General features: G+C 57.7%; 202 protein-coding genes, 2 tRNA genes, 3 rRNA genes and 12 pseudogenes (1 of these 219 cut by a window edge). 112 read left to right on the plus strand and 107 right to left on the minus strand.

What is annotated here, in order from left to right; translation table 11 throughout:
- From B8P98_RS24125 to B8P98_RS24140, 4 genes are all read right to left on the minus strand, one after another.
- Positions 1 to 31: the 5' portion of a 2-dehydro-3-deoxygalactonokinase gene (locus B8P98_RS24125; protein ID WP_095033487.1), read on the minus strand. Its footprint begins 842 nt before the window's first position; only the first 31 of its 873 coding nucleotides appear in the window; the start codon lies at positions 29 to 31; the stop codon falls past the left edge of the window.
- Between the two features lie 9 nt (positions 32 to 40).
- Entirely contained in the window at positions 41 to 1528 is a 1488-nt protein-coding gene (locus tag B8P98_RS24130) for a sodium:solute symporter family protein (protein WP_020079685.1), read from the minus strand.
- Positions 1529 to 1715: 187 nt separating this feature from the next.
- On the minus strand, positions 1716 to 2108 hold the full coding sequence (locus B8P98_RS24135) for a RidA family protein (protein WP_025714509.1): 393 nt from the start codon (positions 2106 to 2108) through the stop codon (positions 1716 to 1718).
- 10 nt (positions 2109 to 2118) lie between these two features.
- A complete protein-coding gene (locus tag B8P98_RS24140) occupies positions 2119 to 3558 on the minus strand; it encodes an N-acyl-D-amino-acid deacylase family protein (protein WP_032715954.1) in 1440 nt (479 codons plus the stop codon).
- Here B8P98_RS24140 and B8P98_RS31245 point away from each other — a divergent pair.
- Together B8P98_RS31245 and B8P98_RS24150 are read left to right on the plus strand one after the other, a co-directional pair.
- Positions 3536 to 3715, plus strand: coding sequence for a hypothetical protein (locus B8P98_RS31245; RefSeq protein WP_042929906.1), 180 nt, complete (start codon positions 3536 to 3538; stop codon positions 3713 to 3715). The two genes, B8P98_RS24140 and B8P98_RS31245, sit on opposite strands and share 23 nt — an antisense overlap.
- 43 nt (positions 3716 to 3758) lie before the next feature.
- Positions 3759 to 4979, plus strand: coding sequence for an amino acid deaminase (locus B8P98_RS24150; protein WP_025714511.1), 1221 nt, complete (start codon positions 3759 to 3761; stop codon positions 4977 to 4979).
- 385 nt (positions 4980 to 5364) lie between these two features.
- Here the strand turns inward: B8P98_RS24150 and B8P98_RS24155 are convergent, their stop codons facing one another.
- From B8P98_RS24155 to B8P98_RS24175, 5 genes are all read right to left on the minus strand, one after another.
- The gene (locus tag B8P98_RS24155) at positions 5365 to 6381 is read right to left on the minus strand and encodes an Ldh family oxidoreductase (RefSeq protein WP_025713106.1); all 1017 of its coding nucleotides are present in this window, start codon (positions 6379 to 6381) and stop codon (positions 5365 to 5367) included.
- Between the two features lie 11 nt (positions 6382 to 6392).
- The gene (locus B8P98_RS24160; RefSeq protein ID WP_025713107.1) at positions 6393 to 7994 is read right to left on the minus strand and encodes an APC family permease; all 1602 of its coding nucleotides are present in this window, start codon (positions 7992 to 7994) and stop codon (positions 6393 to 6395) included.
- Between the two features lie 15 nt (positions 7995 to 8009).
- Entirely contained in the window at positions 8010 to 9614 is a 1605-nt protein-coding gene (locus B8P98_RS24165) for an aldehyde dehydrogenase (NADP(+)) (protein WP_080898018.1), read from the minus strand.
- Positions 9615 to 9628: 14 nt separating this feature from the next.
- On the minus strand, positions 9629 to 10549 hold the full coding sequence (locus B8P98_RS24170; RefSeq protein WP_008807565.1) for a dihydrodipicolinate synthase family protein: 921 nt from the start codon (positions 10547 to 10549) through the stop codon (positions 9629 to 9631).
- A gap of 151 nt (positions 10550 to 10700) precedes the next feature.
- Positions 10701 to 11525, minus strand: a complete 825-nt coding sequence (locus B8P98_RS24175) for an AraC family transcriptional regulator (protein ID WP_023288209.1) — start codon at positions 11523 to 11525, stop codon at positions 10701 to 10703.
- 310 nt (positions 11526 to 11835) lie between these two features.
- On the opposite strand from B8P98_RS24175, the gene B8P98_RS24180 reads away from it, so the two are divergent.
- Genes B8P98_RS24180 through B8P98_RS24195 form a run of 4 tightly spaced genes read left to right on the plus strand, consistent with a single transcriptional unit; the run spans position 11836 to position 15392 of the window.
- A complete protein-coding gene (locus B8P98_RS24180) occupies positions 11836 to 12783 on the plus strand; it encodes a 4-hydroxyproline epimerase (protein ID WP_087805821.1) in 948 nt (315 codons plus the stop codon).
- A complete protein-coding gene (locus B8P98_RS24185; RefSeq protein ID WP_080898020.1) occupies positions 12780 to 13889 on the plus strand; it encodes an NAD(P)/FAD-dependent oxidoreductase in 1110 nt (369 codons plus the stop codon). The genes B8P98_RS24180 and B8P98_RS24185 overlap by 4 nt, the downstream gene beginning before the upstream one ends.
- Complete coding sequence (locus B8P98_RS24190; protein WP_045395487.1) at positions 13886 to 14149, plus strand: (2Fe-2S)-binding protein; 264 nt, start codon at positions 13886 to 13888, stop codon at positions 14147 to 14149. The genes B8P98_RS24185 and B8P98_RS24190 overlap by 4 nt, the downstream gene beginning before the upstream one ends.
- A complete protein-coding gene (locus tag B8P98_RS24195; RefSeq protein ID WP_087805819.1) occupies positions 14130 to 15392 on the plus strand; it encodes an NAD(P)/FAD-dependent oxidoreductase in 1263 nt (420 codons plus the stop codon). Before B8P98_RS24190 ends, B8P98_RS24195 begins: the two co-directional genes overlap by 20 nt.
- 3 nt (positions 15393 to 15395) lie before the next feature.
- On the opposite strand, the gene hpaR is transcribed toward B8P98_RS24195, so the two are convergent.
- Entirely contained in the window at positions 15396 to 15836 is a 441-nt protein-coding gene (gene hpaR / locus B8P98_RS24200) for a homoprotocatechuate degradation operon regulator HpaR (RefSeq protein ID WP_080898022.1), read from the minus strand.
- Positions 15837 to 15900: 64 nt separating this feature from the next.
- Here hpaR and B8P98_RS31250 point away from each other — a divergent pair.
- From B8P98_RS31250 to B8P98_RS24275, 16 genes and pseudogenes are all read left to right on the plus strand, one after another.
- Positions 15901 to 16065: pseudogene (locus B8P98_RS31250) on the plus strand (hypothetical protein).
- Between the two features lie 58 nt (positions 16066 to 16123).
- Positions 16124 to 16756: a fumarylacetoacetate hydrolase family protein gene (locus B8P98_RS24205; RefSeq protein WP_025713114.1), complete on the plus strand. Its 633-nt coding sequence runs from the start codon at positions 16124 to 16126 to the stop codon at positions 16754 to 16756.
- The gene (locus B8P98_RS24210; protein WP_080898023.1) at positions 16753 to 17517 is read left to right on the plus strand and encodes a fumarylacetoacetate hydrolase family protein; all 765 of its coding nucleotides are present in this window, start codon (positions 16753 to 16755) and stop codon (positions 17515 to 17517) included. Before B8P98_RS24205 ends, B8P98_RS24210 begins: the two co-directional genes overlap by 4 nt.
- On the plus strand, positions 17514 to 18980 hold the full coding sequence (hpaE, locus tag B8P98_RS24215; protein WP_008807572.1) for a 5-carboxymethyl-2-hydroxymuconate semialdehyde dehydrogenase: 1467 nt from the start codon (positions 17514 to 17516) through the stop codon (positions 18978 to 18980). The genes B8P98_RS24210 and hpaE overlap by 4 nt, the downstream gene beginning before the upstream one ends.
- A 1-nt stretch (position 18981) precedes the next feature.
- Positions 18982 to 19839: a 3,4-dihydroxyphenylacetate 2,3-dioxygenase gene (hpaD, locus tag B8P98_RS24220; RefSeq protein WP_025713116.1), complete on the plus strand. Its 858-nt coding sequence runs from the start codon at positions 18982 to 18984 to the stop codon at positions 19837 to 19839.
- Positions 19840 to 19848: 9 nt separating this feature from the next.
- A complete protein-coding gene (locus B8P98_RS24225) occupies positions 19849 to 20229 on the plus strand; it encodes a 5-carboxymethyl-2-hydroxymuconate Delta-isomerase (protein ID WP_008807573.1) in 381 nt (126 codons plus the stop codon).
- Between the two features lie 108 nt (positions 20230 to 20337).
- Positions 20338 to 21141 (plus strand): 2-oxo-hept-4-ene-1,7-dioate hydratase, encoded by an 804-nt coding sequence (gene hpaH, locus B8P98_RS24230; protein WP_002887487.1) that lies wholly within the window; start codon positions 20338 to 20340, stop codon positions 21139 to 21141.
- Between the two features lie 10 nt (positions 21142 to 21151).
- Positions 21152 to 21943, plus strand: a complete 792-nt coding sequence (gene hpaI / locus B8P98_RS24235; protein WP_095033488.1) for a 4-hydroxy-2-oxoheptanedioate aldolase — start codon at positions 21152 to 21154, stop codon at positions 21941 to 21943.
- Positions 21944 to 22061: 118 nt separating this feature from the next.
- On the plus strand, positions 22062 to 23438 hold the full coding sequence (gene hpaX, locus B8P98_RS24240) for a 4-hydroxyphenylacetate permease (protein WP_025713118.1): 1377 nt from the start codon (positions 22062 to 22064) through the stop codon (positions 23436 to 23438).
- Between the two features lie 9 nt (positions 23439 to 23447).
- Complete coding sequence (gene hpaA, locus B8P98_RS24245) at positions 23448 to 24338, plus strand: 4-hydroxyphenylacetate catabolism regulatory protein HpaA (RefSeq protein WP_025713119.1); 891 nt, start codon at positions 23448 to 23450, stop codon at positions 24336 to 24338.
- A 224-nt stretch (positions 24339 to 24562) separates the two neighbouring features.
- Positions 24563 to 26125 carry a 4-hydroxyphenylacetate 3-monooxygenase, oxygenase component gene (gene hpaB / locus B8P98_RS24250; RefSeq protein WP_095033489.1) on the plus strand — a complete coding sequence of 521 codons (1563 nt, stop codon included), beginning with the start codon at positions 24563 to 24565 and terminating at the stop codon, positions 26123 to 26125.
- 19 nt (positions 26126 to 26144) lie between these two features.
- The gene (locus B8P98_RS24255; protein ID WP_002887467.1) at positions 26145 to 26657 is read left to right on the plus strand and encodes a 4-hydroxyphenylacetate 3-monooxygenase reductase subunit; all 513 of its coding nucleotides are present in this window, start codon (positions 26145 to 26147) and stop codon (positions 26655 to 26657) included.
- Positions 26658 to 26957: 300 nt separating this feature from the next.
- Positions 26958 to 29108, plus strand: coding sequence for a carbon starvation CstA family protein (locus tag B8P98_RS24260; protein WP_025713120.1), 2151 nt, complete (start codon positions 26958 to 26960; stop codon positions 29106 to 29108).
- Between the two features lie 109 nt (positions 29109 to 29217).
- Positions 29218 to 29421, plus strand: coding sequence for a YbdD/YjiX family protein (locus B8P98_RS24265; RefSeq protein WP_002887451.1), 204 nt, complete (start codon positions 29218 to 29220; stop codon positions 29419 to 29421).
- Positions 29422 to 29432: 11 nt separating this feature from the next.
- Positions 29433 to 30389, plus strand: coding sequence for a GTPase (gene yjiA / locus B8P98_RS24270; RefSeq protein WP_025713121.1), 957 nt, complete (start codon positions 29433 to 29435; stop codon positions 30387 to 30389).
- Between the two features lie 402 nt (positions 30390 to 30791).
- Positions 30792 to 31337, plus strand: coding sequence for a YfaZ family outer membrane protein (locus B8P98_RS24275; RefSeq protein WP_025713122.1), 546 nt, complete (start codon positions 30792 to 30794; stop codon positions 31335 to 31337).
- A 98-nt stretch (positions 31338 to 31435) separates the two neighbouring features.
- Here B8P98_RS24275 and B8P98_RS24280 read toward each other — a convergent pair whose 3' ends face one another.
- Positions 31436 to 32806: an NAD-dependent succinate-semialdehyde dehydrogenase gene (locus B8P98_RS24280; protein ID WP_025713123.1), complete on the minus strand. Its 1371-nt coding sequence runs from the start codon at positions 32804 to 32806 to the stop codon at positions 31436 to 31438.
- A 158-nt stretch (positions 32807 to 32964) separates the two neighbouring features.
- On the minus strand, positions 32965 to 33879 hold the full coding sequence (locus tag B8P98_RS24285) for an Rpn family recombination-promoting nuclease/putative transposase (RefSeq protein WP_080898024.1): 915 nt from the start codon (positions 33877 to 33879) through the stop codon (positions 32965 to 32967).
- Between the two features lie 215 nt (positions 33880 to 34094).
- Between B8P98_RS24285 and B8P98_RS24290 the strand changes: the two genes are divergently transcribed.
- From B8P98_RS24290 to B8P98_RS24325, 8 genes are all read left to right on the plus strand, one after another.
- A complete protein-coding gene (locus B8P98_RS24290) occupies positions 34095 to 34910 on the plus strand; it encodes a helix-turn-helix domain-containing protein (RefSeq protein WP_080898025.1) in 816 nt (271 codons plus the stop codon).
- Between the two features lie 47 nt (positions 34911 to 34957).
- The gene (locus B8P98_RS24295; RefSeq protein ID WP_080898026.1) at positions 34958 to 35620 is read left to right on the plus strand and encodes a LysE family translocator; all 663 of its coding nucleotides are present in this window, start codon (positions 34958 to 34960) and stop codon (positions 35618 to 35620) included.
- On the plus strand, positions 35613 to 36905 hold the full coding sequence (locus B8P98_RS24300) for a DUF445 domain-containing protein (RefSeq protein ID WP_080898027.1): 1293 nt from the start codon (positions 35613 to 35615) through the stop codon (positions 36903 to 36905). Before B8P98_RS24295 ends, B8P98_RS24300 begins: the two co-directional genes overlap by 8 nt.
- A 53-nt stretch (positions 36906 to 36958) precedes the next feature.
- Complete coding sequence (gene mdtM / locus B8P98_RS24305) at positions 36959 to 38206, plus strand: multidrug efflux MFS transporter MdtM (protein WP_080898028.1); 1248 nt, start codon at positions 36959 to 36961, stop codon at positions 38204 to 38206.
- Between the two features lie 25 nt (positions 38207 to 38231).
- Positions 38232 to 38471 carry a DUF2164 domain-containing protein gene (locus B8P98_RS24310; RefSeq protein WP_008807589.1) on the plus strand — a complete coding sequence of 80 codons (240 nt, stop codon included), beginning with the start codon at positions 38232 to 38234 and terminating at the stop codon, positions 38469 to 38471.
- 97 nt (positions 38472 to 38568) lie between these two features.
- Positions 38569 to 39720, plus strand: a complete 1152-nt coding sequence (locus B8P98_RS24315) for a double-cubane-cluster-containing anaerobic reductase (RefSeq protein WP_080898029.1) — start codon at positions 38569 to 38571, stop codon at positions 39718 to 39720.
- Positions 39721 to 39729: 9 nt separating this feature from the next.
- Positions 39730 to 40497, plus strand: a complete 768-nt coding sequence (gene yjiL / locus B8P98_RS24320) for a putative 2-hydroxyacyl-CoA dehydratase activator YjiL (protein ID WP_080898030.1) — start codon at positions 39730 to 39732, stop codon at positions 40495 to 40497.
- A complete protein-coding gene (locus B8P98_RS24325) occupies positions 40494 to 40748 on the plus strand; it encodes a DUF3343 domain-containing protein (protein WP_080898031.1) in 255 nt (84 codons plus the stop codon). The genes yjiL and B8P98_RS24325 overlap by 4 nt, the downstream gene beginning before the upstream one ends.
- Here the strand turns inward: B8P98_RS24325 and B8P98_RS24330 are convergent.
- The 4 genes from B8P98_RS24330 to B8P98_RS24345 form a co-directional block, all read right to left on the minus strand.
- Positions 40745 to 41809 (minus strand): DUF2955 domain-containing protein, encoded by a 1065-nt coding sequence (locus B8P98_RS24330; RefSeq protein WP_080898032.1) that lies wholly within the window; start codon positions 41807 to 41809, stop codon positions 40745 to 40747. The two genes, B8P98_RS24325 and B8P98_RS24330, sit on opposite strands and share 4 nt — an antisense overlap.
- Positions 41799 to 42866 (minus strand): HlyD family secretion protein, encoded by a 1068-nt coding sequence (locus B8P98_RS24335; RefSeq protein WP_025713134.1) that lies wholly within the window; start codon positions 42864 to 42866, stop codon positions 41799 to 41801. Before B8P98_RS24335 ends, B8P98_RS24330 begins: the two co-directional genes overlap by 11 nt.
- A gap of 6 nt (positions 42867 to 42872) precedes the next feature.
- Positions 42873 to 43337 carry a MarR family winged helix-turn-helix transcriptional regulator gene (locus B8P98_RS24340; RefSeq protein WP_025713135.1) on the minus strand — a complete coding sequence of 155 codons (465 nt, stop codon included), beginning with the start codon at positions 43335 to 43337 and terminating at the stop codon, positions 42873 to 42875.
- Between the two features lie 162 nt (positions 43338 to 43499).
- Positions 43500 to 43664 (minus strand): DUF1127 domain-containing protein, encoded by a 165-nt coding sequence (locus B8P98_RS24345; protein WP_042929491.1) that lies wholly within the window; start codon positions 43662 to 43664, stop codon positions 43500 to 43502.
- Positions 43665 to 43841: 177 nt separating this feature from the next.
- On the opposite strand from B8P98_RS24345, the gene B8P98_RS24350 reads away from it, so the two are divergent.
- Positions 43842 to 45254 (plus strand): aminotransferase-like domain-containing protein, encoded by a 1413-nt coding sequence (locus tag B8P98_RS24350; RefSeq protein WP_025713136.1) that lies wholly within the window; start codon positions 43842 to 43844, stop codon positions 45252 to 45254.
- Positions 45255 to 45560: 306 nt separating this feature from the next.
- Positions 45561 to 47411: a 3'-5' exonuclease gene (locus tag B8P98_RS24355; RefSeq protein ID WP_095033490.1), complete on the plus strand. Its 1851-nt coding sequence runs from the start codon at positions 45561 to 45563 to the stop codon at positions 47409 to 47411.
- 10 nt (positions 47412 to 47421) lie between these two features.
- On the opposite strand, the gene fosA is transcribed toward B8P98_RS24355, so the two are convergent.
- Both fosA and B8P98_RS24365 read right to left on the minus strand, forming a co-directional pair.
- Entirely contained in the window at positions 47422 to 47841 is a 420-nt protein-coding gene (fosA, locus tag B8P98_RS24360; RefSeq protein WP_095033491.1) for a FosA5 family fosfomycin resistance glutathione transferase, read from the minus strand.
- Positions 47835 to 48743, minus strand: a complete 909-nt coding sequence (locus B8P98_RS24365) for a LysR family transcriptional regulator (RefSeq protein ID WP_095033492.1) — start codon at positions 48741 to 48743, stop codon at positions 47835 to 47837. Before B8P98_RS24365 ends, fosA begins: the two co-directional genes overlap by 7 nt.
- An 86-nt stretch (positions 48744 to 48829) precedes the next feature.
- On the opposite strand from B8P98_RS24365, the gene B8P98_RS24370 reads away from it, so the two are divergent.
- Positions 48830 to 49612 carry an NAD(P)H-dependent oxidoreductase gene (locus B8P98_RS24370; protein WP_095033493.1) on the plus strand — a complete coding sequence of 261 codons (783 nt, stop codon included), beginning with the start codon at positions 48830 to 48832 and terminating at the stop codon, positions 49610 to 49612.
- A 36-nt stretch (positions 49613 to 49648) separates the two neighbouring features.
- On the opposite strand, the gene B8P98_RS24375 is transcribed toward B8P98_RS24370, so the two are convergent.
- From B8P98_RS24375 to B8P98_RS24390, 4 genes are read right to left on the minus strand one after another with little or no spacing between them, the layout of a single operon-like run.
- Positions 49649 to 50605 carry an ABC transporter permease gene (locus tag B8P98_RS24375; RefSeq protein ID WP_095033494.1) on the minus strand — a complete coding sequence of 319 codons (957 nt, stop codon included), beginning with the start codon at positions 50603 to 50605 and terminating at the stop codon, positions 49649 to 49651.
- Positions 50602 to 51573: an ABC transporter permease gene (locus B8P98_RS24380; RefSeq protein WP_095033495.1), complete on the minus strand. Its 972-nt coding sequence runs from the start codon at positions 51571 to 51573 to the stop codon at positions 50602 to 50604. Before B8P98_RS24380 ends, B8P98_RS24375 begins: the two co-directional genes overlap by 4 nt.
- Positions 51566 to 53050 carry a sugar ABC transporter ATP-binding protein gene (locus B8P98_RS24385; RefSeq protein WP_142762403.1) on the minus strand — a complete coding sequence of 495 codons (1485 nt, stop codon included), beginning with the start codon at positions 53048 to 53050 and terminating at the stop codon, positions 51566 to 51568. Before B8P98_RS24385 ends, B8P98_RS24380 begins: the two co-directional genes overlap by 8 nt.
- Positions 53051 to 53100: 50 nt before the next feature.
- A complete protein-coding gene (locus B8P98_RS24390) occupies positions 53101 to 54084 on the minus strand; it encodes an autoinducer 2 ABC transporter substrate-binding protein (RefSeq protein WP_002887349.1) in 984 nt (327 codons plus the stop codon).
- A 503-nt stretch (positions 54085 to 54587) separates the two neighbouring features.
- Between B8P98_RS24390 and trpS the strand changes: the two genes are divergently transcribed.
- The 4 genes from trpS to B8P98_RS24410 all read left to right on the plus strand — a co-directional run bounded on the left by trpS (position 54588) and on the right by B8P98_RS24410 (position 60834).
- Positions 54588 to 55595: a tryptophan--tRNA ligase gene (gene trpS, locus B8P98_RS24395; protein WP_095033497.1), complete on the plus strand. Its 1008-nt coding sequence runs from the start codon at positions 54588 to 54590 to the stop codon at positions 55593 to 55595.
- A 306-nt stretch (positions 55596 to 55901) separates the two neighbouring features.
- Entirely contained in the window at positions 55902 to 56969 is a 1068-nt protein-coding gene (locus B8P98_RS24400; RefSeq protein WP_095033498.1) for an HlyD family secretion protein, read from the plus strand.
- On the plus strand, positions 56966 to 59710 hold the full coding sequence (gene rbbA, locus B8P98_RS24405; RefSeq protein WP_095033499.1) for a ribosome-associated ATPase/putative transporter RbbA: 2745 nt from the start codon (positions 56966 to 56968) through the stop codon (positions 59708 to 59710). Before B8P98_RS24400 ends, rbbA begins: the two co-directional genes overlap by 4 nt.
- Positions 59710 to 60834: an ABC transporter permease gene (locus B8P98_RS24410; protein WP_025713148.1), complete on the plus strand. Its 1125-nt coding sequence runs from the start codon at positions 59710 to 59712 to the stop codon at positions 60832 to 60834. The genes rbbA and B8P98_RS24410 overlap by 1 nt, the downstream gene beginning before the upstream one ends.
- A 42-nt stretch (positions 60835 to 60876) precedes the next feature.
- Here the strand turns inward: B8P98_RS24410 and B8P98_RS24415 are convergent, their stop codons facing one another.
- The 5 genes from B8P98_RS24415 to B8P98_RS24435 all read right to left on the minus strand — a co-directional run bounded on the left by B8P98_RS24415 (position 60877) and on the right by B8P98_RS24435 (position 67148).
- Complete coding sequence (locus B8P98_RS24415) at positions 60877 to 61194, minus strand: hypothetical protein (protein ID WP_095033500.1); 318 nt, start codon at positions 61192 to 61194, stop codon at positions 60877 to 60879.
- 858 nt (positions 61195 to 62052) lie between these two features.
- Positions 62053 to 62168, minus strand: a 5S ribosomal RNA gene (gene rrf / locus B8P98_RS24420).
- 195 nt (positions 62169 to 62363) lie between these two features.
- Positions 62364 to 65265: ribosomal RNA gene (locus B8P98_RS24425) — 23S ribosomal RNA — on the minus strand.
- 182 nt (positions 65266 to 65447) lie between these two features.
- Positions 65448 to 65523: transfer RNA gene (locus tag B8P98_RS24430), tRNA-Glu, on the minus strand.
- An 85-nt stretch (positions 65524 to 65608) separates the two neighbouring features.
- Positions 65609 to 67148 (minus strand): 16S ribosomal RNA (locus B8P98_RS24435).
- The 16S, 23S and 5S rRNA genes sit together here with 1 tRNA gene alongside, the layout of an rRNA operon.
- A gap of 592 nt (positions 67149 to 67740) precedes the next feature.
- Between B8P98_RS24435 and B8P98_RS24440 the strand changes: the two genes are divergently transcribed.
- On the plus strand, positions 67741 to 68862 hold the full coding sequence (locus B8P98_RS24440; RefSeq protein WP_025714128.1) for a ribosomal protein uL16 3-hydroxylase: 1122 nt from the start codon (positions 67741 to 67743) through the stop codon (positions 68860 to 68862).
- Positions 68863 to 68954: 92 nt separating this feature from the next.
- Here the strand turns inward: B8P98_RS24440 and B8P98_RS24445 are convergent, their stop codons facing one another.
- From B8P98_RS24445 to cusR, 3 genes are all read right to left on the minus strand, one after another.
- Complete coding sequence (locus tag B8P98_RS24445; RefSeq protein ID WP_095033501.1) at positions 68955 to 69275, minus strand: copper-binding protein; 321 nt, start codon at positions 69273 to 69275, stop codon at positions 68955 to 68957.
- 117 nt (positions 69276 to 69392) lie between these two features.
- Entirely contained in the window at positions 69393 to 70826 is a 1434-nt protein-coding gene (locus B8P98_RS24450; protein WP_025714126.1) for a Cu(+)/Ag(+) sensor histidine kinase, read from the minus strand.
- A complete protein-coding gene (cusR, locus tag B8P98_RS24455) occupies positions 70816 to 71499 on the minus strand; it encodes a copper response regulator transcription factor CusR (protein WP_025714125.1) in 684 nt (227 codons plus the stop codon). Before cusR ends, B8P98_RS24450 begins: the two co-directional genes overlap by 11 nt.
- A gap of 171 nt (positions 71500 to 71670) precedes the next feature.
- On the opposite strand from cusR, the gene B8P98_RS24465 reads away from it, so the two are divergent.
- The 5 genes from B8P98_RS24465 to B8P98_RS24485 all read left to right on the plus strand — a co-directional run bounded on the left by B8P98_RS24465 (position 71671) and on the right by B8P98_RS24485 (position 78307).
- Positions 71671 to 73056 (plus strand): efflux transporter outer membrane subunit, encoded by a 1386-nt coding sequence (locus B8P98_RS24465; protein WP_087806244.1) that lies wholly within the window; start codon positions 71671 to 71673, stop codon positions 73054 to 73056.
- Between the two features lie 17 nt (positions 73057 to 73073).
- Positions 73074 to 73418, plus strand: a complete 345-nt coding sequence (gene cusF / locus B8P98_RS24470) for a cation efflux system protein CusF (protein WP_080925015.1) — start codon at positions 73074 to 73076, stop codon at positions 73416 to 73418.
- A 45-nt stretch (positions 73419 to 73463) separates the two neighbouring features.
- Entirely contained in the window at positions 73464 to 74726 is a 1263-nt protein-coding gene (locus B8P98_RS24475) for an efflux RND transporter periplasmic adaptor subunit (protein WP_080925016.1), read from the plus strand.
- A gap of 11 nt (positions 74727 to 74737) precedes the next feature.
- Positions 74738 to 77887, plus strand: a complete 3150-nt coding sequence (locus B8P98_RS24480; protein ID WP_080925017.1) for a CusA/CzcA family heavy metal efflux RND transporter — start codon at positions 74738 to 74740, stop codon at positions 77885 to 77887.
- A gap of 72 nt (positions 77888 to 77959) precedes the next feature.
- A complete protein-coding gene (locus tag B8P98_RS24485) occupies positions 77960 to 78307 on the plus strand; it encodes a DUF1294 domain-containing protein (RefSeq protein ID WP_008807073.1) in 348 nt (115 codons plus the stop codon).
- Positions 78308 to 78316: 9 nt separating this feature from the next.
- Here B8P98_RS24485 and B8P98_RS24490 read toward each other — a convergent pair whose 3' ends face one another.
- On the minus strand, positions 78317 to 78850 hold the full coding sequence (locus B8P98_RS24490; RefSeq protein WP_009309842.1) for a lipocalin family protein: 534 nt from the start codon (positions 78848 to 78850) through the stop codon (positions 78317 to 78319).
- 116 nt (positions 78851 to 78966) lie between these two features.
- Here B8P98_RS24490 and B8P98_RS24495 point away from each other — a divergent pair, with 116 nt between their 5' ends.
- The 10 genes from B8P98_RS24495 (at position 78967) to B8P98_RS24540 (ending at position 86781) form a co-directional block, all read left to right on the plus strand.
- Positions 78967 to 79695 carry a MerR family transcriptional regulator gene (locus B8P98_RS24495; RefSeq protein WP_002887258.1) on the plus strand — a complete coding sequence of 243 codons (729 nt, stop codon included), beginning with the start codon at positions 78967 to 78969 and terminating at the stop codon, positions 79693 to 79695.
- A gap of 231 nt (positions 79696 to 79926) precedes the next feature.
- Positions 79927 to 80361 (plus strand): nuclear transport factor 2 family protein, encoded by a 435-nt coding sequence (locus B8P98_RS24500; protein ID WP_004178448.1) that lies wholly within the window; start codon positions 79927 to 79929, stop codon positions 80359 to 80361.
- The gene (locus B8P98_RS24505) at positions 80358 to 81077 is read left to right on the plus strand and encodes an SDR family NAD(P)-dependent oxidoreductase (RefSeq protein ID WP_095033502.1); all 720 of its coding nucleotides are present in this window, start codon (positions 80358 to 80360) and stop codon (positions 81075 to 81077) included. Before B8P98_RS24500 ends, B8P98_RS24505 begins: the two co-directional genes overlap by 4 nt.
- A complete protein-coding gene (locus B8P98_RS24510; RefSeq protein ID WP_095033503.1) occupies positions 81074 to 82333 on the plus strand; it encodes an NAD(P)/FAD-dependent oxidoreductase in 1260 nt (419 codons plus the stop codon). Before B8P98_RS24505 ends, B8P98_RS24510 begins: the two co-directional genes overlap by 4 nt.
- A gap of 1 nt (position 82334) precedes the next feature.
- A complete protein-coding gene (locus B8P98_RS24515) occupies positions 82335 to 83057 on the plus strand; it encodes a DUF1365 domain-containing protein (protein ID WP_080925019.1) in 723 nt (240 codons plus the stop codon).
- Positions 83054 to 84274: an SAM-dependent methyltransferase gene (locus B8P98_RS24520; protein WP_021462630.1), complete on the plus strand. Its 1221-nt coding sequence runs from the start codon at positions 83054 to 83056 to the stop codon at positions 84272 to 84274. The genes B8P98_RS24515 and B8P98_RS24520 overlap by 4 nt, the downstream gene beginning before the upstream one ends.
- Positions 84271 to 84756 carry a DUF2878 domain-containing protein gene (locus tag B8P98_RS24525; RefSeq protein ID WP_080925020.1) on the plus strand — a complete coding sequence of 162 codons (486 nt, stop codon included), beginning with the start codon at positions 84271 to 84273 and terminating at the stop codon, positions 84754 to 84756. The genes B8P98_RS24520 and B8P98_RS24525 overlap by 4 nt, the downstream gene beginning before the upstream one ends.
- A complete protein-coding gene (locus tag B8P98_RS24530; protein ID WP_095033504.1) occupies positions 84753 to 85277 on the plus strand; it encodes a hypothetical protein in 525 nt (174 codons plus the stop codon). The genes B8P98_RS24525 and B8P98_RS24530 overlap by 4 nt, the downstream gene beginning before the upstream one ends.
- Entirely contained in the window at positions 85274 to 85825 is a 552-nt protein-coding gene (locus B8P98_RS24535; RefSeq protein ID WP_080925022.1) for a DUF3833 domain-containing protein, read from the plus strand. The genes B8P98_RS24530 and B8P98_RS24535 overlap by 4 nt, the downstream gene beginning before the upstream one ends.
- Positions 85822 to 86781 (plus strand): YbgA family protein, encoded by a 960-nt coding sequence (locus B8P98_RS24540; protein WP_023342505.1) that lies wholly within the window; start codon positions 85822 to 85824, stop codon positions 86779 to 86781. The genes B8P98_RS24535 and B8P98_RS24540 overlap by 4 nt, the downstream gene beginning before the upstream one ends.
- 297 nt (positions 86782 to 87078) lie before the next feature.
- Here B8P98_RS24540 and B8P98_RS24545 read toward each other — a convergent pair whose 3' ends face one another.
- Together B8P98_RS24545 and xylA are read right to left on the minus strand one after the other, a co-directional pair.
- A complete protein-coding gene (locus B8P98_RS24545) occupies positions 87079 to 88461 on the minus strand; it encodes a carbohydrate porin (protein ID WP_095033505.1) in 1383 nt (460 codons plus the stop codon).
- Between the two features lie 269 nt (positions 88462 to 88730).
- Positions 88731 to 90050 carry a xylose isomerase gene (xylA, locus tag B8P98_RS24550; protein WP_095033506.1) on the minus strand — a complete coding sequence of 440 codons (1320 nt, stop codon included), beginning with the start codon at positions 90048 to 90050 and terminating at the stop codon, positions 88731 to 88733.
- Between the two features lie 426 nt (positions 90051 to 90476).
- Here xylA and B8P98_RS24555 point away from each other — a divergent pair, with 426 nt between their 5' ends.
- From B8P98_RS24555 to B8P98_RS31465, 5 genes and pseudogenes are all read left to right on the plus strand, one after another.
- Positions 90477 to 91916 carry an MFS transporter gene (locus B8P98_RS24555; protein ID WP_167382705.1) on the plus strand — a complete coding sequence of 480 codons (1440 nt, stop codon included), beginning with the start codon at positions 90477 to 90479 and terminating at the stop codon, positions 91914 to 91916.
- Between the two features lie 58 nt (positions 91917 to 91974).
- Positions 91975 to 93654 (plus strand): glycoside hydrolase family 43 protein, encoded by a 1680-nt coding sequence (locus B8P98_RS24560; protein WP_095033508.1) that lies wholly within the window; start codon positions 91975 to 91977, stop codon positions 93652 to 93654.
- 243 nt (positions 93655 to 93897) lie between these two features.
- A pseudogene (locus B8P98_RS24565) lies at positions 93898 to 94539 on the plus strand (phosphorothioated DNA-binding restriction endonuclease); the annotation flags it as partial.
- Between the two features lie 70 nt (positions 94540 to 94609).
- The gene (locus tag B8P98_RS24570; RefSeq protein WP_020806188.1) at positions 94610 to 95590 is read left to right on the plus strand and encodes an IS5-like element ISKpn26 family transposase; all 981 of its coding nucleotides are present in this window, start codon (positions 94610 to 94612) and stop codon (positions 95588 to 95590) included.
- 146 nt (positions 95591 to 95736) lie between these two features.
- Positions 95737 to 95967 (plus strand): annotated as a pseudogene (locus tag B8P98_RS31465) (HNH endonuclease); the annotation flags it as partial.
- Positions 95968 to 96099: 132 nt separating this feature from the next.
- Here B8P98_RS31465 and B8P98_RS24580 read toward each other — a convergent pair.
- The 4 genes and pseudogenes from B8P98_RS24580 to B8P98_RS24595 all read right to left on the minus strand — a co-directional run.
- Positions 96100 to 96591 carry an Hcp family type VI secretion system effector gene (locus B8P98_RS24580; protein ID WP_080924958.1) on the minus strand — a complete coding sequence of 164 codons (492 nt, stop codon included), beginning with the start codon at positions 96589 to 96591 and terminating at the stop codon, positions 96100 to 96102.
- Between the two features lies 1 nt (position 96592).
- On the minus strand, positions 96593 to 96859 hold the full coding sequence (locus tag B8P98_RS31740) for a hypothetical protein (protein ID WP_080924959.1): 267 nt from the start codon (positions 96857 to 96859) through the stop codon (positions 96593 to 96595).
- The gene (locus B8P98_RS24590; protein ID WP_080924960.1) at positions 96834 to 97355 is read right to left on the minus strand and encodes a DUF2778 domain-containing protein; all 522 of its coding nucleotides are present in this window, start codon (positions 97353 to 97355) and stop codon (positions 96834 to 96836) included. Before B8P98_RS24590 ends, B8P98_RS31740 begins: the two co-directional genes overlap by 26 nt.
- Positions 97356 to 97604: 249 nt before the next feature.
- A pseudogene (locus B8P98_RS24595) lies at positions 97605 to 98018 on the minus strand (phosphorothioated DNA-binding restriction endonuclease); the annotation flags it as partial.
- A gap of 248 nt (positions 98019 to 98266) precedes the next feature.
- On the opposite strand from B8P98_RS24595, the gene B8P98_RS24600 reads away from it, so the two are divergent.
- A complete protein-coding gene (locus tag B8P98_RS24600) occupies positions 98267 to 99187 on the plus strand; it encodes a COG2958 family protein (protein WP_080924961.1) in 921 nt (306 codons plus the stop codon).
- Positions 99188 to 99298: 111 nt separating this feature from the next.
- On the opposite strand, the gene B8P98_RS24605 is transcribed toward B8P98_RS24600, so the two are convergent.
- From B8P98_RS24605 to B8P98_RS24630, 7 genes and pseudogenes are all read right to left on the minus strand, one after another.
- Complete coding sequence (locus tag B8P98_RS24605; protein ID WP_087806324.1) at positions 99299 to 102397, minus strand: HsdR family type I site-specific deoxyribonuclease; 3099 nt, start codon at positions 102395 to 102397, stop codon at positions 99299 to 99301.
- Positions 102398 to 102420: 23 nt separating this feature from the next.
- Entirely contained in the window at positions 102421 to 103623 is a 1203-nt protein-coding gene (locus tag B8P98_RS24610) for an AAA family ATPase (RefSeq protein ID WP_080924963.1), read from the minus strand.
- A gap of 1 nt (position 103624) precedes the next feature.
- Positions 103625 to 104392: pseudogene (locus B8P98_RS32060) on the minus strand (restriction endonuclease subunit S); the annotation flags it as partial.
- Positions 104378 to 104884, minus strand: a pseudogene (locus B8P98_RS32065) (restriction endonuclease subunit S); the annotation flags it as partial. The pseudogenes B8P98_RS32060 and B8P98_RS32065, both read right to left, overlap by 15 nt.
- Positions 104881 to 106437, minus strand: a complete 1557-nt coding sequence (locus tag B8P98_RS24620) for a type I restriction-modification system subunit M (RefSeq protein WP_080924965.1) — start codon at positions 106435 to 106437, stop codon at positions 104881 to 104883. The pseudogene B8P98_RS32065 and the gene B8P98_RS24620, both read right to left, overlap by 4 nt.
- 245 nt (positions 106438 to 106682) lie before the next feature.
- Positions 106683 to 107198, minus strand: a pseudogene (locus tag B8P98_RS24625) (tyrosine-type recombinase/integrase); the annotation flags it as partial.
- Positions 107199 to 107396: 198 nt separating this feature from the next.
- Positions 107397 to 107481, minus strand: a tRNA-Leu gene (locus tag B8P98_RS24630).
- Positions 107482 to 108171: 690 nt separating this feature from the next.
- Between B8P98_RS24630 and B8P98_RS24640 the strand changes: the two are divergent.
- The 8 genes and pseudogenes from B8P98_RS24640 to B8P98_RS24675 all read left to right on the plus strand — a co-directional run.
- Positions 108172 to 108267, plus strand: a pseudogene (locus B8P98_RS24640) (carbonic anhydrase); the annotation flags it as partial.
- A complete protein-coding gene (locus B8P98_RS24645) occupies positions 108264 to 109733 on the plus strand; it encodes a SulP family inorganic anion transporter (protein WP_095033511.1) in 1470 nt (489 codons plus the stop codon). The pseudogene B8P98_RS24640 and the gene B8P98_RS24645, both read left to right, overlap by 4 nt.
- A 111-nt stretch (positions 109734 to 109844) precedes the next feature.
- Positions 109845 to 110864, plus strand: a complete 1020-nt coding sequence (ahr, locus tag B8P98_RS24650; protein ID WP_004178400.1) for an NADPH-dependent aldehyde reductase Ahr — start codon at positions 109845 to 109847, stop codon at positions 110862 to 110864.
- A gap of 130 nt (positions 110865 to 110994) precedes the next feature.
- The gene (locus B8P98_RS24655) at positions 110995 to 111879 is read left to right on the plus strand and encodes a carbohydrate ABC transporter permease (protein WP_167382682.1); all 885 of its coding nucleotides are present in this window, start codon (positions 110995 to 110997) and stop codon (positions 111877 to 111879) included.
- Positions 111869 to 112756: a carbohydrate ABC transporter permease gene (locus tag B8P98_RS24660; protein ID WP_095033512.1), complete on the plus strand. Its 888-nt coding sequence runs from the start codon at positions 111869 to 111871 to the stop codon at positions 112754 to 112756. Before B8P98_RS24655 ends, B8P98_RS24660 begins: the two co-directional genes overlap by 11 nt.
- 10 nt (positions 112757 to 112766) lie before the next feature.
- Positions 112767 to 113591 carry a phosphodiesterase gene (locus tag B8P98_RS24665; RefSeq protein ID WP_095033513.1) on the plus strand — a complete coding sequence of 275 codons (825 nt, stop codon included), beginning with the start codon at positions 112767 to 112769 and terminating at the stop codon, positions 113589 to 113591.
- 5 nt (positions 113592 to 113596) lie between these two features.
- Positions 113597 to 114670, plus strand: a complete 1074-nt coding sequence (locus tag B8P98_RS24670) for an ABC transporter ATP-binding protein (RefSeq protein WP_095033514.1) — start codon at positions 113597 to 113599, stop codon at positions 114668 to 114670.
- On the plus strand, positions 114663 to 115973 hold the full coding sequence (locus B8P98_RS24675; protein WP_025714245.1) for an ABC transporter substrate-binding protein: 1311 nt from the start codon (positions 114663 to 114665) through the stop codon (positions 115971 to 115973). The genes B8P98_RS24670 and B8P98_RS24675 overlap by 8 nt, the downstream gene beginning before the upstream one ends.
- A gap of 186 nt (positions 115974 to 116159) precedes the next feature.
- Here the strand turns inward: B8P98_RS24675 and iolE are convergent, their stop codons facing one another.
- From iolE to iolD, 4 genes are read right to left on the minus strand one after another with little or no spacing between them, the layout of a single operon-like run.
- Positions 116160 to 117059, minus strand: coding sequence for a myo-inosose-2 dehydratase (iolE, locus tag B8P98_RS24680; protein WP_080897673.1), 900 nt, complete (start codon positions 117057 to 117059; stop codon positions 116160 to 116162).
- Positions 117060 to 117082: 23 nt separating this feature from the next.
- Entirely contained in the window at positions 117083 to 117967 is an 885-nt protein-coding gene (locus B8P98_RS24685; RefSeq protein WP_064143061.1) for a sugar phosphate isomerase/epimerase family protein, read from the minus strand.
- 41 nt (positions 117968 to 118008) lie between these two features.
- Entirely contained in the window at positions 118009 to 119022 is a 1014-nt protein-coding gene (locus B8P98_RS24690) for a Gfo/Idh/MocA family protein (RefSeq protein WP_040169159.1), read from the minus strand.
- A 46-nt stretch (positions 119023 to 119068) separates the two neighbouring features.
- Positions 119069 to 121009, minus strand: coding sequence for a 3D-(3,5/4)-trihydroxycyclohexane-1,2-dione acylhydrolase (decyclizing) (iolD, locus tag B8P98_RS24695; RefSeq protein WP_080924704.1), 1941 nt, complete (start codon positions 121007 to 121009; stop codon positions 119069 to 119071).
- Between the two features lie 505 nt (positions 121010 to 121514).
- On the opposite strand from iolD, the gene B8P98_RS24700 reads away from it, so the two are divergent.
- Both B8P98_RS24700 and B8P98_RS24705 read left to right on the plus strand, forming a co-directional pair.
- A complete protein-coding gene (locus B8P98_RS24700) occupies positions 121515 to 123428 on the plus strand; it encodes a bifunctional 5-dehydro-2-deoxygluconokinase/5-dehydro-2-deoxyphosphogluconate aldolase (protein WP_012969075.1) in 1914 nt (637 codons plus the stop codon).
- A gap of 151 nt (positions 123429 to 123579) precedes the next feature.
- Positions 123580 to 124437, plus strand: a complete 858-nt coding sequence (locus B8P98_RS24705; protein ID WP_004206536.1) for a MurR/RpiR family transcriptional regulator — start codon at positions 123580 to 123582, stop codon at positions 124435 to 124437.
- 1133 nt (positions 124438 to 125570) lie between these two features.
- Here the strand turns inward: B8P98_RS24705 and iolB are convergent.
- Positions 125571 to 126380 (minus strand): 5-deoxy-glucuronate isomerase, encoded by an 810-nt coding sequence (gene iolB / locus B8P98_RS24720; RefSeq protein WP_080924703.1) that lies wholly within the window; start codon positions 126378 to 126380, stop codon positions 125571 to 125573.
- 18 nt (positions 126381 to 126398) lie between these two features.
- Complete coding sequence (locus B8P98_RS24725; protein ID WP_025714857.1) at positions 126399 to 127904, minus strand: CoA-acylating methylmalonate-semialdehyde dehydrogenase; 1506 nt, start codon at positions 127902 to 127904, stop codon at positions 126399 to 126401.
- Positions 127905 to 128256: 352 nt separating this feature from the next.
- Here B8P98_RS24725 and B8P98_RS24730 point away from each other — a divergent pair, with 352 nt between their 5' ends.
- Both B8P98_RS24730 and B8P98_RS24735 read left to right on the plus strand, forming a co-directional pair.
- Positions 128257 to 129078: a TIM barrel protein gene (locus B8P98_RS24730; RefSeq protein WP_095033515.1), complete on the plus strand. Its 822-nt coding sequence runs from the start codon at positions 128257 to 128259 to the stop codon at positions 129076 to 129078.
- 98 nt (positions 129079 to 129176) lie between these two features.
- Entirely contained in the window at positions 129177 to 130679 is a 1503-nt protein-coding gene (locus B8P98_RS24735) for a helicase HerA-like C-terminal domain-containing protein (protein ID WP_095033516.1), read from the plus strand.
- A 48-nt stretch (positions 130680 to 130727) separates the two neighbouring features.
- Here the strand turns inward: B8P98_RS24735 and lptG are convergent, their stop codons facing one another.
- Entirely contained in the window at positions 130728 to 131810 is a 1083-nt protein-coding gene (gene lptG, locus B8P98_RS24740; protein WP_025714860.1) for an LPS export ABC transporter permease LptG, read from the minus strand.
- Positions 131810 to 132907 carry an LPS export ABC transporter permease LptF gene (gene lptF / locus B8P98_RS24745; protein ID WP_025714861.1) on the minus strand — a complete coding sequence of 366 codons (1098 nt, stop codon included), beginning with the start codon at positions 132905 to 132907 and terminating at the stop codon, positions 131810 to 131812. Before lptF ends, lptG begins: the two co-directional genes overlap by 1 nt.
- Before the next feature lie 389 nt (positions 132908 to 133296).
- Here lptF and pepA point away from each other — a divergent pair, with 389 nt between their 5' ends.
- From pepA to B8P98_RS24765, 3 genes are all read left to right on the plus strand, one after another.
- The gene (pepA, locus tag B8P98_RS24755; protein ID WP_002886954.1) at positions 133297 to 134808 is read left to right on the plus strand and encodes a leucyl aminopeptidase; all 1512 of its coding nucleotides are present in this window, start codon (positions 133297 to 133299) and stop codon (positions 134806 to 134808) included.
- A 121-nt stretch (positions 134809 to 134929) separates the two neighbouring features.
- On the plus strand, positions 134930 to 135373 hold the full coding sequence (gene holC, locus B8P98_RS24760) for a DNA polymerase III subunit chi (protein WP_025714862.1): 444 nt from the start codon (positions 134930 to 134932) through the stop codon (positions 135371 to 135373).
- Positions 135373 to 138228 carry a valine--tRNA ligase gene (locus B8P98_RS24765; protein ID WP_080897675.1) on the plus strand — a complete coding sequence of 952 codons (2856 nt, stop codon included), beginning with the start codon at positions 135373 to 135375 and terminating at the stop codon, positions 138226 to 138228. The genes holC and B8P98_RS24765 overlap by 1 nt, the downstream gene beginning before the upstream one ends.
- A 47-nt stretch (positions 138229 to 138275) precedes the next feature.
- Here the strand turns inward: B8P98_RS24765 and B8P98_RS24770 are convergent, their stop codons facing one another.
- Complete coding sequence (locus tag B8P98_RS24770; RefSeq protein WP_025714864.1) at positions 138276 to 139472, minus strand: YjgN family protein; 1197 nt, start codon at positions 139470 to 139472, stop codon at positions 138276 to 138278.
- A gap of 184 nt (positions 139473 to 139656) precedes the next feature.
- On the opposite strand from B8P98_RS24770, the gene B8P98_RS24775 reads away from it, so the two are divergent.
- Together B8P98_RS24775 and B8P98_RS24785 are read left to right on the plus strand one after the other, a co-directional pair.
- The gene (locus B8P98_RS24775) at positions 139657 to 140160 is read left to right on the plus strand and encodes a GNAT family N-acetyltransferase (protein ID WP_025714865.1); all 504 of its coding nucleotides are present in this window, start codon (positions 139657 to 139659) and stop codon (positions 140158 to 140160) included.
- A 346-nt stretch (positions 140161 to 140506) separates the two neighbouring features.
- Positions 140507 to 141493, plus strand: coding sequence for an IS110 family RNA-guided transposase (locus B8P98_RS24785; RefSeq protein ID WP_095033517.1), 987 nt, complete (start codon positions 140507 to 140509; stop codon positions 141491 to 141493).
- 100 nt (positions 141494 to 141593) lie between these two features.
- On the opposite strand, the gene miaE is transcribed toward B8P98_RS24785, so the two are convergent.
- Together miaE and rraB are read right to left on the minus strand one after the other, a co-directional pair.
- The gene (gene miaE / locus B8P98_RS24790) at positions 141594 to 142358 is read right to left on the minus strand and encodes a tRNA isopentenyl-2-thiomethyl-A-37 hydroxylase MiaE (protein ID WP_025712287.1); all 765 of its coding nucleotides are present in this window, start codon (positions 142356 to 142358) and stop codon (positions 141594 to 141596) included.
- 58 nt (positions 142359 to 142416) lie between these two features.
- Complete coding sequence (rraB, locus tag B8P98_RS24795; RefSeq protein ID WP_002886947.1) at positions 142417 to 142839, minus strand: ribonuclease E inhibitor RraB; 423 nt, start codon at positions 142837 to 142839, stop codon at positions 142417 to 142419.
- A gap of 98 nt (positions 142840 to 142937) precedes the next feature.
- On the opposite strand from rraB, the gene argL reads away from it, so the two are divergent.
- The gene (gene argL, locus B8P98_RS32070) at positions 142938 to 143033 is read left to right on the plus strand and encodes a putative translational regulatory protein ArgL (protein ID WP_370736902.1); all 96 of its coding nucleotides are present in this window, start codon (positions 142938 to 142940) and stop codon (positions 143031 to 143033) included.
- Positions 143003 to 144007, plus strand: coding sequence for an ornithine carbamoyltransferase (gene argF, locus B8P98_RS24800; protein ID WP_004178387.1), 1005 nt, complete (start codon positions 143003 to 143005; stop codon positions 144005 to 144007). Before argL ends, argF begins: the two co-directional genes overlap by 31 nt.
- A gap of 61 nt (positions 144008 to 144068) precedes the next feature.
- Here argF and B8P98_RS24805 read toward each other — a convergent pair whose 3' ends face one another.
- Positions 144069 to 144521 carry a YhcH/YjgK/YiaL family protein gene (locus B8P98_RS24805; RefSeq protein ID WP_025712288.1) on the minus strand — a complete coding sequence of 151 codons (453 nt, stop codon included), beginning with the start codon at positions 144519 to 144521 and terminating at the stop codon, positions 144069 to 144071.
- A 194-nt stretch (positions 144522 to 144715) separates the two neighbouring features.
- Between B8P98_RS24805 and B8P98_RS24810 the strand changes: the two genes are divergently transcribed.
- The 5 genes from B8P98_RS24810 (at position 144716) to ridA (ending at position 146728) form a co-directional block, all read left to right on the plus strand.
- Positions 144716 to 144820, plus strand: a complete 105-nt coding sequence (locus B8P98_RS24810) for a pyrBI operon leader peptide (protein ID WP_012969080.1) — start codon at positions 144716 to 144718, stop codon at positions 144818 to 144820.
- The gene (locus tag B8P98_RS31835) at positions 144795 to 144854 is read left to right on the plus strand and encodes a pyrBI operon leader peptide (RefSeq protein WP_227650304.1); all 60 of its coding nucleotides are present in this window, start codon (positions 144795 to 144797) and stop codon (positions 144852 to 144854) included. The genes B8P98_RS24810 and B8P98_RS31835 overlap by 26 nt, the downstream gene beginning before the upstream one ends.
- 2 nt (positions 144855 to 144856) lie before the next feature.
- The gene (gene pyrB / locus B8P98_RS24815; RefSeq protein WP_002886928.1) at positions 144857 to 145792 is read left to right on the plus strand and encodes an aspartate carbamoyltransferase; all 936 of its coding nucleotides are present in this window, start codon (positions 144857 to 144859) and stop codon (positions 145790 to 145792) included.
- Between the two features lie 14 nt (positions 145793 to 145806).
- Positions 145807 to 146268, plus strand: coding sequence for an aspartate carbamoyltransferase regulatory subunit (gene pyrI / locus B8P98_RS24820; protein WP_025712290.1), 462 nt, complete (start codon positions 145807 to 145809; stop codon positions 146266 to 146268).
- Between the two features lie 73 nt (positions 146269 to 146341).
- On the plus strand, positions 146342 to 146728 hold the full coding sequence (ridA, locus tag B8P98_RS24825; RefSeq protein WP_025712291.1) for a 2-iminobutanoate/2-iminopropanoate deaminase: 387 nt from the start codon (positions 146342 to 146344) through the stop codon (positions 146726 to 146728).
- Between the two features lie 57 nt (positions 146729 to 146785).
- Here ridA and B8P98_RS24830 read toward each other — a convergent pair whose 3' ends face one another.
- The 3 genes from B8P98_RS24830 to mgtL form a co-directional block, all read right to left on the minus strand.
- Entirely contained in the window at positions 146786 to 149176 is a 2391-nt protein-coding gene (locus B8P98_RS24830; RefSeq protein WP_095033518.1) for a beta-N-acetylhexosaminidase, read from the minus strand.
- A gap of 159 nt (positions 149177 to 149335) precedes the next feature.
- Complete coding sequence (mgtA, locus tag B8P98_RS24835) at positions 149336 to 152044, minus strand: magnesium-translocating P-type ATPase (protein WP_095033519.1); 2709 nt, start codon at positions 152042 to 152044, stop codon at positions 149336 to 149338.
- 145 nt (positions 152045 to 152189) lie between these two features.
- Positions 152190 to 152387, minus strand: a complete 198-nt coding sequence (mgtL, locus tag B8P98_RS32075; protein ID WP_071993259.1) for a mgtA regulatory leader peptide MgtL — start codon at positions 152385 to 152387, stop codon at positions 152190 to 152192.
- A 36-nt stretch (positions 152388 to 152423) separates the two neighbouring features.
- Between mgtL and treR the strand changes: the two genes are divergently transcribed.
- From treR to treC, 3 genes are all read left to right on the plus strand, one after another.
- Complete coding sequence (gene treR, locus B8P98_RS24845; RefSeq protein ID WP_080897680.1) at positions 152424 to 153371, plus strand: trehalose operon repressor TreR; 948 nt, start codon at positions 152424 to 152426, stop codon at positions 153369 to 153371.
- Positions 153372 to 153501: 130 nt separating this feature from the next.
- Positions 153502 to 154920: a PTS trehalose transporter subunit IIBC gene (gene treB, locus B8P98_RS24850; protein WP_025712295.1), complete on the plus strand. Its 1419-nt coding sequence runs from the start codon at positions 153502 to 153504 to the stop codon at positions 154918 to 154920.
- A 51-nt stretch (positions 154921 to 154971) separates the two neighbouring features.
- A complete protein-coding gene (treC, locus tag B8P98_RS24855) occupies positions 154972 to 156627 on the plus strand; it encodes an alpha,alpha-phosphotrehalase (RefSeq protein WP_095033520.1) in 1656 nt (551 codons plus the stop codon).
- Positions 156628 to 156683: 56 nt separating this feature from the next.
- Here treC and celB read toward each other — a convergent pair whose 3' ends face one another.
- The 3 genes from celB to B8P98_RS24870 form a co-directional block, all read right to left on the minus strand.
- Entirely contained in the window at positions 156684 to 158036 is a 1353-nt protein-coding gene (celB, locus tag B8P98_RS24860) for a PTS cellobiose transporter subunit IIC (RefSeq protein WP_095033521.1), read from the minus strand.
- Between the two features lie 26 nt (positions 158037 to 158062).
- Positions 158063 to 159370, minus strand: coding sequence for a 6-phospho-beta-glucosidase (locus B8P98_RS24865; protein WP_095033522.1), 1308 nt, complete (start codon positions 159368 to 159370; stop codon positions 158063 to 158065).
- A gap of 91 nt (positions 159371 to 159461) precedes the next feature.
- Positions 159462 to 159725 (minus strand): PTS sugar transporter subunit IIB, encoded by a 264-nt coding sequence (locus tag B8P98_RS24870; protein ID WP_015368564.1) that lies wholly within the window; start codon positions 159723 to 159725, stop codon positions 159462 to 159464.
- Positions 159726 to 159854: 129 nt separating this feature from the next.
- Between B8P98_RS24870 and B8P98_RS31265 the strand changes: the two are divergent.
- From B8P98_RS31265 to nrdG, 4 genes and pseudogenes are all read left to right on the plus strand, one after another.
- Positions 159855 to 159974, plus strand: a pseudogene (locus B8P98_RS31265) (hypothetical protein); the annotation flags it as partial.
- Positions 159975 to 160030: 56 nt separating this feature from the next.
- Complete coding sequence (locus B8P98_RS24875; RefSeq protein ID WP_095033523.1) at positions 160031 to 160774, plus strand: MurR/RpiR family transcriptional regulator; 744 nt, start codon at positions 160031 to 160033, stop codon at positions 160772 to 160774.
- Between the two features lie 357 nt (positions 160775 to 161131).
- Positions 161132 to 163270 carry an anaerobic ribonucleoside-triphosphate reductase gene (gene nrdD / locus B8P98_RS24880; protein WP_095033524.1) on the plus strand — a complete coding sequence of 713 codons (2139 nt, stop codon included), beginning with the start codon at positions 161132 to 161134 and terminating at the stop codon, positions 163268 to 163270.
- 249 nt (positions 163271 to 163519) lie between these two features.
- Positions 163520 to 163984, plus strand: coding sequence for an anaerobic ribonucleoside-triphosphate reductase-activating protein (nrdG, locus tag B8P98_RS24885; RefSeq protein ID WP_095033525.1), 465 nt, complete (start codon positions 163520 to 163522; stop codon positions 163982 to 163984).
- A 3-nt stretch (positions 163985 to 163987) separates the two neighbouring features.
- Here the strand turns inward: nrdG and B8P98_RS24890 are convergent, their stop codons facing one another.
- The 14 genes from B8P98_RS24890 to pmbA form a co-directional block, all read right to left on the minus strand.
- Complete coding sequence (locus B8P98_RS24890) at positions 163988 to 164272, minus strand: type II toxin-antitoxin system RelE family toxin (RefSeq protein WP_047464552.1); 285 nt, start codon at positions 164270 to 164272, stop codon at positions 163988 to 163990.
- The gene (locus B8P98_RS24895; RefSeq protein ID WP_002886901.1) at positions 164262 to 164504 is read right to left on the minus strand and encodes a type II toxin-antitoxin system RelB/DinJ family antitoxin; all 243 of its coding nucleotides are present in this window, start codon (positions 164502 to 164504) and stop codon (positions 164262 to 164264) included. Before B8P98_RS24895 ends, B8P98_RS24890 begins: the two co-directional genes overlap by 11 nt.
- A 77-nt stretch (positions 164505 to 164581) precedes the next feature.
- Positions 164582 to 166492 (minus strand): BglG family transcription antiterminator, encoded by a 1911-nt coding sequence (locus tag B8P98_RS24900; RefSeq protein ID WP_023342478.1) that lies wholly within the window; start codon positions 166490 to 166492, stop codon positions 164582 to 164584.
- Positions 166493 to 166514: 22 nt separating this feature from the next.
- Complete coding sequence (locus B8P98_RS24905) at positions 166515 to 167669, minus strand: lactonase family protein (RefSeq protein WP_095033526.1); 1155 nt, start codon at positions 167667 to 167669, stop codon at positions 166515 to 166517.
- Positions 167670 to 167825: 156 nt separating this feature from the next.
- Entirely contained in the window at positions 167826 to 168566 is a 741-nt protein-coding gene (gene dagF, locus B8P98_RS24910) for a 2-dehydro-3-deoxy-phosphogluconate aldolase (RefSeq protein WP_025712303.1), read from the minus strand.
- A complete protein-coding gene (locus B8P98_RS24915) occupies positions 168563 to 169681 on the minus strand; it encodes a DgaE family pyridoxal phosphate-dependent ammonia lyase (RefSeq protein ID WP_095033527.1) in 1119 nt (372 codons plus the stop codon). The genes dagF and B8P98_RS24915 overlap by 4 nt, the downstream gene beginning before the upstream one ends.
- Positions 169665 to 170798, minus strand: coding sequence for an amidohydrolase/deacetylase family metallohydrolase (locus tag B8P98_RS24920; protein WP_095033528.1), 1134 nt, complete (start codon positions 170796 to 170798; stop codon positions 169665 to 169667). Before B8P98_RS24920 ends, B8P98_RS24915 begins: the two co-directional genes overlap by 17 nt.
- Positions 170799 to 170911: 113 nt before the next feature.
- Positions 170912 to 171556, minus strand: a complete 645-nt coding sequence (locus B8P98_RS24925; protein ID WP_004152267.1) for a DUF4310 family protein — start codon at positions 171554 to 171556, stop codon at positions 170912 to 170914.
- 13 nt (positions 171557 to 171569) lie between these two features.
- Positions 171570 to 172346 carry a DUF4311 domain-containing protein gene (locus B8P98_RS24930; RefSeq protein WP_002886897.1) on the minus strand — a complete coding sequence of 259 codons (777 nt, stop codon included), beginning with the start codon at positions 172344 to 172346 and terminating at the stop codon, positions 171570 to 171572.
- A 21-nt stretch (positions 172347 to 172367) separates the two neighbouring features.
- Entirely contained in the window at positions 172368 to 172667 is a 300-nt protein-coding gene (locus tag B8P98_RS24935; RefSeq protein WP_004206503.1) for a DUF4312 family protein, read from the minus strand.
- Positions 172668 to 172669: 2 nt separating this feature from the next.
- On the minus strand, positions 172670 to 173032 hold the full coding sequence (locus tag B8P98_RS24940) for an SFCGS family glycine-rich protein (RefSeq protein WP_004206501.1): 363 nt from the start codon (positions 173030 to 173032) through the stop codon (positions 172670 to 172672).
- 10 nt (positions 173033 to 173042) lie between these two features.
- A complete protein-coding gene (locus B8P98_RS24945) occupies positions 173043 to 173381 on the minus strand; it encodes a glycine dehydrogenase (protein WP_025712310.1) in 339 nt (112 codons plus the stop codon).
- A 289-nt stretch (positions 173382 to 173670) separates the two neighbouring features.
- Positions 173671 to 174057 (minus strand): cytochrome b562, encoded by a 387-nt coding sequence (gene cybC, locus B8P98_RS24950; protein ID WP_095033529.1) that lies wholly within the window; start codon positions 174055 to 174057, stop codon positions 173671 to 173673.
- A gap of 37 nt (positions 174058 to 174094) precedes the next feature.
- Positions 174095 to 175447, minus strand: coding sequence for a metalloprotease PmbA (pmbA, locus tag B8P98_RS24955; protein WP_042929315.1), 1353 nt, complete (start codon positions 175445 to 175447; stop codon positions 174095 to 174097).
- Between the two features lie 95 nt (positions 175448 to 175542).
- Between pmbA and yjgA the strand changes: the two genes are divergently transcribed.
- A complete protein-coding gene (yjgA, locus tag B8P98_RS24960; RefSeq protein WP_004206498.1) occupies positions 175543 to 176094 on the plus strand; it encodes a ribosome biogenesis factor YjgA in 552 nt (183 codons plus the stop codon).
- A gap of 205 nt (positions 176095 to 176299) precedes the next feature.
- Here the strand turns inward: yjgA and B8P98_RS32080 are convergent.
- Positions 176300 to 176413, minus strand: a pseudogene (locus B8P98_RS32080) (hypothetical protein).
- Positions 176414 to 176597: 184 nt separating this feature from the next.
- On the opposite strand from B8P98_RS32080, the gene B8P98_RS24965 reads away from it, so the two are divergent.
- Positions 176598 to 177806: an aldose 1-epimerase family protein gene (locus tag B8P98_RS24965; RefSeq protein WP_080897683.1), complete on the plus strand. Its 1209-nt coding sequence runs from the start codon at positions 176598 to 176600 to the stop codon at positions 177804 to 177806.
- A gap of 47 nt (positions 177807 to 177853) precedes the next feature.
- Here the strand turns inward: B8P98_RS24965 and B8P98_RS24970 are convergent, their stop codons facing one another.
- Both B8P98_RS24970 and mpl read right to left on the minus strand, forming a co-directional pair.
- Entirely contained in the window at positions 177854 to 178381 is a 528-nt protein-coding gene (locus tag B8P98_RS24970; RefSeq protein WP_095033530.1) for a GNAT family N-acetyltransferase, read from the minus strand.
- A gap of 68 nt (positions 178382 to 178449) precedes the next feature.
- Positions 178450 to 179823 (minus strand): UDP-N-acetylmuramate:L-alanyl-gamma-D-glutamyl-meso-diaminopimelate ligase, encoded by a 1374-nt coding sequence (gene mpl / locus B8P98_RS24975; RefSeq protein WP_080897685.1) that lies wholly within the window; start codon positions 179821 to 179823, stop codon positions 178450 to 178452.
- A 175-nt stretch (positions 179824 to 179998) separates the two neighbouring features.
- Between mpl and fbp the strand changes: the two genes are divergently transcribed.
- Positions 179999 to 180997, plus strand: a complete 999-nt coding sequence (gene fbp / locus B8P98_RS24980; RefSeq protein ID WP_025712316.1) for a class 1 fructose-bisphosphatase — start codon at positions 179999 to 180001, stop codon at positions 180995 to 180997.
- Positions 180998 to 181039: 42 nt separating this feature from the next.
- On the opposite strand, the gene yjfF is transcribed toward fbp, so the two are convergent.
- The 4 genes from yjfF to ytfQ all read right to left on the minus strand — a co-directional run bounded on the left by yjfF (position 181040) and on the right by ytfQ (position 185643).
- Positions 181040 to 182038, minus strand: a complete 999-nt coding sequence (yjfF, locus tag B8P98_RS24985) for a galactofuranose ABC transporter, permease protein YjfF (protein ID WP_025712317.1) — start codon at positions 182036 to 182038, stop codon at positions 181040 to 181042.
- The gene (ytfT, locus tag B8P98_RS24990) at positions 182025 to 183050 is read right to left on the minus strand and encodes a galactofuranose ABC transporter, ATP-binding protein YtfT (RefSeq protein ID WP_095033531.1); all 1026 of its coding nucleotides are present in this window, start codon (positions 183048 to 183050) and stop codon (positions 182025 to 182027) included. The genes yjfF and ytfT overlap by 14 nt, the downstream gene beginning before the upstream one ends.
- Positions 183051 to 183060: 10 nt before the next feature.
- Positions 183061 to 184563 (minus strand): galactofuranose ABC transporter, ATP-binding protein YtfR, encoded by a 1503-nt coding sequence (gene ytfR / locus B8P98_RS24995; RefSeq protein WP_095033532.1) that lies wholly within the window; start codon positions 184561 to 184563, stop codon positions 183061 to 183063.
- 123 nt (positions 184564 to 184686) lie between these two features.
- Complete coding sequence (ytfQ, locus tag B8P98_RS25000) at positions 184687 to 185643, minus strand: galactofuranose ABC transporter, galactofuranose-binding protein YtfQ (protein WP_008807147.1); 957 nt, start codon at positions 185641 to 185643, stop codon at positions 184687 to 184689.
- Between the two features lie 403 nt (positions 185644 to 186046).
- Between ytfQ and ppa the strand changes: the two genes are divergently transcribed.
- Together ppa and B8P98_RS25010 are read left to right on the plus strand one after the other, a co-directional pair.
- Positions 186047 to 186577 (plus strand): inorganic diphosphatase, encoded by a 531-nt coding sequence (gene ppa, locus B8P98_RS25005; protein ID WP_002886766.1) that lies wholly within the window; start codon positions 186047 to 186049, stop codon positions 186575 to 186577.
- A 74-nt stretch (positions 186578 to 186651) separates the two neighbouring features.
- Positions 186652 to 187839 carry a hypothetical protein gene (locus B8P98_RS25010; protein ID WP_095033533.1) on the plus strand — a complete coding sequence of 396 codons (1188 nt, stop codon included), beginning with the start codon at positions 186652 to 186654 and terminating at the stop codon, positions 187837 to 187839.
- A 143-nt stretch (positions 187840 to 187982) separates the two neighbouring features.
- On the opposite strand, the gene B8P98_RS25015 is transcribed toward B8P98_RS25010, so the two are convergent.
- Genes B8P98_RS25015 through tamA form a run of 3 tightly spaced genes read right to left on the minus strand, consistent with a single transcriptional unit; the run spans position 187983 to position 193836 of the window.
- Entirely contained in the window at positions 187983 to 188327 is a 345-nt protein-coding gene (locus B8P98_RS25015; protein WP_008807149.1) for a gamma-glutamylcyclotransferase family protein, read from the minus strand.
- A 2-nt stretch (positions 188328 to 188329) separates the two neighbouring features.
- Positions 188330 to 192106, minus strand: coding sequence for an autotransporter assembly complex protein TamB (gene tamB, locus B8P98_RS25020; RefSeq protein ID WP_095033534.1), 3777 nt, complete (start codon positions 192104 to 192106; stop codon positions 188330 to 188332).
- Complete coding sequence (gene tamA, locus B8P98_RS25025) at positions 192103 to 193836, minus strand: autotransporter assembly complex protein TamA (protein WP_025712325.1); 1734 nt, start codon at positions 193834 to 193836, stop codon at positions 192103 to 192105. Before tamA ends, tamB begins: the two co-directional genes overlap by 4 nt.
- A gap of 209 nt (positions 193837 to 194045) precedes the next feature.
- On the opposite strand from tamA, the gene msrA reads away from it, so the two are divergent.
- On the plus strand, positions 194046 to 194681 hold the full coding sequence (gene msrA / locus B8P98_RS25030) for a peptide-methionine (S)-S-oxide reductase MsrA (RefSeq protein WP_025712326.1): 636 nt from the start codon (positions 194046 to 194048) through the stop codon (positions 194679 to 194681).
- A 28-nt stretch (positions 194682 to 194709) separates the two neighbouring features.
- On the opposite strand, the gene B8P98_RS25035 is transcribed toward msrA, so the two are convergent.
- The 6 genes from B8P98_RS25035 to B8P98_RS25060 all read right to left on the minus strand — a co-directional run bounded on the left by B8P98_RS25035 (position 194710) and on the right by B8P98_RS25060 (position 201104).
- Positions 194710 to 195381 carry a hypothetical protein gene (locus B8P98_RS25035; protein WP_025712327.1) on the minus strand — a complete coding sequence of 224 codons (672 nt, stop codon included), beginning with the start codon at positions 195379 to 195381 and terminating at the stop codon, positions 194710 to 194712.
- Positions 195382 to 195396: 15 nt separating this feature from the next.
- A complete protein-coding gene (locus B8P98_RS25040; RefSeq protein WP_095033535.1) occupies positions 195397 to 196698 on the minus strand; it encodes an oxaloacetate decarboxylase subunit beta in 1302 nt (433 codons plus the stop codon).
- Between the two features lie 15 nt (positions 196699 to 196713).
- Positions 196714 to 198480 (minus strand): sodium-extruding oxaloacetate decarboxylase subunit alpha, encoded by a 1767-nt coding sequence (gene oadA, locus B8P98_RS25045; protein WP_095033536.1) that lies wholly within the window; start codon positions 198478 to 198480, stop codon positions 196714 to 196716.
- A gap of 15 nt (positions 198481 to 198495) precedes the next feature.
- The gene (locus B8P98_RS25050; RefSeq protein WP_095033537.1) at positions 198496 to 198744 is read right to left on the minus strand and encodes an oxaloacetate decarboxylase subunit gamma; all 249 of its coding nucleotides are present in this window, start codon (positions 198742 to 198744) and stop codon (positions 198496 to 198498) included.
- 8 nt (positions 198745 to 198752) lie between these two features.
- Positions 198753 to 200042 carry an Nramp family divalent metal transporter gene (locus B8P98_RS25055; RefSeq protein ID WP_080898082.1) on the minus strand — a complete coding sequence of 430 codons (1290 nt, stop codon included), beginning with the start codon at positions 200040 to 200042 and terminating at the stop codon, positions 198753 to 198755.
- 129 nt (positions 200043 to 200171) lie between these two features.
- Entirely contained in the window at positions 200172 to 201104 is a 933-nt protein-coding gene (locus tag B8P98_RS25060) for a dihydrodipicolinate synthase family protein (protein ID WP_025714397.1), read from the minus strand.
- A 292-nt stretch (positions 201105 to 201396) separates the two neighbouring features.
- Between B8P98_RS25060 and B8P98_RS25065 the strand changes: the two genes are divergently transcribed.
- Positions 201397 to 202419 carry a LacI family DNA-binding transcriptional regulator gene (locus B8P98_RS25065; RefSeq protein WP_025714396.1) on the plus strand — a complete coding sequence of 341 codons (1023 nt, stop codon included), beginning with the start codon at positions 201397 to 201399 and terminating at the stop codon, positions 202417 to 202419.
- A gap of 105 nt (positions 202420 to 202524) precedes the next feature.
- On the opposite strand, the gene B8P98_RS25070 is transcribed toward B8P98_RS25065, so the two are convergent.
- Complete coding sequence (locus B8P98_RS25070; protein WP_025714395.1) at positions 202525 to 203277, minus strand: oligogalacturonate-specific porin KdgM family protein; 753 nt, start codon at positions 203275 to 203277, stop codon at positions 202525 to 202527.
- A 517-nt stretch (positions 203278 to 203794) separates the two neighbouring features.
- Here B8P98_RS25070 and paeA point away from each other — a divergent pair.
- The 4 genes from paeA to araC all read left to right on the plus strand — a co-directional run bounded on the left by paeA (position 203795) and on the right by araC (position 209496).
- Complete coding sequence (gene paeA, locus B8P98_RS25075) at positions 203795 to 205132, plus strand: polyamine export protein PaeA (RefSeq protein ID WP_025714394.1); 1338 nt, start codon at positions 203795 to 203797, stop codon at positions 205130 to 205132.
- A gap of 200 nt (positions 205133 to 205332) precedes the next feature.
- Complete coding sequence (locus tag B8P98_RS25080; protein WP_025714393.1) at positions 205333 to 206565, plus strand: oligosaccharide MFS transporter; 1233 nt, start codon at positions 205333 to 205335, stop codon at positions 206563 to 206565.
- 18 nt (positions 206566 to 206583) lie between these two features.
- Positions 206584 to 208593 (plus strand): beta-galactosidase, encoded by a 2010-nt coding sequence (locus tag B8P98_RS25085; protein WP_080898075.1) that lies wholly within the window; start codon positions 206584 to 206586, stop codon positions 208591 to 208593.
- Between the two features lie 30 nt (positions 208594 to 208623).
- Positions 208624 to 209496 (plus strand): arabinose operon transcriptional regulator AraC, encoded by an 873-nt coding sequence (araC, locus tag B8P98_RS25090; protein WP_064317695.1) that lies wholly within the window; start codon positions 208624 to 208626, stop codon positions 209494 to 209496.
- A 61-nt stretch (positions 209497 to 209557) separates the two neighbouring features.
- On the opposite strand, the gene B8P98_RS25095 is transcribed toward araC, so the two are convergent.
- On the minus strand, positions 209558 to 209764 hold the full coding sequence (locus B8P98_RS25095; protein ID WP_002886707.1) for a DUF1107 domain-containing protein: 207 nt from the start codon (positions 209762 to 209764) through the stop codon (positions 209558 to 209560).
- 323 nt (positions 209765 to 210087) lie between these two features.
- On the opposite strand from B8P98_RS25095, the gene B8P98_RS25100 reads away from it, so the two are divergent.
- Positions 210088 to 210645 (plus strand): YtfJ family protein, encoded by a 558-nt coding sequence (locus B8P98_RS25100; RefSeq protein ID WP_025714390.1) that lies wholly within the window; start codon positions 210088 to 210090, stop codon positions 210643 to 210645.
- On the opposite strand, the gene cysQ is transcribed toward B8P98_RS25100, so the two are convergent.
- A complete protein-coding gene (gene cysQ, locus B8P98_RS25105) occupies positions 210635 to 211378 on the minus strand; it encodes a 3'(2'),5'-bisphosphate nucleotidase CysQ (RefSeq protein ID WP_012543098.1) in 744 nt (247 codons plus the stop codon). The genes B8P98_RS25100 and cysQ overlap by 11 nt on opposite strands.
- A 192-nt stretch (positions 211379 to 211570) precedes the next feature.
- Here cysQ and cpdB point away from each other — a divergent pair, with 192 nt between their 5' ends.
- Both cpdB and B8P98_RS25115 read left to right on the plus strand, forming a co-directional pair.
- Positions 211571 to 213514: a 2',3'-cyclic-nucleotide 2'-phosphodiesterase gene (gene cpdB, locus B8P98_RS25110; RefSeq protein ID WP_025714389.1), complete on the plus strand. Its 1944-nt coding sequence runs from the start codon at positions 211571 to 211573 to the stop codon at positions 213512 to 213514.
- A 230-nt stretch (positions 213515 to 213744) separates the two neighbouring features.
- Entirely contained in the window at positions 213745 to 214767 is a 1023-nt protein-coding gene (locus tag B8P98_RS25115; protein ID WP_095032646.1) for an IS110 family RNA-guided transposase, read from the plus strand.
- A 517-nt stretch (positions 214768 to 215284) separates the two neighbouring features.
- Here B8P98_RS25115 and B8P98_RS25120 read toward each other — a convergent pair.
- Complete coding sequence (locus B8P98_RS25120; protein WP_025712645.1) at positions 215285 to 215656, minus strand: winged helix-turn-helix transcriptional regulator; 372 nt, start codon at positions 215654 to 215656, stop codon at positions 215285 to 215287.
- A gap of 89 nt (positions 215657 to 215745) precedes the next feature.
- Between B8P98_RS25120 and B8P98_RS25125 the strand changes: the two genes are divergently transcribed.
- The 4 genes from B8P98_RS25125 (at position 215746) to ytfE (ending at position 219288) form a co-directional block, all read left to right on the plus strand.
- Positions 215746 to 216594, plus strand: a complete 849-nt coding sequence (locus B8P98_RS25125) for an SDR family oxidoreductase (RefSeq protein ID WP_025712644.1) — start codon at positions 215746 to 215748, stop codon at positions 216592 to 216594.
- A 77-nt stretch (positions 216595 to 216671) separates the two neighbouring features.
- Complete coding sequence (locus B8P98_RS25130; protein ID WP_025712643.1) at positions 216672 to 217496, plus strand: AraC family transcriptional regulator; 825 nt, start codon at positions 216672 to 216674, stop codon at positions 217494 to 217496.
- Between the two features lie 75 nt (positions 217497 to 217571).
- Complete coding sequence (locus B8P98_RS25135) at positions 217572 to 218543, plus strand: DMT family transporter (RefSeq protein WP_025712642.1); 972 nt, start codon at positions 217572 to 217574, stop codon at positions 218541 to 218543.
- An 82-nt stretch (positions 218544 to 218625) separates the two neighbouring features.
- Positions 218626 to 219288 carry an iron-sulfur cluster repair protein YtfE gene (gene ytfE / locus B8P98_RS25140; RefSeq protein ID WP_025712641.1) on the plus strand — a complete coding sequence of 221 codons (663 nt, stop codon included), beginning with the start codon at positions 218626 to 218628 and terminating at the stop codon, positions 219286 to 219288.
- A gap of 65 nt (positions 219289 to 219353) precedes the next feature.
- Here ytfE and cycA read toward each other — a convergent pair whose 3' ends face one another.
- Positions 219354 to 220757 (minus strand): D-serine/D-alanine/glycine transporter, encoded by a 1404-nt coding sequence (cycA, locus tag B8P98_RS25145; RefSeq protein WP_002886688.1) that lies wholly within the window; start codon positions 220755 to 220757, stop codon positions 219354 to 219356.
- Positions 220758 to 221062: 305 nt separating this feature from the next.
- The gene (gene fklB, locus B8P98_RS25150) at positions 221063 to 221683 is read right to left on the minus strand and encodes an FKBP-type peptidyl-prolyl cis-trans isomerase (protein ID WP_002886687.1); all 621 of its coding nucleotides are present in this window, start codon (positions 221681 to 221683) and stop codon (positions 221063 to 221065) included.
- 218 nt (positions 221684 to 221901) lie between these two features.
- On the opposite strand from fklB, the gene B8P98_RS25155 reads away from it, so the two are divergent.
- A complete protein-coding gene (locus B8P98_RS25155) occupies positions 221902 to 222573 on the plus strand; it encodes a LysM-like peptidoglycan-binding domain-containing protein (RefSeq protein WP_012543105.1) in 672 nt (223 codons plus the stop codon).
- A gap of 108 nt (positions 222574 to 222681) precedes the next feature.
- Here the strand turns inward: B8P98_RS25155 and rplI are convergent, their stop codons facing one another.
- The 4 genes from rplI to rpsF are packed head-to-tail and all read right to left on the minus strand — an operon-like array spanning position 222682 to position 224120.
- A complete protein-coding gene (rplI, locus tag B8P98_RS25160; RefSeq protein WP_008807173.1) occupies positions 222682 to 223131 on the minus strand; it encodes a 50S ribosomal protein L9 in 450 nt (149 codons plus the stop codon).
- Positions 223132 to 223172: 41 nt separating this feature from the next.
- The gene (rpsR, locus tag B8P98_RS25165; RefSeq protein WP_000135199.1) at positions 223173 to 223400 is read right to left on the minus strand and encodes a 30S ribosomal protein S18; all 228 of its coding nucleotides are present in this window, start codon (positions 223398 to 223400) and stop codon (positions 223173 to 223175) included.
- A 4-nt stretch (positions 223401 to 223404) separates the two neighbouring features.
- Entirely contained in the window at positions 223405 to 223719 is a 315-nt protein-coding gene (priB, locus tag B8P98_RS25170; protein ID WP_002885722.1) for a primosomal replication protein N, read from the minus strand.
- A 5-nt stretch (positions 223720 to 223724) separates the two neighbouring features.
- On the minus strand, positions 223725 to 224120 hold the full coding sequence (rpsF, locus tag B8P98_RS25175; protein ID WP_008807174.1) for a 30S ribosomal protein S6: 396 nt from the start codon (positions 224118 to 224120) through the stop codon (positions 223725 to 223727).
- Between the two features lie 340 nt (positions 224121 to 224460).
- On the opposite strand from rpsF, the gene B8P98_RS25180 reads away from it, so the two are divergent.
- Entirely contained in the window at positions 224461 to 224736 is a 276-nt protein-coding gene (locus B8P98_RS25180; protein WP_002885689.1) for a YdgH/BhsA/McbA family protein, read from the plus strand.
- Positions 224737 to 224885: 149 nt separating this feature from the next.
- A pseudogene (locus B8P98_RS31745) lies at positions 224886 to 224963 on the plus strand (hypothetical protein); the annotation flags it as partial.
- A gap of 109 nt (positions 224964 to 225072) precedes the next feature.
- Here B8P98_RS31745 and B8P98_RS25185 read toward each other — a convergent pair.
- Positions 225073 to 227199 carry a hypothetical protein gene (locus tag B8P98_RS25185; RefSeq protein WP_095033539.1) on the minus strand — a complete coding sequence of 709 codons (2127 nt, stop codon included), beginning with the start codon at positions 227197 to 227199 and terminating at the stop codon, positions 225073 to 225075.
- 96 nt (positions 227200 to 227295) lie between these two features.
- On the opposite strand from B8P98_RS25185, the pseudogene B8P98_RS31750 reads away from it, so the two are divergent.
- Positions 227296 to 227379, plus strand: a pseudogene (locus B8P98_RS31750) (hypothetical protein); the annotation flags it as partial.
- Between the two features lie 61 nt (positions 227380 to 227440).
- Here the strand turns inward: B8P98_RS31750 and B8P98_RS25195 are convergent.
- Genes B8P98_RS25195 through ulaC form a run of 4 tightly spaced genes read right to left on the minus strand, consistent with a single transcriptional unit; the run spans position 227441 to position 230122 of the window.
- A complete protein-coding gene (locus B8P98_RS25195; protein ID WP_025712639.1) occupies positions 227441 to 228127 on the minus strand; it encodes an L-ribulose-5-phosphate 4-epimerase in 687 nt (228 codons plus the stop codon).
- Positions 228127 to 228981, minus strand: coding sequence for an L-ribulose-5-phosphate 3-epimerase (locus B8P98_RS25200; protein WP_025712638.1), 855 nt, complete (start codon positions 228979 to 228981; stop codon positions 228127 to 228129). The genes B8P98_RS25195 and B8P98_RS25200 overlap by 1 nt, the downstream gene beginning before the upstream one ends.
- A gap of 9 nt (positions 228982 to 228990) precedes the next feature.
- Positions 228991 to 229641, minus strand: coding sequence for a 3-keto-L-gulonate-6-phosphate decarboxylase UlaD (gene ulaD / locus B8P98_RS25205; RefSeq protein ID WP_008807179.1), 651 nt, complete (start codon positions 229639 to 229641; stop codon positions 228991 to 228993).
- A 13-nt stretch (positions 229642 to 229654) separates the two neighbouring features.
- Positions 229655 to 230122, minus strand: a complete 468-nt coding sequence (ulaC, locus tag B8P98_RS25210) for a PTS ascorbate transporter subunit IIA (protein WP_008807180.1) — start codon at positions 230120 to 230122, stop codon at positions 229655 to 229657.
- Between the last annotated feature and the right edge of the window lie 9 nt (positions 230123 to 230131).

Genomic DNA, 230131 nt, shown 5'->3' on the forward strand with positions numbered 1-230131 from the left:
AGCCCCAATCGACGGCAATATACTCGTTCATGATGGCCCCTTACCCGCGTGAGGTATGACGTTTGCCAATCGGCAGCGGCGGCGGCGTTGGGCGGCTTTCACGCTCGCGGGTAATCATCTCCAGCGCCTGCTCGCGGCTCATGCTGCTGGCCGGGGTCAGTAACGTCACCACCACCGAAGCCACCAGGCTCGTCAGTACCGCCGGAATACACGGGTTGCCCCAGAACGCCAGCCAGTCGCTATCCACCAGCACCGCAACCGATGCCCCGGCGCCGCCGGCCAGCGCGGCGACCGCGCCCTGCCAGTTAAAGCGTGTCCAGAAGCGGCCAAGCATGGTGCAGATAAACATGCCGGACATAATCATCGAGATCATTTTGGTGATGTAGCTGATGATGTCGTTGGAGGTCAGGGCGAACAGCAGCGCCAGCGCAATCACCAGAACCAGGAAGATCCGCGACAGGCGAATGGCTTTCTCCGGCGCGGGCATATGGCCGGTCACCAGGGTGTAGAGGTCGCGCAGCATAATGGATACCGCGGCGATGGCATCAGAGCTGCCGGAAGACATATTGGCCGACATCCCGGCAATCAGGATCGCCATCGCCAGCACCGGCGGCAGCACCTGGGTGGCAAACAAGAAGGCGAAGCCGCTGTTCTCCAACTGCGGGTTCATGGTCCATACCGCCATACCGATGATCGCCGGCAGGAAGGAGAAGCCCAGATACAGCAGGCCGGTAATCGTGAAGGACTGACGTACCGAGGAGACGGTCTTCGCCGAGTAAATACGCTGGCGATAAGAAGGCGTCGCCAGCACGCCGACGCCGATCACCATCGCCAATGATAGCGCCGGCAACACGCCTAATTTATCGACCGCGAACAGGCTTTGCGCCGCCGGATCGACGGCCTGCTGAATATGGCTCCAGCCGCCAACGTGATGAACCGCCAGCACCGCCATTAAAATAAAGCCGACGAACAGCACGATCGATTGAATGGTATCGATCCACACTACCGCGGAATAGCCGCCGATACCGACATAAACCACAAACGCCAGCGCGATAATAATTTTCGCGACATTAATATCAATGCCGCTGGCCCACGCCAGATATAATCCGCCACCTAATATATGCGCCCCCAGCCAGCCGATAGAGGCAATAAAAATAAGTATCGCAACGAGGTTTTTAATAATTTTACTGCCGCCGGTGTAATACGACATTTCTTCACTCATGGTCATGAAGCGAAGTTTACGTACCGGTGCGAATAACCATGCCACCAGCAGGATCCCCACCGCGCCGCCGAGGCCGTAAAGCATCCCGGCCCAGCCGTTGCTGTAGCCAAAGCCGACGGCGCCGACGCTGGAGCCGGTCCCCACCATGGTGCCGACCGTCGAACCGAGAGTGAGGATCATCGGCAGCGAACGGCCGCCAAGTAAAAAGTCTTCGCCGGTTTTCTGTTTGCGCGAAACATACCAGCCTAAGGTAATCATCGCGCAGGCATAAACGGAAAACCAAATCATAAATGACATATTATTCATGGCTCACATCCAGACGTAATAAATAATATTCGTGCCGCTGAATATTATGAGTTAACAGGAACCATGCCTGAAAAAAGGCATAGCGAACCCAGTGGCACCGATTTATTTATTCACTCTGGTGCCGATATCACACTTTTTTGATGATCCCTCCCGGAAAGGGAGGGAATTATTTTTTTGCCGTCAGGCGTTACAGACGCGCAGCGTTAAAACAGGTCACATCCACTTCAACTTTGCAATCCACCACCAGGTCAGCCACGCAGCAAATGCGCGCTGGCGGATTATCGCCAAAGAACTCGCGAAATACCTTATTGAACGACTGGAAATAGCGCGCGTCGGTGAGGATCACTTTCACGTGTACCACGTCCGCCAGGCCGTAACCGGCTTCGCTCATGATGTCGACGCAGTTCTGGATCGCCAGCCGCGATTGTTCGACGATGCCGCCTTCTACGACTTCGCCATTTTTCATCGGCGTCTGCCCGGAGACATATAGCCAGCCGCCGGCTTCCACCGCGCGGGCAAACGGCAGATGCTGACCGCCGGTGCCGGTACCGCCTTCTACGCCATAACGTTTGATACTCATACTCAACTCCTTAGTCCATCCGACGGCGCAGGAAACGCCCTGCCCGCCCGGTAATTTTCTTATCACTGCCGTAGCTCATCACGCCGTTGACCATCACCGCCTCAATGCCGTCCGCCGGTCGTTTCGGATCGGAGAAACTGGCGACATCGCGCACCGTCTGCGGGTCAAACAGCACCAGGTCAGCGAAGTAGCCAATTTTCACCAGCCCGCGATCCGCCAACTGGAAGCGCGCCGCCGACAGCCCGGTCATCTTGTGTACCGCGGTAGTCAGCGGGAATAGCTGCTCGTCGCGGCTATAGTGGCCGAGTACCCGCGGGAAGGCGCCCCACAGGCGCGGATGCGGCATCGGATCGTTCGGCAGCCCGTCAGAGCCAATCATGGTGACCGGATAGCGCATCACCCGCCGTACGTCCTGTTCATCCATGTTGTAGTAGATAGCGCCCGCCGGCATCAGCCGCGCCGCGGCGTCGTGCAGGCTCACCTGCCACTCATCGGCGATCTGCTGCAGCGTTTTCCCCGCCTGCTCCGGCTGCGCTTCGGACCAGGTGATCACGATATCAAACTCATCGGTCACCTGTTTCATATCCAGCGTCGACGAGCTGGCGGAGTAGGGATAACAGTCGCAGGCGATATCCTGCTGCTGGCGCATCTCATCGAAAAACGCCAGCGTCTCTTTGGTACGCCCCCAGTTTTTCGCCCCGGCGCACTTGTGGTGCGAAACCACCACCGGCACGTTGCCGTGACGGCCGATACGGAAGGCTTCGTCCAGCGCCTCGAGAATCGGCTCAAACTCCGAGCGTAAATGGGTGGTATAGACCCCCTTCCCGGCGGCTAGCTCTTCCGCCAGCGCCATCACCTCTTCGGTGGTCGACTGGAAAGCGCTGGCATAGGCCAGCCCGGTACTGAGCCCTAATGCCCCCTGGCGCAGCGCATCGCGTAGCTGTACGCGCATGCCGGCGATTTCCGTCTCGTTCGCCGGCCGAAACAGATCGTCCATATGGTTATTACGCAGCGCGGTGTGGCCGATTAACGTGCCGACGTTCAGCGACGGCCGCGCCGCTTCCACCGCATGGGCATAAGCCTCCACGGTGGGATAGATAAAGTGCTGCTGCTCGCCGAGGAGATTCATCGGGTCCGGCACTTCGCCGCGCATAGTGGCGGTCGCCGCGCTAATCCCGCAGTTGCCGACGATCACCGTCGTCACCCCCTGGCTGAGTTTCGGCAAGTACTCAGGCATACGGATAACGTTGATATCATCATGGGTATGCACATCAATAAAGCCCGGCGCCAGTACCCGCCCCTGGCCATCAATCACCTGCTCCGCCGCGACATCCAGCGCCGGGGCGATAGCCATTATTCGGTCGCCCTTCACCGCCACATCAGCACGGTATTGCGGCCCGCCGCTCCCGTCGATCACCGTGACGTTTTTGAAAAGCCAGTCAACTTTCATAGCAATTACTCCCTTTCGACATGCCGATAAGTTAACCATTTACAAGCGCAAAAAACAGTGGAAAACTACGCAAAACCCAGATCATTTTGTGATACTTTTATTCAAAACGAATAACATTTTTATATTAAAAATATATTTATCAAATAGTTATAAATGATACCAAGAGACTAACCGATTATGACCCCTGAAAGGATGGTGTTATGAAATACCATTCAGCACCGCTCATCCCGCACAAATCCGCCCTCATGTCCGCGCCGGCTAATCTGCTGGCGGAAGAGGTCTGTCTGCCCGCCGCGCTGTTAAAAAAGTCGGCACTGGAAAACAATATTTCATGGATGCAGCGCTATGCCGACGCCCGCGGCGTGTCGCTGGCGCCGCATGGTAAAACGACAATGACGCCATGGATATTTCAGGCGCAGCAGCGAGCGGGAGCGTGGGGGATCGGCGTGGGTAGCGCCTGGCAGGCCAGCGCGGCGATGGCCAGCGGCATTCAACGCGTCCTGATGGTCAATCAGCTGGTCGGCAAGGCCAATATGCAGGTGGTCGCGCAGCTAAAAGCCCACTATCGGGCGGTGGATTTTATCTGCTGCGTCGATAGCGAGGCCAATGTGCGCGCCCTCTCCGCGTTCTTTGCCGCCCAGGGGCAAACGCTGGATGTGCTGATTGAACTTGGCGTGCCGGGCGGGCGATGCGGCTGTCGTAGCGTCGATGACGCGCTGGCGCTGGCGCAGCGGGTAAGCGACCTGCCGGGGTTACGGCTACGCGGACTGGAATTGTATGAAGGGGTGCTGCACGGCGACGATCCGCAACCGCAGGTGGAAGCGTTATTACAACAGGCCGCGGCGCTTGCCTGCCGCATGGAGCCGCTGGTTGACGGCGAATTTATTCTCACCGGCGCGGGCACCGTCTGGTATGACGTGGTGTGCAACATCTGGCTGGCGGCGGCAAAACCGCGCCGCTGCCGTATCGTTATTCGCCCTGGCTGTTATATCACCCACGATCGCGGGATCTACGATCTCGCACAACAAGCGCTGATCGCCCGCGATCCGATTGCCTGCGATCTCGCCGGCGATCTCACTTCAGCGCTGGAGCTGATGGCGATGGTGCAATCGGTGCCGGAGGCGGATCGCGCGGTGGTGAATTTCGGCAAGCGCGACTGTGCGTTCGACGCTGGGCTGCCGCAGCCGATCGCCCATTATCGTAACGGCCAGCAGTTAGCGCTGCGCGCGGAGTCGATCGTCAGTATCGGCATCATGGATCAGCACTGTATGCTGCGCCTGGCGCCGGGCAGCGATGTGCAGGTCGGCGATATTCTGCTGTTCGGCACCTCGCACCCGTGTCTGACCTTTGATAAGTGGAAGACGTTGCTGCTGGTCGATGACGACTACAACGTGCTGGACGAGCTCGACACGCTGTTTTGACAGATATCCCGGGTGGCGGCGCTTCGCGCCTTACCCGGGCTACATAACCTGCAACGTTCGGTAGCCCGGCTAAGCGTAGCTAAATCCGGGGAATGTCCCGGGTGGCGGCGCTCCGCGCCTTACCCGGGCTACACAACCCGCGACGTTCGGTAGCCCGGCTAAGCGTAGCGCAAGCCGGGTATGTCCTGGATGGCGGCGCTTCGCACCTTGCCCGGGCTACACAACCCGCGACGTTCGGTAGCCCAGTTAAGCGTAGCGCAAGCCGGGGTATGTCCCGGGTAGCGGCGCTTCGCGCCTTACCCCGGCTACACAACCCGCGACGTTCGGTAGCCCGGCTAAGCGTAGCGCAAGCCGGGGGATGTCCCGGGTAGCGGCGCTTCGCGCCTTACTCGCCCTGGCGCAAGGCGCAAATCTCATCATGCAATGAACGGCTGATGGTGACCCCCTGCCGCTCACTCTGCTGACGGCAGGCGAAACGCCGCTCGCCCGGCAGCCGCGCCCCTTGTTCCTGCATACCCATGAACAGCGTTTCGGCGCGCGCCAGCTGCTCTGGTGCCTGCGCGCCGAGAAAGCGTTGCGGATCCAGCGCCAGGATCAGCTCCCCGCCGTAGGGAAGACCGCCCGCGCCGTTATCCCACGCCAGCGATTCGGCGCTGGTCATATCGCCGATAAGCGGCCCGGCCAGCAGCTCAACCATAGCCGCCAGCGCCGAGCCCTTATGGCCGCCAAAGGTTAACATTGCGCCATTTAGCACCTCCGCGGCATCGGTCGTCGGCTGTCCCTGACTGTCGATTCCCCATCCTTGCGGTAGCGCTTTGCCGGCACGCTGATGCAGCTGGATCTCGCCGCGCGCCGCGGCGCTGGTCGCCATATCAACAATAAACGGCGGTTTGTCCCGTCGCGGCCAGCCAAAAGCGATAGGGTTGGTGCCGAACAGCGGACGCGTGCCGCCCGCTGGGGCGACCCAGGCGTGGCTTGGCGTACAGGCCAGCCCCACCAGCCCTGCCTCGGTCAACGGCTCAATATCGGCAAACAGTGCGGAAAAATGGACGCAGCGGTTAATCGCCAACGCCGCAATGCCGCTGTGCCGCGCCTTCTCCAGCAACAGCGGCAGCGCGCGCTCGTAGGCCAGCAGCGAAAAAGCGCCGCCGGCGTCCGCCCGCGCAATCGCCGGCGCCTGGTCGTGGATTTGCGGCTCGGCATCAGGCGATACCTTGCCTTTACGCAAGGTATCGACAATGCCCAACAGCCGCCACAGGCCGTGGGAAGCGCAGCCGTCGCGCTCCCCGGCGGCCACATTACGTGCAATGGCCGCCGCGTGGTCGGCGCTAAATCCATTGGCGCTGAGTACCTCTAACGCCAGGTCATAAGCTTCAGGTAACGATAGAGTTACCGACTCCATACTGTTCTCCTTTACTCTTCTTCGTCTCCGCTAAAGTTAGCCTGCGGCAGGCAGCTGCGCGCGCCCCAGTAGTAAATCCCCAACGACATCGCCGCCACCAGCACCGTATCCCAGGGGTGACCTATGACATTAAGCCCGCCGAAGCTGCCCAGCCAGGAAAAGAGGATAATCAACGCATAAAAAACGATCAGCCACAGCGACGATTTCACCTGCTGCGCCAGGCTCACGGTATGTTCCGGCACCTTACCTTTGCACATCACATAGACGACAAACATCACGATTTGCAGCCCCAACAGCCACGAGAGCGTATTCCAGCCGGACCAGTAGACAATCAGCGCCGAGATCATAAACGATACCGGGCCGATGATGCCGAAGGCGCGCACGCGGAACGGCCGCGGCAGATCCGGCGCGTTGCGGCGCAGCCCGGCGGCGGTTACCGGGGCGATGGCGTAGCTCAGCACCAGGGCAGCCGACACCACGCTAATCAGCTGTTCCCAGGAGGGGAACGGCAGCGTCCAGAAAATCGACAGTCCAAAAGTCAGCCATAGCGCCGGGCGCGGAATACCGGACGTTTTATCAATATGGGTAAAGGCTTTAAAGAAGGTACCCGCCTTCGCCCAGCCGTAGATCACCCGCGGCGTCGCGTTCATATAGATATTGCCGGTGCCGCTCGGGGAGATGATCGCATCGCTTATCACCATAAAGGCCAGCCAGCCCATGCCGAGGGTAATAGCGATATCGCGATACGGCAGCGAGAACTGTTTGCTCACCTCGGCCCAACCGCCGCTCAGCATCTCGGTAGGGATACTGCCAAGGAACGCCAGCTGCAGCAGCACGTAGATAATCGTCGACAGCACCACTGATAAAATCAACGCAATAGGGATAGTCCGCTGCGGCTTTTGCACTTCGCTGGCTACCGAGATAATCGGCGTCAATCCCAGATAAGCGAAGATAATTCCCCCCGCGCTGATGGCCGCTTCCACCCCGGACATGCCGAATGGCGCAATACCCTGAGCGTGCAGGTTCTCCGGTTTAAAGAAGGCGAATAGCGTCACCACCACCAGCAGCGGCACCAGAAACTTGAGCACGCTGATGAAGTTGTTCGACCGGGCGAAGGTCTTGACGCTGTAGTAGTTCAGCGCAAAGAAGAAACAGAGCAGCAGGAACTGCACCACCCACCCCAGCAGCGTCGGTGAACTGGAACCCGGCTGGGTCAACGCCGGAAACCAGGCCGCGGCATATTGCCGGGCGGCGACGATTTCAATCGAGATCAGGCTGGAGAACGCGATCAGGGTGATGAACCCCAGCAGATAGCCCATCAGCTCGCCGTGGGAAAAGACCGGGTAGCGAATAATGCCGCCGGCGCGCGGCAGCGCCGCCCCCAGCTCGCAGTAGACAATCCCCAGTAGCAATACCGCAAAGCCGCCGATCACCCACGACGCGATCCCGGCCGGACCGGCGATAGAGGCCACGTGGCTGGCGGCGAATAACCATCCGGAGCCGAAAATCGCGCCCAGGCCGATAAACGTGAGATCGGTCAGGGTCAGCTGTTTTTTAAACTTACCCGACTCAACAACGCGGGTTTGACTGTTATGCGTAGTGTGAATGGTCATGGTGATGCCCTTGCGTCAATGAGAGGAAGAAATCGCTTCCCGGGTCCACTGGCCGTTGACCAGGCGCAGCAGGTTCAAAGGGTTCGCATCCTGCAGCGCCGGCGGTAACAGGGCGGCGGGCGCATTCTGCAGACAGACCGGGCGCAGAAAGCGTTCAATCGCCCGGCTGCCAACCGAGGTCCCGCGCGCGTCGGTGGTCGCCGGCCACGGGCCGCCGTGGACCATCGCATCGCACACTTCCACGCCGGTGGGATAACCGTTAAACAGTACCCGTCCGGCTTTTTCGCAAAGCAGCGGTAGCAGGCTCGCCGCCAGCGGGCCATCATCCGCCTCGGCATGCAGCGTCGCGGTGAGCTGCCCCTGCAGCGCTTTCACCACCGCCTGCAGCTGGGCCATGTCGTCCACTTCCACCAGTAGCGATAACGGGCCGAAAACCTCAGTCTGCAGCAGCGTATCCTGCGCCAGTAGATCCTCGGCCTGAGCCTGCCACAGCAGGGTCTGCGCCTGCCCGGCGCCGGCAGCGATGCCGCTCGCCAGCTTCTCGATACGCGGGTGCACCGCCAGCGCCGCCACGCCCTGGCGGTAGTGCTGAAGGGTCGGCGCATTGAGCAACACCTGCGGCGAAGAGCCCGCTACCGTCGCGCACAGCGCCGACTTAAAGCGTTCCAGCCCGGCGCCGCGCAGCGCCAGAATCAACCCCGGACGGGTACAGAACTGGCCGCCGCCGAGGGTGAATGACGCCACCAGCTCGTTCGCCAGCGCCTCGGCCCGCGTCTGCAGCGCCTGCGGCAGAATAATCAATGGGTTAATCGCCGACATTTCAGCAAACAGCGGGATTGGCTGCGGGCGCTGCTGCGCCAGCTGATACAGCGCCTTACCACCGGCCAGCGAACCGGTAAAGCCAACGGCCTGAATCGCCGGATGGCGGACCAATTCGGCGCCAATATCGGTCCCGAAAATCATATTGAATACGCCGCCGGGTAAACCGCACCGCACTACCGCCCGGACGATCGCTTCAGCGGTCAGCTCGGCAGTGGCCATATGGCCCGGATGGGCCTTCACCACTACCGGGCAGCCAGCCGCCAGCGCCGAGGCGGTATCGCCGCCGGCGGTGGAAAAGGCCAACGGAAAGTTGCTGGCGCCAAACACCGCCACCGGCCCTAACGCCTGCTGATACTGGCGCAGGTCCGGGCGCGGCAGCGGCTGACGGTCGGCTAAGGCGGTATCAATACGGGCGGCGAAGGTATCGCCGCGCTGAATCACGCCAGCAAACATTCTCAGCTGGCCGCTGGTGCGCGCCCGTTCACCCTGCAGCCGCGCCAGCGGCAGCGCGGTCTCCTGTCCGGCGAGTGCAAAAAACGCCTCGCCCAGCGTATCCAGTTCATCTGCAATGGCGTTGAGAAAGCGCGCCCGCTGCTGCGGCGTGGTTTGTGAATAGACGGCAAAGGCCTGCTGCGCGGCTTCTGCGGCCTGAGCGGCTTCCTCGCGTGAAGCCGGATAAAAGCGGTGGCCGGTGGCTTCGCCGTCCACCGCCCGTAGGCTCAATAGCGTCGCCTCACCGCTGGCAATGCGGCGTCCGGCAATAAACTGCCGTCCCGCCGTGGTCTGAGATGCATTCATATTGACTCCTGTGCTCAGAGGCCGACATCCGGCAGCGTCGGACGCGTCGCCAGCGCCTGTTCAACGATCGCCACCACCTGCTGGCGCGTTTCGCCTTCCAGCGCCAGACGCGGCGGACGGGTAATGGCGCTACCGCGGCCCAGCAACTCTTCACACAGCTTGATGCACTGCACCAGATCCGGACGCGCATCGAGATGCAGCAGCGGCATGAACCAGCGGTACAGCGCCATCGCCTCTTCGTAACGCTGCTGACGGGCGAGACGGAATAACGTTTCCCCTTCGCGCGGGAAGGCGTTGGACATCCCGGAGATCCAGCCTTCCGCGCCGACGGCGATGCTTTCCACCACCACGTCATCCAGCCCGGCAAACAGCACGAAGCGGTCGCCAACGGTGTTACGCAGGTCGATAAAGCGGCGGGTATCGCCGGAGGAGTCTTTAAAGCAGACGATGTTGTCGCAGTCGGTCAGGGTGGCGAGAATGTCCGGCGTCACGTCGTTTTTGTAAATCGGCGGGTTGTTGTAGACCATAATCGGCAGGTCGGTAGCGCTCGCCACGCTGCGGAAGTGGGCCGCGGTTTCATGCGGTTTTGAGGAGTAGACCAGCGCCGGCATCACCATGATCCCGTCGACGCCGACGCGCTCCGCCTCTTTCGCCATTTTCTGGGCAAAGGCGGTGGTGAACTCGGCCACCCCGGCGATAACCGGAATTTTGCCGCCGGCGGCATCCTTCGCCACCTCGATAATCTGCAGTTTTTCATCGGTGCTCAGCGAGGTGTTTTCACCGACGCTGCCGCACACCACCAGCCCGGAAACGCCATCTTTCACCAGGTTTTTCATCACCGCGTGAGTGGCGTCTAAATCGAGGGAGTAATCGCTACGAAACTGCGTGCTGACCGCCGGGAATACGCCGCTCCAGTGAATCGCTTTTTTGCTCATGCTCGGTTCCTTGTCGTCATTTTGTTAAGTCGAAGTGAATGAATGGTGAATATTCACTGACAGATTGACGTGTCGCGGAACCGGCGGCTTGTCGGTTTTCCCTCAATACGATGACGAAATTAGCACAGTCGGCAAAAGTGTGAGCCAGCGTTTATCCGAGCAGCGTGAGGCGAAAATCGCGCGGCGTCGAGCCGGTCATCGCCTTGAACTGGCGGCTAAAAGCGCTGTGATCGGTATAGCCGCACTGCAGGGCGATATCGGTAATCGGCGTATCGCCGGCCAGCAGTTCGGTGGCTTTTTCCAGCCGCACTTTGTGGATCATCTGCCGCGGGGTGAGATGAAAGATCCGCTTGCAGTAGCGTTCGATCTGCGCAATCGACATCCCGCTTAAGGCGGTTAACTCTTCCATGGCGATCGGCCGGTGATAGTGGCGGCGGATATGATCGTCGACGATCGCCAGCCGCTGCCATGCCGGATGGCGGGCGTGGGCCTCCTGCAGATCGTGCGAGATCCCGGCCATGCCGATCACCTGGCCGCTGATATCGCGTAGCGCCAGTTTCTGCGTCAGGCACCAGCCGCGCTCGCGGCCGTTGTAGAGATGCATTTCCAGCTGATCGCGCAGGGTCACGCCTTCCCGTAGTACCCGAAGATCCTGCTCGGTGTAACCCTGGCCCAGCGCGGAAGGAAAGACATCGGCGGAGGTTTTGCCCAGCAGCGAGGAGACGCTTTTAAAACCACAGCGGCGGGCCAGCGTCAGGTTCGCCAACAAATAACGCGCCTGGCGATCTTTGATAAAAAAGACCACATTAGGAATGGCATTGAGCAGGGGCGCAATCAGCGCCAGCGCATTCAGCAGCGCCGGCATATTTTCCGGCCGCTGGCGCGCCAGCCCTTCGCAGATCTGGCTCAGCTCATCGACGGCCAGCTCAGGTTGGTTAACCGCGCGCGGCGGCGCCGCATCAGAAACACCGATCATAAGGCCTCCTCATGGTAAGTGACCGAAGGATATTTATTCACTTTCCGTTAACACCACAAGCAGCAAGCGCTGGATTTGCGATCCTGGATCCGCTTTACGCCTTCCCCTAATTTAGCCACTGGCGCAATGGTCACTTTCGGTTTACCACAGCATTAAGCAAATGATTAATAAGAAATAACTATGTGAAATAGAAATATACTGCGCTCAGTACTATGCAGATTTCGTCATTTTCTCTGACGAAAGCGCTCAAGCAGGCCGGGAAAGGTTGCGCCAGCATGATGAAACATGTTGTTAACTTCCGGAGAGTCTGATGACCGCGCCACGCCCCCCTGTTACGCTGAGAGCTATCGATTCACATACCGGCGGCGAACCGACCCGCCTGATCGTTGACGGCTTCCCTGACCTCGGCGACGGCAGCATGGCGGAGCGCCGCGACCGCTTCGCCCGCGACTTCGACCATTGGCGTCAGGCGGCCATTCTTGAACCGCGCGGCAATGACGTACTGGTCGGCGCGCTGCTGTGCAAACCGGTCTCGGCGGCGGCTACCGCTGGGGTGATTTTCTTCAACAACGCCGGTTTTCTGAATATGTGCGGCCACGGCACCATCGGGCTTATCGCCTCGCTGGCCTGGCTTGGGCGTATCAAGCCTGGCGTACATCTGATTGAAACGCCGGTCGGCGACGTAAGCGCCACGTTGCACGACGATGGCAGCGTATCGGTGCAAAACGTCCCGGCCCGTCGCTGGAAAAAACAGATCCGCGTTGAAACCGCGCTGGGTCCCGTCATCGGCGATATTGCCTGGGGCGGTAACTGGTTTTTCCTGATTAACGACCACCCGTTCGCCATTACCCCCGAACAAATTCCACAGCTCACCGACTACGCCTGGGCAGTGCGCGAGGGGCTGGAAGCCGCGGGGATCTGCGGCGACGACGGCGGCGTTATCGACCATATCGAACTCTTCGCCGATGACGATACCGCCGACAGCCGCAGCTTCGTACTCTGCCCGGGAAAGGCCTGGGATCGCTCGCCGTGCGGTACCGGCACCAGCGCCAAGCTGGCCTGTCTGGCGCAGGATGGCAAGCTGCAGCCGGGGGAAATATGGCGTCAGGCCAGCATCATCGGCAGCCAGTTTACCGCCAGCTACCAGCGCACCGCGGAAGGCATCATCCCCACGATCCGCGGCGAAGCCTGGATCTGCGGCGATAACCAATTGATCCTCAACCCTGACGATCCCTTCTGCTGGGGGATCGCGCCGTGAAGCAGTGCGACGTCATCGTGATCGGCGCCGGGATCATCGGCGCCGCCTGCGCGTGGCAGCTGGCGAAGCGGGGGCAAAGCGTGACGCTTATCGATAACGGTCAGCCCGGCGCCACGGCGGCCGGTATGGGTCATCTGGTGTGCATGGATGATGACCCCGCCGAGCTTGCCTTGTCGGCGTGGTCGCTGGAACGCTGGCGCGCTATCACGCCGCGGATGCCCGACAATTGCGCCTGGCGCGGCTGCGGCACGCTGTGGCTGGCGGAAAGCGAAGAAGAGATGACCGTCGCCGACGACAAACAGCGGCGGATGGCCGGCCATCAGGTGCACAGCGAACTCCAGACTCCGCAGCAGATCGCCGGGCGCGAGCCGCTGCTGCGCGGCGGGCTGGCCGGCGGGCTGTGGGTGCCGGGCGATGGCATCGTCTACGCGCCGAACGTCGCCCGCTGGTTGATTACCGATGCCGGAGACCATCTTACCTGCCTGCGCGATAGCGTACAGACGATTGACGAGCCGCAGGTGCTGCTCGCCAGCGGCCAACGGCTACAGGCGCGAGCGATCGTGGTGGCCTGCGGCCTTGAAGCCAATGTGCTGTTAGCGGAAAACTGGCTGCGACCGAAAAAAGGCCAACTGGCGATTACCGATCGCTATCGGCCGCTAGTGCAGCACCAGCTGGTTGAACTGGGCTACGGCGCCAGCGCCCACGGCGGCGGCACCTCAGTGGCGTTTAACCTTCAGCCGCGGCCCACCGGCCAGCTGCTGATTGGCTCTTCGCGTCAGTTTGATAACCGCGAGCGCGAGTTGGATCTGCCCCTGCTGGCGCAGATGCTCGATCGCGCCCGCCATTTCGTGCCGGCGCTGGCGACGTTGAATATCATCCGCTGCTGGAGCGGCCTGCGCGCCGCCTCGCAGGATGGCAACCCGCTGATCGGCCCGCACCCCGCTCGCCGTGGCGTATGGTTAGCGCTGGGCCATGAAGGGCTGGGCGTCACCACCGCGCCGGCCACGGCCGAACTGCTGGCGGCGCAGATCCTCGATGAACGCAGCTCACTGGCGCCCGACGCCTGGCTCCCGGTACGTTTGTGTCAACAGGAGGCGATTGCATGAAGGCCACTCTCAACATCACCGTCGATGGCCAGCCTCTGACGGTGCCGGAAGGGATCAGCGTGGCGGCGGCGCTGGCGTTGACCGGCGACCCCACCACCCGCCAGGCGGTTAACGGCGAGCTCCGCGCGCCGTTTTGCGGCATGGGCGTCTGCCAGGAGTGCCGGATCGCCGTCGATGGCCTACGGGTGCTGGCCTGCCAGACCCTGTGCCGGGCCGGTATGCAAATAGAAAGGAGCCGCGATGAACACGCTGCGCTGTGACATTTTAATCCTCGGCGCCGGCCCCGCCGGCATGGCGGCCGCACTCTCCGCCGCCGCCTGCGATAAACAGGTCATCATCCTCGACGATAACCCCGCCCCTGGCGGACAAATCTGGCGCGCGGGTCCGCAGGCGACGCTGCCCGCCCTGGCCCGGCGCTATCGCGACGCCGTCGCCGCGTCTGCCGCCATCCGGGTAGTGAACGGCGCGCGGCTGATTGCCCGCCCTTCCGCGCACAGCGTGCTGTTTGAAACCGCCGACGGCGGCGGCGTGGTTTACTGGCAGAAACTGATCCTCTGCTGCGGCGCGCGCGAGCTGTCGCTGCCCTTTCCCGGCTGGACCTTACCCGGCGTGACCGGCGCGGGCGGCCTGCAGGCGCAAATCAAACAGGGCCTGACGCTGAAAGGTGAAAAGGTGGTGATTGCCGGCAGCGGTCCGCTACTGCTGGCGGTGGCGGAGACGGTGAACAAGGCCGGAGGCGACGTGACGAATATCATTGAGCAAGCGCCGCTCCCGGCGCTGCTGCGCTTCGCCAGCGGTCTGTGGCGCTGGCCGCAGAAGCTGCGCCAGTTAGCGACGCTGGCCCCGAAAGGCTATCTGAGCGGCGCGCAGGCGATCCGCGCTCACGGTACAACGCGGCTGGAAGCCGTTACGCTTCGCCAGCGCGGCGTCGAGCGGACTATCGCCTGCGATCGGCTGGCTATCGGCTACGGGCTGATACCCAATATCGAGACGGCGCTGCTGTTCGGCTGCGCCACGGCGCAGGAGGCGATACAGGTTAACCGCTGGCAGCAGACCAGCATCGCGGATATCTACGCCGCCGGCGAGTGCACCGGTTTCGGCGGTAGCGAACTGGCGTTGGCGGAGGGCGAAATCGCCGGTTTTGCCGCCGCCGGGGCCAGCCATCAAGCGCAGGCGTTATTTGCCCGTCGCGCCCGCTGGCAGCGTTTCGCCGCAGCAATCAACCGTACCTTCCGGCTGAGGGAGTCCTTGAAAAACGCCGCAACGCCGGAGAGCCTGCTGTGCCGCTGCGAAGATGTGCGCTGCGGCGACGTTGACGCCGCCGGGGGCTGGCCGCAGGCCAAACTCACCCAGCGCTGCGGAATGGGCGCCTGTCAGGGGCGCACCTGCGCCGCCAGCGCCCGCTGGTTGTACGGCTGGCCGCTGCCGCAGCCGAGAGAACCGCTGGCCCCCGCCCGCGCGGAAACGCTTATTGCCCTCGCCCCGCCGAGCGCCGAGCCGTAACCGCTACTCTTCTTCATCACCGCGCGCGGCAGGGACGCCAAGCGCAATAAACTCCTCCAGCAGCGTGGTCAGCTGGCGCATCTTTTCCGTGGTGAACTGGGCCTCCAGCAGGCGATAGGTTTCTTCCACCTCCGCCTGAGCGCTTTCGTACAGCGCGGTACCGGCAGGCGTCAGCGAAACGTACAGTTTGCGCTGATCGTTAACCGGCTTTAAGCGCAGCACCAGCCCATCCCGCTCCATGCGGGTCAAAATCCCGGTCAGGCTGGGGCGCAGGATACAGGCGCGAAAGGCCAGATCGTGAAAATCCATCGACGGGTGTTCGGCAAGAATACGTACGATCCGCCACTGCTGCTCGGTGAGATTGTGCCGTTTGACGATCGGCCGAAAGTAGGCCATCGCTGCCTCACGCGCCTGCAACAAGGCAATGGTTAATGAATCATGCATAGTATCCCCTCAACGGCCTCATCAAAAACTTATTAACAACTTAATAATTAGCGTTAATCCTGCCATGTACAACCGGTTTCTGCACCTGAAAAGTACCAGCCCTCTAATGAAAATTTCTTAATCCATTGATTAACAACCAATAAGTTATTGATGTGTAAATATTGTGTTAATCCGATCACAAAACATTCACTTCCAGTTGCTAAACCTCTACGCAAAGCATAAAAGATGATCATTAACATATTAATGAAATCCCTTCGAATCCGAAATCAGTACCAGAGGAGTGGTGAATGAAAGGTACCATCTTCGCCGTTGCGCTCAATCATCGCAGCCAGCTCGACGCCTGGCGCGAAGCGTTTCAACAGGCCCCCTACAAGACGCCGCCGAAAACCGCGGTCTGGTTCATCAAACCCCGTAATACCGTGATTGGCGACGGCGAAGCCATTCCCCATCCGCAGGGCGAGACCGTACAAAGCGGCGCGACGGTGGCGCTGATTGTCGGCAAAACCGCGCGTAAAGTGGCGGCAGAAGAGGCGGCGAACTATATCGCCGGCTACGCGCTGGCTAACGACGTTAGCCTGCCGGAAGAGAGTTTTTATCGCCCGGCGATCAAGGCCAAATGCCGCGATGGCTTCTGCCCCATCGGCGCGCTGTCGGCGGTGCGCAACGTCGATAACCTGACCATCATCACCGAAATCAACGGCCGCGAGGCGGATAGCTGGCATACCGGCGATCTGCAGCGTAACGCCGCGCAGCTGCTTAGCGCCTTAAGCGAGTTCGCTACCCTCAATCCCGGCGACGCGATCCTTATCGGCACGCCCCACTCCCGCGTCACGCTGCGCCCCGGCGACCGCGTACGTATTCTCGCCGACGGTTTCCCGGCGCTCGAAAACCCGGTTGTCGCAGAAGGAGAGCTGGCATGAAACAGGCACGCATTGAATGGCAAGGACAGGTACGCGACGTGCTGGTCGATGAACGCGACCAGGTGCGCCTGCCCGATGGCACGGTATTGAAAGAAGGTGAATTCCGCTGGCTGCCGCCCGCCGACGGCACGCTGTTCGCGCTGGGGCTCAACTACGCCGACCACGCCAGCGAGCTGGAGTTTAAACCGCCAACCGAGCCATTGGTGTTCATCAAAGCGCCGAACACCTTTATTGGCCACCAGCAGCAGTCGGTACGCCCGGATAACGTCGAATACATGCACTACGAAGCCGAACTGGTGGTGGTGATCGGGAAAACCGCGCGCCGCGTCAGCGAAGCCGAGGCCATGTACTATGTCGCTGGCTATACCCTGTGCAACGACTACGCGATCCGCGACTATCTGGAAAACTACTACCGCCCGAACCTGCGGGTAAAAAGCCGCGACACCCTGACGCCGATCGGCCCGTGGATCGTCGCCAAAGAGGCGATCCCGGATCCGCATAATCTGGCCCTGCGTACCTGGGTCAACGGCGAACTGCGCCAGCAGGGCACCACCGCCGATCTGATCTTCAGCATCCCGTTCCTCATCGCTTATTTAAGCGAATTTATGACCCTGCAACCGGGCGACATGATCGCCACCGGCACGCCGAAAGGGCTATCCGATGTGGTGCCGGGCGATGAGGTGATCGTTGAAGTCGAGGGCGTGGGCCGCCTGGTCAACCATATCATCAGCCAGCAAGCGTATGAGGAGACACTGTCATGAAAAAGATTAACCATTGGATCAACGGTAAAAACGTTGCCGGCGCAGACTATTTTCATACCACCAACCCGGCCACCGGCGAGGTACTGGCTGAAGTCGCCTCCGGCGGCGAAGCCGAAATCAACCAGGCGGTAGCGGCGGCGAAAGAGGCCTTCCCGAAGTGGGCTAACCTGCCGATGAAAGAGCGCGCGCGCCTGATGCGCCGCCTGGGCGATCTGATCGATCAGAACGTCCCGGAGATCGCGGCGATGGAAACTGCCGATACCGGCCTGCCTATCCACCAGACCAAAAACGTGCTGATCCCGCGCGCCTCACACAATTTCGAATTTTTCGCCGAAGTATGCCAGCAGATGAACGGCAAGACCTATCCGGTCGACGACAAGATGCTCAACTACACCCTCGTGCAGCCGGTTGGCGTCTGCGCGCTGGTGTCGCCGTGGAACGTGCCGTTTATGACCGCCACCTGGAAGGTGGCGCCGTGCCTGGCGCTGGGCAATACCGCGGTGCTGAAAATGTCCGAGCTGTCGCCGCTGACCGCCGATCGTCTGGGCGAACTGGCGCTGGAAGCCGGGATCCCGGCTGGCGTGCTCAACGTGGTGCAGGGCTATGGCGCCACCGCTGGCGACGCGCTGGTACGCCATCATGATGTGCGCGCCGTCTCCTTCACCGGCGGCACCGCCACCGGCCGCAACATTATGAAAAACGCCGGCCTGAAAAAGTACTCCATGGAGCTGGGCGGAAAATCGCCGGTGCTGATTTTTGAAGACGCCGATATTGAGCGGGCGCTCGACGCCGCGCTGTTCACCATTTTCTCGATCAACGGCGAACGCTGCACCGCCGGTTCACGCATTTTCATTCAGCAGAGTATTTATCCGGAGTTCGTCAAGCGCTTCGCCGAGCGCGCCAACCGCCTGCGCGTAGGCGATCCGACCGATCCGAATACCCAGGTCGGCGCGCTGATTAGCAAGCAGCACTGGGAGAAAGTGTCCGGCTACATTCGCCTCGGTATCGAAGAGGGCGCCACCCTGCTGGCCGGCGGCGCGGATAAACCGTCCGACCTGCCGGCGCATCTGAAAGCCGGCAACTTCCTGCGCCCGACGGTACTGGCAGATGTCGACAACCGCATGCGCGTCGCCCAGGAAGAGATTTTTGGCCCGGTTGCCTGCCTGCTGCCGTTCAAAGACGAAGCGGAAGGGCTGCGCCTGGCTAACGATGTGGAGTACGGCCTGGCGTCGTACATCTGGACCCAGGACGTCAGCAAAGTGCTGCGTCTGGCGCGCGGTATTGAAGCCGGGATGGTGTTCGTCAACACCCAGAACGTGCGCGACCTGCGTCAGCCGTTCGGCGGCGTGAAGGCCTCCGGCACCGGCCGCGAAGGCGGCGAGTACAGCTTTGAAGTGTTCGCCGAAATGAAAAACGTCTGCATCTCGATGGGCGACCATCCGATCCCGAAATGGGGAGTCTGATATGGGTAAGTTAGCGTTAGCAGCAAAAATCACTCACGTGCCGTCGATGTATCTGTCTGAGCTGCCGGGGAAAAACCACGGCTGCCGTCAGGGCGCGATCGACGGGCATAAAGAAATTGGCAAGCGCTGCCGTGAAATGGGCGTCGATACCATTATCGTGTTCGACACCCACTGGCTGGTCAACAGCGCCTACCACATCAACTGTGCCGACCATTTCCAGGGCGTCTACACCAGTAACGAACTGCCGCATTTTATTCGCGACATGACCTACGACTACGACGGCAACCCGGAGCTGGGCCAGCTTATCGCCGACGAGGCGGTGAAGCTTGGCGTACGCGCCAAAGCGCACAATATCCCCAGCCTGAAGCTGGAGTACGGCACCCTGGTGCCGATGCGCTACATGAATAGCGATAAGCATTTCAAAGTGGTGTCCATTTCGGCCTTCTGTACCGTTCACGATTTTGCCGACAGCCGCAAGCTGGGCGAAGCCATCCTCAAAGCCATTGAGAAATACGACGGCACCGTGGCAGTGCTGGCCAGCGGTTCGCTGTCGCACCGCTTTATCGACGACCAGCGCGCCGAAGAGGGGATGAACAGCTATACCCGCGAGTTTGACCATCAGATGGATGAGCGGGTGGTGAAGCTGTGGCGCGAGGGCAAATTCAAAGAGTTCTGCACCATGCTGCCGGAGTATGCCGACTACTGCTACGGCGAAGGCAACATGCACGACACGGTGATGCTGCTCGGTCTGCTGGGTTGGGATAAATACGACGGCAAGGTGGAGTTTATCACCGAGCTGTTCGCCAGCTCCGGTACCGGCCAGGTTAACGCCGTGTTCCCGCTGCCGGCGCAGGCGTAAGGAGGCTGTATGCCGCATTTTATCGCCGAATGTACCGACAACATCCGCGAACAGGCCGATCTGCCAGGGCTGTTCGCCAAAGTCAACGAGGCGCTGGCCGCCACCGGCATCTTCCCGATCGGTGGGATCCGCAGCCGCGCCCACTGGCTGGATACCTGGCAGATGGCCGACGGCAAGCAGGATTACGCCTTCGTGCATATGACCCTGAAGATCGGCGCCGGCCGTAGCCTGGAGAGCCGTCAGGACGTGGGCGATATGTTGTTCGCGCTGATCAAAGCCCACTTTGCCGCTCTGATGGAGAGCCGCTATCTGGCGCTGTCGTTCGCCATGGAAGAGCTCGACCCGACGCTGAACTACAAACAGAACAACGTGCACGCGTTATTTAAATAATGTGCAAATTGCCCGGTGGCGCTGCGCTTACCGGGCCTACAACGGCCATGAATTTGTAGGCCGGATAAGCGAAGCGCCATCCGGCAATACAATGCCACAGGAATCACTATGCTCGATAAACAGACCCGCACCCTGATTGCCCAGCGGCTGAACCAGGCCGAAAAACAGCGTGAACAGATCCGCGCGATCTCGCTGGATTATCCGTCGATCACCATTGAGGACGCCTACGCCGTCCAGCGCGAATGGGTCGAAATGAAGATCGCCGAAGGCCGCGTGCTCAAAGGTCATAAGATTGGCCTGACCTCTAAAGCGATGCAGGCCAGTTCGCAGATCAGCGAGCCGGACTACGGCGCGCTGCTCGACGATATGTTCTTCCACGACGGCAGCGATATTCCCACCGACCGCTTTATCGTGCCGCGGATCGAAGTCGAGCTGGCCTTCGTGCTGGCCAAACCGCTGCGCGGCCCGAACTGCACGCTGTTTGATGTCTATAACGCCACCGACTACGTTATCCCGGCGCTGGAGCTTATCGACGCGCGCTGCCACAACATCGACCCGGAAACCCAGCGTCCGCGCAAAGTGTTCGACACCATCTCCGATAACGCCGCCAACGCCGGGGTGATCCTCGGCGGCCGGCCGATTAAACCGGATGAGCTCGACCTGCGCTGGATCTCCGCCCTGCTGTATCGCAACGGCGTGATTGAAGAGACCGGCGTCGCCGCGGGCGTGCTGAACCACCCGGCCAACGGCGTGGCCTGGCTGGCCAACAAACTGGCGCCGTACGATGTCCAGCTCGAAGCCGGGCAGATTATCCTCGGCGGCTCGTTCACCCGCCCGGTCCCGGCGCGCAAGGGCGATACCTTCCACGTCGACTACGGCAACATGGGCGCCATCAGCTGCCGCTTTGTTTGAGGAGAGCAAGATGAACAACGCATTTAAAGAGGCGCTCAAGGCCGGGCGTCCGCAAATCGGCCTGTGGCTTGGGCTGTGCAGCAGCTACAGCGCCGAACTGCTGGCCGGCGCGGGCTTCGACTGGCTGCTGATCGACGGCGAACACGCGCCCAATAATGTACAAACGGTGCTGACCCAGCTTCAGGCCATTGCGCCCTACCCCAGCCAGCCGGTGGTGCGTCCGTCGTGGAACGATCCGGTACAGATCAAACAGCTGCTGGACGTCGGCGCACAGACCCTGCTGGTGCCGATGGTGCAGAACGCCGAAGAAGCGCGGCTGGCGGTCAGATCCACTCGCTACCCGCCTGCCGGCATCCGCGGCGTCGGCAGCGCGCTGGCCCGCGCCTCGCGCTGGAATCGCGTCCCGGATTATATCCACCGGGCCAACGACGCTATGTGCGTCCTGGTGCAGATTGAGACCCGCGAAGCGCTGAAAAATCTGCCGCAGATCCTCGATGTCGACGGGGTGGACGGCGTGTTTATCGGTCCGGCGGATCTCAGCGCCGATATGGGCCATGGCGGCAATCCACAGCACCCGGAAGTGCAGGCCGCTATCGAAGATGCCATCCAGCAAATCCGTCAGGCCGGCAAGGCGCCGGGGATCCTGATGGCCAATGAACAGCTGGCGAAACGCTATCTCGAACTGGGCGCGCTGTTCGTCGCCGTCGGCGTCGATACCACTCTGCTGGCCCGCGGCGCAGAAGCGCTGGCGGCGCGGTTTGGCGCGGAAAAAACTGCCCTGGGTTCGTCAGGCGTCTACTAACGCCGGGTGATGCTACGCTCACCCGGCCTGGAGCAGCAACGAATCGCAAACCCGGTAAACGCAGCGCCACCGGGCAACCCGCAGTACCCGACAAAATTCCCATTAGAGGAAAATAATAATGAGCGATACATCACCTGCCATCCCGGAAAAGTTCGATCCGGCGAACCAGCACAAACAGCTGACGGCACAGCAGCAGTCGGTTATCAACAAGCTCTTCCGCCGTCTGATCGTATTTTTATTCGTCCTGTTTATCTTTTCGTTTTTAGACCGGATCAATATCGGCTTTGCCGGATTAACCATGGGGCAGGATCTGGGCCTCAACGCCACCATGTTTGGCCTGGCCACCACCCTGTTTTACGCCACCTACGTCATTTTTGGCATTCCCAGCAACGTAATGCTCAGCATCGTCGGCGCACGACGCTGGATCGCCACCATCATGGTGCTGTGGGGCATCGCCTCTACCGCCACCATGTTCGCCACCGGGCCGAAAAGTCTCTATGTCCTGCGCATGCTGGTGGGGATCACCGAGGCCGGTTTCCTGCCGGGTATCCTGCTGTACCTGACCTACTGGTTCCCGGCCTTTTTCCGCGCCCGCGCTAACGCGTTGTTTATGATTGCGATGCCGGTAACCACCGCGCTGGGATCGATCGTCTCCGGCTATATCTTGTCCCTCGATGGTCTGCTGAACCTGCACGGCTGGCAGTGGCTGTTCCTGCTGGAAGGCTTCCCGTCGGTGCTGCTCGGCATTATGGTCTGGTTCTGGCTGGATGATTCGCCGTCGAAGGCCAGGTGGCTGACGGCGGAGGACAAAAAATGTCTGCAGGAGATGATGGATAACGATCGCCTGACCCTGGTGCAGCCGGAAGGGGCGATCAGCCATCACGCCATGCAGCAGCGCAGCCTGTGGCGCGAAGTCTTTACTCCGATCGTGCTGATGTACACCCTCGCCTACTTCTGCCTGACCAATACGCTCAGCGCGATCAGCATCTGGACGCCGCAGATCCTCAAAAGCTTTAACGAAAGCAGCAGCAATATCACCATCGGCCTGCTGGCGGCGATCCCGCAGATTTGTACCATTCTCGGGATGATCTACTGGAGCCGCCACTCCGATAAGCACCAGGAGCGGAAGCATCATACCGCCCTGCCGTTCCTGTTCGCCGCCGCGGGCTGGCTGCTGGCATCAGCTACCGATCATAACCTGATCCAGTTGCTCGGGATCGTAATGGCCTCCACCGGATCGTTTAGCGCTATGGCTATTTTCTGGACCACGCCGGATCAGTCCATCAGCCTGCGTGCCCGGGCGATCGGTATCGCGGTGATCAACGCCACCGGCAATATCGGATCGGCGCTCAGTCCCTTTATGATCGGCTGGCTGAAGGATATTACCGGCAGCTTCAGCAGCGGGCTGTGGTTCGTCGCCGCACTGCTGGTGATTGGCGCGGTGATCATCTGGGCGATTCCGATGAAGGGCTCGCGCCCTCGCGCGACACCGTAAGGAGCCGCTATGTGCCAAAGCCCAATCGCCAATATCGATATCAATAAAGAGTACGACGAGAGTCTGGGCACCGAAGAGGTGCACTATCAGTCGTTCTCCCGTATGGCGGCCTTTTTTGGCCGCGACATGCAGGCGCATCGCCACGACCGCTATTTCCAGATGCACTACCTTGATACCGGGCAGATTGAGCTGCAGCTCGATGATCATCGCTATTCGGTGCAGGCGCCGCTGTTTGTGATAACGCCGCCCTCGGTGCCGCATGCCTTTATTACAGAGTCCGATAGCGATGGTCACGTGTTGACGGTGCACGAAGAACTTATCTGGCCGCTGCTGGAGGTGCTTTATCCCGGCACGCGGGAGACCTTCGGCCTGCCGGGGATCTGCCTGTCGCTGGCGGATAAACCCGACGAGCTGGCGGCGCTGGCGCACTACTGGCAGCTGATTCGTCGGGAGTCCACCGCCCAGCTGCCGGGGCGGGAGCATACCCTGGCGCTGCTGGCGCAGGCGGTCTTTACCCTGCTGCTGCGTAATGCCAGGCTCGACGATCACGCCGCCAGCGGGATGCGCGGCGAGCTGAAATTATTCCAGCGCTTTAACCAGATGATCGATAGCCACTTTCATCAACACTGGACGGTACCGGATTACGCCAGGGAGCTGCATCTGACCGAATCGCGGTTGACCGATATCTGTCGCCGCTTCGCTAACCGTTCGCCGAAGCGGCTGATATTCGACCGCCAGCTGCGCGAGGCAAAGCGGCTGCTGCTGTTCTCCGATAGCGCGGTCAATGAGATAGCCTGGCAACTGGGGTTTAAAGATCCCGCCTATTTCGCGCGCTTTTTTAGCCGCCAGGTCGGCTGCTCGCCCAGCAGCTACCGGGCGCAAAAAGTACCGGTGTCGTAATCCCCCGGCGGCGCGGCGCTTACGGGGCTGCGGTCCACAGGGCGGCTCAGCGCCGCGTTGCCCGCCAAACGCTGCCGAGATCACAAAATTCACGCCCGCCTGAAAAGTACCCGTCGTTGTCGCAAACGTCCCTTCACGGCAAGCGCAATAACCGCTTCAATTGAACAACAAAAACAAAACATAAATTTAACATAGCATTCCGATTAATACTGAAGAGGTCACCTATGAAACCTGAAGATTTCCGCGCCGACGCGAAACGCCCGTTAACCGGTGAAGAGTATTTAAAAAGCCTGCAGGATGGCCGCGAAATTTATATTTACGGCGAGCGCGTGAAGGATGTCACCACCCACCCGGCTTTCCGTAATGCCGCGGCTTCTGTCGCTCAGCTGTACGATGCGCTGCACAAACCGGAAATGCAGGATTCCCTGTGCTGGGGCACCGATACCGGCAGCGGCGGCTACACCCATAAATTCTTCCGCGTGGCGAAAAGCGCCGACGATCTGCGCCAGCAGCGCGACGCCATCGCCGAGTGGTCACGCTTAAGCTACGGCTGGATGGGCCGCACCCCGGACTACAAAGCCGCCTTCGGCTGCGCGCTGGGCGCCAACCCGGCGTTTTACGGCCAGTTTGAGCAGAACGCCCGCAACTGGTACACCCGCATTCAGGAAACCGGCCTGTACTTTAACCACGCGATCGTCAACCCGCCGATCGACCGCCACAAGCCGGCCGATGAAGTGAAGGACGTCTACATCAAGCTGGAAAAAGAGACCGATGCCGGGATCATCGTTAGCGGCGCGAAAGTGGTCGCCACCAACTCGGCGCTGACCCACTACAACATGATCGGCTTCGGCTCCGCGCAGGTGATGGGCGAGAACCCGGACTTCGCGCTGATGTTCGTCGCACCGATGGATGCCGAAGGCGTCAAGCTTATCTCCCGCGCCTCCTATGAGATGGTCGCCGGCGCAACCGGATCGCCGTACGACTATCCGCTTTCCAGCCGTTTCGACGAGAACGACGCGATTCTGGTGATGGATAAGGTGCTGATCCCATGGGAGAACGTGCTGATTTACCGCGACTTTGACCGCTGCCGCCGCTGGGCCATGGAAGGCGGTTTCGCCCGCATGTACCCGCTGCAGGCCTGCGTGCGCCTGGCGGTCAAACTGGACTTTATCACCGCCCTGCTGAAGCGCTCTCTGGAATGTACCGGCACCCTCGAATTCCGCGGCGTGCAGGCCGACCTTGGCGAAGTGGTGGCGTGGCGCAACATGTTCTGGGCGTTAAGCGATTCTATGTGCTCGGAAGCGACGCCGTGGGTCAACGGCGCATGGCTGCCGGATCACGCCGCGCTGCAGACCTATCGCGTGATGGCGCCGATGGCCTACGCCAAGATCAAGAACATCATCGAGCGTAACGTCACCAGCGGCCTGATTTATCTGCCGTCCAGCGCCCGCGATCTGAACAACCCGCAGATCGACCAGTATCTGGCGAAGTACGTGCGCGGCTCCAACGGTATGGATCACGTTGAACGTATCAAGATCCTCAAACTGATGTGGGACGCGATCGGCAGCGAATTCGGCGGCCGTCATGAACTGTATGAAATCAACTACTCCGGTAGCCAGGATGAAATTCGCCTGCAGTGTCTGCGCCAGGCGCAGAGCTCCGGCAATATGGACAAAATGATGGCGATGGTTGACCGCTGCCTGTCCGAGTACGACCAGAACGGCTGGACGGTGCCGCATCTGCACAATAACGCTGATATCAACATGTTGGATAAGCTGCTGAAGTAATTCACAGCGGGAGGTCATAATGCAATTAGATGAACAACGCCTGCGTTTTCGCGATGCCATGGCCAGCCTGTCGGCGGCGGTTAACGTTGTCACCACCGCAGGCGAAGCCGGCCGCTGCGGCATTACCGCCACGGCGGTGTGCTCGGTGACGGATACGCCGCCATCGGTAATGGTTTGTATCAACGCCAACAGCGCGATGAACCCGGTGTTTCAGGGCAACGGCAAGTTGTGCATCAACGTGCTGAACCACGAACAGGAAATCATGGCCCGTCACTTCGCCGGGATGACCGGAGTGACGATGGAAGAGCGATTTGCCCTCAGCGGCTGGCAGCAGGGCGCGCTCGGGCAGCCGGTGCTGAAAGGCTCGCTGGCCAGCCTCGAAGGCGAGATTAGCCAGGTGCAAACCATCGGCACCCACCTGGTGTATCTGGTGGAGATCAGGAATATTACCCTGAGCCCGCAAGGGCACGGCCTGATTTACTTTAAACGCCGTTTTCACCCGGTGATGATGGAAATGGAAGTCGCGGTGTAATGGCCTCGCCTGCTCCTCTCCGCCCGGGGAGGAGCCTTATTTTTCATGACCCTCTTCCCGGCCATAATACCCTGTGATCTCAATCACATAATCTCGAGCTGCTCACTTTACCATCCACCGCTTACCCCTTCCAGTAACCGCTTAACCCCCTATACAACCACTCACCCATTTACCCAACTTTACGCGCGCGCTGTTCTGGCAAGATCGAAGGCAGCCTAGCTAATCAATACCTCCATCAACCCTAACTTAAAACCAGACGGCTTCGGCCAATTATTCATCTAATTAACGCCAGGTTTTACTATGGATACCAAAAAACTATTCAAGCACATACCCTGGGTGATTCTGGGAATCATCGGGGCATTTTGCCTCTCAGTCGTCGCCCTGCGCCGCGGTGAGCACGTCAGTGCCCTGTGGATCGTGGTGGCGTCAGTTTCCGTGTACCTTGTCGCCTATCGTTATTACAGCCTGTACATCGCGCAGAAGGTGATGAAGCTCGACCCGACGCGCTCCACGCCGGCGGTGATTAATAACGATGGCCTGAACTACGTGCCGACCAACCGCTATGTGCTGTTCGGCCACCACTTCGCCGCTATCGCCGGCGCCGGCCCGCTGGTCGGCCCGGTACTGGCCGCGCAGATGGGCTATCTGCCGGGTACCCTGTGGCTGCTGGCCGGCGTGGTGCTGGCGGGCGCGGTACAGGACTTCATGGTGCTGTTTATCTCCTCGCGGCGCAACGGCGCCTCGCTGGGCGAGATGATTAAACAGGAAATGGGGCCGGTTCCGGGCTCTATCGCCCTGTTCGGCTGCTTCCTGATTATGATCATCATCCTCGCGGTGCTGGCGCTTATCGTGGTGAAAGCGCTGGCGGAGAGCCCGTGGGGCGTCTTTACCGTCTGCTCGACGGTGCCTATCGCCCTGTTTATGGGTATTTATATGCGCTTCCTGCGCCCTGGCCGCGTCGGTGAAGTGTCGGTTATCGGTATCGTGCTGCTGGTGGCCTCTATCTGGTTCGGCGGCGTGATTGCCCATGACCCGTACTGGGGCCCGGCGCTGACCTTTAAAGACACCACCATCACCTTTACCCTGATTGGCTACGCGTTTATCTCCGCGCTGCTGCCGGTATGGCTGATTCTGGCGCCGCGTGACTATCTGGCCACCTTCCTGAAAATCGGCGTAATCGTCGGCCTGGCGCTGGGGATCGTTATCCTCAACCCGGACCTGAAAATGCCGGCAGTGACCCAGTACATTGATGGTACCGGCCCGCTGTGGAAAGGCGCGCTGTTCCCGTTCCTGTTTATCACCATCGCCTGCGGCGCGGTCTCCGGCTTCCACGCGCTGATCGCCTCCGGCACCACGCCGAAGCTGCTGGCCAACGAAACCGACGCCCGCTTTATCGGCTATGGCGCGATGCTGATGGAGTCGTTCGTCGCCATCATGGCGCTGGTCGCGGCCTCGATTATCGAACCGGGTCTCTACTTCGCGATGAATACCCCGCCGGCGGGCCTTGGCATCGTCATGCCGAACCTGCACGAAATGGGCGGTGAAAACGCGGCGATGATCGCTGCGCAGCTGAAAGAAGTGACCGTCCACGCGGCGGCGACCGTCAGCTCCTGGGGCTTCGTGATTTCACCTGAGCAGATCCTGCAGACGGCGAAAGATATCGGCGAACCTTCCGTACTGAACCGCGCCGGCGGCGCGCCGACGCTGGCCGTCGGTATCGCTCACGTGTTCCACAAAATCATCCCGATGGCAGATATGGGCTTCTGGTACCACTTCGGTATCCTGTTTGAAGCGCTGTTTATCCTCACCGCGCTGGATGCCGGTACCCGCGCAGGCCGCTTTATGCTGCAGGATCTGTTGGGTAACTTCGTGCCGTTCCTCAAAAAAACCGACTCGCTGGTCGCCGGTATTATCGGTACCGCCGGCTGCGTCGGCCTGTGGGGCTACCTGCTGTATCAGGGCGTGGTCGACCCGCTGGGCGGCGTGAAGAGCCTGTGGCCGCTGTTCGGTATTTCTAACCAGATGCTGGCCGCGGTGGCGCTGGTGCTCGGCACGGTGGTACTGATCAAAATGCAGCGCACCAAATATATCTGGGTTACCGTTATTCCAGCTGCGTGGCTGCTGCTGTGCACCACCTGGGCGCTGGGTCTGAAACTGTTCAGCACCAACCCGCAGATGGAAGGCTTCTTCTTTATGGCTCAGCAGTATAAAGAGAAGATTGCCGCCGGCGGCGAGCTGACCGCGCAGCAGGTCGCCAACATGAACCATATCGTGGTTAACAACTACACCAACGCCGGCCTGAGCATCCTGTTCCTGGTGGTGGTGTACAGCATCATCTTCTACGGCATCAAAACCTGGCTCAATGTCCGCAACAATAAGGTGCGCACCGACAAAGAGACTCCGTACGTGCCGGTACCAGAAGGCGGCGTGAAAACCTCGTCACATCATTAACCCTGATGCCGGATAGCGCTACGCTTATCCGGCCTACCAAAAGCGCATTAACGTAGGCCGGATATGGCGCTAGCCGCCATCCGGCTTTATTCGTTATCTGGAACTCACAATGTTTGGTAACTTAGGTCAGGCAAAAAAATATCTCGGTCAGGCGGCGAAAATGCTGATCGGCATTCCGGATTACGACAACTACGTCACCCATATGCAAACCAACCATCCGGATCAGCCGTACATGACTTATGAAGAATTCTTCCGCGAACGCCAGCAGGCCCGCTACGGCGGTGACGGCAAAGGCGGCGTACGCTGCTGTTAATGGAGGCAATAATGGCACCGATTGCAGTCACCCTACTCACCGGTTTTCTTGGCGCGGGAAAAACCACCCTGCTGCGCCATATCCTGAATGAGCAGCACGGTTTCAAAATTGCCGTGATTGAAAACGAATTTGGCGAAGTGTCCGTTGACGATCAGCTGATCGGCGACCGCGCCACGCAGATTAAAACCCTGACCAACGGCTGCATCTGCTGTACGCGCTCCAACGAACTGGAAGACGCCCTGCTCGATCTCCTCGATAGCCGCGATCGCGGCGAAATCGAGTTTGACCGGCTGGTGATTGAATGCACCGGCATGGCCGACCCGGGGCCGATTATTCAAACCTTTTTCTCCCACGAGGTGCTTTGTGAACGCTATCTGCTGGATGGCGTGATCGCCCTGGTCGACGCCGTCCATGCCGACCAGCAGATGGATCAGTTCACCATCGCCCAGTCGCAGGTCGGCTATGCGGACCGCATTCTGCTTACCAAAACCGATGTTGCCGGCGACACCGAAACGCTGCGCGAACGGCTGGCGCGCATCAACGCGCGAGCGCCAATTTATACCGTCATCCACGGCGATATCGATTTAAGCCAGCTCTTTAATACCAGCGGTTTTATGCTGGAAGAGAAGGTTGTCAGCGCAACACCGCGTTTTCATTTTGTGGCAGAAAAGCAGAACGACGTCTCGTCGATTGTGGTCGAGCTCGACTATCCGGTGGATATCAGTGAAGTGTCACGGGTGATGGAAAACCTGCTGCTCTCCTTCGCCGAGCAACTGATGCGCTATAAAGGCATGCTGTGGATCGATGGCGAGCCGAATCGCCTGCTGTTCCAGGGCGTGCAGCGCCTCTACAGCGCCGACTGGGACCGCCCGTGGGGCGATGAAACACCGCACAGCACGCTGGTGTTTATCGGCATTCAGCTACCTGAGGAAGAAATCCGTGCGGCGTTTGCCGGGTTACGACGCTAACCTGCTCGCCTGTTCGCCTGCGCGCTACAGCGCAGGCACCGTTCTCTCCCCTGCTCGTCGTCAAAGACAGGGGACAAAACATCGGCAACGCGTCGAGAAATGTAAATCAACGTTTTTATAAGTAACAGCCGAAATACTTTTGGAAATAATAAGAAACCAAATGAGTAGGATCCTTAATAATTAATGCCCGCCCTGTTCAGTTTCTGTTTAACCCACCCATTAAACCTCGGCTAAACAGGCCAAAGTTGATGATTGACCTCGCCGTAACCCAACGTCTTTACAACATTTTCAAAACACCTTCTCGACAAAAACAGCATATAAAATCGACGTGAGTCACATTTGCAGAGGTAAACATCGCTTGTTAAGGTGCCCTCATACAAACTTATTGACGAGGAGTAAACCATGAAAAAGCGTAATATCCTTATTCTTGCAGCCCTGACCGCGGTCTCTGGTTCCGCCATGGCAGTGGGTTTTACCGTTGAACAGGGTAAAAACTTCACCAACCTGAATATGGAAATGGGTAAATCCTCATCCGGCCTGTATGCCGAAAGCCACTGGCTGAAGAATACCGATGATGGTAGCCAGACCGGCGGCGTTGGCGCAGGCTACAACCTGGAAGTCGGCCCGGTGATGCTCAATGCCGGTGCGAAAGCCATCTACCTGGGGCCGAAAAAAGGTGATAACGGCGTTGCATTCCCGGTCGGCGGCGGAGTGAACGTGGCCCTGACCGACAGCATCCACGTGTTTGGCGAAGGGTATGTCGCGCCGGATGGCCTGAACAACAGCGTGAAAAACTATGTTGAAGCGAACGGCGGCGTAAGCTGGTCCCCGGTTGGTCCACTGACGTTAAAAGTGGGTTACCGCCATGTGAGCGTTGATGGCAAAGAGGGTCGCCCGAACCACACCCTGATTGATGGCGCCTACGTGGGCGGCGGAGTCACCTTCTGATCGAGGCCCACCCGCCGACGATAAGATTAAAGTGTACTGAGCCCTGGCCATAAAAAAACCTGCCGATGGCAGGTTTTTTTTATAGCCGAATCCGGGGCTTAGCGGCGCACCACCACCAGCTTCTGGTTCACGAACTCTTTGATGCCGAGGTCGGAGAGCTCCCGGCCGTAACCGGAACGCTTCACACCGCCAAACGGCAGTTCCGGTGCGGTATCGGTAAGCCAGTTGATATAGACCATCCCGGTTTCAATGGCCGACGCCATCCGTTTGGCGCGTTCGATATCCTCACTGAACACCGCGCCGCCCAGACCATAGTGGGAATCATTGGCCAGCTGGATTGCCTCATTATCGTCTTTCACCACGTAAATCTGCGCTACCGGGCCAAAGAACTCCTCAAAGTACGCCGGGTTATCACGGGTAATACCGGTCAGGATGGTGGGTTCAAAGAAGTTACCGTCCCGGGCCACCGCTTTGCCGCCCAGATGCAGCTTAGCGCCATTTTTCACCGCCTCGTCCACCTGTTTGCTTAAGGTGTCCAGCGCATCTTTGGAAGAGAGTGGCCCCAGCGTGGTGCTTTCATCCAGCGGATCGCCGATTTTCACCTGGCGAAACGCCTCGCTAAATTTCGCCAGGAACGACTCAGCGATATTTTCGTGCAGGATAAAACGCTTGGCGGCGGTACATACCTGGCCGGCGTTATTCAGCCGCGCCTGGACGCCGATTTTCACCGCGCGCTCCAGGTCGGCATCGTCCAGCACCACAAACACATCGTTGCCACCCAGTTCCAGGGTCGATTTCTTAATATGCTTCGCCGCCTGCGCCGCCACTACGCTGCCGGCTTTCTCCGACCCGGTTAGCGCCGCACCCTGCACGCGATCGTCGGCGATAATGTTCGCCACCTGATCCTGAGAAATAAACAGGTTGGTCCACGCCCCTTCCGGTGCGCCGGCCTCACGCACCAGATGGGCAAAGGTTTCCGCGCAGTGCGGCACAATGCTGGCGTGTTTGGCGATAACCGGGTTACCGGCCGCCAGGTTTGGCGCCAGGACGCGCATCAGCTGGTAATAGGGGAAGTTCCACGGCTCCACCGCCAGTAAGACGCCAATGGGATGGTGCTCAACCCAGGCTTCACCCAGTTCGGAGGGGTATTTTACCGGCGCCAGGAATGATTTGGCGTTATCGGCGTAATAGCGGGCGATCTGCGCGCAAAGTTTCACTTCGCCGCGGCTCTGCTTAATGAGTTTCCCCATCTCCTGGCTGGCGATTTTTGCCAGCTCCTCCGCCCGGCTGTCGATCAGATCAGCCAGCTTATGCAGTACCGCCAGCCGCGGTTCAATATCGCCTTTTGCCCAGGCAGAATGATAGAGCGCATCCGCCTGCTGCAGCGCCGCCTCCACGTCCGCGTCGCTGTGCGCCGGGTACGTTTTAATAAGCTGATTGTTCGCAGGATTCACCGTCTGATAGGCCATATCGCATGTCTCCTTGTTATCGCTATTAAGGCAGTCAAAAATGCCGCTAAGGATATTAAGGGTAGTCGAGATGGCTGGCGATGCGGGTAAAGTTAGGTATATCCGGAATATTCCATAAAGAGGCTAACCGGGACTACCGTCAGGCCATCCCGGCGTTATTAATGCGCCAGCGCGGCGATCTCATCGGCGGCCAGGCCGGTGATTTTCGCTACCGTCTCGCGGGGGATACCGTCGTCCAGCATCCTCTGTGCAATACGCAGCGCCTCGGCATGCTGTCCTTCTTGCCGGCCTTCCCGTTTGCCTTTTCTGCGGCCCACTTCCTGTAATCTTTCGGCGATGGTCATTAAGCTCTCCCTGTGCTGAGGAACCCGCTGCGCCACTTCGCGGATAAACCGGCCAAAGCGGCGCGCGTTGCCAGTCTGCAGCAGATAATTAAACAGCGTTTTTAGCTGTCTGTCATTAGCGTCCCCGTTAAGTAAAATCGTCGTCAGTTGCTCAACAATGTTCATTAAATCGCGCTGGCGAATATGCTTCTGTATCAGCTCAAGTAACGCCACGCGCCGATGGCTAACAATCTCCTCGTCAGGGATCACCGTGATATCCACCAGCGGAAAGGGCGATGCATAAAGCTCCCGCGCCAGCGGCGGATCGGTAAAGCAGTCCAGCCAGTTGAGCGACCACGGATAGGGCGTGGTCGCTCCATGGTAAAACAGCATCGGCACCACCAGCGGTAGTTTTGTATGACCGCCATCCAGATGACGCTGCATCGCGGCGATGGCGTAACGCATCAGGCGAAAGGCCATCTGCGCGTCCGGCGAGCTTTGATGTTCGATAACCACATAAACGTAGCCCTCGCCCGATGCGGTTTTGAGTGACCACAGCACATCGGAGTACCAGGCGCGCAGGCTCTCCTCGATAAAGCTTGCCGATTCCAGCTGTAAGGTATCGAGGTCGCAGCGCTGACGCAGCGCAGGCGGTAAATGGATCGCCAGGAAATCACGCGCGGTGTCGGCCTGGGTAAGAAACTGTTTAAACACCGCATCATGCGGCGTCGAGGTGGTGCCCTTTGCCATCGGCTCGTCCCTGCCTGCTTATCCTGCAGGGACTCTACGCCCTCAGAATGGCTCTGACACCCGGGCAATACAACCTTTACGCGCCGCCGCGAAAATAGATTTACCCGGACTGCAAGCGCATTATCTTTTTTCGAGGCTATACGCAAATCCAGGCGGGCGACAGCCTCTGCGCAGCATGCTATAAACGACGTATCCCTTCAGCAAAGGCCGAAGCAGTGAACCATACACGAGATATTCCCCAAACCTTCTGGCGAGACGATCGTCTGCCGTGGCTGGAGCTGCGCAGCACCTGGCGCAGCCGCCAGGCCTACAAGCGCCACAGCCATCCCCAGCTTTCCGTAGGGGCGATCGTCGACGGCGAAACGCGCTGCCTGTGCAATGGTGAGGAATATCTCCTGCAGCCCGGGGATCTGATCGTGATCCCGCCGCAGGCGCCCCATAGCTGTAATCCGCTGCATGGCAGGCCGCGGAGCTATCATATGCTGTACCTGGAGACGGCGTGGTGCCATGCCCAGCGCCCGGATATTCTCCACAACGCCACTCTCGCGACATCGCAGCCGCTGCAGCGAGATGAGGAACTCTTTACCCGCTATCAGCATATCGTGGCCTTGATGGCACAGGGCGAGATTGCGCAACTCCCCGCTCTGGTGGCGCAATTGTTGCAATCTTTGCCGCTATACGCCGCTGCACCACCAACACGCCATCCCGCCAGCGCCCTGCTGTTTCAGCGCCTGGCAAACACGCTGCCGACACCGCCGTCGCTGGATAAGCTGGCCTACGACAGCGCGCTTCGCAAAGAGACCGTTATCCGCGCCGTAAAACAGGATACCGGCCTGACGCCTGCCAGTTTGATCAACATGGCGCGCATCGAATATGCGAAAACGCGCTTACGCGCCGGGGACCCTATTGCCGACGTCGGCTATCAGGCCGGATTTGCCGACCAGAGCCATTTTCATAAAACCTTTGTCAGCTATACCGCCGCCACGCCGCGGCAGTATGCGCAACGCAGATCAATATCCGACAATAAGTAATTTTTCACCAGGCGTAAGGTGGCCTCAGCACCATTATCGAGGCCACTATGCATACCTTATCGACGCTCTTTCCCTCTGCCTTCCCGGCGTTAGCCCTGTCCCACTTTGTCGCCCTGCTCAGCCCGGGCCCCGATTTTTTCCTGCTGGTCGGCTACGCCGTGCGCTACCGGATCCGCGGCAGCATCGGACTGTGTCTCGGCATCGCCGCAGGCAATGCGCTGTACATTGTGCTCGCCATCGTCGGCTGGGGGCTTTTGCGGCAGGCACCGCTGCTGTTTTTACTCATCGAACTGTTGGGGGCGGGCTATCTATTGTGGATTGGCAGCCTGCTGATACGCAGCCGCCCCGCGGCGCTGGCGGTGGAAAGCGTGCGCGCATCGCGACCAGGGATCGGCAAGCAACTGCTGCTTGGACTGGGGTCATCGCTGCTCAACCCGAAGAACGCGCTGTTTTATCTGGCGCTGATGACCTCCCTGCTCGGGCCGGCGGTCACGCTGCTTCAGCAAACGGTGAGCGGGCTGTGGATGGTCAGCGTGGTATTCCTCTGGGATTTCCTGCTGGTCAGCGCAATTGCGCTGCCGCAGGTACAGCGCCGCCTGAGCGCCATCGTCTGGCGGGTCGAGCGGGCGGCAGGGGCGATCCTGATGCTCTTCGGTCTGTGGATTATCTGGCGATTTTTGCACGACCTCGCCGTCAGGCTATATGCTTAAGCTTATGGAAAAACTCGCTGAACTGAAACGCGCCAAACTGCTGGCGCTGTCGCTGCTGCTGATTGCAGCCGCCATTTTTATCACTACCCTCGTGCTACCACCGTCGCCCTGGGTCGGTGCGCTAAAAGCTATTTCCGAAGCGGCGATGGTCGGGGCGCTGGCCGACTGGTTTGCGGTAGTGGCTCTGTTTCGTCGTATTCCGTTGCCGTTTGTCGCCCGTCATACGGCAATTATTCCGCGCAATAAGGATCGTATTGCCGATAATCTCGGTCATTTCGTACAGGAAAAATTCCTCGATACCCCGTCGCTGGTCGCGCTGATCCGCCGCTACCAACCGGCGCTGATGCTCGGCAACTGGTTCAGCCAGCCGGAGAACGCCCGGCGTGTTGGCCAGCACCTGCTGCAGGTGATGAGCGGTTTTCTCGAACTGACCGATGACGCGCGCATTCAACGTCTGCTGCGTCGGGCGGTGCATAAGGCAATCGATAAGGTCGACCTGACGCAGACCAGCGCCATGATGCTGGAGGGACTGACCCGCGACAATCGCCATCAAAAGCTGCTGGATTCGTTGATAAACCAGCTGATCGCTCTACTGCAGCGCGACAACTCCCGCGCCTTTATCGCCCGCGGCATCGTGCACTGGCTGGAGACCGAACACCCGCTGAAGGCCAAACTGCTACCCACCGAGTGGCTCGGCGAGCACAGCGCCGAGATGGTCACCGACGCGGTAAATACCCTGCTGGACGAGGTGACTCACGACCGCACGCATCAGATTCGTCAGGCCTTCGACCGCGCGACGCAAAAACTTATCGATAACCTGAAATCCGACCCGGAGATGGCGCAGAAGGCCGAGAATATTAAAGCCTGGTTGAAAAACGATGAAACCTTTAACCACTACCTTGGCGAGGTATGGGGCGACCTGCGCAGTTGGGTAAAAAACGATATCAGCAGCGACGATTCGCGCATCAAGCAACGCATCGCCGAGGCCGGGCAGTGGTTCGGCGAAACCTTACTCCGCGACGACGCCCTGCGCGAATCGCTCAACGAACACCTGGAGCAGGCAGCGCACCGGGTAGCGCCGGAGTTTGCCGTCTTCCTCACCCGCCATATCAGCGACACGGTGAAGAGCTGGGACGCCCGCGATATGTCGCGGCAGATCGAACTCAATATTGGTAAAGATCTGCAGTTTATTCGCATCAATGGCACCCTGGTAGGGGGAACCATCGGCCTGTTGTTGTGGCTGTTCTCGCAGATCCCTTCGCTGCTGCAACTGCATATTGGTTAGCAATGATACTATCCGAACAATAGCGCTGATAAATATTCCACAGGGAGGGCGAAATGATGCACCGGATTTCCCACTGGCTGACCCGCCACGCCGCCGCGCTGTTCTTCCCGGCAGCGCTAATCCTGTATGATTTTTCCGCCTATCTCACCACCGACCTGATCCAGCCGGGGATCCTGCACGTGGTGCGCGATTTCAATGCTGATGTGGCGCTGGCTCCGGCCTCGGTAAGCCTGTATATGGCCGGCGGCATGGCGCTGCAGTGGCTGCTGGGGCCGCTCTCTGACCGGATAGGACGGCGTCCGGTGCTGCTCACCGGCGCGCTGATTTTCACCCTCGCATGCCTGGCGACCCTGTTCACCACCTCCATGACCCAGTTTCTGATTGCCCGCTTCGTGCAGGGCACCAGCATCTGCTTTATCGCCACCGTCGGCTACGTCACCGTGCAGGAGGCCTTTGAGGAAAAAAGGTCGATCAGGCTGATGGCGGTGATCACCTCCGTCGTGCTGGTGGCGCCAATCGTCGGCCCGCTCTCCGGCGCGGCGCTGATGCATTTCATCCACTGGAAAGCGCTGTTCGGTATTATCGCCGCCATGGGGCTGGTGGCCTGGCTTGGCCTGCTGTTGACCATGCCGGAGACGGTGCGCCGCGGCGATGTACCGTTCAGCCCGCCCGGCGTGCTACGCGATTTTCGCAACGTCTTCCGTAACCGCATCTTTTTGCTCGGCGCCGCCACGCTGTCGCTGAGCTATATTCCGCTGATGAGCTGGGTGGCGGTCTCGCCGGTGATTTTAATGGACGCCGGCGGACTGACCACCAGCGAGTTCGCCTGGAGCCAGGTGCCGGTCTTCAGCGCCGTCATCATCGCCAACCTGTCGGTGGCGCGCTGGGTAAAAGACCCTACCCGTCCGCGCTTTGTCCTCAGCGCGGTCCCGGTGCAGATGCTCGGCCTGGCCATCCTGATCGTTGGCAATCTGGTGTGGCCGCACGTCTGGTTGTGGTCGGTGCTCGGCACCTGCTTCTACGCCTTCGGCATTGGGCTGATTTTCCCGACGCTGTTTCGCTTTACCCTCTTTTCCAACGACCTGCCGAAAGGCACAGTCTCCGCATCGCTGAATATCGTGATCCTCAGCGTCAGCGCCTTATCGATTGAAGGCGCGCGCTGGCTGTGGTTCCATGGCGGCAGACTCCCCTTCCACCTGCTGGCGGTAGCCGCCGGGATTATCGCCGCCTGCAGCCTGGCCGGGCTGTTACGCCACCAGCGCCAGCGTGGGCAAGGGGTCATCGAAGCCCGGCAGTCGTGAGACCTTTTACGGAGAAAGCCCCATCATGAACGATATTGAACTCAGCCCGGCGCAGCGCGACCTGCTGCGCGACAAGCTCAGCAAGTACTGCGAAGAGACCTTCAACCTCGAGCTGGAGCAGTTTGACGCCGAATTTTTCGTCGACTTTATCGCCAAAGAGCTGGGTCCACTGTTTTACAACGCCGGTATCGAAGAGGCCATCCGCACCCATCTGGCATGGAGCGAACGTATCCAGGAAGAGATGGATTTGAAAAAGGTCTATTAACACCGCGCACAGACGCAGGAGATCAATAAAACCCTGCAAACACCATGGCTATAATGGCGACTCTTTCAGCATCTCCCGTGTACGGGGAAGGAAAATCATGTCGCTTATCACCGATCTACCCGCCATTTTCGACCAGTTCTCGGCAGCTCGCCAGAAGGGCTTTCTCACCGTCATGGATCTTAAAGAGCAGAACGTGCCGCTGGTGGGCACTTACTGCACCTTTATGCCCCAGGAGATCGCCATGGCGGCGGGCGCCGTTGTCGTCTCGCTGTGCTCCACCTCCGATGAAACCATTGAGGAAGCGGAAAAAGATCTCCCGCGCAACCTTTGCCCGCTCATCAAAAGCAGCTACGGCTTCGGCAAAACCGATAAATGCCCCTACTTTTATTTCTCTGACCTGGTGGTCGGGGAAACCACCTGCGACGGCAAAAAGAAGATGTACGAGTACATGGCCGAGTTCAAGGCGGTCCACGTCATGCAGTTGCCGAACAGCGCCCACGATGCCGGCTCGCGCGCACTGTGGAAAGCGGAGATCCTGCGCCTGCAGCAGGTAATTGAAGCCCGGTTTGGCGCGCCGATTAGCGAGACGGCGCTGCGTGAAGCCATCGTGCTGAAAAATCGCGAGCGCCGGGCGCTAGCCCACTTCTATCGTCTCGGTCAGCTCAATCCGCCAGCGCTCAGCGGCAGCGACATCCTGAAAGTGGTGTATGGCGCCACCTTCCGTTTCGACAAAACCGCTCTGATTGATGAACTTCATGCCATGGCGGAGCGCGTCCATCAGGAGTGGCAGCAGGGTAAACGGCTGGAATCACGTCCACGGATCCTGATCACCGGCTGCCCGATTGGCGGTGCGGCGGAGAAAGTGGTTCGCGCCATTGAGGAAAATGGCGGCTGGGTGGTCGGCTATGAGAACTGCACCGGCGCGAAAGCGACCGAGCGCTGCGTGGCGGAAGAGGGCGACGTCTACGACGCCTTAACCGATAAATATCTTGCCATCGGCTGCTCCTGTATTTCCCCCAACGACCAGCGTCTGCAGTTGCTGAGCCAGATGGTGGAGGAGTATCAAGCCGACGGCGTGATCGACGTCATTCTGCAGGCCTGTCATACCTATGCCGTGGAATCGCTGGCGATTAAACGCCATCTGCGCCAGCAGCACGATCTTCCTTACATGGCGATTGAAACTGACTATTCGACAGCAGACCTCGGCCAGCTCAGCACCCGCGTCGCCGCCTTTATCGAAATGCTGTAAGGAGCTCGCGTGAACTATACGGTTGGCATTGATTCTGGCTCTACCGCCACGAAAGGCATCCTGCTGGCGGACAGCGTCATCGTCCGCCGTTTCCTCTGCCCCACCCCCTTTCGCCCCGCCGACGCCATCCATGAGGCCTGGGAGACACTGCGCGCTGGTCTCACGGAGACGCCCTTTTTAACCCTCACCGGCTATGGCCGCCAGCTGGTGGATTTCGCCGATAAGCAGGTGACGGAGATTTCCTGCCACGGCCTCGGCGCTCGCCTGCTGGCGCCGGAAACCCGCACGGTGATTGACATCGGCGGCCAGGACAGCAAAGTCATCCAGCTGGACGCCGGGGGCAACCTCAGCGACTTTCTGATGAATGACAAATGCGCCGCCGGCACCGGGCGCTTTCTGGAGGTGATTTCCCGAACCCTCGGCGCCAGCGTCGAACAACTGGACGCCATCACCGACGGCGTCGCGCCGCATGCGATTACCAGCATGTGCACGGTGTTTGCCGAATCGGAGGTCATCAGCCTGCGATCGGCGGGGGTCGTGCCGGAGGCGATTCTGGCGGGGGTGATTAACGCCATGGCCCGGCGCAGCGCGAACTTTATTGGCCGCTTAGCGGCGCAGGGGCCGCTGCTGTTTACCGGCGGCGTCAGCCACTGCGCCACCTTTGCCCGCATGCTGGAAAGCCATGTCGGCATGGCGGTGACGACCCATCCCGACGCTCAGTTCGCCGGGGCGATCGGCGCGGCGCTGATCGGCCAGCGCCAGCGGAGGCGCGAATGACAACCTTCCTGTTTTTATTTCATTCCACGGTGGGGGTGGTGCGAATGCGCAAAGCCCTGCAGGCGGCGGGAATGTCCTTCGAGGTGAAGGATATTCCCCGCCAGCTGCGCAGCGGCTGCGGGCTGTGCATTCTGCTGGAGGGGACGGAAGACGCAGCGCGAAGCTGGATCCTGCCGAAGCTGACGGCGGCGCTGTATCAGCAGGACGAGGAAGCATGGCGCTGTGTGGCTACCTTCCCGCAGGCGGATTAATCGGTTATGACAAAGCGCGTCGCCGCAAAGCAGTTCAGCAGACGATGCATGAGAAAGACCAGGGTTAGCGTCACCACCAGCGAGACCGTCACCGAGGTGATACGGTACAGGTCGCTGAATACCAGATCCTGATACGGATGCAGGTTCTGGCCGAACATAATGCCGATGGTGGTGATGCTGGCGAAGCCGACCCCGGCGCCCACTTTTTCCATCACGTGCAGGCGGGCGCTGAAGGCCAGTCCGAGACCAATCAGCGGCATCATCAGGATCATGTGGTTGCTGAAATCATAGATAATCAGCTGCACCACCAGTATATAGAGACAGGCCAGCACCACCCCTACAACGCGCCAGATCGAGCTGATCACCGCCCCGCGATAATGCATCGGAAACAGGATCAGGATCCCGGCCATCAGCGCCGACAGCGAGTCGCTAAGATCGCAGACCTGAAACACCACGAAAATCATCGTCGCCACCGTGCCGGAAAGCAGCGACTCGTGGCGAATGCGGGCGGCATCTTTTTCAATCCGTGGCGGCGGCTTGCGCGGCTCGACGTCCGGAATGAGATAGTGGAGCAGCGCGCTCAGCGCTACCGCCAGCACGCAGGCTTCCATGTTAGAGAACATCAGGGTGTGCCAGTTGCTGGTGGGATAGCTCATAAAGTTGAGCATCGTGCTCTGGCACACTACCCCCATCGACCCCAGCAGGAACAGCGGCCCCTGGCTCATAAAGCGGAAACGCATCACGTACAGGGCAAACACCACCAGGGTCATGATCACCGGCCATTGCGACAGATAGCCGACAATCAGCACCATTTCGACGCAATTCACCGCCGCGCTGAACACAAACTGGCGGGCGACGTGGCGGTTAAACATCGGCACTAGCGACATCAGCATCAGCGGGTAAACCACGAAAAACACACCGTACTGGACGTCGTAGAAAGTGGAGATGCTGAGCGCAATAGTTCCGGCCACGGCGACACGCACCGTCTGGCGAAAATCATTCGCCGTGTAGACGATATTGCCGTGCGGCGTAAAGACATGCGCCAGGGTATTAATAGACATAGTGCAACCAGCTCACCAGGTGGATCTGCAGGCCGGCAAAGGTACGGGCGAAAGGTCCTTCGCTATTGTACAACTGCACCGTGGCGCGGGCGCCGGTCGGCAGTGGTTTCTCCAGCGGCTGATCCAGCGCGACGTGAATGCGCATCCGCTGAGCGTCGCGCACCCAGCGGGTGGACTGTTCCGGCTGCGACAGCTGGCCGTTCACCGCCTCCTGCCCCGCCAGGATCCCGGCGTCGCTGCTGGTCACGTGCGCCGGGAAGACTTGACCCGGCAGGGCATCGAAGACCACCGCCGCATCGGTATTCACCGCGGTGTGGCGCAGACTCTTTTCACGGAAGTCGGCGACGATGTCAGTATTGTTGTTGACCAGCGCCAGCACAGCCGTCGCCGCGGTGGCGTAGATCCCCGGGTTCAGCTGCAGGTTGCTGACCATACCGTCAGTTTCTGCACGCACCTGGGTCCAGGCCAGGTTTAGCTGCGCCTCCTCCAGCGCGTTGCGGTATTTCTGCAGGGTGACATTGCGCTTATCGTCGCGCTCGCCGCGCTGGATCAGCAGGTTCTGGATCTGCGCATTCAGCGCCGAGACCGACTGCTCGCTGGTCTGCCAGGTGGTACGCACCTTATCGAGGTCGGACTGCGAGACGTTCTGCATGGTACTCAGGCGCTGGTAGCGATCGAGCGTGACCTTATCGTTACGCGCGGTGTACTGTGCGGTGCGCAGGTTGGCGCGGGCGGCGGCGATTTGCGCGTCAAGTTGCTGGTTGCTCAGTTTCGCCTGCTCAAGAGCGATTTGCGCCGCTTCAACTTTATTAATGAATGGCGTTGGGTCGAGCTCATACAACAGGTCGCCCTTTTTCACCTGGCTGTTATTGTGCACGTAAACGTGCGAGACATAGCCGGAGACCCGTGACGATACCGGTGTGACCACGCGCATGACGGTGGAATCCGGCGTCAGCGGGATCCAGATATCGGCAACGATAAACCAGGCGAATATTCCCAGAAAAGCGGCAATACTCACCCGTACCCAGCGGGCAAATTTTTGTTCAGGCGTCATCATAGTGTGTTAGATCTTGTTATCTTCTTCGCGGATATTCCGCAAACGGCAGGCGATTTGATTTAACGTGGCGCTGAAGGTGGCGAGGTCGGCTTCCGGGATGGTCTGAGTGACGCGCTCCTGATAGGTCTCGATCACGCAGCTCAGTTTTTCCAGAATTGCCCGACCCTCGGCGGTCAGCGCCAGCAGGCGAATGCGTTTGTCATATGGCGATGTGGAACGCAACAGATAGCCCTGCTTTTCCAGTAATGAGAGGGTGCGCATTAGCGGCGGCAGTTCAATGCCCTGCACCTCCGCCAGTTCGCTGACTGAGACATTGTCTCCCAGCTGATGCAGTTGCATCAGCACCGTCCAGCTGGACTGGGTGAGTCCGGTATCGGTGATAGCGGAGTCAATAATGGCGCGCCACTGGCGCACCACCATGGCCATTCTCATCCCCAACGGGCGGCGGGCAAACAGGTCGTCTTCAGTCACAGCTTTTCCTCTCATTGTTGAGAAGAAAATAATACTTATCAGGGTAAGTATCAAGAAACGGAAGGTCGTGCCGCATCAATTGATAAATTTCGTGAATGTATCCCGGCGGCGCCTGGCGATCACCGGGATAATGAAGAAAGGTTGTCTTGAAAACCGCACGTTTTAATTGATCTGATCCCGACGCAGACCGATGTCTTTCAGCTGATCGTCACTCATTCGCTGCAAAATTCTGCGCGTTTGCTCCTGAAGCCACCATTTTTTGACAAACCTCGCTAGCAGTACGAAACCGATAAACGGCTGTTTTGCCCTGTTCTCGTGAAATTCCATCCTCTACCTCCTCACCTTGCCAGAGGCTTTATCTTCACGGATCCAGGGGTAAATAATACAGATTCAAAAAATACTTTTCTTTAACATACAGATTAGCTAAAACGTACACCAGACCTCATTTTTCATGGCCATCTGTACTGGTTACTCCATCTGTATGGCGGAAATTAAGGATACAGTATGACCCGCTACCAACATCTCGCTACCCTGCTGGCTGAACGTATTGAACAGGGCCTGTATCGCCACGGCGAAAAACTACCCTCAGTGCGCAGCCTGAGCCAGGAACATGGCGTCAGCATCAGTACGGTCCAGCAGGCCTATCAGCTGCTTGAGCAGCAGCAGCTGATTGTGCCCCAGCCTCGGTCGGGCTATTTCGTCGCCCCCCGCAAGGCCCAGCCGCCGGTACCGCCGATGTCGCGCCCGGTGCAGCGGCCGGTGGAGATCACCCAGTGGGACCAGGTGCTGACCATGCTCGACGCCCGCTACGATAAAACGATCATCCCCTTCGGCGGCGGCTCACCGGACGTGACGCAGCCAAGCCTGAAGCCCATCTGGCGCGAACTGAGCCGGGCTATCCAGCATAACCTCAGCGAGGTGCTGAACTATGACGAGCTGGCCGGGCGCCGCGAGCTGCGCGAACAGATTGCCCGCCTGATGCTTGACGGTGGCTCGGTGGTAACAGCCGACGATCTGGTGCTTACCAGCGGCTGCCATAGCGCGCTGTCGCTGGCCCTGCTGTCGGTGTGCCAGCCAGGGGACATCATCGCCGTAGAATCCCCCTGCTACTACGGCACCATGCAGATGCTGCGCGGGCTGGGATTAAAAACCATTGAGATCCCCACCGATCCGGAAACCGGGATCAGCATTGAGGCCCTGGAGCTGGCGCTGGATCAGTGGCCGATCAAAGGGGTGATCCTGGTACCCAACTGCAATAACCCACTGGGCTTTATCATGCCGGACGCCCGTAAGCGCGCGGTGCTGAACCTGGCCCAGCGCTACGATATCGTGATTTTCGAGGATGATATTTACGGCGAGCTGGCTACCGAGTACCCGCGCCCGCGCACCATTCACTCCTGGGATATCGACGGCCGGGTGATGCTCTGCAGCTCTTTTACCAAAACCATCGCCCCCGGACTGCGTATCGGCTGGATAGCCCCCGGGCGCTACTACGACAAACTGCTACAAATGAAGTACGCCGCCAGCGGGACCAACGTCCCCTCCACCCAGCTGGCGGCCTGCAATTTTATTCGCGAAGGCCACTACCACCGCCACGTGCGGCGAATGCGACAGATCTATCAGCGCAATATCGAGATCTACACCTGCTGGCTGCGGGAATTTTTCCCGTGCGGGATCTGCGTCACCCGGCCGAAGGGCGGTTTCATGCTGTGGGTCGAACTCCCGGAGCAGGTAGATATGGTCTGCGTCGCCAAGCAGTTGTGCCGGTTGAAGATCCAGGTCGCGCCGGGCTCGCTATTTTCCGCAGCGGGCAAGTATCGCAACTGCGTCAGAATCAACTGCGCCTTGCCGCCAACCGAAAAACATAAAGCGGTGATGGTGAAGCTGGGAGAAGCGGTGAAGGTGGCGATGGAGTGAAGCTGCGGCATTCCCACAATCTGCGAGCCGGTAACCCGGAAAAGGCGCGGTAAGCGCCGCCTCCGGGCAAGATATACGCTCTTTAAACATTCTAAAATCACTCTTACAAATACAAAAAAACAAAATAATTCATATAAACAATATTTCATTATTATTGAATAACAATTTTTGTGGTGCAAAACCATAAATACCAATATATATTGGCTCATTCACAAATACATGGTGGCATTTTAAGTAATGCCGTTAAAAAGCATGACTATTAACTTTTAAAGTATAAGCGTAGTCATACAGTTAGCTGAGAGCAAAATGGCAACGATCATCCCAACCATCGGAAGCTGCGGTAACAAGATTACTGCCGGAGAAAAGCGTCTTGCGAGAATTTTTGAAAGCAATCTGAGTAGCGATTGTACTTGTTGGTATGACATTCCTACTGGCGAAAAACAAACACATCCTGATTTCATCATTCTGGATCCTCAGCGAGGGCTGCTTTTTATTGAAGTGAAGGACTGGTATATTTCAAAAATAAAATCCGCTAATAAAACACATGTGATATATGAAACATCAGATGGTGACATTTCTCTACCCCATCCCATAGAACAGGTCAGACAATATTCTTACGGCGCAATTAACTATCTAAAGCGAGACCCACAACTTCTTCAGGACAACGAAAAATATAAAGGACAATTTTGTGCCCCCTACGGTCATGGAGTCTACCTCAGTAATATTACACGTAAGCAGTTAGATAAATACTTTTCCAATAGTGATATTTTTCCTTCTGATATCGTGATTTGTAAAGATGAAATCACCGAGTTTATGTCATCTGAAGAAATATCATTACGCCTATTTTCTTTGGTCAAACATACATTTTCTAAAGAGATAAGTAATAAGCAAGTAGATCGTATACGTTGGCATTTATACCCTGAAATTCGCATCACCCACGCTCTCGATAAACCAGAGAGTTCTGCCAACCCAATATCTGTACTCCGAACGCCGAATATTATAAAAATAATGGATACTCAGCAAGAATTACTCGCCAGAAGCCTTGGTGAGGGGCATCGGATAATTCACGGCGTAGCCGGCTCAGGTAAAACCTTAATTCTTCTTTATCGTTGCCTACACCTGGCGAAAGATAATAATTTAAAGAAACCTATTCTTGTCGTGTGTTATAATATAATGCTGGCCCAAAAATTAAAATCTCTAATAAAAAGCCATCAACTTACGGTTCCGGTTGAAATTACCAACTTCCATGCATGGTGTTATAAGCAAGCAAAAACTAAAAATATTCTCCCTAACTCAAAGCAAAATTTTATAGAAAACCTTGAGCAAGCTGTTATTACTGGTTTTCAAAATAAAACAATAGCAGCAGAACAATATAGTGCGGTGTTAATTGATGAGGGGCATGATTTTAAACAGGATTGGCTAAAAATACTTTCTGGAATGGTTGATAGCGAAACTAACTATCTATTATTTCTATATGACGATGCGCAATCAATTTATCAGAAAAAAAGCTCACTTGATTTTACGCTTTCCAGCGTTGGTATCAAAGCTCAAGGGCGTACAACTATTCTTGACATCAATTATCGAAATACACAGCAGATTCTCCACTTTGCTACCAGCATTGCATTTGATTATTTAAATGATCATATTGAGGATAACTTTAAATATCATAAACCTGATGCTGGTGGACTTCAAGGCCAGGATCCAAACATGCTTGTTTTTGATAACCACCAACAAGAAATCATCCATATAATTAAATGGCTAAAGCAACAACATCATACTGGTGTTAGCTGGAATGACATGGCTATATTATGTCCCTCGACCGCACATCTTTCTGCAATATTAGTAAAAGAGTTAAGGGATTCAAAAATACCGCACTACTTTATAGCAAGCTCGGAAGATAAAAAACGCTACTCACCACAAAGCGATTTTTTGTCTATTATACCTTTGCCTAGTAGCAAAGGTCTCGAGTTTCATTCAGTCGCAGTGATAGATAGTTCAAACATAATGGGTAATAGCGATGATCTCAGCGACGAGATCAAGCGACTATATGTTGGTTTCACTCGGGCAACTAATAATTTGCTTGTGACTTTACATCAAAAAAATGTGCTCAGCAGACATTTAACCTCAACTTATAATCAAATCTATAACAATGCATAGTAGCCCCCTGTCACTCATCAAAAAACACCATCCCCTTATACGGCTGTTCGCGGCAGGCGGCCAGCCGCTGGGTGAGACTACCGACGTGCAGCTCCAGCTTGTGGCCGTCAGGGTCGAGGAAGTAGTGCGAGGCGCCTTCGCTACGGTTCAGCTTCCATACCGCCACGCCGGCAACCTCCAGGCGGGCGGCAAAGCGGGCGAAATCCGCCTCGCTGATGCTAAACGCATAATGGGTGTAGTCGCTCTCCTCCGGCGGGGTAACGCGCCGCTGCGGATCCAGCGACAGGCACAGCCACAGATCGCCACAGGAAAGATAGGCGCCGCTGTCCCAGCGGGCGTGCAGCGTCATGCCCAGCAGCTGCTGATAAAACGCCACGCTCGGCGCCAGCTGGCTGACAGCCAGGGTCAGGTGATTGAGTCCACTCAGCATGTCTGTTCCTCCAGTGAATTCACAATGAACTGACGCAGCCACTGATGCGCCGGATCGCGGTGCCAGCGCTCGTGCCATAACATCAGCATCTCAAAGCCGGCAACCGCCAGCGGCGGCTCGACCACCACCAGCCCGCTCTGCCCGCGCACCAGCCGCTCCGGCAGCACCGCCACCAGATCGCTATTGCGCAGGGTCTCCAGCATAAACAGGAAATGTGGCACAGAAAGGACAACTCGCCGCGTCAGTCCGAGGGTCGCCAGCGCGCTATCGGTCGCCGCGCTGAATCCGCCCCCGTCCGGGGAGACAACGACTTGCTCCAGCTGACAAAACGTCTTCAGACTCAGGCCGTGCCGCAGCGCCGGATGCCCCGCCCTGCCCGCCAGCACATAGCGCTCGCGAAACAGCAGGCGCTGATGCAGCCCAGGAGGTGCCCCCTCGCGGGTATGGAAGAAGAGATCCACTTCATCGCTGGCCGCCTGCTGCTCCAGCCGCGCCGGCTGCAGTTCGAATACCGCCAGCCGACTGCCGGGAGAGGCCTGGCGTAACCCGCTCAGCATCGGCAGAAAGATCGCCGAAGCCATATAGTCCGTCGCCGCCACCCGCCAGGTCTCCGCCGCCGTTGCCGGCTCAAAGGGTGCCTGCGGTGCCACCGCCTGCTCCAGAGCCGTCAGCGCAGCGCGCAGCGGCTGGCGTATTTCATCGGCGCGGGCGGTGGGCTGCATGCCACGCGGGCCCGGCATCAACAGCGGGTCGGCAAAAATCTCCCGCAGCCTGGCGAGCTGAATACTCACCGAGGGCTGCGACAAATTCAGCCGCTGCGCCGCCCGGGTGACATTATTTTCACTGAGCAGCACATCCAGCGTGCGCAACAGATTGAGATCCAGACGATGTAAATTAATCACGACTATACCTGTGATTTAAGTAATTCATTTCTACTATAGCGCCAGCGTACTTACTCTGCAGCTCTCCATACGCCAGAGGTGATGTTATGAAAGTACTGCTGATTTACGCCCATCCGGAACCGCGCTCGCTCAATGGCGCGCTGAAAAATTTTGCCGTCCGCCATCTGCAGCAGGCCGGCCATGAAGTGCAGGTCTCCGATCTCTACGCCATGCGCTGGAAGGCCGGATATGACGCCGACGACAGCGGCGCCCCACCGGTCGGCGAGTTCTGGCGTCCGACCCTCGATTCAAAACAGGCCTTTGAACAAGGAACCCAAAGTGCGGATATCGCTGCCGAGCAGGCGAAGCTGCTGTGGGCCGATACGGTGATTTTCCAGTTTCCGCTGTGGTGGTTCTCGATGCCCGCCATCATGAAGGGCTGGATTGACCGGGTGTACGCCTGGGGCTTTGCCTATGGCGTCGGCGAGCACAGCGACCGCCACTGGGGCGATCGCTACGGGGAAGGCACCTTCGTCGGCAAACGGGCGATGCTGATCGTCACCGCCGGCGGCTGGGCGGAACACTATTCACCGCGTGGGATCAACGGCCCCATCGACGACATCCTGTTCCCCATTCAGCACGGCATGCTGTTCTATCCCGGCTTCGAGGTGCTCCCGCCGCTGGTGTTCTACCGAACGGACAAAACCGACGCCACGCAGTTCGCCGACCAATGCGCCGCCCTGGCCGAGCGGCTGGACAGGCTGTGGCAAACCGAGCCCATTCCATTCCGCCGGCAGAATCATGGCGATTATCTGATCCCGTCGCTGACGCTGCGCCCGGAGCTGGCGCCGGGGCAAAGCGGCCTGGCGGTGCATTTGCGTAGCGAATAGCTGACTACCCCGTCTTCGCCCCCGAGGACGGGTCATTTACCCGGCTCTCTCCAGGCCCAGCATGCCTCGCGCCTGGATAAAGCACAGCAGCAGCGCGCCCCACAGCGCCATCGTCAGATAGGGGCTGATGCCGAGGATATTGAACCCACTCTCGATGATCTGCAGCAGGAACAGCGCGAGCACCATCCCGACGATGCGCCCGCTACCGCCATCCGGATTCACGCCACCGAGCACCGCCGCGAGGATCGACACCAGCAAATACGATTCTCCATAAGACGCTTTGGCTGAATTCAGCTTCGACATCATCAGAAACGCCGCCACCGCGCAGAGCAGGGCCGAGATGACATAGACCCAAATTAACACCCGTCGGGTATTGATCCCGGAATAATGGGTCGCCCGCTCGTTGGATCCGATCAACATGATCGCCCGACCCAGCGGGCTCTTCTCCAGCAGCACCCACAGCCCAACCGCCACCGCCGCAAAAAGCCACATTGGCAGCGGAATACCGAACCACTGAGCGTGATTCAGCCACAGCACCCACTGCGGATAGTTAGCGATAGCGCTGCCGCCGGTGATCAGAATATTGATCCCCTTGAGCAGGGTCATCATGCCAAGGGTAGCCAGGATCGGCGAAACGCGGATCCCGGCAATCAGTATCCCGTTGCACAGACCAATGATCATCGCCGCCCCTCCGCCGGCCAGCAGCGTCGCCAGCGCGGTGGCGCCCCCCGGCGGATAGCTCGTCGCCACCCAGGCCATCACCAGCGAACAGGCGTTGGCCGTCGCGATAATTGACAAATTAATGCCGCCGCAAAGCATGGTCATGGCCATTGCCAGCGCCAGGATCCCCAGCACCGGCATTTGCGAGGCAATCGACTGGAAATTGCTGACAGACCAGAAGATATTTGGCATGGCGATGCTAAAGGCGATTACCGTCAGCATCAGCAGGCCGATCAGGTAAAACTCAACGTTGTTGCGCCACGATTTTTTCATAACAAGCTCCGGTTCTGATGCTGGCTCCATGCCGTTACGCTGATGCTGACGACGATGATCGCCCCGGTGATCAGGGTCTGCCAGTAGGAGGAAACCCCTAGCAGATTCAGGCCGTTCTGCATCACCGCCAGTAAAATCACCCCCAGCAGCGTACCGGTGAGGGTTCCGCGCCCGCCAATCAGGCTGGTGCCGCCCAACACCACCGCCGCCAGCACCGTCAGCTCATAGCCCAGCAGTGAATCCGGCGCGACGGTCATCACCGTCCACGCCTGCACAACACCCGCGGCACCTGACATCAGCCCCATATAGCCATATACGAACAGCTGCAGGCGGAGCACGCTGAAGCCGACGCGGCTGGCAGATTCCCGGTTCCCCCCCATGGCGTAGATCTTGCGGCCAACGGTGGTGAAATTCATGATAAACGCGGTCAACAGCACCACCGCGATCATCGTCAGCAGCGGCAGCCCCAGACCGTAGTCGTAACCATCGGCATCGGTGTATTTGAATAGCATGACCCCCTTTTCAAACCACGGAGGGAAATCGTAGAGCCAGACACCTTTGCTTAACCACAGCAGCAAACCGTAGAAAATGTTGAGCGTAGAAATGGTGATAATGATCGAGGGGACCCGCAGACGATTAACCAACAGCGCGTTCACCAGCCCCAGCAGCACGCCGATGCCGCCGGCAAGCACAAAAGCCACCGCGAAATTGCCGCCCACTTTTTGCAGCATCACCACCATGCCGTACTGGGCGATGATGGTCATGGCCGGGAAGGAGATATCAATCCCGCCGGCGATCAGCACCACGAACAGGCCACAGGCGAGAATGGTCAGCATCGCGTAGTTATTGGCGAGGTCGTAAAGATTGCCGAAAGTGAAAAACTCCTCACTGCGCCAGCCCAGCAGCAGGCACAGCGCAATAATAAACATGCCTAACCAGAATTCATGTTGTTTCAACAGATTAGCCATTAACCACCTCCGCTATCTGCTGTTGGCTGCTGCTGTCCGGCAGGAAGCTATGGGTTAGCTCGCCCTGCTTCATCACCAGGATGCGATGACTCTGGTACCACGCCTCTTCGATCTCGTCGCAAATCATCAGCACAGCGATGCCATGGGCCGCCAGATCGCTGATGATATGATAGATCCCGGCTTTGTTTGCGATATCCACTCCTACCGTTGGGCTATCGAGGATCAGCAGTTTAGGAGAGATCGCCAGCCATTTGGCGATAGAGACGCGCTGGGCATTGCCGCCGGAGAGGGTATTTACCGGCAGATGCGTATCCGGCGCTTTAATGGTCAACGCGTTGACCATTCTCGCGACCAGTTGCTGAGCTTTACTGTCACTCAATAGCCCACAAGCGCCTTTCACTTTATGGAACACGGTGCTGATGATGTTATTTTCAATCGACTGAGTCATCACCAGGCCACGTGACATACGGTCTTCAGAGACATAGCCAATGCCGTGACGAATAGCGTCCTGGTTGCTGCGCAACCGCACCGGTTGGCCGTTAACCAGGATCTCGCCGCTGTCGGGCCGGGTCATGCCGAAAAGGCTCAGGCACAGCTCTGTTCGCCCGGCGCCCAGCAGGCCGACTATCGACACCACTTCTCCGGCTTCGACCTTCAGGGAGACGTTATGATATTCCCCCTTGCGGCTGAGATTGCGCACCTCCAGCACCGGCGTGCTGCCCTTCCCCTGCCACAGGTCGCGCACCTGATAGTCAAACTCCTGGCCCGTCATCAGAAAACCGAGCCGACGGGTGGTCACCTCAGCCGCCGGCAAGGTACCAACCAGATCGCCATCCTTCAGCACGCTGATGCGGTCCGATACGGCCATGACCTCTTCCAGACGGTGGCTCACGAAGACGACGCAGATCCCCCTCTCGCGCAGCTGGCGTACCACATGCAGTAGCCCTTCCACTTCCTGATGCGTCAATGAGGCCGTGGGTTCATCCATAATGATAAGCCGGGCATCCTGCGCCAGTGCACGACAAATCGCCACCAGCTGGCAGCGGGCAATGGAGAGCGACTCCACGGCGGCATCCAGCGGCAGCGAGACGTTAATACTGCGCATCGCCTGCTCCGCACTGCGCCGCAGTTCGCTACGCCTCACCAGCACGCCGCGATGATAGTGGTTAATAGCAATGTTCTCCCACACGCTGAGATTGGGAAACAGCGACAGATCCTGATAAATCACCTGGATCCCATGGGCGACTGAAGCCGCCGGCGTCAGCCTGGGCCACGTCTTGCCGCCCAGCGTTATCGCCGCGCCCTCATCCGGGCGATAGACGCCGGAGATAATTTTGATCAACGTCGACTTCCCACAACCGTTCTGCCCGGCCAGGCAGTGCACTTCCCCGGGCATAAAGTCGAGGCTGATATCATTGAGCGCGCGGTTGGCGTGGAAGGTTTTGCTGACGTGACGAAGGGAAAGGAAAGGTTCCATAGCATCCCCTGGCAGGTTAAACCGGGGCGCCAGGCGCCCCGGAAGATGGATTAGTAGAGCGAATCAATATTGTCTTTATTCACCAGCAGCACTTTATGGAAGCGGATAATATGCTTGTCGCTATCGACCTCCGCTTTACCGAGTTCTTTCAGTTCGAAGCCCGGCTCAATAGTTTTGCCGTTCAGCAGGGTGCTGGCGACGGCCGCGAGGGCATAGCCGGCTGTCGCCGGATCGTAGGTGATCCCTTCGGTAATATCGCCGCTCTTAATGAGAGAGGCCGCCTGCGAGGGGATCATCATCCCGTAGACCGCAACTTTGTTTTTCGCACGCTTCTCTTTCACCGCGCGCCCCGCGCCAATCGGGCCATTCGAACCAAAGGAGACCACCGCTTTCAGATCCGGGTAAGTTTTCATTAGATCGAGCGTGGTACGGCGGGAATCATCGACACTTTCCGCCACCGGCATTCGGCGGGTGACTTCATGCATGTCCGGGTAATGTTCTTTTTGGTATTTCACCAGCAGGTCAGCCCACAGGTTGTGCTGCGGTACCGTAAGGCTACCGACATAGATAACGTAGCCGCCTTTGCCACCCATCCGCTTGGCCATATGCTCCACGTATTCAGCGGCGAACTTCTCGTTATCGATGATCTCCACATCCCAGTTGGCGCTCGGCTGCCCGGGCGATTCGTTGGTCAGCACCACGATGCCGGCGTCACGGGCTTTTTTGAATACCGGCTCCAGCACGTTGGCATCGTTAGGCACGATAGTGATGGCATCCACTTTACGTGCAATCAGGTCCTCAATAATTTTTACCTGCTGCGGCGCATCGGTGCTGGACGGCCCAACCTGGGAGGCGTTGAGGTTAAACTCTTTCCCGGCCTGGACAACCCCTTCTCCCATCCGGTTGAACCACGGCATGCCGTCCACTTTTGAAATATTGACTACGGTTTTTTCCGCCGCATATACCGGCGCGGAAATAAGCGCAGCCCCCAACAGCAAGGATGAAAAAATATTAACGACCAGACGTTTATGCATAATAATTAGCCTCAATACGTTGTAGTCAGACAGGGGTATGACGCAAAGCGGAAAAAGAGATATAAATTGTAATAATGTTAATAATTTAGAAGAGAATAAACACAAGCTGTAACAGCAGACAGGTAATATCCAGCTATAAATATGGATAATAATACTATAATCCTGTGACGTGAGCTTTTTCACAAAAAACATGCAACATAGTTTGTTGTTCCAGAATAATGATCGGGTCGCAGAGAAAATATATTTTTCCCGCTTCGTTATTTACCGAAAAACAATCCCATAAATAACATCAGGAAAAGTATGTGATTTTTGATTGCGCCTCCAGCCCCTTCCGTGGCAGGATAATCCCTATGAACAGAAACGCGATCGTAACCAGTCCCCGCCGTTGGTGGCTGCCTGCATAACAGGCGGCACGATACACGTTTCCATTTTAAAGCCGCCGGAAGGCGGCTTTGGTGTTTTCAGGACGTCTTTCGGCTGAACAGTCTGATAAGGAGTCTCTGATGAACCATCCGCAAACCATTCTCACCGGTGACCGCCCGACCGGCCAGCTGCATCTGGGCCACTACGTTGGCTCGCTACGTCAGCGCGTCGCGCTGCAGCATAACCACCAGCAGTTTATCCTGATCGCCGACCTGCAAGGGCTAACGGACAACGGCAGCAACCCGCAAAAAATCAGCCACCATATCCTCGAAGTCATGGCCGATTATCTGGCGGTCGGCATCGACCCCGGGCTAACGACGATCTGCCTGCAGTCCGCCCTGCCGGCGCTGGCGGAGCTCAGCGCGCTGTATATGAACATCGTCACCGTCGCCCGCGTGGAGCGTAACCCGACGGTCAAAAATGAGATTGCCCAGAAAGGATTCGCCCGCTCGCTGCCGGTGGGTTTTCTCGCCTATCCAATTAGCCAGGCCGCCGATATCACCGCCTTCAAAGCCGAGTTGGTACCGGTAGGCGACGATCAGCTGCCGATGATTGAGCAGACCAATGAGATCGTCCACAAAATGAATAGCCTGACCGGCGAACCGGTGCTGCGCCACTGCAAGGCGCTACTCAGCGAAGTGAGTCGCCTGCCGGGCATCGACGGTAACGCCAAAATGTCGAAATCGCTGGGCAATACGCTGACCTTGTCGGCCAGTGAAGAGGAGATCCACCGCGCGGTCAGCGCGATGTATACCGACCCGACGCACCTGAGAGTCAGCGATCCGGGTCATGTCGAGGGCAACGTGGTGTTCACATACCTTGATGCTTTCCATAACGATAAAGCGCGGGTGGCAGAGATGAAAGCCCACTATCAGCGCGGCGGGCTGGGCGATCGACAGTGTAAGAATGAGCTGGAGACCTGCTTGCAGGCGCTACTGGCGCCGATCCGCGAACGCAGGGCCACCTTTATTCAGGATAAAGGGATGCTGCTGGAACTATTGCGTCAGGGCAGCGAGCGCGCCCACCACCTCACGCAGCAGACGCTGCATGAGGTGAAGCGCGGGCTGGGGCTGCCGGTGCTGTTCTGAGATGATGAAATATCCTCTGTGTGGGTATTTTTGTTAACACACCGACAAGACCCCGCCTTTCGTATGGACAATATTACCCCGGCTGTTACTATCGCGTTAACGGTAGCTCTCACTATGCGTGTTTCATTAAGGCCAGGATCGCTGATGATGACCACATAAGTAGCCCAGCGTTCGGCTGCGCATCGGCGCGGCAGAGCGCGGCGTCAGCGGCCCTCCCTCCACTTTTTCGTCCTTCGCAAGAAGGACGCTCCGCCCGCCGGAGGAGACACGCGTATCACTCAGCACAGGGAATCAAGCGAGTCGCGTATGGACAAAATAAAGAAACGTTGGGCAGGGTATTTTGTCGGCTTACTGGTGGTGCTCGCCGCCGCCGCATGGTGGCTGCTGCGCCCGCCGGGACTTCCGGCGGGTTTTGCCAGCAGCAACGGTCGAATCGAAGCCACCGAAGTCGATATTGCCAGTAAAATCGCCGGGCGTATCGACACGATTCTGGTCAAAGAGGGCCAGTTCGTGCGTCGGGGAGAAGTCCTCGCAAGGATGGATACTCGCGTACTGAACGAGCAGCGTCTGGAAGCCGCCGCACAAATCAAGGAGGCGGAAAGCGCGGTCTTAGCCGCCAGAGCTTTGCTCGATCAGCGACAAAGTGAAATGCGTGCCAGCGAAGCGGTAGTGAAGCAACGTCAGGCGGAGCTGGACTCCACGGCGAAACGCCATGTCCGCTCAAACACACTCTCCCAGCGCGGCGCCGTCTCCGCCCAGCAGCTGGATGACGACCGTGCGGCCGCAGAGAGCGCCCGCGCGGCGCTGGAATCGGCGAAAGCCCAGGTCTCCGCCGCCCGCGCCGCCATCGAAGCCGCTCGCACCAGCATTATTCAGGCGCAAACCCGCGTCGAAGCCGCCCAGGCGACCGAACGGCGGTTCCTCGCCGATATTGACGATAGCGAGCTGAAAGCCCCCCGCGATGGCCGCATTCAGTATCGTGTCGCTGAGCCAGGCGAAGTACTGGCCGCCGGTGGTCGGGTACTGAACATGGTCGATCTCGCCGATGTCTATATGACCTTCTTTCTGCCCACCGAACAGGCAGGTCTGCTGGCAATCGGCAGCGAAGCGCGCTTGATCCTTGATGCCGCGCCGGATCTGGTGATCCCGGCCAATATCAGCTTTGTCGCCAGCGTCGCCCAGTTCACCCCGAAAACGGTAGAAACCAGCGACGAGCGCCTTAAGCTAATGTTCCGCGTCAAAGCGCGTATCCCACCGGAGCTGCTAGCGCAGCACCTGGAGTATGTCAAAACCGGCCTGCCCGGTATGGCTTACGTACGGCTGGATAAACAACAACCCTGGCCTGAAGCCCTGGCGGTGAGGTTGCCGCAATGAAACTGACGCCGCAGGATACCTCGCCCCCCGTCGCCCTGCTGGAACACGTTGGTCAGCAGTTTGGCGCCACCATCGCACTGCGCGATATCAGTCTGGTGATCCCGGCACGGCGTATGGTTGGCCTGATTGGCCCGGACGGCGTCGGCAAATCGAGCCTGCTCTCGCTGATCGCCGGGGCGCGGGCCATCGAGCAGGGGAACGTGATGGTGCTTGGCGGCGATATGCGCGATGTGCATCACCGCCGCGAGGTGTGCCCGAAAATCGCGTGGATGCCGCAGGGGCTGGGGAAAAACCTCTATCACACCCTCTCGGTGTATGAAAATGTCGACTTCTTCGCCCGCCTGTTCGGCCACGATAAAGCCGAGCGCGACCTGCGTATCAACGAGCTGCTGCAGAGTACCGGGCTGGCGCCGTTTCGCGATCGCCCGGCGGGTAAGCTCTCCGGTGGGATGAAGCAAAAGCTCGGCCTGTGCTGCGCGCTGATCCACGACCCGCAGTTGCTAATCCTCGATGAACCCACCACCGGCGTCGACCCGCTCTCCCGGGCGCAGTTCTGGGAGCTTATCGACAATATTCGTCAGCGCCAGCCGGAGATGAGCGTGCTGGTGGCCACCGCCTACATGGAAGAGGCCGAGCGCTTCGACTGGCTGGTGGCGATGAATGCCGGCGAGGTGCTGGCAACCGGTAGCGCCGAGGAGCTCAAAGCCCAGACCGGCAGCCAGACCCTGGAGCAGGCGTTTATCGCCCTGCTGCCGGAAGCGCAGCGCCAGGCGCATAAGGCTGTAGTCATCCCGCCGCGCGACAGCCGCGAAGAAGAGATCGCCATCGAAGCCCGGGGCCTGACCATGCGCTTCGGCAACTTTGTTGCCGTCGACCACGTTAATTTCCGCATCGCCCACGGCGAAATCTTTGGCTTCCTCGGCTCTAACGGCTGCGGCAAATCCACCACCATGAAGATGCTCACCGGCCTGTTGCCCGCCAGCGAAGGGGAAGCCTGGCTGTTCGGCCAGCCGGTCGACCCGAAGGATATCGCCACCCGCCAGCGGGTGGGCTATATGTCGCAGGCCTTCTCGCTTTACAGCGAACTGAGCGTGCGGCAAAACCTCGAACTGCACGCCCGCCTGTTCCATATTCCGGACGGCGACATCCCCGGCCGGGTGGCGGAAATGAGCGAGCGCTTTATGCTGACCGACGTTGAAGACGCGCTTCCCGCCGATCTACCGCTGGGGATCCGTCAGCGCCTGTCGTTAGCGGTAGCGGTCATCCATCGCCCGGAGATGCTAATCCTCGATGAGCCGACCTCTGGTGTCGATCCGGTGGCGCGCGATATGTTCTGGCAGCTGATGGTCGACCTCGCGCGACAGGATCGCGTCACTATATTTATCTCCACCCACTTTATGAATGAGGCGGAACGCTGCGATCGCATCTCGCTGATGCACGCCGGCAAGGTGCTGGCCAGCGATACACCGCAGGCGCTGGTCGAGCAGCGCGGTGCCGCCAGTCTGGAAGAGGCGTTTATCGCCTGGCTCAAAGAGGCTCAGCCGACTGCCGCGGTGCCTGAGGAACCCGCACCTGCCGCCGTATCTCATCCCGAAGGCACGACGCCACGCCAGGCCTTCAGTCTGCAGCGCCTGTTTAGCTACAGCCGCCGTGAGGCGCTGGAGCTGCGCCGCGATCCGGTGCGATCGACGCTGGCGCTGCTGGGAACGGTGATCCTGATGTTTATCATGGGCTATGGGATCAGCATGGACGTCGAGGATCTGCGCTTTGCCGTCCTCGACCGCGATCAAACTCTCAGCAGCCAGGGCTGGTCGCAGAATCTCGCTGGCTCACGCTACTTTATCGAACAGGCGCCGCTGCACAGCTATGATGAACTCGACCGACGAATGCGCGACGGTGAGCTGGCGGTGGCGATAGAGATCCCGCCGAACTTTGGTCGCGATATCGCCCGCGGCACGCCGGTGCAAATCGGCGTGTGGGTGGACGGCGCAATGCCAAACCGCGCGGAAACTGTGCGCGGCTACGTGCAGGCGATGCATCTGGCCTGGCTGCAGGAGATGGCCGGCCGGCAGAGCAGCCCGCAGCGGGATACCTCGCTCATCTCCATCGAAACCCGCTATCGCTATAACCCGGATGTGAAGAGCCTGCCGGCCATCGTTCCGGCGGTTATCCCCCTGCTGTTGATGATGATCCCGGCGATGCTCAGCGCGCTGAGCGTAGTGCGTGAAAAAGAGCTCGGGTCAATCATCAACCTGTACGTAACGCCGACCACCCGCAGCGAATTTCTGCTCGGCAAGCAGGTGCCTTACATCGTACTGGGGATGTTTAACTTCTTTCTGCTGTGCGCGCTGTCGGTCTTTGTCTTTGGCGTATCGCATAAGGGCAGCTTCCTGACGCTGACCCTGGCGGCGCTGCTGTATGTCACCATCGCCACCGGTCTGGGGTTGCTGATCTCAACCTTTATGAAGAGCCAAATCGCCGCCATCTTCGGTACCGCGATTATTACGCTGATCCCGGCAACCCAGTTCTCCGGGATGATCGATCCGGTAGCGTCACTGGAAGGCCCCGGGCGCTGGATTGGGCAAATCTACCCAACCAGCCACTTCCTGACTATCGCCCGCGGCACTTTCTCTAAAGCGCTTAACCTCAGCGATTTGTGGGTTTCCTTTATCCCGTTATTGATTGCAGTGCCGCTGGTGCTCGGGTTGAGCGTGTTGTTGCTGAAGAAGCAGGAGGGATGATGCGCGGATTACGCAATATTTATAACCTCGGCGTCAAAGAGCTGCGCAGCCTGCTCGGTGATAAAGCGATGCTGGCGCTGATCGTGTTTGCGTTTACCGTATCGGTATACTCTTCGGCCACGGTGATGCCTGGTTCGCTGCACCTGGCGCCGATCGCGGTTGCTGATATGGATAAATCGCAGCTCTCTTCACGCATCATTAACGCTTTCTATCGTCCCTGGTTTCTCGAACCAGAGTTGATCAGCGCCGATGAGATGGACGCCGGGCTGGATGCCGGGCGCTACACCTTTGCCATCAATATTCCACCTAACTTCCAGCGCGATGTGCTGGCTGGCCGCCAGCCGGAAGTGCAGGTTAACGTCGACGCCACGCGCATGAGCCAGGCCTTTACCGGCAACGGCTATATCCAGAATATTATCACCGGTGAAGTGAACAGTTTTGTCGCCCGCTATCGGGATAACAGCGTGCTACCGGTAGAGCTGGCGGTAAGGATGCGCTTTAACCCTAACCTTGAACAGGAGCGCTTTGGCGCAGTGATGGCGATCATCAACAACATCACCATGCTCGCCATTGTTCTCACCGGTTCGGCGCTGATCCGCGAGCGGGAGCATGGCACTATAGAGCACCTGTTGGTAATGCCGGTCACGCCGTTTGAAATCATGATGGCCAAGATCTGGTCGATGGGGCTGGTGGTGCTGGTGGTGTCCGGGCTGTCGCTGGTGCTGATGGTGCAGGGGATTTTGCAGGTACCTATCGAAGGCTCGATCCCCCTGTTTATGCTGGGAGTGGCGCTCAGCCTGTTCGCCACCACCTCCATTGGCATTTTTATGGGTACCCTCGCCCGCTCAATGCCGCAGCTGGGGTTGTTAATGATTCTGGTGCTGCTGCCACTACAGATGCTCTCCGGCGGTTCCACGCCGCGGGAAAGTATGCCGCAGCTGGTACAGGATATTATGTTGACCATGCCAACCACCCACTTCGTCAGCCTGGCGCAGGCGATTTTGTACCGCGGCGCCAGCTTCGCCATCGTCTGGCCGCAGTTCTTAACCTTGCTGGCTATCGGCGGAGTGTTCTTTACTATCGCACTGCTGCGTTTTCGTAAGACTATTGGTGAGATGGCGTAAAGGTCTGCGCGGGGCCGTCGATCAGCGGCGGCCCCCGAAGCGCTATTTGTGACGATTCATAAAGCGACGTAAACCCCAGGTGAAGGCCATCGCCATACTGAAGAGAATGAACAGCAACACCACCCAGCTGATGGAGATGCGCAGCAGCGTGCCGGGGGTCATAAAAGGCTGCAGGTAGACGGTGAAGGAGTGTGCGGGTGATTTCCCCAACAGATCATACAGGTTATCAGTGAGCCACACGCCAACCCGGCAGAACAGCCAGATAATCGCTGGCCAGCAGAGCAGCACCAAAAAGGTAAAGCGCTCCTGGATGTAAGTAAAGACCCGGCGCAATGGCGACCAGTTAAGCAGGATTTTCATTTCTATTCTCATATTGCCAGCCGATGACCTGCATATGTCTCGCAAGGTATTTCGGGCAGCATCCATACAGGCAATCGTCCCTCTTTGTATAACAAATTTTCCGACTTATAAACCAGATCAAGTTAACAAAGTGTTAATGATATAGCTCATTAAGACAAAAAATAGGCTGAATGTTTACCGATCGTCGCAATAAATGGGGAGAGAAGTATACAGCGCAGGCGTAATTTTTCACGTTACCTAACGCGTTATTTTACTGGCGGGGAAAGCTGCACCACTATTTTGCAGAAAAACAAAATAATAGCGCGAAAATAGAAATAGAAATAGAAATTTAATCGTAGCTGCTAATAATTATTTTTTCGACTCGTATCATTAGATAAATTCACCACCCGGTCACCACCCATGTGTATTAGTCACGTTATTTTGCGAAGCAATAAGATAGCTATTCTTTCCGCAGCGCTGTTAAGGCTGTTTATTGACACTATCGGTGCTGCAGATATCTGAAACAACCCGCCCGGATAGCATTATTGACCTCGGCAATCTGCTGCATTGATGACTTCGCGATCAGAAAGCGGCTAAGGATCCGTAGCCCCGGTAAGCGCCGCGCCACCGGGGACACATACCGGCACGGTTTCCCGGACGACACAAACGCAAAAAGCCCATCCGTCAGGATGGGCTCTTCACTTGTTTGATGCCTGGCAGTTTATGGCGGGCGTCCTGCCCGCCACCCTCCGGGCCGTTGCTGCGCAACGTTCAAATCCGCTCCCGGCGGATTTGTCCTCCTCAGGAGAGCGCTCACCGACAGACAACAGACAAAACAAAAAGCTCAGTCTTCCGACTGAGCTTTCTGCTTTATTTGATGCCTGGCAGTTCCCTACTCTCACATGGGGAGACCCCACACTACCATCGGCGCTACGGCGTTTCACTTCTGAGTTCGGCATGGGGTCAGGTGGGACCACCGCGCTAGTGCCGCCAGGCAAATTCTTTGTGCTCAGTACGCCATTCTTTATCGCATCAGCCGCGTTGCCTTCGCTCGTAAAGTCAGTCACATACTTCAGTATGCTCCTTCCTTTCCTTCGCTTGCCGCCTTGCTGCTGCGCAAATTATTGCGTACTCAACTCTGAATCTAAGCTGAAAATTCTCTCAATCCGCCAAAACATCTTCGGCGTTGTAAGGTTAAGCCTCACGGTTCATTAGTACCGGTTAGCTCAACGCATCGCTGCGCTTACACACCCGGCCTATCAACGTCGTCGTCTTCAACGTTCCTTCAGGAGACTTATAGTCTCAGGGAGAACTCATCTCGGGGCAAGTTTCGTGCTTAGATGCTTTCAGCACTTATCTCTTCCGCATTTAGCTACCGGGCAGTGCCATTGGCATGACAACCCGAACACCAGTGATGCGTCCACTCCGGTCCTCTCGTACTAGGAGCAGCCCCCCTCAATTCTCCAGCGCCCACGGCAGATAGGGACCGAACTGTCTCACGACGTTCTAAACCCAGCTCGCGTACCACTTTAAATGGCGAACAGCCATACCCTTGGGACCTACTTCAGCCCCAGGATGTGATGAGCCGACATCGAGGTGCCAAACACCGCCGTCGATATGAACTCTTGGGCGGTATCAGCCTGTTATCCCCGGAGTACCTTTTATCCGTTGAGCGATGGCCCTTCCATTCAGAACCACCGGATCACTATGACCTGCTTTCGCACCTGCTCGCGCCGTCACGCTCGCAGTCAAGCTAGCTTATGCCATTGCACTAACCTCCTGATGTCCGACCAGGATTAGCTAACCTTCGTGCTCCTCCGTTACGCTTTGGGAGGAGACCGCCCCAGTCAAACTACCCACCAGACACTGTCCGCAACCCCGATAAGGGGCCAACGTTAGAACATCAAACATTAAAGGGTGGTATTTCAAGGTTGGCTCCACGCAGACTGGCGTCCACGCTTCAAAGCCTCCCACCTATCCTACACATCAAGGCTCAATGTTCAGTGTCAAGCTATAGTAAAGGTTCACGGGGTCTTTCCGTCTTGCCGCGGGTACACTGCATCTTCACAGCGAGTTCAATTTCACTGAGTCTCGGGTGGAGACAGCCTGGCCATCATTACGCCATTCGTGCAGGTCGGAACTTACCCGACAAGGAATTTCGCTACCTTAGGACCGTTATAGTTACGGCCGCCGTTTACCGGGGCTTCGATCAAGAGCTTCTCCTTACGGATAACCCCATCAATTAACCTTCCGGCACCGGGCAGGCGTCACACCGTATACGTCCACTTTCGTGTTTGCACAGTGCTGTGTTTTTAATAAACAGTTGCAGCCAGCTGGTATCTTCGACTGGTCTCAGCTCCGTCCGCAGGGACTTCACCTACACACCAGCGTGCCTTCTCCCGAAGTTACGGCACCATTTTGCCTAGTTCCTTCACCCGAGTTCTCTCAAGCGCCTTGGTATTCTCTACCTGACCACCTGTGTCGGTTTGGGGTACGATTTGATGTTACCTGATGCTTAGAGGCTTTTCCTGGAAGCAGGGCATCTGTCACTTCAGTACCGTGGTACCTCGTCATCACACCTCAGCCTTGATTATCCGGATTTGCCTGGATAACCAGCCTACATGCTTAAACCGGGACAACCGTCGCCCGGATGACATAGCCTTCTCCGTCCCCCCTTCGCAGTAACACCAAGTACAGGAATATTAACCTGTTTCCCATCGACTACGCCTTTCGGCCTCGCCTTAGGGGTCGACTCACCCTGCCCCGATTAACGTTGGACAGGAACCCTTGGTCTTCCGGCGAGCGGGCTTTTCACCCGCTTTATCGTTACTTATGTCAGCATTCGCACTTCTGATACCTCCAGCAGCCCTCACAGGCCACCTTCACAGGCTTACAGAACGCTCCCCTACCCAACAACACATAGTGTCGCTGCCGCAGCTTCGGTGCATGGTTTAGCCCCGTTACATCTTCCGCGCAGGCCGACTCGACCAGTGAGCTATTACGCTTTCTTTAAATGATGGCTGCTTCTAAGCCAACATCCTGGCTGTCTGGGCCTTCCCACATCGTTTCCCACTTAACCATGACTTTGGGACCTTAGCTGGCGGTCTGGGTTGTTTCCCTCTTCACGACGGACGTTAGCACCCGCCGTGTGTCTCCCGTGATAACATTCTTCGGTATTCGTAGTTTGCATCGGGTTGGTAAGTCGGGATGACCCCCTAGCCGAAACAGTGCTCTACCCCCGAAGATGAGTTCACGAGGCGCTACCTAAATAGCTTTCGGGGAGAACCAGCTATCTCCCGGTTTGATTGGCCTTTCACCCCCAGCCACAAGTCATCCGCTAATTTTTCAACATTAGTCGGTTCGGTCCTCCAGTTAGTGTTACCCAACCTTCAACCTGCCCATGGCTAGATCACCGGGTTTCGGGTCTATACCCTGCAACTTAACGCCCAGTTAAGACTCGGTTTCCCTGCGGCTCCCCTATACGGTTAACCTTGCTACAGAATATAAGTCGCTGACCCATTATACAAAAGGTACGCAGTCACACCCGAAGGTGCTCCCACTGCTTGTACGTACACGGTTTCAGGTTCTTTTTCACTCCCCTCGCCGGGGTTCTTTTCGCCTTTCCCTCACGGTACTGGTTCACTATCGGTCAGTCAGGAGTATTTAGCCTTGGAGGATGGTCCCCCCATATTCAGACAGGATACCACGTGTCCCGCCCTACTCTTCGAGTTCACAGCCTGTGCATTTTGGTGTACGGGACTATCACCCTGTACCGTCGGACTTTCCAGACCGTTCCACTAACACACAAGCTGATTCAGACTCTGGGCTGCTCCCCGTTCGCTCGCCGCTACTGGGGGAATCTCGGTTGATTTCTTTTCCTCGGGGTACTTAGATGTTTCAGTTCCCCCGGTTCGCCTCGTTAACCTATGTATTCAGTTAACGATAGTGTGACGAATCACACTGGGTTTCCCCATTCGGACATCGCCGGCTGTAACGGTTCATATCACCTTACCGACGCTTTTCGCAGATTAGCACGTCCTTCATCGCCTCTGACTGCCAGGGCATCCACCGTGTACGCTTAGTCGCTTAACCTCACAACCCGAAGATGTTTCACTTCTGATTGCGAAAATTTGAGAGACTCGAACACACTTAAACAGTGTGTCGTTTCAATTTTCAGCTTGATCCAGATTTTTAAAGAGCAAATATCTCAAACGTCACCCGAAGATGAGTTTTGAGATATGTCGGCACGCGTCTTTCACTCACGAACCAGCAAGTGGCGTCCCCTAGGGGATTCGAACCCCTGTTACCGCCGTGAAAGGGCGGTGTCCTGGGCCTCTAGACGAAGGGGACACTGAAGTCTCAATCGCAAGACGCCTTGCTTCTCTACTTTCATCAGACAATCTGTGTGAGCACTACAAAGGCAGGTTCTTTAAGGTAAGGAGGTGATCCAACCGCAGGTTCCCCTACGGTTACCTTGTTACGACTTCACCCCAGTCATGAATCACAAAGTGGTAAGCGCCCTCCCGAAGGTTAAGCTACCTACTTCTTTTGCAACCCACTCCCATGGTGTGACGGGCGGTGTGTACAAGGCCCGGGAACGTATTCACCGTAGCATTCTGATCTACGATTACTAGCGATTCCGACTTCATGGAGTCGAGTTGCAGACTCCAATCCGGACTACGACATACTTTATGAGGTCCGCTTGCTCTCGCGAGGTCGCTTCTCTTTGTATATGCCATTGTAGCACGTGTGTAGCCCTGGTCGTAAGGGCCATGATGACTTGACGTCATCCCCACCTTCCTCCAGTTTATCACTGGCAGTCTCCTTTGAGTTCCCGGCCTAACCGCTGGCAACAAAGGATAAGGGTTGCGCTCGTTGCGGGACTTAACCCAACATTTCACAACACGAGCTGACGACAGCCATGCAGCACCTGTCTCACAGTTCCCGAAGGCACCAATCCATCTCTGGAAAGTTCTGTGGATGTCAAGACCAGGTAAGGTTCTTCGCGTTGCATCGAATTAAACCACATGCTCCACCGCTTGTGCGGGCCCCCGTCAATTCATTTGAGTTTTAACCTTGCGGCCGTACTCCCCAGGCGGTCGATTTAACGCGTTAGCTCCGGAAGCCACGCCTCAAGGGCACAACCTCCAAATCGACATCGTTTACGGCGTGGACTACCAGGGTATCTAATCCTGTTTGCTCCCCACGCTTTCGCACCTGAGCGTCAGTCTTTGTCCAGGGGGCCGCCTTCGCCACCGGTATTCCTCCAGATCTCTACGCATTTCACCGCTACACCTGGAATTCTACCCCCCTCTACAAGACTCTAGCCTGCCAGTTTCGAATGCAGTTCCCAGGTTGAGCCCGGGGATTTCACATCCGACTTGACAGACCGCCTGCGTGCGCTTTACGCCCAGTAATTCCGATTAACGCTTGCACCCTCCGTATTACCGCGGCTGCTGGCACGGAGTTAGCCGGTGCTTCTTCTGCGGGTAACGTCAATCGCCAAGGTTATTAACCTTAACGCCTTCCTCCCCGCTGAAAGTGCTTTACAACCCGAAGGCCTTCTTCACACACGCGGCATGGCTGCATCAGGCTTGCGCCCATTGTGCAATATTCCCCACTGCTGCCTCCCGTAGGAGTCTGGACCGTGTCTCAGTTCCAGTGTGGCTGGTCATCCTCTCAGACCAGCTAGGGATCGTCGCCTAGGTGAGCCGTTACCCCACCTACTAGCTAATCCCATCTGGGCACATCTGATGGCATGAGGCCCGAAGGTCCCCCACTTTGGTCTTGCGACGTTATGCGGTATTAGCTACCGTTTCCAGTAGTTATCCCCCTCCATCAGGCAGTTTCCCAGACATTACTCACCCGTCCGCCGCTCGTCACCCGAGAGCAAGCTCTCTGTGCTACCGCTCGACTTGCATGTGTTAGGCCTGCCGCCAGCGTTCAATCTGAGCCATGATCAAACTCTTCAATTTAAGTTTGATGCTCGTGAATTAAACTTCGTAATGAATTACGTATGTTCACTCAGAGACTTGGTATTCATTTTTCGTCCGAGGACGTTAAGAATCCATGTCACTTTGAGTGCCCACACAGATTGTCTGATAAATTGTTAAAGAGCAGTTGCGACGCGCTTTAGCGCTCTGTCGCGAGGTGGCGTATATTACGCTTTCCTCTTTCAGAGTCAACCCTGAATTTCAGGATTTTTCTCTTCAACCGAACCGGCTGTTTGTGTGAAGTGATTCACATCCGCCGTGTCAGTGGGAGCGCATTATAGGGAGTTCGCCGGAAGTAGCAAGCGTTAAAATAGAAAAATCTTATCGACCGCTCACTATTTGAACTTTTCGCTTATTCATCCTCTTACCATTAAAGCCACCATCCCAGTGTTCATGCGGCCTGCAGCGCAGTTTACGCCAGGATCGGTTTTTGACAAAAATGTGATTTTTCTCTCTTACCCAACGCCATTATCGCGCCGATGGTGAATTAAGCACCACTCTTGACCCACGACAAAGCGCCCACCCGGCCCCCATTTCTATAATCAGGCCCGTTTCTTCTTACTGGTAATAATCGATGGCTTATCAACTCAACATTAACTGGCCCGAGTTTTTAGAGAAGTACTGGCAAAAGCAGCCGGTGGTATTAAAAAACGCGTTTCCGGACTTCGTCGACCCGATTACGCCGGACGAGCTGGCCGGATTAGCCATGGAGCCGGAAGTCGACAGCCGGCTGGTCAGCCTGAAAAACGGCAAATGGCAGGCCAGCAACGGGCCTTTTGAACATTTCGACGGGCTGGGCGAGACCGGCTGGTCCCTGCTGGCTCAGGCGGTAAATCACTGGCATATGCCCGCCGCCGAGCTGGTGCGCCCGTTCCGCGTACTGCCAGACTGGCGCCTGGACGACCTGATGATCTCCTTCTCCGTCCCGGGCGGCGGCGTCGGCCCACATATCGATCAGTATGATGTCTTTATTATTCAGGGCATGGGCAGCCGTCGCTGGCGCGTGGGCGATAAGCTGCCGATGCGTCAGTTCTGCCCGCATCCGGCACTGCTGCACGTCGATCCGTTCCCGCCGATCATTGATGAAGATCTGCAGCCGGGCGACATCCTCTATATTCCACCAGGATTCCCACACGACGGCGTGACCCACGAAACGGCGCTGAACTACTCCGTCGGCTTCCGCGGGCCAAACGGCCGCGACCTGATCAGCAGCTTCGCCGACTATGTGCTGGAGAACGATCTTGGCGGCGAACACTACAGCGATCCGGACCTCACCTGCCGCGAGCATCCGGGCCGGGTTGAAGAGTATGAGCTCGAACGTCTGCGCACCATGATGATCGACATGATTCGCCAGCCGGAAGACTTTAAACAGTGGTTCGGCAGTTTCGTCACCACCCCGCGTCACGAGCTGGATATTGCGCCGGCGGAACCACCGTATGAAGAAGAAGAAGTGGTCGATGCGCTTCTGGGTGGCGAAAAGCTTTCCCGCCTGAGCGGCCTGCGCGTTCTGCATATCGGCGACAGCTTCTTCGTGCATAGCGAACAGCTGGATACCACTGATGCCGAGGCGCTGGATGCATTGTGCCGCTATACCTCGTTAGGCCAGGAAGAGCTCGGCAGCGGCCTGCAGAATCCGGCGTTCGTTAGCGAACTGACGCGCCTGATTAATCAGGGCTACTGGTACTTCGAAGAGTAAGAGAACGGCAATACTGCGGGCAGCCACCTGGCGCTGCCCGCTATCTCTCAGACATTATCCAGACAACTCGCCCCCATCACCTCCACCACTGATTAGAGAGCTGGAATTTGTTGGCGATGCGCTTTTGCTTCCGCCTGATGGGCAAACGCCTGGCCATTATTCAGCGATTCATGAAATACCGCAGCCTGTTCATGTTCATTCATTTGTGAAAAAGAACGCGGCTGTTGCGGGGAGGCAAGATTGTCGCCCACCTGCGCAAGATGCCCCTGCGCCATCTGCTGATGGGCCGGCGACTGCCCGTTGTTCATCATCTCATGCGCCAACGCCGCGTTGTGATGGGTCATTTCCGCAGCATTCGCCACACTTGCTGCAAAAATAACGCTGATAGCCACGATAGTGCGTACTGTGTTCATTCTCTTTCTCCCTACAGATTAATGAAAGTATGTTTTCAGCAGGGAGAATAAAATAATAGCTCTGTCGCCAGCGTGACCGCATTATGACGAAGCCGTCAGATGAGGTCGTTATGGCGCCTATTTCGGCAACACCACAATAAACCGCGTCGAGCGCTGATCGGACTGCACCGCCACGCTGCCGTGGTGGGCGCTGACGATAGATTTCACAATCGCCAGGCCGATGCCGCTGCCCTCGCCTTTGCGCTGGCGGGAGGGGTCGACGCGATAGAAACGGTCAAACAGGCGCGGCAGATGCTCGGCGGCAATCGGCGTACCGGGGTTCTCCACCACCAGGCGGATCGTCTCGGCGCTTTCGCTCAACTGGATAGTCACCGCCTGGCCGGCAGGGGTATAGCGGATCGCGTTCGACAGCAGGTTGCTGATCGCTCGCCGAAGCATCAGCGGATCGCCAGTCACCCGGCAGTGGCTACCAACAAAGCGCAGCGCCACCTCTTTCTCTTCCGCCCACGCTTCAAAGAATTCAAACACCTTATGCACTTCATCGGCCAGATCCAGCGCCTGTTGCTCGGGGATCAGCTGGTTATTATCCGCCTGGGCGAGGAACAACATATCGCTGACCATCCGCGACATCCGCGAGAACTCTTCAAGATTGGAATACAACACCTCTTCCAGCTCCTGCTGGCTGCGGCTCTGGCTTAAGGCGATTTCGGTTTGCGTCACCAGGTTGGTAATCGGCGTACGGATTTCATGGGCGATATCGGCGGAGAAGTTGGACTGGCGGGTAAAGACATCCTCTATCCGCTCCAGCATATGGTTAAACGACAGCGCCAACCGCTCCAGCTCGATGGGCACCGCCTGTGGATCAAGGCGTACATCGAGATCCCGGGAGGTAATATTCTGGATCTGGCGGCTGATCTGGCGGATCGGCTTATGCCCCTGATAGACCACAAACAGCACGATGGCAATGATCAGCAAACTGATTATCGTCGCCGCGGAAATCAGCTTCGCTTTCAGCTCATTAATATAGTGCAGGTGAAAATCGATGGATAAGGCCATCAGCAGGTGGTACGCCGGTTTGCCGTCCGCCTGCTTGCCCAGCGGCAGCATAATCAGCCGCCAGGCGCGGGTTTCCATTGGATGATTATCATGCACCATTGCCCGCGACTGCGGGTCAGTCCATGAAATGACATTCCCGTCGCGGAGCTGCATCGCCAGCCCCGGCGTACTCAGCATATGGCTGAGATCCGGCCCGTCGGGTGACTGAAACAGAATATTGCCCTGGCCGTCGTCCAGACAGATAAAAACGTTGGCGTAACCCGCAATGATATTCCTCACGATCTCCAGCCGCCGCGCCTGCGGATAGTCGGCGTGGTCGAGGACCGTCTCCAGCGTGGTGCTGAGCTGCTTGAGATCGTGAACGTCGCGTTCTTCAAAGTGGGCCTTCACCGAATGGATCATGATCCAGGTGAAGGCAAAGAAGGCGATGATGGTGGCTAGGCTAATAAAGAAGGTCAGCCGGGTGGCCAGGGAAAAGGGGCGCTTAGCGGCCATCCGGCACCTCAAGCATATAGCCGACGCCGCGCACGGTCTGGATTAGCTTCGGCTCGAAGTCATTATCGATTTTGGCGCGCAGCCGCTTCACCGCCACGTCGATAGCGTTAGTGTCGCTGTCGAAATTCATATCCCAGACCTGCGAAGCAATTAACGACCGCGGAAGCACCTCGCCCTGATGGCGCAGGAAGAACTCCAGCAGGGTAAACTCCTTGCTAGTCAGTGAGATACGAGTCGCGCCGCGCATCACCTTGCGGCTGACCAGATCGACACTGAGATCGGCCGCCTGAAACTGGCTTTCGACGATGACCGCCGCCCCGCGACGCAATAGCGTGCGCACCCGCGCCAGCAGTTCCGCAAAAGCAAAGGGCTTCACCAGATAGTCGTCGGCGCCCAGTTCCAGCCCCTTCACCCGATGCTCAATAGTGCCAAGCGCGGTGAGCAGCAGGATCGGCATGCCTTTATTGGCGGCGCGCAGCATGCGGACGATATCCCAGCCGTTCACATCCGGCAGCATGATGTCGAGGATCAGCAGATCGTAATCGCTGGTCATCGCCAGGTGATAGCCGTTGAGGCCGTTATCGGCCAGGTCGACGACGAAGCCGGCCTCGGTGAGCCCTTTGGTCAGGTACTCTCCGGTTTTCTTCTCATCTTCGACAATCAAAATCTTCACGGCAGGCTCCTTCACGCGCGCTTCGTGCGGGTATTCAATTTTAGAGAAGCGCCTCCGGATAGCAATGAAATATCAGGAAAATGACAGTTTTGTCATTTTCCTGTCACGCGTTGAACAGAGCCCGCTACGTAAAGTAGCCGCCATGGATAAATCGTCGAAACGTCTGCCGCCATGCGTTCAATACAGCTACTTACCCTCAGCGTGATATTTGCCTTAACCGGCTGTGTCTCGCTCGCTCCGGACTACCAGCGCCCCGCCGCGCCGGTGCCGCAGCAGTTCTCACTCAGCCAGAACAGACTGGTTGCCGCAACGGCGGATTACCAGAAGACCGGCTGGCGCACCTTTTTCGTCGACCCGCAGGTGAAAAGCCTGATTAGCACCGCGCTGACCAACAACCGCGATTTACGGATGGCGACGCTGAAAGTGCAGGAAGCCCGCGCCCAGTACCGGGTCACCGACGCCGACCGCTACCCGCAGGTTAACGGCGACGGCAGCACCACCTATGGCGGCAAGCTTAAAGGCGACACCACCACCAGCAGCGATTATGCCGCCGGCCTGAATCTCAGCTACGACCTCGACTTCTTTGGCCGGTTGAAAAACCTCAGCGAGGCCGACCGGCAGAACTTCTTCGCCAGCGAAGAGGCGCGGCGCGCGGTGCATATCCTGTTGATTGCTAACGTTTCACAAAGCTACTTCAACCAGCGGCTGGCGGCGGCGCAGCTGCAGGTGGCGAACGACACCTTACAGAACTATCAGCAGTCTTACGCTTTCGTTGAAAAACAGCTGCTGACCGGCACCACCACCGTGCTGGCGCTGGAACAGGCGCGCGGCATGATCGAAAGCACCCGCGCCGATATCGCCAAACGTCAGGGCCAGCTGGCGCAGGCCAATAACGCCCTGCAGCTGCTGCTCGGCAGCTATCAACGGCTGCCGGACGATAGCGCCAGCAGCGCCATCGATCTGCAAGGCGTCACTCTGCCGCCATCGCTCTCCTCAGCGATCCTGCTGCAGCGGCCGGATATTCTGGAAGCGGAACACAGCCTGCGGGCGGCTAACGCCAATATCGGCGCCGCGCGGGCGGCCTTCTTCCCGTCGATTACCCTGACCAGCTCGCTCTCCGGCAGCAGCAGTGAGCTCTCCAGCCTGTTTAACGCCGGCAACGCGATGTGGAACTTCATCCCCAAAATCGAGCTGCCGATTTTCAACGCCGGGCGTAATCAGGCCAACCTCGATCTGGCGGAGATCCGCCAGCAGCAGCAGGTGGTCAACTATGAGCAAAAAATACAGTCCGCTTTTAAGGAAGTGGCCGACGCGCTGGCCCTGCGTCAGAGCCTGGCCGATCAAATTGCCGCCCAGGAGCGTTATCTCACTTCACTAAATATCACCCTGCAGCGCGCTACTGCGCTCTATCGCCACGGCGCGGTCAGCTACATCGAAGTCCTGAGCGCCCAGCGCGACATTTTCACCACCCGACAAACCCTGCTGGAACTCAACTATTCCCGTCAGGCAAATGAAATCACCCTGTTCACCGCCCTCGGCGGCGGCTGGATGGAATAACCCAAGGAGTCCCGAACATGAATTCACTCTCTAAAATCGCCCTGTTCACCCTGCTTTCTGGCGCGGTGTTCGCGGCCCAGGCTGCCGACCCGCACGCCGGTATGGCAATGCACGAGCAACCCGCTGCCGCGCAGACGCAAAGCATCACTGGCAAAGGCGTCATTAAAGCTATTGATATGGATAGCAAAAAAATCACCATCGCCCACGAGGCCATCCCGGCGGTGAACTGGCCGCCGATGACCATGCGCTTCACCATCACCCCGCAGACGCAGCTCAACAATGTGAAGGTCGGCGACAGCGTGGACTTCACCTTCGTTCAGCAGGGCAACCTGTCGCTGTTACAGGATATCCGCGCCCAATAACCGTTCGGCGACGGTAGGCCCCCTCAACAACTGAATGGACGACACATGGCATCCCTGACACTGAAAAATACGGCGCTGATCCTCGGCAGCATGCTGATTGGCGGCGCGCTTACCGCGGCGCTGTACGCCCGACTGACGCCGACCCACGCTGCCGCTCCAGCGGCCGAGCAGCAGCGTAAAGTGCTGTTCTGGTACGACCCGATGTACCCGAATACTCGCTTTGATAAACCGGGTAAATCGCCGTTTATGGATATGGATCTGGTGCCGAAATACGCTGATGAGGAGAGTGCCGCCGCCGGTGCGCCGGGGGTGCGTATCGACCCGACGCAGACCCAGAATCTCGGCGTAAAAACCGCCGCGGTCAGCCGCGGGCCGCTGCGCTACGCCCAGACCTTCCCGGCCAACATCAGCTATAACGAGTATCAGTACGTGATTATGCAGGCGCGGGCGGCGGGCTTTATCAATAAAGTCTATCCGCTGACCGTCGGCGACAAAGTCAAGCAAGGCACGCCGTTACTCGAGCTGACCATCCCGGACTGGGTGGAAGCGCAGAGCGAATATCTGTTGTTGCAGGAGACCGGGGGCACCGCCACGCAGGTCGAGGGGATCCTCGAGCGTTTGCGCCTCGCCGGAATGCCGGATGACGATATCCGCCGCCTGAAAACCACACGTAAAATCCAGACCCGCTTTACCCTCAAAGCACCGATCGACGGCGTGATTACCGCCTTCGATCTGCGTGCCGGAATGAACATCGCCAAAGATAATGTGGTGGCGAAAATTCAGGGCATGGACCCGGTGTGGGTCAGCGTGGCGGTTCCGGAATCCATCGCCTGGCTGATTAAAGACGCCTCGCAGTTCGCCATTCAGGTTCCCGCCTGGCCGGGCAAAACCTTCAGCATCAACAAATGGACGATTCTCCCCAGCGTCGATAGCGCCACCCGCACCCTGCAGCTGCGCCTGCAGGTCAACAACCCGGATGAAGCGCTGAAGCCGGGAATGAACGCCTATCTGAAACTGACCAGCGAAAGCGCGCCGATGCTGCTGATCCCATCAAAAGCGCTGATCGACAGCGGCAGCGAGCAGCGAGTGATTACCGTGGATAACGAAGGTCGCTTCGTGCCGAAGCTGGTACAGGTATTCCATGAATCCGCCGGCGTTACGGCCATTCGCAGCGGTTTGCAGGAGGGCGAAAAAGTCGTCGCCAGCGGCCTGTTCCTGATCGACTCGGAAGCCAATATCTCCGGCGCGCTGGAGCGCATGCGCGCGCAGACTCCCGATACAGCGGCCACTGCCGCCCACGCGCACTGAGGAACGGAACAATGATTGAATGGATTATCCGCCGCTCGGTGGCCAACCGCTTCCTGGTGATGATGGGCGCGCTGTTTCTCAGCATCTGGGGGACCTGGACTATCGTCCACACCCCGGTGGATGCCCTGCCGGATCTCTCTGATGTACAGGTGATCGTCAAAACCAGCTACCCGGGACAGGCGCCGCAGATCGTCGAAAACCAGGTCACCTGGCCGCTGACCACCACCATGCTGTCGGTGCCTGGTGCCAAAACGGTTCGCGGCTTCTCGCAGTTTGGCGACTCCTACGTATACGTGATTTTTGAAGACGGCACCGATCCTTACTGGGCGCGCTCGCGGGTGCTGGAGTATCTCAATCAAGTGCAGGGCAAACTGCCCGCCGGGGTGAGCGCCGAAATGGGCCCGGACGCCACCGGCGTCGGCTGGGTCTTCGAGTACGCGCTGGTCGACCGCAGCGGTAAACACGACCTTGCCGAACTGCGTTCGCTACAAGACTGGTTCTTAAAATATGAGCTGAAAACCATTCCTAACGTCTCGGAAGTGGCGTCGGTAGGCGGCGTGGTCAAGGAGTATCAGATTGTCGTCGACCCAATGAGGCTGACCCAGTACGGCATCAGCCTCGGCGAGGTGAAATCGGCGCTGGACGCCTCTAACCAAGAGGCGGGCGGCTCTTCGGTCGAACTGGCGGAAGCGGAATATATGGTGCGCGCCAGCGGCTACCTGCAGACGCTCGACGACTTCAAAAATATCGTGCTGAAAACCGGTGACAACGGCGTGCCGGTCTATCTCGGCGACGTTGCGCGGGTGCAGATAGGCCCGGAGATGCGCCGCGGTATCGCCGAGCTTAACGGCGAAGGCGAAGTGGCCGGCGGCGTGGTGATCCTGCGCTCCGGCAAGAACGCCCGCGAGGTGATCTCGGCGGTCAAAGCGAAGCTGGCATCGCTGCAAAGCAGCCTGCCGGAAGGGGTTGAAGTGGTCACCACCTACGACCGCAGCCAGCTTATCGACCGCGCCATCGACAACCTCAGCCACAAGCTGCTGGAAGAGTTTATCGTTGTCGCGCTGGTCTGTGCCCTGTTCCTGTGGCACGTGCGCTCGGCGCTGGTGGCGATTATTTCGCTGCCGCTCGGCCTGTGCTTCGCCTTTATCATGATGCATTTCCAGGGGCTTAACGCCAACATCATGTCGCTGGGCGGGATCGCCATTGCGGTGGGGGCGATGGTCGATGCCGCCATCGTGATGATTGAGAACGCCCATAAGCGGCTGGAGGAGTGGGAACATCAGCACCCGGGAGAGAAACTTAGCAACGAGATCCGCTGGAAAATCATTACCGAGGCGTCGGTGGAGGTCGGCCCCGCGCTGTTTATCAGCCTGCTGATCATTACTCTGTCGTTTATCCCGATTTTCACCCTCGAAGGCCAGGAGGGCAAACTGTTCGGCCCGCTGGCCTTCACCAAAACGTGGTCGATGGCCGGGGCGGCGCTGCTGGCGATCGTGGTGATCCCGATCCTGATGGGCTTCTGGATCCGCGGCAAGATCCCAGCGGAGAACAGCAACCCGCTGAACCGCTTTTTGATCCGCATTTATCACCCGCTGCTGCTGAAGGTGCTGCACTGGCCGAAGACCACCCTGCTGATTGCGCTCCTGTCGATCCTGACAGTTATCTGGCCGCTCAACCGGGTCGGCGGCGAGTTTCTGCCGCAGATTAACGAAGGCGATCTGCTGTATATGCCGTCCACGCTGCCGGGGATCTCCGCTGCGCAGGCGGCAGATATGCTGCAGAAAACCGATAAGCTAATTATGACGGTGCCGGAAGTGGCCCGGGTGTTCGGCAAAACCGGCAAGGCCGAAACCGCCACCGACTCGGCGCCGCTGGAGATGGTAGAGACCACGATTCAGCTCAAGCCACAGGATCAGTGGCGGCCGGGGATGACCATGGAGAAGATCGTCGAGGAGCTGGATAAAACCGTGCGCCTGCCGGGGCTGGCGAACCTGTGGGTGCCGCCGATCCGCAACCGCATCGACATGCTCTCCACCGGCATCAAGAGCCCGATTGGCATTAAAGTTTCCGGCACCAATCTGGCCGATATCGACGTCATCGCCGAACAAATTGAAGTGGTGGCGCGTACCGTGCCGGGAGTCACTTCGGCATTAGCCGAGCGGCTGGTCGGCGGGCGCTACCTCAACATTGATATTCATCGTGAGAAGGCGGCCCGTTACGGCATGACCGTCGGCGACGTGCAGTTGTTTGTTTCGTCCGCCATCGGCGGCGCGATGGTCGGCGAAACGGTAGAAGGAGTCGAGCGCTATCCGATCAACATCCGCTACCCGCAGAGCTATCGCGACAGCCCGGAGACCCTGCGCCAGCTGCCGATCCTCACCCCGCTGAAGCAGCAGATCGTCCTCGGCGACGTGGCTGAGGTAAAGGTGGTCACCGGACCATCGATGCTGAAGACCGAGAACGCCCGCCCGACCAGTTGGATCTACATCGACGCCCGCGACCGCGATATGGTGTCGGTGGTGCGCGATCTGCAGCAGGCCATCGGCAAAGAGGTGAAGCTGAAGCCGGGCATCAGCATCTCCTACTCCGGGCAGTTTGAGCTGCTGGAACGCGCCAATCAGAAGCTGAAGCTGATGGTGCCGATGACGCTAATGATTATCTTCGTGCTGCTATATCTGGCGTTCCGCCGCGTCGGCGAGGCGCTGTTGATTATCACCAGCGTGCCGTTCGCCCTTGTCGGCGGGATCTGGTTCCTCTACTGGATGGGATTCCATCTGTCGGTAGCCACCGGTACCGGCTTTATCGCCCTCGCCGGGGTGGCGGCGGAGTTTGGCGTGGTGATGCTGATGTACCTGCGCCACGCCATCGAGGCGGAGCCATCGCTGGAGAACCCGCAGACCTTCAGCGCCGATAAGCTCGACGAGGCGCTGTACCAGGGCGCGGTGCTGCGCGTGCGGCCAAAGGCGATGACCGTGGCGGTGATTATCGCCGGCCTGCTGCCGATCTTATGGGGTACCGGCGCCGGGTCGGAAGTGATGAGCCGTATCGCCGCGCCGATGATTGGCGGGATGATCACCGCCCCGCTGCTGTCGCTATTTATCATTCCGGCGGCATATAAGCTGATGTGGCTGTATCGGCATCGGGGCAAGCGTAGCCAATAGCCCGCCGCGTTTACGCCGGCCCGGTAAATTGGCTATAGTGGCGCTATTCTTCTGGCCGGCGTGAACGTCCCTATGAATCTGAACCTGGTATGTTATTCCCTGCTGCTGCTCACCGCCGTGGGCAGCGCCCTGCTGCCCTACCCGCTGGCGATGTGGTTTTTACTGAGCAGCCTTCTGACATGGCTTATCTATGGCGCCGACAAGCTGGCGGCGCGCAAAGCCTGGCGACGGGTGCCAGAGACCACGCTGCTGGTGCTGGGCCTGGCGGGAGGCTGGCCGGGGGCCATCCTCGGCCAACAGTGCTTTCGTCATAAAACGCAAAAGCAGCCCTTCCGGCGGTGGTTTTTCGTCAGCGTGGCGCTGAACGTGGCGGCGCTGGCCGGGCTGTACGTGGTTTATACCCACCTGCTGAGCCGCTAAGGGGCGAGGCTAGCGCGGCGTCTGGCGGATCCACACCAGGCGATCGACGTCAAAGCCCAGCTCGCGCGCGGTATTCAGGTAATCCTGCTTCACCGCCGCCGGGATGGTGGGGGTGCGCGACAGGATCCACAGATAGTCGCGGTTGGGGCCGCTGACCAGCGCGTACTGGTAGTCATCGTCCAGGCGGATCACGTTATAGCCGCCGTAGAATGGCCCGAAGAACGACACCTTCAGCGCCGCGGTGGTAGGGGCGCCGGTGAAGTAGGCTTTTCCGTCGCTCTCATTCCAGCGTTTTTTGACCGGGTCATAACCGCGATTGACGACGCTGATCCCCCCGTCGCTGCGGGTGCCGTAGGTGGCGGTCACCTGCTCCAGGCCTCGCTCGAAGCGATTCTCCAGGCGGGCGACCTCATACCATTTTCCGAGGTAACGGCTGGCATCAAACCCGCTAATCGGCTGAACGCCCTTCGGCGGGGTGGGCGATTTGCAGGCCACCAGGGTTAACGCGATAGCAACGCCAGTGACAACAGGCCATAGCTTCATGAGAACTCCTTTCATTTACGCGGTTGGGGAAAGTGTAGTGCAAAGCCACTACACTTCACGCCAGCCGACGTGATTCGTAGTATATTGAGAATATTCTTTGTTAACAGGTGGCCTCCATGCCTTACTCCATCGGCGAATTTGCCCGACTATGCGGGATAAATGCGACCACGCTTCGCGCCTGGCAGCGCCGCTATGGCCTGCTCAAGCCGCTGCGCACCGATGGTGGTCACCGTCTGTACAGCGATGACGACGTCCAGCAGGCGCTGAAGATCCTCGACTGGGTGAAAAAAGGGGTGCCGGTCAGCCAGGTGAAACCCCTGCTGTCGCGCCCCGGCGCGCGGCGCACCAACAACTGGCTGACGTTGCAGGAGACCATGCTGCAGCGGCTGAAAGAGGGAAAAATCGAGTCCCTGCGCCAGCTTATCTACGACGCCGGGCGCGAATATCCGCGCCAGGAGCTGGTGACCGAGGTGCTGCGTCCGCTGCGCAGCCAGGTCTCCGCCAACGTGCCGGCCATCATGACGCTGCGCGAAATCCTCGACGGCATCATCATCGCCTATACCTCGTTTTGCCTTGAAGGCGACAAGAAGGCGCCCGGGGACAACTTTCTGATCACCGGCTGGCACCTGACCGATGCCTGCGAAATCTGGCTTGAGGCGCTCAAACGCACCGGCCAGGGTCATCGCATCGACGTTCTGCCGGTGCCTCCCGCCGCCCTGGCGCCGGAGATTTTCCCCCAGCGCAACTGGCTGCTGGTCACCAGCGGCAAACTCTCCGCCGCCCGCCAGAGGCAGGTGGAACTCTGGCAGCAGCAGGTCGTCTCCCTCGAGGTAATTCCGCTCTAACCCCCTGTTTTAACTTACATCCCCTCTCTGAGACGCCAGCGCCCGGTGGCGCGGCGGGCTCACGCTTGCCCTTTGCACCACCCGCGATTTTCACTCCTTAAAACATCAATCATAACCACATGATCTTTAACACAAATAAAATATATTTTTCCACAAACTTGGACAAATAATTTTATTTGTGTAAGTTTTAAGTATGCCATTACACCACCGTATCTAGCCAGGATGTGATCCATGAGCACCTCGCCGTCCGTGATTCGTCGTTTCGTTGAGTACTACGCCGGGCTGGATGCGCAGCCGCCCGCGGCGCTGGCCGCGCTGTACCATCCGGACGCGACGCTGAGCGATCCTTTTGGTCAGCATCAGGGGCTGTTCGCCATTCAGCGCTACTTTACCCATCTGCTGGCCAACGTGGAGCAGTGCCGGTTCACCATCGACACGCCGCTCTGCGACGGCCAACGATTCGCCGTGACCTGGACTATGCACTGGTCGCATCCGCGCATTGCCGGCGGAGAAACGCTGGCCCTGCCGGGCTGCTCGGTGGTGGACATCGCCGGGGAGCAGGTTCTCCATCAGCGCGACTACTACGACGCCGGGGAGATGATCTACGAGCATCTTCCCCTGCTGGGCTGGGCGGTGCGCGGTGTGAAACGGAGGGTGCGCTCATGATGACGGTGCTCATCACCGGCGCCAGCTCCGGGATCGGCGCCGGCCTGGCGAAATCCTTCGCAGCGGATGGCCATCGGGTTATCGCCTGCGGGCGCGATGCGTCGCGCCTGTCGGCGCTCCAGCAGTTCAGCCCCAACATCAGCGGGCGCCTGTTCGATATGACAGACAGGGACGCCTGTCGCCAGGCGCTGACGGGCTGTTTTGCCGATCTGATCATTCTCTGCGCCGGGACCTGCGAATACCTCGACCACGGGCAGGTGGATGCTGCCCTCGTGGAGCGGGTGATGGCCACCAACTTCCTCGGGCCGGTGAACTGCCTGGCGGCGCTGCAGACACAGCTGGAGGCAGGCGATCGGGTGGTGCTGGTCAGCTCCATGGCGCACTGGCTGCCCTTCCCGCGCGCAGAAGCCTATGGCGCCTCCAAGGCGGCGCTGACCTGGTTTGCCAACAGCCTGCGTCTGGACTGGGAGCCGAAAGGGGTGGCCGTCACGGTAGTCTCTCCGGGCTTCGTCGACACCCCGCTGACGCGCAAAAACGACTTCGCCATGCCCGGCCGGGTGAGCGTGGATCGGGCGGTGGCGGCGATCCGCCACGGCCTGGCGAAGGGCAAAAACCACATTGCCTTCCCCACCGGCTTCAGCCTGGCCCTGCAGCTGCTGGCCGGCCTGCCATCGGGTATCCAGCGCCTGCTGTTGCGCAGGATGGTGCGCTCATGAACATCGCCATCATCGGCAGCGGCATCGCCGGGCTGACCTGCGCCTGGCGGCTGGCCGGACACCATCAGGTGACGCTGTTCGAAGCGGGCGCCACGCCGGGCGGCCACACCGCCACCGTGGATGTCGCCACGCCGCAGGGCACCTGGGCCATCGATACCGGATTTATCGTCTACAACGATCGCACCTATCCGCGCTTTATGGGCCTGCTCAGCGAGCTGGGGATCGAGGGGCAAAAAACGCAGATGAGCTTCTCGGTTCACAACCCGGCCAGCGGCCTGGAGTACAACGGCCACAGCCTGACCTCGCTTTTCGCCCAGCGGCGCAATCTGCTGAAGCCGGCCTTCTGGGGGCTGCTGAGCGAGATCGTCCGCTTTAACCGGCTGGCGAAACTGGCGCTGACCGAGGCGCTGGATCCGGGGGCGACGCTGGAGAGCTTCCTCGTCCGCCACCGCTTCAGCCCCTTCTTCGCCCGCCACTATATCCTGCCGATGGGGGCAGCCATCTGGTCGTCGTCGCTGCAGGAGATGCGCCGCTTCCCGCTGCCGCTGTTTTTACGTTTCTTTGAACACCACGGCCTGCTGGATATTCGCGATCGCCCGCAGTGGTATGTGGTGCCCGGCGGTTCCCGGGAGTACGTTCGCGCCCTGCTCGCCAGGCTCGGCGATCGTCTGGATCTGCGCCTCAACGCGCCGGTACAGCAGGTGGACCGTCACCCGACGGGGATCACCCTGCGGCTGGCGTCCGGGGAGGCGCATTTTGACCAGGTGATTTTCGCCTGCCACTCCGCACAGGCCCTGGCGATGCTGGCGACGCCCACCGACTCCGAACGTGAAATCCTCGGGGACATCGGCTGGCAGCGTAACGAGGTGGTACTGCACAGCGATCCGCGCTGGCTGCCGGAGCGCCAGCGCGCCTGGGCCAGCTGGAACTATCGCCTGAGCGACGGGGATCGGGCCCGGGCCTGCGTCACCTACAACATGAATATTCTCCAGGGGCTGCCCGCAGGCGCGCCGCTGTTCTGCGTCACCCTGAACCCGGACGCGCCGGTGGACGATCGCTACGTCTGGCAGCGCTTCGTCTATGAACATCCGCTGTTTAATCCGCAAAGCTGGTCGGCCCAGCTGCGGCGCGAAGAGATTAACGGCCAGCAGCGGAGCTGGTACTGCGGGGCCTACTGGTACAACGGCTTTCATGAGGACGGGGTGCGCAGCGCGCTCGACGTGGTGCAGGGCATCGCCGCGGCGGAGGGCAAGTGAGATGAACAGCTGCCTCTATCAGGGCGTCCTGCGCCACCGTCGCCTGCAGCCGAAGGCGCACCACTTCGTCTACCGCCTGTTTATGGCCTGGCTCGACCTCGACGAACTGGACAGGCTGCCTGAGGCGGGTATCCGTCGCAACCGCCTGGCCGCCGCCGCCTGGTACGACGCCGATTATCCGCTGGGCGCGCCGCTGAAGGCCCAGGTGCTGAACCGGCTGGAGAGCCTGACCGGCTACCGCCCGGCGGGACGCGTGATGCTCCTGACCCAGCTGCGCTACTTCGGCTTCCATTTTAATCCGGTCAACTTTTACTACTGCTATGACGAAGCCGACACCCTGCGCTGGGTGCTGGCCGAAGTACGCAACACGCCGTGGAATGAGCGTCATTACTACGCGGTGGACGGCCAGCAGGCGCGCCCGCTGGAGAAAGCCTTTCACGTTTCGCCCTTTAACCCGATGGACATGGTCTATCACTGGCGCTTCAACGCGCCCGGCAAAACGCTGCACATGCATATTGAAAACCATCAGGCCAGCAAGGTGTTCGACGCCACGCTGGCCCTGAGCCGCGTGCCGTTGACCCGCGCCAACCTGCGCGAGCTGCTGCTGCGTCTGCCGCTGATGACCCTGAAAACCGTCCTCGCCATCTACTGGCAGGCGCTGCGGCTGTGGCTGAAGCGCGTGCCGCTGTACAACCATCCTGTCAGCAGGAGTGAACGCTCATGACCGATCCCGTCTTTGCGCTTGAACCCGATGTGCCGCGCAACGTGCGGCTCGCGCGCTGGCTGCTCTTTCGTCTGTTGAGCGGCCTCCGCGAAGGCTCGCTCACCGTGCGCGAAGGGGCGCAGACTTTTCATTTTGGCGACCCCGCCGCCGCGCTGCGCGCCGAGGCGCGGGTCTGCACGCCGGAGGTGTACTGGCGTCTGCTGACCGGCGGCAGCCTGGCGGCGGCCGAGGCCTGGATGGACGGCGACTGGGAGAGCCACCAGCTGACGGCGCTGCTGCAGATCCTCGCGCGCAACGGTGAGGTGCTGGGGCGTCTGGAGCGCGGCTTTCGTCTGCTGGGCAAGCCCGTCGCCCGCCTGCGCCACTGGACCCGCCGCAACACCCGCGCCCAGGCGCGGGAGAACATCGCCGCCCATTACGACCTCGGCAACGAATTTTATGCCTACTTTCTGGATGACGACCTGCTCTACTCCAGCGCGCTGTTTACCGACGACCAGCAGGATCTGACCCAGGCCCAGCGGGCCAAGATGGCGCGCCTGTGCGACCAGCTGGCGCTCACTCCCGGCGATCATCTGCTGGAGATTGGCACCGGCTGGGGGGCGCTGGCCGAGTACGCCGCCCGCCATTACGGCTGCCGGGTCACCACCACCACCCTTTCCCGGGAGCAGCACCGCTGGGCTACCGAGCGCATGGCCCGCGCCGGGCTGCAGGATCGCGTCGAAGTGCTGCTCTGCGACTACCGCGATCTGCGCGGCGAGTACGACAAACTGGTGTCGGTGGAGATGATTGAGGCGGTGGGCCAGCGCTACCTCCCGGCCTTCTTCCGCACCTGCCAGGCGCGCCTGCGCCCGGGCGGCAGAATGGCCCTGCAGGCGATCACCATCCAGGATCAGCGCTATCGCGACTACAGCAAAAGCGTCGATTTTATCCAGCGCTACATCTTCCCCGGCGGCTTTTTGCCCAGCATCACGGCAATGAGCGAGCTGATGACCCGCCATACCGATTTTGTGGTGCGCAACCTGTTCGACATGGGCCCGGATTACGCCCGCACCCTGGCGCACTGGCGGCAGCGTTTTACCCACGCCTGGCAGGATATTGAAAAACTCGGCTTTGATGAGCGCTTCCGCCGGATGTGGCTCTACTACTTCGGCTACTGCGAAGCCGGATTTAACGCCCGCACCATCAGCGTGGTGCAGCTCACCGCGGAGCGGGTATGACACGCCCGGCGCAGCACCTGCTGATGGCCCTCGCGTTCGATGTTTACTGGACGCTGGTGGTGATGTTGCGCGAGCGCGGCCTGCTGATCTGGCTGACGCTGGCCATTTTCGCCTGGTTGCGGTTGCCGGCGGCCAGTCGTCCGCCCGCCCTGCTGTTGGCCGCGGCGGGCTGCGGCCTGGACGCCTGCTGGGCGCTGGCGGGGCTGATCGATTTTCGCGGCGACAGCCTGCTGCCCCTGTGGATGGTGGCCCTGTGGCTGATGTTCGCCGTCGTCTGGACCCGACTGACCCGCACCACGACGCTTCCCGGCTGGGTGCTGGCCACGGCCGCCACCGTCGGCGGCCCGGTGGCCTACCTGATCGGCGCTCGCCTCGGAGCCATGACCCTGCTGGTGCCGATGGCGCTTGCCGTGGCCGCCATGGCCTGCGGCTGGCTGGTGCTCATGCTGTTATTCCATCTGGGGATGGGGAGGCGAAAATGAGATTCGCGCTGTTACTGCTGTGGCTGACCGCCCTCGCCCCGGCGGCCCACGCCGCCGACTGGCTGACGTGGCGTCGCGTCGGCGAGGCGACCCTCACCTGGGGGCCATTCACCGTCTATCACTCGCAGCTGCGCACGCCCAATGGCCGGTATGACGGCCCGCAACAGGATCGGGCGCTGATCATCACCTACCGGCGCGACATCGATCGCGACGCGCTGGTGGAGGCCACCCGCGACCAGTGGCAGGCGCAGGGCATTCTGCAGCAGGAGCCGCGCAGCGAAGCCTGGCTGCGCATGCTGCAGGGGATCTGGCCGGACGTCGCGCCGGGCACTCAGCTGGCGTTCGTGGTCAGCGGCAGCGAGGGACAGTTCTGGTACCGCGCCAGCGCCGCACAGACCGCCTTTACCCCGCTCGGCCCTCGCCAGTCGGCGGCGTTCAGCACCCGCTTTCTCGCCATCTGGCTCGATCCGCGCACCACTTATCCCGAACTGCGTCAGCAGTTGATCGGAGGTACACCATGAAACGCACTCTGACCCTTGGCCTGGCGCTGCTGATGCTGATCCTCGCCGGCTGCAGCACCGAGGTCACGGAGTACCGGCAGCAGCAGCCCGCCCTCGACATCTTTCACTATTTTCAGGGGCGAACCGAGGCGTGGGGGATGGTGCAGGATCGCAGCGGCAAGCAGCTGCGCCGCTTCCATGTTGAGATCGATGGCGACGTCGTCGGCGACACCCTGACCCTCCATGAGCGCTTTGTCTATGACGACGGCGAGAAGCAGCAGCGGGTATGGCGCATTCGCCGCACCGGCGATAACCGTTATCAGGGCACCGCCGGGGACATCGAAGGCGTGGCCAGCGGCCAGGCGGCAGGCAATGCCTTTCACTGGCGCTACAGCATGAACGTCGAAGCCAGCGGCAGCCGGTGGCTGCTGCACTTTGACGACTGGATGTTCCTGCAGGACGGCAGCCATTTGTTTAACAAAACCGAGATGAAGAAATTCGGCATTACGGTCGCCACCGTGACCCTTTTCTTTACCCGAACCACAGCAGAAGAGAGGACAGCGCCATGAACACGCAACCTGTCATTGGGATCAGCGGATGTTTAACCGGCTCAGCCGTGCGATTCGACGGCGGGCATAAGCGTATGGGCTTTGTGATGGATGAGCTCGCGCAGTGGGTGGCGTTTAAACCCGTCTGCCCGGAGATGGCGATCGGTCTGCCCGTTCCCCGCCCGGCGCTCCGCCTGGTGCAGACCCCGGTCGGGGAGATCCGCATGCGCTTCAGCCACGCCCCGCACGAGGATGTGACGGAGAAGATGGCTGATTTCGCCAGCGCCCACCTCGCAACCCTGGGCGAGCTGTCGGGCTTTATCGTCTGCGCCAAATCGCCGAGCTGCGGAATGGAGCGCGTGCGGTTGTACGATGAAAAAGGCAATCGCGGGCGTAAGGAAGGCGTGGGGCTGTTTACCGGCGCCCTGATGGCGCGCTACCCGTGGCTGCCGGTGGAAGAGGATGGCCGGCTGCACGATCCGCTGCTGCGGGAGAATTTTGTTGAGCGCGTTTTCGCCCTGCATGAACTCAACGCCCTGCGCGCCCGCGGCCTGACGCGCCACAGCCTGCTGGCCTTTCACAGCCGCTACAAGCTGCAGCTGCTGGCTCACCACCAGGCGGGCTACCGGGAGATCGGCCCGTTCGTCGCCTCGCTGCATGAATGGGAGGATCTGGAGGCGTTCTTCGAGGTCTACCGCGAGAAGCTGATGGCGATCCTCAAGCGGCCCGCCTCGCGGAAAAACCACACCAACGTGCTGATGCATATTCAGGGTTATTTCCGCGACCAGCTCAACAGCCGCCAGCGCGGCGAGCTGCGGGAGGTGATCCTCAACTATCGCGCCGGGTTGCTGCCGATCCTCGCCCCGCTGACGCTGCTTAAGCACTATCTGGCCGAGTATCCGGATCGCTACCTGCAGGCGCAGAACTATTTTGACCCCTACCCGCAGGATCTGGCCCTGCGCCTGACGGTGAACTGAGGGAACCTGGGCCAGTTGCCCGGCGGCGCTGCGCTTGCGCGGGCCTACGTGTGTGAGCCTGCGGGAAGGAACGTAGGCCGGATAAGGCATTGATGCCGCCATCCGGCACTACCTCAGGTACGGCACCTGACCGCCCGGCGGCGCTGCGCTTGCGCGGGCCTACGTTGTGTGAGCCTGCGGGAAGGAACGTAGGCCGGATAAGGCGTCAGCCGCCATCCGGCATAAATGGAGCGCACCAGTCGTAGCCCGGCTAAGCGTAGCGCCAGCCGGGAACGCGCCTGCGACAACGTTATCGCATCAGAACCACGCCTCAAACATCCCGCCGACGTTCAGCGAATCCAGCTGCTGGTCTTTGGTGTTGTTGACCTTCGCGGTATGCTCGTTGTCCACCTGACCACCGGTCACGTAGAAACGCAGCATCGGACGGAACTCTGGCCCCATGCCGATGGCGATGTTCTGCGACAGCGTCAGCTTCCAGCCGTGGTTATCCCCGCCCTGGTCGTAATCCACGCGCTGGTAGCCCGCTTCCAGCCAGGTGGAGTGCACGTCGTTCCAGAAGTACATCGGCCGGACGATGGCGCCGTAGTTTTTACGGTTGTCGGTGTTGTCCTTGCCGTTGTCGTAGTCGTGGAAGGCCAGCAGGTATTCGATCTGCGCCTGCTGGGTGAACTTATGGCTGCCCTCGAAGCTGGCGTAGACCGTGGTCAGGTCGTCGGTTTTGTTGTAGACGCTGTTATCCGAGTTGTCGGAGTAGCGCAGGATCACCTTGTTCACTCCGCTGTCGTTGGTGTGGCTCAGCACCAGCCCGCCCTGCCAGGCTTCGAGGCGGGCGTCGCTGTCCACCGCCTTCGAGTCAAAGCCGTAGTTGGCGTACACCTCGACGTCGATCGGCCCGGCTTTGATGTTGTGGGTTTTGGTGGTCAGCGCGTAGTGGCCGTTGTCGCCGGTGTCGGAGCTGCCGGTACAGGTGATGCGCGACGGGTTAGTCTCGTCGGCCATCACTTCCGGGCTACAGGATTTCACCTGCGACACCGCCGCCACGTCAAACTGCACGCCGCCGATATCAAAGTTCTTCACCCCGGCGCCCTGGCCGTCGTGGTTCATCCAGAAGTAGTCGTTGATCCCCTGTTGCGGACGCTGGTGGAAGTCGCGACCGGCCCACAGATAGGCGTTGGGGTTGGATTCCAGCACGTTGGTGACGCCGACGTAGGCCTTCTTCAGGTTAACTTCATCGCTCCAGTGGTCGAACATCACGTTGAGATCCCAGATAGCCCCCTGCGCGCTTTTGAAGGCCTTGCTGATCTGGAATTCACCGCCGTTGCTTTCGTTGCCCAGACGGCCGATCGCTGAGGCGCCGTTATAGGAGCCGTCGACGCCGACATATTTCTGGTCGCCGGTCTGGAAGTGGGCGCCATAGCGGGCATAGCCGCTGAACTTGAGGCCGAACGGAATGGCCATATCCGGCGAGGCGGCGGTGGTCTGCGGGTTGGTGATCACGTCGACCTTTTTGTCGGCCGCGGCGTCGATTTTCGCCTGGCGGTCGGCCAGCGCTTTATCAACGGCTTTGGCGACGATGGCGTCGATCTGTTCCTGCGTAAATTCTTGGGCCATTACAGAGGTAAGCGGAAAAAACGCGGCGATAACCGCCATAGTTAATGGAAGCTTTTTTATCATTGTCATGAGTTTCTCAATATAGGTTAATTTTATTCAGACAATAACCAGCCTATTCTGAGCTGACAGAATATGTCGCTATCATCAGAACAAGTTATTTTTTATTTTGCACGATCACAGAGGCATTACACAATTATCGCTACTTTCCCTCCTTCACTGATATTAAACAGATGGTCTTTAGGCACTGACAAAAAATACAGCGCGAACAAATAAATGCTATTTTCCGGCAGCGGACAGACGGCGTAATACATGCCCCCGCAGGGGCATGTCAGCAAAATTTAACCAAAGATATAGGTATTGACGAGATTCTCGAGTAATTCCTGCCGCCCGCTGTGAGGCTGCGGATTCAGATTATGCTGCTCAGCGTACCGGGAAATATTATCCAGCGACATCTGCCCGCTCATAATTTTCTGCCCCAGCTCGCCCTGCCAGCCGGCATAGCGTTTTGCCAGCCCCTGCTCGAGCTTGCCATCCTCAATCATGCGCGCCGCCAGCTTAAGGGACAGCGCCATCACGTCCATGGCGCCAATATGGCCATAGAACATGTCGTATTTATCGGTGCTCTGCCGACGGACTTTGGCATCAAAGTTCAGGCCGCCGGTGGTGAATCCCCCGGCTTTGAGGATCTCGTACATCACCAGGGTATTTTCTTCCACGCTGTTCGGGAACTGATCGGTATCCCAGCCGAGCTGCGCATCGCCGCGGTTGGCATCTACGGAGCCGAAGATCCCCAGCGCGATGGCGCTGGCGATTTCATGGTGGAAAGAGTGCCCCGCCAGGGTGGCGTGGTTGGCTTCAATGTTCACCTTGATCTCATTTTCCAGACCAAACTGCTTCAGGAAGCCATACACCGTCGCGACATCGTAATCGTACTGATGCTTAGTGGGTTCCTGCGGTTTCGGCTCGATAAGCAGCGCGCCGCCAAAGCCAATCTTATGCTTGTGCTCCACCACCATCTGCAGGAAGCGGCCAATCTGCTCACGCTCCTGGCGCAGGTCGGTATTCAGCAGGGACTCATAACCTTCGCGGCCGCCCCACAGCACATAGTTTTCACCGCCGAGCTGGTGGGTAGCGTTCATGGCTGTCACCACCTGCGTGGCCGCCCAGGCAAACACCTCCGGATCGGGGTTGGTCGCCGCCCCGGCGCCGTAACGCGGGTGGGTAAAGCAGTTGGCAGTGCCCCACAGCAGTTTCACGCCGGTTTGCTGCTGTTTCTCCGCCAGCACCTCGGCCATGATGGCGAAATTATGCAAATACTCTTTCAGCGACGCGCCTTCTGGCGAGACGTCGACATCATGGAAGCAGTAATACGGCACGTTGAGCTTGTAGAAAAATTCAAACGCCACGTCCGCTTTGCGTTTGGCCATTTCCAGCGCATCGCCCGCGGCCTGCCAGGGACGCTCAAACGAACCGGCGCCAAACATATCCGCGCCATTCCAGCAGAAATTATGCCAATAACAGGCGGCAAAACGCAGATGATCTGCCATGCGTTTTCCCAACACGATTTCATCCGGATTATAGTGGCGAAACGCCAGCGGATTATCGGTTTTGGGTCCGGCAAAGCGAACGCGATCAACCTGGTCGAAATAGGTTTGCATGATGAACTCCGAAATTGAGAAACAGGAAAATTAACAACTGTGACACATCGTGTATTCTCATCGTCGGTTGCTCAATTACGTTATTTCACTCGGCGATTGAGAAAATGCTCAAATGTGAGCCATCTCGCAAATAAAACTATTTTAAATATCTCGCTTCGCGCGCGTATAGAGTACACTTCCTGGGGAATTCAGGTATCCATACCAAATTAAAATGCCGGTTTTGTCACATTGTCTGCCTGCCAGAAAATTAGCGGCGGAAAACGGTTAAACGCAGGTGATACAGGCCTTTGCTTCGAGGATCACAGAAGTAAAAAAACATAATTACGTAATTTAAAAACGTAATAGATTCTTCCTGGTCAACTGTGTCAGAAAGTGTTTCACCTACACAAAACAAACCGGAGTCTGCTTAGAATGAGTAAAAACATAATGCACAGTCGGCATGATGAATATCATAAATTAACCCGCGGAGAACGAATTGGTTATGGCATGGGCGACTTTGCGCAAAACCTGGTTTTCGGCACAATTGGGGGTTTTCTGGCTTTGCATATGCTGACGGTAAATTCCATCAGCACGGCAACGGCAGGCTTTATTTTTCTTTTTGTCCGCATAATTAACGTGTTTTGGGATCCGATGGTCGGAACCTATGTGGATAAACGAACCTCAAAAGCAGGGAAATATCGTCCCTGGCTGTTACGAGCCGGCGTTCCGCTGGTGATCCTGTCGGCATTATTATTCGCGCCGATCCCTGGCGTTAAAGGTTCGGTGGCTTTTGCCTTTATTATTTATCTGGCGCTGGACCTGGTTTATTCCTTAGTCAATATTCCCTATGGCTCGCTGAATGCGTCGCTGACCCGCGACCCGGAATCGATCGATAAACTGACCAGTACCCGCATGATGCTGGCCAACAGCGCCAACCTGCTGGTCTATACCCTGTTCCCGATGTTTGTGCAGATGGCGGCGCCGAAAGATCGCAGCCTGAAGGACACCGGCTTTTTCGGCCTTAAGCTGAATCTGGGCAACTATACCGATCCGTCGGCGAACTACGCCTGGTTTGGCGTGTACGCCATCTATATGATCATCGGCGCGGTGGCCCTGTTTATCTGTTATAAATTCACCAAAGAACGCGTTGTCGCGACCGCCGAGCAGACCGCCAACGTCAAAACCACCGATCTTTTCCACGAGCTCAGACATAACCGCCCGCTGGTGATCCTCGGCATGTTCTTCATGCTGGCCTTTACCTTCATGTTCTTCATGAACACCGTTAACGGCTTCTTCAACCAGTTCGTCGTCGGCCATTCCGAATGGATGGGCGCCGTAGGTCTCGTCGCGTCTATTCCCGGCATCGCCTTCCCGGTGTTCTGGCCGAAACTGAAAAAAATCTTTGGTAAAAAAGGCTTCTTCCATCTGTTCCTCGCCATGTTCATCGTCGGCGAACTGCTGACCTACGTCTGGTCCCGCGAAGGGATGCACGATGCCCTGTGGCTGGCCTACATCGCCACCTTTATTAAACAGTGGGGCTTAACCTCTGCCACCGGTTTTATGTGGGCGCTGGTACCGGAAGTTATCGCGTACGGCGAATTAAAATCGGGCAAACGCAATGCCGCCATTATCAATGCCATTATGGGACTCTTCTTCAAGATCGGCTTCACCATCGGCGGCGCGATCCCGCTGTGGCTGCTGGCGGTGTATGGATTTAATGAAAGCGGCGCCGTGCAGAGCGCCAGCGCCATCGACGGGATCATTATGACCGCCGTGTGGATCCCGATCGCGCTGGCCGCTATTTCGATGGTGATTATTCAGGTTTATCCCATCTCCGATAAACATGTTACCGACATCAACCGTCAGCTGGATGAGATCCGCGTGTAGTTAAAAAAATTATAAATCAGACCGATCCTTAACTTTCCATTTTAAAAGGTGTAATGAAATGTCACTTATTCAAAACCCGATATTACGCGGCTTCAATGCCGACCCCAGTATTATTCGCGTCGAGGATACGTACTATATTGCCAACTCGACGTTTGAGTGGTTTCCGGGCGTGCGTTTACATGAGTCGAAGGACCTGAAAAACTGGAACCTGCTGCCTTCGCCGCTCTCCACCACCACCCTGCTGGACATGAAGGGCAACCCCTCCTCCGGCGGCATTTGGGCGCCGGCGCTCTCCTGGGCCGACGGACAATTCTGGTTGGTGTATACCGATGTGAAGGTCACCGAAGGCGCCTTTAAAGACATGACCAACTACCTGACCACGGCGAAGGATATTCGGGGCCCGTGGAGCGACCCGATCAAGCTGAACGGCGTCGGGTTTGACGCCTCGCTGTTCCATGACGACGATGGCCGGAAATATATCGTCCAGCAAACCTGGGATCACCGGGAGTACCATCACCCCTTCGATGGCATTACCTTAACGGAGCTGGATACCAAAACACTGAAGTTAATGCCGGAAACCGCGCGCACCATCTACCGCGGCACCGCCGTGGCGCTGGTCGAGGGGCCGCACCTCTATAAACTGAACGGCTACTACTATCTGTTTGCCGCCCAGGGCGGCACCGTGTTTACCCACCAGGAGGTGGTGGCGCGGTCGAAAACCCTCGAGGCCGACAGCTTCGAAACCGAGCCGGGCGACGTGTTCTTAACCAACGTCGACACCCCGGATAGCTACATCCAGAAACAGGGTCATGGCGCACTGGTCTCCACCCCGGAAGGCGAATGGTATTACGCCTCGCTCTGCGCCCGGCCGTGGAATCGCCCGGGGGAATCCATCTACGATCCCCGCGGCTGGTCAACCCTAGGCCGGGAAACCGCGATCCAGAAAGTATACTGGGACGACGAAGGCTGGCCGCGTATTGAAGGCGGTCACGGCGGGAAAACCTTCGTCGAAGGGCCGAAAGACGCCATCTTCACCGAAAGCGCCAGCGATAACAGCCAGCAGGATGACTTTACCTCGCCAGCGCTCGACCCGAACTGGAATACCCTGCGGGTGCCGTTTACGGCCAAAATGGGCACCACCGGCGACGGCAAATTAACCTTAATCGGCCAGGGTTCGTTAGCCAATACGCATGACCTGTCGCTGATTGCCCGCCGCTGGCAGGCCTTCTATTTTGATGCCGCGGTGAAGGTGAAATTCGAGCCCTTCAGCTACCAACAGATGGCCGGGTTAACGAATTACTATAACGACCGCCACTGGAGCTTCGTCTTCCTGACCTGGAATGAAATTAACGGCAAGGTCATCGAAGTTGGCGAAAATAATCGCGGGAAATACACGTCGTACCTGAAGGATAACGCCATCAAGGTGCCGGACGGCGTGGAATACGTCTGGTTCCGGACCAAAGTCCGCAAGCAGACCTACAGCTATGAATACAGCTTCGATGGCGTGACGTTCACCGAGATCCCGGTTCAACTCGATGCCGCGGTACTGTCCGATGACTATGTGTTGCAGAGCTACGGCGGGTTCTTTACCGGGGCGTTCGTCGGCCTGGCGGCGGTAGACTACGCCGGGTACGGCACCCAGGCTGAGTTTTATCAGTTCAAGTATCAGGAGCTGGGCGATAGGTTAGCGGCCGATGGCAGTTACAGCTGGGAGGCTGGCGAGACGCGGGATAAGTAAGGGAGTGTGAGCCCACGCTACCGGTAAGGTAGCGTGGGTTTTGTGGAATGCGGGAACGCAAAGGTTATGTCCTCCCGATTTTTTCAGGCTTGCGTCGCAGGCGGCGAACGCGGTCTCCACTCCCACAGCAAGATCCGTCGTAATACTTAAAAAGCGATCCACCTGGAATCGCCGCATCTGGTGGGTTGATCGGCAAGGATTTTGCGAGCATCATCGCATTTATTTAGCTGCCACTGTAACGCTATGCCCTCCAGCACGACCCTGCAACACGCGATCGAGAACATCACTATCTGGCGCAAAGGCGAACAGCGTGCGCCGCATAAGCCACTGTTGCTGCTGTACGTCCTCTCACAGTACCAGCGCGGCCATGCGCGGATGTTCGACTACGCCTCGGAGATACGCGATGAGCTGCATAGCCTGCTGGAACGCTTTGGCCCGCAGCGCCGCCAGTACCGGCCGGATATGCCCTTCTGGCGCCTGAAAGGCGACGGCTTCTGGGAGCTGCACAACAGCGACCAGTGTTCAACCCAGGGCAGCAGACAGCCGCCCGGCAAAGAGCTGGAGCTCTGCCACGTCGCCGGCGGCTTCGATGAGCCGCATTTTGCGTTACTCAACAAAAATAAGAGGCTGATCAATACCCTCGCCCATCAGATCCTCGAGGCGCATTTCCCGGAGAGTATTCAGGAAGAACTGGCTGAAGAGATGGGATTTGATCTGCAGCAGATCCGTAAAGAGCGCGACCCGCATTTTCGCCAGCAGGTGCTGCGCGCCTATAACTATGAGTGCGCTATCTGCGGCTTCAATATGCGCCATGATAATACCTCCGTCGCCCTGGAAGCGGCTCATATCAAATGGAAGCAGCACGGCGGCCCCTGCGAAATCCCTAAGGAAGGTGCGAACAAGTTCCTGATATGAGATCATCATATTCATCCGGAGCGCATCCCAGAGGGACATCATGAGCCATCAACTCACCTTCGCCGATAGTGAATTCAGCACTAAGCGCCGTCAGACCCGAAAAGAGATTTTCCTCTCCCGCATGGAGCAGATTCTGCCATGGCAGAATATGACCGCTGTCATCGAGCCGTTTTATCCCAAGGCGGGCAATGGCCGACGGCCCTATCCGCTGGAGACCATGCTGCGTATTCACTGCATGCAGCATTGGTACAACCTGAGCGACGGTGCCATGGAAGATGCCCTGTACGAAATCGCCTCCATGCGCCTGTTTGCCCGATTATCCCTGGATAGCGCCCTGCCGGATCGCACCACCATCATGAATTTCCGCCACCTGCTCGAGCAGCATCAACTGGCCCGTCAATTGTTCAAGACCATCAATCGCTGGCTGGCCGAAGCAGGCGTCATGATGACCCAAGGCACTTTGGTGGATGCCACCATCATTGAGGCACCCAGCTCTACCAAGAACAAAGAGCAGCAACGCGATCCGGAGATGCATCAGACCAAGAAAGGCAATCAGTGGCACTTTGGCATGAAGGCCCACATTGGTGTCGATGCCAAGAGTGGCCTGACCCACAGCCTGGTCACCACCGCGGCCAACGAGCATGACCTCAATCAGCTGGGTAATCTGCTTCATGGAGAGGAGCAATTTGTCTCAGCCGATGCCGGCTACCAAGGAGCGCCACAGCGCGAGGAGCTGGCCGAGGTGGATGTGGACTGGCTGATCGCCGAGCGTCCCGGCAAGGTAAAAACCTTGAAGCAGCATCCGCGCAAGAACAAAACGGCCATCAACATCGAATACATGAAAGCCAGCATCCGTGCCAGGGTGGAGCACCCGTTTCGCATCATCAAGCGGCAGTTCGGCTTCGTGAAAGCCAGATACAGGGGGCTGCTGAAAAACGATAACCAACTGGCGATGTTATTCACCCTGGCCAACCTGTTTCGGGTGGACCAAATGATACGTCAGTGGGAGAGATCTCAGTAAAAACCGGAAATAACGCCAGAAATGGTGGAAAAAATAGCCTAAATAGGCTGATTCGATGTGTTTGCGGGAAAAAAATCGGCCCAGATCCGCGAAATTTTAATCAGCGAGTCAGCTTGGGAAGAAATGACCTGCTTATTCGCACCTTCCCTAACGGCCTGGCGCTCTGCGCAATTCACCATAAGGCTTTTGATAAAGGCTCCATTGGTCTGGATGAGGATATGCGCATCCAGGTTTCGCCAGCGGTGAACGGCGGGGGCATCGTTGGCAGGCTGTTCTGGGATTTTGATGGTAAGCCGATTACCTTGCCGCAGGGGAAGGAATGCTATCCGCAAGAAGGGTTTGTGGCGTGGCACCGGCGTGAGGTGTTCAGGGGATGAGGGGGGGATGGTGTGTGGCAATGAGCGGGATTAGTGTTTGCTTAGCTTTGCATCCCTCAGCCTGTTGTCAACCTTCTAAACAGGCATCAAACACGCCGGGGAAACATAAAGGGGATCAAACGCCCCGCAGAATTAGGCTGAAGGACGCTCGTTCCATGCATCACTGAACTGAATATTCCCGTCGTGGATCCTCCAGGTGATTTTCTCATATTGCAGGCTAACGCTTTCAACATGGTTAATTTTGTCATTCGAGGAAAGTTTGCAATTAGGTACACCACAGTTAACCCCGGTTATTCTGACCTGCTCCATAAGTACAGAATAATAGGCCACTTCCTGCCCTGCGTGGTTGATATGGTAAAACTTGATTTCTGCACTTTGTAGCGCCTGCCCCGTTGCGGCGGCCTTGTAAAGGTATGGGGTCGAACTATCCACTTCTTTTTCAATCATCATTGACGAATGCTGACGCGTGCCCGTAACTTTCCCATTAGCACTGTCCACAGGCAGATTAACACCATGACTCAATCCGATGATTTCGATACTTCCCTCTCGATCCTGAACATCAACTGACCCTTTAATATCTGCGCCACCATCGTCTTTAAGCCACATATACGGAGGAATTGGCATCTCATTTGCTCCTTATCGTTGAAATGAACTGCAATGTCATAATGTAAAGTACAGTTGAAAGGAATATCACTATTATCAGCGATATATAAAAGAAAGTGTCATACATCGTATCGGCATTCACACTCCCGAATAAGAAGTGGCAAACATCCCTTGCGATATCATAATCGAGATAGATTTCCGGCCTTGGAAGTGCACGTCCCAGAACCAAAAACAGCAATATAAAATAAATAATCTTACTTATTTTACGGGCAAGAGATGTTAGAGCCACTGGCAACAACCTCCACCCAACCACGAGCCATAAGGGAACGCATGCAGGGAACCTGAACCAGTGATGTATTCATGAGCGCATTCCGGATCATGGAAAAATCAGAATTATGGGCGATAGTAATACAACCCTCGGAAACCGTACCCGGATGCAAACGGAAGTTACCACGTTTCACACCTTCGACCCACGTCTCATCGTCGATTCCGTGGTCATCACGCCATAATGCAAACCAATCGCTTTTACCAAATTCACGATAACCTATAATCTTATTGACCGTATCCTTAATTTCTCGTCCCTTTTGAGAAAACCAGTTTCCTTCATTGCGGTCAACAATCCAGTATTTTCCCAAGGGCAGCGGACCATCTTTTACTACTGCGCTGCATGCAGCTTTATTGCGATATACACCTCGCCCTGAATGCGCCATAAAAACACCGACACCGTACAAATTGAAAGGTGCATAATCAGCACCATTTAATATCAATTTTCCCTGTAGAGCCATGATATACCATCGTTCCTTAATTATTTTAGATATGGTAGTGGTTGGTTTAGAAAGGTTCCAGAGTTAGGCTATGATTTTCAGATAATATTAATTTTATTAGGGGTTGGGTTAAAGCATTAGGTAGTATGTAGTGGCTGTGTTTGTTGTTATATCAGAGATAATTGGCAATCATCTTATAAATGAACAAGCATTTCACTAAATTCTTTTGGTGGTGTTTTTTTCGCAATAAACAAGTACCAAGCAATCGTTGTTGGCGAGGATCCTCTGAATACTTTCGGGGGAGCGATCGGTCCGGATCTGCTGGGCCAGTTAGTCGATCATCTCCGAAGGCGCTAGCAGCTGCCGGTAAGCCGCTTCATCAAAGCCGCCTGCTACCTGGTTATCAATCAGCTCTTTTTTTGTCGGCTGGGTGTTGCCTTTACGGTGTTTACAACCTTCGGCGTTGGCGATTTCACAGAAGCCGTCAGTTCTGAGCCGTCAGAAAGGCATATTGGGATAGTCAGTGCGTCGCTTGGGGCCAAACTCTTTCAGCAGGTGGGTAAGCGGTTCGTGGATCTCAAGGCCGTAGTTAAACAGGCGCGGGTGGCCAGCTTTGTACTGCGACAACACATCCAGCAGCAGCAACGGCTTATGCGGCGCGCATACGTCACCCTGACGCCACACAGAGACGTGCCGATTGCAGTGATTCGAGAGATCTCATAGGAATGAACCAGGTAACAGGCTGATGTTATTGCGATCATGCTCGCAAAAGCGGTGAAATTCAATTGTTGCTCGTCACGTTGATGAGAGAGAAATCGATGCTTTAAGTCTGTAACTCTGAAAGGTAAACTGGGCCCATTCACAGGAATTGTAAATCACGCATCGCTTAAAAGCTGATACACAAGGCCGTGCGTACAAACGCAGGAAGGCATATGACCAGTCGTCCCCAGATGATAATCAACGTGTTACAGGCGAATCCCGGCCAGCAGTTCACTGCCCGCCAACTGGCGCAGAAAATCATCGATCACTACAGTACAGAACTGGCTGAGAAACGTAAAAATCCACGTTTTGCTAGCGATGAGGCTTTTTTAAGTCAAATTACCGCTGAAGTTGGTGGCAGTCGGACAGTTAAAGCGAAAGCTATGTGTCCGCAGGTGATGACGCGTGATAAGCCAAGACCACGATTGTTTTATTGGGGGGAATCTGTGGTTGAACAGGCGGATCCTAATGTAGCCCCCGAACCAACGGTTGAAACAGTTAGCTTTACCGAGCATTCGTTGTATCCGCTCCTGATTGATTACCTTTCACAGGAAGAGGGGTTATTGTGCCGTCGTATTGACGAAAAGCGTTCCAGTAACAACAAAGGGTTGGGTGGCAACCATTGGCTTTATCCTGATATTGTCGCATTAGAGCCTCTTGATAAAGAGTGGGATGATGTGGTTCAAAACTGCGTTCGACATAGCGTAGGGCGTTTGACACGGCTATGGTCTTTTGAGGTGAAAAAACAGCTAAACCGTAGCAATGTGCGTGAATGTTTCTTCCAGGCAGTCAGCAATTCCAGTTGGGCGCATTTCGGCTATCTGGTGGCGACTGAAATTAACGAAGATAAGCAGCGTAGCGTGGAGCGTGAACTTCAGATGCTCTGTGCGCTGCACGGTATTGGAGTGATCCTCCTGGATCCACATGATTTATCTAATAGCCAGACATTGATCCCAGCGCGTGAACGTACCAGCGTGGACTGGCAGTCAGTGAACCGTCTGGTGGAAGAGAATCGGGATTTTAAAGATTTTATTGAACTGGTGGGGGAATACCATCAGACTGGGAAAATTCATAAAACCCTATGGAATAAATAGCCACTGTCAGCTCAGGTCTGAGCTAATACAGCTAATATATAAGAATGGCAAGTCCCTTAAAGAACTTGCCATTCTGTTCAACTAACAACTTTGCATCATGAGTTGAAGCATCTATATTTTCCCACCCACTCCCTTAAATTTTTCAACAAACGCTGCGATTTTTTGGAAAACGCTTTGCTTTTTTGTGAGGTATTGGGGATTTAGTGGGCTCATTTTGGGCAAAACAGCATTGAGTTCTGTACCATTGTCGCTGGCAAACTCTCGTTTAAGAGAAGTGTTAATATAACGTTTAGCTGCCTCTTCATTCAGATTCTCTGATCCAATTAACTCTTGTGCTTCGCGCAGTTGCTCTACCTGTGCAAAAGCAAAAAAAGCGTCTATAATACTGGCCTTGTCACTAATTTTGTCCAGGTTGGTTTGATTAATGAAATCAACAACTAAGCTTTCTTTAGCCCGACTCCCAAGGCTGGCACGTATTAACCGACGAACTTCATCAATTAAGCCTGCTTTACTTTTATTCTTACGGTTGTGTTCAAAAATCAGCTCGAGAATATAATCCAGATTAATTTCTTGCGACTTCAGTAAATCTACCTCGAAGACAACGTCATCCCAATCAAGAGTCGATTTTTCTTTTTCAGCGGAAGATTTTTCTCGGCGCAGCCAGTCGCGAACATCGTTATAAGTTGAACGGTAGTCCTGAATTTGCCGTTCAGACGGCATTTTAATCGTTTGCAGTGTCGCCAGATCCTCATCGCTCAAATAATGTAGGGCCTTGAACTCCTCAACCGCCTCAGGGTCATTGGTGTTAATGTTCTGCAAGGCCTTCAGGCTGGCAAACTCGTCGTAGTTCTGCAGCACGTTCTCAACGCGTAAATACTCACCAAAGAGTTTCGCAAAGGCTTTTTTGTCGGACTCTTTCTCAATGGCAGAGGGATCGGGAAAGCGTTGCTCCAGCTCCATCACCACATCCACAAAGCCACGCCTTGCCTCACCGGTTACTACGTCGGTAAAGCCTTCCATATACTCCTTGTAGCTTTTCTCGAGCACCACGTTCTTGGTGTTTTTATCGCCAAATAAGGTGATGGCGTCAATTGTCGCCTGCTCCAGGTCACGGAAGGTAACGATGTTGCCGAAGGTTTTGGTGGCGTCAAAAATACGGTTGGTGCGTGAATAGGCTTGCATTAAACCGTGGTAGCGCAGATTTTTATCCACAAACAAGGTGTTCAGCGTCGGCGCATCAAACCCGGTCAGGAACATGCCGACCACAATCAGCAAGTCGATCTCCTTAGCCTTAACTTGCTTGGCCAGATCGCGGTAATAGTTTTGAAAACCCTTGCTTTCCACACTGAAGTTGGTTTTGAATAGCGCGTTGTAGTCAGCTATGGCGGCACTTAAAAACTCTTTGGCGCTGCTGTTCATTGCCGATACGTCAAAACTTTCATCCAGAATATCGCCTACGGCATCCTGTTCCTCATTGGCCACAAAAGAGAATATGGTGGCGATTTTTAGCGGCTTATTACTGTCTTTTTGCAAATCCTTGAGCGATTCGTAATACAGTTTAGCGGCATCCACGCTGCTCACGGCAAACATCGCATTAAAGCCTTTTGCTCCTGCATGCAGGCGATGCGTTTTTTGCCGAAAGTTATTCAGGATGTACTGCGAAATTTCTTTTATACGGATGGGATGCAATAAGGCCTGCCTGTTTTCCGCCGCGCTGAGCTTTTTCTCGTCCTGTTCGCTTTCAATGGCTTTGAAATGCGGGCGCACATCGTTGTAGTCCACTTTGAACTTGAGCACCTTTTCATCTCGTATCGCATCGGTGATCACATAAGAGTGCAGCTCCCGGCCGAATACGCTGGCCGTGGTGTCGGCCCCCAGTGCGTTTTGCGGAAAAATCGGTGTGCCGGTAAAGCCAAACTGATAGAACTTCTTAAACTTTTTCTTTAAGTTATTCTGGGCTTCACCAAACTGACTCCGGTGGCATTCATCAAAGATAAACACCACCTGTTTGTTGTAAATGGGCAGGTCGTTTTCACTCTTCATCAGGTTATTGAGCTTCTGGATGGTGGTGACGATAATTTTATTGTCATCTTTATCCAGATTGCGCTTGAGTCCTGCGGTGCTGTCAGAGCCGTTCACACTATCCGGCGAAAAACGCTGGTACTCCTTCATTGTCTGGTAATCCAAATCTTTGCGATCCACCACGAAGAAAACTTTGTCAATGAACTCCAGTTCAGTAGCTAAGCGCGCTGCCTTGAAGCTGGTCAAGGTTTTACCGGAACCAGTGGTGTGCCAGATATAACCGCCACTTTCCGTATTGCTCCAGTTCTTGGCTTGATAGGCGCTGTTGATTTTCCACAAGATGCGCTCGGTAGCGGCAATCTGATAAGGGCGCATCACCAGTAGCGTATCGCTCACATCAAACACTGAATAATGCAGCAGTACATTGAGCAAAGTGTTCTTCTGGAAAAAGGTCGCGGTAAAATCTTTGAGATCTTTCAACAAGCTATTATCAGCTTTCGCCCAGTTCATGGTGAAGTCGAAGCTGTTCTTGTTGCGCTGGGTGGTGTTGGCAAAATAACGGCTATCGGTGCCGTTGGAAATTACAAATAGTTGAAGATATTTGAACAAAGAATGCTCACTGTTAAAACTCTCTTTGCTGTAGCGATGCACCTGATTAAAGGCTTCGCGGATCGCCACGCCGCGCTTTTTCAGTTCCACCTGCACCAGCGGCAAGCCATTCACCAGAATGGTGACATCATAACGATTGACATGACTACCCTGTTGCTCAAACTGCTTGATGACCTGAACCTTATTGCGTGCAATGTTTTTTTTGTCTACCAAGTAGATGTTCTGGATATGACCATCGTCAAACACAAAATCATGGATATAGTCGGTGTGAATTTTGCGGGTTTTATCGACGATGCCATCGCTTGGCTTGTCCAGCCAAGTCTCCACAAACCGCATCCACTCACCGTCAGCAAACTGCATGTTGTTCAGGGTCTGCAACTGCTCGCGCACGTTGGCCAGCAGCTTCTCAGGCGTATTTAAACCAGGCTCATACTCATAGCCCTGATTGTGCAAATCCTGAATGAACTCTCGTTCCAGGTCACCTTCGCTCTGGTAGCTTTCATTAAGCTGCCATGCCCTGGAGTATCTATCGAGAACGATAAAGCTATTTGATTCGGCAACAGCCTTGTATTCGTACATGCTTTACCCCTAAATCTTTTTCTTTAGTTTTCAGCCTGCTGAAAGCGATACATCGTATTGATTTCATTAACCAGATACCGCAAAACACGCTTGTCGTCTTCAGTGAGATCGGCCACTTCTTCGCCCGCATGTTTCGAGTGGCTGGAGATATTAATAATCCGGGCTTCATACGGATTGGTTGTTCCGTCATCAGTTTTTGGCAACAGATCGCCCCATTTCTTATAGCCAAGAAACGTGGAGGTTTTTTCCAGAATGTTTCTTAAAAAATTAAAGTGATACTTGCTCAACTGACCACTCTCGATGGCTTTTTCGAGTTCTGATTTCAAATAAAGATGATATGAGAATGGCGAATCATTGGATTGCTGGACTAATTGAAATGTGCCGTCCTCAAGCCGGGCCATCCGATACTTATCAAGCCATTTTTTCTTGTAACCACCGTCATCACTGTTGAGCTCATTATGCAGAACGTTATAAAAAAGCGGATTGTGCGTTGTGATGATGAATTTAACATCAGAATTGTTTGACTTGATCAGTTGGGCCAAATCTACGGCCAATTCAATCAAATGGTTCTCATCCAGTGAACTTACTGGGTCATCAATAAATACATATTCCAACTGATCAAAAACGTTGGTTTCACGATCAGAGGGTTCAGCAACATTGAGAATGTCAATCACCAGCTCGATCAGCGTATAGAAAATACTCCAGATGAAATTGCTTTCCTCACCCTTAGATATTTTCAGATTTCCGGATTGCTCATCATCACCGCGCTCAAGGGAAAAAGTCACTTCTGAGAAAGCCTTTACAGTGATCTCTTTGTCGTCCTTGCCTTTGACTTTATATTCTTCATTGAATTTTGGTGTTAGCTTCTCATTGGAGTAACGCTGAAAATTGGTAATGATGTTTCGATCTTGCCCTTGATCTTCCAACACCCAGTCGGTAAATGAATTGGGCTGGATTCTGAGCTTGGGATCGGCATCTTGCTCCAGATCGTTGTCCCAATAGAACAAATCTTCGGTAAAAGCGTTGTAATACAGGATCTTGTTGCGAGATATCTCTGGTTGTTTTGCTGCATCGTCGCCTTCGATTTCATCGTTTTTTGGCGTGATCAGTTTCTTAAATTCTCGCGACAGGCGCGTCTTCCCCGTGCCATTAAAGGCATAGATCAGCTGTACTTTTTTATTGGCCTCTTTAAGCTGCTGGGCGATTTCTGCTAGCGTCTTGCTCATATCAGGCCACTACCTCTTCAGGCTTGGGAAAGCTCAACAGCAAATCGCGGTAATACTCATATTGTTTTTGACGCAATGCAATTTCGCGGGGTAAGCCTTCGCTGATGGAATTGGTTAGGGTATCGAATTTGTCCAGGATGGCAACGATGCGGGCCTGTTCTGCAAGCGATTTTTCAAGGTCATTTGGATACGGAACAGGAATGGCGATTTTAGCAAACCCATTGATCAATAATGTATTGACCTTGGTTCTGGCCACGTACTTTGCTTTCTCGGCAATGAAAGATGCCGTTTGCATACAATAGGAAACAAACTTCGGGTTCATTGAATGTCGGAAAGCATAACAGTGATCGTGAATAGCCACTTTTTCATCTCCAAGCCAGGCCACGGCTTTACCAACATCCTCGACGGTTTCTCCGACATCAGTTATCACTACGTCTCCTGGTTCCGCATAACGAAGTGATTTGGCCATATCATTTCTGATCTGAGAAATTACATGAGTTGTAAAGACACCGTATCGAGTGTATATCTCACCGTAGTGGATAGCACCAATGCCATCTTCAACATAATCAGCTTTAGTAAAGCGCTTACCTCGAATAAACTCGCCAATCTCCCCCAAAGCTTTCCACTCAACGTCTCCTTCCTCAAAACCCAACAACTGGTCGCGATAGTAGTTGTATTGTTTTTTACGGGCTGTAAGCTCGGCTGTAAGCTCGGCTGTAAGTGCTGTAAATGTATCCAAAACACGGATGATTTCAGCTTGAATTTGAAGCGGGGGAACGGGAATCGGCAGGACTTCCATTTCGCTTTTACGGATAGATGGAACAGCTCCAGAATCGTGTGCTAGCGAACTCAGATTGATTGTTTGCATCCAGAAAAAAAGAAATCGAGGACTAATTTCTTCTCCCGGAATTAGTCCCATAACATTGTTATCATATGCGGATGGTACTGATAATAGACGCTTCTTATTTGTAGCAACCGCTGCACCAATTTTAGGAAAAATAACACTCCCTGCAGGAGCAAGCTTAATACCAAGTTTTTTAACTACCACATCATCGACATAATTATTGGCTGAAACCATCACCGTTTCGTTACCAGCGCTATTCATGTCGCTGACTTTATAGAATGGATAAATACCTTCAGATTGCCCTTGATAGATATTGGGGAATCCCCAACCACTACGAATTTCAGCTACTTTTTTCAATGGTTTCCATTTTATTTCGATACCACTAAACAGCCTTTCCATAAAGCTCATCTCGCTCATGCCTTCGGCTCCTTACCTTCAATCTCCGCCACAATGGCATCAATATCCGCTCGTAACTGGTCGATTTTAGCGGCAGTGATTTTCAGGTCGGCATTGAGCGTAGTGATATCGACTACTTCGCGGTTGTCTTTGGCTTCGATATAGCTACTTACCGACAGATTGTAATCGTTGACCTTAATGTCTTCAAAATTTACCGATTTGGCAAAATGATCAACGTCTGCTTTGCTATCAAACACCTGTATGATTTGCTCAATATGCTTCTCAGTGAGCGTGTTATTATTGGCTTCCTTCTTAAACAGCCCGCTGGCGTCGATAAATTGGGTGGTCATGTCGGTTTTATGTTTGGACAGAACCAGAATATTGACGGCGATGGTAGTGCCAAAAAACAGGTTGGGCGCGAGTGAAATCACGGTTTCGACATAGTTGTTATCCACCAGATATTGACGAATTTTCTGCTCGGCGCCACCTCGGTAAAAAATACCGGGAAAGCAAACAATGGCTGCGCGGCCTTTGCTGGAAAGGTAGCTGAGGGCATGCAGCACAAAGGCAAAATCAGCTTTGGATTTGGGCGCTAACACACCTGCTGGGGCAAAACGGTCATCGTTGATCAGAGTGGGATCGTCTGAGCCTATCCATTTCACCGAGTAAGGTGGGTTGGAGACGATGGCATCAAAAGGTTTGTCATCGCCAAAATGTGGATTACGCAGCGTATCACCCAACTGGATATTGAACTTGTCGTAGTTGATGTTGTGCAAGAACATGTTCATTCGCGCCAGGTTGTAGGTGGTGTGGTTGAGTTCCTGCCCCCAAAAACCGTCTTCAATAATGTGGGCGTCAAAGTGTTTTTTGGCTTGCAGTAGCAGCGAGCCAGAACCACACGCCGGGTCATAAATCTTATTGACGCTGGTTTGCTTGTGCATGGCCAGTTGCGCAATAAGTTTGGACACGTTTTGCGGGGTAAAAAACTCACCGCCGGATTTGCCAGCGTTGGCGGCGTAGTTGGAGATAAGAAACTCGTAAGCATCACCGAAAAGATCGATGTGACTCCCCTCAAAATCGCCAAAATCTAATTCTGCCACCCCTTTGAGCACTGCCGCCAGACGTGTATTTTTGTCTTTTACCGTATTGCCGAGCCGGTTGCTGGTGGTGTCAAAATCAGCAAATAAGCCCTTGATATCGTTCTCTGAAGGGTATCCGCTGGCTGACATTTCAATAGCCGAGAAGATGTCAGCCAAATCGGTATTTAATTTTTCGTTAGTACTAGCACCTGCGGCGATGTTAACAAACAAATCGTCTGGGTAAATGAAATAGCCTTTGGTTTTAATAGCGTCGTCTTTGATTTCAGGGGTGATGACGCTCCGGGGGAGTGTTGCATACTTGACATTGTCATCGCCGCCTTCAATGTAATTGGCAAAATTCTCACTGATGAAGCGGTAAAACAGAGCGCCTAAAACGTATTGCTTAAAATCCCAGCCATCCACTGCACCGCGTACATCGTTGGCAATCTGCCAGATCTGGCGTTGCAGTGCGGCGCGTTGTTGGGTGCTTGTCATGGTAAAACTCCGGTTTTAATGCATATTGGGATAGCCATAGGCCCATAATTAGTCCCGCATTATAACGATTAAAGACGTTCTAATCATTGCGAATCGCCACTAAGTGGATGGTCCATAATGACTACAGAGTGAGGCCAGCCTAAACACGCAAGTTGAATCGCCACGGATAATCTAGACACTTCCGAGCCGTAGTGTGGACTGACCCCACCCCGGTAGACGATCCTGCCCTATAGTTGGACTGACCCCACCTCGGTAGTACGCTGCTGCAAACGAGCAGCGACTTCGAGACGCCCGGATGACTCCACAGCTTTAATGGGTACAAGTAGATCCCGCGTCTTCAATTCAGCAATGTTCCGCTTGCCGATAGCAGCAAAGAGGTTATCTTTCAGGCTTTTCAATACACGAGCACTATGAGACTCAGACCATTTTTGATTGCTGGCATGCCAGTCTCTGGCGACCACTTCAAACGTTATCGCCTCTTGCTCCTGCTCTACCTTAACGGCTTTCTTGTTCTCACTGGGATCGACGCCATTAGCTAACAGCCTACGGGCTTCATCCCGGCGTGCCCGGGCATCCGCCAATGACACTTCAGGATATTTCCCCAACGCCAGCATCTTCTCTTTACCGCCAAAGCGATAACGTAGCCGCCAGTATTTGGAGCCGTTAGGGTGAACCAGCAAAACCATACCGTCGCCGTCAGTCAGTTTATAGGCTTTTGCTTCAGGCTTAGCCGAACGAACCTTCACATCACTCAGAGCCATGATGAGTATCCTTTCAAGGGTTCTGTGTGGGTACAAACATTATCGAACCGGGATATACCCGCAGTTATACCCACATCAGTAAGTTGATGTAGATTGAATCAGGTTGACTTAGGTTGAGTGAAAAAGCGAGGTAAGCCTTGCGGATACTGGATTTCAGACACAAAAAAAGACGTCCGTTGACGTCTATTGATGTTCCGATGGTGCCGAAGGCCGGACTCGAACCGGCACGTATTTCTACGGTTGATTTTGAATCAACTGCGTCTACCGATTTCGCCACTTCGGCACTGAAGGGATACGGAAAACGTTCTGGATTATACCTGTCGGCGCCGGTCATGCAAGCGACAGCGTGTCGTCATTGCGCTAAGTGTTGAAAAAAACAGCGCTATCCTGCGCGGCGTCACCTTTTGCTGCCATTCCACAGCGCGACTGCCACCAGCAACCCTCCCCTCACTCCCCCGAGAACCCGGCTCCACCTGCCAGCCATCCCCCCTTCTCCACCAGTGGCCCCAAGCCCCACTCAAACTTATCTCAAATTGTTCTCACCTCACTCTCACCTGCATCCCTATCACCATCCATTTCTCCCCAAACCAATCCCCAATATCCCTCCCCAATACTTTCCCCAACCCCATCCATCACCATTCCTATATATTCCAGAAAGTTTTAGCCAATACCTTTTTGTTATTCACTCGCTCCGCAGCCAAATATTAATTTCATCAATATTTTTATAACTTTACATTAATGAAAAGTTTTCTTTTTGCCGTTTATTCCAGGATTTTCCTCAGGCGTGAAGAGTTCCGGTAAACACTATTTTTACTAGTCGCTGTATGAGTCTTGATGGACATATTCACTCAATGAATTAACTCAGGAGAATACTTGTGACGACGTTAAAACCTTGCTGGCCCGCAATCGCTGCTGGGTGCGGCAGAAGTATCAGTATGACCCGGACTATTTCGAAAAATGGGTCGACGGGCAGCGGCCGCTCAGCCTGCACGGCTGCGTCTACGATCTGGCTTCCGGCCATTTAACAACCCTCGTCGAACACCTCTCACCGCAGGAGCACGCCCCATGAATACGTTTCGTCAGGACTCTCTCGCTGGCATCGTCGTCTTCCTTGTCGCCCTGCCGCTGTGCCTCGGCATCGCCCAGGCCAGCGGCTTACCGCCCTTCGTCGGCCTGCTGACCGGCATCATCGGCGGCCTGGTCGTCACCGCCCTCAGCCCCTCCCGCTTCGCCGTCAGCGGCCCCGCCGCCGGACTGGTCACCATCGTCGTCGCCGCCATTGAATCCCTGGGTTCCTTCTCCCTCTTCCTGATGGCGCTGGTGCTGGCCGGTGTGCTGCAGCTGCTGTTCGGCATTCTGCGGGCCGGGCGCTTTATCTCGCTGGTTCCCGCCAGCGTCATCAAAGGCATGCTGGCGGCGATCGGCATCCTGCTGATTATGCAGCAGATCCCCGTCGCGCTTGGCACGGCGGAAGAGACCGGGCTTGCCGATGTGGTGCAGGGCAATGCCGCTTTCTCCGTCACTGCGATTGCCGTCGCCGCGGGCGGCCTGCTGGTGCTCTGGCTGTGGGGCTCGCCGCTTATCCGCCGGGTGAAGAGCCTGCGCTGGATCCCCGGCCCGCTGATCGCCGTCCTGCTCGGCTGCGTGACCACCCTGCTGCTGACCCATTTTGCGCCGCAGCAGCTGGCCGCCCTGCCGCGTATTACCCTGCCGGCGTTCGGCAGCCTCGGCGATCTGCTGGGCGAGCTGGAGTCTCCCGCATGGAGCGCGTGGCGCAATCCGTCGGTGTGGGTGGTGGCGCTGACCCTGGCGCTGGTCGCCAGCCTCGAAACCCTGCTCAGCCAGGAGGCGCTGAAAAAGCTGCGCCCGCAAAATCCGCCGCCTTCGCCGAACCGCGAAATGGTCGCCCAGGGCGTCGGCAACCTGCTCTCCGGCGTGCTGGGGGCGATGCCGATCACCGCGGTGATCGTCCGCAGCTCGGTGAACGTCAGCAATGGCGCGCAAAGTAAACTGTCGATCTTTATCCACGGCGTGCTGCTGCTGATCTGCGGCCTGTGGTTCAGCGGCCTGCTAACCTTAATCCCGCTCGCCAGCCTCGCCGCCGTGCTGCTGTATACCGGCTATAAGCTGGCGACCCCGCGGCTGTTCATCGAGCAGTTCCGCCAGGGGGCGGCGCAGTACGTCCCGTTCCTCGCCACCATCGGCGGGATTATCGCCTGCGGCATGCTGGCGGGGATCGGGATTGGTCTTGCCACCCAGATGGCATTCAGCCTCTGGCGCAGCCATCGCCACTCGCTGCAGCTGGCGCGCTACGATGACCACTACGTGCTGCGCATCCAGCAGAATCTGACCTTTATGCACAATCCGCATCTGCTGGCCCTGCTGGCGAAAATTCCGGAAAAGAGCGTGGTGATCGTCGAGCACGACAGCGTCGGCTACCTCGACCCGGACGTGCAGGCGGTGCTGGATGATTTTGCCGAGAACGCCCCGCAGCGCGGCATCCAGCTTAATCAGTGGCCGCTGGCCAGCCGCTGACCTTAACGGGCGGCTGGTCCGCCCGCTGCGCGACCCCTCCGATTGCCAAGCGCCGGGGAATACCATGCTCTACACTTTCTGGGTTATCACGCCAACCCCAAGGAAATGAACATGAGCATCATTAAAAGCTACGCCGCCAAAGAAGCGGGCGCCGATCTGTCGCTGTGGGAATACGATGCCGGCGAGCTGCAGCCGGAAGATGTCGAAGTTGAAGTGGAATACTGCGGGATCTGCCATTCGGACCTGTCGATGATCGACAACGAATGGGGGATGTCGAGCTACCCGCTGGTGGCCGGTCACGAGGTGATTGGCCGGGTGGCGGCGCTGGGCAGCGCGGCGCAGGATAAAGGGCTGAAGATTGGCCAGAAGGTCGGCATCGGCTGGACGGCGCGCAGCTGCGGCCATTGCGACGCCTGCATCAGCGGCAACCAGATCAACTGTCTGGAAGGCTCGGTGCCGACCATTCTCAACCGCGGCGGCTTCGCCAATAAGCTGCGCGCCGACTGGCAGTGGGTGATCCCCCTGCCGGAGAGCATCGATCTGGCGTCCGCCGGCCCGATGCTGTGCGGCGGCATCACCGTCTTTAAACCGCTGCTGACCCACCACGTCACCGCCACCAGCCGCGTCGGGGTGATCGGCATCGGCGGCCTCGGCCATATCGCCATTAAGCTGCTGCGGGCGATGGGCGCGGAAGTGACCGCCTTCAGCTCCAACCCGGCCAAAGAGCAGGAAGTGCTGGCGATGGGCGCCGATCGCGTGGTGAACAGCCGCGATCCTGAAGCCTTAAAAGCGCTGGCCGGTCAGTTCGACCTGATCATCAACACCGTGGCGGTGGACCTCGACTGGCAGCCGTACTTCGAAGCCCTGGCTTACGGCGGCAACTTCCATACCGTCGGCGCGGTGATGAAGCCGTTCCCGGTGCCGGCCTTTACCCTGATCGGCGGCGACCGCAGCATCTCCGGCTCGGCGACCGGTAATCCGTCCGAACTGCGCACGCTGATGAAGTTTGCCGGGCGCAGCAAAGTGGCTCCGACCACCGAGCTGTTCCCGATGTCGCAAATTAACGAAGCGCTGAAGCACGTTCGCGAAGGCAAAGCCCGCTACCGCGCGGTGCTGAAAGCCGACTTCTGATGATTCTCTCCCGCCGGGCGGCCCGCTCGCCCGGCGTTTTCCCCGTCGCTTCATCAAACCGTCATCTCCCCGCCATGCCTCTGTAGTCATTGCTTCCCACAATCCGGGCTTCGATAAATGGCTGAACGAGATGCGCGTCACCATGAGAAAGACCTGGCTTCCCTGGCTGATCCTGTCGCCTTCCCTGCTGTTTTTACTGCTGTTTACCTGGTTCCCGCTGGGGCGTTCGGTGTATGACAGCCTGTTTGATACCCGCATGGCCAGCGACGGCGCGCAGTACGTCGGCCTGGATAACTTCGTCCGCCTGTTTGCCGATAACGTCTTCTGGCAGTCGTTGGGCAATAACCTGCTCTATATCCTGCTGACGGTGGTGCCTGGGGTGACGCTCGCCCTGCTGCTGGCGGTCGCCCTGAGCGAGAACCATCGCGTCAACCGCTGGCTGCGCACCGCCTTCTTCTTCCCGATGATTATCCCGATGGTCAGCGCCGCCGCGCTGTGGCTGTTTATCTTTATGCCCGGCCTCGGCCTGCTCGACCACTATCTGGCGAAGCTGTTCGGGCCGATGAACAACAACTGGCTGGGGCGCAGCAACAGCGCGCTGCTGGCCCTGGCGCTGATCGGCGTATGGAAGTTCGCCGGCTACTACATGCTGTTTTTCCTCGCCGGGCTGCAGAGCATTCCGGCCTCGACGCGGGAAGCGGCGCTGATGGAGGGGGCTACCCGCACGCAGGTCTTTTTTAAGGTCACGCTACCGCTGCTGCGCCCGACCCTGAGCTTTGTGATCACCACCGCGCTGATCTACTCCATCACCCAGATCGACCACGTGGCGGTGATGACCCGCGGCGGGCCGGACAACGCCACCACCGTGCTGCTCTATTACATCCAGAATCTCGCCTGGGATACACACGACCTCGGCAAAGCCTCCGCCGCCACCTTCCTGACCCTGACCGGGCTGTTCGCCTTCTCGCTGATTAACCTGAAATTGCTGGAAAAAGGAGCCCACTATGAGCGCTGACATCTCGCCGCTGATGGTCCGCACGCCCGCCGCTACGCGTCCGCTGTGGTTGCGCCTGCGTCGCTCGCAGCCCTTTACCCTGACGGTAATCATGTGCTGCCTGGCGCTGCTATGGGTGAGCCCGTTTATCTGGATGCTGGCCACCTCGTTCAGCGCCACTACCTTCGGCGACGATATGGCGTCGCTGCTGCCGCGCCTGCCGCTGACCCTCGATAACTTCCGCGACGCCTGGAACAGCGCCGACTGGCTGAGCCTGTACGCCAACACCCTTATCTTCACCTTCGGCACCTTCTTCGTGCAGCTGTTGACCATCACCACCGCCGGGTACGTCTTCGCCTGCCACGAATTTCGCGGCAAGCAGACGCTGTTTCTTCTGTTCCTGGTGCAGCTGATGATCATGCCGGTAGTGATGATGGTGCCGAACATGCTGACCCTGAAAACCTTCGGCCTGCTCAACACCCTGACCGGCGTGATGATGCCCTACTTCACCTCGGCGTTTGGCGTGTTTCTGATGCGCCAGGCGTTCCTCGCCATCCCGAAAGAGCTGGAGGAGGCGGCGCTGATGGAGGGCTGCCGCTGGTGGCAGGTGCTGTTCCGCGTACTGCTGCCGATGTCCTGGCCGTCGGTGCTGGCCTTCGCCACCGTTAGCATTACCTACCACTGGAACGAGTACCTGTGGCCGCTGATGATGCTCAACGATCCCGATAAGCAGGTGCTGACCGTCGGGCTGGTCTCCTTCGCCATGGGCGCCGAATCCGGCGGCCAGTGGGGCACCATCGGCGCCGGGACGCTGATGGTCTGCCTGCCGCTGATGCTGGCGTTCATCCTTTTCCAGAAACAGTTCCTGCGAAGCTTCGGCTTCTCCGGGATCAAATAAGGAGTGATTCATGCTGTTAGCGCACATTTCCGATACCCATTTCCGCAGCCGCGGCGAGAAGCTGTACGGCTTTATCGACGTCAATGCCGCCAACGCCGACGTGGTCTCCCAGCTTAACGCGCTGCGCGAGCGCCCGGACGCGGTGGTGGTGAGCGGGGATATCGTCAACTGCGGCCGTCCGGAGGAGTATCAGGTCGCCCGCCAGATCCTCGGCAGCCTGAACTATCCGCTGTATCTGATCCCCGGCAACCACGACGACAAAGCCCATTTTCTGGAGCATCTTCACCCGCTGTGCCCGCAGCTGGGTAACGATCCGCAAAATATGCGCTATGCGGTGGATGACTTCGCCACCCGCCTGCTGTTTATCGACTCCAGTCATGCCGGCACCTCAAAAGGCTGGCTGACCGACGAGACCATCGGCTGGCTGGAAGCGCAGCTGTTCAACGGCGGCGACAAACCGGCAACGGTGTTTATGCACCACCCGCCTCTGCCGCTGGGCAATGCGCAGATGGACCCGATCGCCTGCGAAAACGGCCACCGACTGCTGGCGCTGGTGGAGCGTTTCCCGTCGCTGACGCGCATCTTCTGCGGCCATAACCACAGCCTGACCATGACCCAGTATCGCCAGGCGCTGATCTCCACCATTCCCGGCACCGTCCATCAGGTGCCGTACTGCCACGAAGACACCCGGCCCTATTACGACCTCTCCCCGGCCTCGTGCCTGATGCACCGTCAGGTCGGCGATCAGTGGGTGAGCTACCAGCACTCGCTGGCCCACTACGCCGGGCCGTGGCTGTACGACGAAAACATCAGTTGCCCAACGGAAGAGCGCTAACCGCCATGCTCAGTCTGCAAAACATCAGTAAACGTTTCGACAGCAAACCGGCGCTCAGCGCCCTGTCGCTGGATATTCACGAAGGCGAATTCGTGGTGCTGGTCGGCCCGTCGGGCTGCGGGAAAAGCACCCTGCTGCGCCTGCTCGCCGGGCTGGAGCCGGTCAGCGAAGGCCAAATCTGGCTGCATGATGAGAACATCACCGCCACCACGCCGCGCGAGCGCAACTTCGCGATGATCTTCCAGAACTATGCCCTGTTTCCGCATCTGTCGGTGCGCGACAACATCACCTTCGGCATGAAGGTGCGCAAGGAAGAGAAAAACAGCTGGCAGCCGCGGGTGGACAAAGTGGCGCAGATGCTGCAGCTGGAGGCACTGCTCGACCGCAAACCGGCGAAGCTCTCCGGCGGCCAGCGCCAGCGGGTGGCGATGGCCCGGGCGATCGTGCGCAATCCGCGGCTGTTCCTGATGGACGAGCCGCTCTCCAACCTCGACGCCCGCCTGCGCAGCGAAGTGCGTGACAGCATTATGGCCCTCCATCAGCAGTTGAAAACCAGCACCATCTATGTGACCCACGACCAGACCGAGGCCATGTCGATGGCTGACCGCATCGTGGTGATGAACGGCGGCCACGTGCAACAGGTCGGGCGCCCGGAGTATCTGTATGCCAACCCGGCCAACCTGTTCGTGGCCGGATTTATCGGTTCGCCGGCGATGAACCTGCTGTCGCTGCCCTGCGCCAACGGTGCAGTACTGTTGGGAGAACAGCGCTATCCGCTGCCGCCGCGCCACCGGGATCAGACCCGCGTCTGGCTGGGCGTTCGCCCGGAACATATTACCGACCGCGTGGAGGAGGGCCATCTGCGCCTGCCGGGCACCGTCCTGCAACGAGAACTGATGGGAGCCGATTATCTACTCCACGTCAGCACCCCAATCGGCACCCTGCGCTTTAGCCGCCGCCACCGTGGCACGGTGCCGGAAAAAGGCGAATCGCTAACGATCGGCTTTTCGCCTGCCGATGTGCATCTTTTTCATGCTGAGACCCAGCATAATTTACTGATGGAGTGTAATCATGTTTAAACCCTTAACCGCCCTGACGGTTGGGCTCAGCCTCGCTCTGAGCGGCGCGGCGCTGGCGAAAGAGAAAATAGACTTCATGTTCCCGGCGCCGGTGGACGGCAAGCTGACCATGGAGATGACCCGCGTCATTAAGCAATTCAACGACTCGCAGCAGGATGTCGAAGTGCGCGGGATCTTCACCGGCAACTACGACACCACCAAGATCAAAGCCGAATCGGCGCAGAAGGCCGGCCAGCCGCCGGCACTGGTGATCATGTCCGCCAACTTCACCACCGATCTGGCGCTGAAGGATGAGATCCTGCCGATGGATGAGCTGTTTAAATATGGCGATCAAAAGGCCGGCGATTTTCTGCAAAAGGAATTCTGGCCCGCGATGCATAAGAACGCCCAGGTGATGGGCACCACCTATGCGATCCCGTTCCATAACTCGACGCCGATCCTCTACTACAACAAGACAATGTTCGACCAGGCCGGGATCAAACAGCCGCCGCAGACCTGGGCCGAGCTGCTGGCCGATGCCAAAAAGCTGACCGACGAGAGTAAAGGCCAGTGGGGGATCATGCTGCCGTCGACCAACGACGACTACGGCGGCTGGATCTTCTCGGCGCTGGTGCGCGCCAACGGCGGGAAATACTTTAACGAAGACTATCCGGGCGAGGTCTATTACAACTCGCCGACCGCCATCGGCGCTCTGCGCTTCTGGCAGGATCTGATTTACAAGGACAAGGTGATGCCGTCCGGGGTGCTGAACTCAAAGCAGATCAGCGCTTCATTCTTCTCCGGTAAGCTCGGGATGGCGATGCTCAGCACCGGCGCGCTGGGCTTTATGCGTGAGAACAGCAAAGACTTTGAGCTTGGGGTGGCGATGCTGCCAGCCAAAGAGCAGCGCGCGGTGCCGATCGGCGGCGCCAGCCTGGTGAGCTTTAAAGGCATCAACGAGGCGCAGAAGAAAGCGGCGTATCAGTTCCTAACCTATCTGGTGAGCCCCAACGTGAACGGGGCGTGGAGCCGCTTCACCGGCTACTTCTCGCCGCGCAAGGCGTCATACGATACGCCGGAGATGAAGGCCTATCTGCAGCAGGATCCGCGGGCGGCGATCGCGCTTGAGCAGCTGAAGTACGCCCATCCATGGTACTCCACCTGGGAGACCGTGGCGGTGCGTAAGGCGATGGAGAACCAGCTGGCGGCGGTGGTCAATGATGCCAAAGTGACGCCGGAAGCGGCGGTGCAGGCGGCGCAGAAGGAAGCCGACGCGCTGATGAAACCTTATGTGGATAAGACCGCGCTGGCGGAAGTGAAGTGACGCTTTACCCGTCATCGTCACCCTCACCCTGGCCCTCTCCCTGAGGGAGAGGGGACTGTCCGGCGCCGTGGTTGAGCCCTGAGTCCGGGAGAGGGGGCTGTCCGGCGCTGTGGTTGAGCCCTGAGTCCGGTTGAGGAAGGAAAAAAAGCAGGCCATACCCGGTATGGCCTGAAAATGTCACAACGATTAGATCCCTGCCGTTTCGCGGATATATTTGCGCGCTTTGACGGCGTATTCGAAAGGATTAGCCAGGGCAGGATCCTGCTCGGCTTCCACCACCATCCAGCCTTTATAGCCAGCGTCGTCCAGCAGTTTGAACACTGGACGGAAATCGATCACCCCGTCGCCCGGGACGGTGAAGGTGCCTTTTTTCACGCCGTCGAGGAACGACAGGCCCTCGCGGCGCACCTGGTCAATCACCGGCGGACGGACGTCTTTCAGGTGAACGTGGTTGATGCGCGGCAGATACTTTTTGAGGATCGCCAGCATCGGCGCTTCGCCGCCTTCGGAGTACCAGGCATGGCCGGTATCGAACAGCAGGAAGACGCGCTCGTCCACCAGCGACATAAACTTGTCGATTTCCGCAGTGGTCTGGATGCCGGTGCCCATGTGGTGGTGCAGACAGACCTGCATTCCCTTCTCCGCCGCCAGGCGGCCGAGGGTGTTGTAGCCTTCCGCCACCCGCTGCCACTCTTCTTCGCTGAAGCACGGCTTCGCATCGCCGAGGATCGGTTTATCCAGCCCCTGGATGCTGCCGCTCTGCTCGGAACAGCCAATCACTTTCGCCCCCATCGCATGAAGGAAGTTCATGTGATTGACGAATTCATCAATGGTTTTTTCCCGCTGGCCGTTGGCGAAAAAGGTGCTGAACCAGGCGTTGCAGATCTGAATGCCGCGGATGTCCAGCATCGGCTTGAGGACCGCCGGGTCGCGCGGATATTTGCTGCCGACTTCGCTGCCGGTAAAGCCGGCCAGCGCCATTTCGCTGACGATCTGCTGGAAGGTGTTTTCGCTGCCGAGCTCCGGCATATCATCGTTAGTCCAGCCGATCGGGGCGATAGCCAGTTTGACGTTATCTTTGTTCATAGTAGGGCTCCTGCCGCTGCGCCTTACCGGCGCAGCAATTCACGTTCAATGAGTTCACGGGTTTCCACTGCCTGGTATTTCATTTTTTCCGGGTAGCCAAACAGCGAGGTGGCGACAATCGGCTCCCCGCCGACCTTGAAGGTCTGCTCGGCGAATTTCATTTCGCGCAGGGTGCGGAACAGCGCGTCGAAATCCACATCCCCTTCCCCGACGCCTACGTGCTGGTGCACCACGGCATCCACGCCCGGCGGGTTAACGATATAGCGGCAATGTTTCGTATGATTACGGGTATCCGCAATCAGGACATGGGAGAGATCGCTCCCGGCGTAGCGCAGCATGCTCGCTACGTCACCGACGCCTTTGTCGTAGAAAAAGGTGTGCGGCACGCTGTAGACGTACTTCACGTTATCGCTGCGGAACGACTTCACGATATCGACGGTTTCATTGTTCTCTTCGCAGAAATCCCAGGGATGCGCCTGGATCTCGACGCGGATGCCTTCCCGCTCAAAAATCGGCAACAGCTCTTCCATTGAGCGATAGAACATTTCATCGCAGATCTCAGGCTGATTCGGATCGCCGGAGAACTCGGTGTTAATCACCTGAACGCCCATCTCCACCGCAATTTCCACCAGCCGTTTCCAGTTTTTCACCGCCGCCTGACGGCGCAGTTCGTCCGGGCCGGACCAGCGGTAGACGCAGATAAACGACGACAGCTCATGGCCGGTATCGCGCAGCGCCTGCTTGTACTCCGCCATGATCTCCCGGCTGGCGCGCGGGTGCTTGTAGAACGGGTTAATCTGCGGGTGCGGCGACTGTTCAATGTACTTGTAGCCCCACTCCGCTACCTGATGGACCATGCGGGTGATCCCGAGGTCCTTAATCACATCCACATCAAAGGCAATTTTCATCGTCGTTACCTGTGCAAAGAAGATCCGTCAGCAAAACGTGCTTAACGTTTGTAGAATGCCGGGCACTCAGGCAGCGTCACCTCAACCGGCTCGCTGGTTCCCTGCGCTTTAATGCAGGCATCCGCCGCCACCGACGCCGCGTAGCCGTCCCAGGCCGACGGGCCGTGCAGCTGGCCGGCTTTAACGTCGTTGATAAAGGCCTGCAGCTCGACGTCGTAGGCTTTGATAAAGCGGTCTTTCCAGTCGGTCAGAATGGCGGTCGACAGGCTGGCGGACTTGCGCATCTGGACAGCAGACGGCTCCGGCAGACGGGCAATCCCGGTTTCGCCGACCACTTCGCACTGGATGTCATACCCGTACTGGCAGTTCACGAACACTTCGACGTCGATCAGGGTGCCTTTTTTGGTTTCAAAGGAGACGATCTGCGGATCTTTCAGGCGCGCATGGGTGTGCGAGGTGGAGCGCGGGAAGCGCACCTGTACGGAACGGTAGTCATCGTTCAGCAGCCAGCGCAGTACGTCCAGCTCATGGATCAGGGTGTTGGTGATCGCCATATCGGTGGTGTAGTTCTCGCCGACCGACTGGTTGCGGTGGGCGCAACGCAGCATCAGCGGCGCGCCGATATCGCCATCGTCGATCACTTTTTTCAGCGCCAGATAGCCTTCGTCGTAGGGGCGCATAAAGCCAACCTGCACCAGACGACGGCCGGCCTTCATTTCGGCATCGACGATGCGACGGCAGCCTTCCGCAGACATCGCCAGCGGTTTTTCGCAGAACACCGGCTTACCAGCGGCGATGGCGGCCAGGGTGTACTCTTCGTGGGTCGGGTCCCAGGAGGTGACCAGGATGGCATCGACATCGCTGGCGTTAATCACGTCGTGGCCGTCGGCGTAGACTTCCGCCTGCACGCCCGGCAGCGCGACCGCCGCACGGGCGTTGTCGGCATTGATATCAGACACCGCCACAACGGTGACGCCCTGCAGAACCTGGGTGCAGCGACGGATGTGTTCTTTACCGATAGCGCCAGCGCCGATGACACCTAATTTGAGCGACATAATGGTTTTCTCCGTAAGTCTGTAGGATTCAGGGTAGAGGTTCGTTTTAGTAATCACGCGCCTGGGCGCGCTTTTCATTAATCATTTGCGCCACCTTGCGGATCCGCTCAGAGAGCGCCGTCTGGGCGACCCCGACGTTCCACCAGCTGCCGTATTTGTGCACCATGGTCTTCGGCAGCACTTTAATATCAATCAGGGTGCTGACCGTTTCGCGACGGGCGGCGTCCAGTGCGTGGCGCAGTTCGTCCAGGGTGGTGACGCGCCAGGTTTTGCAGCCGTAGCCGGCGGCGATGGTGGCGAAGTCCACCGGCACCAGGCCGCCCTGCAACTGGCCGGTTTCCGGCTGGCGGTAGCGGAACTCGGTGCCGAAGCTGTCCATCCCGTGCTCCATCTGCAGGTTGTTGATGCAGCCGTTGGCCATGTTGTCGAACAGCACGACGTTGATCTTCGCCCGCTCCTGCAGGGAGGTGACCAGCTCAGAGTGCAGCATCATGAATGAGCCATCGCCGACCAGGGAGTAGACTTCGCTCTGCGGCTGCGCCAGCTTCACGCCCAGCGCGGCGTTGACTTCGTATCCCATGCAGGAGTAGCCGTACTCCACGTGGTAGGTGTTTTCCGCACGGTTGCGCCAGACGCGCTGCAGATCGCCGGGCAGGCTGCCCGCCGCCGCGACGATCACCGCCTCGGCCGGTAGCGTTTCATTCAGTACCCCAAGGACGCTGCTCTGGGTCAGGGTGGAGTCGGTGATCTGGCGGAACTCGCGATACACCGATTCGCGATCGAGATGATCGTCGATCTCCGGCACAAAGGATTTTTCCTGCCACACCGCCTGGTAGACGCGCTGGGTCTCTTTTAACTGTCGGCTCTGCACGCTCTCGATCTGCGCGCCCCAGCCGGCCTGCCAGCCGGTATCCGCCAGCGCCGCGTCGAGGGCGCTCATCGCTTCCCGGGCGTCCGCCAGCATGGCAATGCCGTCCAGCTTCCAGGCGTCGAAGTTGCTGACGTTAATATTCAGGAAACGCACCTCCGGGTGCTGGAAAATCCATTTCGAGGCGGTGGTAAAATCGCTGAAACGGGTGCCGACGCCGATCACCAGGTCGGCCTCTTTCGCCAGCAGGTTCGCCGCCAGGCAGCCCGTCTCGCCGACGCCGCCGACGTTCAGGGGATGAGAAGAGACCACCGTCCCCTTCCCGGCCTGGGTTTCGGCAAAGGGCACCCCGTAGCGCTCGGCGAAACGGGACAGCGCTTCGCCCGCGCCGGAGTATTTCACCCCGCCGCCGCAGACGATCAGCGGTTTACGGCTGGCTTTGATGGCCGCGACGGCGTCCGCCAGCTGCGCGGCGCTGGCCGGGCGGCGGTCGAGACGGTGCACGCGGCGCGTAAAGAAGGATTCCGGGTAGTCCCAGGCTTCGCCCTGCACATCCTGCGGCAGGCACAGCGTCACCGCGCCGGTTTCCGCCGGGTCAGTCAGGACGCGCATGGCGTTGATGCAGGCGCTCATCAGCTGTTCCGGGCGGGTAATGCGGTCCCAGTATTTGCTGACTGCGCGGAAGGCGTCATTGGTGCTGATGCTGAGATCGTAGCTCTGTTCAATCTGCTGGAGCACCGGGTCCGGCTGGCGGGTGGCGAAGACATCACCCGGCAGCAGCAGCAGCGGAATGCGGTTGGCGCTGGCGGTGCCGGCGGCGGTGATCATGTTGGCCGCTCCTGGGCCGATGGAGGAGGTGCAGGCGATAATCTGCCGGCGCAGGGCCTGGCGGGCAAAACCGGTGGCCGCGTGGGCCATCCCCTGCTCGTTACGCCCCTGATAGACGCGCATATCGCCGCTGTCCTGCTCCAGCGCCTGCCCCAGCCCCAGGACGTTGCCATGGCCGAAAATCGCGAAAATGCCTTTCACGAATTTCAGCTCTACGCCATCCACTTCCAGGTACTGGTTATCGAGGAACTTCACCAGCGCCTGCGCCGTTGTCAGTCTCAGTTTGCCCATGATGCACAATCCTTATTGTTCAGTATTTGTGTGTGGCGTCGCGCCGATGCCGCCGGGGCCGTCGTTCACGTCACTGGAATACCTGTGGATTATAGGCAAACATTTTTTTCATTAAATACAAATACAGAAGAAATATTTCATTTTGCGAGAGGGATCAAACTCTCTACCCATTTCATACGTTTCACTTACATTCCAGACACGTTTTCGGACCCTTTTTTGCCGCGCCACACGGCCATATCCCCTTAAAAATCATAGGTAAAGAAACCGCTTCCGGCGTTTCATTTTCCCCTGGGGCGACAGAGGGGACGATCCACGCTCACGCGAGGCTCAGTGCGGCAGAGTGGTAGATCCCTCACACTTTTGGTTTTTTAATTTCGAACGAGTTTGCAAATGAAATATTTATTTCTCAAACTAAGGGTAACCAATAACCCTCAGGCTGTTCACGGAGTCGACGTCGGTATCCCGACCCTTCCAGGCAGCAGACACCAAAAAGGAAATCCTAGCTATGAATGCAGCAGTAAAGCGGCTCGACGTCATCTGTATAGGTCGGGTGGCCGTCGACCTCTATGCCCAGCAGATCGGTTCGCGGCTAGAAGACGTTGCCAGTTTCGCGAAATATCTGGGCGGCTCCTCCGGCAACGTGGCCTTTGGCACCGCGATTCAGGGGCTGAAATCGGCCATGCTGGCGCGCGTTGGCGATGAACACAACGGCCGTTTCCTGCGCGAAACGCTCAACCGCGCCGGGGTGGATACCGAGTATCTGATTACCGACAAATCCCGCCTGACCGCGCTGGTGATGCTGGGGATTAAGGATCAGGAGACCTTCCCCCTGATTTTCTACCGCGATAACTGCGCCGATATGGCCTTAACGCCTGACGACATCAGCGAGGAGTATATTGCCTCCTCCCGGGCGCTGGCGGTGACCGGCACCCATCTGTCGCACGCCAACACCCGCGCCGCGGTGCTGAAGGCGCTGGAATACGCTCGCCGTCACGGCCTGCGTACCGCGCTGGATATCGATTACCGTCCGGTGCTGTGGGGGCTCACCTCGCTCGGGGATGGCGAAACGCGCTTCATTGAGTCCGGGCCGGTCACCAGCCAGCTGCAGGAAGTGCTGCATCTGTTCGATTTGGTGGTGGGAACCGAAGAAGAGTTTCATATTGCCGGGGGCAGCACCGATACCCTGACCGCGCTGAAAAATGTGCGTAATGCCACCAAAGCCACCCTCGTGTGCAAGCGCGGGCCGATGGGCTGCGTGGTGCTGGAAGGCGATATCCCGGACAGCTGGGACCAGGTGCCGCTGCAGCAGGGCGTGCGCGTGGAAGTCCTCAACGTGCTGGGCGCCGGGGATGCCTTTATGTCGGGCCTTCTGCGCGGCTGGCTCAACGACGAAGGCTGGGAGCAGGCTTGCCGTTACGCCAACGCCTGCGGGGCGCTGGTGGTCTCCCGCCACGGCTGCGCGCCGGCGATGCCCACCAAAGTCGAACTCGATGACTACCTGCTGCGCGCCGAATCGGTGCCGCGCCCGGACGTCGACGAGCGCCTCAACCACCTGCACCGGGTCACCAGCCGCCGTCAGCAGTGGCCGGAGCTGTGCATTTTCGCCTTCGACCATCGCAAACAGCTGGCCGACCTGGCGCGGGAGACCGGGCGCGATGAAGCCTGCATTCCGCAGCTCAAGCTGTTGTTGTTAGCCGCGGCCGAAGCGGCGGCGCAGGAGGCGGGTCTCGATCAGCGCAGCGGCATTCTGGCCGACGGCACCTACGGCCAACGTGCGCTGAACGCCATTACCGGCAAGGGCTGGTGGATCGGGCGCCCCATCGAACTGCCCAGCTCGCGACCGCTGCGTCTGGAGCATGGCAACATCGGCTCGCAGCTGATCGACTGGCCGCTGGAGCATGTCGTCAAATGCCTGGTCTTCTATCACCCTGCCGACCCGGCGGCGCTGCGTGAAGAGCAGGACGCCCTGCTGCTCGAGGTGTGGCAGGCCTGTAACAAGTCAGGCCATGAACTGCTGCTGGAGGTGATCCTGCCGGAAAATGGCCCGGACAAAGACGAGCGCCATTACCACACCATGCTGGAGCACTTCTATCAGCTGGGGATCAAGCCGGACTGGTGGAAGCTGCCGCCGCTCTCCAGCGCCAGCTGGCAGCAGATCACCGCCCTTATCGAGCGCGAAGATCCGTGGAGCCGCGGGATCCTGATCCTCGGCCTCGACGCGCCTTCCGACAAACTGCGCGCCGGTTTCGCCGAGGCGGCCGCACACCCGATGATCAAAGGTTTCGCCGTCGGGCGTACCATCTTTGGCCAGCCGTCGCGGCGCTGGATGCAGGGTGAGCTCAGCGATGAGGCCCTGATAGAGGAAGTGAAACGCAACTATCTGACGCTTATTGGCTACTGGCGCGAAGCCCGCCGCTGATCCCCCAACGCCCGTCTCTGTCACCTTGCGGAGCGGGCGTTTTTCTGTTTCTTCGTGAAATGAATCGCGTATTTCGTCGCAATAAATGAAAAATTCGCTTCATTTGGTACACTGGAAGCCATATTCCTTCCATTTTCTCAGAGCGCACTCTATGGCCAATAACCCAACACAGCTGACCATCCTGCAGGATGAAATCAGGCGTCGCTACGATACGTTAAGCAAACGCCTGAAACAGGTCGCCCGCTATATCCTTGATAACAGCAATAGCGTGGCTTTCGATACCGTGGCCTCCATAGCGCAACAGGCGGATGTTCCCCCTTCCACATTGATTCGTTTTGCCAACGCCTTCGGCTTCAGCGGCTTTAACGAAATGAAACAGATGTTCAAGCAACATTTGATGGAAGAGACCGCCAACTATACCGAGCGCGCCCGTCTGTTCCGCCAGACCACCAGCGATGAATCCAGCCCGCCGGAAACGCCGACGGAAATCCTCAATATGTTCACGATGGTGAACAACCAGGCGCTGCAGCAGCTGGCGATGCAGACCTCCAGCGATGAGCTTGAGCGCGCGGTGGCCCTGCTGGGCGAGGCGGAAAATATTTACGTCATTGGCCTGCGCCGGTCGTTCAGCGTCGCCTCCTATCTGACCTATGCGCTGCGCCACCTCGATCGCAAAGCCTTTCTGATCGACGGCCTCGGCGGCATGTTCACCGAGCAGCTGAGTCTGGTCGGCCCGAAAGACGTGGTGGTGGCGGTGAGCTTCTCGCCGTACGCGCGGGAAGTGGTCGAGCTGGTGGAGCTGGGCGCGCAGCGCAAAGCGCGGCAGATCGCCATTACCGACAGCCAGGTCAGCCCGCTGGCGGCCTTCAGCGATGTCTGCTTTGTGGTGCGTGAAGCGCAGGTAGATGGTTTCCGCTCGCAGGTTGCTTCCCTGTGTCTGGCCCAGACGCTGGCGGTTTCGCTGGCGCTGAACAGCAGCCAGGAGTCCGAGGCCAAGCAGAAGGCGTGAGATAGGCTGCCTGGCGGCGCTGTATAAGCCTGCGGGAGGATCCCGTAGGCCGGATAAGGCATTTATGCCGCCATCCGGCACAAAAATGGCTGCGTGCCCGCTGTCATCGCCCGGCGGCGCTGCGTTTGTCGCATGTGATTTCAGCACACATTGCGCTCCCGGTTAGTCTTCTGCGTTATGTCTCTTACGGCGCAGGGAGCGCACAGGGGGCGGCCAGTCGCCGCCGCCCCCTGTACCCCCGGGCTCCGGCCAGCAACATCGCCGCTACGCGGTCCCTTCGACTTATCCCTGCAGGCTTCGGGTCGGGCCGAGGCAGCGTCCGTGCAAAACACGGCCCTCAGCCCGCATCCATGCGGGCTGCCCCGGCCTTCCGGGAACGTCTCAGCGATGTTGAGGCCGTCAGCACCGGCAGTTTCAGCAAGAATGGTGAATAAATTAGGCAGGTCGCACGAATCGTAGGCCGGATAAGCATAGCGCCATCCGGCACAAGACGGGTATGGCGCCGGAGGTGTCCTGCCCGGCGGCGCTGCGCTTGCCGGGCCTGGGGTATATGCGCCTGTGGGGTGCCGGAGATACTGTTATTGGTATGCAACTTTATTAATCCGGGGAAAGCGTTTGTCGCATGTGATTTCAGCGCACATTGCGCTCCCGGTTAATCGTCTGCGTTATGTCACTCATGGCGCAGGGAGCGCACAGGGGGCGGCCAGTCGCCGCCGCCCCCTGTACCCCCGGGCTCCGGCCAGCAACATCGCCGCTACGCGGTTCCTTCGACTTATCCCTGCAGGCTTCGGGTCGGGCCGAGGCAGCGTCCGTGCAAAACACGGCCCTCAGCCCGCATCCATGCGGGCTGCCCCGGCCTTCCGGGAACGTCTCAGCGATGTTGAGGCCGTCAGCACCGGCAGTTTCAGCAACAATGGTGAATAAATTAGGCAGGTCGCACGAACCGTAGGCCGGGCAAGGCGTGAGCCGCCGCCCGGCACAAGACGGGTATGGCGCCGGAGCTTGCCGGGCGTGGGAGTGGGAGTGGGAGTGGGATTCTGCGGAGCGTTTCGCTAAAAACACCCGCCACCCTCAAATAAGAAGGCCGGTTAGCATCGCTAACCGGCCTTTTTTATCCGCTTCCGCGCAACGTATCAGTCATGGCGCGGGTACTCCGGCGTGTTGATCCAGGCGTGGTCATCTTCCCAGGTAAACAACCATTTCCGATCCGGCCCGGCCATCACGTTCAGATAGTAGCTGTCGTAACCGGCAATCGCCGCCACCGGGTGGTAACCGCGCGGCACCATCACCACATCGTGGTTGTAGGGCGCCATGCAGGCGTCCAGGCTGCGGTCGTCGGTGTAGACCCGCTGGAAGGCAAAGCCCTGCGGGGGATCGAAGCGGTGATAGTAAGTCTCTTCCAGCTGCGTCTCTTTGCCCGGCTGGGCGGTATCATGCTTATGCGACGGCCACGAACTGGTGGCCCCCTCGTCGGTGTACACCTCCACCACCAGCAGGCAGTCCGCCTCGGCGCTGTCCGGCAGAATATTATGCACCCGGCGCTGGTTGCGCCCTTTCCCGCGGTGCTCTACGCCGACGTCTTCCGGCCGAATGAGGCGTGCCGGGAAGCTGCCTTTACCCGGCGCGCTGCATACCGCCAGCTCCAGATCGGAATCGGCGGTTACCTCGACTTTATCCTGCGGCGGCACGTAGACCGACCACGGCGGGATACGTTCAAACGGCGACATCCGTTTACCGAGATTCGGGAAATCGGCGTGCTGCGTTTTCACCGACGCCAGCCCGGCGACCAGCACCAGGCACAGCTCGCGATCGCCGCTCTCCAGCGTCACGGTCTGCCCTTTTTTCAACATCCAGACATCAAAGCCGATATAGCGCCAACCGGCGCTTTGCGGCGTAATATGCTGGATCTGTCCCTCTTTTCGCGATTTAGCCAGTAACGACATGGCGCTCTCCTTCGCCGATTAACCTAATGTCGGCATGCTGAATTCAGATACGGTTTGCTGCCCTGCCGGCCAGCGTACGGTGGCGGTCTTCATACGTGTGTAGAAGCGCACGCCGTCCGGCCCGTGGACGTTCAACGCGCCAAACACCGAGCGCTTCCAGCCGCCGAAGCTGTGGAACGCCATCGGCACCGGGACCGGCACGTTCACTCCAACCATCCCCGCCTGCACGTCGTGGACGAATTCACGCGCGGTATGACCGTTGCTGGTGAAAACGGCGCTGCCGTTGCCAAATTCGTGGCTGTTGACCAGCTCCAGGGCGCTGTCATAGTCCGCTGCGCGCACAATTCCCAGCACCGGGCCAAAGATCTCTTCGCGCCAGATGGTCATCTCCGGAGTGACGTGATCGAACAGGGTGCCACCGACATAATAGCCTGCCTCATAACCCGGCACGCGCAGTTTGCGGCCATCGACCACCAGTTTTGCCCCTTCGCTTTCGCCTTTATCAATATAGCCGAGCACTTTTTTCTGGTGAGTATCAGACACCACCGGCCCCATCTCGTTCTCTTCCTGGCCGCGCATGCAGCCCGGGCCCACTTTCAGCGCTTCCACCAGCGGCTTCAGGCGGGCGATCAGTTTGTCGGCAGTTTCATCTCCCACCGCCACCACCACCGGCAGCGCCATGCAGCGCTCGCCAGCGGAGCCGAAGGCGCCGCCCATAATGGCGTTAACGGTGGCGTCGAGATCGGCATCCGGCATCACAATCGCGTGGTTCTTGGCGGCGCCAAACGCCTGCACGCGCTTGCCGTGGGCGCTGGCGGTCTTGTAGATATACTCCGCCACGCCGGAGGAGCCAACGAAGCTTACTGCCGCAATGCGCGGATCGGTATACAGCTGCTCGGCATCTTCATTGCTGCAGTGCACGACGTTAAACACGCCGTCCGGCAGACCGGCCTCTTTCAGCAGCTCTGCCAGGCGCACGGCGGCCGTCGGCGCCAGCGCGGGCGGCTTGAGGACGAAGCTGTTGCCGCAGGCCAGCGCCAGCGGGAACATCCACATCGGCACCATCGCCGGGAAGTTGAACGGGGTGATCCCGGCCACCACGCCCAGGGGCTGCATCAGCGAATAGCTGTCGACGCCGGTGCCGACGTCAGAGGAGTATTCGCCTTTAATCAGGTGCGGGATCCCGCAGGCGAATTCGACTACCTCCATGCCGCGGGTCAGCTCGCCCAGCGCATCCGACCACACCTTGCCGTGCTCGCTGACGATGATCCCGGCCAGCTCTTCCACGTGCTGTTCCAGCAACATTTTGAAGTTGAACAGCACGCGGGCGCGGCGCAGCGGCGTGGTACGGGACCAGCTGTCAAACGCATCGCGAGCAACCTGAATCGCCTCGGAGACTTCCTGCGCGGTCGACACCGTGACTTCGCGCACCGCTTTGCCCGTCGCCGGGTCATACACCGGCATCGTTTCGTTGCTGCTGCTGATAACGGTTTTCCCGCCAATAAAGTTTCCTGTGATCGTCATGTTCTCGCCTCATAGTGAAGGGGGCCAACACACACCGGCCCGTCGCTGATTCTGCTGTGCTATAACCGTAGTAAAATGAAATTTATATTTCAACATTGTTGTGAAATGAAATTCCATTTTGGTGATAACAGTCGCATTTTGCGCTGACCGATCGCCTGTGCGTTTCCCGCATCGCGCCTTGTCGTCTCATGGCGCCAGGCTTCCCGCCGCTGTCGCTTCCGCAGTCGGGACCAGTGATATTTTGCGAGACAGCTCAAACATTCATCATTTCCATTCTTGCTAATTTTGAAATAAACGTTTTGACTGTTAGCCAATTGAACGAACCTCCCCCCTCTTCCGTCAGGAGTGTCTTATGGCCATCGCAATGCAACGTTTTTGTATTAACCGCAAAATCGCGCCAGCGCTCAGCATTGAAGCGTTTTTCCGTCTGGTGAACCGTCTGGGCCTGAATAAGGTCGAGCTGCGCAACGATTTACCCAGCGGAAAAGTGACCGACGATCTGAGCCATCAGCAGGTGCGCGAGCTGGCGGCGCGCTACCACATCGAGATCCTGACGATTAACGCGGTCTACCCCTTTAACCGTCGTAGCGAAGAGGTACGGCAGCTGACCGAATCGCTGCTGAAAGAGGCCCAGGCCATCGGCGCCAAATCGCTGGTGCTCTGTCCGCTCAACGACGGCAGCGAGGTGCCGGCCAGCGACACCCTGGGCGCCCTGCGCGACCTGGCGCCGCTGTTCGCCTTCTACGGCATCCACGGCCTGGTGGAGCCGCTGGGCTTCCCGCAAAGCTCGCTGCGTTCTGCACACCAGGCGCAGACGCTAATTCACGATGCCCGCGTGCCGTTTAAGCTGCTGATCGACACCTTCCATCACCATCTCTACCCGCAGGCGGAGGAGGAGTTCAGCCAGGTGGAGATAGCGGACATCGGTCTGGTCCACCTCTCCGGGGTGGACGATCCCCGTCCGCGCGAGCAGCTCACCGATGCCGAGCGCATCATGCTGACCCCACAGGATCGTCTCGGCACCTGCGAGCAGGTTAAAGCGCTGGAAGCCCGCGGCTATCAGGGGGTGTACGCTTTTGAGCCCTTCGCGCCCGAGCTGGCGCAGTGGAGCGAAGCGGATATCGAGCGAGAAATTGAGCAGAGCATCGCGCTTATTCAACGCCACTGCGCCTGAGGCCTGCTCTGGACAGCGTGCGCGGCGCGTGACGATTTCCCCAACGCCGGCCGACGAGGTTGCCTATAATCGTCGCAGGATAAATGGAGGAATCGATCATGAGCTCACCCCTGTTGATTGCGCGCACGCTGGATAACGCGCTGTATTTGCTGCCCGCAATGGCCAACCGCCATGGGCTGATCACCGGTGCGACCGGCACCGGTAAAACTGTCACCCTGCAGAAGCTGGCTGAGTCGTTCTCGGAGATTGGCGTGCCGGTATTTATGGCCGACGTCAAGGGCGACCTGACCGGCATTGCCGCCGCGGGGCAGAGCTCAGAGAAACTGCAGGCGCGGCTGGAGAAGATCGGCGTCAGCGACTGGGAGCCGCACGCCAACCCGGTGGTGCTCTGGGATATCTTTGGCGAGAAGGGTCACCCGGTTCGGGCGACGGTCTCCGATCTCGGCCCCCTGCTGCTGGCGCGCCTGCTCAATCTCAACGAGGTGCAGAGCGGCGTGCTGAACATTATTTTTCGCATCGCGGACGACCGCGGCCTGCTGCTGCTCGACTTCAAAGACCTCCGCGCCATCACCCAGTTTATTGGCGACAACGCTAAATCGTTCCAGAACCAGTACGGCAATATCAGCAGCGCCTCGATCGGCGCCATCCAGCGCGGGCTGTTGACCCTGGAGCAACAGGGCGCCGAGCACTTCTTCGGCGAGCCGATGCTGGATATCGCCGACTGGATGCGCGTCGATGCCAGCGGTAAAGGGGTGATCAATATCCTCAGCGCCGAAAAGCTCTACCAGATGCCGAAGCTCTACGCCGCCAGCCTGCTGTGGATGCTTTCCGAGCTTTACGAGCGTCTGCCGGAGGCGGGCGATCTCGACAAGCCCAAACTGGTGTTTTTCTTCGATGAGGCACATCTGCTGTTCAACGACGCGCCGCAGGTGCTGCTGGATAAAATCGAGCAGGTGATCCGCCTTATCCGCTCCAAGGGCGTCGGCGTCTACTTTGTCTCGCAGAACCCGGCGGATATTCCCGACGCGGTGCTCGGCCAGCTGGGCAACCGCGTACAGCATGCCCTGCGCGCCTTTACGCCAAAGGACCAGAAGGCGGTGAAAACCGCCGCCCAGACCATGCGCGCCAATCCGGCCTTCAGTACCGAGCAGGCGATTCAGGAGCTGGGCACCGGCGAGGCGCTGATCTCCTTCCTCGATGAGAAAGGCAGCCCGTCGGTGGTCGAGCGGGCGATGGTGATCGCTCCCTGCTCGCGGATGGGACCGGTCAGCGATGACGAACGCAATGGCCTGCTGAACCACTCGCCGCTGTACGGCAAGTATGAGGAGGAGGTGAACCGCGAGTCGGCCTTCGAGATGCTGCAGCAAGGGGTGCAGGTCGCCACCGGGCAGCAGTCGGCCCCGCCGGCGAAGGGCCAGCAGAGCGGCGATGACGACGGGCTGCTCGGCGGCCTGAAAGATATCCTGTTCGGCAGCACCGGCCCGCGCGGCGGTAAACGCGACGGTATCGTGCAGACCGCAGCGAAAAGCGCGGTTCGCCAGGTCACCAATCAGATCGTCCGCGGCATGCTGGGCAGCCTGCTGGGCGGCCGCAAGCGCTAAAAAAAAGCCCCCTCATCGCTGAGGGGGCTTACGTTTCAGGCTTACCCGCTAGGCCTTGCGCATCATCAGCCAGAGGCTTATCAGGAAGAAGCTGGCGCTCGGCAACAGCGCGCCGATGATCGGCGGGATGCCGTAGACCAGGGTCAGCGGGCCGAAAATCTGGTCCAGTACGTAGAAGATAAAGCCGAAGCTAATCCCCGTCACCACCCGCACGCCCATCGGCACGCTACGCAGCGGGCCAAAGATAAACGACAGCGCCATCAGCATCATCACCGCCACCGACAGCGGCTGGAAGATTTTGCTCCACATATTGAGCTGGTAGCGTCCCGGATCCTGGCCGCTGGACTTCAGGTATTTCACATAGTTGTGCAGGCCGCTGATCGACAGCGCATCCGGATCCAGGGCAACCACGCCGAGCTTATCCGGCGTCAGGTTGGTTTTCCAGGTGCCGCTCACCATCTGCGACCCGGTCACCTGCTTTGGATCGGTCAGGTCGGATTCATCCACCTGCGACAGGCGCCAGACTTTATTTTCGCTATCGAACTTCGCCGAGGCGGCATAGCGCACCGACTGTAAACGACGCTCCGGGTTGAAGGCATAGATGCTGACGCCGCCCAGCTCATCGTTCCCTTTCACCCGTTCGATATAGACAAAGTTATGGCCATCTTTCGCCCACAGCCCCTGTTGGGTTGAGAGCAGCGAACCGCCGTACATCTGCTGGGCACGGTAGTTACGCGCCATCTGTTCGCCCTGCGGCGCCACCCACTCACCGATCGCCATGGTCAACAGCACCAGCGGGATCGCGGTTTTCATCACCGCCAGCGCCACCTGCATCCGGGTGAAACCGGACGCCTGCATCACCACCAGTTCGCTGCGCTGGGCCAGCATCCCCAGCCCCAGCAGCGCGCCAAGCAGCGCCGCCATCGGGAAGAAGATCTGGATGTCTTTCGGCACGCTAAGGATGGTGTAGAGACCTGCGCCCAGCGCATCGTAGCTCCCCTGCCCGGACTTTTTCAGCTGATCGACAAACTTGATAATGCCGGAGAGCGACACCAGCATGAACAGCGTCATCATGATGGTGTTGAAAATCGTCTTACCGATATAACGGTCAAGTACGCCAAACGCCTGCATCAGGCCGCTCCTTTATTAAAACGGGCGCGGAAGCGGCGCATCGGCACCGTATCCCACAGGTTTAACAGCACCGCCAGCGCAAAATAGAGCAGGTTAATCGCCCACATCCAGATAGCCGGGTCCATTTTGCCTTTGCCGCCGTTCGACTTAATCGACGTCTGCAACAGGAAGAACACCAGGTAGAGCAGCATCGCCGGCAGCATCGACAGTACGCGCCCCTGACGCGGGTTCACCACGCTGAGCGGCACCACCATCAGCGCCATAATGAAGACGGTCGCCACCAGCGTGAAGCGCCAGTGCAGTTCGGCGCGCGCGCGGTCGGTGTGGGTTTGCCACAAGGTGCGCATATCCATCTGTTCGGTGTCGTCCGGATCGGCGCTCACCGCCTGGTGGCCGATAATAGCCTGATAGTTATTGAAATCGGTAATGCGGAAGTCGCGCAGCATCGCAGTGCCTTCAAAGCGGGTGCCCTTGTTGAGGGTCACCACCTGCGAACCGTCTTTCTGCTGCGACAGCTCGCCGGAATCCGCCACCACCACGGAGGGGCGTGCATTGCCTTTCGGACGCAGCTGGGCAAGGAAAACGTCATGGAAGCGACTGCCGTTGACGTTCTCAATAAACATCACCGCGTTTCCATCGCTGGCCTGCTGGAACTGGCCCTGAGCCAGCGCCGCCATGCCGGGGTTGGCCTTGGCTTCCGCCAGCACTTCATCCTGATGGCGAGACGACCACGGCCCCGCCCACATGACGTTGACCGCCGCCACCGCGCCGGTGAATAGCGCGAGGATCATCGCCGCCTTGATCAGCACGGCTTTACTCAGGCCGCAGGCGTGCATCACCGTAATTTCGCTTTCGGTGTACAACTTGCCCAGGGTCATCAGCAGGCCAAGGAACAGACTTAACGGCAGGATAAGCTGCGCCATCTCCGGGATGCCGAGCCCCAACAGCGAGAGCACCAGATTGGTTGGGATATCGCCATCCACCGCAGCGCCGAGGATCCTGACTAATTTCTGACAAAAGAAAATCAGTAACAGGATGAATAGGATCGCCAACTGGCTTTTCAGCGTCTCACGAACCAGATATCTTATGATTATCACTATAAATACGCCCGTAAAAACCCGTTTTAGTGCAGGAAAATTGCTTGTTTCATGGCTTAAACGTCATTTATTCTCTTTGGTCGTCGAAAACGTCGCTAAGATTAAATGACTCATCGGTTCTGCATGTCAGGATCTTTTCTGACGAACCCAGGCCTTAATAACGTTAAGATTAACACGAAGTCACCGCAACAGCGGATATGAGTTACGAAAGCTTGCAATTATATACTCAATGGATTTCGAGTTGTAAGAAGGCAGCAGGGCTGTGGCCCCAGACGCGCACAATGTGCCACGTCAGGGTAAGCAGGCGCAGCCGGCGCATCTGCAACTTGAAAGGCGACGAGTATAGCCGTAGCCACCACTGTTGTCTTTAAGATTCAGGAGCATAGTGCATGGAGTTCAGTGTAAAAAGCGGTAGCCCGGAGAAGCAGCGGAGCGCCTGTATCGTGGTCGGCGTCTTTGAACCACGTCGCCTCTCCCCCATCGCCGAACAACTCGATAAAATCAGCGACGGCTACATCAGCGCCCTGCTGCGTCGCGGCGAGCTGGAAGGCAAACCTGGCCAGACGTTATTGCTGCACCATGTGCCAAACATTCTGTCTGAGCGCATTCTGCTGATTGGCTGCGGCAAAGAGCGCGAGCTGGATGAGCGCCAGTATAAGCAGGTCATCCAGAAAACCATCAATACCCTGAATGATACCGGCTCAATGGAGGCGGTCTGCTTCCTGACCGAGCTGCACGTCAAAGGCCGTAACAACTACTGGAAAGTTCGCCAGGCCGTTGAAACCGCCAAAGAGACGCTGTACAGCTTCGACCAGCTGAAGACCAACAAAAGCGAGCCGCGTCGCCCGCTGCGTAAAATGGTCTTCAACGTCCCGACCCGTCGTGAACTCACCAGCGGCGAACGCGCCATTCAGCATGGCCTGGCGATTGCCGCCGGCATCAAAGCGGCGAAGGATCTCGGCAATATGCCGCCGAATATCTGTAACGCCGCCTATCTGGCCTCTCAGGCGCGCCAGCTGGCCGACACCTATAGCAAAAACGTCATCACCCGGGTGATCGGCGAACAGCAGATGCGCGAGCTGGGAATGAACGCCTATCTCGCCGTCGGCAACGGTTCGCAGAACGAGTCGCTGATGTCGGTCATCGAATATAAAGGTAACCCGGCTGAAGACGCGCGCCCTATCGTGCTGGTCGGTAAAGGCCTGACCTTCGACTCCGGCGGCATCTCCATTAAGCCGGCCGAAGGCATGGACGAGATGAAGTACGACATGTGCGGCGCGGCGGCGGTGTACGGCGTGATGCGGATGGTCGCCGAACTGCAGCTGCCGCTGAACGTCATCGGCGTGCTGGCGGGCTGTGAAAACATGCCTGGCGGTCGCGCCTATCGTCCGGGTGACGTCCTGACCACCATGTCCGGCCAGACGGTGGAAGTCCTGAACACCGACGCCGAAGGCCGTCTGGTGCTGTGCGACGTCCTGACCTACGTCGAGCGCTTCGAGCCGGAAGCGGTTATCGATGTGGCGACGCTGACCGGCGCCTGCGTGATTGCCCTCGGCCATCACATCACCGGCCTGATGTCGAACCATAACCCGCTGGCTCATGAGCTGATCGGCGCCTCCGAACTGGCCGGCGACCGCGCTTGGCGTCTGCCGCTGGCCGACGAGTTCCAGGATCAGCTGGAGTCGAACTTTGCCGATATGGCGAACATCGGCGGCCGTCCTGGCGGCGCAATCACCGCTGGCTGCTTCCTGTCGCGCTTTACCCGCAAGTACAACTGGGCGCACCTCGACATCGCCGGTACCGCCTGGCGTTCCGGTAAGGCCAAAGGCGCGACCGGCCGTCCGGTGGCGCTGCTGTCGCAGTTCCTGCTCAATCGTGCGGGTTTTAACGGCGAAGAGTGATTGCCGTCTGATGCCCGGTGGCGCTACGCTTACCGGGCCTACGGAAAGATGCCGTTTGTAGGCCGGGTAAGCGTAGCGCCACCCGGCTTTGCATTTAAATCCACAACAAGAAGCCCCATATATGAAAAACGCAACGTTCTACCTTCTGGACAACGAAGACACCGTCGACGAGCTGAGCGCCGTCGAGCAACTGGTGTGTGACATTGCCGCAGAACGTTGGCGCAACGGCAAGCGCGTCCTGATCGCCTGCGAAGATGAACAGCAGGCTATCCGTCTGGATGAAGCATTATGGGCAAGACCGCCGGAGAGCTTTGTGCCGCATAATCTGGCGGGCGAAGGCCCAAGAGGCGGTGCGCCGGTGGAGATTGCCTGGCCGCAAAAGCGCAACAGCAGCCCGCGGGATATTCTTATCAGCCTGCGGCTAAACTTTGCAGATTTTGCCACCGCTTTCACAGAAGTGATAGACTTTGTCCCTTACGAAGACAATCTGAAACAACTGGCGCGCGAACGCTATAAGGCGTACCGCATGGCTGGTTTCAACCTGAACACGGCAACCTGGAAATAATGGAAAAGACATACAACCCACAAGATATCGAACAGCCGCTTTACGAGCACTGGGAAAAGCAGGGCTATTTCAAACCGAATGGTGATGAAAGCCAGGAGAGCTTCTGCATCATGATCCCGCCGCCGAACGTCACCGGCAGTTTGCATATGGGTCATGCCTTCCAGCAAACCATCATGGATACCATGATTCGCTACCAGCGCATGCAGGGCAAAAACACCCTGTGGCAGGCCGGTACCGACCACGCGGGTATCGCCACCCAGATGGTGGTTGAGCGTAAGATTGCCGCTGAAGAAGGTAAAACCCGCCACGACTACGGCCGCGACGCCTTTATCGACAAAATCTGGCAGTGGAAAGCGGAATCTGGCGGCACCATTACCCGTCAGATGCGCCGTCTCGGTAACTCCGTGGACTGGGAGCGCGAGCGCTTCACCATGGACGAGGGGCTTTCCAATGCCGTGAAAGAAGTCTTTGTTCGCCTGTACAAAGAAGACCTGATCTACCGCGGCAAACGCCTGGTTAACTGGGACCCGAAACTGCGCACCGCCATTTCCGACCTCGAAGTGGAAAACCGCGAATCGAAAGGTTCTATGTGGCACATCCGCTACCCGCTGGCCGATGGCGCGAAAACCGCTGACGGTAAAGATTACCTGGTGGTCGCCACCACTCGTCCGGAAACGCTGCTGGGCGATACCGGCGTGGCCGTCAACCCGGAAGATCCGCGCTACAAAGATCTGATCGGCAAATTCGTGGTGCTGCCGCTGGTTAATCGCCGCATCCCGATCGTGGGCGACGAGCACGCCGACATGGAAAAAGGCACCGGCTGCGTGAAGATCACCCCGGCGCACGACTTTAACGACTACGAAGTGGGCCGTCGTCATCAGCTGCCGATGATCAACATCCTCACCTTTGACGGCGACATTCGCGAAAGCGCGGAAGTGTACGACACCAAGGGCAATGAATCCGACGTCTACTCCAGCGAGATCCCGGCGGAGTTCCAGAAACTGGAGCGCTTCGCGGCGCGTAAAGCCGTCGTTGCGGCGGTTGACGCCCTCGGCCTGCTGGAAGAGATCAAACCGCACGACCTGACCGTCCCTTACGGCGACCGCGGCGGCGTGGTTATCGAACCGATGCTGACCGACCAGTGGTACGTGCGAGCGGACGTGCTGGCCAAGCCGGCAGTGGAAGCCGTTGAGAATGGCGACATCCAGTTCGTACCGAAGCAGTATGAAAACATGTACTTCTCCTGGATGCGCGATATTCAGGACTGGTGTATCTCCCGTCAGCTGTGGTGGGGTCACCGCATCCCGGCATGGTATGACAACGACGGCAACGTCTACGTCGGCCGTAGCGAAGACGAAGTGCGTCAGGAAAACAACCTGAGCGCCGACGTTGCCCTGCGTCAGGACGAAGACGTTCTGGATACCTGGTTCTCCTCCGCGCTGTGGACCTTCTCCACTCTCGGCTGGCCGGAAAACACCGACGCCCTGCGTCAGTTCCACCCAACCAGCGTGATGGTGTCCGGCTTCGATATCATCTTCTTCTGGATCGCCCGCATGATCATGATGACCATGCACTTCATCAAAGATGAAAACGGCAAGCCGCAGGTACCGTTTAAGACCGTCTACATGACCGGTCTGATCCGCGATGACGAAGGCCAGAAGATGTCCAAATCCAAGGGTAACGTTATCGACCCGCTGGATATGGTTGACGGCATCACCCTGCCGGAACTGCTGGAGAAACGTACCGGCAACATGATGCAGCCGCAGCTGGCGGAAAAAATCCGCAAGCGTACCGAGAAACAGTTCCCGAACGGCATCGAGCCGCACGGCACCGACGCCCTGCGCTTCACCCTGGCGGCGCTGGCCTCTACCGGCCGCGACATCAACTGGGATATGAAGCGTCTGGAAGGTTACCGTAACTTCTGTAACAAGCTGTGGAACGCCAGCCGCTTCGTGCTGATGAACACCGAAGATCAGGATTGCGGTTTCAACGGCGGCGAGAGGGTGCTCTCCCTGGCCGACCGCTGGATCCTCGCGGAATTCAACCACACCGTGAAAGCGTACCGCGAAGCGCTGGATAACTTCCGCTTCGATATCGCCGCCGGCATCCTGTATGAGTTCACCTGGAACCAGTTCTGCGACTGGTACCTCGAACTGACCAAGCCGGTGATGAACGGTGGCAGCGAAGCGGAACTGCGCGGCACTCGCCATACGCTGGTGACCGTGCTGGAAGGTCTGCTGCGCTTGGCGCATCCGATCATTCCTTTCATCACCGAGACCATCTGGCAGCGCGTGAAAGCGATCTGCGGTATCACCGCCGACACCATCATGCTGCAGCCGTTCCCGCAGTACGATGCCTCTCAGGTGGATGACGCGGCGCTGGCCGACACCGAATGGCTGAAGCAGGCGATCGTCGCCGTGCGTAACATCCGAGCGGAAATGAACATCGCTCCGGGCAAACCGCTGGAACTGCTGCTGCGCGGCTGCAGCAAAGAGGCCGAGCGTCGTGTGAACGACAACCGCAGCTTCCTGCTGAACCTGGCGCGTCTGGAAAGCATTACCGTGCTGCCTGCCGATGATAAAGGTCCGGTCTCCGTGACCAAGATTGTCGATGGCGCCGAACTGCTGATCCCGATGGCGGGCCTCATCAACAAAGAAGATGAGCTGGCGCGTCTGGCGAAAGAAGTGGCTAAAATCGAAGGTGAAATTGGCCGCATCGAAAGCAAGCTGTCCAACGAAGGCTTTGTCGCCCGCGCGCCGGAAGCAGTAATCGCTAAAGAGCGCGAGAAGCTGGAAGGCTACGCGGAAGCGAAAGCGAAGCTGATTGAACAGCAGGCGGTGATTGCCGCGCTGTAATTGGTTGCATGAGAAAAAAAGGCCGGAGCATGCTCCGGCCTTTTTTATTACAGGAATGGCAGCGTGGGGAAAAAACCGCCGCACAGTTTGTCAGATCGTGTCGGCTGCGGTGGCGCCGCCGGCTGCAGATCGAGCGAATCGAGCTCACCGACCATCGTCGTGTTTTCCGCGAGATAGCGCAGCAAAACAATCTTAAACCAGGGATAGGCCAGGCCCAACGTCAGCAGCGAGAGAAACGTCAGCGCCAGTATACGCGGAGCAAGACCGCAAAACGTCAGGGTGGAACGGAAATGAACGTGGTCTCCCAGCACCAGATTATTTATTACGTGATTACGTAAAGCGACACGAAGGTATGCTATGGATAACACAATACCGATAGTGAGAAATAAATATCCCCCTAATATCGCCCCAAGATGCCGCAATGCCATAAACAGTGCCGAACCCTCACGGCACAAACCAAACATACAGCCCGTCAGCAGTTGGGCGACTGCGGAAAATAAAAAGCCAACAAAAATGATTATAAACGGCAACAAAATCGCCGTTGCCAATAAAAAAATCACCACACAACGCTTAGTACTCACATAAATATTAAATTTATTTTTTCCTAAGGTTGCGCCTTTGCCGATCAGATCATACCAGTGACTGTAAACCACACCGCTGGTTACCGCCATAATACACAATGTCAGCAAAAACAGAATAACGAGCCCCACTAACATGCCATTTATGCCATAGCCGAACCAGAGACGACTTCCCAACACCGAGAACACCACCGCCGTTATCACGTATATCAGCAAGGGTAAGCCAAGCATAATCCACCATCCGCGCAGCAGATTGCACTGAACTCCAAAGCGAATAGTCGCGAAAGAGGTCATGTTCGCATGGTAGTTTAATCCCCTTATAAACATGACCGGCAGCAGGATAACAAAGACCAACGTTTCCAGCCCTTCGCAACCGGGGGCGAATATGGCGAGCGCTAAACTCACTATAAGCAGCACAATGAATATCAGCAACCAGCTCAGGAAAATGGTGATACCACGCCCGTGATAGGCAAAACGGACACCATTAACTTCCATATTCTCGCAAAGATAACGATGATTGCGCACCCAGGCCCATGGAATAAAGATCCCCAAAGTAATTACAGACAAAATAACATTAACCAGACAAATAACAAAATAGCGCCCAGCCTGCCCATGAAACACAAAAGGATGGCCAGAACTCTGCGATTGTCCTGAAATCATACTCATATAAAAGTCGTCCTTGTACTTAAACCATATATATAAATAATAAATAATGCGTATCGGCATTAAGCGAGCAGAATATATTATTTTGAAATTTCGCGGCAATACATTTCACGCACAACTTGCGCCTGTAAACGAATAATGGTATTAAAGAAATGTATGGTTATTTAAGCTAAAATTGAGTGATTCTATGAATCTTGCCGCGCCACAAACCTTTACTATACGCCGTATCGCGGCGCAGGATAACGCTGCGATAGCGGCCGTCATTCGGCAGGTATCCGCAGAATATGGCCTGACCGCTGATAAAGGCTATACCGTTGCCGACCCCAATCTTGATGAGCTGTATGAGCTATACAGCCAGCCGGGCTCTGCCTATTGGGTGGTGGAGAAAGAGGGGGAAGTGGTCGGCGGCGGGGGTGTCGCACCGCTCTCCTGTAGCGAGCCGGATATCTGCGAGCTGCAGAAAATGTATTTCATGACCCGCGCCCGCGGCCAGGGGCTGGCGAAGAAACTGGCGCTACTGGCGCTGGATTACGCCCGCGAGCAAGGGTTTAAACGCTGCTATCTGGAAACCACCGCCTTCCTGACGGAGGCGATCGGCTTATATGAACATCTCGGCTTCGAGCACATTGACGGGCCGCTGGGCTGTACCGGCCACGTTGACTGTGAAGTGCGAATGCTGAAAACGCTGTAGCGCCTCGATATCGCAGGCGTCCCCGGTAGCGCTACGCTTACCGGGGCTACAGTTCGGTAGCCCGGCTAAGCGTAGCGCGAGCCGGGGTATGTCCCGAATGGCACCGCTGGCACCTTACCCGTGCTCGCGGTGCCGTTTTTTTGTCGGGTCTTGTATTATTCCTTTCGTGCAGAGAGAACCGGCCAGTTCTTTCTGCCATGCAGTCCGGATGCCGCACCCGACCTTAGATCCTCAAATCTGTGTCGTAGATAATTCGCACCGGACTGCGCTCCTCCACAAGTGATAAACCGAACAGTATCATGGACCGGAACACCCGGTACCCCGCATTTGCAAGGATGGTTACACCATGGAAAACAAACTCCACTTTATCGGCATTGATGTTGCCAAAGCTAAACTCGATGTCGATATGCTGCGCCCTGATGGCCGTCACCGCAGCAAGAAATTTGCCAACACCCCAAAAGGCCATAACGAGCTCGTCAGCTGGTTGTGCGGCCATCAGGTCAGCAATGCCCACGTCTGCATGGAAGCGACCGGGACGTATATGGAAGATGTCGCCGCTCATCTCTCTGACGCGGGGTATCTGGTCTCCGTTATCAATCCGTTGCTCAGCAAAGCGTTCGTCCAGAGCCAGGGAATACGCAGCAAAACCGATACGGTGGATGCCCGCCAGCTGGCGTATTTTTGCCGGGAGAAACGCCCGGTGATATGGGAAGCCCCCCATCCGGTTGAGCGGGCCCTGCGGGCGCTGGTGCTGCGGCATCAGGCACTGACGGAAATGCATGTTCAGGAGCAGAACCGGCGGGAAAGTGCCCGTGAAGTTCAGTTGCCGAGTATCGACATGCACCTGCTGTGGCTGGAGACGGAACTGAAGCGTATCGAAAAGCAGATAAAAGACCTGACGGATGATGATCCGGATATGAAGCACCGTCGCAAACTGCTGGACAGTATCCCGGGGATCGGAGCGAAAACATCGGCGGTGTTGCTGGCTTACGTGGGGCTGAAAAACAGATTCCTGGAAGCGAGGCAGTTCGCGGCGTTCGCGGGTCTGACACCAAAGCAGCATGAATCAGGCAGCAGCATCCGGCGGGTGAGTCGGATGAGTAAAATGGGTCATATGTCGCTGCGCCGTGCGCTGTACATGCCGGCAATGGTGACGCTGTACAAGACAGAATGGGGTCGGATATTCAGGGAACGACTGGAGAAGAGCGGAAAAAATGCAAAGCTGATCATCGGTGCAATGATGCGGAAGCTGGCACAGGTGGCGTACGGGGTCCTGAAATCGGGACGCCCGTTCGATGCCACGCAGCATACGGAAAATGCTTGCATGGCATAACAGTATCTACGGCCCGTACCATTGCGAGCTGAAGCTCTCCCCATGACTGAAACTGCCGGTGTTAGTGGCTACCGGGGCTACAGGGCCCGTATAACGAGGGTTACGCCGCTACTGGCACACCGCTGTGGAAGCGGAACTCGGCCTCCGGTCTGAGGATCAGCGCCGCTTCCGCCTCACCAAGCTGACGCACCCGCTCGCTGATATCTTCCCCGGCGATCTTCTGCGCCAGATCCAGATAGTCCTGATAATGACGCGCCTCGGAGCGCAGCAGCGACAGATAAAACTTCTGCAGATCGTCATCCAGCCACGGCGCCAGCGCGGCAAAGCGTTCGCAGGAGCGGGCCTCGATATAGGCGCCGCAGATCAGCTTATCAATCAGCATCACCGGCTCGTGCGAGCGCACTTCGCGCCGCAAGCCACGGGCATAGTTGCTGGCGGTAATTTTGACGTAGGGAATATCGCGCGCCACCATCATCTCCCGCACCTGCCAGAAGTGATGTAGCTCCTCTTTAATCAGCAAAATCATGCTGTCCAGCAGCTGGCGTCCCCACGGGTCGTCGGTCTGCGGCATGGCGCTTTTGTTGATCCGCTTATGCAGGGCGACAAAATCCGGCTCCGGCCCCCAGCGGTAGGTGAAGTCTTCGTACGGCTTCAGGCAGGCCAGTAGCTCGTCGGCGTCGGCTTTATCCGCGACGTAGCGACGCACCAGCAGCATGGCGTTCTGCGCCGCTTTCAGCTCGCACACCATATGGTCGGTCAGCAGCAGCGGCAGGTTTTCCGGCTTGCGGGCTTCCTCAATCCACGCCTGCGGCGTTGGACAGTGCAGGAAGTTGATAATCGGGGAGAGAATCTGCGGGTAATCCATGGAAGTTCCTTGCTATACGGCGGCAGGCGCCGCCGTATCCATCTACGACATCTGCGACTTAGTGGCGAACACCATCGTCGTCTTCATCGACATACTCTTCGTCATCGTCGTCGCCGTCTTCACCGTTCGGGTCCTCATAGTAGGTACCCCAACCGTCGTACTCGACGTCATATTTTTCTGCCAGCGTCATCAGCTGTTCCACCTGGGCATCGATCAGGTCTGCGTTCAGCGCGCATTCGCTCAGAATATCGCAGCAGATGACCATGTCACCCTCTTCCACTTCCAGCTCTTCGGGCTCGGTCACTTCATAGCCCAGCTTGAACGCTTCCACCGCCACTTTCTCCAGGGTTTCGAAATCGTCTGCAGAGAGGTGATGCTCAATCGTGTACAGTGCGTCCGGATCGCTGCCATCTTCCAGCAGCTCTTCGATAATCAGACGCGTCTCTTCACGCTGTTCTTCCAAGTGTTCCGGGTTTGCCATGGCTCGTTCCTCATAATGTGCGGCAGTTATCCCTATTGTCACATACCGCCGTCATTGCCTCCACTTCTCAGTGAAAGATTTCTATCACAGACTTGCAAATGAATATTCATACATATAAATTGAATTTTAATTCAATTAGTGGCCTATGCCAGGTGAGGGAACCATGTCTGCGTTTTACCAGAAGCATTTTTTAAAGTTACTCGATTTTACCCCTGCAGAAATCACCGCCCTGCTCGAGCTGGCGGCAAAGCTGAAAGCCGATAAGAAAAACGGTATCGAAGTCCAGAAACTGGCAGGGAAAAACATCGCGCTCATCTTCGAAAAAGACTCAACCCGTACACGATGCTCTTTCGAAGTTGCCGCATACGACCAGGGCGCCCGCGTGACCTATCTGGGGCCAAGCGGCAGCCAGATTGGCCATAAAGAGTCGATCAAGGATACCGCCCGCGTGCTCGGGCGGATGTACGATGGCATTCAGTATCGCGGCCACGGCCAGGAGGTGGTGGAGACGCTGGCGCAATACGCCGGCGTGCCGGTGTGGAATGGTCTCACCAACGAGTTCCACCCGACCCAGCTGTTAGCGGATCTGCTGACCATGAAAGAGCACCTGCCGGGCAAAGCCTTTAACCAGATGACGCTGGTCTACGCCGGCGATGCGCGCAACAACATGGGCAATTCGATGCTGGAAGCCGCCGCGCTGACCGGTCTGGATCTGCGCCTGGTAGCGCCATCGGCCTGCTGGCCGGAGGCCGCGCTGGTGGAAACCTGCACCGCGCTGGCCAAACAGCAGGGCGGCAACATCACGCTAACGGAAGATATCGCCGCGGGGGTGAAAGGCGCCGATTTTATCTATACCGACGTCTGGGTATCGATGGGCGAGGCGAAGGAAAAATGGGCCGAACGTATCGCCCTGCTGCGCGACTATCAGGTTAACAGCGCGATGCTGGCGCTAACCGGCAATCCGCAGGTCAAGTTCCTCCACTGCCTGCCGGCATTCCACGACGACCAGACCACGCTGGGCAAACAGATGGCTGCCGATTACGGCCTGCACGGCGGCATGGAAGTGACTGACGAGGTGTTTGAGTCGGCGGCGAGCGTGGTGTTTGACCAGGCGGAAAACCGGATGCACACCATCAAAGCGGTGATGGTGGCGACGCTGAGCAAGTAGTCCTTTGCTTGTGGCCACATCCCGGATAGCACGGCGCTTATCCGGGATTCGGCTCACCATTTTACGCCATCAACATCTTCACTACCGCTTTGCGCACCTTCGCCGGGGCGCCAACGGCGCACAGCGGTTTATGCACTTCGCCGGGATAAAACACCACAAAATCCCCTTCGTTGAGGATCACCGTTTTCTCCTGCTGGCCTTCGGCAAGAAAAGCGATGTCTTTCTCTGCCAGCCAGTCGGTCTGTGGCTCTCCTGGCGGCAAGGTGCTGAAGGTCATCCCCTCAATGCCGCGGAGCACAATCTGGATATCGAGATAGCGGGCATGGTATTCCGCGCGACGCGCGGCCTGCGGCTCGGTGGTGTCTTCGGAAATCAGATAAAACAGCTTATCACCATCGATATCGTGTTTACCCAGCGGCGTCGTCTCGCTGACATGGGCGATAACGTGCTTAATCGCCTCGCGCAGCGCGGCAGGCAGCCACGGCTGCAGATGGTGGATATTGCCAATAATCATTACTCACCTCAAATATAAAACAGCATTTCATTTTATCGTGTTATACCCCCATCGCCGCTGCCATACCAGTACCGTTTCACGGTTCTTTGCGCTGGCGCACTTTTCTGCAGGCAAACGATTACCTGTTTGTGAATGAATCGCTTGATCGTCATAACGGTCTGCGTATAATGCCAGTCGTTTTGCCGGGAGGAAGCATGGCCAATTGCGTACGACATTCTGTCTTAGCGCGTCTGAACGCAGACGCTGGCCTGGCGTTTTTCTTTCCGTTGCTCATTGGATTCCCGAAGCCCCTTATTTAAGGGGCTTTTTTTTTGCCCAGGCGTCAGGAGATAAGCATGGCTAACCCGCTATATCAAAAACATATCATTTCCATAAACGATCTCAGCCGCGAAGACCTCGAACTGGTGCTGGCGACGGCGGCAAAGCTGAAAGCCAATCCGCAACCCGAGCTGCTGAAGCATAAGGTTATCGCCAGCTGTTTCTTTGAAGCCTCGACCCGCACCCGCCTCTCTTTTGAAACCTCGATGCACCGCCTGGGCGCCAGCGTGGTCGGCTTTTCCGACAGCGCCAACACCTCACTGGGCAAAAAAGGGGAAACCCTGGCGGATACTATCTCCGTCATCAGCACCTACGTTGACGCCATCGTGATGCGTCATCCGCAGGAGGGCGCCGCGCGTCTGGCGACCGAATTTTCCGGCGGCGTGCCGGTGCTGAACGCCGGCGACGGCGCCAACCAGCATCCGACCCAGACCCTGCTCGACCTGTTCACCATTCAGGAGACTCAGGGCCGCCTCGAGAACCTTAACGTGGCGATGGTCGGCGATCTGAAGTATGGCCGTACCGTGCACTCGCTGACCCAGGCGCTGGCGAAATTCAACGGCAACCGCTTCTACTTCATCGCCCCGGACGCGCTGGCCATGCCGCAGTACATCCTTGATATGCTCGATGAAAAAGGCATCGCCTGGAGCCTGCATAGCGCGATCGACGACGTGATGGCGGAAGTGGATATTCTGTACATGACCCGCGTGCAGAAAGAGCGTCTGGATCCGTCGGAATACGCCAACGTCAAAGCGCAGTTCGTCCTGCGCGCCGCCGACCTCGAAGGAGCACGCGCCAACATGAAGGTGCTGCACCCGCTGCCGCGCATTGACGAAATTACCACCGATGTCGATAAAACGCCGCACGCCTGGTACTTCCAGCAGGCCGGTAACGGCATCTTCGCCCGCCAGGCGTTACTGGCACTGGTACTGAATAGCGAGCTGGCACTGTAAGGGGGAAATGAGAGATGACACACGACAATAAACTGCAGGTAGAAGCGATCAAACGCGGCACCGTGATCGACCATATCCCGGCGCAGGTCGGCTTTAAGCTGTTAACCCTGTTCAAACTGACCGAAACCGACCAGCGCATCACCATCGGCCTGAACCTGCCTTCCGGCGAGATGGGCCGCAAAGATTTGATTAAAATCGAGAATACCTTCCTGACCGACGAGCAGGTTAACCAGCTGGCGCTGTACGCCCCGCAGGCGACGGTAAACCGCATTGATGATTACGAAGTGGTGGGCAAATCCCGCCCGAGCCTGCCGGATCGGATTAACAGCGTGCTGGTCTGCCCGAACAGCAACTGTATCAGCCATGCTGAACCCGTTTCTTCCAGTTTTGCAGTGAAAAAACGTGCCGATGATATCGCTCTCAAATGTAAATACTGTGAAAAAGAGTTTTCTCATTATGTGGTGCTGGCCAACTAAATGCGGTTGGTATTAATACTGGCCCTCCCTATAATGGCTACGACCTAATTACTGCAGTTCATCTGGAGATATTATGAGCAAAACTATTGCGACGGAAAATGCACCAGCCGCTATTGGCCCGTATGTACAAGGTGTTGATCTGGGTAGCATGATCATCACTTCCGGTCAGATCCCGGTCGACCCGAAAACCGGCAGCGTGCCGGAAGATGTCGCCGCGCAGGCGCGTCAGTCCCTGGACAACGTAAAAGCTATCGTTGAAGCCGCTGGCCTGAAAGTGGGCGATATCGTGAAAACCACCGTTTTCGTGAAAGATCTGAATGATTTCGCCACCGTGAATGCCGCGTATGAAGCGTTCTTCACCGAGCACAACGCTACCTTCCCGGCGCGTTCCTGCGTTGAAGTCGCACGTCTGCCGAAAGACGTGAAGATTGAGATCGAAGCTATCGCAATTCGTCGCTGATTGCTTCTCTGCCCTCACCCCGGGCGCTTATGGCCTCCGCGGGGTGAGGGAGATGCCCTATTTTATCTTCGTTGCCCGCAGCAGTTTTTCCAGCGGATAGACCGCCGCAATCACCAGTTCATCCTGGGTTTTCGCCGCCGTATCCAGTTGCGCCAGGATTGAGGCGTACTCTTTATCGTCCAGCGTCCCCTGGCGCGCCACCAGGTCGGTCAAGCGCAGTCCGAGGCTTGCCAGCTTATCAACCTGCTGCACCACCGGCTTGATTGCCGCCAGCTGATAGTTATTGTCGGTCAGCGCCAGCGCATCGCCGCTGTTGTTCTGCCAGCGGGTAAAGACGTGGCGTAGCCCGTCGGCGCTCTCGGCGTCTTCGGCATCGCTGATCAACCGCTCCGCCCACTGATTCAGGCTGCGCACGGTGTCGCTCTCCGCCGGCAGCGCATCGGCAAGCCGGTTAAGCGGTTCAAACTGATGATAATTGTTCGCCTGGAACTTGAGATGCTGGCGGGTATAGTAATGCGCCGGCTCCAGCGCCTCGGCGAGGATCTGCAACGCCAGCGTATGGCTGCTGTTCGCCAGCCGGGTAAACTGCTCCAGCTGCTGGGCATGTTGCTGCAGGCCGACGGAGACCGTTGACCAGCTGTCCATCGCCTGCAGGCGCTGATACATATTGTCGCTGTCTTTGACATCTTCAGCCGACCATAACCGCTCCGCCACCGCAAAAGCCCGCGGCCACAGCTTGATGTCGATCACCGGCGCGGCGACGTTTTCCGCCCACAGCGCCGCTTCGCCGCCGAGCAGATTCTTCTGCTGCTGCGCGTCGGGTAGCGTCGGCTGAATACCCTGCGGCACAGCGTCCAGCCGCTTGCCGTCAACCGGATAGCGAGTATTGCCCAGCAGGAAGTAGCCACTGAGCGTGTCGTTGTTGATGGTCAGCACCGGGCGGGTTTCGCCCATCCAGGTATCGACGCGGAACGTGACCTGATTATCGTCAAGCCATTCAATTTCCTGCACAGCACGGCGAGATTTCCCTTTGAAATCAATGAATCCACGCCAGCCGCTATCGCCTTTCACCAGCGTGAAGCTGCCCTCCACCGCACTGCCCTTCAGCCGCGGCATCGAAAACTGCCAGCTCTGGGCGCTGTCGCTATCGGTGATCGTATCCACGCCGTCGAGTCCCTGCGGGATAATTTCATTGCGATAGTGATAGGCGGTGTATTGCGGCTGGTCGAGGTAAAAACCGGTGGAGAGAATACCGCGATAGCCGTGTTTGGCGACGTCGCCTAAGGCATCCTGACCCTGCCAGGACTGGATCAGAATGCTCTTCGGCAAATCTGGGTGGTAGATCTCATCCCAGCCAACCATCTGCCGGTGATGCTTTTCGAGCAGAGTCTCCAGCCGCCGGTTAAAGTACGCCTGCAGCGCGTGGCTGTCCGCCAGCCCCTTCTCTTTGAGGAATTTCTGAATGGCCGGATTGGCCCGCCACTGGCTGTCATCGACTTCATCACCGCCGATATGCAGATACGGATCGGGGAAGATAGCCGCCAGTTCGCTGACCATCGCCTCGGCAAACGCGTAGGTGGCCTCTTTCGTTGGGTCGAGTACCGGTTTCAGCACGCCCCAGTGACGCTCCATCGTATAGGGCCCTGGCGCGCTCATCAGTTCCGGATAAGCCACGGCGATCGCCGAGGCGTGGCCCGGCATATCGATTTCCGGCACCACGCGAATGCCACGTTCGGCGGCGTAGCGCACAATGTCTTTCATCTGCGCCTGGGTATAAAACAGGCCGTCGCTGGCCTGCTGCAGCTTCGGATAGCGGCTGGAGGCAAAGCGCCAGCCCTGATCGTCGGTCAGATGCCAGTGCAGTACGTTAAGCTTCGCCGCCGCCATACCGTCAATCTGCCGTTTGATCGCCGACAGCGGCATAAAGTGGCGGGCGGAATCCAGCAGCAGCCCGCGCCACGGGAAGCGCGGCGCATCGTTAATGGCGACATAAGGAATGGTGGTGCCGTCAGGGCCGTTTTGTACCAGCTGCAGCAGCGTTTCCATGCCGCGCAGCGCGCCAAAACGCGTATTGGCTTTCAGGGTTGCGCCGTCTGCGTTAACGGTAAGCTGATAGCTTTCATCGCTATCCGGCTGCGGCAGGAAAGGCACTTTTTTACTGACGATCACGTTAATGGTTGGGCTTTTTGCTGGCGCTGTCTGCGGCTGCAGCGTCCAGCCGGTTTGCCGCGCCAGGCGGTCGCGCCAGCGGTTTGCCGCCTCGCCAAGATCGTCGCCGCTGACGTTGAGCGTCAGCTGATTGTTCAGCGCCAGCGCCCCCTGCGCCTGCGGGCGCTCCACATGGGCGGGCCACGGCATCAACGGCAGATCGCCTGCCGGAGCGGCAAGCGCCATGCTGCTCAGAAGTATTCCGCTGGTCAGCAGAGTGCAACGCACGGTGTTAATCATCAATGTTCCTTTTTATGACGGGCCAAAAAAAGCAAAACATTGGGTTAACATGTGCGCAAAATGGCGTCAATACGGAACGATGACGGGCGTCACAACTTGATGAGATTTAAGAGAAATACCGGTAAGCCCCCCTTCCGAACGGAAGAGGGGCGACATCATTTACTGCCAGCCGTAGCGGCGGCTGTAGAAGCCCTTCACGGTCTGGGTCAGCACCATATAGCCCGCCAGGATCGCCACCAGCCACGGGAAGTAGCTCAGCGGCAGGGCCTGCAGCTGCAGATAGCCCGCCAGCGGCGAGAACGGCAGCGCAATACCCACCGCCATCACCACCAGGGTCATGGCGAACAGCGGCCAGGCGGCGCGGCTCTGAACGAACGGAATGCGGCGGGTACGGATCATATGCACAATCAGCGTCTGCGAGAGCAGCCCTTCAATAAACCAGCCGGACTGGAACAGGGTCTGCATCTCCACGGTATTGGCGTGGAACACCCACCACATCAGGCCGAAGGTGAGGATATCGAAAATCGAGCTGATCGGTCCAAAGAAGACCATAAAGCGCCCGAGATCGGCCGGGTTCCAGCGCTGCGGTTTACGGATCTGCTCATCATCGACGTTATCAAACGGGATCGCCACCTGGGAGACATCGTACAGCAGGTTCTGAATCAACAGGTGCAGCGGCAGCATCGGCAGGAACGGCAGGAAGGCGCTGGCCACCAGCACGCTGAAGACGTTGCCGAAGTTGGAGCTGGCGGTCATTTTGATGTACTTGAGCATGTTGGCGAAGGTGCGACGGCCCTCGATAACCCCCTCTTCCAGCACCATCAGGCTCTTTTCCAGCAGAATGATATCCGCCGCCTCGCGGGCAATATCCACCGCGCCGTCAACCGAGATACCGATGTCCGCCGCGCGTAACGCCGGGGCGTCGTTGATGCCGTCCCCCATAAAGCCCACCACGTGGCCTTCGCGCTTGAGCAGCGTCACGATGCGCTCTTTATGCAGCGGCGCCAGACGCGCGAACAGCGTGGTGCGTTTCGCCAGCGCCGCCAGCTCGTCGTCGCTCATGGCTTCAATCTGACTGCCAATCACCACCTCGCCCGCATCCAGCCCTACTTCATGGCACACCTTCGCCGCCACCAGCTCGCTGTCGCCGGTGAGAATTTTCACCGTAATACCGCTGGCCTTCAGCGCCTTCAGCGCCGGGGCGGTGGTCTCTTTCGGCGGATCGAGGAAGGCGATGTAGCCTTCGAGGATCAGGTCGGATTCATCCGCACGCTGATAGTCGCCTTCCCGCGCCGGCAGATATTTAGTGGCGACCGCTACCACCCGCAGTCCCTGACGGTTGAGGGTATCGGTGACCCGGCGGATGCGGCGCAGCATGGTGTCATCCAGCGGCACAATATCGCCGTTGTAGCGCACCTGGGTCGAGACGTTGAGGATCTCCTGCAGCGCCCCTTTGCAGATCAGCTGATGCGCGGCGTCCTCCTCCTTCACCACCACCGACATGCGGCGGCGTTCGAAATCGAAGGGGATCTCATCCACCTTCTGCCAGCGCTCCGCCAGGCCGCGGGCGGCTTCCAGCTCAACGCCGTCCAGCACCGCGGTATCGAGCAAATTTTTCAGCCCGGTCTGGTAGTGGCTGTTCAGGCAGGCAGCATGCAGCACCCGCTCGCTGACCTTGCCGGAGACGTCGGTGTGGTTCTCCAGCACAATCTTATCCTGGGTCAGAGTGCCGGTTTTATCGGTGCAGAGAATATCCATCGCGCCAAAGTTCTGAATGGCGTCGAGGTGCTTAACGATAACTTTCTGCTTCGACAGCTTCACTGCGCCACGCGCCAGCGTCGAAGTGACAATCATCGGCAGCATCTCCGGCGTCAGGCCAACCGCGACCGACAGCGCAAACAGCGCCGCCTCCCACCAGTCGCCTTTGGTGTAGCCATTAATCAGCAGCACCACCGGGGCCATCACCAGCATAAAGCGGATCAGCAGCATACTGACGCGGCTGATGCCTTTCTGGAAAGCATTCGGCTCGCTCTCCTGCTCGCTGACGCGACCGGCCAGCTGACCAAACCAGGTACGGCCGCCGGTGGCGAAGACGATCGCCTGCGCCGATCCGCTCACCACGTTGGTGCCCATAAAGCACAGGGTGTCGCACTCCAGCGGGTTCTGCTGCAGCGGATCGCGGCTGCGGGCCACTTTCTCCACCGGCAGCGATTCGCCGGTCAGCGAGGCCTGGGCGACGAACAGATCCCGCGCCTGCAGGATGCGCAGGTCGGCCGGGATCATGTCTCCCGCCGACAGCCGGATGATGTCGCCCGGCACCAGCTGGTCGATAGGCAGTTCCAGCCAGCGGCTCTCCCCCTGCTCGTTCACCACCCGCAGCACGGTGGCGGTGTTGCTGACCATCGCCTTCAGCGCATCCGCCGCTTTGGTCGAACGCGCCTCCTGGATAAAGTTGAGCAACGTCGAGATCCCCACCATCAGGGCAATCACCCCGGCGGCGAACAGATCTTCAGTCGAATAGGAGACGATGCCAAGCACCGTCAGCAGCAGGTTGAACGGGTTACGGTAGCAGGTCCACAGATGTACCCACCACGGGGAGGGCTTCTGCGCCGGGATCTGGTTGTCACCATGTTTGAGGATTTTCGCCGCCACTTCGCCTTCATTGAGCCCTTCAGGGTGGCTATCGAAGGCGCGCCAGATCTCCTGTTCGTCCATCGCCGCCACGTCCAGGCACTGCTGGCCCAGCGATTCAGGAATGGGGCCACTCGCCAGATGGCGGGCGTCCGGCAGCGGATCGCGCTGGACTAAACGGCGTGGCAGATGGCGGCTAAGCTGCGCGAACAGCTGCCGGGTATAATTTTTCAGCATAAACAGTCCCTCCGCGCTCGCCGAAGCGAACGCAGCGTGGCCAACAGGCGTGAAAAAGCCTACCTGTCAGGCATGTTATTTTTATGGCAGGGACATCAAGGACGTCACTGCTTTACGCTTTCCGGTAAAGCAGTGTTAAACAGGCTTACCGGAAAGAAAGGTTGCTCCATCGAGGATGAGGAGTGGGATCGGGGTCCATAAATATCTCCGGTAAGTGAATATAAACGGCGCGAATTATAGCGCCTTCGCTGAGGATTGTGTGGCAATAATGGCGATGATAAACCCGCGCAACTAAACCGAACGTAAACCAGACTTTGCTCATTGCGGTTTGGTTGAGTAGCATTAGGCTCACTTCTACGAATCCTGACGAGAATTCCGCATGCAGAACCGGCTGACCATCAAAGATATCGCGCGCTTAAGCGGCGTAGGGAAATCGACGGTATCCCGCGTCCTCAACAACGAGAGCGGGGTCAGTGAACGGACCCGCGAGCGTGTCGAAGCGGTAATGCAGCAGCACGGTTTTTCCCCATCCCGTTCGGCCCGCGCCATGCGCGGCCAGAGCGATAAAGTGGTGGCGATTATCGTCACCCGTCTGGATTCACTGTCGGAAAATCTTGCCGTGCAGACCATGCTGCCCGCCTTTTATGAACAGGGTTACGATCCGATTATGATGGAGAGCCAGTTCTCCCCGGCGCTGGTGGAAGAGCATCTCGGTATGCTCGCCCGGCGCAATATTGACGGCGTGGTGCTGTTCGGTTTTACCGGCATCGACGAAGCGATGCTCGCCCCCTGGCGCGACACCCTGGTGCTGATGGCCCGCGATGCCCCCGGCTTCGCCTCGGTGTGCTATGACGACGAGGGGGCCATCACGCTGCTGATGCAGCGGCTCTACGATCGCGGGCATCGCCATATTAGTTTTCTTGGCGTACCGCACAGCGACGTCACCACCGGTGAACGCCGCCATCTCGCCTACCTCGCCTTCTGTAAAAAGCATCGCCTGACCCCCACCGCCGCCCTGCCGGGACTGGGCATGAAGCAGGGGTATGATACCGTCGCCAGCGTGCTGACGGCAGAGACCAGCGCCCTGGTCTGCGCGACGGATACCCTCGCCCTCGGCGCCAGCAAGTATCTCCAGCAGCAGGGCCACGATGCGCTGCAGCTCGCCAGCGTCGGCAGCACGCCGCTGATGAAGTTTCTCCACCCGGAAATCTTGACCGTCGATCCGGGCTATGCCGAGTCCGGACGCCGGGCCGCCCGGCAGCTGATCGAGCAGATCGCCGGCAGCGTCGATCCCCGCCAGATCGTGATTCCCGCCGCCCTCAATTAATCTCATTTGGGCGATTTATGTGATCGTCGCCGGGTTTCGGGAACGTTCCCATTTTGCAAATCAAGCGGAACGGTTAGGATGCCCCCAAGGTAAAAACGGCATCTCTCCCCTCTGTTTTTGAGGCTTCATCATGAGCAAAGTAAACCAGCAGGACATCGATAAACTGATCGAACTGGTGGGCGGGCGCGGCAACATCGCCACCGTCAGCCACTGTATTACCCGTTTGCGCTTTGTGCTGAACGACCCGGCCATCGCCAGACCAAAAGAGATTGAGCAGCTGCGCATGGTGAAGGGATGCTTCACTAACGCCGGCCAGTTCCAGGTGGTCATCGGCACCGACGTCGGCGATTACTACAAGGCCCTGCTGGCGACCACCGGCCAGACCTCCGCCGATAAAGAGCAGGTCAAGCAGGCCGCGCGGCAAAATATGAAGTGGCATGAACAGCTGATCTCGCACTTCGCCGAGATCTTCTTCCCGCTGCTGCCGGCGCTAATCAGCGGCGGTTTGATCCTCGGTTTCCGTAACGTCATCGGCGACCTACCCATGAGCAACGGCCAGACGCTGGCTCAGATGCACCCGTCGCTGAAAACCATCTATGACTTCCTGTGGCTGATTGGCGAAGCGATCTTCTTCTATCTGCCGGTGGGGATCTGCTGGTCAGCGGTGAAGAAGATGGGCGGCACGCCGATCCTCGGGATCGTCCTTGGCGTCACCCTCGTCTCCCCGCAGCTGATGAACGCCTATCTCCTCGGCCAGCAGGTGCCGGAGGTGTGGAACTTCGGCCTGTTTACCATTGCCAAAGTCGGCTACCAGGCGCAGGTGATCCCGGCGCTGCTGGCAGGCCTGACCTTAGGCTTTATCGAGACGCGCCTGAAACGCATCGTGCCTGACTACCTCTACCTGGTGATTGTCCCGGTCTGCTCGCTGATCCTCGCGGTGTTCCTCGCGCACGCCATTATCGGTCCGTTTGGCCGCCTGATCGGCGACGGCGTGGCCTTCGCGGTGCGCCATCTGTTAACCGGCAGCTTCGCGCCAATCGGCGCCGCACTGTTCGGTTTCCTCTATGCGCCGCTGGTGATTACCGGTGTTCACCAGACCACTCTCGCCATTGATATGCAGATGATCCAGAGCATGGGCGGTACGCCAGTATGGCCGCTGATCGCGCTGTCGAACATTGCCCAGGCGTCGGCGGTGGTCGGCATCATCATCGCCAGCCGCAAGCAGAATGAACGTGAAATCTCGGTGCCGGCGGCAATCTCGGCTTACCTCGGGGTCACCGAGCCGGCGATGTACGGCATCAACCTGAAATACCGCTTCCCGATGCTGTGCGCGATGATTGGCTCCGGCCTCGCCGGTCTGCTGTGCGGCCTGAACGGTGTGCTGGCGAACGGCATCGGCGTCGGCGGCCTGCCGGGGATCCTCTCCATCCAGCCAACCTACTGGCAGGTGTACGCCATGGCGATGGCCATCGCGGTGGTAGTGCCGATTATCCTCACCACCGTGGTGTATCAGCGCAAGTACCGTCAGGGCACCTTGCAGATTGTTTAACTTCTTCTTTCGGGGCGCGTTTGGCGCCCCTCGTTGCAGCAGGAAAGCACTATGAATCATCTCCCCCACTGGTGGCAAAACGGCGTTATTTATCAAATCTATCCGAAGAGTTTTCAGGATACCACCGGCAGCGGTACCGGCGATCTGCGCGGTGTCACCTCCCGTCTCGACTATCTGCAAAAGCTTGGGGTCGACGCCATCTGGCTGACGCCGTTCTACGTCTCACCGCAGGTGGATAACGGCTACGATGTGGCGAACTACACCGCCATCGATCCCTCCTACGGCACAATGGCCGACTTTGACGCGCTGGTGGCGGAGGCGAAGGCCCGCGGCATCCGCATCGTGCTGGATATGGTGCTGAACCACACCTCGACCGAACACGCATGGTTCCGTCAGTCGCTGAATAAAGAGAGCCCCTATCGCCAGTTCTACATCTGGCGCGACGGCGAACCGGATGCCCTGCCGAATAACTGGCGCTCCAAGTTTGGCGGCAACGCCTGGCAGTGGCACGCCGACAGCGGGCAGTATTATCTGCACCTGTTCGCCATTGAACAGGCGGATCTCAACTGGGAGAACCCGGCGGTACGCGCCGAGCTGAAAAAGGTCTGCGAATTCTGGGCCGACCGCGGCGTCGATGGCCTGCGCCTCGACGTGGTCAACCTGATCTCAAAAGACCAGACCTTTCCCTGCGATCTGGACGGGGATGGTCGCCGCTTCTATACCGACGGCCCGCGGGTGCATGAGTTCCTGCAGGAGATGAGCCGCGATGTCTTTACCCCGCGTAACCTGATGACCGTCGGCGAGATGTCCTCCACCTCGCTGGAGCACTGCCAGCAGTACGCCGCGCTGGACAGCCGCGAGCTGTCGATGACCTTTAACTTCCACCATTTAAAGGTCGATTACCCCGGCGGCGAGAAGTGGACCCTCGCCCGTCCGGACTATGTGGCGCTGAAGGCGCTGTTCCGCCACTGGCAGCAGGGGATGCACAACCGGGCGTGGAATGCGCTGTTCTGGTGTAACCACGACCAGCCGCGCATCGTCTCGCGCTTCGGCGATGAGGGCGAGTACCGGGTGCCGGCGGCAAAGATGCTGGCGATGGTACTGCACGGCATGCAGGGCACGCCCTATATCTACCAGGGCGAAGAGATCGGCATGACCAATCCGCACTTCAGCAGCATTAACGATTACCGTGACGTCGAAAGTCACAATATGTTTATCGAGCGTGCGGCGCAGGGGCAAAGCCCGGACGAGCTGCTGGCGATCCTCGCCAGCAAGTCGCGCGACAACAGCCGCACGCCGATGCCATGGCACGCCGGCAAGAACGGCGGCTTCAGTGACGGTGAGCCGTGGATCGGCCTTGGCGATAACTACCAGGAGATCAACGTCGAGGCGGCGCTGGCGGACCCCGATTCGGTGTTTTACACCTATCAGCAACTGATCGCGCTGCGTAAAACCCTGCCGGTGCTGACCTGGGGTGATTACCAGGATCTGCTGCCAGAGCATCCGTCGCTGTGGTGCTATCGCCGTCAGTGGCAGGGGCAAACGCTGGTGGTCGCCGCTAACCTGAGCCGCGAGTTCCAGCCGTGGCAGCCGCCGGAGATGTCCGGCGACTGGCGGGCGCTGATTGGCAACTATGCGGAAACGTCCAACCGCCCGGCGGCAATGACGCTGCGGCCGTTCGAAGCGGTATGGTGGGTGCAGGAGTAACGTTTTTCCCCGGTGGCGCGACGCTCACCGGGGCTACCGGTTCGTGGGGCTCGAGATTACGCGCGGTCGGCGTCAGGAAGGATAACGCTCTCCTGCGGCTGGGCTGAGGCGTGCTCTTCTTTTGCCTTCAGCCGGTCCCAGGCGCGGAAGAACGGATAATAGACCACCAGCGAAATGGTTAAATTCACCACCTGCAGCACCGTACCGGAAATATGGCCGCCGGTCGCCAGATAGCCGCTGATGAAAATCGGCGTAGTGAACGGCAGCGCAATCCCCGCCGGCGGCGCTACCAGCCCGATCGCCATCGCGGTATAGGACACGATCACCAGCAGCACCGGGGTTAAAATAAACGGCAGGAAAAAGTACGGGTTCATCACCAGCGGGATGCCGAACACCATCGGCTCGCTGATGTTAAACAACGCTCCGGGCGCGGCAATTTTCCCCAGCTGCTTCATCTGCTGGCTACGGCTACGCAGCAGCATAAAAATCACCAGCCCCAGCAGCGCGCCGGTACCGCCAGGGGCAATCCACAGATCGTAAAACTGCTGGGTAATGATGTGCGGGATCGGCTGGCCATTCTGGAAGGCCGTCAGGTTCTCGGACATATTCGACAGCCACACCGGCTGGATAAACACCAGTACAATCGCGTCGCCATGCAGGCCCAGGGTCCACAAAATACCAATCACAATGACCGAAATAATCATCCCCGGCAGCGTACCGCCGACGTGGTGCATCGGAATGCCAATTAAGGTAGCGATCATGCTGTTGATGTCGCCGAACGGCGAGGCCTCAACCGCCAGACGCAGCGCCAGCACCACCGCCAGCACGCAAAAACCGGGGATCAGGGCGAGGAATGATTTGGCCACCGCTGGCGGCACGCCGTCCGGCATACGAATCACAAGATTACGGCTGGCGACAAAACGGTAAATCTCCGTCGACAGCAGCGAAATGACAATGGCGACGAACAGCCCCTGGCTGCCGACCATGCTCACCGGAATGACCCCTTTAATTACCTCCGCCGCGCCGTGTACCGGCGTAAACAGGGTGTTCTGCGGGATCGTCATCATGAAGGCCACCAGCGACATCGCCCCGGCGCTCAGCGGGTCGAGGGTGCGATACTTCTCCGCCAGCCGGTAGGCGATGCCGAAGCTGGAAATCAGCGCCATGATGTCGTAGGTCGCTTTCACCGGGTACAGCATTTTATCGCGCCAGACCTCACCAAACAGGCTGCTCATCATATCGGCATAGCCGGGGATCGGCAGGTAGGCGAAAATCAAAAAAAACGAACCAATCAGCATAAACGGCATATTCAGAATGATGCCGTCGCGCACCGACAGGACGTGCTTTTGCCCGGCGATTTTCAGCGCTGCCGGCATGACGTAACGTTCAATCCAGCTTGTATTCGACATGGTGTGCTCCCGAGGGGAAATAGCAGTCAGTTAAATTGCGTCAGCCATTGACGGTTGATCGTTAACACTTCATCCAGCAGCGCCTGGGCATCGGTGACGTTACCCACCAGCGGGTTGGTCACCAGCGCCAGCAGCGCGCTCTCGCGGCAGCCGTGTACCGCGGCTTCGATTGTCAGCCGTTCAAAAGCTTTCACCTGCTGGGTCAGGCCGTTCATCGCCGGCGGCAGCGGGCCGAACGCCAGCGGCCGCGCCCCTTGCGCATCGATAATGCTGTTGGTTTCCACCACCGCATCATCATCCAGGCCGTGGATTGCGCCATTGTTGCGGGTGTTTACCACCATCTCCGTGCCCAGGTTGTTGTGGATCGCGTTGATCAGTTCAACGGCCACCTCCGAGTAGTAGGCGCCGCCGCGAAAGCTCAGCTGCTCTGGTTTTTCTTCCAGCCCAGGATCGGCGTACAGCGCAAACAGCTCCTGCTCGACTTTCATCACCTGCTCGGCGCGGGTGCCTTTGGTTTTCGCTGCGGCAATCTCTTCCGCCAGCATCGCCGGCGTCAGCCAGAAATAACGATGATAAGGGCACGGAATCGCCTTCAGCGCGCGGAGGAATTCCGCCGGCCACGGCAGTTCCTTAATGTTGTTCATCGACAGCACCTTACCGTCGCAGAGCATATCGATCACTTTGCCGGTGACATCCTCGCGCCCCAGCAGCACCTTATGCACCCAGACCATATGGTTGAGCCCGGCAAAGCGCAGTTTCACTTCAGACTCCTGCGCGCCCAGCATGCCGACGATCATGTGCTGCATGTTGATCGGCACGTTGCACAGGCCGATGATCTTCGCCTTGCTGTAGCGGCTGACCGCCTCGGTGACGATCCCCGCCGGATTGGTAAAGTTGAGAATGAACGCTTCCGGCGCCAGTTGTTCCACTTTGCGCGCAACATCGAGGATCACCGGGATCGTCCGCAGCGCCTTGGCGAACCCGCCGACGCCGGTGGTCTCCTGGCCCAGCAGGTGATACTTGAGCCCCAGCCGCTCATCGGCGGCGCGCGCCGCCAGTTGCCCGACGCGTAGCTGCGTCAGCACAAAGCTGGCGCCGCGGATCGCCTCGTCGAGCGTAAAGTGGACGCTGACCGCCACCTGCTCCAGCCCTTTATGTTTCAACATCCGCCGGGTAAACGCGGCAATGATCTCCACCTTTTCCCGGCCGGATTCGACATCCACCAGCGCCAGTTCGGTGACTGGAAGCTGTTCATAACGAACGATAATCCCTTCAATAAGCTCCGGCGTATAGCTGCTGCCGCCGCCGATCACGGCGATTTTCAGTGCTTGCATAGTGACCTCTGTTCGCATTTTTCGGCATGCAGATCGCCGCGCGCGATCGCCAGGACCGCACGTGAGGGTGATAAAAAACGGGATTAGAAAATTAGCGTTCGAGAAGGGCCAGCGCTTTATCCAGCACCGCGGCGCCGCGCATCATGCCGTAGTCGGCCATATCGATCACCGCTACCGCTTTGCCCTGCGGCGCCGCCAGCGCGGTCAGGCGCCCGGCTTCGTATTTGACCTGCGGCCCGAGGAGGATGACGTCGGCGTTTGGCAATTCGCGTTCAAATTCCGCCACCGCGACCGCATAGATTTCCAGCGCCAGCGCGCGCTGCTGGGCTTCTGCTTTCATTTTATTCACCAGCATGCTGGTCGACATGCCTGCGGCACAACAGAGTACGATTCGTGGCATTGCGCTTCCCCTTTATGTGTTATCGCTTCAGCCCTCAGGGCCTGGACGACTATATTGTTAATATTGTGTGATAGTGAAGGCTATATGAAAATAATTTTCACCGATGTGATCGAGGCTCAATTTTTGCGCATTTTTACCGCCAGGGTGCTATCCGTCACCGCGCTGACCATAGGAAATAACGGGCATGAGTGCTATAAAGAGAGATAATCGATAAGTGAAAAATATTTTCAAAGCCGGATTCTGCCAAAGGGAACATGAGGATGGATATCGTAGGTCAGCTGCAGGAAGGAATGCGCCGCTTCAGCGCCCAGGAGTCGCGCGTCGCCACCTTTATTCTGCAAAATCTAAGCTTTACCGCCAGCGCCTCCATTGACGAGCTGGCCGCCAGCGCTGGCGTTAGTCCGGCGACCATCACCCGCTTCGCCCGCTCGGTAGGCTGCGATGATATTCGCGATTTACGTAAACAGCTGGCGCAGGCCAGCGAACGGCGCGCCAGCTGGCTTACGCCGGATAGCGCCGCCCTGCCCGTCGCCTGGCGCGACAAACTTAGCAGCCTCGGCGTTAGCCTAACCCGTCAGCTCGGCCATACTGCGGAAGCGGCGGTGGAAAAGTGTAAATCGCGCCTGCTGAGCGCCCGAGCGGTACACTGCTTCGCCCTTGGCGCGCAGGACGTGGCGCTGGCGGCCCTGCTCCAGCATCAGCTGCTGCCGTCCGGCATCGCGATTAATCTCTGCCAGGATGCGGCGCTGATGAGGCTGACCGCCAGTACCCTCAACGACGATCATCTGCTGCTGGTGCTGGCCACCGCCGAGGCCAACACCGTGTTGCAAAGCGCCACCCTGCAGGCGCGTACGCAGGGCGTGACCATTATTGCTCTGACACCGGAACAGCATGCGCTTGGCGATATGGCCAGCGCCATCCTTCCGTTGCCCGCTGACCCCCAGCTGGCCCGCTATGCCCTGCTACTGCTGGTCGATCTGCTTAACGATACATTGATTGCCTGAATGTTCTGCCCGTTCCATTATTGAATGGGCCCAATTTTTGCTTATATTTTAAACACCTAAATTTACATTTATCGCCAGCGCCCATCATCCGTACTCTCACCTTTTTACCTTGTTCTGGGTCAATAAAATCGCAAACATCTTTGATGCAAATCACTACATATAGAACTTAAAATGCGTCCCGGCCCTACATATTGTATTAATCGTCTATTATGTCACCATATCTTGTCGATGTCTGGCGGTGATGAGATGTGGATAAAATGGGCCGGATCTGAAGGCAAACAGCACGAACCGTAGCGTGCAGCGTCTTCGGGATAACTTCCGCCTCTGTGGATAACCTGTTCTATATATGGAGTGATCATGACACCGCATGTGATGAAACGTGATGGCTGTAAAGTGCCGTTCAAGTCAGAGCGCATTCAGGAAGCAATTCTGCGTGCAGCTAAAGCAGCGGGAGTCGATGACGCAGACTATTGCGCCACCGTCGCAGAAGTCGTTAGCCAACAAATGCAGAGCCGCGCGCAGGTCGACATCAACGAGATCCAGACCGCGGTGGAAAACCAGCTGATGTCCGGTCCCTATAAGCAGCTGGCGCGCGCCTACATTGAGTATCGCCATGACCGCGATAGCCAGCGCGAAAAGCGCGGCCGTCTCAATCAGGAGATCCGCGGCCTCGTCGAGCAGACTAACTCCGCGCTGCTCAACGAAAATGCCAACAAGGACAGTAAAGTCATTCCGACCCAGCGCGACCTGCTGGCCGGTATCGTCGCCAAACACTACGCCCGGCAGCACCTGCTGCCCCACGATGTGGTGATGGCCCATGAACGCGGCATGATCCACTATCATGACCTCGATTACTCGCCCTTCTTCCCGATGTTCAACTGCATGCTGATCGACCTGAAAGGCATGCTGACCCAGGGTTTTAAAATGGGCAACGCGGAGATCGAGCCGCCGAAGTCTATCTCGACTGCCACCGCGGTGACGGCGCAGATTATCGCCCAGGTCGCCAGCCATATTTACGGCGGCACCACCATCAACCGTATCGATGAAGTGCTGGCGCCGTTCGTCACCGAGAGCTTCAAAAAGCATCGTAAAATTGCCGAAGAGTGGCAGATCCCGGATGCCGAAGGCTATGCCCGTACGCGAACCGAAAAAGAGTGCTACGACGCGTTCCAGTCGCTGGAGTATGAGGTTAATACGCTGCATACCGCCAACGGTCAGACGCCGTTTGTCACCTTTGGTTTCGGTCTCGGCACCAGCTGGGAATCCCGGCTGATTCAGCAGTCGATTCTGCGCAACCGCATTGCTGGCCTCGGGAAAAACCGCAAAACCGCAGTGTTCCCGAAACTGGTCTTCGCGATCCGCGACGGCCTGAACCATAAGTTCGGCGACCCGAACTACGACATTAAACAGCTGGCGCTGGAGTGCGCCAGCAAGCGCATGTACCCGGATATCCTCAACTACGATCAGGTGGTGAAAGTGACCGGATCGTTTAAAACGCCGATGGGCTGCCGCAGCTTCCTCGGGGTATGGGAGAACGAGAACGGCGAGCAGGTACATGATGGGCGTAATAACCTCGGCGTTATCAGCCTGAACCTGCCGCGCATTGCGCTGGAAGCGAAAGGCGATGAAACCGCCTTCTGGGCGCTGCTGGATGAGCGTCTGCAGCTGGCGCGCAAGGCGCTGATGACCCGCATCGCCCGCCTGGAAGGGGTGAAAGCCCGTGTGGCGCCGATTCTGTATATGGAAGGTGCCTGCGGCGTGCGGCTGAAAGCCGACGACGACGTCTCCGAGATCTTCAAAAACGGCCGCGCGTCGATTTCGCTGGGCTATATCGGCATCCATGAGACCATCAATGCGCTGTACGGCAACCAGCATATGTACGACAGCGAGGCGCTGCGTGAGAAGGGCGTGGCCATCGTTCAGCGCCTGCGCGACGCCGTCGATTTGTGGAAGGAAGAGACAGGCTACGGCTTTAGTCTGTACAGCACACCGAGCGAAAACCTGTGCGACCGTTTCTGCCGCCTCGACACCGCCGAGTTTGGCGTGGTGGAGGGAGTGACTGACAAAGGTTACTACACCAACAGCTTCCACCTCGACGTGGAGAAGAAGGTCAATCCGTACGACAAGATCGATTTCGAAGCGCCGTACCCACCGCTGGCCAACGGCGGCTTCATTTGCTACGGCGAATATCCGAACATCCAGCACAATCTGAAAGCGCTGGAAGACGTGTGGGATTACAGCTATCAGCACGTGCCGTACTACGGGACCAATACGCCGATCGATGAATGCTACGAGTGCGGTTTTACCGGCGAGTTCGAGTGCACCAGCAAGGGCTTTACCTGCCCGAAATGCGGTAACCACGATGCCTCACGCGTATCGGTGACCCGCCGGGTGTGCGGTTATCTCGGCAGCCCGGACGCGCGCCCGTTCAACGCCGGCAAGCAGGAAGAGGTGAAGCGCCGCGTTAAGCACCTGGGCAATGGGCAAATCGGTTAAAGACCAATGCGCTTTTCCCGGATAGCGGCGCGCAGCGCCTTATCCGGGCTACTGTTTTGCACCGTCCGGTAGCCCGGGTAAGGCGGAACGCCGCGACCCGGGAAATGGCCGCATTCCTCCGTTTTCGCAAAGCAATTAGCGTCAGAGCAAGGCGGCAAACGAGGGAATCCCCGGGAGCGTACATTCAGTACGTGACTGGGGTGAGCGAGCGCAGCCAACGCGGCTATGGCGTTAATTGAGAAGCGAAAAATGAATTACCATCAGTACTACCCGGTAGATATCGTCAACGGCCCCGGCACCCGCTGCACCCTGTTTGTCTCCGGCTGCGTCCACGAGTGCCCTGGCTGCTACAACAAAAGCACCTGGCGGGTGAACTCCGGTATGCCGTTTACCACCGAGATGGCCGACCGCATCATTGCCGACCTCAACGATACGCGTATCAAGCGCCAGGGGCTTTCACTCTCCGGCGGCGATCCGCTGCATCCGCAAAACGTCGCGGAGATCCTCAATCTGGTGCAGCGCGTACGCGCCGAATGCCCCGGTAAAGATATCTGGGTCTGGACCGGCTATAAGATTGACGAACTGAACGCCGAGCAGATGGAAGTCGTGAACCTGATTAACGTGCTGGTCGACGGTAAGTTTGTGCAGGATTTAAAAGACCCGGCGCTTATCTGGCGCGGCAGCAGCAACCAGGTCGTACATCATTTGCGATAGCGTTTAGAGCCGTTTATTCGCCTGATGATAAACGGCCGCTTTCTCTCTTTTGCCAATGGCAATAACGTAAACCACCACCACACTATCTCGTACTTGATACACCAACCGATAACCTGACGCCTTAAGCTTGATTTTGTAGCAATCCGGTAAATCGCTCAGCCTGGCCGACTCCATTCGCGGATTCTGCACAATCTGCTGGAGCTTATTTTTGAACTGTTTTTTGACCGTCTCGCCAAGCTTCTGCCATTCGCGCCAGGCTCGTGGATCAAACTCCAGTTCATAGGTCATCCAGACTCACCTTAACCCCCGGCCGTGGGTTTTCCAGCCGCTCGCGAACGGTGCGTAACAACGCCGCTTCGCCATCGCTGATGGTCATACTTTTCACCGGCATGCGGCCATTTTCCGCAATGTATTGAAACAGCAGACGTACCGCCTCCGTTGGCGTCATATCGAGTTTCTCCAGCACGGCATAAGCCTCTTTTTTGAGTTTATCATCCAGTCGAACGTTGAGCGTGGCCATTATGCCTCCAGAAAGGGATATTTTGTAATGCATTATAGCATTACATTTGAATTACACTCGAATCTGGAAAACGCCTCTCAAAAACGGCTGACGCACTCCATCGCCACCGTTTTAAACTCATCGAAGCTGCGGGTCGCGGCGAGGCGGCTCATGGCGCGCTCGCGCAGGAACGTCACGAAAATATCGTAGATCGCCATCGCCTCTTCATACTCGCGCTTACTGATAGCGAGCAGGAAGATAATATGGGCGGTTTCGTCGCCCCAGGCGATGCCCTGAGGGGCGATAACCGTATACACCACCGTCTTTTTGGCCAGCAGTCCCAGGGAATGCGGCAGCGCAATGCCATCGCCGAGCATGGTACTGACGATCGCCTCACGCTCCACCACCGACGCATGAAACTCGGCGTCAACAAAACCCTCCTCCAGCAGCTGCTGACACAGCTCGGCGAACAGCGTTTGCTGATCTATCGGCTTATCGATCACCCGGAAGTGGGCGGCATCGAAGTACTTATTCAACATCCACGGACGGGTGCGATCCACCAGCACCAGCTTGCCTATCTGATCCAACTGGTAATCGGTGGGGAACGGCGCGATGGTCACCACCGGTTTGTCTTTTTCGCCGATCCGCACCGTTGAGATAACAAAATCCTCATCGATCGCTTCTCGCTGTTCGTACTCGCGCTGGGAAATAGTAGCGGCGATCTCCAGCTGCGGGTATTTACGCTGCAGGATCGCCTCGATCATCCGCACCATCGCATTACTGGTATCGCACACCAGCAGCACCTGCGGCTGGCGCTGGTAGCCGATGTTGTAGTGGCGCTCCAGCCCAACGCCGATATGCAGCACCAGGAAGCCGATTTCGTTTTCGCTAATGGTATAAGGCGTGTATTTCCCCCAGCTGGAGACCGCGGCGAGGGTCATGTCCCAGGCCATCGGGTAGTGCTGCTTGATGTTATCCAGCAGCGGATTGGGGATCATTATCTGATAGCGCACGCGGGTGATCATGGTCTTTATGTGGGTCAGCAGATCGGCGTGCAGCTGGGCGTCTTCCAGCAGGTTGTAGTTATACTGGCTGTTGATGTAACGCAGAATGTAATTTACCAGCGCTTCGTCATCGTCGGCGCTGATGGTTTCCGGATCGACATCCTGTACCTGGCGGGCGGCGAGATGCACGCACAGCCACTCTTCTTCGGCGGGCGAAAAGGGTTTTCCGGCCAGCCGCTGTAGTTCTCCCGCCAAATCGCGCGCGGCGTCGCGGACGTTTTGCGCCACATCTTCGGCGCTAAAATCGGCCAGCGGATAGCCTTCGCTAACGCGACGTACCACCACTGCGCCGTACAGGCAGATAAAACGCTCGCCGACATCGGTGAGGCGAATATGGTGCCGGGTGAGTGTCTCCTGCAGTACCGGCTCCAGCTGTGCAGGGACATCCACTTCCAGCGCCTCGGCGCTAATCAACGGATGAATACCGCCCTGCTGGTTCAGCTCCCACAGCAGATCGGTCAGGCAGGCGCGAATCGATACCTCGCTGCCGAACAGCTTCATGCCGTGGCGCGGGCGGGTTTCGAGGGTCAGCTGATAGCGCTGGAAGCGCTCACGCACTTCGACCATATCATTTTGCAGCGTGGCGCGGCTGACGAACCACTCATCGGCCAGATCTTCCAGCTTGAGCGAGAACGCCGACGTCAGGAACCGCACCAGCAGAAACGTGATGCGATCCTGGGCGGTACGCGGCACGTGCTGCGCCTTCGGCGCACTCTCCTCCAGCGCCTGGAAGCTCGCCGGGTTGTCTATCTTCAGCTGATAACCACTGCCGCGGTTGAGGATAAACTGCGCGCCATACTGCGCCAGTAGCGCGTTCAGCGCGGTAATATCGGCGCGCACGGTACGGGTAGAAACCGACAGGCGCTGCGCCAGCTCATCCTGCGGCAGCGTTTCATTTCGCAGCAGGGTGAAGAGTTGTGCCAGGCGCTGGTTGGGAAATCGCATGTCGGTTCCTTGTGGTTACGGCTCAGGGTTGGGCGGATATCACCATCTGCGACGGGCTACCGACCGGCGTGTAGTCTGAGGCAAAGGTTAATTTGCCATCCTTCGGCGCCACGCTGAAGCGGGTAATATTATCGCTACGCTGGTTCATGACGTACAGCCACTGCCCCTGATTATCCAGCGTCAGGGTGCGGGGGTAATCGCCACGCGTCCAGATATCTTCCTGATGGCTCAGGCTGCCGTCAGCCTGCACCGTAAAGTGGGCGATGCTGTTATGCAGACGGTTGGCGACGTACAGCTGTTTGCCATCGTTGCTCAGCGCCAGACCGGCGGCAAAGCTGGTGCCCTTATACTCTTTCGGCAGCGCGGAGACGGTTTTGCCTTCGCGCAACAGGCCGCTTTGTTTATCCAGATGATAGAAAGTCAGCGTCGACGCTTCTTCATTAATTAACCACAGGCCGTCGCCCTTTGGCGTAAAGACGAAGTGGCGCGGACCGGCTCCCGGCGACGAAGCGGCGATAAACGGCGGATCGTTCGGCGTCAGCTTGCCGCTGGCGCTATCCAGCCGGCACTGGTAGATCCGATCCAGCCCCAGATCGGTGGAGTAAACATATTTCCCGCTGGGATCGGCGGCGATCATATGGGCGTGCGGGCCATTGTGATCGCTAATGGCAAAGCTGCCCTCAACGGCCGCCGCCGGGCGTTCGGCGCCGGCCGGACCTTCATCCTGATGCACATCCACCGCCTCGCCCAGGCTACCATCTTCTTTCAGCGGAAGCACGGCGATACTGCCGCTGACATAGTTGGCCACCAGCAGCTGTTTGCCGTTTGGCGTCAGCGAAAGGTAGACCGGTCCGGCGCCGCCGGAGGCAACCTGGTTGAGCGCGGTCAGCTCGCCATTTTTCTCAATGTGCCATGCCTGCACCACGCCTTTCTCCACCTCGCTGGCGGCATACAGCGTTTTGCCATCGCGCGAGACGGTGAGCTGCGCGACGTTCGGCAACGCGCTCACCAGCGCCCTGTCATGCAGCGCGCCAGTTTTACCATCGACGGTAAAGCGGTACAGACCTTCGCCATTGGGATTGTAGGTACCTACCCAGGCGTAGTGGGTTTGCGCGGCGCTCGCGGCGACGGCAAACAGGGACAGTGAAGCGACAAGCAGATGACGAGCGACAGGCATAGCAACTCCTTGATGGTTCGGTGGGATAAGTTTCCCCTCACCCCGGCCCTCTCCCAAAGGGAGAGGGAGAAGACCGGACGGTTCCCTCGCCCTGAGGGAGAAAACCAGACGGTCCCCTCTCCCCTTGGGAGAGGGTTAGGGTGAGGGACAATGGCACTACTTCACTAACTGTTTGGTCATCTCCAGCAGCTGGCGAACATCGGCCGGGCGGGTGTTGCCGCTGGCTTTATCGATAATCGAGCTGTAGATATGCGGAATGATTTTGCTCACGCCGGCATCCAGCGCGATTTTCAGGATCTCGCTGTAATTTTCCAGATCGATACCGCCGGTCGGCTCCAGCCAGAAATCATGCTCAGCGCAGGCTTTGGCGACGGCTTCGAACTCGGCGCGGTGCTTCAGGCCGCCCATCGGGAAGTATTTGATCGAGCTGCCGCCCATATCTTTTAACAGCGCGATGGCGGTTTCCAGCGGCACAATGCCATCCGCTGCGCCACTGCTCAGCGGCCCGGTGGAGATCTTCACCATTCCCGGCGTACCGGTCGGCGAGACCAGACCATTTACCACCGTCTCGTTCTGCCCGAGCAGCGCGCGGCTGGTGGCCACGCCGGTGAAGACCTGGTTGACGTGCTGCGGCTGCACCTGGCGAGAAATCTCGCTCACCATCGCCGACTGGTTTGGATCGCCTGCGCCCAGCCCGACGGAGAGCGCGTTATCGATCAGCTTCGCGTAGTCACGCATATCGGCCACCGCGCTGGCGACGTCCGGATAGTTTTTGGAGAGCACGCCGACCAGGACGTGACCTTCCGCCGCGTCGTAAATTTCACGGGCGTTATCTTTGCTGCCCGCCAGGACATTCAGGCACACGCGGTCACGGTAAAAGTTTGGGGTCAGTTTCATGCTTGTTTCTCCTTATTCAGCACTTCCGCGATGCGGCGGGCGACCACCGCCAGCTGCTGCGCGTTCACGCTGCGGACATCGGCTTCAATAATGCCTTCATTCGCTTTATAGCCGCGGAAGTAGATGGCGTATTCGCCCTGCTTTAGCGCGTTAACCAGATCGCCGGTCTTCACGCCGGTGGTCGCTTCATCAAATTTAATTTCGGCGCGGGCGATATCGCGGCCCGCGCTATCCCACACCACCCGGGCAGTGACGCCGTTGAGGGTGTTGAGCTGTTCGATAAACGGCGTCATTTTGGCCACCATCTGCTCGCCGCTCTCTTTGGTCGCCGTCAGGTAGTGTTCAATGGCGCAGGTCAGGCCGAGGATGCCCTCTTTACCCACTTTCATCGCCCGGCCAATCCCCATCGACTGGCGCTTAACCCACTCAACGTACTGCGTTTTGCCGATGACCAGCCCGCTGGTCGGCCCTTCAATCGCTTTCGCGCCGCTGTAGATCACCAGGTCGGCGCCCATGCGGTAGTAGCACTGCAGATCTTCTTCCGCCGCCGCATCGACAATCAGCGGCAAGCCATGCTGGCGCGCCACTTCCGCAGCCTGCGCGACGTTGAGCATGCTTTTCTGTACGCAGTGGTGGGATTTGATGTACAGGATCGCCGCGGTGCGCGGGGTGATTGCCGCCGCCAGCTGTTGGGCGGAACATTCGTTGGCGTAGCCCGCTTCCACCAACTTACCGCCGCCCAGCGCCACCATGGTGCCAACCGGCGCGCCGAAGTTGACGTTGTGGCCCTTCGGCAACACGATTTCGTTATTCTCAATCGGCGTAACGTGCAGGTTCTCCAGCAGCCAGTCGCTGTCTTTCACCAGCACCGCCGCCACCGACTGGGCAATCCCCGCCGACGCGCAGGAGACAACGGTCGCCCCTTCCACATCCAGCAACCTGGCGATGTACTCGCCGGTTTTATTCACCAGGTCTTTCATTTCAAAGTACTGGTTCATACCGGCCATCGCGGCTTCCACCACTTCCGGGCGCGGCGTGGAAACGCCCAGCGCCGTCATGCGGCCCGAAGTATTAATCACCTGTTTTAAATGGTATTTCTCAAAAATCGAAGGCATGTTCCGCGCTCCCTTGTTCGGTCAGATAGCCTTTGCCCGCGCGGATCGCGGCCAGCGGCACCAGAATGTTGTCAGCCTGGAGGCTCTCTTTTTCGGCATCCACCAGCAGCGTGGGCCGGTGCTCCAGGCGAAATAGCGTTAAATCGGCGTCGAAGCCCACTTCCAGCCGCCCTTTACGCGACAGGCGCAGCCCCTCGGCGGCGCTGACGGTCACGCAGGCAATGACCTGCGGCAGGGTCATGCCGATGGCGAGGAATTTCGACATCACCAGCGCCAGCGAGCGCACCGGGCCATCGATACGGTTACGGCAGTAAATATCGGAGCTGATGGTGTGCGGCAGAATGCCCAGCGCAATCGCCCGCCGCGCCACCTCAAAGCTGAAGCTGGCGGTGCCGTGCCCAACGTCGAGGCGCACGCCGCGCTGCAGAGCGCGAGTAATCGAGCTACGCAGTTCGCCGGCGGGATTCAGAATGCGGTTCGGCTTGCCGTTATAGCAGTGGGTAATGATGTCGCCGCGGCCCAGCAGATCGGCGATTTCATCGAGGTTCGGCGGGTTATTGCCGATGTGCACCATCAGCGGCAGATCGCCGTTTTCCTGCTGAATGGCCTTGGCGCGCGCCAGCGGCGTAATGCCGTTTTCGCCGACGACGCTGCTGCTCATCCGCGCCTTCAGGCCGACGATAAAATCAGGATGACGCTGCACCGCCTGCTTCACCGCAGCGGCGTCGATATTGGCCATATTCGCCAGTTCATTCTGCGCAATCAGCCCGACGCGGGAGATATTGAGCAACGCATAAACTTCCGTCGCCGCGTTACGGGTCAGTTGATAGAAGTCATCGACGTCGTCGGCGCCGGTGCTGCCGGCATCAATCACGGTGGTGACGCCGGTGGCGATGCCGACGCTGTCCGGCTCATCGTGATAAATCGGCGAATTCGGGTAGCAGTGAACGTGGGAGTCAATCCAGCCGGCGCTGACGTAGCTGTTGCCGTGCAGATCGAGGGTGTTGCGGGAGGGCGCGCTAATCTCGCCCAGCGCCGCGATTTTCCCGTCCTGGATGGCGATATCAGTCAGGGTATCGTCGACGAGGCGCGCACGGCGCAGGAGTAAATCAAACATAGCTATCTCCTGATGAAAAGGGTGAATCTGGTGCCGGATGGCGGCGTACCGCCTTATCCGGCCTACCAATCGCGCTGACGTGTAGGCCCGATAAGCGCAGCGCCATCGGGCGATTAGCTAATCGCCACCGGGAAGATGGAGCCGAGGATCATCGCGCCGAGGATGGCGCCGCCGGTGATCGGTTTCTGCCAGATGTAGAACAGCAGTGCGCCAACCAGCGAGCCAATCCCGATAGGAATCGAGGCGGTCATCGCGCTGAGGATAATCAAGGGACCGAGGAAGCGGCCGGAGGCATTACCGGCCCCCATCATCACGTCGGCGCCGTAAGTGGAATCGCTCTGGTTAATGGTGAACTTACGCGCCAGAATGATGATGTAACCCACTGCCAGACCAAGGACCAGGCCGGTGACCAGCGAGGCGGCGAAGTTCGCCACCGGGAAGACAAAGCCCGCGCCGAGCAGCAGCGCCGGTACGCCAAGACCGATACCGGTCTGTATCGCTCCGCCGATATCGAGGATCCCCACCAGCGACCCTTCGATGATGCGGGCGAACAGGAAGCTGGCGCCAAACGCCGCCACCGCGCCGTAAACGCCGGTATCAATCCCCGACTTCAGCATGGCCACGAAGGCCACTTCGTTAAAGGCGCCGATGCCGTACAGGTAGTACATGTGCGTCCCGGCGAAGACGCCGGAGGAGAGCAGGCCAACAAAGATCGGGAACGACCAGTCGGCATACCAAAAACCTTTATTCTGTTCCATTATCAGGCTCCCGTTACTTGCCGCTGAGTGAGTTGTGGATCATGTCCAGCCAGTTCGGCACGGTCAGATGGAAGGATTCGATCATCTTCATGTCGAAGCCGCGGAAGAAGCCGCTGAGGACAAACAGCGCGACGATGGCCACCATCATCACTTTAGTCACCCGGTTCCAGCCGCTCTCTTCGACGCCTTTACCGATCAGGATCCCCAGCACCAGACCCGGTACGGCGTTACCCATAATCAACTGCGCGGCGCCGCCGAAAATCGTCGCCCAGAAGCCTGATTTCTTACCGGCATCGATAGCCGCCAGCCAGAAGATCACCGGCATCACGGTGTTCACCAGCAGGTTTGCCGCCGGCACCAGGACCTTAACCGCGGTCACCTGCAGCGCTTCCGGTACGGACGAGGCGGTGAGGTTGAGGAAGGCGACGACGATCATGCCGATGATGCCGCAGGAGATGGCCATTTTTTTCGGATCGTGCAGCGTTTCGCCGACGTTACGATTTTTCAGCATCAGCGCCGCCGCGCCCCAGTTGGGGATAATGCGGTGGTCAACATCCTGGGTGAAGGAGCCTGCTGCCACGGAAGAGGCCCAGGCGTTAAAGAAGAAACCGAGGCCAAAGGAGAAGTGGGAAGCCGGATCGCCTTCGCAGGAATTCAGCTCGCCCAGGGTTCGAAACGCCCCCATCCCCTGGGTGGTAGGGGCGTGAAACATGCGTGCCGCTCCGGCGCCCACGCCGACGCCGACCAGGCCGCCGATGATGAGCGATTTTATTAAAATTATCAGGAACATAGTCAGACCCTTTGCTAACAATCAGGTTTGCGTGACGAAATCCACTTTATCGAGATCGATGGCGGTCACGTTGACGGTGACGTCCAGCTCCACGCTGTAGGTCCGTCGTTCACGGCGCAAAAAGAAGAACAGGAAGGCCTCTTTTCGTACCGCTTCGCGCGCATGAACAACCGTCACGTCCTGTGGCTCAATACGCAGCAGAATGTGCGATGAGGTTTTCATCACCGCAGCCTGCACATGGTTCAGGGCATCGGCGAAGGCCCGTGATTTGCTTTCGCCTTTGCCGGCAACCCTCACCGTGGTGGTGAATTGCTCTTTCATACTTATGCGCCGTATTTCTTTTTCCAGGCTTCTACCAGGCGTTCGCCCAGCTCTTCTTTATCCATAAAGCCGAAGCCCAGCACGTTGCAGCCTTCGTTGATGGCGGTGACGCCCTCTTCCACGGAACGCATGCCGTATTTTGCTTTGTAGCCGTACTTGGTCTGCGCGGTGATGGCGCCGGCGCCGCCGCTGCCGCAGAAGGAGATGCCGAAGGTGGCGTTTTCTGCTTTCATCATGTCGCCAAGCTTCATGTCAGCCGCCACGCCCGGGACGACCACAGCACGTGCGCCCGCTTTTTCTGCCCCTGCCGCGACTTTTTGTCCTTTGCCCAGACGGTCGCCAATGACTACGGTGATTTGTTCCATGTTTTGCTCCTTACAGGTTATCTTTTGCGACTTCGAAGTGGACGGAGAGCAGCCAGGCCTCTTCATCAGGCAGGTTGCCGAACTGTGCGACCACTTCGCGGGCCAACATCATTGAATCTTCTGAAATCTCTTCGAACAGGCTGGCATCCACCTCCGGTAGCGGTTCACCGCTGATTGACCGGTGGGCCATGGCCCGCACGTGGGAAGTCAGCATTTGCTCCTGAACGTCGTTAGGGACAATGCCGTGACGGCTTAACAGGGCGAAAACCTGCTGCAGCATCTTGTCGGCCAGGCGTTCGGTCTGCGCCGCCTGCTCCCCTTCGTCGTGTATTACCGCTCCGTTATTCACTTCTGATACCCCGCTGATGTCTCTGGGAATCAAAGTAGCGCCGGGGGGAGGGAGTTTGTAGCGAGTTGTTTTCCACTTCGAAGTGGAAAGGGAGACGGCAGGCGTGATCGAGTCCACATATTCACAGGGAAAATGCAAAAATGACGACTATGGCGTGAGATGTATCACAACAATGGGCGTGAATGAGCAGGCCGCCGCAGCGCAAAGACCGGAAAAAGAGAGCGGGAAACTGTGATGTCGGTAGACTTTCAGGCGGGAGGCATCGGCTGATACCTCCCAAAAACTGCCGTTAGCGATACTTCTTGTGGTAGGTGTTGCGGGTGGTTTTAAACTCTTCCGCGGCGGCCTGCGCCTCTTTCACCTTGCCTTCATTCGCCAGCTTCAGCGCGCCGTCAATTTGACCAATCAGGATATCCAGACCGTGACGGTAATCTTTCATTTCGTCGCTGTCGGCGGCTTTGCCTTCCAGCTTCGGCGGCGTCTCTTTCTGGGCATCAACCGCGGCGGTACGCATCTTATTCAGCGCCGCTTTCAGCTCGCCGGCGTCGGAGGTTTTTTGTACCACTTGCAGGTTTTCTGCCAGAGTGTCCATGTCTTCGCCCAGATCGGCGAAGGCCGATGCTGAACCGAGCGCAAAAGCAGAGACAGCCAGCATCGCTAACAGTTTTTTACGCATTGCTCACTTCCTTTTTTATTATTTAAGCAAACAGGTGTTATTGCCCGGCGATTTTCATCTCCGGCAGCAGCACAGAACCACACTGAATGTTGCTGCGCGTTTCGATATCGTCGCCGATGGTCACGATATTACGCCACATTTCTTTCAGATTTCCTGCAATGGTAATCTCACTGACAGGATATTGAATTTCGCCGTTTTCTACCCAGAAGCCGGATGCGCCGCGTGAGTAGTCGCCGGTGACGCCACTGACACCCTGCCCCATCAGTTCGGTAACCACAAGACCGGTGCCCATCTCTTTAAGCATCTTTGCAAAACTCAGGCCGCGGCCGTTGATGCGCCAGTTGTGGATGCCCCCGGCGTGACCGGTGCTTTTCATTCCCAGCTTACGCGCGGAGTAGTTGGTCAGCAGCCACTGGGTCAGCACCCCGTCTTTGACGATATCGCGACGTTCGGTGCGCACGCCTTCGCTGTCGAACGGCGTAGACGCCAGCCCCTTCAGCAGATGCGGATGCTCTTCGATGGTCAGCCACTCCGGCAAAATTTGTTTGCCCAGCGAGTCGAGCAGGAACGTGGATTTGCGGTATACCGAACCACCGGCAATCGCCCCGACCAGGTGGCCAAACAGCCCGGTCGCCACTTCGTTGGCGAAAATGACCGGTGCCTTCATGGTCGACAGCTTACGCGGCGCCAGACGCGACAGGGTGCGGCGGGCGCACTCTTCCCCGACCCATTCCGGGGACTGCAGATCCTCGATCGCCCGGCCAATGGTGTAGGCGTAGTCGCGCTCCATGTCGCCGTCATCTTCCGCAATGACGCAGCTGGAGAGCGAATGGCGGGTCGAGCAATAGCTTTGCAGCATGCCGTGACTGTTGCCGAACACTTTGATGCCGTAGTGGCTGTTAAAGCTGCCGCCTTCGGTGTTGGTGATGCGTTTATCCGCCTTCAGGGCCGCTTGCTCCGCGCGGGCGGCCAGTTCAATGGCCTCGTCCGGGGAGACTTCCGCCGGGTGGAACAGGTCCAGATCCGGGGCGTCAAAGGCCAGCAGCTCTTTATCGGCCACACCGGCAAACGGGTCCGGCGAGGTGTAGCGCGCAATATCCAGCGCCGCCTGTACGGTGCGGGCGATGGCGTCCGGGCTGAGATCGGTGGAGGAGGCGCTGCCCTTGCGGTTCTGATGGTAAACCGTGATGCCTAACGCCCCATCGCTATTGAATTCTACATTCTCCACTTCGCCATAGCGGGTGCTGACGCCGATGCCCGTCGTTTTGCTGACGGAGACTTCCGCGCCATCGGATTTACCTGCCGCCAGTTCCAGCGCCGTGGTCACGGCCTCTTCCAGCGTCTTACGTTGCTGGGCAACTTGAGAGATCACTTTCATTGCTAATGCCATAATGTAAGAAGGAGTTAACTGAAGTCTAACAGAGAACCGTTTTTCAGTGCGCGCCTTAACTGGTAACATTAGCCTCTTTTTTTAAGGAGCCTGAGATGACAAAGCAGCCCGAAGACTGGCTCGACGACGTTCCCGGTGATGATATCGAGGATGAAGACGATGAAATTATCTGGGTCAGTAAGAGTGAAATTAAGCGCGACGCGGAAGAACTGAAGCGTCTTGGCGCGGAACTCGTTGACCTGGGAAAAAACGCGCTGGATAAAATTCCGCTGGATACCGACCTGCGCGACGCCATCGAACTCGCCCAGCGAATCAAAAAAGAGGGTCGCCGCCGCCAGCTGCAGCTTATCGGTAAGATGCTGCGCAACCGCGATGTCGATCCGATTCGTCAGGCGCTGGATAAGCTGAAAAACCGCCACAACCAGCAGGTTGCGCTGTTCCACAAGCTGGAGCAGATCCGCGATCGCCTGATTGATGACGGGGATGACGCCGTTGCTGAAGTGCTGAACCTGTGGCCAGATGCTGACCGTCAGCAGCTACGTTCGCTGATCCGCAATGCGAAGAAAGAGAAAGAAGGCAACAAGCCGCCGAAATCCGCGCGCCTGATCTTCCAGTACCTGCGCGAACTGGCGGAAAACGAGGGCTAATTCTCGCCGTTTTTGCCCGCAATAGTCTCCCGGATGGCGGCGCGCAGCGCCTTATCCGGGCTACAGATCCCTATATATCAAACGGTTACTCTGTTTCGTAGGCCCGCGCAAGCGCAGCGCCGCCGGGCAATCTGTACCAGACTCCGTTCCCGTCGTTGTGCCGGATGGCGGCTAACGCCTTATCCGGCCTACCTTCACCCCAGTTCTAAGGCTTGCGCCAGCAGGGATGTACCCTTCGCATAGCCTGGATCCCACATCCACACGACGATACGTTTGTTTTTGCCTTGCTGCCTAGCTGAATCGTTAAAGCTAAAAACAATGTAGATCACATTTTATAGTGATAATTAGGCAATATTTATCACAGTAATACGACATTAATCGCATTTAACATCATCAAATCGGCCACTTTCTCACCAGGTGAGGCGCTTCACATTTTCATCACCCCCATCCCGGTAGATTTCACACGTCAACGACACAATCGATTCAGCAAAAAGGGAATAAAAATGAAAAAGACATTGGTTCTGACGACTATCGCCCTGCTGGTTTCCGGCTCGGCCGCGGCAAAAACATGGGTGCTGACGAATGCTGACGAGGGGATGGATAAAGGAAACTGGCAGATCAGCAGCGATCAGCTGAAGGTGAAAGATCATGCGTTCAGCATTGAGCAAAAAGTCCTGCACGGCGGCAAGCAGGAAGGCAGCAAAATCCTCACCATTCACAGTAAAGACGGCCTGACCATCACTCTCAGCCCAACCCGCGGCATGAACTTACTGCGTATTGAGGGTTTCGGCAGCCGGATGGGCTGGGATTCACCGGTTAAAGAGGTCGTCAACCCGGCGTTTATCAACCTGGAAAGCCGCAACGGGCTGGGCTGGCTGGAAGGGTTCAACGAGATGATGGTCCGCTGCGGCTATGAATGGACCGGCCATCCGGTGACCGCGGACGGGCAGATTTATACCCTGCATGGCAAGGCCGGCAACACCCCGGCCTCGCGGGTAGAAGTCGAGGTGGCCGACAGCGCGCCGTATGAAATCCGCATCCGCGGGCTGGTGAAAGAGAGCACCTTCAAAAAAGCCGATCTGCAGACCCTGACCGAACTGCGTTACGTGCCGGGCAGCAACAGCTTCAGCCTGCACGATGTCTTAACCAACCATGCCGACTATCCGCATGATTATCAGATCATCTACCACAGCAACTTCGGCACCCCAATTCTGGAAGAAGGCGCGCGTTTCCTCGCCCCGATGTCCAGCATCAGCCCGTTCAATGATTACGCGAAGAGCGGGTTAAAAACCTGGCAAACCTATCAGGGGCCGACCAAAGACTTTGACGAGATGGTGTTTAATATTCAGCCGCTGGCTGATGAAAATCACCAGACCCTGGCCGCGGTGGTTAACAAAGCGGGCGATAAAGGGGCCTCCATTCAGTTCGACACCCGTCAGCTGCCGGTCCTGACGCTATGGAAAAATACCGACACCATCAAACAGGGCTACGTCACCGGTATTGAACCGGGCACCAGCTACGCCTATCCGGTCACCATTGAACGGGAACAAAAACGCGTGAAACAGCTGCAGCCGGGCGCCAGCGCGCAGTTTGATCTGACCTACACCCTGCTGCACGACAGCGCTCAGGTGGCCGCCGTTGAGCAGAAAATCGCGCAGATTCAGGGCGACAATAACGTCGCAGAGAACGAGACGCCGATCGCCAAAGAGTAAGGTGGTAACCAGTGAATTCCCGGAGCGGGGCAACGCACCGTTCCGGGCTACTCCCGCCCCATCACCTCGCGCCCGAGCTCCCGGGCAAACTGCTGGTACTGTCGCTCATCGATCGGCTGCGGGTAGCTCAGCACCAGCAGCTCATGATCCGCGATGCCCTGATGATAGGTGGGATGACGATGCGCCCAAGGGTTAGCGTGAAATCCCATCGACTGATAAAAGCGCAGCCGCTTGTGGGCGATTGCCGTGGTCAGCGGATCGATTTCCAGAATAGTCAGCGGCGCACGCGTCAGGATCTGCGCCAGCAGCTGTTTACCATAGCCGCGGGAGCGCAACGTATCATCGATCGCCAGATGTTCGATATAGCAGTAGCCGGCAAACTGCCAGCAGCCGCTGAGGCCGACAAAGACGCCTTCATCAAACCACGCTTCCAGCGCGTAGTGCGGGTGGCTCAGCGCCTGAAGTTTGGCGTCGCTTTCGCGCTGCTCGTGCCACGGAAAGGCCCGGGCGTAGAGCGCATCCAGCGTGGCGAAATGGGGCGAGTCGGTAGAACGTAATCTTTCGCAGGTCAGCATCACACAATCCCTGGTGGTGAAAATAAAACTGCCCTCACGCGGAGGGCAGTAACCGGAGGCGTTCGCGCTTACTCTGCCGCCGCCGCTTTTTGCGCCAGCTTATCCAGCAGTTTCTGATGAATGCCGCCGAAGCCGCCGTTGCTCATCACCAGGATATGGTCGCCCGGGTGGGCGGTTTTGACCACCATCTCCGCCAGGGTATCGACGTCGGCGCTCCAGTGCGCCGGCTGGACGCAGGCTTCCGCCACTTCCGCCACCTGCCACGGAATATGCTGCGGCTGCAGGAGGAACACTTCATCGGCGCGGCCGAGAGACGGCGCCAGGTCGTCTTTGCAGATGCCCATTTTCATGGTGTTGGAGCGCGGCTCCAGCACGGCCAGAATACGCGCGGTGCCGCCCACTTTGCCGCGCAGCGCCTGCAGCGTGGCGAGGATCGCCGTCGGATGATGGGCGAAATCGTCATACACGGTGACGCCGTTGGCTTCCCCGCGCAGCTCCAGGCGACGGCGGGCGTTGATAAAGCTGCCCAGCGCATTCGCGGCATCTGCCGGCAGCACGCCGACGTGACGCGCCGCGGCAATCGCCATCAGGCCGTTATGCATATTATGCTCACCGACCAGCGTCCACTTCACCTCGCCAACCTTTTCGCCATCGAGCAGGACTTCCCACTGTGAGGCGTCGGTATTCAGTTTTTTCGCCAGCCAGTGGCCCTGCTCGCCCACCAGCTCCTGTTCGCTCCAGCAGCCCATCGCCATCACCTGCTTCAGATTGATGTCGTTCTCCGGCAGGATAATTTTGCCTTTGCCCGGCACGATGCGCACCAGATGGTGGAACTGTTTCTGAATCGCCTTCAGGTCGTCAAAGATATCCGCGTGGTCGAACTCAAGGTTGTTGAGGATCAGCGTCCGCGGGCAGTAGTGAACAAACTTGGAGCGCTTGTCGAAGAAGGCGCAGTCGTATTCATCTGCTTCAATGACGAAGAACGGGCTGTCGCCCAGGCGCGCGGAGACGTCGAAATTGCCCGGAACGCCGCCAATCACGAAGCCCGGTTTATAGCCGCAGGCTTCAAGGATCCAGGTCGCCATGCCGGCGGTGGTGGTTTTGCCGTGGGTCCCGGCGACGGCCAGCACCCAGCGATCGCGCAGCACGAAGTCGTGCAGCCACTGCGGGCCGGACATATACGGAATATTGTTTTCCAGCACCGCTTCAACGCACGGGTTGCCGCGGGTCATGGCGTTACCGATGATCACCAGATCCGGCCGGGGCTCCAGCTGGCTGGGGTCATAACCCTGAATTAAATCAATCCCCTGGTTTTCCAGCAGGGTGCTCATCGGCGGATAGACGTTAGCATCCGACCCCGTTACCTCATGACCGAGGGAGCGCGCCAGCATGGCCAGGCCCCCCATAAACGTGCCACAGATTCCTAAAATATGAATGCGCATTCGTCATTTCCTTCTCTTATCCGGGGCACATTTTACCCATATCCCGGGCCCTGGCGAAATGCATTTCAGGCGAATCTGTATTTTGCTGGCGCGATTCACCAGTGCGCACTTTTTTGATTCTTTGTTAAGATTGTTGCGTTCGTTTTACTCAACATAAAAATGCAGGGAACGAGTTATGAAAACGTTAGGTGAGTTTATTGTTGAAAAGCAGCACGAGTTCTCCCACGCCACCGGTGAGCTGACTGCTTTGTTGTCAGCAATAAAGTTGGGCGCCAAGATCATCCACCGCGATATCAACAAGGCCGGTCTGGTCGATATCCTGGGTGCCAGCGGTGCTGAAAACGTTCAGGGCGAGGTTCAGCAAAAACTCGATCTGTTCGCTAATGAAAAATTAAAAGCCGCACTGCGAGCACGCGATATTGTTGCCGGGATCGCCTCCGAAGAAGAAGATGAAATTGTCGTCTTCGAAGGGTGTGAACACGCCAAATACGTGGTGCTGATGGACCCTCTGGATGGCTCCTCTAACATCGACGTTAACGTCTCTGTCGGCACGATTTTCTCCATCTACCGCCGCGTCACGCCTGTCGGCACGCCGGTGACAGAAGAAGACTTCCTGCAGCCGGGTAACAGGCAGGTGGCCGCGGGCTATGTGGTCTACGGCTCTTCGACGATGCTGGTGTATACCACCGGCTGCGGCGTCCATGCCTTCACCTACGACCCGTCCCTCGGCGTCTTCTGTCTGTGTCAGGAGCGCATGCGCTTCCCGGAGAAGGGCAATACCTACTCCATCAACGAAGGCAACTACATCAAATTCCCGCAGGGCGTGAAGAAGTACATTAAGTACTGCCAGGAAGAGGACAAAGCGACTCAGCGTCCTTATACCTCACGCTATATCGGCTCGCTGGTGGCGGACTTCCACCGCAACCTGCTGAAGGGCGGCATCTATCTCTATCCGAGCACCGCCAGCCACCCGGACGGTAAACTGCGCCTGCTGTATGAATGCAACCCGATGGCCTTCCTCGCCGAACAGGCGGGCGGTAAGGCCAGCGACGGTAAAGAGCGTATTCTGGATATTATTCCGGAAAGCCTGCACCAGCGCCGCTCGTTCTTCGTCGGCAACAACCACATGGTGGAAGACGTCGAGAACTTTATTAAAGCGTTCCCGGACGCCTAAGCGCCCTGCCCGCTCCTCCCGCGCCTGCGGGAGGAGCATTTCTCATTGAGTCCCCGCTCCGCTCACCCGCGTCACCGTTGCATTCTGCCGATTTTCCCACAGCACCGTCAGTCCACGCTGTAGCGCGATAAAGATAAACAGCAAAATACCGATGGCGATTTTCGTCCACCATGAACTGAGGGTGCCATCGAAGTTAATGTAGGTCTGAATCAGCCCCTGAATCGCCACCCCGAACAGCGTCCCCAGCACAGTCCCAACGCCGCCGCTGAGCAGCGTACCGCCGATCACCACCGAGGCAATCGCGTCCAGCTCCACGCCGACGCCCGCCAGCGCATAGCCCGCCTGGGTATAAATGGAAAAGACGATCCCGGCCAGCGTCGCCAGCCCGGTGGAGAGCATATAGATACGGATCGTGGCGCTACGGGTGGAAATCCCCATTAAATTCGCCGACGTCGCGTTGCCGCCGATGGCATACACCTGGTTGCCAAAACGGGTGCGATGGGCGACAAAAATACCGGCTACCACCACCAGCAGCATCAGCAGCCCCATGGCGCTGAGACGACCGCCGCCGGGAATGGTCCATGCCAGCCCGGACAAGGTGTCGTACACCGGATGGTTAATCGGGATCGACTCCTCTGACACCAGATAGCTCACGCCGCGCAGGAAGAACATGCCGGCGAGGGTGATGATAAAGGCCGGGATCTTCAGGGCGTCAATCAGCAGCCCCATAAACGCGCCGAAGGCGCAGCCCATCACCAGCACCAGCGGAAAGGCCACCAGCGGCGAAATTCCCCAAAAGCCAATCGCTTTGGCGAGGAAGACGCCGGTAAAGGCGATCACCGACCCCACCGACAGATCGATCCCGCCGGAGAGGATCACAAAGGTCATGCCCACGGCGATGATCCCGAGGAAGGCGTTATCCGTCAGGATATTGCAGATCACCCGCGTTGAGGCAAAACCGGGGAACTGGGTCAGGCAGTAGAGGTAGCCCAGCACAAACACCGCAAGGGTGATCATCAATGGTAAATTACGTTTTATCATGGCCGCGTACCCCTTTCAGTAAACCGATAAAGCGCGGCGACTGGACAATCAGTACGCACAGCACCACCACCGCTTTCACCACCTGGTTGAGCTCCGGCGGGAAGCCGGAGAGCAAAATCCCGGTGTTCATTCCCTGGATAATCAGCGCCCCCACCACCGAGAGCAGCAGGTTAAAGCGCCCGCCCATCAGCGAGGCGCCGCCGATGACCACCGCCAGAATGGCGTCCAGCTCAAGCCATAGCCCGGCGTTATTGGCATCCGCGCCGCGGATGTCCGCCGCCACGATGATCCCGGCGATCGCCGCGCAGACGCCGCTCAGGACATAGGCCAGCATCACCACGATGCGGGTATTGACGCCGGCGTTTTTCGCCGCGCGGATGTTGATCCCTACCGCCTCAATAAACATGCCCAGCGCCGTTTTACGGGTAAACAGCCAGAACAGCAGCAGCGTAGCTGCGGCGACGATCACCGGCGTCGGAAACAGCAGAAACGATCCGCTGCCGAGCCACGCCAGGGCCGGGGAATCAAAGGTGACGATCTGCCCGGCGGTGATCAACTGCGCCACCCCGCGCCCGGCCACCATCAGGATCAGCGTCGCCACAAAGGGCTGGATCTTAAGGACCGCCACGAGGATGCCGTTCCACAGCCCGGCCAGCGCACCGGCCCCCAGCGAGGCCAGCACCACCACCGCCAGGCTGTGCCCGGCGACGGTCATCGAGGCGGCCGTTGCGCCGGCAATCGCCATCACCGCCCCCACTGACAGGTCGATGCCGCCGGTGGCGATCACCAGCGTCATGCCGATGGCCAGCAGCGCCACCGGCGCGGCGCGGTTAAGAATATCGATCGGGCTGCCAAACAGGCGGCCATCCTGGAGCACCACCTGATAAAAATGGGGCGCCACCAGGCTGTCGACCAGCAACACCAGCAGCAGGGCAATAATCTGCGGGGTACCCTTCGGCCAGCTGAAGCGTCGCTTCTCCGGGCCGGTTTGCGAAAGAGATCGAGGCATCATGAGTTACTCCTTATGCCGCAATAGCGTTCATGATCGCCGGTACAGAGAGCTCGGCGAGCGGGATCTCCGCCACCTGTCGGCGATCGCGCATGATAATGACCCGATCGGCGTAACCCACCAGCTCCTCCAGTTCAGAGGAGATAACCAGCAGCGCCAGACCATCGGCGCAGAGGGTTTCAATCAGGCGAATAATTTCCGCATGGGCGCCGACGTCGATGCCGCGGGTCGGCTCATCGAGGATCAGGAACTGCGGTTTGGTCAGCAACCAGCGGGAGAGCAGTACCTTCTGCTGATTGCCGCCGGAGAGAAACTCGATCGGCTGCTCCGCGCTCGGGGTACGGATCCCCAGCTGGCGAATAAAGCGCTCGGCGATCTCGTTCTGTTCACGCCGGGGGATCGGCCGCAGCCAGCCGCGCTGCGCCTGCAGGGCCAGGACGATATTTTCCCGCACCGAAGCGGCGGCGATAATGGCGTCGGTTTTGCGATCTTCAGGACAGAAGCCGATCCCGAGGCAGGAAGCCTGATGCGGGGAGCGCAGGGTCTGCGGTTTGCCTTTGATCCACGCCTTCCCGCTATCCGCCGTTTTAATACCGAAGATCACCTCGGCGGTTTCCGTGCGTCCGGAACCCAGCAGGCCGGCGAGGCCCACAATTTCGCCCGGACGGACCTGCAGGTCGAACGGCGCGATAGTGCCTTTTTTACCGTAGCCTTCAAACGCCGCCACCGGCTTATCGCTCAGCAGGGTACGGCCCGCCCGCTGCAGGGCATTGTGGTCCAGTTCGCGACCCAGCATCATTTTCACCAGCTCAATCTGCGGTAGCTCGCGAGTCTCGCGGCAGCCGACGAAACTGCCGTTGCGCAGCACGGTGATGCGATCGCTGACCGCATAGACCTGGTCGAGAAAATGGGTGACGAAGATTAGGCTGACGCCGTTATCCCTGAGCTGGCGCATCAGGGTGAACAGCATCTCCACCTCCTGGGTATCGAGGCTGGCGGTGGGCTCGTCGAGGATCAGCACTTTGGCCGACAGGTCGATGGCCCGACAGATAGCGACGATCTGCTGCATCGCCACCGAAAAGCGGTTCAGCGGTTCGCGCACGTCGAGAGAAAAGCCGTAGGAGGCCATCAGCGCCGTCGCCCGCGCCTCCATCTCTTTGCGTCGCAGCAGGCCAAACCGCCGCGGCTCACGGCCGATGAACAGGTTATCCGCCACCGACATATTGGGTAGCAGGTTCACTTCCTGGTAGACGGTGCCAATCCCCAGCTGCTGGGCATGGGCGGTATTTTTGGGCGAAATAGCCTGGCCTTCCAGCCAGATGGTGCCGCGATCGGCATGATAAACGCCGGTAAGCGCTTTGATCAGCGTCGATTTTCCGGCGCCGTTTTCGCCCAACAGGGCCATGATTTCGCCGCGCCGCAGGCTAAAGTTGACGTTATCCAGCGCCTTAACGCCGGGGAAGAATTTACTGAGTCCTTCGGTGCGAAGGATCTCCTGGTGTGCCTCGGCGCTCATAATCGATGTCACCTTTAAATGATGTCAGGTTACCCCGGGTCGCGCTGGGCTTCCCGGGGTTACTGGAACGCTGCTTTTTACCTTCTCCCACCGGGGAGAGGGTTGGAATGAGGGGATCCCCACTCAGTAACCCATATTTTTCTTCTTCTCTAACTCTTCTTTCGCCGTATCCGGCAGATACAGCGTCGATTTGGTAATGGTCAGCTTCTCAGGCAGGGTGCCGTCTTTTTTGTATTTCTCCAGCGCATCAAACGCCGGACCGGCCATATTTGGCGTCAGTTCGACGCTGGCGTTGGCTTCACCAGCGATCATGGCTTTATAGATATCCGGCACGCCGTCGATGGAGCCCGTGAGGATATCTTTGCCCGGCTTCAGACCCGCCTCTTTAATGGCCTGGATGGCGCCGATTACCATGTCATCGTTATGGGCGAAGACCATGCAGATGTTTTTGCCGTTATTCTCAGCTTTGATAAAGCTCTCCATGACCTCTTTCCCTTTGCTGCGGGTGAAGTCGCCGGACTGAGAGCGGATAATTTTGATATTCGACGCTTTGGCAATCGCGTCGGCGAACCCTTTCTTACGATCGATGGCCACGCTGGCCCCAACGGTGCCCTGCAGTTCAACGACGTTACACGGCTTACCGTCGACGGTTTTCACCAGCCAGTCGCCAATCAGCTGGCCTTCCAGCACGTTGTTGGCGGTCACGGTGGTCATGTAGAGATCTTTATCTTTAACATCAATGGAACGGTCGAGGAGGAAGACCGGGATCTTGGCCTCTTTCGCCTCTTTCAGCACCGGTTCCCAGCCGGTGGCCACCACCGGTGCAATGAAGATCGCGTCGACCCCTTGAGCGATAAAGGAACGCACTGCTTTGATCTGGTTTTCCTGTTTTTGCTGACCATCAGCGATCTTCAGGGTGATACCGCGCTTGGCGGCCTCCTCTTTCGCGACGCTGGTTTCCGCCGCACGCCAGCCGGATTCAGAACCGACCTGCGAAAAACCTACGGTTAGCGGGGCAGCTATCGCCATAGACGACATAGCTGCGGAAACTGCTGTGACAAGAAGTAAGCGCTTCCACATAAGGGTATCCTCGTAGGGTTATTGTTGGTTAAAGTCTCACCTGCGGACAAACTATAGACAATCGGTGATGTAACTGAATGCGTTACATCACACTTCAAAAAAGTAAATGAGATGTTAATGATGGCCCCGCTGCCCAGCGGAGAGCCGATAAGGCTTCGCAGGGAGCGCGGCTGTTGCGGTTTATGACGTTTTTTTAAGCAGTTTGATAAATCAATCACATGCAATGAAAACGGTTACATAAATTTATTCATGATGTGGCTATGTTTATGGATTTTCATGTCATTATTACGCGAAAAATTCGGAGCACTCCGCGGCGATATCGGGAAAAAGAAGCGAAGACTTTCGATGTGAGTTGGCTATAATACCGAGCACTTGTTTGCCATACATTTTAAAGGAAACAGACATGAGCTTACTCAACGTACCTGCGGGCAAAGATCTGCCGGAAGACATCTACGTCGTGATCGAAATCCCGGCGAACGCAGATCCTATCAAATATGAAGTCGACAAAGAGAGCGGTGCACTGTTCGTTGACCGTTTCATGTCCACAGCAATGTTCTATCCGTGCAACTACGGTTACATCAACCACACCCTGTCCCTGGACGGTGACCCGGTTGACGTGCTGGTCCCGACGCCGTACCCGCTGCAGCCGGGCTCCGTGATCCGCTGCCGTCCGGTTGGCGTTCTGAAGATGACCGACGAATCCGGTGAAGATGCGAAACTGGTTGCCGTACCGCACACCAAGCTGAGCAAAGAATACGATCACATCAACGATGTGAACGACCTGCCGGAACTGCTGAAAGCCCAGATCACTCATTTCTTTGAGCACTACAAAGATCTGGAAAAAGGCAAGTGGGTTAAAGTCGACGGTTGGGACAACGCGGAAGCGGCGAAAGCCGAAATCGTTGCCTCTTTCGAGCGCGCAAAGCAGAAGTAATTCTGTCTCAGGCAAGGTCATCCCCTGCCTGATTGCGGCACGGATAGCCGCGATAACACCATGGAGGGTGTCCCGTGAAAAGCGTTCGCTATTTCACTCTGAACTATACCGGTTTCACCACCGCCGCCTGTGAAAAACAGGGATATCTGCGCCTTATCGCCGGCGAGCATGTCTTTTATACCGATAAACGCTATTTTAAAGACCCCGCGCTTTTTGACCGCCTGACGATCAATCAGCCTTTGCACCTTGGCGTCCGCCGCCTGGACAACGGCTGTTACTGGATCCACTGGCTCAGCGATGGCGAAACGCTCCTTGAACCCAGTCAACGGGTAACGCGCTGGGCCCGTCCGCTGCTGATTATCAGCCTGCTGACGCTCATCGTCGCTCTTATCCCGCTCGTGATGAGCACCTCAGAATGGGGAAGGTTCGGCTGCGGCATTATCGCGATACTGGCCTTCATCGGACTGTTAACAGGGCTCTATGAGCGACTGTTCCACCCGGCGCTAAAACGGCACCCCGCCATGCGCGATCTGCTGGCGAAGATGGCAATGGCCCGCCGCCGCGACTTTTCCTTTTGCCAGCCACTACCCGCAACGGCGAAAGCCCTCCGCCAGACGGCAATGCCTTTTACGCAAGCCCTGCCGGAACGCTATGCCGTCCGGACGGGAAAAATTAGCAATATCATTTTTAAGAAGTGGTTCGCGGGGAACCCAACGCGGGAATACCATGGCGTTGGGATACAATGCGACACGGCGCCGCTGGCCTTCTGGTGGCAGACAGGCTGCGCCAATTTCGCGCTGCATCCCGTTCTCTATCGTCGTCAGCCACCGTTTATCGCCATTGGCGATCGCCTCGTCGCCGTGTACGAGCGCGACAGCCGTGCGATCCACGCGCTATACAATGCCAGCGACGGCGCGGCTTATATAAAAAACCATCCACTCTATCCAGGTCGCCGACAACTGGCGCTGCTCTATTACCTGTTTTACGGCCTCGCGCTGGTGATGTATCTGCTATTTCTCGCTGTTGAACTCATCAGTGCCCTTCAGTCAGGTCGGAGCGTCTGGTGGCAGGTTCAGGATTCACTGGACATGCTGTCCCTATTATTACTCAGTTTCGGCGGGATCCTGGCGGTACTGGAGCTGATTGGCCCAACGGCCTGGTTATTGTCACACCGGGTGGCTGACTGGCGGAAGATGCGCTCGGCGATGCGGCGCTACCTGCAGGGAGTGGCCCGCCATACCGCGCTCGAGGAGATCATGTAATGTTCAGCACCCCCACACGACGATTATTATTTCTCGCGCTGACGACGCTGGCTTCCGCGATGTGGCTGGCGAAGGATCGTCTGCCACTCTGGTAAGGCATGGAGCAGAAAAAACAACGCCACCCGAAGGTGGCGCTGTCGTGGTTAGTACTGGTCGCGATCCAACCAGTTGCCGTTCGCTATCAACGTACATCCCTCAACGGAACGTTGATACACATACATCCATGCGCTGCCGTAAGGCGTCTGAATGAGGTGGCGCGCATACTCGCCCCCCTTCGTGCGTAGCGCATCCAGTTCGGCCAGCGTCGATGCATCAATACGATAAACTTCACCATGTACTGTGCCTTCGCCGGGCACCGCGCCTGGATAGTGGCCCAGGCTGTACAGCTGATAATCGTTGACACTATGAGCGCCCAGCCACTGGGCGTTGGTCATCCAGTGGCTGTTGCCTTGTTTGCGTCGTAAACTGCCGTAAACAAATATTCGCATTGCTAAAACTCAAACTGATAGAGCAAATCGAGCGCCTGGTCAATGCCAGACACCGCTTCCACATATAGCCTAGGCATCAGGCGATAACGTAAAGTCAGCGTCGCCAGGGAGTCGAAAATACCGACCCCATATTTTACCTGCAGACCCGGCAGTACATAGCCGCTGACCACCACCTGGGAAGAGTCGCCTACCCCTTCGGTGTCCAACGCCAAATTGCTTACGCCAAACGTCTCGCCGATTTTACCCACAACCTGACCACTTTGTGCAACCCCCATTCCAATAAGCATTGAGGTCATCGCGGCGCTATCGCTCTGTCCGCTGCTCAAACCCTGGCCGCGCAGCAGATAAGACAGCGCTTCCTGCTGGGACATCACCGGGTCAGAGAAGATCTCCGCTTTCGGCTGATCGGCGGAGCCGGTGACGCGAACGCCGGCGATCACATCGTCTTCGGTAGCATCCGGGTTACGAATCGCTTCGATATTCAGCAGCGGCTGATCCGGCGGACCGGAGAACAGCAGCTCCCCTTTGCGAACAATCAGATCCTGACCATAGGCGTGGAAGCGGCCGTCCGGAATATTGATCTGCCCGTTGAGGCCCAAGCCTTGCTTGTCCTGCGCCACTTTCAAATCACCGGTCAGACGCGCTTTCAGACCAAAGGCTTCCAGACGCACGTTGTTGCCGACGTGAATCGTCAGGTTGCTGTTGATCGGGATACCGGCGCTCTGCTGATTAATCGGCTTGAGGTTTTTATCCAGCATCACTTCATCAGAGGAGACGCCAACCGCGCTCTCCGGTACCTCGTTAACCACGATCCGCGCCCAGGGCACATCCACTTTACCGTCGAGGTTGAACAGGCTTGGCGTGGCGGTAAACACCACGTCCGGCGACACATCGAGACGCACCATCGGCGGCACGGTGATCCGCACTCGGCTGCCTTTCGCCGCAATTTGCGCCCGCCAGTTATCGATCTGCGTCCAGTCCGCGTTACCGCTCAGCGCAATCTGCCCCTGGCGGGTGTTCACCGTCCCCTGCAGGGTCGAGCGCGTGCCGTTGAAGTTCATCGACAGCTGGCTCGGCTGCATATCAAACGGCATAAAGTTGCCATCGATATCCACCCCGCTCAGCTGCATCTGGCCAAACAGCTGCGGGCTTTTCACGTTGCCGCCCAGACGCAGGCGGGCGTTGAGCCTCCCCTCGGCTTTTTCACCACGGGCGAAAATCGGGTTGATCATCGCCAGCGAGAAGTTGCTGATATTGACGTTGCCGCCGAGGTTACGCCGCCCCTGCGGATCGGTGACCTGTACCTGCCCATCCAGCTGACCGTTGTTGGTCAGGCGGATAAGCCAGCCCAGCTCGGCGCGATTGTTATGCAGGTCGGCGCTGAGGTTCAGCGTATCGAACGCTACCGGCAGCGGCGCGTCGTTGACCACCTGGGTCACCTTGACGTTGCGCCCGCTGAGGGTCACTTTGCCCTGCGGCAGCCCCTCTTTGGTGGTGTCCCAGCTTACATCGGCATTACCGGTAAACACGCCGCTCGCCTGGGTCTCCTCTGGCATAAACGGCTTAAGCATCGCCAGATCGAAGCGGTTGAGATTCACCCGCGCCCGTCCGCTGGCGCCCGCGTCAATGGTTTCAGGCACGCAGAGCTCGGCGTTCGGGTTGGTCCAGCAGTGTGGCCCGATGCTGATTTTCTGCTCCAGGTTGCGGTAGTCCAGCGCAATACTGCGCGTCAGCGCCACCGGCCCCACCGGCGTCTGGAAGCGGGTATCGCTTAGCGAGCCTCGCCAGCGTTCGGCCTGACGATCGAAGCTACCCGCCAGCGTCAGCTGGCCGGACACCGGATCGCCCTGCACCCGCAGCCGCAGCTCATGCTGCTTTTCGGTGCCTTTGGCATTGAGCTGCACCAGGCTGATATTGACCCCCGGCTGGCTGATGCGATCAACCCGCACGTCCAGGTTGCCGCCAATCTGGTCGGTGGATTTCACATCCCCTTTGACGTTGACCTGAGCGATAGTCAGCTCCTGCCAGCGTAACGCCCGGGCGGTGATGTCGGCCAGCAGCTGCGGCGCATCGACGGTGCCGCGCACTTTCACCAGCCCCTTCGCCGTTCCGCCGAGCCCCGGCAGCGCATTATCCAGGTGCGGGGCATCGATGGTGGCGTCGAGATTAAGATCCTTCACCCCCAGTTCGCCTTTGATATCGGCGCTGTTCGGGCCTAATGCCAGGTGCAGTCCCGGGATTTTCCACTGCAGATAGCTGTTCCCCTGCAGCGAGCCTGATACGTCCACTTTGTTCTGTTTCACGTTGCCGGTAATTTTCAGCTCCGGCACCGACATCTGCCAGCTGCCGCCGTACAGGCTGCCCTGGGTCTTGATCATGCCGTTGAGCTTCGACGGCCAGTCCGGCACCTCTTTGGCGGTGTTGATCCCGTCGAGGGTCAGCTCGCCGCGCCAGCTGATCGCCTGCTGCCAGTCGAGCAGCGCCTTCAGCTCGGTTTTTCCTTCCAGGGCGTTGACCGTCAGCTTGTCGAGGTTAATCTGTCGCTCATTACCTTTGGCGTTGAGGGCGATTTTCGCCGGCGGCAGTGACTGACCTTTCACCGCGGTGGAAAAGGCCAGCGCGTAGTCGGTCATTTTGCCGCTGAATTTCAGCTGAACATCGTCAGCCTGGAACTGCTTCTCGCCGCTGAACGGCCAGGCGAGCTGCTTGCTCTTCAGCTCCATATTGAGCGGCAGCCCGGCTTCCGCCAGCTGCGCATCCGCACGCAGCGTGGCCGCCACCGGCCCGCTTAAGTCCACCCCGACCTTGAGCGTTTTACGCACTTCGCCGCCCACCTTCAGCTGCACCTTCTCCCCTTTCATCGGGTCGACGTTCAGGGTTCCGGCGAGGGTAATGTCCACCGGCCAGTTATCCTGCAGCTGCGCGCTGCCCGAGGCGGTGACCTTACCCTGATCGGCGTCGATATCGAGGGCGTCGAGCTTCATCTGACCGTCGATACTGCTGACTTTCAGCAGCAGGTTATACACGGTGATGTCGGTATCGCCGGTGAGGCGCAGTTGCTCGCCGCGGAACGACTGAATGTTGAGGTTCAGCGGCAGGTGCACATCGGTCATTGCCGGCAGTACCGGCTGCGAGAAGAGGTCGGTCATCGTCTCGCCGAGCGGTTTTTCCTGCGGCTGCGGGTTGTCGATTTTCGGCTCAACCACCTGCTCCTGCGCCACTTTCGCCACCTTCGGCAGGGCGATCAGCAGCCCCTGCAGCGAGGTCGGCGTCAGGGTCAGGTTTTTCTCCTGCCAGTTCAGGCCGGTGGAAAAATCGCGTACAGACACTGCGGTATCGTCGATTTTGACATTGACGTTATGCAGCGCGACGCGACTGAGGGCGATCGGATAAGGGGTGGAGAGATTCAGCGGCCCGCTGTCCTCTTCCTCGACCGGCGCGGCGGGCGGCATCTTCTTCGTATCGACAGCAACGTAAATATCGCGCAGCGCGATGTCGTTTACGCACAGGCTGCTGTCCCACAGGCAGCGCAACCGGACGCTGAGGTGAAACTGACCGGCGGTGACCGCCACGCCGGGCTGCTCGTAGCGGACATTATCGAGGGTTAAATCACGCCAGCCGCCGGTGACTTTGCCGATTTCCAGCCCCGGCACCCAGCGATCCGCCGCTTTGAACACCAGATGCAAGCCGGTGGTGGTCCCCACCAGGAAGCCGACGGTGCCCAGCAGGAGCACCAACACGATTAAGACGCCGAGGCTTATCTTCTTCCATAAACTCATAATTCAGGCCCCAGACCGATGTAAAACTGTAAACCATGTTCGTCTTTGTCGCCGATCGGCCGGGCGATATCCAGCTTGATCGGCCCCACCGGCGACTGCCAGCGCACGCCCACCCCGGCGCCGGTTTTGAAATCACTCTCGCGAATATCGCTGACCGCTTCGCCGCTATCGACAAACACGGCCCCCCACCATTTACCACTGACGTTGTACTGATACTCCAGCGATCCGGTGGCCAGCTTTGAGGCCCCGATCAGCTTGCCGTCATCGTCCTTCGGCGAGATGGATTTGTATTTATAGCCGCGAATACTGCGGTCGCCCCCGGCGAAAAAACGCAGATCCGGCGGCACCTTGTCAAAGTTGTCCGCTTCGATCCAGCCCAGGTTGCCGCGCACCACAAAGCGGTGGCGGTCATAGAGGGTACGGATCCAGACGTCCTGGGCCTGCATCACGATGAAGTTGATGTCCGAGCCCCACATGGTGTTGGAGTAGTCCACGGAGTAGCGCTGGGAATCGCCCCAGGTTGGCATCAGGCCGCCGCGGGAACGGGTACGGTTCACCGAAACCCCGGGGTAAATCAGCATGGTGGTGTTGGTGACGTTCGCCTGGGTAAAGTGGTCCAGGCTCCAGCGCAGGTTGATCGCTCGCTGCCAGCCGCTCGACATCTCCCAGAAACGCGAGACACCCAGGGTGGTAGAGTCGGCCTGGGTGTCATTAAGGTCAGTGCGCTTAAAGCCGCCCTGCATCAGATAATATTGCTCCAGAGGGCTCTTCAGCAGCGGGACTTTATAGGTGAAGTCGAACTGCTGCTCCGGGGCGGAGAGGCTGACGCTGGAGGTCAGACTGTGGCCATAGGAGTTTATCCACGGTTTTTTCCACGTGGCTTTCACCCGCGGCCCGACATCGGTTGAATACCCTACCCCGGTTTCCACGGTGTTCTCTTTGCGTGGCGAGACAACGCCCTGCAGAGGCAGCACCTTGGTTTTCCGTGACTTAGCGAAATCCGGCGCCACCACCACCGAACTGAACCAGCCGGTTGCCGCCAGGCGGCGGTTTAGCTCAGCCAGATCCTGGGAGGTGTAGTAATCGCCCTCTTTAAACGGCACGAGGTTTTGCAAATATTCATCGCGAATTTGCGATCCAGAGAAGGTGACGTGGCCAAAGCGATAGCGCTCGCCGCTGTTGTAATCGATATCCCAGAATGCCTGATGACGATCCAGGGAGACCCCAAGCTGGCTTTTGTTGAACTCACTGTCAAAGTAGCCTTTGCGCAGGGCGACGCGGGTCAGCGAGCTCTTGAAACCGTCGTAATCACCGTGGTTCAGCACCGTCCCGATGGCCGGGCGCGTTTTCAGCAGCGCCAGATAGTCGCTGTCGGTGCGGGCGCCGCCGCGCAGAATTACTTCAGTTCCGCCAATGCGCACCGGTTCACCCGGGGTCACTTTAGCGATCAGCACCTGACGTCCCCTTTTCGGCGGCGGACGCAAATCAAATTCAATCGTCGGCTCGTAATAACCCAACGCTTTCAAACCTTCGCGAATGGCGTCATCCACGCGCGCGCGAAAGCGGCGATCCGGCGTGACTTCATCGCTCTGGATGGTGGAAAGCTGGGCGCGAACGTTTTTCTCCAGCTCCCCGGATAACCCCTCAACCTGCAAACGCACATTCGCTGCGCTGGCGATCCCGCTGACCAGCAAAAGGCTGGTGACACATAACTGGCGGATTTTTAGCACATTTTCTCCTGAATATCCCTGTTTCCCCCGACAGGAAACACTGGTGCCGCTCCACGGCTTAACAAAACCCTAACAACTTAGGGTTGAAAAAGTGGCAATAACCCAAATAATTCTTATGTATTAATCTAGACGTATTACGCGTATTTATTGTGTTAAAAGACACGCTTCGTTACAACCTTAACGACGAATTCTGTATTGAGAGGCCCACCGTGAGTCTATTTGATAAAACGCATCTTGTCGCCCAGGCGGATGCGCTGCCTGGACGCAATACCCCTATGCCAGTGGCGACGCTCCACGCAGTTAACGGCCACTCGATGACCAACGTCCCGGCGGGGATGGAAGTGGCGCTGTTCGCCATGGGCTGCTTCTGGGGAGTTGAGCGCCTGTTCTGGCAATTGCCGGGGGTTTACAGCACCGCTGCAGGCTACACCGGCGGCTATACGCCGAATCCGACCTATCGCGAAGTGTGCAGCGGCCAGACCGGTCACGCGGAAGCGGTACGCGTGGTTTACGATCCGCAGGTGATTAGCTATGAGCAGTTATTGCAGGTGTTCTGGGAAAACCACGATCCGGCACAGGGTATGCGACAGGGGAACGACCACGGCACCCAGTACCGCTCGGCGATCTACCCGTTGACGCCGGAGCAGACGGAGGCGGCAAAGGCCAGCCTCGCGCGCTTCCAGGCGGCGATGAACGACGCGCACGATACCCGTCACATCACCACCGAGATCGCCACCGCCAAACCGTTCTACTATGCCGAGGACGATCACCAGCAGTATCTGTATAAAAACCCGCACGGCTATTGCGGCATCGGCGGCATCGGCGTTTGCCTGCCGCCGCAGTAAGCGCGCAGCGCCTGGCCGCCAGCGCGTGTTAATCAGAAAAGACCGGGCCCGCAGGGAAGTGGGCCAGAAATGCCGTCACGGTTAACAACTCGCGCAGAGACGGGAACGTTATCTCTTTTTCTGCCAACGCGTGGTCAAAGGCGATCAGCGAATCTATCCCTCCCCGCCCGAACACGCCCCCTGCCCAGAGCATTCTTTGCGCCTGGTCCCGCGCCCATGCGCTTTCACTACGCCAGGCAAGGATATGCAGCAGAGCCTGTAATAAAGAGGCGACGTGGGTACGCTGCTCTTTAACCAGCCGGCGGTAAACCGGCAGAGCAATGCTTCTTATCACATCAAAGCTCTCCCAGGCCGCATCGTCTTTAAGCAGCTTTCCCGCCTCTTCGCACAGGCGGTTGTGAGTGAGAGTCTCTCTTTTTTCCACTGCCTTTCCGGCGGCCATCACCACCCCACCCAACAAATAGAGCGACTCGGGTAATAGCGGCAACACGATCCGCCGTTCCATGGCAAGCTGCTGTCCGGCATAAAGACAAGTCACCAGTATTTTCTGCACATTGTATTGTTCGCTGAGGCTCTCAATGATGCCTAGCGCCGGGGTCAGGTGATTCACTAAATCAATCGCCCGTATCGACCTGAGGATAATACTGCTCTGTTCGGAGGTCTGTATTCTTTGGATATCCAGTAACACGGTTTCTTCCATTGCCTTATTCCTCTGTTACATTGCCAGTACGTACTTGAGCATCACCCCGGCGGCGATCGCCGAGCCGATCACCCCCGCCACGTTCGGGCCCATCGCGTGCATCAGCAGGAAGTTCTGCCCGTCCGCGTCCAGACCCACCTTGTTCGACACCCTGGCCGCCATCGGCACCGCCGACACCCCGGCGGAACCAATCAGCGGGTTGATTTTGTGTTTACTGAACACGTTCATCAGCTTCGCCATCAGCACCCCGGCGGCGGTCCCCACGCAGAAGGCGATCACCCCCAGCACCAGGATCCCCAGCGTCTGCGGCTGCAGGAACTTGTCCGCCACCAGCTTGGCCCCCACCGACAGCCCGAGGAAGATGGTCACGATGTTGATCAGCGCGTTCTGCACCGTGTCGCTCAGCCGCTCCACCACCCCGCTCTCGCGCATCAGGTTGCCGAAGCAGAACATCCCCAGCAGCGGCGCGGCGTCCGGCAGCAGCAGCGCCACCAGCAGCAACAGCACCGCCGGGAACAGGATCTTCTCCCGCCGGCTCACCGTGCGCAGCTGTACCATGCGGATCTTCCGCTCCTTATCCGTGGTCAGCGCCTTCATGATCGGCGGCTGGATCAGCGGCACCAGCGCCATGTACGAGTAGGCCGCCACCGCGATGGCCCCGAGTAATTCCGGCGCCAGCTTGCCCGACAGGTAGATGGCCGTCGGGCCGTCGGCGCCGCCGATAATGCCGATGGCCGCCGCCTGCGGCAGGGTGAAGCTGATGATGCCGAAGTAGTTCAGCGTCAGCGCCCCGAGCACGGTGGCGAAGATCCCGAACTGCGCCGCCGCCCCCAGCAGCAGGGTGCGCGGGTTGGCCAGCAGCGGGCCGAAGTCGGTCATCGCCCCGACGCCCATAAAGATGACCAGCGGGGCGATGCCCGAGCCGATCGCCACCTTATAGAAGATGGCCAGCACCCCGGCGGAGTAGCCCATGTCCACCGCCAGCGTCTCCATCTGCCCCTGCACCGACGGCAGGGCCAGGGCCAGCGCGTCCTTAATGGCGTGGACGTCCGGCGCGCAGTGGAGCTTCGCGGCAATCACCGCCAGCTGCGCCGGGTCGTGGTGGGCCAGCAGGCTCTCCAGGGCGGTGAGCGCCAGTCCGGCCTCCGGGATGTTCGACAGCAGGCCGCCGAAGCCAATCGGCAGCAGCAGTAACGGCTCGAACTTTTTCGCGATGGCCAGCCACAGCAGCAGCAGGCTGACCAGCAGCATGATGGCCTGGCCGGCACCGAGGTGCATCAGCCCCATGCCCTGAATCAGGGCGTTCAGACTTTCCATTTGCGCTCCTCGTCCTTACGCCAGGGTCAGCAGGGTGTCGCCGACCGCCACCGCGTCGCCGGCTTTCACCGCGATACCGCGGACGGTGCCGGCCTGCGCGGCGCGGATTTCGGTTTCCATCTTCATGGCTTCCAGAATCAGCAGCACGTCGCCTGCGGCCACCGTCTGGCCTTCACTGACGATGACTTTCCAGATGGTGCCCGCCAGCGGGGCGGTCACCGGGGTGCCGGCGCCGGCCGGGGCGGCGGCCTGAACCGGTGCGGAAGACGGGGTGGCCGCCGTCAGCTGGCTGATATCGCCGCCGTCGCTGACTTTGACCACGAAGGCCTTTCCTTCCACTTCCACGGTGTAGATACCGGAGGTGGCGGCTTTTACCGGCGCGGCAGATTTTGCTTCTTCCACCTGCGGCACCGGCTCAAAGGCCGCCGGGTTGTGGCGGTTCTCAAGGAACTTCAGGCCGGGCTGCGGGAACAGCGCCACGGTGAGCACGTCGTCGATGGCGTTCTGCGCGAGGGTGATGCCCTTCTCCTGCGCCTGGCGCTTCACGTCGGCTTCAAGCTCCGCCAGCTCCGGTTTCAGCAGGTCCGCCGGGCGGCAGGTCACCGGGGCAGCCCCTTCCAGCACGCGGGCCTGCAGTGCCGCGTTAACCGGTACCGGCGTATGGCCGTATTCGCCCTTCAGTATCCCGGCGGTTTCCTTCGCGATGGTTTTGTAGCGCTCGCCGGTCAGGACGTTGAGCACCGCCTGGGTGCCGACAATCTGCGAGGTCGGGGTCACCAGCGGGATGAAGCCAAGGTCCTCGCGCACGCGGGGAATTTCCGCCAGCACCTGGTCGAGTTTGTCCGCGGCGTTCTGCTGCTTCAGCTGGCTTTCGAGGTTGGTGAGCATCCCGCCCGGGACCTGGGCGACGAGGATACGGCTGTCGGTACCTTTCAGCTGGCCTTCGAAGGCGTGGTACTTTTTGCGCACCTCGCGGAAGTAGGCGGCGATGCTCTCCAGTTTGTGGATATCCAGCCCGGTGTCGTGTTTCGTTCCGGTGAGCGTGGCCACCAGCGCCTCGGTGGCCGGGTGGCCGTAGGTGGCGCTCATGGACGAAATCGCCGTATCCACGCCGTCGACCCCGGCTTCAATGGCCTTCAGCAGGGCCATCTCCGCCATGCCGGTGGTGGCGTGACAGTGCAGGTGCAGGGTGACGTCGTAGCGCTTCTTGATTTCGCTGACCAGCTCATACGCCGCCCCCGGCGTCAGGATACCGGACATGTCCTTGATGGCGACGGAGTCGACGCCGGTCTCCAGCAGCTGTTCGGTGAGGTCGAGCCAGGTCTGCAGGGTGTGGACCGGGCTGGTGGTGTAGGAGAGCGTGCCCTGGGCGTGGGCGCCGTGGCGGCGGACCGCCTGCAGGGCGGCTTTCATATTGCGCGGGTCGTTCATGGCATCGAAGACGCGGAAGACGTCCATGCCGTTTTTAACGGCGCGTTCGACAAAGCGCTCCACCACATCGTCGGCGTAGTGGCGGTAGCCGAGCAGGTTCTGGCCGCGGAGCAGCATCTGCAGCGGGGTTTTCGGCATCGCCTTTTTGAGCTCGCGCAGGCGGACCCACGGGTCCTCGCCGAGAAAGCGGATGCAGGCGTCAAAGGTGGCGCCGCCCCAGCACTCCAGCGAGCGGTAGCCAACGTCGTCGAGCGCAGCGGCGACGGGCAGCATATCGTCGAGACGCAGACGGGTGGCGAACAGGGACTGGTGGGCGTCGCGCAGGACGACATCGGTAATGGCAACAGTCATGAATTCCTCCGTGAATTAAGGGTGAAGACGGCGATGGTGGTGAATGGCGGCGACAATCGCCGGCTTCAGGCGGGCGAAGTCGTCGGCGGGCGCGACGGCGGCCGGCGCCGCGCTGGGGGCGGCGGACGGCTCAGGAAACAGGCGGTTGACGGCGAGAGACATTCCCCGGATGGCAAAGATGAGCAGCAGCAGGAAAACCAGCACAAAGCCCATGCCGAGACACATCAGGGTGAAGCCTTCGCCTAACAGGACGGCATCATTCATACCCCACCTCAAAACATGGCAGAAAGAGAGGACATAAATTTAGGTAAGGTGTTAATCAGGGCGACGAGAGTGAGTAACAAACAAAAGAGATAACTGATCGCCATACATATTTGTAATAACCTTGGCGTCTTATATCCTTTATTAATATCCTTTCGCCACAGCAGCAGGCAGATAAACAGACCCGCGACAGGTGTCGACACCGCCGTTGCGACATTCGCTAAGTAAATTAACTGCACCGGCGATCCGCCGAAGCTAAAGCAGATTAACCCCGCGACCACCAGCACCACCATGGATCCCCACTGGACCGCTTTACTCTCCAGCGCAGTGGATTTATTGAACCCCGAGTTGAGCAGGACAACCCCACGCTGAGTATTACCCAGTAAAGATGAAAACCCCGCGCCCAATAAGGCGATACCCATGATGTATTTTGCCGCGCGCCCCATGCTTGGCGTTAATAAATCAGCCAACTGCGTCGGCGTATTGATTGATATCCCTTGAGGAAAAAGCACAATCGCCCCCACCAGAATAATGGCCCCACTGATCAGCAGCACACCGATAATATGGGCTACGGTATCCGCCACCATCACGCCATTAAAAAGGTCATCTTTTTTCCATTTTTTCTCTTTGCCAAGGTAAGTGCCGTAGATCCCGGTCGTCAGGGAGGCATTGGTACTGATAAAGCCCAGCGCGGTGACTAAACTCCCCGCAGGAAAGATCCAATGCGTTAATCCTTCCCCGCTGGCTTTCCAGTCTGGTCCCCCCGTTCCCACCAGCGTGATATAAAAGGCGATAATCATTGCCACAATACAAATAGTGATCCCTTTTTCGACTTTGGAATAAACGCCTTTAGAGAAATAGCAATAGATCATCACCGCAATCATAATTAACGCACCGAGCTTCCAGTCAATGCCGAAAACAAGATTCATTCCGGCCCCGGTCCCTGAGATATTCCCCATGGTAAAAAAAAGACAGGCTAAAAAAGTGGCCACGCCTACAAACCCCGAAGCGACTTTACCGTAATAGTGTCGTATCGCCTCTATTGACGGCATCCCGGTGAGCATGGAGATACGATAGGTCGTCAACATAAACGTGATCCCCATAAAAGCAATGGGGATCAGCAGCCATAGCAGAGAATAGCCATAGTCCGCCCCTAACATCGACGCAGTGGTAATCGCGCCGGGGCCAATCACGACTCCGGTAAGCACAATTCCCGGACCGATGCGGCGAATTAATTGAGAGAAGGGAAGTCTTTCTATTTGTGCGGGTACAGCGGTAGATGTTTTTTCTAAATTACTCATGACAGCCTCATTATAGTATCTTTATAAAATATTATACGGCCACACTGATATACTGAATAAAACCTGATTATCCTTATTAAAATCAACCCGTATTCATAATGAATACGGGCTTGGTATTCAAATAATAAATTAAATAACCGCTTTTTTAATGCCTGCGGCATGGATAGCCGCTTTGATCTCTTCTTCTGCGCCCGGTTCCAGCGGCAACAGAGGTGACCGAACAGTAGCGTGTTCCAGAATGCCACGTTCAACCAGAGCATGTTTCAACGCCACGGTACCTTCCATATGCGAGCCGCGGTGATAAACGGCCTTGGTAACCGGCAGCAGACGGTCGTGAACCGCTTTGGCCTTCACATAATCCTGCGCTTTACCGGCCTCCAGCAGTTCCAGCAGGAGTTCAGGGGCAATATTGCCATATCCCACCAGGAAACCATCAATATCGAAGGCAGTATGCAGCAGGTATTCATCATGACAGCTGAGGATCTGTAAATCAGGGCGTTCGCGACGAATAACCGGAATTTCCGTATCCCAGCGGCGCATATTACGCACCCCATTTTTCATCGCAAAGACCCCCGGTTGCGCGGAAATATCCAGCATCGTTTCGAGGTTATAAGTGGCTTTAGTGACATCCGGATACTGGAAAAGAATAAGAGGCAATCCACTCTCTTCATATACCACGCGATAACGATCCTGCGGCGCCCCTTTTTGGTAGCCAAAACGCAGCCAACCGTGTGAAGGATACAGCAGACCTGCGGAGGCCCCGGCTTCCACGGCACGCTGCGCTTCCAGCGCCGCCACTTCCGTCCCTTCGCCAGTAATCCCGGCGATGACCGGTACACGGCCGTCGGTCGAGTCAACAAAACTACGGATAACGTCAGCCTGTTCCTGCTGAGTCAGGAAGGTGCCCTCCCCGGCGTGTCCCAGAACCACCAGGCCTTTCACGCCTTTTACGCTACCCAGCCAGGAACCTAAACGTTTGATGGCTTTATGATCGATGCGGCCATCGCGGGTGAAAGGGGTAACCGGTGCTGGAACAATTCCACGCAAATCAAGTGCTTTCATGTTAACTCCTTACAAATTTCAACAGATAAAGATGATAAACTCTCTTTCTTGAAATCGATTGCAGGAACGATTGCAAGTGAATTGAAATGTCTTCCCTTTACTCCACAAGATCAAGGGGACTCAGCGAATAAATGCAATTGGAATCACAAAAATGGGCGGGTTAAAAGTTTATCAAGTTACATTACGTGATCTATTTCCCACATTGCGTCTGGCGCTCCTCCACGCCATTTAAGTTGCGTGGAAGAAATAACTACGAATACAATCGCAACTGAATTTAAACAGGAAATCGGTCATGGGAAATCAATCATCTCCAGAGCACAATGGAAGAACCATTACGATGCAGGATGTGGCTCGCGCCGCCGGCGTGAGTGTTTCAACTGTTTCGCGCGTGCTGGATGAACGTCTCCCCCCGTCCCGCAGCCCTTCGGCTGAAAAAATACGGGAAGCGGCGAAGCAGTTGGGCTATCGACGTGACTACGTGGCGTCCAGTTTGCGCCGTGGCGATACGGGCACGATAGGCGTACTGGTCCCGCGATTGACCGATACCGTCACGGCGATGTTCTATGAAGCAGTCTCTCAGGCCGCCGCGCGTCAGGGCTATTTCACGGTGGTGGCAACCTGCGGCAACGATCCAGACACGGAAGAGCGCGCCACACAATCTTTACTGGATCGCCGGGTCGATGGCCTGATCCTCTCCACCTGTCGCCTGGATGACCGCCTGCCTCAGCAATTGCGGGAGAAACAGATCAACCATGTTCTGGCGCTGCGTACCGACGGTATCAGCCCATCCGCTATTGGGGATGACGAACTGGGAGGCTATCTGGCGACCCGCCACTTACTGGATCTCGGCCATCGGGAAATCGGCATTATTGCCGGGCCCAATTTTTCATCGAGCACCTTAAACCGGCAAAAAGGATTTTTGCGAGCCATGCAGGAAGCGCAGGCCGAGGTGAATCCGCAATGGTGGCGAGATTCCGACTTTACCATTGTGGCCGGTGAAAACGCCGGTTATGAAATCCTGAATAGTCCGGCGCGCCCCAGCGCCATTTTCGCCGTCAATGATGACCTGGCGATCGGCGTGATGGCGGCGGCACATCGACTCGGGCTGGAGATAGGCCGCGACGTTTCGCTGGTAGGTTATAACGACATTCCGTTAGTTAGTCGCCTGCCGATCCCTTTGACCTCCGTGAAGACACCGCTCGATCAGCTTGCCAGCCATGCCGTTGAATTACTGCTAAGTCATCATGTGGAAAACCCCCAGCGCTACTCGTTACCCACCCTGATTCCGCGCGCTTCCACGCGGCCTTATCGCTAAGCGGCGCACGTTCCCGACCCGAAGGCGTGCCAGGGCCGGGAACGTATTCAATATAATTCCGGAAAATGTCAGTAGATATTGTTTCCCGCTCGTCAGGGCGAGATTTTATAGCGTAAACGTCATGCCGATACGATATCGTGATTCTGAAATTTTATTTTTGCCATCATGGTAACCCTGTTTATCAAGATAATCATATTCGATATAGGGACTAAACCACTCATTCCATTTATAGCGTAGCGTTACGGCATTTTCTGTCGCCGAAGATTTATCATTATTATATTTATAGTCATCGTTGACATGTCGATAGACCGTGCCTTGATACAGGGCACTCCATTGGGCATTAAATTTATAATTAACATATAAATCCAGGCGGTTGACGCTGTCCTGATGTGACTCACCGACGCTATTAACCGTTTCGTAAGTGTTGTAGTCATAGCGATAACGGAGTCCAAAGGTGAGATCGGGAGTCGCTTTATAGTTAATGCGAAAATAAGGACGTAGCTGGGTGCCTTTACTGCTCCAGTGATAGATACCGCCTGGCTGCAAGGCCCATTTTTCAGCGAATGGCCAGCTATAGTTAACCTCTATTTCATTGTAATCGACGGTACTGTCGCCAAAGGAGTGGGACGCATCCGTTTTATCAGTGCCATTTTTTCCCTGATGGTTATTTTTGTTGTTTTTATTATCCATTTCCATACTCGCCCACCAGCCATTCTGCCACCCCTGACTCACTTTATAGCGGGATTCATAAGAGTGACTTCCCGCCCGATATCCGCCTCTGACATCGAAAGTCAGCGCGTGGCCGGCGGCAGGTAACCCCAGGGCGACACATACGATCAAAGCTATTTTCTTATGCATATTTTATCCCTAAAATTAATCATTTTTAAATGAAACGGAAAATAATATGACGGTATTTAAATATGTTAAAATGAATGTGAAATCGTTTGCGGTATCGTTTTCAAACGTGATTATCATTCTATTACTGAAGTGAGGTGGTCAAGCCGCTAAAAATACCAATGCTATTCTCATCACACATTTCCCCCGGTTTTTATCCTGGCGTATGCATTTTTGTGATCCACTCCGCGCCCGTTATTACCGCGGCCGGGCGGCACTTTCCTCTGGCCGCACCGCCTTTTCCGGTGAAAATAACCCGTTGCGCCCTGTACGCATAAGTACGCTTTTACTACGACCTCTCGTGGTGAGATAACCGCGTAATTAACAATGATTAATCAATGCTCTGGCGATTTTGCTGACTGTTACGCTATACTAGCCTCTGAAATTGCCCGCCTGCGTCTGTGAGCGGGTGTTCAAGTAGCTTCCTTATAGTTCGATCAACTTCCCTTCCGAGGATCTGGCCTCAACGGTCAGAAAAGATATGTTAAACAGTATTTTAGTAATACTCTGTCTGATAGCCGTCAGTGCTTTTTTTTCGATATCGGAAATCTCACTGGCCGCCTCACGTAAAATCAAACTGAAACTGCTGGCCGATGAAGGCAACGTCAACGCACAGCGGGTGCTGAAGATGCAGGAGAACCCGGGCACCTTCTTTACCGTCGTGCAGATTGGCCTCAACGCCGTCGCCATTCTTGGCGGTATTGTGGGCGACGCGGCTTTCTCACCGGCGTTTCATAGCCTGCTCAGCGGGTATATGTCACCGGAGCTCTCCGAGCAGCTGAGCTTCATCATCTCTTTTACCCTGGTCACCAGCTTGTTCATCCTGTTTGCTGACCTGACTCCGAAACGCATCGGTATGATTGCGCCCGAAACTGTGGCCCTGCGCATCATCAACCCGATGCGCTTCTGCCTGTTAGTCTTCCGCCCGCTGGTGTGGTTGTTTAACGGCATGGCGAATATGATCTTCCGCATCTTTAAACTGCCGATGGTGCGGAAAGACGATATCACTTCCGACGATATCTATGCCGTGGTCGAGGCTGGCGCGCTGGCCGGGGTACTGCGCAAGCAGGAGCACGAGCTGATTGAGAACGTCTTCGAGCTGGAGTCCCGTACCGTTCCTTCCTCCATGACCCCGCGTGAAAGCGTCATTTGGTTTGATTTACATGAAGACGAGCAGAGCCTGAAAAATAAAGTGGCCGAGCACCCGCACTCAAAATTCCTCGTCTGTAATGAAGATATCGACCACATTATCGGTTACGTCGATTCCAAAGATCTGCTGAACCGCGTGCTGGCGAACCAGAGCCTGGTGCTGACCGGCGGCGTACAGATCCGCAACACGTTGATCGTGCCGGACACCCTGACCCTGTCGGAAGCGCTGGAAAGCTTCAAAACCGCCGGGGAAGACTTCGCGGTGATCATGAATGAATACGCGCTGGTGGTCGGGATCATCACCCTTAACGATGTGATGACCACCCTGATGGGCGACCTTGTCGGCCAGGGGCTGGAAGAGCAGATCGTCGCCCGCGATGAAAACTCGTGGCTAATCGATGGCGGTACGCCGATTGATGACGTGATGCGCGTGCTGGATATCGACGAGTTCCCGCAGTCCGGGAACTACGAGACCATCGGCGGCTTTATGATGTTTATGCTGCGTAAAATCCCCAAACGCACCGACGCGGTGAAGTTCTCCGGCTATAAGTTTGAGGTTGTGGACATCGATAACTACCGTATCGACCAGCTGCTGGTGACCCGCATCGATAACAAGCCAACGGTGCTGGTGCCCAAGCAGGCGGAAACGGCGGAAAGCCAGAACGCCTGAGCCTCACCTTTTCTCTCTCAAGGGCGGATGACCATCCGCCCTTTTTTTATGGCCCGAATGTGAAGCGGCTCACGCCCCTCTGCCGATAGCAGATTACTCCTGCTCGATAGCGAAACGTTCATGACTCCCCAACGCGCAAAAAGGTAACGTTGCTCGCGTCTACACGATCATATTCCTGAATAAAGGAAGCGAGGGTTACCATGATAACGTCAAATAAAAATTACTTTATCAGCTGTCTGTTTTTCCTGTTCTTCTTTATAGGCTGGGGATGCTGCTACCCCTATTTATCACTGTGGTTGACGGAAACCATCGGTATTAACTACACCGACGTCGGCCTGGTCTATTCTTTCACCGCCATTGTCGCCGTCTGCGTTCAGCCATTATTCGGCTTCATCTCCGATAAACTGGTATATCGTAAGAATCTGATGTGGATGCTGGCGATTATTATCACGTTATTCGCCCCTTACTGGATTTATGTCTTTGCTCCCCTGTTAAAAATAAATGTGTTCCTCGGCGCGCTGGCTGGCGGCCTTTATATTGGCATGGCCTACGGCGCAGGCTGCGGGATTTGCGAAGCCTACATTGATAAAGTCAGCCGCGCCTCCGGCTTCGAATTTGGCCGGGCGCGGATGTTTGGCGGCATCGGCGCCGCGATCGGCACCTTTGCGGCAGGAAAACTCTACGGCATCGATCAGAACATGATTTTCTGGTTGGCCAGCGGCGCAGGCGTCTGCCTGCTGATCATTGTCTGGAAAATGCAGATCAACGCCCACCCGCAGCAGGGGTTGCTGTCCGGCAAAGCCTCGCCGGTTACCCTCCACGATGCCGTCTCGCTGTTGAAAATTAAAAAATTCTGGTTCTTCGCCCTCTATGTCATTGGCGTCGGGGCGGTCTATGAAACCTATGACCAGCAGTTCGCTATCTACTACAGCCATTTCTTTGAGAGTAAAGCCCGGGGCGCAGAAGTCTTCGGTTATTTAACCACGGGTCAGATTTTCCTTGATGCCATCGTGATGTTCTTTGCGCCATGGTTCGTGAATAAAATCGGTCCGAAAAATGCGCTGTTATACTGCGGGCTGATTATGAGCTTGCGCATTATCGGCTCCGCATGGGCTATTGGCCCGGTCTCCATTAGCCTTATTAAACTCCTCCACGGTTTTGAAAGCTCGGTGCTCCTCGTCGCGGCGCTAAAATATATTACCGCTAACTTTAACCCTCTGCTGTCAGCGACCGTTTACTTAATTGGCTTCCAGTTTTCGAAAAGCTTTAGCTCTATTTTTCTCTCGACCGGCATCGGCCATATGTACCAGAGCATGGGCTTTACCAGTAGCTATATCGTACTCGGCGGTATCGCGCTGTGCTTCACGCTTATTTCTTTTATTACGCTGGATAAAGCGCGTGTCTTCTCTTCACAACCAGTGCCCGCGAATTAATGTCAGGAGGTAGTGTGTATGTCTCATTTATTTTATGGCGTGGCGTATTACGATGAATATATGCCGGAAGATCGGCTGGCTAAGGATATCGCCTTAATGCGCGAAACCGGCATTAACGTGGTGCGTATTGCCGAGTCCACCTGGAGTACGCTGGAACCTGAAGAGGGCCAGTACAATTTCTACCATATCGACCGGGTGCTCGAGGCGATGCATGAGGCCGGCATTGCGGTCATCGTCGGGACGCCCACCTACGCGGTACCGGCCTGGCTGGCGGCGAAACATCCCGATATTCTGGTCACCACCGTCGTGGGGCAGCAAAAATATGGTCCGCGGCAGATCATGGATATCGTCAATCCGACCTTTCGCCGCTATGCCGAAAAAATTATCCGCACGCTGATGGCCCATGTGCAGCACCATCCGGCGATTATCGGCTGGCAACTGGATAACGAAACCAAGCATTACGACAATATTGGCCGCTATATGCAGGAGGGCTTCGTGCGCAGCCTGCAGGAGAAATATCCTGACCTCCGGCAGCTGAATCGCGATTTCGGCCTGGATTACTGGAGCAACCGTATTGACCGCTGGCAGGATTTTCCGCCGGTGGAGAACACCATCAACGCCAGCCTCGCCTGCGCCTTTTCCCGCTATCAGCGCCAGCAGGTCACCGAGTATCTGGCCTGGCAGGCGGCCATCGTTCGGGAATACGCCCAGCCGCACCAGTTCGTCACCCACAACTTCGATTTTGAATGGCGCGGTTACTCTTACGGCGTGCAGCCGCGGGTCGACCATTTTGCGGCGGCGCAGGCGCTGGATATCGCCGGCGTCGATATCTATCACCCGAGTCAGGCGCACCTGACCGGACGGGAAATCGCCTTTGGCGGCGCCATCACCCGCTCGCTTAAGCCGGGCCAGAACTACTTCGTGCTGGAAACCCAGGCACAGGGCTTCGCCCAGTGGACCCCGTTCCCGGGCCAGCTTCGTCTGCAGGCATTCAGCCATATCGCTTCCGGCGCCGCCATGGTCTCCTACTGGCACTGGCACTCGATTCATAACGCTTTCGAAACCTACTGGAAAGGGCTGCTCAGCCACGACTTCTCGCGCAACCCAACCTGGCAGGAAGCCACCACTATCGGTGCCGATTTCGCTCGCCTGTCGCCGCAGCTGGCGGAGCTGAAGGCCGAAAATGACGTCGCGTTGCTCATAAGCAATGAGGCGATGGACGCCCTCAATCACTTCCGTCCCGGCGATGCTGAGGGCAACATTTATAACGATATCTTCCGCCGCTTCCACGATGCGCTGTATGACCACAATATCAGCCTCGACATCATCCACGATGTGAACGAGGAAACCTCGCGCTACCGGGTGCTGATCGTTCCTGGTCTGTACGCCGCCGATGATGGCCTGCTAACGCGGATTAACGACTATATCGCCCGGGGCGGCAGAGCGCTGATCGGCTTTAAATCAGGCTTTAGCGATGAAAACGTCAAGGTGCGCAGCAGCGCGCAGCCGGGGATTTTGCGCCAGAGCTGCGGCGTCAGCTACAGCCAGTTCACCCTGCCGGAAGCGACGACGGTAAGCTCTTGCTGCGCAGAGATTGATTGCCGCAATGACAATCAGGCTGAGCTGTGGATGGAATTACTGACGCCCGACGACGGGACCCGCACCCTGCTGCGCTATCAGCATCCGGCATGGGGCGAATACGCCGCCGCAACGACGGCGGATTATGGTCAGGGTCGCGCCCTGTACGTTGGCTTTCTGCCGCAGAAGGGCCTGATTAGCCAGCTGTTTGATGTCCTGACGGCGGACCTCACGCTGAACTCGCGAACTTCCGCCTATCGCTATCCGTTAGTGGTTAAAAAGATGCGTAACCGCGCCGGAAAGACTATCCACTTCCTGTTTAATTACTCCGGCAAGGCGCAGGAGGTTATCAGCGAGACCGCGGGTACCGCGCTGTTGAGCGGGGAGGCAGTAGACGTCGGCCAGCCGTTGCGCCTCGAGGCCTGGGAATTTACTATCATCGAAAGCTAACGACGCGACGAGGCTCAGGTGGGAGAGAGAATGGAACTGGATATCAATGAGCTACTCAATTTCTCGCCATTGATGAAAACCTTTACCTTCAATGCCTGGGTCGTCGCGGGCTTCACGCCGATTACCCGCGGTTCCACACTGGACTACTACATTAACCGCCCGCAGGGGATGAAAGGTTACATCATTAACCTGACCCTGCGCGGCCAGGCGCGGGCGAAAGCGGGCGATGGCTTCCTGCTGTGCCGGGAAAACGATCTGCTGCTGTTTCCTCCTGGCGTTCCCCATCATTACGGCAGGGACGAACACAGCGAGTATTGGGACCATCTGTGGATCTACTTTATCCCCCGCCCCTACTGGATAGACTGGCTGAAGTGGGACCAAACCACCCACGGTATCGGCAAAACAACCATTAACGATCCCGACCAGCTCCAGCATCTGCGCGATCTGTTCTACGAAGTGATACGCCATCACTCTGCGTCCGTACCGCTGTCAGAAGCGCTGGCCATGAACGCGCTGGAAAGATTAATTCTCCGCTGTTTTCAGCAGCAGCCCATCAGCAATCGCCATGCCCACGATCCACGGATTAACGCCATCTGCGACTATCTTAACGCCCATATTGCGCAGGAGGTAAAAATCGAGACCCTGGCGGCGATGGTGTTTATCTCTCCTTCACGTCTGGCGCACCTTTTCAAAAATGAACTGGGGCAAACGGTCTATGCGTGGCGGGAAACGCAGCGCATCAACCGCGCCAGGTGGCTTATTCAAAGCACCTCGCTCCCGCTTAACAAAATTGCTTTATCGGTGGGCTACAGCGATCCGGTCTATTTCACCCGCTTGTTTCGTAAACATAACGGCATCCCACCGGGCGAATATCGCAAACGCTATGCGGAAATGAAGGGCTAAAAACATCAACGGCTCCCATCGGGAGCCGTCTTTTACCTACTACGTACTGCTACGTTTCAGGTTATGCCATCTCAGTTTGCAGACGCAACACCTGACGATTGACTTCGGACATCACTGACAGATGCAGCTTGTCCTTGACCTTCGGGATAAGGATTTTGCCCTTATCAAATTCAAATGCGCCAACGTCCTTGATGTACAACCGTCCACGAAACAGGATCTTCACGTACTTCGCCACTTGCAGCGGATTGTAGCGTTGGAAAATTTTCATTCTTCTCTCCTGCCAGGGTTACGCTCTTGTGGTGCCACAGTTAGCCCACGTCTCGGGAGCGCAAATTTTAATGCCCTAAAACTATAGTCCAGAATCTCAGAGGGACCCAGTATGTATAAGTTTATTTACCCTTTGATGACAATAATTCAGAATTTTCGTTTCAGACATACGATGAAGTAAGTATAAGTCGCCGTTTTTGTACGGATTTGTGCGTCAGCACGCAAACTGGCATCCTCATTGCGGGTAATCGTCGCCAATCGCACTTATGATTAAACGAGACCAAGTGGTCGGATCACCTGCACAATAATGATTAAGGATTCCGCATGACTCTACGTAGCATACTGGCCGCCTCGTTACTCCTCTTCCCGCTGCTGGCCTCAGCGCATAACTTTGTCGACGGCCAGCGCGTGGCGCCGGTCGGCGTCGCGGATCGGGGAGAACTTATTCTGGATAAGGATAATTTTAGCTATAAAAACTGGAATAGCGCGCAACTAGCAGGAAAAGTGCGGGTGGTCCAGCACATTGCCGGCCGCTCGTCAGCAAAAGAGAAAAATGCCAACCTGATCGAAGCGATTAAAGCGGCAGGTTTCCCGCACGATCGCTATCAGACCACCACCATCGTTAACACCGACGACGCCATTCCTGGCACCGGCATGTTCGTACGCAACAGCATTGAGAGTAATAAAAAGCTCTTCCCGTGGTCGCAATTTATCGTCGACAGCAACGGCCTGGTGCGAAAAGCCTGGCAGCTGGACGAGAAGAGCTCGGCGATCGTGGTGCTGGATAAGAACGGGCGCGTGCAGTGGGCCAAAGACGGTGCCCTCACCCAGCAAGAGGTGCAGCAGGTAATCGACCTGCTGCATAAGCTGCTTAATAAATAGAGACCCGGAAACCAGGGTTTAAGAAGGATTCACGCGGCGTGTAGTCGAGGGTTTTCCCCTGCCAGTCGTGAACATGCGCCCCGGCGGCGACCGCGACCGCATGGCCGGCGGCGGTGTCCCAGGTGCTGGTCGGCCCGAAGCGCGGATAGAGCTGGGCCTGACCTTCCGCCACCAGGCAAAACTTCAGCGAAGAGCCAATAGAGGTGGTCTGGTGCTCGCCCAGTTGCTCAAGATACTCCTGCAGCTCTGGATCGTTACCGTGGGAGCGGCTGATCACCACCAGCGGCGGACGGGCATCGCGAACCTGGATCTGCTTGCGCACGCCGCACTCTTCTTTCCAGGCTTTACCTTTTTCCGCGCTGTACATCACCTTCATCACCGGCGCATAGACGACGCCCAGCGTCGGCTTGCCGTTTTCGATCAGCGCGATATTGACGGTGAATTCGCCGTTACGCTTAATAAACTCTTTGGTGCCGTCCAGCGGGTCGACCAGCCAGTAGCGCTGCCAGTGCTGACGTACCTCCCAGGCCGGCGGGTCCTCCTCGGAAAGAACCGGGGTGTCAGGATCCAGCGCTTTCAGACCGCTGATGATGACGTTGTGCGCTGCGATATCCGCCGCCGTGACCGGAGAATCATCTTTCTTGCTGGCGACGTTGATCGGCTGGTTTCCATCGTAGACTTCCATGATGGCATCGCCCGCGTTCCGTGCAAGCTGACATACTTGTTCTAACATTCTCCACCTCGTCTGGTTACAGTGGCGTTAACTCGTTGTTTTATTTATATCGCATCACCGCGAGTTCCGCTATCTGTGATAACGATGGCGGTTTCTCTGCCCGCTTTTCTGGCAAGATTCACATTTCTGTAAGCAACAGAATATAAATACATTTTCTACTGTGCTATCGCTCATAAAAAAAGGACGCCTCTGATGATTAAGTTTAGCGCAACGCTCCTGGCCACGCTGATCGCCGCCAGCGTCAACGCCGCGACGGTCGACCTGCGGATCATGGAAACCACCGATCTGCACAGCAATATGATGGACTTTGACTATTACAAAGATGCCGCCACGGAGAAATTCGGCCTGGTCCGTACCGCCACCCTGATCGAACAGGCGCGGGCAGAAGCGAAAAACAGCGTGCTGGTGGATAACGGGGATGTTATCCAGGGGAGCCCGTTAGGCGACTACATGGCCGCGAAAGGGTTGAAAGAAGGCGATGTGCATCCGGTGTATAAGGCGATGAATACCCTGAATTACGCCGTCGGCAACCTGGGCAACCATGAATTCAATTATGGCCTCGACTTCCTGCATAAGGCGCTGGCCGGGGCGAAATTCCCCTACGTGAACGCCAATATCATCGATGCCAAAACTGGCAAACCGATGTTTACGCCGTACCTGATCCAGGATACCCGGGTCGTGGACAGCGATGGTCAACCCCATACTCTGCGCATCGGCTATATCGGTTTTGTGCCGCCGCAGATCATGACCTGGGATAAAGCCAATCTCAGCGGTAAAGTGACGGTCAACGACATTACCGAAACCGCGCGTAAATACATCCCGGAGATGCGCGCGAAAGGGGCTGATGTGGTAGTGGTGGTCGCGCACTCCGGCCTTTCCGCCGATCCGTATCAGGCGATGGCAGAAAACTCGGTCTACTACTTAAGCCAGGTACCGGGCGTTGACGCCATCATGTTCGGCCACGCCCACGCGGTGTTCCCGGGTAAAGACTTCGCCAGCATCAAAGGCGCGGATATCGCCAAAGGGACGCTAAACGGCGTACCGGCGGTGATGCCGGGAATGTGGGGCGATCATCTCGGGGTGGTCGATCTGGTGCTAAATAACGACAGCGGTAAATGGCAGGTGACGCAGAGTAAAGCCGAAGCGCGGCCTATTTATGACGCGGTGGCGAAGAAATCGCTGGCGGCGGAAGATAGTAAGATGGTGGCGGTGCTGAAAGCCGACCACGACGCCACTCGCGAATTCGTCAGTAAGCCGATCGGTAAGTCCGCCGACAATATGTACAGCTATCTGGCGCTGGTGCAGGACGACCCGACGGTGCAGGTGGTCAACATGGCGCAAAAGGCCTACGTCGAACACTATATTCAGGGCGATCCGGACCTGGCGAAGCTGCCGGTGCTCTCCGCCGCCGCACCGTTTAAAGTCGGCGGGCGTAAAAACGATCCGGCGAGCTTTGTCGAAGTGGAGAAAGGTCAGCTCACCTTCCGTAACGCCGCCGACCTCTATCTCTACCCCAACACCCTGGTGGTGATGAAGGTCAGCGGGAAAGAGGTTAAGGAGTGGCTGGAATGCTCTGCCGGACAGTTTAACCAGATCGATCCCACCAGCAGCAAGCCGCAGTCGCTGATCAACTGGGACGGCTTCCGCACCTATAACTTCGACGTGATTGACGGGGTGAACTACCAGATTGACGTCACTCAGCCGGCCCGCTACGACAGCGAGTGCCAGCTGATCCATCCGCAGGCAGAGCGTATTACGCACCTGACCTTCAACGGTAAACCTGTCGATCCGCAGGCCACTTTCCTGGTCGCCACCAATAACTATCGCGCTTACGGCGGCAAATTTGCCGGCACCGGTGAGAGCCATATCGCCTTTGCCTCACCGGATGAAAACCGTTCGGTGCTGGCGGCGTGGATAGGCGCGCAATCGAAGAAGGATGGCGCGATCCATCCGGCGGCGGATAACAACTGGCGTCTGGCGCCGATCCCCAGCAACACACCGCTGGATATTCGTTTTGAGACCTCACCAGGCGACAAAGCCGCGGCGTTTATCAAAGAGAACGCGCAGTATCCAATGCGCCAGGTGGCCACCGATGATATCGGCTTCGCTATTTATCAGCTGGATTTGAGCAAGTAATGCCTGTTCCCCGGCGGCGCTGCGCTTACCGGGGCTACAAACCGGAGCTGACGGGTAGCCCGGATAAGGCGCCAGCCGCTATCCGGGAATATCTCCCCGGTGGCGCTGCGCTTACCGGGGCTACAAACCGGGGCTGACGGGTAGCCCGATGTGATGGACACCTCCCACCTTACGGCATCAAAGTGCCAGACTGAGGTGTTAACCCCAGATCCCCGGAGGAGGTGTCCATCATGAATATTAAACGTATTGGTCTCGACCTGGCTAAAAATATCTTCCAGATACATGCCGTGGATCACCATGAACATGTTGTCCTGCGTAAAACCCTGCGCCGGGACCGCATGACCGCCTTTTTCTCTCAACTCTCTCCCTGCCTTATCGGGATTGAAGCCTGCGGCGCCGCCCACTACTGGGCCCGCGAGCTGACCCGTATGGGGCATACCGTACGCATTATCCCGCCTCAGCGGGTCAAGTCCTATCTTAAAGGGCAGAAGAATGACGCCAACGACGCGGAAGCTATCTGCGAGGCTATCAGCCGTCCCGGAATGCGCTTTGTGGCCATGAAGACAGAGCGGCAGCAGACGCTGCAGGCAGAGCACCGCGTCCGGGCCCGGCTCGTCCGCGCCCGGACAGCCCTGAGTAATGAGATGCGGGGACTGCTGGGTGAGTTTGGTCTGGTACTGCCGGTGGGAATAAGGCAGCTACGTAAGGCATTGCCGGAGATACTGTCGCAACAAGAGCTGTGGGATGACCGCTTTATCCGCCTGCTGAGCGAACTGGCGGAAGAGCTGCAGATGCTGGATGAGCGGGTCGCCCGCCATGACAGGCGGCTTGAGCAGTCAGCACGGGATGATATCCGGATAAAAAGGCTGCTGGCGATAGAGGGTATGGGGCCGGTGGTGGCCAGTGCGCTGGTGGCGGCGGTCGGCGATGGCAGACAGTTCAAAAGTGGTCGGGAGATGGCGGCGTATCTGGGTCTGGTCCCGCGGCAGCACTCCAGTGGCGGGAAAGCGCGGCTGGGGTCTATCAGCAAACGGGGAGACAGTTACCTGCGGACGCTGATAATCCACGGTGCGCGTGCGGTGCTGAACGCGTGTCAGAATAAAACCGACAGACGCAGCCAGTGGCTGAAGGCGTTATCGGAAAGGCGAAACCGGAATATCGCGACGGTGGCGCTGGCGAACAAGAATGCGCGAATAGCATGGGCGATACTGAGCCGCGAAGAAGATTACCATGGGTTACAGGCCGCCGGTTAACCGGCGGCCTGTAACCCATGCAGTAAAAGAGCAATAACCTGCCGTGAGAGTGCAGTCAGCAAAGTGTGATGAGTAACAGGTAAGACCGGCATCTGTCATTCCGACTTATCCGAAGGCTCCCTGGAAAACAAAGCCGCTAGCCCGAATGGAAACAGATGCGCAGATAACATCATGGCCCGGATACGACGGTATCGTAAGAGAGGCCGGATATACGAACGCACCTTACCCCGTTACACAAAATGCAGAGATGACTTGCATAACGGGAGGTGTCCATATACGGATAAGGCGCCAGCCGCTATCCGGGAATATCTCCCCGGTGGCGCTGCGCTTACCGGGGCTACAAACCGGGGCTGACGGGTAGCCCGGATAAGGCACCTGCCGCTATCCGGGAACATCTCCCCGGTGGCGCTGCGCTTACCGGGGCTACAAACCGGAGCTGACGGGTAGCCCGGATAAGACGCCCGCCGCTATCCGGGAACATCTCCCCGGTGGCGGGGCGACAGGGAGTGATACATTTTTACTCCCCGTGGTTAGCCAGCACCGCAGGCAGATTGATCTCGATCCAGTCCGCCAGGGCGGCCACCTTCTCGCTCACCTGCAGGCCGAGCGGCGTCAGGCTATATTCAACGTGTGGCGGTACCACCGGATAAGAGATACGGTCGATAAAACCATCCTGCTCCAGGGCCTGCAGCGACTGCGCCAGCATCTTTTCGCTGACCCCACCCATTTTGCGCCGCAGATCGCTGAAGCGATGGGTCCCCTCGCGCAGCGCCACCAGAATCAACACGCCCCAGCGGCTGGTGACATGTTTAAGCACATCGCGCGACGGGCACTGTTCCGCGAACAGGTTGCCGGTGCGCAGTTTCTCGCTCAGCGTCGATTCGGTCATTTCACACTTACCTTTTTGTACGTACTTACTAAAAGTTAGTTAAGGTGGTAGCTTACCACAACTGCCAATAAACACGAAGGAGAAGTCCCATGATCGCCCTTACCGGTGCCACCGGCCAGCTTGGCCACTACGTTCTGCAAAACCTGCTTAAAACCGTTCCTGCCAGCCAGATTGTGGCGATTGTCCGCAACCCGGCCAAAGCCCAGGCGCTCAGCCAGCAGGGCGTCGTTGTCCGTCAGGCCGACTATAGCGACGAAGCGGCGCTGACCGCCGCGCTGCAGGGCGTGGATAAACTGCTGTTAATCTCCTCCAGCGAAGTCGGTCAGCGCGCCGTTCAGCACCGCAACGTCATCAACGCCGCTAAAGCCGCCGGGGTAAAATTCATCGCCTACACCAGCCTGCTGCACGCCGACACCTCGCCGCTGGGCCTGGCCGCAGAGCATATTGAAACCGAGCAGATGCTGTCCGACTCTGGTATCGCTTACGCCCTGCTGCGCAATGGCTGGTATACCGAAAACTATCTGGCCAGCGCACCGCCGGCGCTGGAGCATGGCGTGTTTATCGGTGCCGCTGGCGAGGGTAAAATTGCCTCCGCCACCCGCGCGGATTATGCCGCCGCTGCCGCCCGCGTTATCGCCGGTGAAGGCCATGAAGGGAAAATTTACGAACTGGCGGGTGATAACGCCTGGACGTTGAGCGAGCTGGCTGCCGAGCTGAGCAAGCAAAGCGGGAAAAACGTGGTTTATCAAAACCTCAGCGAAGCTGATTTCGCCGCCGCGCTGAAAAGCGTTGGTCTGCCAGCCGGGCTTGCCGATATGCTGGCGGATTCCGATACCGGCGCGTCGAAAGGCGGGCTGTTTGACGACAGCCGCACCCTGAGTACGCTGATCGGCCGTCCGACCACCTCCCTTGTTGAAAGCGTGAAAGGCATTCTGTAACCGCCCCTCTCAGCTTTTGCGGTTGCGTCCCGGCGGTTCCTCTCCCATATTGAAGGGGTAACCGTCGGGAGGCAGGCATGCAGGGCGTACCACCCCAATTTAGTGATGAAAAAGACCGCGCGCGCTTTCGCCATCTCGAACAGCTGCCCGGGGTAGAGCTTTACCACGCCCATATCTCCCGTTACGCCTTTGAACCCCATACCCACGAAGCCTTCGGCATCGGCGTGATCGAGCAAGGCGCGGAGCGCTTTCGCTACCGCGGCAGCCAGCACATCGCCGCCGCAAACGCTATTGTCACCATGAATCCCGACGAGCTGCACACCGGCGAAGCGGCAACCGCCGACGGCTGGCGCTACCGGATGATTTATCTGGAGCCGGACCGTCTGGAAGCCATCACCGGGGTGCGCGACTGGTGGTTCAGCGAGGTGGTTCGCGAGGATCCCCTGCGTTCCCGACAGATTGGTCAGCTGATTTATGGCCTGTGGCATAGCGACGATCCGCTGGCCCAGCAGGGAATGCTGCTCGACCTCATCGACACCTTCCGCCCTCTGGCCCACTATGCCTCGGCGCAGGGTGAAGCCGGGCATCGCTTCGACCGCGTGCGCGACTACCTGCACGATAACTATATGCGCCCCATCACCCTCGACGAGATGGCGCAGGTGGCGGCGCTGAGCCCGTACCACTTTCAGCGCCAGTTTAAAGCCCACTATCACGTGACGCCCCATCAGATGCTGATGGCTATCCGTCTGTGGCGCGCCAAGGCGTTTCTCACCCACGGCATGCCCGCCGCCGAAGTAGCGATTGCCGTCGGCCTCACCGACCAGTCCCACCTGACCCGCGCCTTCACCCTGCGTTACGGTATTACGCCGGTGCGCTATCAGAAGCAGGTCGCCAGGCGCTAATGCGCAATCTCATACAATATTCCTGCCCGCCCCCCTTCTACACTGCAGACAACGGTAATGACAACGGATGCAATGATGATTAGTGGTGTGCTGTACGCCCTGCTGGCGGGGCTGATGTGGGGGTTAATTTTTGTCGGGCCTTTGCTGGTACCAGAGTATCCGGCGATGCTGCAGTCGATGGGACGCTATCTGGCGCTGGGCCTGATCGCCCTGCCGCTGGCGTGGCTCGGGCGCGGGCGCCTGCGCCAGCTGAGCCGGCAGGACTGGTGGACCGCGCTGGGCCTGACAATGATGGGGAATCTTATCTATTACGCCTGCCTGGCCAGCGCCATTCAGCGCACCGGCGCGCCGGTCTCCACCATGATTATCGGCACGTTGCCGGTGGTATTGCCGGTCTTCGCCAATCTGCTCTACAGCCAGCGCGACGGGAAGCTGCCGTGGCGGCGCCTGTTTCCGGCGCTGGTCTGCATTGCCCTCGGCCTGATCTGCGTGAATGTCGCGGAACTGCGCCAGGGGCTGCCTGACTTTAGCCTGTGGCGCTACGGCTCCGGCATCGCACTGGCGTTGGGATCGGTGGCCTGCTGGGCCTGGTATGCCCTGCGCAACGCCCGCTGGTTGCGGGAAAATCCGCATCAGCCGCCGATGATGTGGGCTACCGCCCAGGCGCTGGTGACGCTTCCGGTTTCGCTGGCCGGTTACCTCGCCGCCTGCGTCTGGCTGCACGGTCAGCAGGCCGGGTTCCCCCTGCCCTTCGGCCCGCGCCCGGCGGTGTTTATTACGCTGATGCTGGCTATCGCAGTGCTCTGCTCATGGGTCGGCGCGCTGTGCTGGAATATCGCCAGCCAGCGGCTGCCGACGGTGATCCTCGGGCCGCTGATCGTCTTCGAAACCCTGGCCGGGCTGCTGTATACCTTCCTGCTGCGGCAAAGTTTACCGCCGTTACTGACCCTGAGCGGGATCCTGCTGCTGGTGCTCGGCGTAGTCTCCGCCGTACGCGCCAGACCGGAAAAACCGACGTTGCAACCGCTGACGAACGAAAAAAAGTAGCCAGACCCTCTTAAGGGGTATTCCCTTGCCTTAAAGATGCATTTAAAATACATTTTATATTCCTGATGACGAGGTAACAGCTATGGCTTTCCGTGACCAACCTTTAGGCGAGCTGGCGCTGACCATCCCGCGCGCCTCCGCCCTGTTCCGTCAATACGACATGGATTACTGCTGCGGCGGCAAACAGACCCTGGCGCGCGCCGCATCGCGGAAAGCGCTGGATGTCGCGGTGATTGAAGCCGAGCTGGCGAAACTGGCCGAGCAGCCTCTCTCCCGCGACTGGCGCGCGGCGCCCCTCCCGGAGATTATCGACCATATCATCGTCCGCTATCACGACCGGCACCGTGAACAGCTGCCGGAGCTGATCCTGCAGGCTACCAAGGTTGAACGCGTCCATGCCGATAAACCGAACGTGCCGAAAGGGCTGACCAAATACCTGACCATGCTGCATCAGGAGCTTTCCAGCCACATGATGAAAGAGGAGCAGATCCTGTTCCCGATGATCAAACAGGGAATGGGCGCCCAGGCCGGGGGCCCGATCAGCGTAATGGAAAGCGAGCATGACGAAGCGGGTGAACTGCTGGAAGTCATTAAACACATCACCCATAACGTGACGCCGCCGCCGGAAGCCTGCACCACCTGGAAGGCGATGTATAACGGTATCAACGAGATGATTGACGATCTGATGGAGCACATCAGTCTGGAAAATAACGTACTGTTTCCGCGCGCCCTCGGCGGGAAGTAAAAAAAGGCGCCCGCAGGCGCCCTCGACATTGTCCGTCTTATTTGGCCACTCCGGGTGGCCTTTTTTTATTTCGCCAGACGTTTTTTGCCGGCAAACAGCCAGCCCGCGCCGAGCAGCACAAACCACAGCGGGGTGACCATCAGCGCTTCACGGGTATCGTCTTCCAGGGTCAACAGCACCAGCACAAAGACGAAGAAGGCCATGCACACCCAGCACATCACTTTACCCAGCGGCATCTTGTAGCTCGACTTCTCATGCAACTGAGGACGATTTTTACGATACGCCAGGTAAGAGCAGAGAATGATGGTCCAGACGAACATAAACAGGATTGCCGACACCGTGGTGATCATAGTGAACGCGGCAATCACGCTCGGGTTGACCATCAGCATCACCACGCCGCCCAGCAGGCACATGCAGGAGAAGGTTAAGCCCTTCGCCGGTACCGCACGCTTCGACAGCTTGGCAAACATCTTCGGCGCCTGACCATCCTGCGCCAGACCGAACAGCATACGGCTGGTGGAGAATACGCCGCTGTTGGCCGAGGAGGCGGCGGAAGTCAGCACCACGAAGTTAATCAGGCTCGCCGCCGCCGGCAGGCCGACCAGCACGAACAGCTCAACGAACGGACTCTTGCTCGGCACCACGGAGCTCCACGGCGTCACCGACATAATCACAATCAGCGCGAAGACGTAGAACATAATGATACGCAGCGGGATGGAGTTGATCGCCCGCGGCAGCGATTTTTCCGGGTCCTTGGTTTCTGCGGCGGTGGTCCCCACCAGCTCAATCCCTACGAAGGCAAACACCGCTATCTGGAAGCCGGCAAAGAAACCGCTGAGGCCTTTCGGGAACCAGCCGCCGTCATTCCACAGATGGGCGAAAGAGGCTTCGACGCCGGTCGGCGATTTAAAATGCATCATCACCATCACCAGGCCGACCACGATCAGCGCCACGATGGCGACGATTTTGATCATTGCGAACCAGAATTCCATTTCGCCAAACATCTTGACGGTGGCCAGGTTCAGGCCCAGCAGCAGCAGGATCACCGCCAGCGACGCAACCCAGTCAGAAAGTCCGGGGAACCAGAACTGCGCGTAGGCGGTGATGGCGACAACGTCCGCCATCCCCGTCACTACCCAGCAGAACCAGTAGGTCCAGCCGGTAAAGTAGCCCGCCCACGGTCCCAGCAGATCGGCCGCAAAATCGCTAAAGGATTTATATTCGAGGTTTGACAGCAGTAATTCGCCCATCGCACGCATCACGAAAAACAGCATAAAACCGATAATCATATAAACAAAAATAATGGATGGCCCGGCAAGGCTGATGGTTTTGCCAGAACCCATAAATAACCCGGTGCCGATCGCTCCGCCAATCGCGATCAGCTGAATATGTCGGTTTGTGAGATTTCGCCGTAGCGATTGTTCAGTCGGCTCCTGCTCGACAGCAGCGACTTTAACCTGATCTACCATGTGATTTCTTCCTGTTGTACCTGTCTGTGTTGTTCAGGCTCTGATGGCCTGTCGTCTGTCATTAACCCCAGCAAGGGCTAGTCGATATTAGGTAAGAATCGGAGGGATGAATACTATGATTTAGATATAATGTTAATTTTATGTTTAAAGTGAGTGTTATATCACTCATCTAACGCGAAATAGCTCACAAAAATACACCCATGCGTGATGAATGCAAAACATAATTCCAATTAATTTTTAACTTAAGGATTTTACGCTATTTTCATGGCTTCCCCTGCCGCGGGGGAAGAGGAAGCCGCTGCTGTTTAGATAATATCCAGCAGTTCAACTTCGAAGATCAGGGTACTGAACGGAGGAATCGATGCGCCAGCGCCGCGCTCACCGTAGGCGAGGTTGTGCGGGATTGTCAGTTCCCATTTGGAACCTACCGGCATCAGGGTCAGAGCTTCAATCCAGCCGCCGATCACGCCGGTTACCGGGAATTCCGCCGGTTCACCGCGAGCGACGGAGCTGTCGAACACAGTACCGTCGATCAGTTTACCGGTGTAGTGCACGCGAACACGGTCGGTACGCGCCGGGATCGGCCCTTCACCCTGGGTCAGCACGCGGAACTGCAGGCCGGATTCGGTGCTGTTCACGCCCTCTTTCTCGCGGTTTTCATCAAGGTATTTCTGACCGTCAGCGGCCATGGCCTGGAAACGCTCGCGACGTACGGCGTCAGCGCGCTCGTGGATTTCACGCAGCGCACGGTGGACGGCTTCCACCGGCACCTGCGGCTGGTTACCTTCCAGCGCATCGGCGATACCCGCCACCAGCGCTTCCGGCAGCAGCCCCTGCAGGCCGGATTCGCTCAGCTGTTGTCCAACCTGCAAGCCGATACCGTAACTTGCCTGCGCTTCGATAGTGTCAAAAGTTGGGGTTGCCATCGTTGTTCCTTTTTGGGTGATAAACATCAAGAGAAAAGCGTGCGAAAGCATAACAGCCATAGCGAAATGGGTAAAACTTTGTCGGCGGATGATGACAAATCTCAGCGAAACAGAAACAATAGGTGGCAGCAGGTTAACTTTACTTTGTTCCGGTCATCAGGACGTTAGCCATCTATACTCATATGCAGGATAAAAATATGCGGAGCAGGAGGAAAGCCATGCCCGGGCGCGTTGAACTGACATCTATTCTGGCGAAAATCTGGCACGCTCCGGATGATTTTCGCCTCCTGGACCCGCTGCCTCCGATGCACCGCCGGGGTATCATCGCTGGCTTCCTGTTAGTCATTATCGGTATTCTGCTCCCCGCCGACGATAACCAAAGCCCGGCCTCCACCAGCCGTGAAGCGAATCTGAACCTGCAGTCACAGTCCCAGCCGCAAGCTGGCGGCAATCAGGCCGTTCCCCTGCCGCCGATCACCAATACCCCGACCGTAAGCGATGCCGATCAGATGGCGCCCGTCGCCCCGGAGCCGATTCAGGACGAGCAGCCAGATCAGGCGCAGACGCAGCAGCCTGCTTCCCAACCGTATCAATCCTCGCAGCAGCAGTCCGCCCCGGGCATTGAGCAGCAGTGGCGGACCTATCGCATCGAGTCAGGCAAAACCCTGGCCCAGCTGTTTCGCGATCATGGGCTGCCGGCCACTGACGTTTACGCCATGGCGCAGGTTGAAGGCGCTGGCAAACCACTAAGCACTTTGCAGAGTGGACAGACGGTGCAAATTCGGCAGAACGCCAACGGCGTGGTCACCGGACTCACTATTGACACCGGCAACGGCCAGCAGGTGCTGTTTACCCGCCAGTCGAACGGCAGCTTCGTCCGTGCGCGATAGCGGAGAAGACGACAGCAAGCGTTACGCCGCCGCAAAATGAAAGGCGCTAAAAAGCAAAACGCCGGCACAAGGCCGGCGATTTGTTGTTACCAGAACGTCAGAGGCCGATTACTCAGCAACCACGTTGATGATAACTTTAGCGAATACTTCGCTGTGAACCTGGAAGTCCACTTCGTGCTCGCCAACGTTACGCAGAACGCCGTTCGGCAGGCGAACTTCGCTCTTAGCAACTTTAACGCCTGCTGCAGTAACAGCGTCAGCGATGTCGCGAGTACCGATGGAACCGAACAGTTTACCTTCGTCGCCAGCTTTGGACGCGATGGTTACGGATTCCAGGGCGTTGATCTGCGCAGCACGAGCTTCAGCAGCTGACAGAACGTCAGCCAGTTTGGCTTCCAGTTCAGCGCGACGTGCTTCGAAGAATTCAACGTTTTTCTTGGTAGCAGGAACAGCTTTACCCTGCGGGACCAGGAAGTTACGAGCATAGCCCGCTTTAACGTTAACCTGATCACCCAGGCTACCCAGGTTTGCTACTTTATCAAGCAGAATAACTTGCATTACCTTATCCTCTCAAAGTCGTATTAATGGACCGTGACCGATTACTGATGACGATCAGTGTACGGCAGCAGGGACAGGTAGCGAGCGCGTTTGATAGCGCGAGCCAGCTGACGCTGGTATTTTGCACGGGTACCGGTGATACGGCTCGGGACAATCTTACCGCTTTCGGTGATGTAGTTTTTCAGCGTAGCGATATCTTTATAGTCGATCTCTTGAACGCCTTCCGCGGTGAAACGGCAGAACTTGCGACGACGGAAATAACGTGCCATATGGCTAGTCTCCAGAATCTATCAATTCAATCTGCTCGGCATGCAGAACCATTTTGCTCAAGCCGTTCTTTGCCTTATGACAAGAGATGAACCCTCGAACGGTTACTGCGCTACCGACCGTTATACTGTGAGTAATGGCCTGGTTTTCGTGACCGCTAATAATAACGGGCATTTGACACCATGCCTGCCGGTGAAAACCGGCTTCCTCCTGCACTGAACGATGCTCAAGCACGAACTGGCAGTGAGGAATTCCTGACGGGCTGACCTTACGAAGTGGAGTCCTGCAAATAATGCCGGACAGCTCCAGACGGTTGGTCATCAGGATTACTCTTCAGAATCCCCAGCTTCAGAATCATCTGCGGTTTCGTTGGCGAAATCTTCGCGACGCTCACGGCGCTCGTCTTTCGCTTTAACCATCGGAGATGCTTCGGTAACAGCGTGCTTAGTACGCATTACCATGCTGCGGATAACGGCGTCGTTGAAGCGGAAGTTAGTTTCCAGCTCATCGATCGCTTCCTGCGGCGCTTCAACGTTCAGCAGAACGTAGTGAGCTTTGTGCAGTTTGTTGATCGGATAAGCCAGCTGACGGCGGCCCCAGTCTTCCAGACGGTGGATCGTACCTGCTGCTGCAGTAATTGCACCAGTGTAACGTTCGATCATGCCCGGAACCTGTTCGCTCTGGTCAGGATGGACCATAAAAACGATTTCGTAATGACGCATCGAATTGCTCCTTACGGATTATTCAGCCTCCTGTCTGGGTCAGCCGCGGCCCATGGAGGCAAGGAACGTGTTAAAGGGCGGCTGAAAAATTGACGCGTCATTCTAATGGCGGCCCCCCAGGAACACAAGCGGATTTGCACAAATAATTCGCACTAAGCGCCAAGCTGCGCTAAGTGGGTGATTTAAAATTAACCAATAAAGGAAGCGGCTTTTTTTTGAACAACTGCATCAAAAAAGGTCGCCATGCGATGAACGCGCAGCGATTACACTTATATCAAAGCCCAACGACCACAGGAGAGCCCCGAGTCAGTATCAGGACTGTCAGTCAGGAGCGTAGTATATGAAACTGAAAATCATCGCCATGATGGCTGCGCTTTTCTTCAGCGCCAACGCGCTGGCAGCTATCCAAATCACCGAACGTCAGGCCCGCAATATGGACGACGTGCAGAGCCTCGGCGTTATCTATATCAATCATAACATGGCCACTGAGCACGAGGCCGAACAGGCCCTTAGCCAGATGAGCGATGCGCAGGGGGCAAAATACTTTCAGCCCATCCTGATGCACGAACCAGAAACCAATGGCCCGCTTCGCGCCAGCGCGGTGATTTACCGCTAACGCCTGCCCCATTCTTCGCCTCTCTTCGCGAGGAGCGAAGAGAGGCTCTCGCCTAAACGCAATTGAGAATTATTTTACAAAGCGACTTATCAGCGTCATCGCAACCTGATTTAATCAGCCACTCGCCATTTGATAATCAGGAGTGATTGATGGTTCCGCGTTTCGCCACCTTAGGCCGTATTCCCAAAGGCGTTTGGGTACTCGGCGGCGTCAGCCTGCTGATGGATAACCACTGATTTAATTTTCATCGTTACCTGCAAAGTGGATAGCGACCATTTCGGATGCAGTTATTCAAAAAATTACCGCATACCGCTCTTCTCGTTAATTAATCATCAGTTATCCCTGCTCAGGAATGGCGTCTACACTTGCGGCATCCTGCATTCCGTCCGGCATCCTTACCCGTAGCCATTCGTCGCGATAAACCAGAATCAGCGTATTTCCCTGCCAGTTAAAAGCCATTCCTTGCAACCCACAATATTTCGGGCGCTGTAATGACACAATTCTCGTCGCGGTTGCCACCTCCCAGATATCAATTCTTGTTCCCGACCCGGATGGCTTTTCACAACCAGCCTGAGCATAAAAACGGCCATGGGCGGAGCGTGCGGTTGCATCAATGCTGTCAGAATTTTTCAGTTCTGCGCTAAAGCGCCATTTGCCGCTAAGGCTATCAATAAAATATGTCCCAATACTTCTTTTATTCAGATTATTCAGCGGAGGGAACAAATATGCATAATGTAACGCTATCCAGTGTGCTTCACGAGAACCCAGCGGTAGCGGCGAATTTCGGGCAATATCATCGTTCGATAACTTCATGACGAGCGTTCTGGGATCCCCTTCCGTACGGAAGGGAACCGAATACGATGATTCCGCTCTACCAGTCTTAGCGTTAAGTTTGACTAATCCATTGCTGTCTTCCAGCCAGAAATAGCCTGGCGTTGAAATACGTACCGCCTGAACGGAGTTACCGATGGCGTAATAATTACGGCATGTTCTGAAGATGACATTTTCCGTCGCCGGAAGGCGGGGATCCATACGCCGAAAAACCAGACACCCTTTTCCTTCGTCACTGTGATCAGTATAGTAAGCAACGGGCTCATCGTGCATATCGTTGAACCATGATGCTAATGAATAAGCGTCAGATTCTGTCTGCGCTGCGGTCATTGCCGTGATTTTATGGTTTGAGATATCCAGTGAGAACCATTGTCGCGGGAACGCTTCGAACCAGGCCTTTGCTCCCTGATGCACCAAGATTAACCTGGACAACCTTTTTCCTTGCCAGAGTTGGGTGACCTGCCGTGGATCTGCTGGTTTCGTGATATATAGTTCCGCCACTTTACTTTGCTGTTCTCGGTCGTAGCGTGTTGTCGCGAATAAGGCATTTCCTTGCGGAAGTTCCTGATAGCTCTCAATCGTTCGTGAATCGTCAGTATCGGGGAAGATATCGTTAAGTGCGATGGTTTCTACGCTAATCGTTCCGGATTGCGCCGCTTCCTGAGGTTGACGTTCAGGCGTTTTATCCTCTGCCGGCGTTGTTTTCACCCAGGCCAAAGCCGTTGAAGCCAACTCGCTGGTAATATTATTTTCTTTCAGCTGGGCCAGAACGGGTTTAATACTTTCAGCAGGCACAAATCGGTCGGTTAAATAGCGTTGCAGTCGCTGAATATTCGTGCCGAAAAGTGAAGAGTCAGCGAGCCGTGCCTTGCCATTTTCGGCGGCTTTTTTGATGGAATATTCCGGGTTTGGCGTTATGTCGCAGGTTGTTAATGTTAATGCGACTTTGGGTTGGCCAAAGACTAAACCGACATCCATTATTTGCATGTAGGTTGTGCGTTTACTGACTCCTGCGTTGTACGTTTTGCTGGCGATAATAAAAGGGATGTCCTGCTGTAATTCTGGTTGCAACTGCTTCGGATCTTTCCAGACACCCCATAGCAGGTGTTGCGATATTGCCCATTCGATTTTTTGTTCGCCTTCGGCTGGCGTGATGTCTCCCTCTTGCGCCGCCCGTTGTAGTGTGGGCGCGATAAATTGTTGCGCCAGACGCACGGCTATCTCCGGGCGGCGTGACAAGAGCACCTGTCCCCAATCTTTTTCCAGACGAATGATCGGCATTGATGTTGTCCGGAGTTTAAAATTTTCCTTTTCAAGTAAGCCAGATAATACCGGTGCCAGCGTTTGCCAGTTGCCGTCAATCAGCAGCGTCGCTTCATTCGCCGCCACACGTTTCTTGCCATCTGACCAGAGCAGAATATTACCATCACTGGCGGTATTGGCCGGGTCCCACTCTTTGCTTGGTATCCACTGCCAGCGAGTAAAAACCGGCGCTGGATCATAATCAACGTAAGTTGATAACCGGCAATCCCGTGGATGTGAGGCGGTTGCTGTCCCTTCGTCAACCAGAACCCAGGCCAGCAATGGCAGAAAAATAAGCGCCAGCCAAACATACCATTTTTTCATCAGCATTCCGTTGCTCCTGTTTCCCTGTCCGGACGAAGAGATCGTCCTTGGGAATCCTAACTGAAATGCTGGCAAAGATGAAAGCCGCCCTCCGCTCGCGGGGCAACGTTTTACGCCGGCGCGATGATTTGCGTGGTCACGCTCATCGGCATGCGCGTAATGCCGTCGGCCTATCGTCAGGATTAAAAACGGCTCCGGGGCCAGACCAGTTGCTTCACCCTGAGGTGAAAGCCCCGGAGCGCGTAACTTACTTCTGCCCGTAGTAGGCGTTTGGCCCGTGTTTACGCAGAAAATGTTTTTTCATCAGCCAGCTGTCGATGGGCTGCAGCTGCGGATTAATGCCGCGGGCAATCCACGCCATGCGCGCCACCTCTTCCATCACCACCGCGTTGTGTACCGCCTCGTGGGCGTCTTTGCCCCAGGCAAACGGTCCGTGCTGATAGACGACGATCCCCGGGGTATGCAGCGGATTGGCCTCGCCCAGCGTTTCAATAATCACCTGCCCTGTATTCAGCTCGTAGGCTTCATCCACTTCCTGCGCGCTTAGCGCCCGAGTGCAGGGAATATCGCCGAAGAAGTAGTCCGCGTGAGTGGTGCCGAGCGCCGGGATTGCCAGCCCCGCCTGCGCCCAGGCCGTCGCGTGGGTCGAATGGGTATGCACCACGCCGCCGAGGCTCGGATAGCGGCGATAAAGCGCCAGGTGCGTGGCGGTATCGGAAGAGGGGCGATACTGCCCTTCCACCACGTTGCCCTCAAGATCGACTACCGTCATATCCTCGACGGTCATTGATTCGTAGGCGACGCCGCTGGGCTTGATCACCACCAGGCCCCGCTGCCGGTCAATGGCGCTGACGTTACCCCAGGTAAACGTCACCAGACCATAGCGCGGCAGATCCATATTGGCCTCGAACACCTGCTGTTTCAGTTGTTGCATTACGCCGCCTCCATCAGGCCCGCGCGGACCATCCGCGCCTTCACCCAGTCCCGCGCTTTCGCCACTTCTGCGAGCGGGTCAGCGCTGGTTTCACTCCACATCTCAATCAGATAGGGACCGCAATAGCCGGTCTGCTTGAGCGTGGTAAAGCAGCGTTCGAAATCGACCACGCCTTCACCGAACGGCACATTTTTAAAGACGCCGGGCTTCGTGTCTTTGACGTGTACCGCCACGATGTGCCCTGTCCCGGCCTTCAGTTCCATCTGGACGTCGTTATCCCACGCCGACAGATTGCCCAGGTCAGGATAAAGCTGGAACCACGGATTATTCAGGTAATGGGCGTAGCCTAAGGCCTTACTGATCGAGTTCATCAGCGGGTAATCCATGATCTCCATCGCCAGCGTCACCTGGGCGCGGCTGGCCATCTCGACGCTCTCTTTCAGGCCATCACGAAAGCGGCGGCGCGTCTCATCGTTCGCCTGCTGATAGTAGACGTCGTAGCCTGCCAGCTGGATCACCCGGATCCCCACATCCTGCGCCAGGCGGATGGCTTTACGCATGATCTCCAGTCCCTGATGACGTACCGCGTCATCTTCACTACCCAACGGAAAACGGCGATGAGCGCTAAGGCACATCGATGGCACCCGAACGCCGGTTTCAGCCACCGCCTTAACCAGCGCCAGACGCTGCTCCGGGCTCCAGTCCAGCCGCGCAAGACGAGCGTCCGTTTCATCGAGAGACATCTCAACGAAATCGAAGCCCAGCGCTTTCGCCAGCTGCAGCCGCTCCAGCCAGCACTCCCCGGCGGGGAGCGCTTTTTCATAAATGCCGAGCGGAATGGATTTCGCTAACATAGCCGCTCCTTAACCCCATAGCTGGGCAATAGAGCGTTTAAACTGACGCGCCGCTTCCACCGGTGAGGCGGCATCGCGGATGCTGCGCCCGGCAATAAAGACGTGGATAGGGATCCCGGCGAACAGCGGCAGGTCTTCCAGCGCCAGACCGCCGGTGACGGTCACTTTGAAGCCCATATCGGACAGACGTTTAATCGCGCTGATATCCGCCTCACTCCACGCTACGCCTGCCGCCTGCGCGTCGCGGCTGCGGTGATAGACCACTTGCTGAATGCCTGCTTCACGCCACGCCTGCGCCTGCTCCCAGGTCCAGAAACCGGTCAGCTCAATTTGTACATCGCCGTTAAACTCTTTGGCGACATCCAGCGCACCTTTGGCAGTATTGATATCGGCGCAGCAGATCACGGTCACCCAGTCGGCGTTAGCTTCAAAGCACATCCGCGACAGGATTTTGCCGGCATCGGCGATTTTGGCGTCCGCCAGCACAATTTTATGCGGGTACAGCGCTTTCAGGTCGCGCACCGCGCGTACACCTTCGCCGACGCAGAGGATGGTGCCCACTTCAATGATATCCACCTCTTCGGCAATCAGACGGGTCGTTTCATAGGCGCTGGCCAGCGTTTGATTGTCCAGAGCGACCTGTAACATAGGTAATGACATGATAATGTTCCTTTTAAACAGCCGCCGCGGTGGCGTTTTTGATTAAATCCAGCACTTCCTGCTCGCTACGGCAGGCGCGTAAACGGTCGAAATTAGCTTCGTCATCAAACAGGTTAACGATCTGCATGATGCCCACCTCCTGGTGGGTGGTGGCGTCAACCGCCGCCATGGTGATCAGAATGTCGACAGGATCGTTATCTTCATGATTGAAAATCAGCGGTTTTTTTAGCGTTACCAGCGCAAAGCCGGTTTTCTTGACGCCCTCTTCCGGCCGGCCATGAGGCATCGCCAGGCCCGGCGCGATAACAAAATAGGGCCCGTGCTGCGCGACGCCGTCGAGAATGGCCTGGTAGTAGCGGGGTTCAACCACATCAGCGGCCACCAGCAAATCGACACCGATTTTCACCGCCTCCTGCCAGGTCTCCGCTTCCGCCTGCAGGCGAATGGAGTGGTTCTGCGCCAGGGAATCATGGAGTTTCATGACCGCTCC

The sequence above is a fragment of the Klebsiella quasivariicola genome (genome assembly GCF_002269255.1).
Lineage (GTDB): Bacteria > Pseudomonadota > Gammaproteobacteria > Enterobacterales > Enterobacteriaceae > Klebsiella > Klebsiella quasivariicola.

Coding starts and splice junctions, on each gene's coding strand:
- cybC (WP_095033529.1), bottom strand. CDS start 174,057: ATGCGTAAAAAACTGTTAGCGATGCTGGCTGTCTCTGCTTTTGCGCTC.
- B8P98_RS24450 (WP_025714126.1), bottom strand. CDS start 70,826: ATGGCCGCTAAGCGCCCCTTTTCCCTGGCCACCCGGCTGACCTTCTTT.
- B8P98_RS24170 (WP_008807565.1), bottom strand. CDS start 10,549: ATGAGCAAAAAAGCGATTCACTGGAGCGGCGTATTCCCGGCGGTCAGC.
- B8P98_RS25155 (WP_012543105.1), top strand. CDS start 221,902: ATGCCCGGGCGCGTTGAACTGACATCTATTCTGGCGAAAATCTGGCAC.
- B8P98_RS25085 (WP_080898075.1), top strand. CDS start 206,584: ATGTCTCATTTATTTTATGGCGTGGCGTATTACGATGAATATATGCCG.
- B8P98_RS24965 (WP_080897683.1), top strand. CDS start 176,598: ATGAAAAAGACATTGGTTCTGACGACTATCGCCCTGCTGGTTTCCGGC.
- B8P98_RS24205 (WP_025713114.1), top strand. CDS start 16,124: ATGAAAGGTACCATCTTCGCCGTTGCGCTCAATCATCGCAGCCAGCTC.
- priB (WP_002885722.1), bottom strand. CDS start 223,719: ATGACCAACCGTCTGGAGCTGTCCGGCATTATTTGCAGGACTCCACTT.
- B8P98_RS24810 (WP_012969080.1), top strand. CDS start 144,716: ATGGCCAATTGCGTACGACATTCTGTCTTAGCGCGTCTGAACGCAGAC.
- rplI (WP_008807173.1), bottom strand. CDS start 223,131: ATGCAAGTTATTCTGCTTGATAAAGTAGCAAACCTGGGTAGCCTGGGT.
- B8P98_RS25135 (WP_025712642.1), top strand. CDS start 217,572: ATGATTAGTGGTGTGCTGTACGCCCTGCTGGCGGGGCTGATGTGGGGG.
- B8P98_RS24500 (WP_004178448.1), top strand. CDS start 79,927: ATGAGCACCTCGCCGTCCGTGATTCGTCGTTTCGTTGAGTACTACGCC.
- B8P98_RS24275 (WP_025713122.1), top strand. CDS start 30,792: ATGAAAAAGCGTAATATCCTTATTCTTGCAGCCCTGACCGCGGTCTCT.
- ulaD (WP_008807179.1), bottom strand. CDS start 229,641: ATGTCATTACCTATGTTACAGGTCGCTCTGGACAATCAAACGCTGGCC.
- cusF (WP_080925015.1), top strand. CDS start 73,074: ATGAATTCACTCTCTAAAATCGCCCTGTTCACCCTGCTTTCTGGCGCG.
- B8P98_RS24830 (WP_095033518.1), bottom strand. CDS start 149,176: ATGATTAACACCGTGCGTTGCACTCTGCTGACCAGCGGAATACTTCTG.
- B8P98_RS24175 (WP_023288209.1), bottom strand. CDS start 11,525: ATGATCGGTGTTTCTGATGCGGCGCCGCCGCGCGCGGTTAACCAACCT.
- B8P98_RS24310 (WP_008807589.1), top strand. CDS start 38,232: ATGAACGATATTGAACTCAGCCCGGCGCAGCGCGACCTGCTGCGCGAC.
- B8P98_RS25015 (WP_008807149.1), bottom strand. CDS start 188,327: ATGCGAATATTTGTTTACGGCAGTTTACGACGCAAACAAGGCAACAGC.
- B8P98_RS24385 (WP_142762403.1), bottom strand. CDS start 53,050: ATGGAACCTTTCCTTTCCCTTCGTCACGTCAGCAAAACCTTCCACGCC.
- B8P98_RS24590 (WP_080924960.1), bottom strand. CDS start 97,355: ATGGCTCTACAGGGAAAATTGATATTAAATGGTGCTGATTATGCACCT.
- B8P98_RS24935 (WP_004206503.1), bottom strand. CDS start 172,667: ATGAAAGAGCAATTCACCACCACGGTGAGGGTTGCCGGCAAAGGCGAA.
- B8P98_RS24610 (WP_080924963.1), bottom strand. CDS start 103,623: ATGAGCAAGACGCTAGCAGAAATCGCCCAGCAGCTTAAAGAGGCCAAT.
- B8P98_RS24660 (WP_095033512.1), top strand. CDS start 111,869: ATGAGCGCTGACATCTCGCCGCTGATGGTCCGCACGCCCGCCGCTACG.
- fosA (WP_095033491.1), bottom strand. CDS start 47,841: ATGCTGAGTGGACTCAATCACCTGACCCTGGCTGTCAGCCAGCTGGCG.
- B8P98_RS25095 (WP_002886707.1), bottom strand. CDS start 209,764: ATGAAAATTTTCCAACGCTACAATCCGCTGCAAGTGGCGAAGTACGTG.
- treR (WP_080897680.1), top strand. CDS start 152,424: ATGCAGAACCGGCTGACCATCAAAGATATCGCGCGCTTAAGCGGCGTA.
- B8P98_RS24900 (WP_023342478.1), bottom strand. CDS start 166,492: ATGCGATTTCCCAACCAGCGCCTGGCACAACTCTTCACCCTGCTGCGA.
- B8P98_RS24505 (WP_095033502.1), top strand. CDS start 80,358: ATGATGACGGTGCTCATCACCGGCGCCAGCTCCGGGATCGGCGCCGGC.
- rpsR (WP_000135199.1), bottom strand. CDS start 223,400: ATGGCACGTTATTTCCGTCGTCGCAAGTTCTGCCGTTTCACCGCGGAA.
- B8P98_RS25115 (WP_095032646.1), top strand. CDS start 213,745: ATGAATATTAAACGTATTGGTCTCGACCTGGCTAAAAATATCTTCCAG.
- ytfR (WP_095033532.1), bottom strand. CDS start 184,563: ATGAGCGCCGAGGCACACCAGGAGATCCTTCGCACCGAAGGACTCAGT.
- B8P98_RS24655 (WP_167382682.1), top strand. CDS start 110,995: ATGCGCGTCACCATGAGAAAGACCTGGCTTCCCTGGCTGATCCTGTCG.
- B8P98_RS24765 (WP_080897675.1), top strand. CDS start 135,373: ATGGAAAAGACATACAACCCACAAGATATCGAACAGCCGCTTTACGAG.
- B8P98_RS24350 (WP_025713136.1), top strand. CDS start 43,842: ATGACCCGCTACCAACATCTCGCTACCCTGCTGGCTGAACGTATTGAA.
- B8P98_RS25050 (WP_095033537.1), bottom strand. CDS start 198,744: ATGAATGATGCCGTCCTGTTAGGCGAAGGCTTCACCCTGATGTGTCTC.
- B8P98_RS25065 (WP_025714396.1), top strand. CDS start 201,397: ATGGGAAATCAATCATCTCCAGAGCACAATGGAAGAACCATTACGATG.
- B8P98_RS24690 (WP_040169159.1), bottom strand. CDS start 119,022: ATGTCGCTCAAATTAGGTGTCATCGGCGCTGGCGCTATCGGTAAAGAA.
- B8P98_RS24730 (WP_095033515.1), top strand. CDS start 128,257: ATGGCCATCGCAATGCAACGTTTTTGTATTAACCGCAAAATCGCGCCA.
- nrdD (WP_095033524.1), top strand. CDS start 161,132: ATGACACCGCATGTGATGAAACGTGATGGCTGTAAAGTGCCGTTCAAG.
- B8P98_RS24415 (WP_095033500.1), bottom strand. CDS start 61,194: ATGAAAATCCTGCTTAACTGGTCGCCATTGCGCCGGGTCTTTACTTAC.
- B8P98_RS24130 (WP_020079685.1), bottom strand. CDS start 1,528: ATGAATAATATGTCATTTATGATTTGGTTTTCCGTTTATGCCTGCGCG.
- hpaE (WP_008807572.1), top strand. CDS start 17,514: ATGAAAAAGATTAACCATTGGATCAACGGTAAAAACGTTGCCGGCGCA.
- fklB (WP_002886687.1), bottom strand. CDS start 221,683: ATGGCAACCCCAACTTTTGACACTATCGAAGCGCAGGCAAGTTACGGT.
- ridA (WP_025712291.1), top strand. CDS start 146,342: ATGAGCAAAACTATTGCGACGGAAAATGCACCAGCCGCTATTGGCCCG.
- B8P98_RS24265 (WP_002887451.1), top strand. CDS start 29,218: ATGTTTGGTAACTTAGGTCAGGCAAAAAAATATCTCGGTCAGGCGGCG.
- B8P98_RS24160 (WP_025713107.1), bottom strand. CDS start 7,994: ATGACCATTCACACTACGCATAACAGTCAAACCCGCGTTGTTGAGTCG.
- mgtA (WP_095033519.1), bottom strand. CDS start 152,044: ATGCTGAAAAATTATACCCGGCAGCTGTTCGCGCAGCTTAGCCGCCAT.
- B8P98_RS24475 (WP_080925016.1), top strand. CDS start 73,464: ATGGCATCCCTGACACTGAAAAATACGGCGCTGATCCTCGGCAGCATG.
- B8P98_RS25200 (WP_025712638.1), bottom strand. CDS start 228,981: ATGTTAGCGAAATCCATTCCGCTCGGCATTTATGAAAAAGCGCTCCCC.
- cpdB (WP_025714389.1), top strand. CDS start 211,571: ATGATTAAGTTTAGCGCAACGCTCCTGGCCACGCTGATCGCCGCCAGC.
- ytfQ (WP_008807147.1), bottom strand. CDS start 185,643: ATGTGGAAGCGCTTACTTCTTGTCACAGCAGTTTCCGCAGCTATGTCG.
- iolD (WP_080924704.1), bottom strand. CDS start 121,009: ATGGGCAAACTGAGACTGACAACGGCGCAGGCGCTGGTGAAGTTCCTC.
- B8P98_RS25070 (WP_025714395.1), bottom strand. CDS start 203,277: ATGCATAAGAAAATAGCTTTGATCGTATGTGTCGCCCTGGGGTTACCT.
- yjgA (WP_004206498.1), top strand. CDS start 175,543: ATGACAAAGCAGCCCGAAGACTGGCTCGACGACGTTCCCGGTGATGAT.
- ytfT (WP_095033531.1), bottom strand. CDS start 183,050: ATGATGCCTCGATCTCTTTCGCAAACCGGCCCGGAGAAGCGACGCTTC.
- araC (WP_064317695.1), top strand. CDS start 208,624: ATGGAACTGGATATCAATGAGCTACTCAATTTCTCGCCATTGATGAAA.
- argF (WP_004178387.1), top strand. CDS start 143,003: ATGTCTGCGTTTTACCAGAAGCATTTTTTAAAGTTACTCGATTTTACC.
- B8P98_RS24260 (WP_025713120.1), top strand. CDS start 26,958: ATGGATACCAAAAAACTATTCAAGCACATACCCTGGGTGATTCTGGGA.
- B8P98_RS24865 (WP_095033522.1), bottom strand. CDS start 159,370: ATGCAAGCACTGAAAATCGCCGTGATCGGCGGCGGCAGCAGCTATACG.
- nrdG (WP_095033525.1), top strand. CDS start 163,520: ATGAATTACCATCAGTACTACCCGGTAGATATCGTCAACGGCCCCGGC.
- B8P98_RS24355 (WP_095033490.1), top strand. CDS start 45,561: ATGGCAACGATCATCCCAACCATCGGAAGCTGCGGTAACAAGATTACT.
- miaE (WP_025712287.1), bottom strand. CDS start 142,358: ATGGATTACCCGCAGATTCTCTCCCCGATTATCAACTTCCTGCACTGT.
- B8P98_RS24375 (WP_095033494.1), bottom strand. CDS start 50,605: ATGAAAAAATCGTGGCGCAACAACGTTGAGTTTTACCTGATCGGCCTG.
- B8P98_RS24345 (WP_042929491.1), bottom strand. CDS start 43,664: ATGGAATTTCACGAGAACAGGGCAAAACAGCCGTTTATCGGTTTCGTA.
- B8P98_RS24705 (WP_004206536.1), top strand. CDS start 123,580: ATGGCCAATAACCCAACACAGCTGACCATCCTGCAGGATGAAATCAGG.
- hpaX (WP_025713118.1), top strand. CDS start 22,062: ATGAGCGATACATCACCTGCCATCCCGGAAAAGTTCGATCCGGCGAAC.
- B8P98_RS24295 (WP_080898026.1), top strand. CDS start 34,958: ATGCATACCTTATCGACGCTCTTTCCCTCTGCCTTCCCGGCGTTAGCC.
- B8P98_RS24330 (WP_080898032.1), bottom strand. CDS start 41,809: ATGTCTATTAATACCCTGGCGCATGTCTTTACGCCGCACGGCAATATC.
- B8P98_RS24770 (WP_025714864.1), bottom strand. CDS start 139,472: ATGAGTATGATTTCAGGACAATCGCAGAGTTCTGGCCATCCTTTTGTG.
- B8P98_RS24180 (WP_087805821.1), top strand. CDS start 11,836: ATGACCGCGCCACGCCCCCCTGTTACGCTGAGAGCTATCGATTCACAT.
- B8P98_RS24540 (WP_023342505.1), top strand. CDS start 85,822: ATGAACACGCAACCTGTCATTGGGATCAGCGGATGTTTAACCGGCTCA.
- hpaD (WP_025713116.1), top strand. CDS start 18,982: ATGGGTAAGTTAGCGTTAGCAGCAAAAATCACTCACGTGCCGTCGATG.
- yjfF (WP_025712317.1), bottom strand. CDS start 182,038: ATGATAAAACGTAATTTACCATTGATGATCACCCTTGCGGTGTTTGTG.
- hpaA (WP_025713119.1), top strand. CDS start 23,448: ATGTGCCAAAGCCCAATCGCCAATATCGATATCAATAAAGAGTACGAC.
- treB (WP_025712295.1), top strand. CDS start 153,502: ATGAGCAAAGTAAACCAGCAGGACATCGATAAACTGATCGAACTGGTG.
- B8P98_RS24390 (WP_002887349.1), bottom strand. CDS start 54,084: ATGCATAAACGTCTGGTCGTTAATATTTTTTCATCCTTGCTGTTGGGG.
- pepA (WP_002886954.1), top strand. CDS start 133,297: ATGGAGTTCAGTGTAAAAAGCGGTAGCCCGGAGAAGCAGCGGAGCGCC.
- B8P98_RS24665 (WP_095033513.1), top strand. CDS start 112,767: ATGCTGTTAGCGCACATTTCCGATACCCATTTCCGCAGCCGCGGCGAG.
- B8P98_RS24165 (WP_080898018.1), bottom strand. CDS start 9,614: ATGAATGCATCTCAGACCACGGCGGGACGGCAGTTTATTGCCGGACGC.
- B8P98_RS24700 (WP_012969075.1), top strand. CDS start 121,515: ATGAATGCAGCAGTAAAGCGGCTCGACGTCATCTGTATAGGTCGGGTG.
- B8P98_RS24225 (WP_008807573.1), top strand. CDS start 19,849: ATGCCGCATTTTATCGCCGAATGTACCGACAACATCCGCGAACAGGCC.
- B8P98_RS25035 (WP_025712327.1), bottom strand. CDS start 195,381: ATGGAAGAAACCGTGTTACTGGATATCCAAAGAATACAGACCTCCGAA.
- B8P98_RS24675 (WP_025714245.1), top strand. CDS start 114,663: ATGTTTAAACCCTTAACCGCCCTGACGGTTGGGCTCAGCCTCGCTCTG.
- B8P98_RS24280 (WP_025713123.1), bottom strand. CDS start 32,806: ATGGCCTATCAGACGGTGAATCCTGCGAACAATCAGCTTATTAAAACG.
- rraB (WP_002886947.1), bottom strand. CDS start 142,839: ATGGCAAACCCGGAACACTTGGAAGAACAGCGTGAAGAGACGCGTCTG.
- B8P98_RS24670 (WP_095033514.1), top strand. CDS start 113,597: ATGCTCAGTCTGCAAAACATCAGTAAACGTTTCGACAGCAAACCGGCG.
- B8P98_RS24485 (WP_008807073.1), top strand. CDS start 77,960: ATGAATCTGAACCTGGTATGTTATTCCCTGCTGCTGCTCACCGCCGTG.
- B8P98_RS24580 (WP_080924958.1), bottom strand. CDS start 96,591: ATGCCAATTCCTCCGTATATGTGGCTTAAAGACGATGGTGGCGCAGAT.
- B8P98_RS24920 (WP_095033528.1), bottom strand. CDS start 170,798: ATGTTTGATTTACTCCTGCGCCGTGCGCGCCTCGTCGACGATACCCTG.
- B8P98_RS24410 (WP_025713148.1), top strand. CDS start 59,710: ATGCGCGGATTACGCAATATTTATAACCTCGGCGTCAAAGAGCTGCGC.
- B8P98_RS24905 (WP_095033526.1), bottom strand. CDS start 167,669: ATGCCTGTCGCTCGTCATCTGCTTGTCGCTTCACTGTCCCTGTTTGCC.
- B8P98_RS24440 (WP_025714128.1), top strand. CDS start 67,741: ATGGCTTATCAACTCAACATTAACTGGCCCGAGTTTTTAGAGAAGTAC.
- B8P98_RS24775 (WP_025714865.1), top strand. CDS start 139,657: ATGAATCTTGCCGCGCCACAAACCTTTACTATACGCCGTATCGCGGCG.
- B8P98_RS25195 (WP_025712639.1), bottom strand. CDS start 228,127: ATGCAACAACTGAAACAGCAGGTGTTCGAGGCCAATATGGATCTGCCG.
- rbbA (WP_095033499.1), top strand. CDS start 56,966: ATGAAACTGACGCCGCAGGATACCTCGCCCCCCGTCGCCCTGCTGGAA.
- fbp (WP_025712316.1), top strand. CDS start 179,999: ATGAAAACGTTAGGTGAGTTTATTGTTGAAAAGCAGCACGAGTTCTCC.
- B8P98_RS24890 (WP_047464552.1), bottom strand. CDS start 164,272: ATGACCTATGAACTGGAGTTTGATCCACGAGCCTGGCGCGAATGGCAG.
- B8P98_RS24480 (WP_080925017.1), top strand. CDS start 74,738: ATGATTGAATGGATTATCCGCCGCTCGGTGGCCAACCGCTTCCTGGTG.
- mdtM (WP_080898028.1), top strand. CDS start 36,959: ATGATGCACCGGATTTCCCACTGGCTGACCCGCCACGCCGCCGCGCTG.
- B8P98_RS25185 (WP_095033539.1), bottom strand. CDS start 227,199: ATGCTGATGAAAAAATGGTATGTTTGGCTGGCGCTTATTTTTCTGCCA.
- B8P98_RS24870 (WP_015368564.1), bottom strand. CDS start 159,725: ATGCTGGTGAATAAAATGAAAGCAGAAGCCCAGCAGCGCGCGCTGGCG.
- oadA (WP_095033536.1), bottom strand. CDS start 198,480: ATGACTGTTGCCATTACCGATGTCGTCCTGCGCGACGCCCACCAGTCC.
- B8P98_RS24645 (WP_095033511.1), top strand. CDS start 108,264: ATGAATACGTTTCGTCAGGACTCTCTCGCTGGCATCGTCGTCTTCCTT.
- B8P98_RS24805 (WP_025712288.1), bottom strand. CDS start 144,521: ATGATTATTGGCAATATCCACCATCTGCAGCCGTGGCTGCCTGCCGCG.
- B8P98_RS25180 (WP_002885689.1), top strand. CDS start 224,461: ATGAAACTGAAAATCATCGCCATGATGGCTGCGCTTTTCTTCAGCGCC.
- ulaC (WP_008807180.1), bottom strand. CDS start 230,122: ATGAAACTCCATGATTCCCTGGCGCAGAACCACTCCATTCGCCTGCAG.
- ppa (WP_002886766.1), top strand. CDS start 186,047: ATGAGCTTACTCAACGTACCTGCGGGCAAAGATCTGCCGGAAGACATC.
- B8P98_RS24140 (WP_032715954.1), bottom strand. CDS start 3,558: ATGAAAGTTGACTGGCTTTTCAAAAACGTCACGGTGATCGACGGGAGC.
- B8P98_RS24490 (WP_009309842.1), bottom strand. CDS start 78,850: ATGAAGCTATGGCCTGTTGTCACTGGCGTTGCTATCGCGTTAACCCTG.
- B8P98_RS24315 (WP_080898029.1), top strand. CDS start 38,569: ATGTCGCTTATCACCGATCTACCCGCCATTTTCGACCAGTTCTCGGCA.
- ahr (WP_004178400.1), top strand. CDS start 109,845: ATGAGCATCATTAAAAGCTACGCCGCCAAAGAAGCGGGCGCCGATCTG.
- mpl (WP_080897685.1), bottom strand. CDS start 179,823: ATGCGCATTCATATTTTAGGAATCTGTGGCACGTTTATGGGGGGCCTG.
- B8P98_RS24400 (WP_095033498.1), top strand. CDS start 55,902: ATGGACAAAATAAAGAAACGTTGGGCAGGGTATTTTGTCGGCTTACTG.
- B8P98_RS24255 (WP_002887467.1), top strand. CDS start 26,145: ATGCAATTAGATGAACAACGCCTGCGTTTTCGCGATGCCATGGCCAGC.
- B8P98_RS24510 (WP_095033503.1), top strand. CDS start 81,074: ATGAACATCGCCATCATCGGCAGCGGCATCGCCGGGCTGACCTGCGCC.
- B8P98_RS24600 (WP_080924961.1), top strand. CDS start 98,267: ATGACCAGTCGTCCCCAGATGATAATCAACGTGTTACAGGCGAATCCC.
- B8P98_RS24530 (WP_095033504.1), top strand. CDS start 84,753: ATGAGATTCGCGCTGTTACTGCTGTGGCTGACCGCCCTCGCCCCGGCG.
- holC (WP_025714862.1), top strand. CDS start 134,930: ATGAAAAACGCAACGTTCTACCTTCTGGACAACGAAGACACCGTCGAC.
- B8P98_RS25040 (WP_095033535.1), bottom strand. CDS start 196,698: ATGGAAAGTCTGAACGCCCTGATTCAGGGCATGGGGCTGATGCACCTC.
- B8P98_RS24735 (WP_095033516.1), top strand. CDS start 129,177: ATGAGCTCACCCCTGTTGATTGCGCGCACGCTGGATAACGCGCTGTAT.
- pmbA (WP_042929315.1), bottom strand. CDS start 175,447: ATGGCATTAGCAATGAAAGTGATCTCTCAAGTTGCCCAGCAACGTAAG.
- B8P98_RS24570 (WP_020806188.1), top strand. CDS start 94,610: ATGAGCCATCAACTCACCTTCGCCGATAGTGAATTCAGCACTAAGCGC.
- B8P98_RS24380 (WP_095033495.1), bottom strand. CDS start 51,573: ATGGCTAATCTGTTGAAACAACATGAATTCTGGTTAGGCATGTTTATT.
- B8P98_RS24535 (WP_080925022.1), top strand. CDS start 85,274: ATGAAACGCACTCTGACCCTTGGCCTGGCGCTGCTGATGCTGATCCTC.
- B8P98_RS25055 (WP_080898082.1), bottom strand. CDS start 200,042: ATGAGTAATTTAGAAAAAACATCTACCGCTGTACCCGCACAAATAGAA.
- B8P98_RS24620 (WP_080924965.1), bottom strand. CDS start 106,437: ATGACAAGCACCCAACAACGCGCCGCACTGCAACGCCAGATCTGGCAG.
- pyrI (WP_025712290.1), top strand. CDS start 145,807: ATGACACACGACAATAAACTGCAGGTAGAAGCGATCAAACGCGGCACC.
- B8P98_RS24445 (WP_095033501.1), bottom strand. CDS start 69,275: ATGAACACAGTACGCACTATCGTGGCTATCAGCGTTATTTTTGCAGCA.
- B8P98_RS24285 (WP_080898024.1), bottom strand. CDS start 33,879: ATGGCAAAGGGCACCACCTCGACGCCGCATGATGCGGTGTTTAAACAG.
- B8P98_RS24685 (WP_064143061.1), bottom strand. CDS start 117,967: ATGAAAATTGCCTTTGATGTGGATGTGATTAAGGACCTCGGGATCACC.
- paeA (WP_025714394.1), top strand. CDS start 203,795: ATGTTAAACAGTATTTTAGTAATACTCTGTCTGATAGCCGTCAGTGCT.
- B8P98_RS24940 (WP_004206501.1), bottom strand. CDS start 173,032: ATGGAACAAATCACCGTAGTCATTGGCGACCGTCTGGGCAAAGGACAA.
- B8P98_RS24605 (WP_087806324.1), bottom strand. CDS start 102,397: ATGTACGAATACAAGGCTGTTGCCGAATCAAATAGCTTTATCGTTCTC.
- B8P98_RS24335 (WP_025713134.1), bottom strand. CDS start 42,866: ATGATGACGCCTGAACAAAAATTTGCCCGCTGGGTACGGGTGAGTATT.
- dagF (WP_025712303.1), bottom strand. CDS start 168,566: ATGAAACTGACCCCAAACTTTTACCGTGACCGCGTGTGCCTGAATGTC.
- B8P98_RS25060 (WP_025714397.1), bottom strand. CDS start 201,104: ATGAAAGCACTTGATTTGCGTGGAATTGTTCCAGCACCGGTTACCCCT.
- pyrB (WP_002886928.1), top strand. CDS start 144,857: ATGGCTAACCCGCTATATCAAAAACATATCATTTCCATAAACGATCTC.
- B8P98_RS24875 (WP_095033523.1), top strand. CDS start 160,031: ATGGATATCGTAGGTCAGCTGCAGGAAGGAATGCGCCGCTTCAGCGCC.
- B8P98_RS24465 (WP_087806244.1), top strand. CDS start 71,671: ATGCGTTCAATACAGCTACTTACCCTCAGCGTGATATTTGCCTTAACC.
- B8P98_RS24725 (WP_025714857.1), bottom strand. CDS start 127,904: ATGACGATCACAGGAAACTTTATTGGCGGGAAAACCGTTATCAGCAGC.
- argL (WP_370736902.1), top strand. CDS start 142,938: ATGAATATTCATACATATAAATTGAATTTTAATTCAATTAGTGGCCTA.
- B8P98_RS24785 (WP_095033517.1), top strand. CDS start 140,507: ATGGAAAACAAACTCCACTTTATCGGCATTGATGTTGCCAAAGCTAAA.
- hpaB (WP_095033489.1), top strand. CDS start 24,563: ATGAAACCTGAAGATTTCCGCGCCGACGCGAAACGCCCGTTAACCGGT.
- B8P98_RS25100 (WP_025714390.1), top strand. CDS start 210,088: ATGACTCTACGTAGCATACTGGCCGCCTCGTTACTCCTCTTCCCGCTG.
- yjiA (WP_025713121.1), top strand. CDS start 29,433: ATGGCACCGATTGCAGTCACCCTACTCACCGGTTTTCTTGGCGCGGGA.
- B8P98_RS25120 (WP_025712645.1), bottom strand. CDS start 215,656: ATGACCGAATCGACGCTGAGCGAGAAACTGCGCACCGGCAACCTGTTC.
- hpaH (WP_002887487.1), top strand. CDS start 20,338: ATGCTCGATAAACAGACCCGCACCCTGATTGCCCAGCGGCTGAACCAG.
- B8P98_RS24190 (WP_045395487.1), top strand. CDS start 13,886: ATGAAGGCCACTCTCAACATCACCGTCGATGGCCAGCCTCTGACGGTG.
- B8P98_RS24155 (WP_025713106.1), bottom strand. CDS start 6,381: ATGGAGTCGGTAACTCTATCGTTACCTGAAGCTTATGACCTGGCGTTA.
- mgtL (WP_071993259.1), bottom strand. CDS start 152,387: ATGCTACTCAACCAAACCGCAATGAGCAAAGTCTGGTTTACGTTCGGT.
- B8P98_RS24930 (WP_002886897.1), bottom strand. CDS start 172,346: ATGTTCCTGATAATTTTAATAAAATCGCTCATCATCGGCGGCCTGGTC.
- xylA (WP_095033506.1), bottom strand. CDS start 90,050: ATGCAAACCTATTTCGACCAGGTTGATCGCGTTCGCTTTGCCGGACCC.
- B8P98_RS24560 (WP_095033508.1), top strand. CDS start 91,975: ATGTCACTTATTCAAAACCCGATATTACGCGGCTTCAATGCCGACCCC.
- B8P98_RS24195 (WP_087805819.1), top strand. CDS start 14,130: ATGAACACGCTGCGCTGTGACATTTTAATCCTCGGCGCCGGCCCCGCC.
- treC (WP_095033520.1), top strand. CDS start 154,972: ATGAATCATCTCCCCCACTGGTGGCAAAACGGCGTTATTTATCAAATC.
- B8P98_RS24915 (WP_095033527.1), bottom strand. CDS start 169,681: ATGCCTTCGATTTTTGAGAAATACCATTTAAAACAGGTGATTAATACT.
- B8P98_RS24925 (WP_004152267.1), bottom strand. CDS start 171,556: ATGGAACAGAATAAAGGTTTTTGGTATGCCGACTGGTCGTTCCCGATC.
- B8P98_RS25125 (WP_025712644.1), top strand. CDS start 215,746: ATGATCGCCCTTACCGGTGCCACCGGCCAGCTTGGCCACTACGTTCTG.
- celB (WP_095033521.1), bottom strand. CDS start 158,036: ATGTCGAATACAAGCTGGATTGAACGTTACGTCATGCCGGCAGCGCTG.
- rpsF (WP_008807174.1), bottom strand. CDS start 224,120: ATGCGTCATTACGAAATCGTTTTTATGGTCCATCCTGACCAGAGCGAA.
- B8P98_RS24895 (WP_002886901.1), bottom strand. CDS start 164,504: ATGGCCACGCTCAACGTTCGACTGGATGATAAACTCAAAAAAGAGGCT.
- B8P98_RS24210 (WP_080898023.1), top strand. CDS start 16,753: ATGAAACAGGCACGCATTGAATGGCAAGGACAGGTACGCGACGTGCTG.
- iolE (WP_080897673.1), bottom strand. CDS start 117,059: ATGAACAAAGATAACGTCAAACTGGCTATCGCCCCGATCGGCTGGACT.
- B8P98_RS25080 (WP_025714393.1), top strand. CDS start 205,333: ATGATAACGTCAAATAAAAATTACTTTATCAGCTGTCTGTTTTTCCTG.
- B8P98_RS24515 (WP_080925019.1), top strand. CDS start 82,335: ATGAACAGCTGCCTCTATCAGGGCGTCCTGCGCCACCGTCGCCTGCAG.
- cycA (WP_002886688.1), bottom strand. CDS start 220,757: ATGGTAGATCAGGTTAAAGTCGCTGCTGTCGAGCAGGAGCCGACTGAA.
- tamB (WP_095033534.1), bottom strand. CDS start 192,106: ATGAGTTTATGGAAGAAGATAAGCCTCGGCGTCTTAATCGTGTTGGTG.
- B8P98_RS24520 (WP_021462630.1), top strand. CDS start 83,054: ATGACCGATCCCGTCTTTGCGCTTGAACCCGATGTGCCGCGCAACGTG.
- cysQ (WP_012543098.1), bottom strand. CDS start 211,378: ATGTTAGAACAAGTATGTCAGCTTGCACGGAACGCGGGCGATGCCATC.
- B8P98_RS24300 (WP_080898027.1), top strand. CDS start 35,613: ATGCTTAAGCTTATGGAAAAACTCGCTGAACTGAAACGCGCCAAACTG.
- B8P98_RS24135 (WP_025714509.1), bottom strand. CDS start 2,108: ATGAGTATCAAACGTTATGGCGTAGAAGGCGGTACCGGCACCGGCGGT.
- B8P98_RS24150 (WP_025714511.1), top strand. CDS start 3,759: ATGAAATACCATTCAGCACCGCTCATCCCGCACAAATCCGCCCTCATG.
- B8P98_RS24370 (WP_095033493.1), top strand. CDS start 48,830: ATGAAAGTACTGCTGATTTACGCCCATCCGGAACCGCGCTCGCTCAAT.
- iolB (WP_080924703.1), bottom strand. CDS start 126,380: ATGTCGTTACTGGCTAAATCGCGAAAAGAGGGACAGATCCAGCATATT.
- B8P98_RS24970 (WP_095033530.1), bottom strand. CDS start 178,381: ATGCTGACCTGCGAAAGATTACGTTCTACCGACTCGCCCCATTTCGCC.
- B8P98_RS24545 (WP_095033505.1), bottom strand. CDS start 88,461: ATGACAATGATAAAAAAGCTTCCATTAACTATGGCGGTTATCGCCGCG.
- B8P98_RS24495 (WP_002887258.1), top strand. CDS start 78,967: ATGCCTTACTCCATCGGCGAATTTGCCCGACTATGCGGGATAAATGCG.
- B8P98_RS25130 (WP_025712643.1), top strand. CDS start 216,672: ATGCAGGGCGTACCACCCCAATTTAGTGATGAAAAAGACCGCGCGCGC.
- B8P98_RS24525 (WP_080925020.1), top strand. CDS start 84,271: ATGACACGCCCGGCGCAGCACCTGCTGATGGCCCTCGCGTTCGATGTT.
- hpaR (WP_080898022.1), bottom strand. CDS start 15,836: ATGCATGATTCATTAACCATTGCCTTGTTGCAGGCGCGTGAGGCAGCG.
- lptG (WP_025714860.1), bottom strand. CDS start 131,810: ATGCAGGCGTTTGGCGTACTTGACCGTTATATCGGTAAGACGATTTTC.
- trpS (WP_095033497.1), top strand. CDS start 54,588: ATGAACCATCCGCAAACCATTCTCACCGGTGACCGCCCGACCGGCCAG.
- hpaI (WP_095033488.1), top strand. CDS start 21,152: ATGAACAACGCATTTAAAGAGGCGCTCAAGGCCGGGCGTCCGCAAATC.
- ytfE (WP_025712641.1), top strand. CDS start 218,626: ATGGCTTTCCGTGACCAACCTTTAGGCGAGCTGGCGCTGACCATCCCG.
- B8P98_RS24325 (WP_080898031.1), top strand. CDS start 40,494: ATGACAACCTTCCTGTTTTTATTTCATTCCACGGTGGGGGTGGTGCGA.
- B8P98_RS24555 (WP_167382705.1), top strand. CDS start 90,477: ATGCACAGTCGGCATGATGAATATCATAAATTAACCCGCGGAGAACGA.